Below are 230,686 nucleotides of genomic sequence, written 5' to 3'. Positions count from 1 at the left end.
CCTCCATTTCTTTAGAAAAAAGAAGATGTCCCTCATTGATTTTCTGCTCCAACGAGGTTATCTGTTTGGGTTTCAGATCACCACCGAGCACCTGCTGAAGTGCTTGGACATATGTTTCAAGAGAACGGGCTCCGACAATTTTTATACCCTGGTTCTCTTCATTCACAATGATAATAGATGGGAAACCTCTAACTCCCAAACTAGCGACATTCTCAAAGTCTTCCTCTAATAACTCTTGTGCAGATTGCTCTGCAGCCGCCTCAACTATTTCTTTTCCATTCAAGCCCAGTTGATTGACGATATCCGTCAACACATCATCTTCTCCAATATTTCGATTAAATACAAACACGGCTTCACGCGCACGTCTTAAGAAGTCCTGCTCTTTACCAGGGTGTGTACTCTGAATGACCTTAAATACGCGAGATGGCGGATAGGAAGAAAGTATTGGATTATGGTGCCATAAGGAACCGTCGATGGGCATGCGTGAATGTTCACCCACTTCCTTCCAATGCGCTGCAACGTCCGAAGGTTTCTGAATCCCGTTAGCGCCATCCGAGAAACCATTCCAGTTAGCCAATAGCCCACCCATTTTGATTTGCAGCGTAAAATAATGGCCGTATTCCTCAATAAACCGATGAAGCACAGGCTCAAGCGCCCAGCAGTGAGAGCAGATCGGATCTGTTGCGTAATATAGAGTTATTCTTTTCTCAACGTGATTCAGATTGATTTCTTGCATCGCCTCTTCTTCGCTCACACCACATACGCCTGTTTCCAGATCACACATCATAGATTCGTTACTCACGTGTATCCCGCCTTTATATTGTCTTATGAATTGATTTTCTTGTATTAGTTTGATTATAATGTCTACAATCTTCTGAACAAGTACGATTCTTTTTCTGACTTAGTATCAAAAAGTATACTATTGGAGGGTATCAAGTGAAATACGAGTTTAATTTTGATCAGTTATGTCCAGCGACTTATGCATTTCAGGTCATTGGAGGCAAGTGGAATCTTCCGATCCTGGCAATCCTCAGTGAAAATGACTGTATACGTTACAATGAATTAAAAAGAAGACTGCCTGGCATTACCGGAACGATGTTAACGAACTGCTTGAAGGATTTGATTCATTCCGGCATCGTGCATCGGGAGCAATATAACGAGGTGCCACCGAGAGTGGAGTATTCACTCACAGAATCAGGCAAGGAATTGGTTCCTTTAATTGAATCCATGGTAATATGGGGTCAGAAAAATATGACAGCAGGCGTGAAGCAACAAGAACTATAACTCATGGCCTAGTGTAACTCCTTATCATAGATGTTCATTTTTGAATCGCTCTGTACACTTTGTTCAACGACAAAAAGGCTATTTCACTGGATCATCATGTCCTTTGAAATAGCCTTTCCTTTATAAATACAAGACGGCCGCTTGTTTACGACGTGTACACATCTAACTATTCAGGTCGTCATCTTCCTCATTTCCTAAATACATAACCGTTTTTTCTCCCTCAACCAATCTAATGATCTGCTTTCGTAATTTTGAAGGAAATAAAGGTAGTTCGTTTATATTTTTAATTTCGAGCCATTCATATTCCACTTGGTTTTCGTCACTTGGCAGAATAGAACTATCTTGGTCCATCAAACCTATGTACTCGCATAAAAAAACAAAATCTACACGATGAAGAGCTTCACCGTATACCCCTTCAATGACAAATTCCAGTGATAACGGTTCTACATCTATTCCGATTTCTTCCGCAACTTCACGCTTCACAGCATCCGTCAGCGTTTCGCCTGCATTCTGGCTCCCACCAGGCAGAATGTAGATGACTTCATCATTATCATCCTGCTTCATTGCAAGCATTCTCCCGTCTTTAATGATCAATGCTTTTGCAGAATTTCTAATCTTTCTCTCCATTGCTAATCCCCCATATATATCTGTATCATGTTGTTGAAGGTTGATTCCATTTAACCTCACGATCTCCATGAAGAATATTTTAACACATACATCTAAACAAATTCTGAACAATCAAATCAACTCACTCTTGGCGACCTCCATGAAAGCAGCCATAGACGGAGAGATCCATTTTTCCCGATGCCAGAGCATTTGCGCAGAAAAGGATACATCTGATAAATCCCACGGTAGTGCAACCACTTCCCCATCGCTCAACTCTTTCTTCAAAGCCATTTCAGGTAATAAAGCGATCCCTAGACCAGCCACAACACATTGTTTAATGGCTTCTACACTATGAAACTCCAGCTCTGTCAGAGCATCCACACCTTTCTTCGTTATGGATTGGTCAAAATGAGTACGATACGAACAGTTCTTTTCGGTCAGCAAAAAATGCTGTTTGTGGAAGTCATCAATGACCAACGCGGAACGCGATGCTAACATATGATCGGGAGAAACCACCATTTGAAAGGTCTCATCCTTTAATAACTCTGACTGAAGGTCTTTAGAATTCATAGGCTCATCCAATACAAAAACGACATCGGCATGCCCTTCTCTCAGACTCGATTTGAGCTCTTGCCCAGACAAGGGGCGGAACAATAACCGCACACCAGGATAGTCCGCTCGGAAGCGTTTGAACAAGGCTGGAAGAAGATATGCACACAGCACTTCGTCTGCTCCGATCACAACCGTTCCCGCCAATTCTCCGTGCTGACTAGATATGCACTTTGCTTCCTCTACATCGTTTAAAATCTTAGTGGCGTACGGCAGAAACTGTTGGCCAGCATCTGTTAACACAACCTTTTTGCCTAATCGATCCAGCAATTTCACCCCGAGCTCTTCTTCCAGCGATTTGATTTGCATGGTTATGGTAGACGGTACATAGCTCAATAATTCAGCAGTTTGACTAAAGCTGCAGGTCGATGCAAGTGTCCAAAAGGTTTTTAGCTGGCGTATTTCCATGAGTCAGGTACCTCCTAAGTTCAAAATAAATGAACGATATGTTCGATAACGTTTCGTTGAATTGATAATAGACGTAATGTAGAGTGAAATCAAGTTATTACTATTTTATAAGGAGAATCAATCTATGAACAATTATGAAACATATAACCTTGGAGATACATTACTTCAATCGGGACAACAGCTCCCTCAAGCCTTTATCGCTTACAAGACCTATGGAAACTTAAATGCGGCAAAGGACAATGTTATTGTTGTCCCAACATGGTTTGCTGGAATTCACACAGATAATGAATGGTTAATTGGAACGGACAAAGCACTGGACCCCAGTCGTTATTTTATCGTTGTGCCCAATATGTTGGGTAACGGGTTATCTTCCTCTCCAAGTAATACCCCTGCCCCATATGATAAGAACAACTTCCCTCTCATCTCCATGTATGACAATGTGCGTGCCCAACATCAACTCATCACTCAAAAATTCGGTATCTCCAAAATCAAACTTGTTGTGGGGTGGTCTCTGGGAGCCATGCAGGTTTATCAATGGGGAACCAGTTATCCTGAGATGGTTGAGCGTATTGCCCCCTTTGGCGGAACGGCAAAGAGCAGACCCCATACACAGTTGGTATTCGAAGCAATGATCGCGGCGTTACAGGCAGATTCGAATTATAAAAATGGTAGATATGAGCGCCCTCCGGTTGCCGGTCTCGCAGCGATGGGAAGAGCTTATGCTCCATGGGGGTTTTCGCAGGCGTACTATTTGGAGAAATTGTATCAATCTGAGGGGTACGACTCCTTGAAATCTTATGTAGAAGATTACTGGGATCAGGTATTTCTTCCCTTCGATGCTAACGACTTGATTACCATGTTGCGTACAGGAATCTATGGAGACATTAGCGATAATCCCGTAGATGACGGCAACTTCGAACAGGCGTTAAGCAAGATCACTTCTCCTGCACTCGTTATGCCAGGATCAAGTGACTTGTTTTTCACGCCAGAAGATAGTGCGTATGATGCTCAGCATATGCCAAACGTGGTGTATCAACCTATAGAGTCCAAGTGGGGACACTGCTTTGGAATCGGAGCAAACGAAGAGGATTCACTCGTTATCGATCATCATCTAAAGCAATTTTTGGAGTCATGAGTAAAAAAAGAAGGAGTACAAAGTAAAAAAAGTGCACAAAGCTCATTAATCTTTTCTCCGCTACAACTCAAAAGTAAAAAAAGATACCGGTTCTCGTCAATAACCTTTATATCCCGTTCCCCCTTTCTCGTTTAGAATATTTTCAAGTAAGCGTTATTGAAATATGACTGATAAGGGGGAAAAGAAATGAACAAGAAAACGAAAGCCTTAGTCTTGTCTGTGTGCATGTCAACCTTATTACTCGCAGCCTGTAGCAATGGAAGCGATGCCGATAAAGGTTCAACGACGGACACGGATTCCAACGAGGCTGGAACGACAACCATTCACACCGTAACATCAGAATACACTTCAGCAAAATATCCAAAGGGCGACGATATCACCAACAATGTATGGATTAAGCGATACAAAGAGAAGTTTAATATCAACGTCAAAACAGACTGGGTCAGCGATGAGTACGATACAAAACTCAATTTGGCTATCGCATCGAACGATCTTCCTGACGTATTCAGAGTTAATCCATCACAACTGAGACAGTTAGTCGAAGCAGATATGGTCATGGACCTTTCCGAGGTCTTTGATCAACACGCTTCAGATCGTCTCAAAGGTTACATGGAAGCAGATGCAGACAGTTACGAATCTGGAAAGAAGGACGGTAAGCTATACGGGATACCACAGATGCACTGGGGATTAATTGAACAACCAGACTTCATCTGGATTCGGAACGACTGGAAAGAAGAATTGGGAGTCCAAGATCCGAAATCTGTGGAAGACATCAAAAATATCGCACTAAAATTCATGGAGAAACACGGCGGTTATGGTATAGCGGTAGACCAATCGTTGGATTACCTCAACCTGCTGGCCATTGCATGGAATGCGCATCCGGATATGTGGATGGAGGATAGCACTGGAAAACTCGTGTACGGCTCCGTGCAGCCTGAGATGAAAAATGCGCTGGCTGAGTGGTCAGAATGGTACAAGCGAGGCATTATTGATCCGGAATTTGCAATCAAAGACTTTAATGCGATGAACGCGGATATTGTAGCCGGCAAAGTGGGAATGCAACCTTATTACCAATGGTGGGGTTATAATCCGGGTGTCGACACAGTATCCAATCTGGGTAAGGACGCCATCTTCTACCCTTATATCATCCCTACCGTTGATGGAAAAGAAGCCAAACAATCCATTTTCTTCGCAAACAACAATTATATCGTTATGAAAAAGGGATTTAAGAGCCCTGAAGAAGTGATCAAAATTTTGAACGACTACGCTTATATTGTGGACGAAGGCAATGGCAAGGAATCCACAGAAACGTTATCCGCCTTGCTGGACAACGATATTGCCCATGTTGTTGGAGCGTTCCGTGTACTTAATCCGAATTCCGATTACGAGCAATTTGAGGCGGTCTCCGCTGCCCTTCAATCCAAGGATACCAGTGGACTCACAACTTCGGGTATGTGGCAAAAATATAACAACAGTGTGGAATTCATCGAGAATGCAACCCCAGGAGCAGTTGGTGATTATTTGCAACAAGGGGCTCCAAAGAATGCGTATGGTCTTGCCAAGAAAGTACTGGACAGCGAGAACTATACAAAGACGGCCTTATGGGGTGTTACGCCAGAAATACTTTCAAGCTACGGAACAACCTTGGATGATATCCTGACCGAAGGCTTCACCAAGATCATTATGGGTAGCGAAAGTATCGATTATTTCGATGTTATTGTCCAGAATTGGCGTGCAGCCGGGGGCGATGACGCAACTCAGGCAGTTAATGAAGCCTACGGGAAGAAATAATCTCGTTTGTCACAAAGAGGGGATGAGGGTCATCCCTCCCCTTTATTTGATAGCGATTACATTTGGCGTACAAGGAACGGAGGAATATGTATGTTGAGAAAATGGAAGCAGCAGAGTCCTTACCATCTCATGTTGATTCCAAGCCTGGTCTTGGTCTTCATCTTTTGTTACATCCCTTTCTACGGACTTATTATTGCGTTTCAGAAGTACAATCCGGGCCTTGGCTTTAACTCGCCATGGGTAGGATGGGATAATTTTACCCACATATTTAATCAGCCGAACTTCGTAAGAACGATCTGGAATACATTGTACATGTCTGTCTTTAAGATTATCGGTGGTATAATCGTGCCCGTAATTTTTGCATTACTGCTTAACGAGGTACTACACAGTGGAATCAAACGTACATTTCAAACCCTTGTCTACATTCCGAACTTCCTCTCTTGGGTCATTATGGCTGGTATCATGCTGGATATCCTTAGCTCCGACGGCATTATCAATACATTTCTAAGTGTATTTGGGATTGCACCGATCTCCTTTCTTGGCACACCCTCTATTTTTCCTTGGACGATGATTGTGAGTGACATATGGAAAGGTTTCGGGTTTGGCACGGTTGTTTATTTGGCAGCCCTGACCAGTATTGATCCGGGACTTTACGAAGCCGCGGTGATCGACGGAGCGAAACGGTGGAAACAAACCATCTACATTACGTTGCCTCTACTCATGCCAACCATTGTTTTAATGACCGTACTTTCACTTGGGAACGTACTCAATGCTGGCTTTGACCAAATCTATAATCTCTACTCCCCTGTTGTCTATCAGACGGGTGATATTATTGATACCTATGTCTACCGTCTAGGAATTCAACAAGCACAGTATTCGATTGGTACCGCTGTTGGGTTATTTAAATCGATCATTTCCAGTGTTCTCGTTGCTGTATCGTACATCCTGGCTTACAGAGTGGCTGGCTATCGTATCTTCTAAGAAGGAGGAACTTACATTATGATCTATGATAAAAGTATGAGCAGACGTGTATTTCTTATCATAAACTACACCATATTGCTTCTAATCTCTCTCCTATGTATTCTACCGTTTATCAACCTGCTGGCTGTTTCATTCAGCAGCAGCGCAGCTGTATCTGCGGGGAGTGTTACGTTCTGGCCTGTGGAATTTACGACAAAAGCCTATGAATTTGCATTAACTGGAGGATCATTTTTCTCCTCTCTCTGGGTAGCCATTCAACGAACCGTTATCGGAACGGTGGTGAATCTGGTTCTGATCGTACTCACGGCTTATCCCCTCTCCAAATCCAAACAAAAATTGATGGGGCGTAATATCTATATGGGATTTTTCATAATAACCATGTTATTCAGTGGAGGTCTAATTCCAACCTATCTCGTGGTTGTCAAAATGGGACTAATCGATTCCATCTGGTCTCTGATCCTGCCTGGGGCCCTCCCCGTATTCAGTATGATTATCCTCATGAATTTCATTCGGGGGCTGCCCGAGGAGATTGAAGAATCAGCCATTATCGATGGTGCTGGGCCTGTACAGGTATTGCTTCGTATTCTACTCCCACTTCTCAAGCCCGCTCTCGCTACGGTTGGTTTGTTCAGTATCGTTGCCCACTGGAATTCGTGGTTCGATGGCATTATCTATATGAACAATCCAGCCAATTATCCATTACAAAGTTACCTCCAGACCCTCCTGCAAAGTTTTGAGCAAATCATGCTGAAATCTGGGTCAGATTATACGCAGCTGTTGTCCATGATGAACGCCAGAACGGGGCGCGCCGCTCAGATGTTCCTGGGTGCCATTCCGATTTTACTCGTGTACCCATTCTTGCAGAAATATTTCACCAAAGGTTTGGTGTTAGGTAGCGTCAAAGGGTGAACAAAAGGGCTTGTAGTTCATACTGCGAGCCCTTTGTTTATATCTAAACTTATTTTTTATGATCGCTGTACCGCATTATGAGATGCATAAATGAAAGCTTGTATGACTATTTGGGTTCTAGGATCGCAGGCAGCAGAATGGAGAAAATGGTACCTTCACCTATTTTACTCTCCACCTGAATTCCATAAGGTTTACCAAAATGAAGTTGAATCCGCCGCTGCACATTATGCAATCCAATCCCATTCGTTCCCGTACTTGCACCGGGCTTCTCTTCCAATAGATTCTGCATCGTTTGATGATCCATACCCACACCATTATCGCAGACCTCGATCACAACTTCATCCAGTTGTGATTGAATTCGAATGGTGATGATTCCGTCTTCTTCAAGTTCGGCCAGACCATGAAAAATCGCATTCTCCACAATCGGCTGCAGGATCATTTTGGGCATGCGATAATTCAGCAGTCTATCCTCAACCTCATATCTCATTTGAATACAATCGTAGTACCTGACATTCTGGATCGTTACGTAATTCGTTATATTATCAAGTTCCTCACGAATGGTTACGAGGGTTCCATCGGATTTTGTTGCATAGCGGAGCATCGAGATTAAGGCATCGGTCATTTCCACGATTTTATCAGCCTGCTGCATCGAGGCAATCCATTTCACCGACCCAAGGGTGTTATACAGAAAATGAGGCTTGATCTGGTCATGGAGCGCACGCATCTCGGCCTTCGCTTTCTCTATTTCTTCCTGCTGCATCCGTTCGACCATTCGCTTCAATTCGTGCGACATTCTGTTAAATCGAATGGATAAATGTCCAATCTCATCTCTTGATCCAATAGGTTCAACTTGTTCAAACTGACCTTTCTCGACTAGAGCAATATTCCGTAGCAGTTTTTTAATGGGAGTTGTGATCACGTGAGATAAAAAGATGGATATGACGGCAGCAAAAAGAACAATGACAATGGCAAGCGTCACCAGATTACGGCCCAATATTTTGCCATCAGCAGTCAGCTCATCCAAAGGCATATATAAGTAAGTTGTCCATTTTTGCTGACTAAGGGGACTGGTCACCACGACATTTAGTGATTCAGGCGGACGAACGTTGTCCCGGAACAGTGTCCCGATCAATCGTTCGTTCACGTTATATACGATCTTGTCATCCTCATCAACGATCATGAATCTGGAGCGCAGCCCTTCCTGCAAGTTTCGATTGACGATTTCGATGAATTTGATATCAATGCTGACAACAATCACGCCAAGCAGTTTTCCACTAGTCACATCATGAATTTTGCGAGCGTGTGACACTGCCAGTATTTTATTCTCCAATTGCTCGTCGATTCGTGTTGTGAGGGTAATGGTTCGATCCTTATCATGCATGAACTTTTTAAACCACAATTCGTTTGCTACTTTGAAGTTTGGATCAATGGGTTGATGTGGACTTACAAAAAGGTCTTGCCCCCCGTTCATATTGTAGAGGTAGATGGAGAATACGCGATCTTTCATCATGATATAATTCATCAGAATATTGTATGCGGCAATCTCATGTTGTTCATCACCCTCTCGCAGGAAATCCTGGATCGGAAAACTCCCTTCATGAGTCGCAGACAGATTGTCACTAAGGCCATTGCTGGCGAGCAACGAAATTTTCTCAATCTCCTTGAGGAACTCGTCAATGCGAATATTCGTCTGTTTGGCCAGATCGTTTAGCAACGTTGTATAGTTCTGTGCCAATAACCGCTCGGAGGAGTAATACGAGTTGATTGTCATCACCAATACCGGAAGGATAATGACCGTCATACAGATCACCATAATTTTGTACTTTATTCGGAAGGGCCGAACATGCTTCATATGCTGCACCTCTATTCACCGATTACATTCATCCCTGCTGTAATTCTCGATATTCCTCAGGAGTGACACCTACCGATTTTTTGAAAATCTTACTGAAGTACGTGTAATTATGGTAACCCACCTTTTCTGCGATTTCATACACTCTCATTCCTCTGCTCAATAGATACGCCTTGGCATGTTCAATTCGAACTCGGGTCAAGTACGTGATAAAGTTCTCTCCTCGTTCCTGTTTGAACACACGGCTGAGATACGACGGATTCACACTAATTTGGCTAGCGATACTTTGCAGTGAGATATCTTCCGCATAATACTTGTCGATCAATTCGGTGGCGAGATCGGTGTAAGTGCTTTCCTGTTTGATTTGGGAATCAGTTTGGAAGTAATACGCAATATGAGCAAGCATATCTTGGTGGATATCCTCCCAATACTCCCCCTTTAGAACGATTTCATAGGGTGATTTTTCTGTTAAAGAAGGGGCACCTCTTTCCGTAGCTCGGGATAGATGGGAATGTATCGTTTCCATTACCATAATATATTGCTTGCGAATGCTATTCTCATCTGCTCGTAGCTGTTCCAAATTGGATCGGATTCCTTCAAGGAACTCTTCCGCCTTTTTGTTGTCTTTGCTTACCCATAACTTCAACAAATCTCGTTCTTGTTGCGGGCTTAAAGCCCCCTTAACTTCATGTCGATCTGGGGATTGAACCATATCATCGTAATACAACACCTGGTTGCTTCCTGTGAAGAAACTCTGTTGTAGAGCCGTTTCTGCCTCTTGGCAGGCCTTCCTGATGTGAAGGAAACCGGAAGTCATTCTACTTACCCCAGCCGTGAGCGATAGATTCATAAAATCCTTGATCGAAGACAGCAATTTATTACATAGTTTATTCAAGTCGGCGTGTACAGATTGGCTCTCAGGAAGTACGTTGACGATCACCCAATATTCTGAGGAACTTTCAACAAAAATCTCTTTCTCCCACTTCGATGGAATGATCTCTTCCATAATATTAAGAATCGAAAATCGGAGCAGCTTTTCCCCCTTCTCGACATATTTCCGCTTTGCATCCTCGTAATAGTTCACGATGAATTTCATGACAACCAACTGGTCCGAACGTATACGAAAATGAAGTTCTTCCGCTTTGGTGACGATATCCTCTTCACTAATGAATCCGCTTACAATATCTTGAAAGAAACTATCCTTTAGATATCTTAGGCTCTTGGAATAGTCCTGTGCTATAGAGGGTGTGTTGGTTGGGTGAACATGTTCACTTTGCAGTTTCTGTCCAACAGTGCTCAGGAGGTCAATAAGGGAGGATTCGGTGATCTCACTTTTAATCAAGTAATCTGAAGCGCCAAGTTTTAGCGCCTCTTTCACATAATGAAATTCGTCAAAATTACTCAGGATGACATACTTACAGGTTTTCAGTACGCAGGAGGCCTCTTGTATAAGTTGCAACCCATCCATAATCGGCATCTTAATATCTGTAATGATTAGATCAGGCATAACTTCAAGCGCAAGGCTTAATGCCTCTTTTCCATTTCCCGCCTCTCCAACAACATAGAAATTATACTCTTCCCAATTCAGCATGGAACGAATTCCAACCCGCATGAGCAATTCATCATCTACGATCATCAGTTTATACATGCGTATCCCCCAACATGAACCATTTTTAGATATTTTACCATTAAACGAACCGTTGCAAAGATGTCTAGCGAACCTTATTGAATTGCGGGTATCATAAATAACACTTTTACAGAACATATGTTCCTGTTATAATCAGATTATCGTATTTGGTGTAACATAACATGCCCGCCTGGAAAGGATACATATCATGAATTTATACAAGTTTGAATTAACGGTGAACGGATATCTATTACGTGTTCATTTCAGTGCATCTGAAGAAAGTGGATTGAAATGGTGCAAACGAATTGCTACTGAATTCCAGAACAACGTTGCCAATCTGGAGATCAAGGTTGATATACATAAAAAGCAGAAACAAAAGCATGCACGGGATTATCACGGAAAACCGTATCTGTATGATAGGACACTCAGGAAAAAGCCGCTTGCGAAGAAAAATAAAACGGCTGAATCATCTGCGGTTATGTAAAGGTTACTAAAAGACGCTAAGATTCTCATCATATAGGCTAATTGGTTGGAGAGAATTTAATTCGGGTGTTCTCCACTATGCCGAACAGTTTTAGCGCCTCTGTATACTCTTGTCCTTCCTGTCCTTCCTTTAATACCAAAGATAAAAGCTTGCTCCTATGTGGAACAAGCTTTTGTCCGTGTCAATTGTACTATATGCCAAGAAAGATTGTTGTTCACCGTTTGAGACACGCCCTAGTATCTCTCTGATTCCTTAAATATCATATAACGATGGACACCTCTGACAGCATGCATTGCTTCCTGTAATAGCTGAATCGCAGTTTCGCGTTGTCCCGCTTTTAGTTCGATCGCTGCAAGAAGCGAAGATCTCATCCAGACCTTGTTAATGGATTTCAAGTGTTCCCTCGCCTGCTCACTTCTTCCTTCTTCCATAAGCAAATACGTTTCATAATATGTACGATAATCCGATCTACGCATATTCTGCACCGCAGTACGAACAGCTACCAAGTCGTTGCGATAGATGCCATAGGCTGCATTATAGACTGCTTGGGTCCTTTTATTTGTGTCCTCATTTCTGATGCGCTCTATTGTGTGTTCCAATTCATCATCAAGTCTGTTTGCAAGAGCGTAATAGATATAAAGCTTTGGAGTATTCTCCTGTCTGCGTAGAAAAGCCTCGACGCGCTCCATGCGTGTTTCCCAACCCAGAGGATAAAAAATACGAATGGTAAACATGATCAGAGTAGCGGTGAGAACGACCCCAAGTATCCAAAACAGAGATTGGTCATTCATCTTCATGTACACAACAAATAAAAATACGGCCAAATAAAAAACAATATCCCACTTATACTTTCCCATCTCCATCTCCATCTCCTTCATAGACATAAAAAAACTATTATATCAAAACAAACCCCAAGGAGTATATGCACTGCATCCTTTGGGGTTTAGTTAGATTTATAAAAATTGATTTATTGAAATTTTCTTCATTAACGACAACCGACAGTATTATCAACTCAATAGACTAGATTCTCACGCCCCGGCGTCTCCAATCATTTGTCGTTCAATTTGTTTCATTTCATAAAAATAGCCTTTTTGCTCCATCAGCTCACAGAAAGAACCTGATTCCACGATCTTGCCTTGGTCCATGACCACAATCCGATCCATCTCTTCCAATCCCGTCAGCCGATGGCAGATCAGAAGAAATGTATCTTCGGATGCTTGTGCAAGAAGATGCTGGAGCACATGTTTCTCTGTGACGTAATCCAACGAAGAAGTTGGTTCGTCCAGAAGCCATAACCGTCCTTTGCGCAGCATGGCCCGTGCGAGAGCCAGCCGCTGCTTCTCACCATCCGACAGGTTCTCCCCTTTTTCATAGACCATGTCGGTCAACAACTTATTCGGCAGTTGGACTTTATCCAGCACAGCCGACAGTTGTTCATCCGAATGATCTTCTCCATTCAGCAACAGGTTATCCCGGATGGTTCCCCGGAAGAAGTGGCTTTGCTGCAACACGACATTCGTCCCTTGCCAAATGCTCTCTTCATTCAGTTCCTTCACCGAAACATCGTTTAATCGTATATCGCCAGACGTTGGTGCGCGCAGCTTGAGTAACAAATCAATAATCGTTGACTTGCCTGACCCGCTCGGCCCGACAATCGCTGTTTTGGAGCCTGCTGCAAGTTGCAGAGATAGCTCCCTCAGCGCCGGTCTCCATTCCCCTTCATATTGGAAGTTAACACCGGATAGGTCAATCGAAACCGCCTGATCGGCTGAAACTTCACCGCTTGGCTGTACAGGTTGTACATCGGAGGTTGGCACTGTTTCCGCCAGTCGCTGAGCGGCGTGTTCGCTGTCCTGCTTATATAGAGGCAATATAGCCATTGCGGCAGCTTCTTCGAACACGGTCTGCGTGGCCAGGATCAACATGGCGAGGAATACACCTGCAAACGCTCCATTCACAATTAAAAAGGCGCTCAGTGCCAGCACTCCCCATGTAACAAGATACGTCACAAAAACGTGCATGGATTGCCCGCGCAGCAAGTGCGAAGCGGCTTGCCTCTGTTCCGTTGCCAATGCAGCAGAAGCCTGCTGAAGCTGTTGCTTACGCTGTTCCAATTGGCCGTATACTTTCAAATCCCTGAAACCATACAACACTTCGGTTACTTCCGTGGACAGCAAGGCCCGTTGCTGGCGGACACGTCCGTTTATTTTTCGCTGACCTAACAAGACAATACCTGGTACAACAAATGCCGTAATCAGCATACCTATTACTAACAAACACGCAATCCAGATCGAAAAGGCCGAAGTGAACAGCATGGTAGCCAAAAACACCATAACGACCATGATGGGTGGATACGCGACCCGCAAAAAGTAATTTTGCAAACTTTCCACATCACCCACGATCCGCGCAAGCAGATCCCCGCTTCGGTTTTTGTTCAATATACCTGGCGTTACCGGGATCAGTTTGGCAAAAAAGGACGTCCGCAAACGGCTCAGCATGGAGAATGTCGCCCTGTGCGAATATAAGCGTTCCCCGTAGCGACTTGCCGCTCGAAGGAAACCAAGTAGTTTGACCATGGAGGTGAGTACAATTAAGGTGTACAGCGGTGGCGCAAATACTGTTTGAGATATCATATAGCCACTCGCGGAAAAGAGAGCTACCCCTGCTATGCCGGCGATAAATCCGCCCAATATCGAAAGCAAGATATCCTTGCGCTCCTGAATCATCGCTTTTGACAGAATCGTCAGCTCATTCATGCTAACCCTCCTTTCCGTTGTACATCAACCATCTCCGCATATTGAGGCAGGCGCGCCAGAAGTGCTTCATGATGTCCTGAATCCACTAATACCCCACTATCCATAAACAAAATGTTGTCCGCATGTTGAATTGTATATAAACGGTGTGCCACCGTAATCATCGTTGCCGTTTTGGCTAATGCCGCAATGGATTGTTGCAATACCCGCTCGGTGTGTAGATCCAGACCAACGGTGGGTTCGTCGAACAAAATAACAGCTGGTCGCTTCAGAAAAGCACGTGCCAAAGCAAGTCTTTGCTTTTCCCCACCAGACAGCCCCCGGCCACCTTCACCAACAAACGTATCCAAGCCCTGCTCCAATTGTGCAACAACGCTAGCAAGCCCTGCTTCCTCTGCCGCCTGCTCAATTTCAGCTCTGGAGACGTTCCGACCCGCGCCAATCGCGATATTTTCGGCAAATGTACCTGCAAAAATATACGGATGCTGTGTAATATAGCTAACACGTTCAAACCATGCAGCCTCATCATGTTGCGAAAGCTGGCTTCCGTTAACCAGAACCGCTCCCGAATCTGGTTTCAGTAAACCGGCAATGAGATGAAGCAGCGTGGTTTTACCTGAGCCACTTTTGCCTACAATAGCAATCTGTTCTCCCGGTCCAATCGAGATCTGTCCTGTCTCAAGTCCAAAGGAATCAGGTGTGTACTGGAATCGGACATCGTTCAGTTCAATGGTTGGTGGCATTGGAATCAACTCGGCACGAGCTGTACGAAGCTCTTCCGTCTTTGCAATTGCATCGACATCGGTTAATTCGCTTTGATCCGGTCCTTCTTCAGGCTTCGTTTGTGTGCTCTTGACACTAGTGTCCGCGAGCATCTGTTCCACCTTGCGAATGGCCCCCATACTGGTTCGCCCGCTGTGAAAAGCCGTTCCTGTATTCTTCAACAGACTGTAAAACTCAGGGACGAGTAACAACACGAGAAAGGCTGTGTGGAAGTTCATCGATTTGAAAACCAGTAATTGAATAGCCAGTTCAAGCGCGACAATACCAATGCTTAACATCACGATCGATTCCAGCATAAACGTATTTGTAAATGCAATCTTCAAAATTCCCATGGTGGCATCACGATACCCCAGACTGCTACGTTCAATCTCCTGCTGTTGACGTTTAGCCCGTCCGAATATTTTTAACGTAACCAGCCCTTGAAGCGAATCCAGAAACGTACCGGAAAACTCAGCCAGTTGCGCGTATTTTTCTTCTGATTTGTTCTTTGTCTTGAGCCCAACCAAGATCATGAACAGCGGGATAAACGGTGCCGTAAACAGCATAATCCAGCCTGTGTTAGAGTGCTGCGTAAACGTAACAACCAGAATCAGAATCGGGATCATCGCAGCTTCCATCATACGCGGCATGTACTGACTGAAATAACTGTCGGCCTCATCCACAGCATCCAAAGCAACACTGACCTTTCCTCCCGTCTGTCCACTCAGGGTTGAAGGCATGGAAGCGCGGGTCAGGTTCTGCAACACAGATGCTCGCATATTTGTCTTGGCGCGTGCTGCCATATGCAAGCCCACTTTCCCATTACCATACGACAACAGTGAGCGTACGGCCATAACAGCCAATAATAGGACAAGCAACAGGATCACTGATGAAAAGGAAGCTTTCTCTACAAAGATTCGCTGGACTGCTTCAGCCACCAAGGTGGCCTGGCTTATAATAGCTACACCAAGGGCCAGCGAAATGATCGCAAGGAGAAGTCTGTTTTTTCGTTGTAAAGACATTTGCTGCGAGATCAGATTGGATTTGCCTCTCCTTTTCATTGAACGCTCCTCCTTTATTTTTTCCCTTTCACATAATCCGCATCAAACAGGAACAGTTTGAAGACCAGAATAAGAGAAGGAATTAACAGGCACAGACCACCGATAAACACAACGACGAGTGCAAAACCCATCGCTGGTGGTGTCGCGCTACTCTGAATGGTGATGAATGGATCGAGAATGTAAGGATATTGCCCAATCCCGTAAGCAAAAAAGGCTGTGAGAAATTGCAGCATGATGCATATAAAAGCTAAACCATAACGGCGTCCGTTATATAACAGCCACATGGCAATCATGAAAAACGCAACGGAAAGCGCCAGCAGCCACCATAAATCCATCATATTTTGAAAATGACGCTCATTGTGTTGACCCAAATATATAAATGCAGTCAGCGCGAGAATAATGGTCGGTGTGCTCCAGAACAAAGCATAGTTCCGCATCAGCTTCAATGCCGAATGGTCCTCTGCGCGAGAAGCGTAAAATGTGAGAAATGACCCACTAATGAACAATACGGACACGATCGCCAGTCCAACGATGCTCCACGATAATGGATTCGTAAATAGCGCCCAGTAATCCAGGGAAACGGTATCTCCCTGCTTCAAAATAAAGCCACCTTCAGAAAGGGTCAGTGCCACTGACAATGACGCTGGAATAAGCAACCCTGTAGCTCCATATAAGAACAAATACACGATACTTTTTTTGGAACCATAATTTTCGAAAGCATAGAACGACCCACGAATGGCAAGTAAAATGACGGCAATACTTCCTGGAACAAGCAGCGCGGAGCCATAATAATAGGCCGTGTCCGGGAAAAATCCAACGATGCCAATATAGAAAAAGACAAAGAATACATTGGTGATCTCCCAGACCGGTGATAGATAACGGGAGATCAGACGATTAATTAGATGATCCTGCTTTGTCAGGCGTGCATAAAAGGCAAAGAAACCTGCTCCAAAATCAATGGAAGCTACAATAAGATAGCCGTACAAGAACAGCCAGAGTACCGTAATACCAATTAATTCATAACTCATCAGGCCTGATCCCCTTTCTTGGCTGATTGATCATGCTGCTCCTTCAACCATTTCTCCATCTCGAGTTCAGCAGGATTGTTATTGAACAACCGTCTCAGTACGACGACACACATAACGCCTAGCAGGATGTAGAGAAGCAAGAAGACGAAAAATAAAATTCTCACACTCGGTGAAGAAGTAGCGGCCTCTTCTACCCGCATATAACCTCGGATGATCCATGGTTGCCGCCCGATCTCTGCATAGAACCAACCCATCTCAACGGCCAGAAAAGCAAGCGGTGCACTCAGTGCAACCATACGTAGCATCCACTTGTTAAACTGATTACGTTTCTTCCAGAATACAAACAGGAAGTACAGACTTGATATAGCAAGCAGAGCGAATCCAATACCAGCCATTAGATCAAACAAATAATGCACAAGTAAGGGCGGGTGTTCATCTGGTGGAAATTCGTTCAGCCCGGTTACCTCGGCGTTAAAGTCTCCAAAGGCAAGGAAACTGAGCAGTTTCGGCAAATGAAGAGCGCCTATAATTTCATGTTCTGCATTCAGCCATCCCAAAAAAATCAAATCCGCGCCGCTTTCCGTCTCGAAATGCCACTCGGCAGCTGCGAGCTTCTCCGGCTGATGCTCAGCCAAAAACTTGGCAGACACATCTCCAGCTAAAGAATTTAACAAACTGAATACCAGCACAACGGCCATCATGAGATTCAAGCCTTTTTTGTGGTAGGCTGACACTCCTTTTCTCAGCATCGCAAAGGCTGCTATTCCTGCTAACAGAGCAGCTCCTGTCAGATAAGCCGAGCTTAATACATGGAACACTTTGGAGAACGTCGCTGTATTCAGCATCGCTTGCACGGGGTTCACTGCCATGAATTGACCTGCTTCCATGACAAAACCTTCAGGCTGGTTCATGAAGCCGTTCACTGTTGTAATAAAAACAGCAGACATGCCTGCCCCGGCGACAATCGGAATAGTCAGCAACCAGTGGATATACGGATTTTTGAACCGATCCCACGTGTACAGATAAATGCCCAGGAATATTGCTTCAAAAAAGAATGCAAATACTTCCATAAATAGTGGCAGTGCAATGACATTCCCGGCAAGTTTCATAAAATTCGGCCATACCAAGGCCAACTGTAGTGAGATCGCTGTGCCTGTCACGACACCAACCGCGACAGAAATGACAAACCCTCTGGACCACCTCTTTGCCATAAGTATGTAATGGTGATCCTTCTTCCGAATGCCGATGAACTCTGCAATAGCAATCATCAAAGGTACGCCGACACCAAGCGTTGCAAAAATCACGTGGAACCCGAGCGTCAAACCAGTCACTAGCCTGCTCCATAAAACCGTATCAATAGCCATTCTTTGTGTTGCCTCCTTTCAAACTCTGTTTAATTTAGAAACATTCAATATCAGATTTGGCCAAGCTCAATGCAGAATTGCGAAAAATTTCACAAAGTTAGGTATGACGATATCTTGCCACACCTATAATGCGTTTACTCCTGTAGGCCCCCGATAATAACAATCATTGGATGCCTATTAAAATCTGATATTGATGCACTTAAAGTACTAACGAAACCTATTAATCAAAATTATTATATCTTTATTTTTACCTAATTCAATCAAAGACACGTCTTCTACCCTAAACGTTCAAGAAAGGATCAACTCTTTCTGACAACTTGGTGAAAATCAAAAAATACACCCAATGGAGCTATTGATTCATTGGGTGTAAACGTGTTATTGCACGGCAGATTCTCTATTTTACTTGCTTACTTGCTCCGGACTCGCCACACCTGCCTCGTTACGTACGCTCATGATGATCAGTGATGCAGCTAATACCGTAAGGATGATTCCAAGCATCTGAAATCCTGTCACATTGAATGTATCCCCCATAACAATTCCAATCAATAACGACGATAAAATGGTCCCCAGGTAGCGTGATGTATTAAAAATACCCGATGCGACTCCAATCATTTCTTTGGGTGTGCTTTTAAACAGTGCTGCTTGCATACCGACCGCGTTTAGGCCGTTACTTATGCCAAATAAAGCTAAGGCAACAATGATTATGAAGATTGGAGAAGTTTCATTCATAACAACGATTAATATAGAGCCAAATGTCATTAAAGAAGCGGATACGATCAGAGCTGGCCGTGATCCTGATCTGTCAATCCAGCGCCCTGCGATCGGAGCAATAATGACCGAACATAACCCCAAAGCTAGCATGCTCATTCCTGTATGAACTTCGTTGAGATGACGTACCTGCTTCAAATACGTAGGAACTCCAAAAAAAAGTGCGTAAAACAGGATGTTCACCAACATGTATTGCACATTCACCCAATTCATCTCCGGATATGAGGCAAACGTTCGCAGAGGGATAAAAGGCGTGGCTGCTTTTAATTCATGTCGGAAGAACATGACGAGTGCGATTAACCCGATCCCCCCTGTCAGCAGATGCCATGTTGAAATATCTCCTGTGGAATTTACTGAAAGTAAACCGATGAGCAGAGTCACCAAAGCTACCGTAAACATCAGGATACCTGGTGCGTCAATTAACGCAAGCCATTGCCGAATGGACATGTGACCAGAGATAGACGGAGATTGCTCGTCCTTCGGGATTGTTTTCCAGGCGAACCAAAAACTCACCAAGACAAACGGAATATTAACGAAGAATATGCTGTGCCAGTCCCACCAATGAATCAATACTCCACCAATAAAAGGTCCAATTGCAGCCGCTCCAGAAAGGAATATAGCCAAGGTGGACAAGGCGGAGGCTTGTTTTTCAGTCACGTTCATTCTGACAATCGCCATTCCGACGGCCACCATCATGCTTGTGCCAATTGATTGAACAATCCGGAATACGATGAGCCACGAAAAACTGGGAGACCACGGAGCTAACATGGACGATACAAAAACAATAACAAGACCCATGAGGAAGATCTTCCTGCGGCCAAACAAATCACTACACTTGCCCATGACGGGTTGAGCGACAGCACTGGCAATGTAAAATGATAAAATAATCCACGAAACGGCTGTAAAATTAAGTTGATACACTTGTTGTAACCTGGAGATTGCCACCGAAATCATGGAGGAATTCAACGGATTCAACATAATTCCGAGTCCAACAGCTAACATCAATCCTTTATTTCGAACGTTCATTGGTGCACCTCTCTCTCTTCTGCTGTTATCTTACTTGAACGTATTCATTTATTCCAACGCATTATATGTTATGATTTGATGAACTAGAAGGAATGAAGGGATGGTGCAAATGGAGCTTCTTCAACTAAAATATTTCCTGACGGTGGCCCGATGCGAACATGTTACGGAAGCTGCGGGAAAGCTGCATGTCACGCAATCCTCCCTGAGCAAAACGATACAACGATTAGAGGACGACCTGGGAGTCCCTTTATTTGATCGAATCGGGAGAAAGCTGCGACTAAACGACTTTGGAAGAACATTTCTTCAGCGAACTGAAAAAGCCTTATTTGAACTGGAACAAGGAAAGCGGGAAATTGCTGACCTCTCCAACCCGGATCAGGGTACACTGCAATTGGCGGTGACTACGGCAAGTACTTTGCCAGGTATACTCCGGGAATTCCGAAAAAACAAGCCGGATATTCAGTTCCATGTGCAAATGGTTTCGTTAGAAAACATGTCCAGACTCCTACATCGGGGCGAGGTGGACTTTTGCCTCTCCTCCCCTCCGATTGAAGGTGACGATATCAAATGTCAGATACTATATGACGACCCGATTGTAGTCGCTGTTCCTATGGGTCATCGATATGCAGACCGAAGCAGCATTCAATTAACCGAGCTTAAGGATGAGCGGTTTGTTGGGGTGAAGCAAGGGTATGGGGTTCGTGATATGGTAGATTCCGTATGTCAATCCGCTGGTTTCCTACCGAAGTATGTATATGAAGGTGATGAGCCTGCAAGATTAACAGCCCTTGTGGAGGCGGAGATCGGTCTCGCGTTTATACCTAGCACAGCCAGAAACCCCCATGAGCGCATTAAATATCTTCAGGTAGAGGAGCACCAACTCGTTCGGAAAATCGCTTTACTTTCGCATAAAAACAGGTATATTTCCAAAGCCGCTTTAGAGTTTCGCAGCGTGGTTATGGACTATTTCAGTGCTATGCCATGAGCATAAATTCAGTCCAGAGGAGTCCATTCGAACATCTGAAATTCCACCGCATAGAAGCTCATATTAATGTGGATAACACCCCTTCCATGAAACTGGCAGAGAGTGTTGGTATGGAATTCGAATGTCTACGTAAAGGGTTTATACACGAAAATAATGAATGGAACGATCACTTGGTGTATTACAAAAATTCTAATTAAACGGTTCATACAACTTACTCTAAAACAAGGGAACTCCATATCATGAAGTTCCCTGTTTTCTATGTTTGTTGAATATTCTTCTTTTTGCGATGAAGGGTTACTACTCCCAAACTAACTGCTGAAATCGATAATAGGATTATTGCATTACTTGAGACTAATGATTGCACTGTATCTAGTCGTAATAATTGCGTAATTAACCTTCCTTCATACGGTGAAAGTGTGGCTCCCAAGTTATACGCGATCAGAACAATGGTCGTACCCAGCTTTGCCATTTTGGCGATTTGTTGTGCAAAAGTATGCAATAAATAGGGCATTATACAGCGGAATGAAAACCCGATGATCATTGAGCACACGGTAGTAAGAATAATACTTTGCGAGATCGTCGTAACGAACATCGAGCTTCCAAGTAACAGAATTGATAATGGAACGATATAGTTACCGAGTGATTTGTATACTTTTCCAAAAGAAAAACCGGCAACAAAAGCTCCCAAACCTATAAATGCAATCATGTTGCTTCCGTTTGTCGCAGTTCCGATATTTTTTTCCAAAATCAAAGGAGTAATCTGTAAATTATAATTGATGAAAATAGCTACTATTACAAATAATAAGAGACCATAGCCAATCATGACTTGAAGGGCTTTTTTATTATTAGTGTGGCTTGGATTCGTGGTGACCTCTTCTCTTCTATTAAGCTCTTTTTTATCAGAAGGAACGAAAATCAGGAATGCAATGAAAATAGGAAGTGCCAGGGCGTAGACATAAAATGATGTGTGCCAGCCCATTTTCAATAGTTGACCAACGAGTAGTGTTAGACAAATGCCTCCTAATCCCTCAAAGGCACTTTCTAAGCCAATTACGGTTGCTTGTTTACCTGGATTTTTATGATACATATCACTGATCATCTGAATGATGAGCCGGTTAAATAAACCTACACCTAACCCAAACAAACAGCGAGAAATGAACAGCAACGAAAAAAGGTCATGATACAATGCAGGGAATACTCCCGCAATGAGAACAAGTCCTAATCCAGTTAGTATAGTTGCTTTCTTCCCAATAAGAAGTTCAAGTCGATTAGCAATTAACACACCAAGAATGACAAATAATGAAGGTATGGTCGTTAATAATCCTACATGTGTTACCGATATCTCTGGAAAATCATTGGCTATCGCAGGAATGTTAGCGGCAATCACTGGACCTGAAGAAATTAATAACGCAACGGACAATAACGAATATGTTTTAAGCTTCTCCATGGATATTATAAAAAACCAACTCCTAATGTTTGTATTTGCTCCATATGGCCGATAGTTAGCCTTGATGCTGCGATAAATGGATAAAGCAGTAACGCATAAGTCGATGACTTCATACGTTACTGCTCAGTCGATTAGAGTTCTTTGCCGTTACTTTGAATAACTTTTTTGAACCATTCAAAGGATTTTTTCTTGCTGCGTTTCAACGTACCATTTCCAGCGTCATCTTTGTCGACATGTATGAAACCGTATCGTTTACTCATCTCTCCAGAACTTGAGCTTACTAGATCAATGCAACCCCAGGACGTGTAACCCAACAACTCTACGCCATCTTCTTCCACTGCTGTTATGAAAGCTTGGATGTGTTGACGCAGATACTCGATTCTATAATCATCCGCAATATATCCCGTCTCATCAGGAGTATCTATCGCTCCTAAGCCATTTTCAACGATGAATAGTGGCTTTTGATATCGGTCATACAAGGAGTTCATTGTAATTCTTAGACCTTCAGGATCGATTTGCCATCCCCATTCACTCGTTTTCAAATGAGGATTGCGCAGTGTTGGAAACAGGTTAGCTGCCGTTTGTGTGTTTACTTCCGGATCTGCACTGGTTAATCGTGAACCATAATAACTGAACGAAACGAAATCAACCGTATTATTTTTCAAACATTCCTCGTCCCCGTCTTCCATGGCTAAATGAATATTCATTCGTTCTAACATTTTCTTGGCATAGTTTGGGTATTCTCCTCGGGATTGTACATCGACGAAGAAGTAGTGCTCGCGATCTCTTGTCATGGCTTTCCAGACATCATCTGGTGCACATGTATACGGGTAAGTGTTGGCACCTGCTAACATACAGCCAATCTTAATTTCCGGGTTAATTCTACGCGCAATTTCAGTTGCTTTTGCACTTGCGATCAATTGATGATGAGCCGCCTGATACTTCACAGCATCCTCATTCTCACCTTCTTCAAACACTAGGCCTGAGCTGCCAAAAGGTAGATGCAACAGCATGTTAATTTCATTAAAGGTAAGCCAATACTTCACTTTATCTTTATAACGGGTGAAGATCGTTTCACACAGTCTCTCATAATAATCCACCATTTTTCGACTTCTCCACGATCCAATGGTCTTCACTAAATGAATAGGGACATCAAAATGGGTAATAGTGACTAACGGCTCAATGCCATACTTCAAGCATTCATCAAATACATTTTCATAGAATTTCAAGCCCTCTTCGTTGGGTAACTCGTCATCTCCATTAGGGTAGATCCGAGTCCATGCCAAAGATAAACGGAAACACGTAAAGCCCATCTCTGCAAATAAAGCAATGTCTTCTTTATACCGATGATAAAAATCAATAGCCTCATGACTCGGATAAAAATGTTCTTGATCACACTCCAACATTTTTAACTGTCCTCGCATGACAGGAACACGATCTTTCCCTGCCGGGATTACATCAACTGTGGATAGTCCCTTGTTGCCTTCTGCATATCCACCTTCACATTGGTTAGCAGCAACTGCCCCACCCCACAAAAAGTCTTTTCTTAAAGTCATTAAAACACACTCCTAACCTGTAGTTTTGTTAAGCTTTGACAACCAACAATGTATTGTTAAAATCAATATTTTGGGGACTAGTCTCTGCGATCACATCCGAGTAACTATACGAATTGGTTACAATAACGGGCGTTTGAGTGACATATCCTTCTTGTCTGATTTTGTCCAGATCAAAAGTCAGCAAGGTCTGCCCTTTTGTAATTCTCTGACCTTCTTCAACGAACGCTTCAAAATATTTTCCGTTCAGCTTTACCGTATTTAAGCCGACATGAATAAGAATTTCGACTCCTTCATCGGATAATAGTCCAATAGCATGTTTCTTAGGAAATAGAGACACAATCATGCCATCAAATGGAGCAATGACTTTCCCCTCGCTAGGTTCAATAGCAATTCCTTTACCCATTGCCTCTGAGGCAAACGCTGCATCTTGTACATCCTGAAGTTGAATAAGCTGACCTTTAAGCGGAGTTGCAATAACAGAATCTTTAATTGTAATGACTTCATCCGCAACCCCACTCCCTTCGTTCGCATTTGAAACAGTGTTATTCTGTGAAGGTGCGTCTTTTTCATATTTCAAACTGAGCAAATAGGTAAGTACAGCAGTTACGACAGTTGTTATAACAAGTGCGATCAAAATGTTATATAGATTCCAGATATTTTCACCAATGTACAGAGGAATCGCCGGGATTCCTGAAGCGCCTGTTGCGTAACGGGAAACATCCATTAGCCCTGCAAATAGTCCCCCACTGGCAGCTCCAATCATACCCGCGACAAGTGGGTATCTCTTCGGTAAGTTTACGCCATAAAGAGCTGGTTCCGTGATTCCCATCAACGCGGTGATCCCACTGGAAGCTGAAATTTGTTTTAATGCTTTATCCTTGGTTCTCATCCCTACAACTAATGCTGCAACACCTTGACCTATACAATTGATCATCGCCCCAGGACCGAGGATATTCTCATAACCTGATGTGGTGATTTGAGCAATGGATAGAGGCACAATATTATGGTGCAGCCCAAACATAACCAGTATTGGCCAGAAGGTTGCAACCAGGAAAATAACCAGCCAGCTACCATGTGCGCCCAAGAATTCAAAGCCCATCGCTAAATACGTTCCGAAAAATGACCCCAGCGGCCCCAATACGGTTAAGGCCAGAATTCCCGTTACTAAAATAGTGCACATGGGAACAAAAATAACTTTCACTGCATTCGGAATGATCCTTTTAAACAACGATTCAATATATGATTGAGACCAAACTATTAAGAGAATTGGAACTACAGAAGAACTATACGATACAAGAGTTAGCGGGATTCCAAAAACACTTACGTCAGTCCCATCCAAACGCAATTGTGTCAAGTTGGGATGGAGTAAAACACCGGCTAAAACGAGTGCTAAGACTGGACTGCATTTTAGTTTGTTTGCAGCTGAAAACGCCAACAAGAATGGTAAAAAGTAGAAAATAGCATCTGACATAAGACTTACGACATAGTAGGTTTGGGAATCTTTTGAAATCCAGTTGAACAAAATAAGTAGAGCGAGTAATGCCTTGATCATACCAGCCCCAGCTATAGCAGGAACAATCGGACTAAATGTCCCCGAGACGAAATCGATTAATTTCCCCAAAATACTAACTTTCCTAGCTTGAGTTGGTTCACCCGATGAACTCGCGTTAGGTTGAAGATGCTTGATCACTTCTTTGTAAACGTCTTCAACATGTGTGCCGATGACGACTTGAAATTGTCCGCCGCTCTCAACCGCATCAATAACACCGTCCAACGATTTAAGCGCTTTTTGATCTGCTTTATTAGTATCATTCAGTGCAAATCTAAGCCTAGTCATACAGTGAGTCAGAGTGGATACATTCTCACTACCGCCCACTTTCTCTACAATATCTTGAGCCAACTTCTCGTATTTCTTGCTCATCCAATAATGCCCCCTCTTGTTGTTGCCATCTAAATGAATGAGACCAAAAGCGCTCTAAATAACTTCTCTTTGCAATAAAAAAAGCTATTTATCTGAAATACATAAAGGCTGCATTCATTACACCTTTAAAATATCATCTGATAAACAGCTATAGCCAATACCTATAATTCATACTTTATTATGCCTGAAAGGCATGCCTGATATGTTCCAAAAAACGTACCTCCGTTTGACTGAATACCTTATGTTTTTTCCAGACAATCACTGTTGGAAACTGAAGTTCCGGTTGAAAAGGTCTGAAGCATAATGTGTCAGACTGCTTCATTGCAAGCGCACCCTCAATACAGATGGCCGTCCCTAACCCCTCCTCTACGAGGTTAAGTATGTTAGATATTAAATTATAGGTCGCAACAAAGTTTAAATGTGCATACTCATCGGCAAACCAGCTTGCAATCTCATTCTGTACGACAGATCGGCTGGATATGAGCAGAGGCACTCCGGCTAAATCGGTTGAAGTGACATATTCTTTCTGGGCAAGAGGTGATGAGGTCTTCATAAGGACTCCCCAGCGTTCCTTCTGGGGCAGTCTGATGAAATCGTATTTCTCAATGTGAATGGGCTCTAACAAAATGCCCACATCGAGCAGTCCTTTATCGATTCGCTCCTTTATGTCATCCCCCGTTCCACTATAGATGTGATATTTAACCTGCGGATACTCCATATTGAAGTCTTTTAATAATTGTAAAATAACATTGGACGTTAATGATTCAACACTCCCGATCGATATGGTTCCTCCAACCAGGTTGTTTTGATCTTTAAACTCTTTCTCTGTTTTATCCGCAAGTGTGAGAATTTCTTCTGCTCTTTGACGTAGAAGCATGCCTGCATCTGTAAGTGTTATTTTACTTTTCCCGCGTATAAACAATTGAGTTTCTAAATTTTTTTCCAGATCAGCCAACTGTCTGCTTAACGTTGGCTGTGTCACATGTAAGATCGTTGCAGCATGTGTGATATTTTCTACTCGAGCTACTGTCAAAAAATATCGAAGTACTCTTAACTCCATAATTCCTCCTGATTTACGTTCATTTAAGTGTCTACTGAATCATTCATTTCTTTACTATACCTTCCTGTTAACCAGAAGAAGACAGTTGATTGGGATAATCAACTGTCTGTTGTTTCAAATAAAGAAGATTATTTCTCTGGAATGATCTCATTAACGCAGGCTAAAGCATTTAGTGTTCTAGGAAATCCCATGTAGGGAAGGCAGTGAGTTAGAGCGGTGATCATGGTTTCTTTATAATTGCCAACATTGATGTTACCCTGAACGTGTGCTTTGACTTGACTATCCGCACCTCCGAGTGCACTTAGTATACAAAGGGTAAGGAGCTCTCGTGTTTTCAGATCCAGACCTCCGCGGGTATAGAAGTCTCCAAAACAAAATGCTGAAAGATAGTCCTGTATATGCTTCTGATTTGACGGGGCATTTTCCCGGTTTTTCTCAATAATATCGCCAAAAATCTCTTTTTGAATACCAAGTCCTTTGTCAAAGCGATTATCTTCTTCAACCCGTTTCTGACTTTCAAGAGGCAGTGCAACATTTCGCTCTTTGAACACTTCATTCATTTCCGATATGGCATTTAAGGTTTTGGGGAATCCCAAATAAGGTGCGCATTGATAGATTGCTTCTTGGATCTCCGTTGGAGTCAACCCAACATTTAGCGCTGCACGAGTATGTGCTTTGAGCTGTGGCAACGTTTGATTAGTAGCCAGTACTACCAAAGTAATAAGCTCTCGTTGCTTATCGTCAAGGGCACCTTGATCGAAAATTTCACCAAATATGAAGTGACTCAATATGTCCTGAAATTCAGGATGTGCAGCATATGCCGCTGGAACTCCCTCGCCGAATAGTCTTTTATATGTTTCCTGGCTCTTTTCGATTCGATTCATATTCATCTAACCTCCTGTTTCTTTTTAGTTAAAACTAGGTGTACCCATTTTACATTGAAAGAGGAAAGAATCCATATCCTATTCATATCATTTTATTGCCTAATCCTATCAAATGATTGTTTGTTGATGAAGAAAAGCGAACAAAGCACTTGCGTGCCCTGTTCGCTCTTCTTGGTGTAGCCATATTACTGTCTTCGCCTTACTCGCCCAAGCTGTCCCAGAATGATTGGAACGCGCCTTTCTCCACTTCCAGGAATGCCGGAACATTACCATAACGAACCAGACCTTCTTCACCAAACAGAACCAGTGGGACCTGCGTTTTGTCTTCCAGCGTGAGATAGATGATCTTGCGATCTTCCTTGCCGTAGAGGTTCTCTTCCAACTCCGGGCTCGTTGCGATCGGTTTGGCAGCATTTAGCGATGAGATAAAGCTGTCCAGTGCTTCATCCGCTGCTAACGGTTGAAGTTGCTGCAATCCGTTGTTCCAGCTGTCGAACGTCTCCCATTGCGCCGAGGCGATGTTGCCTTCGATATGAAGCTTGCCGATCAGGTCGGCACCAGTACCAATGGTGATCCCGTTGTTCTTGTCGAATAACTGAGCATACACCTGACCATCGATCTCGGTGTAGGACATGATGCGGAAGTCCTTGTCATAGCCATTGACCGCATAGATGTCTGCTTCGCCAATGTTGGAAGCAAGCTCCGTATATTTATCCTGGCCGCTCAGTTCATTGATGCCACCAGTTGTAGTGCCAAGCTTCTCACCCCGCAGGTTGAGTGCATTTGCGCCTTCAAGCAATGTTGGGGACTGCGTATATACGTTTCCTCCATATACAACCAGTTGCATCATATCAGCCATCGCGCCTTTGCCCTGTGAACTCGGCAACTCCATCTTCGGAATCACGATCGGGTCAAACGACGCGCCTGGAGTCACCGCTGCCACCTGTGGTGTTGGTGCGGCTGGTCCATTGAATTGTTGCCATACACTTGGCGCAGCCAATCCAATGCTGGCAGCGATAACAACACTTGCTGCAATGTATAGTGGTTTACGTTGACGTTTTGGTCCCTGATGTTGCGTGTTTAAGGATTGCTCTACCCGTTTTTTCATTTGCTCGTTTGTTTTCATATGATCCACCGCTTTCTTGTAGTTTTGTTTGAATTGTTCTTCGTTCATTACAGTCCCTCTCCTTCCAGCTCCAGTTTTAACAGCTGTCTTCCTCGTTTCAATCTCATTTTCACTGCTGATTCGCTAATCTCCAGGATCTCGCTGATTTCTCGGATCGGATAATCTTCGTAATAATACAGATGAACCACCGATCTATACTTGACGGGCAGTGACAGCACAAGTTCGATCAGCGCGTGATCTTCAGGGTTGTCTGTTGTAAGAGGATCGACTCCCTCCAGCTTGACCTCCCGTTTGCGCCAGCCTCTGCCTAATAAGGATTTGCAATGATTGGTGATGACCCGAATCAACCATGCTTTTTGATGCTCCGCATCGTTGAACGTAGGGGCTTTTTCTATTAGTTTGATGAAGGTATCCTGAGTGGCTTCCTCCGCGTCTTCTCGTCTGCCGAGGTGCACCATGGCAATCCGGAACAGCGTATCCGCGTATGTCTCATAAACTTTCATCACATGATCGCCCAGCTGGGGCACTGATCGCTGCATGGTTGTTATGCCCTCCTTTATACCTCTAACACTCTTACGGACGGCATTTGGTCACATTTTGTTTTAGCATTTTTTTACTGGTCCATTTCATTCAAAATGCAAAAAAAGAAAGCAGCCCCATGGAGAGGAGTTGCTTTCTTCATCTTCGTCTTTATTTTCATATAAAATGCATATCGTTTCACCGATTAGAATTTCTTCTGTAAAAGCTCAATGTTGTCTTCCAAACTGCTGTCCAAGCTTACGCCTACCTTCTGCAGTTTGTTTTGGTAATATGCTTTTACATCTTCCCATTTATAGTACGGATAGGTCTTTGTTTCAATCGGGAACGCGATCTCTTCTTCATTTCTAAGCATTTTCACGAGAACATCCTTACCATTGGAATAAAGAATCCATTGAATATTTGCTCCCATTGGTGAGATAACCGAGCCATTCCAGTTTTGGGTCACGTCCTGCGGTTTGTCGATACTCACATTAGCTCCGGCGATATCCAGGAATGAAGATAGTGGAATGATGGTTTCTGCGTGAGCAAAACGAAATATACCAGCCGTGTCTTTCTGCTGAATGGACTGGTCGGTAGACACGATCAACTCTTTGACCAGAGGTGCAATGATATTCTGCGGCAGATCCGTTGACGTTAAAGATGGACCTTTTTCATAGAAATCATTGATATTGTCAATGCTCTCGTACCATTTCAACTGATTAGCCGTGAAATACCGCCCGAATTCGAAGTCACCTTCTCCTTTAATATTCGAAGATATGATGTAGAGTTCGTATAAATTAGAAGCAGCCTCGGTTGGGTTGCTGAGCTTCACTTTTCCCTTCTCATCTTTCAGTTCAAACTCTCCAGCGTTCAGCCGTTGATAGAAGTCATCAGAGAAAAATTGCAGAAGGACCTCTTTTGCATAACGCGTTCCAGTGTTCTGTGTGACATAATCCTCGTATAACTTAACCCAGTCTCCATCTTCTACGTACTCATTATACTTTGTCGCTAGGTCGTAGGGCCGTAGATAGGGGTCTTTCCCTTCTTCAAAAGCTGAAGCCAGAATGTCTACCTTGTTATCTCCCAAGCTTTCCTTTAACCCGTCAATAAACTGATCTCTGCTCTGCGGCGTTCGATCTTTGAAGGTTGCTTGTGCAATCACTTTTTTATCCGATGTAAAGAGTTCTTTGAAATTCTGCCCAACTCTGGCCCCTATTGCTTTCAGTTCTTCTCCACCCGTAGTGGATAACAATCCATAATGATCTTTTTCAACCTTCATCAGATTGCCAATTTCCTTCTTCAGCTCTTTGCCCAGATTAGTGATCTGCCCGTCCTTTTCAGCGATGTCGAGCAGTTCAAATAACGTCTTGTCGTACTTGGAACTGGATAGATGTCTGGAACCATGTCTCCCTATGTAGTTAATAAATATGGGTTCATATCCAATAGGAGCTTTTGTGTAACTTGTTTCCTTAAAAGGATATGGCGTTTTGGTACCGCGGTATCCCTGCTGATCGTTAATTTTAGCTCCAACAAATACCGATTGGGTGTTGTTATCCCAGTCTACCTCTTGCCCCAAGGCTTTACCAATCGCTCTTGCAGGTATATAAGTAACCCCATTGTAGAGAAATGATTCGCCTTCCACCCTTTGTCCCTTCACAACCACATTAGCCGATTGTTCAGAAACTTCGATCATGCGTTTGGAGCCTGCACCATAGACGTCAAACACACTTACGGACGTTAAGATGGCGAGTGATGCTACTGAAATCCCGATTTTTTTGATCATCATAATGAATAATTTTCTCCTTATTCCGCCTGATATGGGTTTATTTTCGCTCATCATACTATAGGTGTGAAGTGTCTGCGCCGTATCCATCCTATGTTAATTCATTGTAAAAGAGTACATATAAATATTGACGTAAAGTCTCATACGACAAAAAGAGCCGCTCCTTAGCGACTCTCGATCTGCATAACCGGCTATCTTGCTCCGAGACACATGAACAAAATAGTTATCACATGTCTCGCACTATCATAGCGCCCTATATATTTTTATATCTATCCCTGACTCCGTCGGATGACCTTCTCCAATAAGTGCCTCACGGTTCAAGAAGGATAAGGCTTTGCTGTCTGTAATCATTTTGGGGGAAGTACGAAATAAAGCAGTTTTCAGCGTTTTATCAATATTTCCGTTATTTTCGATATAAATTTTGCAGGAATGGCCTGCGTTGTCGGTTCCTTGGAGCATGTATCTTGCCGATAGCGTATGCGGACCACCATTCTTCCCGATGATCTGCGTATCCACTCCTCCACCCAGCACAATTCCCTCAAAGTACTTTCCGGTTACGCTGCCTGTAAAAGTAATCATGACAACCGAATCATCTTCGCTATTCTGTAAATCAAATGATTTCTCAATGTTCACATGTACCGTAAACAATTCCTCTAATTTCACGTGTTCCCACCTCCATATGAATTCAATTATAACTCTACTCACTAAAAAAAAGATTTACATATTTCCTTTAAATCATTTAAAATGGTTTACACAATGTAAAGGTTAACAAGTTGTAAATGAAGGGGTTAATGACGTACATGAGTACATTACCAAAATCAGTTCGTTTTCCACTGTTCATTCTGATGTTAAATCTGTTTATCGCTTTATTGGGGCAAGGGATGCTTATCCCCATATTGCCGGAGTATTTGAAGCTTTTTCATGCGGGAGGCACAGTAGCAGGATTTTTAGTTGCAGCCTTCGGTGCTGCTCAATTCTTCTTTTCACCTCTCGGGGGACAACTGTCTGATCGATTTGGACGCAAAAAGTTGATCATTGCGGGTATGTTTCTGTCTGTCATTTCAGATATCATATTTGCGCTGTCGACTTCATTGCCGTTCCTCTATGTCGCACGGTTTATCGGTGGAATCAGTCTTGGTTTAATGGTTCCTGCCAACCTCGCATATGTCGCCGATATTACAACGCCAGAGACACGTGCAAAAGGCATGGGCTATTTCGGCGCAGCTATGAACTTGGGAATGGTTCTCGGACCTGGTCTGGGCGGTCTCATCGCCGAGATGGGCATTCGCATGCCCTATTTCTTCGCAGCGGGTCTGGGACTGATTGCGGCCCTGATGACGCTGCTATTGCCTGAGACACTTCCCCCGGAGAAAAGAACGGTCTCCATCCGTCTTCAAAAAGGAGATCACTTGGGCAAGAAAATCTGGAGTTCTTTTAAAGTCCCCTATTTCAAATACTTGATAGTGTTGCTTGTCATGACCTTTGGTCTCATGAGTTATGAGACGGTATTCGCTCTTTTTGCAGAGCAAAAATACGGGTTCGACGCTGCGACAATCTCCATCATTATTACCTTGGGCGCGATTATCGGTATCGTTGTGCAGATCTGGCTTTTGGATTGGTTCGTACAGAGAATCGGTGAAGTTAAGTTGATCCGTCTATCTTTAATAATCACACCCATAGCTTTATTGTTAATGTTAATTAAGGTAAACCTTGTGTTTCTGTTGTTCGCTTCTGCGTTATTCTTTGCCTTTAATTCGTTTTTACGACCTTCGGTCAGCACGTTAATATCCAAAAATGCAGGAGATCGGCAAGGTTATGCATCGGGTCTGAATACTACATTTTCCAGTCTCGGCACGGTGATTGGGCCGCTGATCGCAGGACTATTGTTTGACAAAAACATAAACTTCCCGTATATTTTTGGTGCAATTATGCTACTCGCTTCTCTCGGACTGACCTTGAACGCATTTCGTTCGAAGAAAGGACAATTGTATACAAGTGAATGAAAACTGGCATCAACAATTGGGAAATAAACATCGTGATGATTTGATTGCAGCAGGTAAGGAGCTTTTTTTGAAATATGGATTGCTCCAGGTGAAGATTAAGGATGTATGTACGAAAGCTGAACTTAGCAGAGTGACCTTTTATAAACATTTCCAGTCTATGGATGAACTTCTTCTAGCCATTCAGATGCAACTGATCGAACATTTAACGGATGAGGTTAGCCGTGCTTCAACGAAGGACTTGAACGGCCGGGAACAACTCACGGTTATGTTGAATGCATGGGTTGTTTATGCCGAGAATCATCCAGACTACATCCGGTTTATTCAATTGTTTGATATCAACTATGAGATGTATGATTTTAGCCCTGAATTAAGAGAAGAGTATGATAAGTTCAACCAGAACGGGAAAGAAAATCATTTCCTGATGGACGCTTTATCCCAAGGTGTTGTTGACGGCAGTATTAAGAATCCGTCCCCTCCGCTGGATCTGGCTCAGTTTATCTTCACAACGATGATGGGCATGCTCCAGCGCATGGTAACTATTCGTGCTGCTCATGATAATTCATTGGATATGCGGATGACGGAGCAATTTGTGAAGATGCTGCTCCATTTTGTTTGTAGCGAAGAAATACCCGAGTGATGGCATGGTAGCTGGATTGATAAAACAAAAATTTGAAATAAAAAACGGATTCCGTATGCTGGAATCCGTTTTTTCTTCATTAATTAAGCGTTAATCCGTTAGTACGGGTAATTGTCCTCCAGCTTTCAGTTGACCAAGCAATACTTTGATCCCGGCAGACGTATTTGGCTCCTGCTTTCCATACACAGCAATTCCTGAGCGCACGTTCTGCAAATAGATCGTTTCGTAAGGGTTACCGAGAGACAACAGCGTGTATCGCTGATTACTCTTGTTCATCGCATTAATCAAGGTTTGATACTCACTCCAACCGAACTGGCTGGCCACATTGCGGAATTGGTAAGAAGCAAGAATGACATAATTGGCTTTGCCAATCGCCTGGAGCGTTTCATTCATGTTGCCTTGTCCAACAAGTGATATTTCAGTTTTTAACGACAGATTATTAGCGGCTTGCAACAGTTGCTTCTCAAGCTGTTTCGCCTGTTCCTGCTCAGCTGCGACAATAACAACCCGGTCGCCTTGCTTGATTAGATCAGGAAGCACGCCTTCGTGACTACTGAGTACAGTGACCGCCCGCTCTGCGATTGTCTGCTCCACTGCTCGGTGCGCCTTCGATCCGATGATACCGTTAAGCTGAGTTAGCTTTTGCGCGAGGGTTTGACTGCGTTCAAATAAACCATATTTCGCTTTCATCTCCAAGATTCGTTTCACAGATGCATGTATGGTTTCATCCTTGATCGTTCCTTTGTTCACCGCGTTCACCAGCGTTTGATGGGCCGCTGCTGAATCTTTTGGCATAAGGATGATATCAACACCTGCGGAAACGGCGCGTTCTACCGATTGATTCTCCCCAAAATGCTCTGCAATTGCATTCATGGTAAAGGCATCCGACACGATGAGACCTTCGTATCCAAGCTCTCCGCGAAGCAGTCCTGTCAGTACCTTTTTCGATAAGGTGGCAGGAATCGGCACACGTTCACCGTCTTTGAGCGAAGTGACATGTTCGTTGTCTATGGCAGGGAAAGCAATATGCGCGGTCATAATCATCTCTACACCATTTTTGATTGTAGCCCGAAACGGTTTTAATTCTACCGCATCAAGCCGTTCTCGGTTATGGGCAAGCACAGGCATACCAAGATGGGAATCTACCGTTGTATCTCCATGTCCCGGAAAATGCTTAACTGCCGCCATCACCCCTGATTGCTGTAGCCCTTTTATCGTTGCCAGACCAAGCCGTGTTACCAAGTCCGCCTTCGAGCCAAACGACCGTATACCAATGATGGGGTTATCTGGATTGCTGTTGATGTCCAGCACTGGCGCAAAATTGATCTGCAATCCCAGTGCCTTCAGCTCCTCTCCTGTCAGCTGACCAGCTGCTTCGGCTAGTCTTGCATCTCCAGTTGCACCAAGCGCCATCTGACCTGGCAGGTTCGTACCGCCTGGTATTCGCTTAATAACGCCTCCTTCTTGGTCGATGCTAAGAAATAGAGGAATGTCACCTGCTTCTCTTTGTATATCATGTGTGAACGTTGTAAGCTGCGTCACGTCTACAATATTTTTGTCAAAAAGAATAAGTCCGCCCAAGTCCTGATCATGGATCGTGCGTTTCAGCCCCTCATTAACGGTCGTTGTCGCTTTACCATTCCATTGCCTAATGTCGGGCATAAGCATCTGACCAACTTGCTCGCTTACCGTCATATAGGATATCAGTTTGTCCCAATCTTGTGTCCGAATGGCCGCTTCACGTTCGAAGCGAATTACTCTCGCCATAAATACGGCATATTCAGCACGCGTGACAGCTTGATTCGGACGGAAGGTGGCATCTGAATAACCGCCGACCAAGCCGTTTGAACTCATAATAAGAATGGGTGTTGCTGCCCAATGCCTGTCCGTGTCTGTCCATTTTGCGGCGTTCTTACCTTCCACGAGTGCATATGCCCGTGTAAGGAAGGCCGCAGTCTCTGCGCGGCTAAGTGGTGCATCCGGACGGAAAGTTCCGTTAGGAAAACCACTTGCAAGTCCATTTTTAGCAGCTATCATGATTTCTCGATGGAAAGGATGTGTAGTTGGAACATCGGAATAAGTTGTGCCTTCCACTGCTCTTTGAAGCTGATCTGAATAGAGCTCGCGCACCATAAAAGTGACAGCTTGTGCCCTTGTCACAAGTGCCTCTGGCTTGAAGATCCCATTGCCGTATCCGGCTACTGTTCCCCGTTTCGCCATATACGTGATGCCATCCTCTGCCCACTTTGAATACTTTAGATCAACAAACGTTTCTTCCGCAGCTGCCGTTCCCACCCCTATAAGCATAGAGCCAACAACGGCACCAATAATCGTCATCCATTTTACATGCATTTGTTTCACTCCTGTTGTATTCTATGGATGAATAGACGTTACTACGGTATAGTTTGTTGCGTTTTCATAAGTTCAATGAAATTATATTCAGGTCATGACTAACCCTTTACACCGCCAATCGTCATACCCTGGACAAAGTATTTCTGTAAGAACGGGTACACCATCAGAATAGGAACACTTGCAATAATGGTCATGGTCGCTCGAATCGAGGTTGGTGTGACCGCCGTTGCATTGCTTTCGGCAGACTGATAAGCATCACTTGCTGATGAAGTCGCTGAGGTCGTTGAAGTTTGCAGAATCTTCATCAACTCATATTGCAACGTGCTTAATTCTTTATTGGAAGAGTTGTACAGGAATACATCGAACCAGGAATTCCATTGTCCCACAGCTACAAAGAGTGATACGGTTGCCATTGCGGGAATCGTTAGCGGCAGGACAACGCGGATAAATGTCGTGAACTCCCCTGCCCCGTCAATACGGGCTGACTCCAGAATGCCTTCAGGAAGACCCTCAATAAATGAACGGATGACGATCATATTGAAGACACCGATTACACCCGGAATGATATATACCCAGAAGGAACCGATCAATCCAAGGTCTCGAATCAGCAGATAACCGGGGATCAACCCCCCGCTGAAATACATGGTGAATACAAAAAACATCGTAACAAACTTGCGAAGCACAAATTCCTGACGACTAACCGTATACGCGAGCATGGCTGTACAGAAGACGGACACCACGGTTCCAATGATCGTACGCAGCGCCGAGATCAGAGTTGCGTGATAAATATCGGATTCGCCAAAAATGTATTTGTAGTTGTCCAGTGTCCATACACGAGGCCATAGATATATTCCACCCCGAATGGCATCATTTGCATTATTGAAAGATACGGCAATCATATTAACAAAGGGATAGATCGTCACAATCATCAGACATACCATGAAGATGATGTTAAAAGTGTCAAACGCTCGATCCCCGGTGCTGCTATTCCGCAAGCGGGATGTGTTTCCTTTTCGCATGGCATAGGCCTCCTTTTAGAATAGTCTGCTCTCTCCCATTTTTTTCGCTATATAGTTCGCTGAGAAAAGGAAGATGAAGCTGACCACCGTTTTGAATATGCCAGCTGCTGTACCTAAGGAAAAGTTCCCCATCCCTAATCCATATTTCAGTACAAAGATGTCCAGATTCTCCGAATAGTCCATATTCATCCCGTTACCCAGCAGATATTGCGGTTCGAATCCGGATTCAAGAATACTTCCCATGTTCATGATCAACAAGATCACAATAACCGGTTTCAAGCCAGGCAGGGTGATATATAACATCCGTTTGAAGCGACTGGCTCCATCAATCTCGGCAGCCTCATATTGCGCCGGATCAATTGCCGTAATTGCTGCCAGATAGATAATGGTGTTCCAACCGACATCTTTCCAGACCTCAGTTGCCCCCAGAATACCCCAGAAGTATTCTCCTTTCCCCATCCATAGTACCGGACTGTCAATCAGGTGAAGCTTCATCAGCAGCAGATTGATAATTCCGTCTGGTGACAGGACTGTTAATACAATGCTGGAAGCAACAACCCACGAGATAAAGTGAGGCAGATAACTGACGGTTTGCACAAAACGTTTAAATATGACATTTTTCAGCTCATTCAACAAGAGAGCCAGCGTAATTGCTGTCACAAATCCCAACACCAGTTTAATGGAACTCATAACGAGTGTATTTCGCAGCACCCGGTAGAAGGTATTGTCTTCAAATAACGTACTAAAATGTTGCCAACCTACCCATTGCTGATCCGAGAAGGACCTTGCCGGTTTGAAATTCTGAAAAGCCATGGTCCATCCCCATAACGGCAGGTACTTGAAGATAAAAGCCCAGATGACAAAAGGAATACACATCCAGGCAAGCGTTCGTTGCTGCACAAGTCGCTTAAAGAACGAGTGTGCTCTGGTTCCCTTCGGACTCGAGGCTGGAGGCATCGAGTTAAGGGAGACATTAGGTTTCTCCACGGTGAACCTGCTCCTTTCCTGTGCTGTTATTCATGCGAGGAGAAGCCGGAGTTTATGCTCTGTCATCTTCTCCTGCGCATGTAACAGTTTGTTTTAAAGAGGTTGTTCAAAAAGTCCGCTTTTGATTACGAAAGACGCCTTGCGGCATCATCAGCATCGAATATGGAATTCAGCCGAAATGTCCGTTGCTCACGTAGTTTTCCCTACGCTCCGCTACTCCATTTCTAGCTTCATCCCATCTTCTTGGTACTGAAAACCGGTCTTATTGAACACGCACTTAAAGTGTTCGTATTACCATTTTCCTGCAACACGATCCTTCACAACTTTGGTAATGGTCGCTTCATAACCAGCTTTGTCCAATTTGTTCAATTCAGCCATGTAGGCATCCCACAGCTTATCAAAATTCGATGGTGCTCCCAAGATCATTTCCGGTAAGTATTTACGTTGCAGATCATCCGATTTGGTGGTGAAGATCTGTTCAGGTGATCCTTGCTCAAGGGCGATGGACCATGCGGGGAACCATGGCCGCTCTTCCGGTTTATTAAACAATTCACTAAAGGTTTGGATACCGTAGGCTTCAAGGAATTTCTTATCTCCCTCGGTGTAAGATGCCGCGGCCACTTCCGGCTGGTTGCCAGGGCTATAAGCGTTACCATCGGTTAGTGTAGATTCACCGCCATATTTCGGCCAGTCTGTCCCAAAGTAGGTGAACCCGAATTTACGGCTGAGCTCCAGATCATCATGAGCCTTGCGTTGATCTTCATTTGCATAATAGAATCGACCCTTTTCATCCACACTGTACGTCTCATCCTTGATTCCCCATTGCACCAGAACCTGATTCTCTTCCTTCAGCAAATTATCAAAATATTTGATGATACGAACAGGGTCTTTGGCATTCACCGAGATACCTGTTGCATAGTTGTTGACAAAGCCGGGAGGATCCACATACTGATCCTTGATTCCTTCATCAAACACAATCGGAAGTGGAGCGTAGCGCTTCTCATCAATGCCTGCAGAGAGCAAGTTTTTCGATGCATCCCCAATCTGCCAGCCATAATTGAAGTATCCTAACACACGACCCGAAGTCAGCTTGGCCAAGTACTGGTCTTTGTTCATCGTAAAGGATTCCGGATCAAGCATGCCTTGAGCATTGATTTCATTCAACTTCTGAATCCATTTTTTCTGGGCATCTGTTCCGGCGACAACTTTTGCCTCATGGGTAGTCATGTCGACCATGACACTGCCATCGTTCGGATAACCGGCAAGATGCATCGCTGGATTTTGCAGTGTGAAGAAGTTATTAGCCACACCCGCAAGTGACACAAATCCGATTGTCTCTGCACCGTCGACAGTTGGATGTTTTTCCTTATAATCCTGAATTAGATCAAAATATTCATCCAGTGTAGTGATCTTGGGATAATCAAACTCTTTGAGCACAGATCGTTGAATCCAGAAAGCTCCTCCGCCCACATTTGGGCTACCTGAATACTCACCCTGATTAGCCGTATAAGGCAGGGCATAGATTTTTCCATCTTCGGCATTTTTCATTTTATCGAAATATGGTCCATACACCCTTTTGATATTAGGACCGTATTCCTCAATCAGATCATCCAGCGGAATATAGGCACCGGCATCCAGTAACTTGGACATCTCACCACTGGAGCTAATGACATCAGGATAGTCTCCACTGGCAATCATGACACCGGCTTTTGTAGCACTATCACCTACCAGATATTCCATCTTCCAGTCCACACCCGTCTGCTCTTGCAACGCTTTACCGATGGTTGTTTCGCTTGCCAGAACATCCTTCTTGCCTGGAGAGAACATGTAATACGAGAACGTGACTGGACTGTTCTCATCATCACCTGTGGCTGAAGGCGCTGATGACGAACTGTTCTGACTGCACCCAGCCAGCAAAGCTGTTAGTAATACAGCTAAACCCGCTGTTCTAAATTTTGGTTTTAACATGTGAATATTCCCCCGTTCCGTGTTTTCTCTCGTGGATTACACTCACCATTTGCCAGCTACACGATCCTTAACTGCCTGTGTTATCGTAGCTTCGTATGTTTTCTTGTCGAGTTGATTCAATTGACTCATATATTCATTCCATGTGTTCTCGAAAGTGGAAGGCGAATCCATAATCATTTTGGGTAAATATTTCTTCTGGAGGTCTTCTGCCTTGGTGATAAAAATCTGTTCAGGAGAGCCCTGCTCCAGTGCAATAGACCAAGCAGGAGACCAAGGACGCTCATCCGGTGTGCTGAATAGTTCTGTGAATGTCTCCACACCATATTTCTCTAACAACAGCTTGTCACCGTCCGTGTAACTAAAGGTAGCCACTTCTGGTTGGTTGCCCGGTCCATAGGCGTTGCCATCCTCCAGCACGGAGTTATTCCCGTAACGAGGCCAGCTGTAATTAAAATAGTCAAAGCCGAATTTACGACTTAATTCTGGATCTTCATGTGCCTTGCGTTGGTCATCATTTTCAAAGTAAAAGCGACCCTCATCATTCACACTATACGTCTCGTTCTCAACACCCCATTGAACCAGAATCTGGTTTTCTTCCTTGAGCAAATTATCAAAATATTTAATAATTCGCACGGGATCTTTAGCATTTACGGTAATTCCCACACCGTAGTTGTTCACAAAACCTGGCGGGTCCACATACTGGTCTTTGACACTGTCATCAAATACGATCGGGAGAGATACGTATCGTTTATCGTCAATACCAGCCTTCTTGAGGTTGTTCGTTGCATCTCCAACTTGCCAGGAGTAACTGAAATATCCCAGCACCCGACCGGACGTCAACTTGGCGAGATACTGATCCTGGTTCATTGTGAAGGATTCTGGATCAAACATCCCCTGTGCGTTAACCTCGTTCAGCTTCTGAATCCATTGTTTCTGATAATCAGATCCGGCTACCAGTTTGGCTTCATGACTCTGCATATCCACCATCACACTGCCATCGTTTGGATAACCTGCCAGATGCATAGCCGGATTTAGCAGGGTGAAAAAGCTGCCCGATTCACCAGCAAGTGTGGCGAAGCCGATGGTTTCTTTTCCATCGATCTGCGGATGCTTTTGCTTGTATTGCTCAATCAAGTCAAAATATTCGTCCAGCGTTTTGATCTTGGGATAGTTAAACTCTTTTAACACAGCACGCTGAATATAAAAGCCGGTCTGAAAATTAGGCTCTGACACATAACCGATGTTGGCAGTGTATGGCAAGAAGTATATCTTTCCATCCTCCTGTCTGAATTTGTCCATATAAGACCCGTATACCCGCTTGATGTTAGGCCCGTATTGATCGATCAGTTCATCCAGCGGGATAAAAGAACCTGCATCCATCAATTTGGCCATTTCACCACTGGAGTCGATGATGTCGGGGTAATCCCCACTCGCAATCATTACACCTGCCTTGGTTGCACCGTCGCCCACCAGATATTCCATCTTCCAGTCAACGCCTGTTTGCTCCTGTAGCTTCTTGCCAATGGTCGTGCTGCTTGCCAGAATGTCCTTCTTGCCACCGCCAAACGTGAAATATTTAAAGGTGACCGGGGTGTTGTCATTACTGTCAGGATAAGAGGCTTCCGGGCTGGCTTTATTACAACCTGCCAGGGTTACAGCCAGTAAAATGGCCAGACCTGTTATAATGTTTTTTTTTCTAAACATGTAGCAAATGCCCCCTTAAAGTATTGTTTGTGTCTTTAAGCCTTCTCAATATATCAAGATAGCGCTTTCAAAGTTACCCATGAAAGTGTACCTCCTACTTTGAAAAGTATATCCCTCGTATTTAGTCGCCTGGCATGGCTGATGGATCAAGTGGGAGCTTAATTTGGATATGCGTACCTTCTCCTTCCCATGTCTGGATGTCGAATGTAAAGTCATTTTTATAACAAAGTTTTAAGCGACTATACGCATTTTTCATGCCAACATGCTCTCCCATATCGGTGTTTTGATCCAGGTAACTTAACAACTCTTCCAATTTTGCTTGTGACATCCCTATACCGTTATCCGTTAGTCTGATATGGAGCTGGTCATTTTCCATTGAAACGAAGAGTTGAATGATGCCTACTCCCGGAGATGACTCAATTCCATGAATACTTGCATTCTCAACAAAGGGAAGGATAACCATCTTGGGGATTCGGTACATCAGTACCGCAGGATCTGCCTCAATGGTATATTGGAGTTTTTCTCCAAAGCGGTATTTTTGAATTTGCAAAAAACTCTCGATGAGTTCCAATTCTTCCTTCACTGTCACATCATTCTGATTCCAACTAATCGACTTGCGGAACATCTTGGCCATATTATGCACGATTTTGGCAGTCTCTTTCTCACCTTTGATGAGGCTTCGCATACGTACCGACTCCAGCGTATTAAACAAAAAATGTGGGTTGATCTGACTATGGAGCGCATGAAGTTGTGCTTCCTGCTGCTTCAACTCCAGGTCTTTCTTTTGGATGTCGGCGAGATATACCTCATGAATCAGGTTATGGATCGTCTCGGTCATTCGATTAAATTCCATCGTGAGTTGACCTATTTCATCTCTTGCATCTTCAGGCGGAATCGTCTGGAAATTCTGTGTTTTTACTTTTTTCATATGTTTTAGAATACGCACCAGCCTGACATGGATGGATCTGGACATCGCCGCGATGATAATAGAAGGCAGGACAAAATTAATGCAAGCCAGCCATACGACGAAAGAACGGGACTTCCGCACCTCCTTCAACACAATTTCTTCATCCATCACTCCATGCAGGGACCACCCTTCCAGATAGTTAATACCTGTATACGTAAGTTCAAAGGGAATCATTTTGTTCGGAAACTGGATCTCGCTGTAACGTTTCCCTATCTGAGCTTCTTCTGCTGTAGGATCATTTGAAAATTGGATGTGTCCCCCCGGATCAAGAAGATACACTTTTCCATCAAATCCGCTGTTGTGGAAATACTGCTTGATCATATCCATATTCAGGTCAATTTTAAGTAACTGCTCTCTCCCCCCAGTGTCCAGATTGTCGAGCCTTTGAACCAGACTTAACATCTGATCCGATGAGATCAATGCCGGATAAGGGGCGGAGTATGCCTGAAATTGAACGTACCAGTCCGAGTTGCGGACATCGTCAGTTAAACGATCAATATAACCGGAAGATAAAATGGTAGAATTATCGGTATACACTTGATACCAGCGAATTCCCTGATTCATTTGACCGGAGAATTGCCCTTTTAGATAGGAATTATAAGCGTCAATATACTCAAAATGACTTTGAAATGAACGGGAGATGGTGTCATTGAATACAGGGTCAGTATATAACGAATAAGAGAGGCCGACGCCCTGATCAATGGTTACTCGCAGGTCGTTCTTCAGATTGTTCAAGGCCATGCCTGCATCACGAGTTTTCTGACTACGAATATTGGCGGATGTGACATTGTAAAACACCACATTGGTAACAACGATGGGAATAAATACAGATAAGACATACATAAGCAGTAGCTTATCTCGAAGCTTCATGTAATTCAGGTTCCATCTTGGCATTGTGCACCTCGCTGCTCATTTCCCATAAGGAGATTGCGATACTCTGTAGGCGATAACTTAACCAGTTTCTCAAACTGGGTTACAAAATAATCCGCATTCTGAAATCCTACACGTGCAGCAACCTCGTACATTCTCAGATCCGTCTGGCGCAATAACTTCTTCGCTTCATGAATCCGCAGGTTGAGCAGATAGTCATTGAAATATTGATTGTAGCTTTTGCGGAATAATCGCCCAAGATAAACGGGATTCATATAGAAGAGCGCAGCAATGCTTTTGAGATTGATGTTCTCGGTATAATTTGCATCAATATATCGTTTGATCTTGCTGATATCCCCTTTGGATCGTTCCATCCGCAGATGAGAGACATAATCCTCGGCTTCCTCCAGCGCGATGAGAAAAGCATCTTTCAATAGTCGTAAATTCCAACCTTCATGACTTTGTTGTGCCAGCTCCTTCAGTTGTTGCAACCCTTCATCATTACCACCCATTTCGTGGACCACAGCGAGAATACCCGTTATATAACGCAAAAGAGAACCCGATACAGCCTGAGAAGAAAATCGATTCATATGAAACAATTTGAATTTCTCTTCTACAATCTTGTGGTAAGCTGACCTATTCCCCTCTTCCAGGCTCAGAATTAATTGATCCACCTCGTCCTGGTATACATTGAAAACAAACAGTGGTTTGTCCTTGATTTCCGTATAACGTACGACACCACCAGTTTCAGCATATTTATGCTTGGCTGCTTCTTCAGCCGCCATAAGGGATTGTGTGACATCACCAATTTCTTTGACGAGTGTTCCTGCGTAAAGACCGATATCCAGGTTGAACCTTTTGCTCAGTGTTATATGAATATTATGCAGGTTATCCTGTAACGCCGAGTCTCCTTGATGATGATCAGGCCACAACAGTAATAAAGCAAACGTGCCGCGTTGTTGCTCACTGATGAACATTTTACATAAATTACTCTCCAGAGAATGTACTGCTTCACGTAGCTGTTCAATCGTAATTTTAATTGCATCTAATCCGGTCTGAAGTTCAATCAAAGTTATGAGCAGACTGGAGTTACGATTGATGCCAAGCATCTCGGCATATCGATGTTCATCCTCCTTCTGTACATGGCCTTTGATCACATCCTCCAGCATGATGTTACTGGCCTGTCCCTCAGTCCAAAGAATATGTTTTCTTTTATTGCAAATCAGATTAGCTGACTTCTGCAACGTCGCCGTCAGTTCTTCATCATCAATAGGCTTCAGGATATAGTCATGAACACCGTACCTGATTGCCTGCTGTGCATATTTGAAGTCATGATAACCACTGATGATAATGAACACAGGTTCCAGATGTGGTATTTTCTCTACGGCACGTATCAGTTCCAGTCCATCCAGGATTGGCATACGGATATCTGTAATAATCACGTCTGGTTGCAGGCTTTCAATCAGATTTAATGCCTCTACACCGTTCTCTGCCTCTCCGATAATCTCCATATTAAGATCCATCCAATTTATGAGTTCATACAGCCCCTTTCGTATATACATCTCGTCATCTACCAGTAATACTTTTAACATCCGTGTGTCCCCTTTCCTCCAACGAAAATAAACCGCCGGTAGCGTGTCTCCCTATCGGCGGAATCTAGTATGGTGACTGTTGTAGTTATTGCATAATACATTCATTCATGTCGTGCATAATCCCAATAGTCGCCAACGAGGCCTTCAATGATCGATCCACTAGCCCATGGCATCAGGCAAAACCAGGTGCTGGCTGGCGTACCATCCGCATATTTTTCAGTGACCAGTCCTTCCGAATGACAGAAGCGTTCAGACATCCATCCTTTTTTGCCATAGCCGAATTCTTGATCATAACGATTATAGGTCTGACAACCCCACCCGATGGTGTCCATCATACGTTGACGAACATAATTCTCTTCCCGCTGTCCAACATAATACAACAGCTCATCCACTAGATTGCTGGACATGGGGTGAATATGCGGATTAGCTACTGAAGTAACACTTCCCCCGGAACTGGACCAGCCTAATGTACTGAGTGGAGGAATCTTAATAGGTGAGTTGTAACAAAATTTGAAGCTGAATTCATAACTGATCGCATCTCTCATGTGATCTAGATATAGCTCGTCACCGGTCAACGCGTGCAGAAACCGAACAGCTTTGATGTAAGCCAGAATACCTTCCGAATCAACTGCCTTGTCCGCATCCAGCGGAGCGCCGTAACATTCCATGTGTTGCACATAGGTGTTGTAATAGTGGGCTTCACTGCGTCTGAGCTCATCCAGAGAAGATTCATCATGGGTTAACCAACAGTAATATGCCTTGGCAGCAAGACACCAGACCCCACTAAAGGCATCATATTCAAGACCTGCTCCGGTTCGCTCTGACAAAATGGTGGGATATTCTCCATCCGTATTCTTCGTGCACTCCAGACGATCAAGTACTTGCTTGACGTAAGCAAGCCAATCATCATGACTCACATTTCGAATGCGCTTCTCATAATCGTAACTTTTCAGAATGTAGAACATCGCTTGAGCTACAAGGTAAGAGGAATGTCCTGGGGTACGCATGCCGTCGAACCACCAGCCTTTAACACTCCAGATCCCATCCTGATAAGCGTCATACGGAAGTCCGGATTCGGGATTCATGGCATTCTCGATAATATTGGTAATACAGGATAACGCCTGCTGTCGCATGGGCTCATTATTCAGGCGCAGTGCGGCCATAAGCATTGGTGCAGCTATGGTCATACCATTTGTCCAACTGATTGAGATAATTTTGTTGTATCGGTAGCCACCGGTTTTAGCAGCATCTTCATATACAAATGTGGAATAATGACGATCCTCCGTAAGCCAGGCATGTTCATAGATGGCATTGGACAAATCCATTACCGTTGTCTGAATGTCACTTCCTTCTCTTGGTTTTTCGTGATACCTTTTATAGATTGTTTCCAGTGCTGGATTGATGCCCAGTTCTGATTCAGACTCGTAGTTATATAGTTCAAGTGTGAGCCCGACCGATTCACCTGCCGCAAGTTCAAAACAGTTTTCTCCAAGGGCAGCTCGCTCATGGACAAGTCTGGATTTGATAAATAACAACGGAGCATTCTCATATCCCAGCGTATATCCGACCGTACCCTTTTCAATAGAACATGTGAATCCCCCATATTGCACAAAGTTTCCTTCTATTTCTGGATACCATTGCTGCTTCTGGCTTCCTGTATTGATCCAGTAGGGACTTGCACTTAGACCAACAATCCGACCTTCATCATAGATAAATGCAGCTGGATGAGACAGACGATCACTTCTTACCATCCACCAGGGTGATGAAGGACGAGAAGGACTGCCCTCCCTTAGCCTGGGGAACTCATTTGGAACATTCTGAGGCGCTTCGCCCCGGTTGCGGCCATACATAAATGCAGGCAAAAAAAATCTCGGATTCTTTTTGTCCAACGGCATTTCCACATGAACAACTCCTGTCCAGGCATTCTGTCCCTCGTTGTAAATCTGAATGTCGGCTTGCCACGGGTCTTCTGCACTACCGTTCCCGCTTATTACTTTTACGTCAGCTTTAAGTTCATGCTTGTCCAATGCCGTGTACTCTACGTTGTCCTGCACTCTACTTCTAGCCGTGAAAATCAGATCCATCTTTTCCTCCAATCGCGTTGTACACACCTGAGTGGAAACGCTTGCAATTATGTATCTATCATGCTAGGATGGTTACATTTTATAGGTTCACGTCTGCAATTTCATTGCACAAACGGCTATATTTATTGCGCGAAACGACAAGGAGGTCATATATCTGATATGAATGAGACTTCAGAATACCTGTTTGATCCAATCCAGAATGAGCTGTTGTACCTTCATCGCACCACCACCACGTATAATATGGGAACGTTTTATCATCGACATAATGCATACGAACTCTACTTATTTCTTCGTGGCAATGTAAACTTCTATATTGAGAACCGTTGTTACCATTTGCAACGTGGAGATCTGCTCGTTCTTAACCCGGAGGAGATGCACCGTTCCTTTGCCTTGGACAAAAACGAATATGAGAGAATCACCATAAATCTGAAAAAGTCATATCTGAACCGCTTGTCTACTTCAAGCACCAACTTATCCGCATGTTTCGACTACCGTCCCAAGGGTAAGGGTAATATCGTACATCTTGAAGAGGACGAACTTCAACGAGTGCTACAATTAGCTGGCGAACTTGAACAGTGTCTCTCATCAAGTGACTATGGAGCGGATATTCTGGGGAATATTTTGATTACACAGCTACTGCTTCTAACGAATCTAACTTTTCAAAATACGGATTTTGTTGCAATGGATATTATGCCTGAACTAGTTCGAAACACGATGGATTACATTGAATGTAATCTGACGAGGCAACTGACGCTCAAACAATTGTCAGAGGCTATGTTCACGAATAGCAGCTATATTAGTCGACAATTCAAAAAACATACCGGACTCACGATTCGAGCATACATTCTTAGTCGCCGTATAGAGCTGTCGAAATCTTATTTAATCGAAGGTTTAAGTATTACAGAGGCCTGTTATCAATCCGGTTTTGGAGATTATGCCAATTTTATTCGCAGCTTCACCAAGCAGGTCGGCACTTCACCTGGTAAATTTGTTAAATATGGAAGTCTTCTTTAAACATGGCATTGAGCAAAAACACGCCAACTCTTGCCTATATCTTATCTCAGCAAAGAAAAAGAGCGAATTCGCCCGACAATTTTGTCAGCGGGTATTCGCTCAGGAATCGGTAAGTTCTTATTTGTTATTCCATTTATCCCCTTTTAATTCAATCATAGCGTTGGGGCCAGAAAAGGTTAATTCTATCTTTTGGTCCAGATAGGATAAGGTTACTCTTGATTCTGCAGTAGAGCGAATTCTGGTACTGAATAGACGACCATTTTCCCATTCCAGATCTATTTCAAATCCGCCACGAGCCCGAATACCACGAATATATCCTTTTGGCCACCCTGCTGGTAAAGCAGGTAACAATCTGATTACTTCGTTATGACTCTGGAGAAGCATCTCTGCTATCCCTGCAGTACCTCCAAAGTTCCCATCAATTTGAAATGGAGGATGGTCACAAAACAGATTGGGTAACGTGGAGGAACGTAGAAGTTCCACGATGTTATCGTGTGCAAGTTCCGACTCCTCTAATCGTGCCCACATGTTGAGAATCCACGCCCTGCTCCATCCTGTGTGTCCACCACCGTGTTCCAGTCTTCTGTCGAGTGTTACACGAGCTGCCTTGGCCAGATCAGGCGTTGATTGCAACGTAATTTGCGTTCCAGGATGCAAAGCGAATAAATGGGAGATATGTCTGTGGCCAGGTTCCAATTCATCATAATCGTTACTCCACTCTTGGATCTGGCCATGTTTTCCAATGGAGGTCTCCGGTATTTTGGTTAAAGCACTGCGGAGTACTTCTCCAAATTCCTGATCTTCTTGCAATATTCGGGTACTTTCAATGCAACGCGTGAAGAGTTCTCTAATAATCTGATTGTCCATTGAAGCACCAAAACATAAAGCCCCCGACTCTCCATTATCTAATATATAGCGATTTTCCGGTGAGGACGAAGGACATATCACCCAATTGCCGGAAGGATCCTCTATTAGATAATCCAGAATAAAGATAGCCGCATCTTTCATCGTGGAGTAAGCTTTTTTGAGAAATTGAACATCCTTATTATATTCGTAGTGGTCCCATAGATGTAATGAAAGCCATGCTCCTCCCATGGTCCAAAACGTCGATGTCATGCATACATCCTGCGGAGCAGCGTCTGCCCAGATATCCGAGTTGTGATGAGCAACGAACCCCTTGCATCCATACATGGTTCTAGCGGTTTCCTTTCCCCGGACTTGCAGTCGATCTATAAAATCAAACAATGGAACGTGACATTCAGACAGATTGCAGCTTTCTGCAGGCCAGTAGTTCATCTGTGTATTAATATTAATCGTATATTTGCTGTCCCATACAGGAAGCATGTCTTTATTCCATATCCCTTGAAGGTTTGCCGGTAAAGAACCTGGACGACTGCTTGAGATAAGCAGATAGCGACCAAATTGAAAGTATAGACTCAGCAGTTCCGGATCATGCTGACCAGCTCTAAGCCGCTCAAGACGCTGATCGATTGGAAGTTCAGAACATATCACATCTTTATTTTCATCTTCGAGATGTATATCCATCTTTTCGAATAAGGATTGATAGTCCGAGACATGATCGGCTAGCAGTTCGCTATATGGTTTTGCGGAAGCAGTATCAATCCTGCGGAGGCACTCCACTTCGAGTTGTTCCTTAGGTACTCGGAAATCCGTGCAAGCCGTGATTAGAATAGTCGCTGAATCACCATTCTTCAGAGAAAGCTGACCGCTTGAATAATGAACCTGCCCCCCTTCAGATATAAGGCGAATCGCACAACAAAATCGGATTCCTTCTTCTCCCCCACTTCTTCCCCGAATGATCAAGTTATTCGTTCCACGCTTCTCGATCCGGTCCAGATAGGATTGGAAACCAACAGGATGCTTAAGAATATCTGAATAGGATGTTGATTCCAGAACAGCTCCCCTGCCAAAAACAGTGGAGAAAGATAACTTTCCAGGCACGCTTGATTTGAGATGAACAACGAGCACTTGATCCGGGTAGCTAGCAAAATAATCACGGCTGTAAATGGATTGATCTGCGGTATAATGCACGTTTACCTTGCCTTGTTCCAGATCGAGATGTCTTTGATATCCATTTGGTTCATGTTCACTGTGATCCATAGCGATATAGAAGTCCCCTAATGGCTCATAATGTCTTTGCCCGTCAGGAACACCTACCAGAGTATCTGCTGCGAGTTCTTCTGCTTCCCTAATCTTACCGTCAAAAATCAGGTTTCTGATCTGAGATAAAGATTCAAGTGCTTGAGGATTATTCCGCTGCATCGGACCACCATACCACAGACTATCTTCATTAAGCTGAATTCTCTCGATCTGTGTTTTCCCAAAAATCATGCCTCCAAGAGTTCCATTTCCGATAGGCAATGCCTCTTCCCATGTCCCAGCAGGTTGATTAAACCAGATATTTTTGGTCTTCACGTTAAAACCTCCAACGAATTATAATTCCTCACATTTTCATGTTTAGTGTGTTCCGTTTGTATGTTCTTTCAGTGTACTGTAATCTCTTAAGCATCTAAATGAACAAAATTAACTTGAATTATCACAATCTTATCCCAACATTAGAGGTGTAATCGTGAATTCCGAAACTGACAGTACAAATTCTTTGTTCTGGACAGGGAAGTTTAGCTATTGGCAATAAAAAAAAGCCGCTATAATAGCGGCTCTGTTTCGTTCATTTAGTTAGCTTACGTGAAGCTTGGCATAAGTTATAAGATATTTTGCTCCATTTGTTGCATGAATTGTCTCAATATCAGCCGATCTTCCGAAGAAATGGATTGAAGTAGTTTCTCTTGCTGCTCTCTCCATTTATGCTCAACCGGTTTTTCTAATTCTTTGCCCTTATCGGTTAGAAAGATACGCATGATCCTTGCATCCTGTACATCACGCTTGCGATATATAAATCCGTTCTGCTCCAGTGATTTGACCATGTTTGTAACCGTTGGTGGTTCGCATTTCATATGTTCACTTAGTTGCATCTGTGTTACCCCATCACCCAACCACAGCCGGTACAACAGATTATCTTGTCCTACATAGAGATTAAGTTCCCGAAGAGATTCACTATAATTTCGTCGCATTTGGGAGGAAATTCGATCTAAAGACTGTCGAATTTCACAATCTACTGTATCTGTCATGAACGATCCCTCCCTACATCCGAATTATATTTAGCAGACTAAATGTATCATGGAGATATACAGGTGTCAATTCACCTTAGTGTCGTCTTTAAGGGCCTTTTCCTATCCAAGTTTCACCGGAAAGATTGGTTTAGTCCTTATTTTTTGGCAAAACCTTGCTTGTTCAAATAGGTCATCATTTGCGGTTGAATACTTCTCTCGAGGTGATCCTGGATATGGTCACTCCATCCTTTTACTTTTTTTACGGTGAAAGGGGCTCTCGTCGGACGATTTTCATAATACTTCAGCATGGTCTCATCATAGATTGCTAATTTCTCTTGATCCATTGGTTGGTATTGATTATCAAGCAATACCATGGATTGAGGGAGTCGAGGTTTCAGTTCCGGCTTATCTCCAGCTGGATTACCGATACATAACCCCACCAGAGGGATAACATATTTAGGTAAATTCAATACGTCAGATAGTTCACTAATATTAGCTCTGACCGCACCAATGAACACTCCGCCAAGTCCCAGCGATTCAGCCGCGGTTAACGCATTTTGTGCCATCAGGCCAGCATCGAATGAACCAATCAACAGAAATTCAATATATTCAATATCCACATCCGGAGCGATTTCATGATTTCGGTTGAAATCTGCACAGAAGATCCAGAATTCTGCCGCTTCTTCAATATAGGGTTGATCGACACACAGATGTCTGAGTTTTTTTCGAAGTACTGGATCCGTGATGCGTATAATGGATACCGCCTGCAGAAGACTGAACGATGAAGTTTGATTTGCTGCCTGAAATATTGCATCTATTTGTTCCTCAGTTAGGGGTTGAGATGTGTAAGAACGAAACGATGTATGGTTATGAAGCAATTCAATTGTGTTATTCATTAAAAAGCTCTCCTTTATTCGTTGATTCCATGTTCCTGCAATCCGTATTCGTAAGGAACGCCCATATTCTCGCGTAGTGTTTTTCCTTCATATTCCTTATGGAACAAACCCCGTTCCTGCAAGATAGGTACTACCTGATTCACAAAATCTGCAACGCCATCAAAAGATACATCGGGCACGACTGAGAATCCGTCACATGCTTCAGCCAAAAACCATTCTTCCAAGAAGTCAGCAACCTGTGTCGGGGTGCCTGCAACAACCGGATGATAGTTGATGACCCCGTGAGCGAGAACATCCCTTACAGAGAGTCCTTTTTTTAATAACTTTAAGGCTCTCGGAGAACGTGGGTCCATGGGGTTGGCATATGCATTTTTCAACAAGTCTGGCGCTAAAGGTTGATCTATATCTACTGAGTTTACCGATAAGGGTAAACCAACCATGGAGCCGAGGTAACTTACCCTGCTAGGGATTTCCTGGGGATTAAAACTCATAAGCTGTTTCCGACGATCCAGAGCTTCTTCCTCCGTTGAAGCCAGAGAAAACATAAAACCTGCAAACATTTTGATATCATCGGGGTTTCGACCAAAACGGGCAGCACTTTGCCTTATGGCTTGTCTGTGTTCACGGGCAGACGTAATATCATAAGGATTGGCGTACACTCCCGAAGCATATTTCCCAGCTAATTCTAAGCCTTCACCTCCTCCCCCTGCCTGGAAAATCACTGGCTGCCCTTGCTCAGAGGGCGGAATGGGCAAAGGACCACGAGATGCATAATATTGACCCTGAAGGTTAATAGGCTGGATTTTGTCCATATCCGCAAATTCCCCTCCTTCTACATCTAACGTCCAAGCGTCTGGTTCCCAGCTCCCCCACAAGGCCTGAACAATTTGTATACTTTCATGCGCCTTGTCATAGCGCTCTTGGCGATTTTCAACCCGGGCACCGAAATTAGCAGCCGCTAGGGGGTCGGATGTGGTAACCGCATTCCATCCCACACGTCCATGACTGATAACATCCAGTGCTTTGAACTGACGTGCAATGTTGTAGGGATAGTTAAATGTTGTAGAGAGTGTAGCCACAAGCCCGATGTGTTGTGTCTCTCTTGCTACTGCCATCAGTGCCAACATGGGGTCCATAGGGAACATAGGCGTCTGTGGGCCTAAATTATTGGATAATCCTGGAGTGTCAGCGATGAAAATCATTTGAAATTTTCCTTGTTCAGCTAATTTAGCCCGTTCTACATAACTATCCATATTGGTGTAAGCTGCAGGATCCGTGCCAGGCATTCTCCATGCGCTAAATTCGGCTCCATAACCCGAAACCATCTGTAAAGCCAGTTGCATTTCACTTCTTTTTTTCATACGATTTTCTCCTTCGTTCTGGACAGGCACAGATATGTGTGCCCTTACAATAATGCGAATATATTTAGCATGCTAATTATCTGGATGGATCGAATTTTGTTCCGTTTAGTGAGAATTATAGATATTGACGTTCACCGGTCTGGGCTGATTTCTCGACGGCATCCAGTAACTGATGAAGCTTCACCGCATCCGCGAAAGTAGGTGCTAAGGTAGTACCTTCTTGAATATCTTTGGCAAACTTACGATAGGCCTGAGCCATGTTCAGAACAATTCCGGAGTCGTTATATAGAGAATGTGGAGCCGAGTAATAGGCATCGGGAATGGGTAGTTCACGAAGCTCGTTGTCCGTAGATCCTGCACCGCGTAAATGGTGTGATCCGAATTGAATGGATGCAGGAGCGCTCAGAACAATCGTGCCATTGTCTCCGAAAATTTCAAGTGTGAGTCCTGTCTGATGTTTGACTCCACCTTGAATATGAACGCTGCCTGCTGCACCATTAGTCAATTTTCCTGTAATCATGATCTGATCATCCGTTGTTTTCTTGATGACTTTCTGAATATCTACCAATTCAACTTCTGGAAACTGTTGAGCTGTGGTGGCAGACAATTCTGTAAAGTCCCCAAGCATGTAAGTGAAGGCATCCAGATTATGGCCCCCTACAATGGTCAGCAAGTTCCCTCCAACTTTCCGGTCATACAAGTACGCACTCGACTTGTCACCAACGCCACCCATGCCATCTATAGAGATCTTCAGGTTGGCAGACAACACTTTACCGACATAACCTTCTGCCAATAAATCTTTAACATAATGAACGGCCGGGGCTTGTCTAGCCTGTAATCCAATCGCATTTGGCAGTTGTGCGGATGCTACCCATTCCTGCATTTCAAGCGCTTCCTCTGTATTCGACCCCAGTGGCCATTCACAATAGATTGGTTTGCCCGCAGGAGCGATGGCTTTAACGGCGTTATAATGTTCCTTGACGTTAATACTGACAACGACCATATCCACATCAGGATGCTGAGCCAACTCCTCCATATTGTCAAAGCCGTGATCTGCATAGAAAGCTTCTGCGCTTTTCTTTGCACTCACCATATTACTTGTCCCAACCGCTGTAAGCTCGAACTCATCCAAATGCTGAATAGCTGGAATATGTGTTCCACTTGCCCACCCGTTATTAATGGATGCCCCTATGATACCTGTACGAATTTTTTTACTCATTGTTAAACATCTCCCTTGTTAAAATTTACAGTATGATCGAATATCGGTTTGTCTCCAGCTCTTATCAGTCACTCATTTCTATGATATATTTATTTAGCTTGCTAACTATTCAATCGAGATAACATTAATTATTCTTTCATACTTTAGGTAAACTAAAATTGTTTTGGTGTTGACACCATCATAGGTGTATTTGTTTTATTAGCAAAGAGGGCAATTTAAATGAACATAGTACATCTTTATGTACCTTTGGATCAGGAGTGATATGAATGAGAGTTTGCAATGAAGGATTTGAACAAGAGTTTATAGATGGAAAAAGTGACATGTACGCCATTGCTTTTACTCAGAATCTCCTTTCTGGGCGTTGGAAATATTTTATCTTATGGTACCTAAAAGACGAAACACGGCGATATACGGATATCAAAAAATTCCTTGGAGATCTGTCTCAAGGCTCCCTCACAAAGCAGCTTAAAGAGTTGGAGAATGATGGTGTTATACATCGTGATGTTTATCCGGAAGTTCCTCCACGAGTTGAGTATTCGTTAACAGACAAGGGAATGAAGTTACTACCGATCCTTGAAAAGATGGAGGACTTTGGAAAAGAATACGGCTAAACAACTTAAACTAGGCTTCCATATTACTTATCTTTGTTAAAGGGGGGATGATATGTTTTTCTTCTTTTTCTTTCTGTCACTTGGGATGATTGGTTTATTCTTTGGAGTTAGAGCAATGAGACGACCCAATTCATGGCCTTTTAATCGTACGAAGGATGAACTTCATGAATACGATATGATGGGCATCAAGTTTAGAGGCGTTTTTCTCCTTGCTTTTGGTACTGTTCTGACTATTGCTTCTTTCAGACTTCTTCTTATTTAATAAAATTCTAAAAAGCCGCTAATATAGCGGCTCTCCATCGGGCCTTACTCTGGTCCCGCTCAATATTGTGATATCAACTATTAATCCTATGGTTTAATATTAGCTTGCTGACCATCAGGAGCCACCGACTTATCGTTCGTCTTCATACCCCTGCGCTTCTTGTACCCTTTAAATATGAAATACCCCACTATGATTAAGATAATCGGCATTCCGTACAGTAATAGAATATAGAAACTGAACAGCAAAAGTACGATTATCGATCCATCTATTACATTCAATATGTGCACTCCTTTATCAGTATCACTGGCTGATTTATTACTACTTTACTCAATAATTATTTTCTCATCTTCATACGTAAAAAATATTATTCATAGAAAAAACATATTTTTTCTTATGTTAATTGTATAGACAAATAAAGTTGCTATTATAGCAACTTTATTAAAAAACACAATTTAGATTTCTTAAACATTTTCAGGCTCATAAATTCCGTAACCATTCTTGCCATTCTTTTTAATCTTGTACATAGCTCCATCCGCATGTCTCAGAAGTTCGGAAGGCTCCTGTCCATGCTTGGGAAATAGGCTGATACCAATACTCATCGAAAGGTTGATATAGTTTCCGGCAATTTTGAAATGGGTACTGAATGCAGCTTCCAATCTTTTGGCGATGACTTCAGCATCCTGATCATCTTTCAGATGGCTTAAAATGATGAATTCGTCCCCGCCAAGCCGAGCTACAGTGTCCGCACTTGGAATTGTTTCGCTTAATCGCTTTGCCATTTCCAGCAACACTTGATCGCCAACATGGTGTCCATATGTATCATTCACTTGTTTAAACCCATCAGCATCCACAAACATGACGGCTAGTTTGTTATGGTTTCTTTTGGCATTACTGATGGCCCAGGCAAGACGGTCATTATAAGCAAGACGATTAGGCAGACCGGTAAGTGGATCATGCAAAGACAAATGCTTGCTGATTTTCTCGGAGATTTTGATTTTGGCGTACTCCGTCTCCAGTTCTTTGATCAGATTTTTAAGTTTATATACCCTGGTATTGGTGTTAGTCATGTCAGTAATCTGAATAAGGGCATAACTCCGATCTTCATGATAGAGCGGTTCAACATGCATATTTTGTCTGAATAATTGTTCATCCTCTCCTTCATTAGGAAGAATGAATGCCTTATGTAACGCGCTTGAGCAAAATCTGCTCTGTCCATGATACAGCGCATTTTGCAAAATATTTAAATACATGTTCGACTTAAACCGTGGGCAGACCTCAAGCAGATTCAAGCCTACTACCTCTTCTACATTCTTGCCAGTAAAGCGCTCCAACCAGGCATTCCACACAACAATTTTCAAATGCCTGTCCACGATCATTATTCCCATATGGGCTTTGTTCAAAGCTTGTGAAATAAGATTATCCATTGCCCGCCTCCAACAAAGCGTCCATTTTGGCCAGCAGGCTCGATATGGAGTTCATACTCAGTGCTATGACAATGATACCTGTCACATCCGTATCGGCAAGTAAAAACGAGGTATGTAAAACCAGGACATAAACTTCATTCTGAAGCAATATTTGTTGATCGGAATTGGTGACATAGATCAGTTCAATATCAGGCAGGACGTATTCCAGTTTGATCTCGAGGAAATTACCGAATTCTCCAATAATCGCGTTAAGCAGGACATTGCTAACTTCCTTCAAAACGTCCAAATCCGTATCCATCAGGTTCGGATCGTTCGGTATAACACTCTCACCCAGTTCTCCAAGACAGATGTTTGCCAATACTTTAGCCTGCTCAACAGGAAACATCAGAAATGCTTTTCCCTGAAATTCGTATCCGAACTGTAAGGATGACCTAAACAGGTGACCTTCACTAAAGAAAATGTTGTATCTTCGATCTCCAGGATCAACATCGGATATGGAGATTAGTTCCACTTCCGGAATATTCAAAACGATACGCTTGTCTACAATCTCTGACAACATGTTAGCCGCTTGTCCCACGTAAACGTTCACTAGTTCAGTAAGCAAATCCTTCTGTAAATCATTCAGCATGATAGGCCGCCTGAATCAGTTGAATCATGGTAGTTGCCTTCTCTGCGGTTAACGGTTTATTCAGAAAACCAGAAATGCCTAACATTTCAACTTCATCCCTAGTTGTCTTCTGAATATCTGCGGATAAGATAATAATTTTGACATTGCTATCCGTTTCTCGAATCATTCGAAGCATTTCTTGTCCGTTCAAACCAGGCATTAGCAGGTCGGTGGTTATAAAATCAGGTTGAAATTCCTTGAATAGGTTGTATCCTTGCTCTCCATTATTAGCAATCTGAATCTCGCATTCTGGAATATGATCAACAATCAGCTTTGTAAGTAATTTCTGTACGAAAATGGAGTCTTCCACGATTAATACTTTCATTTTCTCTTCAGTCTCCTTGATAAAGTGGTAAGGGCTCGGGATGGTCAGGCGCTGTGGACAGTTCTTGATATAGGGCTTTCGCGCGCAGTGGCACCCTGAAAAGAGACTGACTGGTGAATCAAGTAAATATAAATTATAGTAACTTTAATTTAATTGTCAACAACATTATTGAATAAGTTAGATTCGTGTGCAATTGACATACTACGGCCCGCCGTTTAAAAAAACATAAAAAAACGGTCACCTAGTGACCGTTTTTGATCGGTTATCTGGAACTGCATTAAGTTTACTCTTTTACCCCTCCAAGCTGCAAGCCATGAACGAAATACTTCTGCAAAAATGGATATACGACTAAGATGGGTAATGCCGCAACAATCGTAATCGCTGCCCGAATAGATACAGGTGTGACCATGTTACGCGCAGCACCAAGATCTGCACCATTGGCAACGGCTGCACTGCTGTTGGAATTCATAGAAGATGATAATAGTTTCATCAACTCATATTGCAGCGTGCTTAGGTTTTGTTTGGAAGATGCATACAGAAACGTATCAAACCAAGAATTCCATTGACCGACTGCAATGAACAGTGCAACAGTAGCAAGAACCGGTTGGCACAGCGGTAGAATAATGGAAATGAATGTTCTGAAATCTCCAGCACCATCGATTTTGGCGGATTCGATCAATCCCTCGGGTAGTGTCTGGATATAAGTTCTAATAACAATCATATTAAAGGCACTGATCAGCCCAGGAATAATGTACACCAGGAAGTTGTTTAACAAATGCAAATCTTTCATTAGGAAGTAAGTTGGAATAAGACCTGCACTAAAATACATCGTAAGAACAACTGTAATGGTAATGGGCTTTCGTAATATATAATCTTTTCGGCTTAGTGTGTAAGCCAGCATGGAGGTTAAGAATAGACTTAAAACTGTCCCCAAAACCGTTCTCGCCACAGATATACCAAAGGCGCTGAAGATGGTCCCTCCTGCAAATACTGCTCTGTAGTTTTGATCTGTCCATACCCGAGGCCACAGATAAATCCCACCCCGGATGGTGTCATTACCGGCATTGAATGATACGGCGAGTGTATTCACAAACGGATATAGGGTAACAATCGCGATTGCGATCATCAGTATACCATTTAACGTATGGAAGACAATCGGTTCAAGCCGAGATTTATTGATTCCCATCTCTAGTCCCCCTTATATTAATCGGTCTTCCCCGAGCCGTTTGGAAATTGAATTCGCCGCAAAGATCAGCGTGATACTAACTACTGTTTTGAAGATACCTGCCGCAGTAGCCAAAGAATAATTCCCGATCTGTAGTCCGTACTTCAGGACAAATATATCTATCGTCTGTGACCAGTCGACAACCACACCATTACCTAACAGATACTGAACCTCGAATCCAGCTTCCAAAATCCAGCCCATATTCATGATCAGCAAAATGATAACAATGGATTTGATTCCGGGTAAGGTCACATACAGCATTTTCTTATATCGGTTCGCACCATCAATCTCTGCCGCTTCATAGAGGGAAGGATCGATAGACGTGATGGCCGCCAAATAAATAATGGCATTCCAGCCAACTTCTTTCCATACATGGGATGCGCCTACAATGCCCCAGAAGTATTCCGGAACGCTAAGCCACATGATAGGTTCTTGAATGATATGCAGCTTCATGAGTACCACATTCACAATCCCACCATCTACAGATAGTGAACTTGCTACGATACCTGTCACAATAATCCATGAGAGAAAGTGAGGTAAATACGATATTGTTTGAATGGTTCGTTTATATAACTTATGTTTGATCTCATTAAGTAAAATGGCAAATATAATTGCTGTGGCAAATCCGAGCACCATATTGATGACGCTCATCGCAATGGTATTACGAAGCACGTTAAGAAATGCATCGTCTGTTAGCAAAAACTTAAAGTGTTTGAGCCCGACCCATTCCTGCTGCGTGAAACTCTTCGCAGGACTGTAATTCTGAAAGGCCATAACCCAGCCCCAAATGGGATAATACGAGAATACGAGAATGTACGCAACGATGGGCAATGACATGAACATGAGTTGTCTTTGTCCGCGCAATCGTTTTAACAGTGGTGCTTTGGGAACGACTGTACGGGTGGTTTGCTCTGGTATGGCTCCAGGCGTGTTCGCCATCTTTCACTCCTCCTATTGGCTTGCAGCGACTTTAAGCATGATGTCCCCGGAAGGCACTCGCCTGAGTAATCCTTTGGTTGATACCTTCCGAGAGAATCATTGCCGCATTTTTTTATTTAACAGACCAGTTCTCGATTCTCCATTTCAGTTGATCATTAATTCGATCTTCATAGGATTTGACATCGATCTTCTTGTAAGCGTCTACATATTCAGTCCAAATGTTATCGAACTCATTCGGTTTTGACATGATTGCTTTAGGCAAGAATTTCAATGAAGTGTCTGTCATTTGTTTGTTCGCTACCGCAGCATCAGAGCCTTCTTTCAGATCGACCTGCCATGCTGGATAGTACACTGGATTTTCTGGTGCAGGAGAGAAGAAGTCACTCCACGTTTTGAAGCCGTATGCATCCAGAAGTTCTTTATCTTCCGGTTTGAGGTTGTCATAGAATTCCTCAGGTTGGTTGATCGCTCCAATTGCATTGCCATCTTCAAATGTTCCTTCGAGCTTCGGTGCAGCAGCGTAGAAACCTTCAGCTTTGTTAACCAATCTCCATGCTGGATCATCCTGCTCTGTCCGTTGCTCTGGTGTACGATAGAATCTTCCCTCTTCATTCACTTGGTAGTCTACACCCTCTTCACCCCATGACAAGAGCTTCTGGTACTTCTCGTCCATAAGCTTATCGAGGAATTTGATGAGTGCGACAGGGTCTTCGGCATCTTTACTGATACCAAAACCATTGTTCAAGTTAATGACCGGACGATCCAGATAATGATCTGTGATACTTGTATCATAGACAAGCGGGAAGCCTACGTATGTCTGGCCAATTTTCCCCTGTGCTACGAGTGGGTCTTCGCCGGCTTGGAAATTCCAGTGCTGGTCGAACATACTAAGCACACGTCCCGAAGAAATTTTGGCCAGATATTGATCGTAGTTCTGAACAAAGGCTTCTTTATCCAGCAATCCCTCGTTGTACAGATTGTTTAGTTCCTTATAATACCGTTTGGAGATATCTTTGTCGGCAAAAACGGTTGCGACTCCACTATCATCTACGACTACGCCCCCGTCGTTGGGGTGACCCGTAAGATGTTCAGGTGGGTTAAGCAAAGGGAACGTCCGCCAGTCTGAAGCCAATGTAGTGAAACCAATCGTCGGTTGACCATCAATAGTTGGATTCTTGGCTGCATAATCACGGACCAACTTTGTGAAATCATCCAACGTTTTAGGAGTTGGGTACCCGGCATCCTTCAGTATGGACTTTTGGATCCAGAATGCAGGACCAGAATAATAGTTACTAATGAACTCTCCTGTATACACTCCATAGTTAGGCAACCAGTAAATATGTCCGTCACTGGAATCTTTCATCCGGTTCCAGTCTTTACCGAAATGTTTCTTCAGATTAGGTGCATGCTCTTCAATGAGATCTTCGAGCGGAATAACCGCACCCGCTGAGACCAACTTGGTGTCTGCTGTGATCAGATCCGGGAAATCGCCCCCGGCAATCATAACGCCCAACTTCTGTTGAAGATCACCTACTAGAAACTCCATCTCAAGATTAACGCCGAGTTCATCCTGAATCTTCTTGTAGATTCGGTTATCTTTAGCTGGCGCCTGATTTGGCGTTCCGATAAAGGCCGAGATGTTCAGTACCTCTTTCCCATCCTTTGTAGTCGCTTTCTCATTGTCACCGCTGCATCCTGCCAGTGCCAAACTCAAAGCCAGAACGAGTGATACGGAACCCCAAAGCTTCTTTTTCTTAAGTCCCCCCATGTACTTGCCCTCCTTGGAAGTGGTATGTCTTACTGTTTTTAGTATGAAGAAATGTATGCGGTTACAAAATATATACATTTAAGGTCTACCCCCCTGTAATTGTAGGTCTTATTCAGGAGGGGTTCTTCTTTTTCATGGATCAATTCGCATACTTTTGCCTGTATTCTACTGGTTTCATGGCTGTTCGTTTTTCGAAGTGTCTGAGAAAATGCTGGTAACTGCGGTACCCTACTTGCTCCGCAATCGCACTGGATGTTTGATTCGTCTGCTGGAGCAGACGCTTCGCTTCTTCCATTCTTAGATCATGTACTACCTCGATTACACCCTTACCATACTTTCGCAAAAAGGATTGCCCTAAATGGACAGGATTCACGTAGAATCGTTCTGCGAGCTCCTGGATCGTAAATGTCTCCCTGTAATGCATCTGCACATATTCAGCAACCGTCGCCTGGATGCCACCCATTTGCCTCTCCCGGAAAATTGCCAGTGCTGACTTGCATTGTAAACAGAAATGTTCCAGATTGTTAGCAACCTCTTCTATATTTCGATGGCCCTTCTCCAGAATTCCGCTCGCCAATTCGTTCATTAGAGCATTAGGTTCTCCTCCTAATTCTCTGCACAGGGACAATCCGCGGAATATAATATGGGTAGAGAAAATATGTACAATCTCTGGCGCAGCCTTCATCTGTACAAACAGTTCAAAAGCACTCCGAATCGCAGACGAGAGTTCCTCCACAGAACCGTTTTCAAGCAAATCGCAAATATGGTCCACCTCTGACAGCGTTTCCGGATCAAACTGCCAATTCTCCAGCTGAATATCTTCGGCAAACAAAAGATGCTCTTGATTAAAAAACAAATAACGCCCAACTTCCTGAGCGGAGCGGAAGGATTCAGATAAATGCTCCAGTTTGTTGACCGTTAATCCAACCGCGATATGAATATCTCCGCAGCCGTTATGTTGCATATTATTCATTAAACGCTGGGTAAAAGCTTTAATTGCTTCAAACGTCTCATTTCTATCATTCGTTTCCTCCCCCCATACAAGTCCCAATGAGTCTCTTGTTCTGTCTATCACATAACAGCAAGTTGTTTCTTCAGCCGTTTGTTCGACTACTGAACAGACTTCCTGAATATCTCCCTGAAAGGCTATCCGCAGGTATGCCCAATGGGACTTGTTTAAACGAGGAAGTATCTCTGACATCTCCTCCTCCGATATATTTTGCTTATCCTTAATCAGTGCGGACAAAAACACTTTGATCCTTTGCTCATTTGCATGTTCCCTTATACGCTCCTGGGTTTCACGCTCCTGCAATTGCATACGGAGACGGACCAACATATCCTCTGCTTCTGTACTATCAACCGGTTTGGTTAAATAGTTAGAGACACCTAATCGAATAGCTTGTCTGGCATAATTAAAGTCACTGTATCCACTCGTGATGACAAACAGCACAGACTCATGTTCCAATCGTCGTGCTTCTTCTACAAGTTGCAGCCCATTCATCACAGGCATACGAATGTCTGTCACCACGAGATCAGGTCGATCTTGTTCCATCATCCGAATGGCTTCCTCACCGTTGGCGCACACACCTCTGATTTCAAAACCATACTTTTCCCAATTGATCAGAAGCTGTAACCCTTCAATGGCATAAGGTTCATCATCGACTAATAGCACTTTATACATGAGAGTTCACCTCCTATTTCCTCTGTTCCAGCTTAGAGATCGGTATACGGTACCCTGCAATGGTTTCCTTTCCAGGTACACTGCTTAGATCAAATATCGCATTTCCTTCATAAAAGAGTTCCAACCTGCGGTAGACATTGCGGAGTCCTACATGCTCGCCGTTCCTGGGTCTTTCAGAACGAATATCTCGCAAGAGCTCGGTTAATCTCCCTGCATCCATACCGATTCCATTATCGATCACCTGAATAACCAGTTCAGAAGCGTTTCGACTCGCCGTTATCTTGATCTGTCTTCCATTTTTTCGCGCCTGCAAGCCGTGTTTGCAGGCATTTTCGACGAGCGGTTGAATACTCATGCGGGGAATAAGCAACGAAGCTACATCAGGATCAACCTCGAAGGTGTAATCAAACAGCTCTCCAAAGCGAAACTTCTCAATCTGGAGATAAAGATTCGTAAATTGCAGCTCTTCTTGCAAAGGAATCAGATTGTCAGAATGACTGAGCAACTGTCTCATCAGCTTGGACAGACTTTTAATAATCTCAATTACTTCCGTATATCCATTCTTTGTACTAACGACTAGCAAGGCATTCAATGTGTTAAATAAAAAATGGGGATTCATCTGACTCTGGAGCATGGACAATTCAGTCCTCACTTGATCCAGCTCCAGATCTTTTTGGCGGATTTCCAGTTTATATACGTCATTAATCAGCGTATGAATTTTACCAATCATGATGTTAAATGTACGAATAAGCCCGCCAATTTCGTCGCGGCCTTCGTGAATTTCAATCAGATCGAATCGTTCGTTACGAACCTTCTCCATATGTCTGGATAACTTGCGAATCCGATAGTGGTAGGAACGCAAAATAATGTAGATCAATACAGAGGGGACCACGATACTTAATGCCAGCAACCCCAGAATTGATTTAAAGGCTTCTTGCAAAAGGTGGTCAAGGTGACGCGTATCGGCAACTCCAATCAATTTCCAACCCTTTAGGTAGGCTAGATTCCCCAACGATTTTTCGAGCGTGTAAGCAGAATCTCCAGATTCCTTGAGCATTGATTCATTATCAAGGGGGGATAAATCGGTTTCGCTGAACTCCCCACTTGAAACGACAGTTCGATTGTTGCTGTCCACCAGTCGCAGCTGAAGACTGTCTGATTCACGATTTAAAATGCTGTACACCCGGCTAAGTTCCAGATCAATCTTGGAATACTTGTTGTAATTGGCATAGGAAGTATAGGTATCCATTTTGCCAATCACACTGATTCTTCTTCCCGCGTTAAATCCGGATGGCTCAATATAATCAACGACAAGAATGCCTCCACTGGTGGATTTCAGCTGTTTCAATCCAGGGAGTACATTCTTGTCTTTCATCACGATATAATGACTGCCCGTCTGAATGGTATCGTTATCCGTATAGATACGCACCTCCAGAATATTCGCTGACATGTACCGTGTTAATTTATCTCGCAGGAATGCATGGTAGACGTTGTAATAATCCACGGGGGAGTGATAGGTCCGATCCAGTGCCTCATAGAGAGAATCGTCTGCTGCAATAATTCGGCTCAGGGCAACGCTCTCATCAATCATGCCTAGCAGTTCCCCCGCAGCCCTGTCGATGGATTTACGTAGATTTTCCTGTTCTCTAATCTTGATATCCGCAGAGGTTCGTTCATAAAAGAAGATATTAATCGTTATTACAGGAAGGAGAATACTAAGTACATAAATAAGCAGAAATTTGGATCGGAGAGGAATATCATTAACCTTACTGAACATCCAGAATTTATGACGCATATAATCACCCTTGGTTTTTGTTTTTATAGACTGACGGAAGCTCCCCTGTATGCGCTCTGAACTTTTGGGTGAAATATTCAGCATCATGATATCCTAGCCTGAATGCAATGTCAGTGATCTTCATATTGGTACGTCGCAGGAGTTTACGGGCCTCCTCAACACGAAGCTGGTGCACATAGTCACTGAAACTGACCCCCATCTCCCGCTTGAACTGTTGACCCAGGTAGGCAGAATTCACGTGAATACGATTAGCTACATCCTGTAATTTAATTTTACTTCGATAGTGTTGCTTCAATTCATTCACTGCTTCTGCAACCAGCCCTCCCGTACCCGTCTTTTGCTTCAATTCAGACTGGGAAAGTTGCTTGGACAGTCGAACACACAGGTCTTGCAATGTGCCGGAAGACCAACTCGTAGCCTCATGCCAATCTTTTTCACATAGTATTTCTCTGCAACCCTCTCTTTTTCCATATTTACGTAGCAACTCCCCATGGATATATCGGATGACATGATGTATCCATTCCAACGAAACCTCTGCTTTCTCACTTTTCTCTAACAGTGCACTCACTGCAATATCGATAGAATACGTATTTTCTGCTTCAATCAACGCCAAGATCTCTTTGGAGATGTTCATCATTTGCTCTAAATCATATTCTTCGCTTATTAGATATTCATTAAGATGATTCTCATAGGCTTCATCTGTAACCATGACTCCATTTTGCTGTTTTTGCTCATTTCTGCGTTTGTCCAGAGGTTCAATCATGTCCATAAGGATTTGATGAATCTCCTCGGGAACAAGAGGTTTGAGCACGTACTGATCGACCTGATACCGTATGGCTTGCTTCGCGTAATTAAAATCGGAGTATCCTGTAACGATAACAATTTTAGAGGTATAGGCGAGATCTTCTCGCAAGGTGTGAATCAAACCAATACCATCCATAACAGGCATTTGAATATCCGTGACGACAAGATCCGGTTCAACCGAGTTGAATAAAGCAAGTGCTTCCTCCCCATCTGTTGCCGTTCCGCAGAGTTCATATCCACAAGCTCGCCAGTCAATCATTGTTCTCCATCCTTCTAGCATAAACGGCTCATCATCCGCGACAATGACCTTGTACATTAGCTCACCTCACTTTTATCCTTGATCAGCTGCATGTATTTTATCTATATCAATAGGTAGATTCCAGTTGTTCTGAAAACGCTAAACAGCAGAACAACAGCAGGATTGTTGTCTGCTCGCACAACTTTGGAGAACAAAATTTCTACCAGTCTCATCGTCATTTATCAATAACATAGAACATGGTTCCATCGGACCGTACTATAAGAACGCTCCGATTTTAGCGAAGTGCCGGGATAACAATTCAAGTGTAACGCTTACATTTTGGTACAACAACCTGTTAAACTATAGGTTTTCACCCGACAAAGTATAGGTTTAGATCAGAAGTAATCTATTGCCAGGTAAAAGAGTTTTCATTCTCCACGCACAATACGGAATCCTTGATCGGGACCAAAACCATTTGCATCAAATTTGCCTCGAAATGATATTTCATTGTTATTGACACCGCCGATCCAGCCTCCGCCTTTCACAACTCGCCAGGATTGATTGGGACTCTCCGAATCGCTGTACCAGTCCCAGCACCATTCTCTCACATTCCCAGACATATCATAGATTCCTAACTCATTCGCCTTCTGAGTTCCGACTTTTTTGGTTTGATTACGGTTGCTCTCAATAGCGGGCCAGCTCCAGTCACCCGTCAGAATGTTCTCGCCGGCATTTACCCAGTACCAAGCAACTTCATCAGGATTGTTACTTCCGCTGTATGTGTAATTTAAGCTCTTTTGACCTCCGCTTGCAGCGTATTCCCATTCTGCCTCTGTGGGTAAACGGTAACCGTTGGCGTCCTCGTTGATCGTTACATTCCATTTTATAGTGTCATTTTCATTGTGATTATTCGTGTCCTGGTTGTCTTTATCTATATTGTAATAAGGTTTCAGGTTTTCTTTTATACTTTTTTGATTACAGTATTCCACTGCGTCATACCAGCTGACCATTTCAACAGGCAGGTCATCTCCCTTGAAGCCAGAATGGTTTTCCCCCATAACCTCCATCCATTCTTTTTGAGTTACTTCATATTTGCCAATATAGAAGGAATCCAGCGTTTCATTCCTATCGATCTGACTCGGCTTACTGCTCTTGAAGGCTCCTCCTTCGACGAATACCAAGTCATCGCTTAATTTCGTATTACTTGCTGAACAAGCACTTAGACTAACAACTATAGCGATTAAAGTTAACCATACCAGCTTCTTCATTCAATTATTCTCCTTTACTAGCTTAAATCCGGCAACGTCGAGGTCCGTTAGTCTGGAGAATAACGTTACTCAACGCTACCGGAAAATTGAATTTCAAATGCAGGTGCAGAAGTTGAACTGCATCACATCATTTTTACCAAACCGTCACGTTTGCGCTTCCGCTACTTTGATAACCTTCCGTTGCCATCACCTGATAGGACCAGCTGTTGCCTAAGTACATCCCTTTGCTCGCCCATGCATTCACATGATTACTGAACGTGATGGTAGAATTGACTCCGATTGGTTTCTTGGTCTGTCTAACACTCCAATACTGAGGGAAAGTCTGAGTACCATCAATGGAAGGTGCATTGTATCTCATCGTTGTATAGATGTCATATGTGCCGCCATCACTAGTCATCGAGCCCTTATACGTTCCGGTAGGACGATACGTTCCCCAGCTATCCACCACGTAATATTCAATTAGAGCGTTTCTAGTCCAACCATAGAAGGTGAGATAGCCGTTACCTGAAGGAGAGAATACGCCGGCATTATAATTGACCACTCGATTAGGCGTACCGTATGTCCACCCTTTCCCGACAACAAAGTTCCCGGTATTTTGCCAATTCACGCTGTAATTCCCGCCCGATCCATTCACGGCGTTGACTGTTCCTCCACCATCTGTCCAATTTTGCCAATAATCTGTTGCTGCGCTCGATGTGGCTGCGAAGACACCAAAACTCATGGAAGCTGCAAGAACAACGGTTAACAATTTTTTGCTAAATTTAAACATAGATTATACCTCCTGATATTTTAATAGATTTGGTTGATGCTACAATCCGATATGAATGTTCTTCAGCAAATTCACTTGAAAAGACGTTGCGAAAACAGATACAAATCGTTCTTCCACACGGGCCAATCATGTCCTCCACTTTCCTCATGCCAAATGTGAGGTACTCCGTGTTGCGCCAAATATTGGTGAACCCCAAGACTAATCTCTATAAGATTGTCCTGTTCACCGCAAGAGATCCATAACAGCGAGAGTAATGAAGGCGCTTTCGAAAGATCAGGGACAAGTAGCTCCGGACTTCTGGTGTTTGGGGCTGCAGAGAAAGCACCGATCCATGCAAAATGGTCTAGATTATTTAATCCGATATTTAAGGATTGACCTCCACCCATGGATAAACCAGCAATCGCCCTTTTATCCCGGCTTTTATGCAAAGGGTAGTTCGACTCCATGTAAGGTATCAAATCGTTGAGCAGATCGGATTCGAACCGTTTAAATGCTTTGATTTTCTCAGGTTCAAACAGGTCTCCTACGGCTCGATCATTCGACATTGCGCGACCGTTGGGGAAAACAATAACCATCGGTTCAAGCATATTATCGTTGTACAGATTATCGAGAATAATTTGCGGAGATCCATGAGTATGCCATTCGGTTTCGTCTCCGCCAATACCATGCAAAAGAAAAAGTACAGGATACATCGTTGTCGAAGAAAATTCTGGTGGGGTGTACACCATCGCTTTACGGGAATTGCCAACCGTGGTGGAAGGATACTCTACCGTCTCCATGACTCCACGTGGTATATTCTCCCGATACTGGTCATATCCCGTTACTGCTGGTGAGATCAATTCCATTCTCTTTTCCTCCGAACATATGAGTGACTATCAGTCTTCAGTTAATCCACATAGCCAAAACCCAGAATAGTGAAGCATTTATGTTCATGGCCTTCCGCCATTTCGATCTCGATGGAGTGCTCCCCCACATGCTCTTCGTTAAGCAGAAGTGTGGCATGGCAATGGGTCCAGTTCACTTGACGCGGATCGACTTTTTGGACAAATACCCCATCTACCTTGATATGTGCAGTTCCGAATTCATCGTTACCAGAATCCTTGAAGATCAGAATGAGGCGTTTGCACTGCAAACTTATCCGAAAACTACTCTGATCCTCTTTTCCCTCTCCTGTACGCATCCAGTTGTTGGGGAACTGAGGTGTACCATAGTCATGAGCATCCATCTCAGCCATCTGCAGATCCGTGTCCGTTTTACAAAAAGAGCCTGCATCGATTCGGGCAATATGATTGCCGTTTTTCCGATCCAACAGCTTCACATTAACAAATTCATTTCCAATTAGCGGAGCTTTTTCAATATCATGATCTTTCTCATCCCACTCAGAACGATTCGTCACGTCGAACAAATATTCCAAACAATCGGCCATAATTCGATGCCCTATGTTAGTTGGATGATATATATCATGGAAAAATTGCTTTTTGGAAATAACGTTGCCTTCACCTTTTGTCTTGCTGAACTGATCTACGACAGCATCTTTCACACTTACCATTGGAAGATCATAATGCCAGCCTACCGGAGCGAGACGATCCTGTAGATTCCAGTCATTTTCGAATACACTGAATAACAAGATGACCGCTGGCTTGTTATCGGCAGTAAGTGCTTTGAGTACCAAACTCTCGTAACATTTACCTTGGGTTTCATCATCTGCGTCATTGACTGCGAATTCGATTATGACAATATCCGGCTGAACGGCACCTCCCCTCAGCACATCACGATCATAACGTACAATCCCCAGTTCTGAAGGAGTTCCACCCACACCTGCTTTAATCAGATGAATCGGACTATCTTTTGAAAGCGCAAACATAAACTTGAACGACTCATACGACCGATAAGCGTAACTTTGGAGATGAATAGGTACTGCACCAGCACCATGGGTAATGGAGCCTCCAATATAAGCGATAACGACAGATTCGCCGTTTTTTGCCTTCTTAATGGCTCGCTTTAATCTGACATTATTCCCTTTGTTCAGAAGAGATCGGCCAATCATGTCGCGATATCTATGTGACTCAAAATCAATTGCGGGCTTGACTGCCGACGCTGTCACTCCAACTGGATCGCGCGGTGCAGTGAATTCCGTGTTTTCACCTGCATCTCCTGAATCCTGGAGCATAAATCATCATCACATCCTTCCGGTTTAGATTCTGACCATCCTCAAACGACTTATAAAGAATCACAGCTTGTATTATTAGATCAGATGTGATCCTTCTCCCAAAGTGTATCCCTTACATAATTTTACAACAACCTGACAAAGTATAGGATTTTAACCAATATATCATTTTAATTTGAGTACAATGACATGCAGATCTGAACACCTATAATTTTTCATGTAAACGCTTTATTTTGTATACTATTTCCATGTTATAATTTTGAAAAACCGCATTGATGAAGGAGGATACTCATGAATATCACGGGTCAAGGCGCGTGGGATACGGGTACATATACAAATCTGTTCTTGAAGCTAGGCTACGATGAGAATGAGATCACGAACAGATTGGAAGAAACATGGAACGAGCTGTTTTACGGCGATGACAATACTCGAATATATTACCACATGGGTGAGGACAAGGGTTATTTGCTGGACACTGGTAATCTCGATGTTCGCTCCGAGGGCATGTCCTATGGCATGATGATGGCTGTTCAGATGGACAAAAAGGAGGAATTTGATCGACTCTGGAATTTCTCACACTCGTTTATGCAACATAAAGCGGGTCGTTATAAAGATTATTTTGCCTGGCATTGCAAGCCTGACGGAACCCGACTCTCGCAAGGTCCTGCTCCTGATGGTGAGGAGTTTTTTGCCATGGCGCTTTTTTTTGCCTCCAACCGCTGGGGCGATGGCGCTGAACCTTATGATTACAAGGCACAAGCCCGCAAAATCCTTCGTGCATGTATACATCAAGGCGAAGACGGCGAAGGCGATCCCATGTGGGACCCGGAAACAAAACTGATCAAATTCATACCAGAAACACCGTTTAGCGACCCATCCTACCATCTGCCTCATTTTTATGAGCTATTCGCGAAATATGCGGATGAAGAAGATCAGCGCTTCTGGAAAGAAGCGGCGGCCGCTAGTAGAGCTTACCTTCATACAGCCTGCCATCCCGTAACCGGACTATCACCTGAATATGCGAACTATGACGGCTCTCCGGCTCCAATACAGCCGTATGGTGATTTCAGACATTTTTACAGTGATGCCTACCGTGTTGCTGCAAATATAGCGCTGGACTGGGAATGGTTCCGCAAGGATCACTGGCAGATCGAACAATCCAATCGGATTCAATCCTTCTTCAGTGATATTGAAATGTCCGATTATCGTCGTTATACAATAGAAGGTGAACCTTTCGACGAACCTTCACTGCATCCTGTAGGTTTGCTGGCTACCAATGCCATGGCTTCACTGGCTGCGGAAGGTCCACATGCTGACACATTCGTTCGCAAGTTCTGGAACACACCTTTGCGTCAGGGAGAGCGACGTTATTACGACAATTGCCTGTATTTTTTCAGCATGCTCGCTCTAAGCGGAAGATATCGCATGTACTAAACTAAGAAAGTGTGCACGAGCCGTTGAACCTGCCCTGTGAACGTTTGGCTTGCAGGACAGGTCCAATCACTGAATTTTAAGAAGGATGCAATGATATTACGATTTAATCTATATCAATAAAAAACGTTCCCGGCTCGCATATGTTGACTGCGAACCGGGAACGCGTTTGGTTGTGCAAATAAAGGCAGTAACTTTTCCCGCTCTGTATGATTCAGATACTTTAATTATTTGGAAACAGAAGAAGTATCATAGGAAGACTGCATAATCTCCAGATATCGATTCATGTTCAATCCCTCCAGGCCTTTCACATATTCATCCCAATCCTTATCCAGACTTTTGGCGCCAGTAATAAATTGCAGGGCGTTCTGATCGATGTAATCCTTGAGATTGGTCTGCATCATGCTGGCTTCATCAGCTTGGGACGGATCTACCCACAATGCCCAATGAGGGAAAATCTCTTTTGGTTCCTTGCCCTCCATTAACAATGTCGCCTCATAGAGACGTCGCTCACCACCATCATTGGCATAGATGTCTGTCCCCTGTACTTCGGAGTCCCGATATGCCTGATAATGATTGTACTGACTCAATGCAGCCCAACTGTCATTACGAGGTTCTTCTCCAGAAGGAAGCGGAATGGCTTTATATAACGGCTCAATCTGATCATTGAGCGCCACTTCTCCTTCTTGTGGTTTGCGCCAGCTTACGCCCTCTTCTCCCAGATATGATGCCATGGTTCCTTCCTGGGTATAGAGATAATCCAGTAGCTTTATGGCCGCGATCTGTGTTTCCTCACTGGCTTTGTTTGTCAGTACAAAAGACGCTCCGGGATCAATCGGATAGTTGTACGTAGCATAAGCAGCATGGGGTCCCTTCAATGGAGGGATGGGATTGTAATCATTCCCGTAAGGAGAACCTTCGGCAGTGGTTACGAATAATGATGGATGCATCGCTGCTCCCGCACCGAGAAGCTGTGCATCAGCGTTATCTCCAATTTTTTTGAAGGCCCCGACGTTTTGGGTAAATGCCCCTGGATCAATCAACCCTTCATCGTACAGGGATTTAATATAGGCAAGCCCTTCTTTCCACTCCGGTTTGTTCACTACGGTCTCCACTTTCCCCTGATTGACAATGAGATAATTCCGATCGTCGTCATAGATAAAACCGTTCATCAAGTACGGAATAATGTGCACACCGAAATTTTCAGTCGAACCGCTTAGCGGTACTTCGTCGGCTTTACCGTTCCCGTTCGGGTCTTTCGTTTTAAATGCCCGAAGCATTTCCTTAAATTCTTCTGTCGTCGTGGGTTCGGTCAGGCCTAGTTGTTCCATCCATTTGGTGTTGACCCACATCTTGTTGGGGTATGAACAGTGAAAACATTCATTCAGACCCGTCAGACCATAGATATTTCCGTCAGGAGCAGTGTTCATGGCCCGATAATAGTCATTGCTCTCAAGTACTTTTTTAATATTGGGAGCATGCTCCTCAATCAGATCATTCAGCGGCAAAATAACCCCCTGCTGACCAAACTTCAACAAGTCTGTCTGGGAGAAACGATCTACCCAAGGGATGAGCAGATACAAGTCCGGATAATCACCGGAAGCCAGTGAAATCTGTCTTTTCTCCGCTGCACCGTCGAATGGAACCGTAGTCCAGTTGAACTGAATATCAAACTTCTCTTCCATTTTCTTCGTGAATTTGTTAGTGGACAGGTTGGTATCCGAACCCTGGTGAGCAAACACATTAATGGCCGTCTTGCCTGACGGATCGCTGCCTTCCCCGTTCCCCTTATCAGAGCTTGAACATCCGGCAAGTACCAACGAGGTAAACAGCATACAGGCAAGAATGATGAATCCCGCTTTTTTCAATATAATCCTCTCCTTCATGAATAATAGAAAAAATGAACTTATCCTTTAACTGAGCCAATCAGCATACCTTGCACGAAATACCGTTGAACAAAAGGATAGATGATTAGCACCGGCAAGCTGGCCATCACAATTAACGAGTACTTCATGAGTTCAGCCATCTGCTGCTGTTTGATCATTTCCGATGCATCCATGCTCCCCGTACTGCTGTTCAGAATAAGAATGCTACGTAATATCAGCTGTAGCGGATAGAGCGACTGTGATTTCAGATAGATGAGGGCGTCAAAGTATGCATTCCACTGACCGACAGCGTACATAAGTGACAACACGGCGATAATCGGTTTGGCGAGTGGCAGGATAATACTGAAGATAAACCGGATGTCACTGCAGCCATCGATGTCTGCTGCTTCGGACAATTCTTCCGGTATCGAATTCTGAAAAAAGGTACGGGCAATGATGACTTGCCATACCCAGACGGCATTGGGAATCAGCAACGCCCAACGGGTATCAATCAGTCCCATGGTTTTGACCACCAGATAGGTAGGGATCAAACCGCCTGAGAACAACATGGTGAAGGTAATAAACATCATTAACGAGCTGCGACCAACAAACGTTTTTTTGGATAATGGATAAGCAATCATAATGGTCAGTGCCACGCTGATGAAGGTGCCGCAGGCTGTATAAAAAAGGGAATTGGCATAACCGGTAAGGACTTGATCATTCCGCAATACAGACTTGTAACCGTCAAACGTCAGGTCAATGGGCCACAACCAGACTTTTCCCGAGGAGACGGCAGCAGGGCTGCTGAGCGAAGAACTCACAATATATATCAAGGGATACAGCACGGCAATCAGCACCACTGTCAACATGAAGTAAACAACCGTTATAAATACTCGGTCTCCCCAGGATTCACGAATCGTACTGGTGCTCTTGATCCGCGAACGACCTGCATTTGTCTGTGTGTTAGGCATGGGTTGATTCTCCTCCTTTCGCTCCCGTTACCATAAGCTTGTATTGGACAGTCGCTTGGCAACCGCGTTTACAATTAATAGCAGAATCAGGTTAATCACCGAGTTGAACAGGCCAACCGCAGTAGCGAAGCTGTAATTGGCATTCAGCAATCCTATTTTATAGACATACGTGGAGATGATCTCCGAAGCAGACAGGTTGAGCGGATTTTGCAGCAAATATATTTTTTCGAACCCAACGGCCATGATATTCCCTACACTCAGGATCAGAATGATGACGGCTGCCGGAAGTAGTCCAGGCAGATCAACATTGATGATTTTCTGTATTCGGTTGGCTCCGTCCACTTTGGCGGCTTCATACAGGGATGGATCAACACCTGCCAGAGCAGCCAGATATATCACAGCGGAGTACCCCATTCCCTGCCACACATCGGAGAATACGTAGATGGATCGAAACAGTCCAGGCTCACCGAGAAAATTCACTGCTTCGAAACCAAGGGCGCCTGCAATCGTGTTGACAATACCCAGCCTAGGAGACAGAAAGAGCATAATGATGGAGACCATAACAACGGTAGAGATGAAATATGGAGCATACGTCACCATTTGTACTGTTTTTTTGAATCGTATGTTTTTGATTTCGTTCAGCGCGAGCGCCAGTAATATAGGAATCGGGAAACCAACGATCAGGCTGTAAAACGAAATGTAGAGTGTGTTCTTGATCAGCATGACAAACGCTGGATTTTTAAAAAGTAATTCGAAATACTTGGTTCCGGCCCACGGACTGCCCCAGATCCCCTTGATGACGTTGTAATCTTTAAATGCCAGGACCGCATTCACCATAGGTACATACTTGAAAATAATAAAGTAAGCAATCGGTGGCAGGATCAGCAGATATAGCTGCCAATGTCGCCTCCAGCTTCTGAATAATGCTTGCTTCAAGGCAAACGGTTTACTTGGTTTCTCCACGGACTTTGATTCACTGGTCATTGTGGTTCTCAGAATCATCCCCCCATTCTTGGCTCCAAATCGTGCTGAACTTCAGCTCAACTTGGTAGCGCTTACTTTTTGAGTAATCATAAGATTGCGCTGGGGATGCGTAAAGGTACAGTTACGCTGAGAAAGTACAAATAGCGAATATAGTTCCCGAGAAACAGCCTACATTAACCGCTATGAACGTCCATTTTCCGAAATACACTCGGAGAAATGCCGCGTACCCGCTTGAAAGCTCGGCGGAATGAATGTGCACTATTATACCCGGTGGCCTCCGCTATCTCGTCAATGGTCTGACCGGTGGAGTGCAACAAGTTCGAGGCAGCATCGATGCGTACCCGTTCTACATAATCGGAAAGATTCTCTCCCGTATGTTCTTTGAATAGTTGGGATATAAACTTCTCGGACTTGCTCATGTGCTCGGCAATCCGATAGATCGTCAAGTTTGCATCCCCATAATGTTGTTGGATAAAACAAATCATTTCGCTTACAGTATCCGCATGTGCTCCTGCTCTTCTTCTCTGGAAATCACCGCAGATGTCTTCCGTTAACCGTTTGAATTTTGCCCGCAGCGAAGTGATCGTTTCTGTCATCTGAATGGATGTCACCCGGGTTTTATATTCCTCCAGCAGGGAGGCATCCAGCTTGAATTTGGGTTCGTCCAGCTTCAGAAAAGTCCCCTTCAGCTCCATGATGAACTGCTGTGTCATCTCGTAGGACAGTTCCCGCTCTTCTAAATTACGAAGAAACAATTGCTCCAGAATGCGTATCGCCTCTTCAGGCTCCCCGACTTTGATTGTGTTCAGCAGGCGCTGTTCAGACTCAATCGGATAATAGAACATTTCATTTTCCTTCATCGTATCTTCAAATCTCACCAGATGATCTGTTCCCATATGAATGGCATAATCCAGAGCTTGTTTGGCTTCGTCAAAGGAACGCCCTGCATCATTCCAGACCTCGTAAGCTGCACCTGTGCCAATTGTTGTGGATATCCGATGCTCCCGGTAGATCACTTCCATCAAGGTGTTCAGCTCTTTTTCACATCTCCCTATAGTTTCATTCAGTTGGTTCTCATCCAATGGACAGGCAAAAGCGATCTGGTCTGTTCCCCAATCCGTGATCAGCAGCTGCGCATTCCACTCTGTAAGTACCTGTTTGATGAGCAGCCTTGCGACACCCAGTTCATGGATCGTTTCTTCACTGTCCGGATTGGCATATCCGTTTACCTTCACTAAGCCTGCCAAGCCCTTGCTGCTATGAAGAGAAATGTGCGCCTGGGATGAGATAACCTCCAACTCAAGTGAGGTATAGACTTCTCCCGTTAACAAACGTTTGATAAAACCGTCTCTCAATAACGGAATCTGCTCATTCATGGCGTTTTTAAGTGAGTCATTATTAGCAATGAGATTGTTAATATGGCTTGCCAAAAAATCATATTCATTGCCCCGTCTGCCTGGGGAATCGGTGATTTGTTCCCGAAAAGAGGCCAACAATCTGTAAACGGGTGCACTATTCCGATAGGCCAGAACTAGCCCGAATAACAGTCCCAAGGCAATGGTTGCCAAAGTAAAGACCAGCGTGACTTGTTTGATTTGGTCCGCTTTTGTCATGAGTGCTTTCTCCGGAATCCCTGCCATGTAATTCCATCCATTTTGACTGGACTGCATCGATATCAGCAGCCGACCATCACTTCCAGGCTGTACATTCTGCACGTTCAGCTCCGTTTCCGCAGCGTTATCTTCTCTCTGGCGACTCTGTGCCATTTGCTCGGCTTCGGCTTGTTCAATGCCATGGGAGAAAATGATCTGTCCTTCCGCATCAGTGACGAGAGTCCAGCCGCCATATTGATCCACAATATTTTGAGTAAGGCTGGCCATCTGATCCTGATCAATCATGACACCAATCGTCGCTTGCGGTTTGTTGAAGCTGTTCAAAGGCAGAGATTGCAGAAACGTAATGGCGGGAACGTCTGCAAGCACAGTGCCGAGTATTTCACGTTTATAGTTTCGAAGCGGTATGATTTCATTAAAGTGTGGTTGTTTGAGAATTTGGTCATGCCATTGTTCAAACGACATACCGTCCAGCTGATTGGCAGCATAATAATGCTCTGGACGATAATACACAGTTCTTGGTGTGATGATGGCATTGTAGTTCGGAATGTGAATGAAGAAATGGGACAAGTAATCATTGGTACTGCTGTACATGGAGAGGCTCCGCTGCATACGGTTCATACCGTAGACATTGTAGAGATCATGCGGCTTTGGGCCAGCAATTAAATTTTGCAAATCGGGATTGACGGCAAGCTGCCTGGTAAAGGCTTCAACTTGAAGAAGGTTACGCTCAATGATCTCTTTCCCGAGACTCAGCGACTTCAAGCTGTTTTCAATGGAACTGGAACGGGCCGCTTCAATAGAAGCTCGGTAAGAGGCATATCCCGCAATTTGAGGAATCATCAGAATGACAAGATACGAAATGAGGAATCGGCGGAACACGGGTGAAAATTTGGACCATAGGAGCTGCATATGTACCCTCCCTTTTTTTATCGAGCGCTTACATTTCTCTGTGTTAAGGTAGCTGTTCAATGATACACCGGGCATTTCTTCCTGGTGAAGGTACAACTTCTTCCTTATGGTACATTTACATACTGTAGCGTACAATGCTTGCATGAAAATAATTGTTGGTCTGCGGGTTAGCGCACAAATATAGTTGTATTTTACCTTCGCATGACATCCATCCCAAAGTATCAAAAACAAACGCAAAAAACCTCTCCAAGACATGGAATGACTTGGGGAGGTTTTTGTTTAATGTTGTGCTTATTAATTGCTAACGGCAACAAATTTCCATTGTTGGTTTGTAGCACCTGTGTAGGTGCTCTGCTGCAGCAAGGCTCCATCCGAAGTGGAAGCGTTTGCCACTTCAATCGCTTTATTGCTGTTCACGTTGATGATACTCCAGTACCCGTTACCAAGATCATTGACCTTAAAATGCTGAGCGGTTGTGTTCAGATTGCTCATGAGTTGAACCGCTTCCCCATTGGTGAGGGTACCGTTGCGAATATCGATGACTTTGTCCGGTGAGTTCACACTTGTCAGTGTATAGTTGCCGCTACCGATCGAGGTCAGAACCCACTTCTGAGGGTTACCGCCCAGATCACTCCACTGCTGGAGCTGAAGATTATTTTCATTTTGACCACCAGGAACATCAACAACTTTGTTGGAATGCCGGGCTACGATTTTATAAGTTGCACCGGATACAAGACCCGTTGTCGGTCCGCCGCCTTGTCCACTGCCCGGGTAAGTCTGAGCACGTTCATGGTACCAGTTGAACAGGAATCGTCCCATGGCACTCCGTGAAGCATCTCCATCCCATTTCAGTCCAGCCGTTGGGTCGGCAAAGGAGCTTCGTGGTCCTTCACTTAGAATGAATCCGTTCATATGAGCTGCAATGCTGACATTACCTGATGCGTTGAAAATCGTTTTGGTATTGGTGCCAAAACCTTCATTGCTACCATTAAACAAGTTCCAATAGGCCGAATCGCCAGGTTTGTTTTTGAACCAGGTTACCTCGGTAATATTAATCGGATATTTGTCAGCAGCTGCCTTCACGTTGGTATTCCACTGGTCTTGCAGGATAGAGAAGTTGTCATATGCGCCATAACCAGGGTACCAGTGAACCGCATATCCATAGTTATTGAGCGGATCAGTCAATGGATGGCTTGCCGTCAAGCTGTAAAATTGGTTGTATCCCAGACCTGCCGCCCAGATGACGTTGTCCGCACCTTTGCTACGAATTGTTGAAATCATGGAATTTTGGAAATTACGCAAGTCATTCCAGTGATCCACAAAGTCATTTTCCCCGTTGTATCCACCCCAATGTCCATTGGCATAGGATTTCACCGGTTCGTTGATCAGTTCGAAGTGAACGTTGTCTGCACTTTTGATCTCCGGGCGTGAAGCGAGATAACCCCAGATTTCGTTGAATTTTTGCAGGTTGGCAGGTGTTGTTGCCTGATCATCCTTCAGTGTGAAGTCCAGTCCCAGGACAACATAGACACCTTTTGTTTTGGCATATTGAATGTACGGAATAATTACATTTTGCGTAACGGTCTGCACACCGGCAAAGTTATATGTACCAGCAGCCACATCTCCCATGTCCTGACGATCGATGAACAGACGCACCTGATTCATATTCCAGCCATGATTGCTTCCGTACTTCGCGCTGGTGTCAGCAAAAGTATCGGTAATGTCTTTCAGATAAGCCAGTGTAGCTGCATGACGGTTATTGCCGTGCAGATTGAGATAATAATTGCTGTCCTGATATGTCCAGTAGGCACCTGAGGGTTGATGCCAACCGTTCAGTAGCACAGGCTGGTTGTTGCTGTTCACCAGGTTTTTGCCGTTTACGTGCAGCTTGCCCATCGGCATGCCCACCCATGCTTCGGCACGGCTGCCTCCCCATGGAGCAATTGTGATCAATAAAGCCAGAATGAGTACAAGTTTACAAGATGTCATGAACTTCTTCACTTTAATTCCTCCTGATCTGATATATTGCCTTGCAATAATGCGAGGTAAGTTCCGTCAGAGTATCTCTGATCAAACAGATCGCTCAGGGTCGGCGCCCGCTCCCGCAGCCCGTTCCACACCAGCAGGGGGATCCTGCGCAGGGAAGGATCCCCCTGCTGTGAGCAGACGTTCATGAGATCGTTACATGCCCCCTTTTCACAGATGGAATGTTGCATGAAGTTCCTCCTCCCTCTTCCAGTCTGATCCCACTCCTAACGTACAGAAGAACTTAACTTAACCGACGATTCCCGTACGCTCTACACTCTCTACGAAATATCGTTGCACAAACAAATAGATGATGATCAAAGGCAGAATGGCAAGAAGAATTCCTGTATCTTGGATCATGCTCAAATAGAACGGATCGGCCTGGGAAGCTGCACCGTCAGTAACCTGCTGGGCCAGATTATACGGAAGGGACGATAACTGAGTCGACATGACTTTACTTGAAGTCAGATAAGTCGTCGTATAAAAGCTGTCGTTCCACTGCCATACGAAGGAAAACAGCATGACTGTTACCATGGACGGAATGGCATTGGGCAGCATAATTCTTGAAAATGTTCGTCCGATGCCCGCGCCGTCCACATAGGCCGCCTCCTCCACTTCCTTCGGAATACCTCTGAAGAATTGCCGGAAGATAAAGATGTACAAGCCGGCCTTAAGTGAATTGGCCGTAATCGCCGTCAGAATAAACGGCCAATAGGTATTAAGCAAATTAACAGGTTTGCCGGCTATAAGCGTCATAAGCCCCATCAGGTCAAAGCTTTTCAGATTCAGGTATACCGGAATGAGAATGGTCGTTGGCGGTACAAGAATCGTTAGAATTACACCAGCAAACAGCCAGTTGCTTCCCCTGAATTTCAGTCTGGCGAATCCGTATCCTGCAAGTGCACAGGATGCTGTAGTCAGCAGTGTAGTCGTTGCAGACAGGGCAAACGTATTAAACAGCGTTGCCCAGTAATCCATCACGCGTATCGCCTCTTTGAAATTGTCGATGGAGAAGTTCTGTGGAATCCACACCACCACTGCCGAATACAGATCACCTTTAGCTTTGATGGATGTGGAAACCTTCTGAAATATGGGAAACAGGATAACGAAGGAAAGCCCGGTAATCAGAACGAATCGGATCATGGCCCACAGCCAGCCTTTCCAATGCTCCAGCGATAATAATCGTGATGTTGTCACGTGGGACACCCTCCTTTCTAATCTTGATAGAAGACTCGCTTCGAGAAAATGATGTTTACGATAACCAGAATGATGGCAATGGCCAGAAAGTAGACCCATGCCATGGCAGAACTTAATCCAAAGTCAAATTTGACGAAGCCGGTATCCCGGATCAGTTCCGTCATGGCGTTATTGGCAAACGAATCAATGATTGTATAGATCGCATTGACAAAAATAAGCGGGCTGACCATTGGGAACGTAATTTTCCAAAAGGCTTCATAACCCGTTGCCCCTTCCATCTTCGAAGCCTCATACAGTTGAGGGGAAATCGTCTGGATCCCTGCCAAAAAGATCAAAATCTGTACACCGGATTGACTGACGATCTGATAGATCCGATCTACGGCGCTACTCAGATACGTAACGATCCAATCGCTCACTCCGGCGTTAACCATCAGATTTTCGAGTTCAAATGTCCCGAGTGAGCTTCCACCTGTGCTACTCTGATTAACCGCTTCAATCAGGCTGGTGCTCTCCAGTGTCATAATCACTCCCGATGCCAGAATAACGGGCAGGAAAAAGATCGACCGCGCTACAGCCCGGCCCCTGAACTTCTGATTCAGGATGACGGCAAGGAACAGACTGAATATAACGATAAGCGGTACGTTGATGAGCACGTCTGTGATCGCCTCAATTAACGCACGGTTAAAGCTTGTATTAACGGTCAGCGCCTGAATATAATTGGCAACACCGTTGAACTGAATTGCTATGCCTTCCGCGTTAGCCTGAATTGTACTCATGCTGTATCGCAGAGAGGCTAACAGCGGAATGAAGAAAAACAACACAAAACCAATGAGCCAGGGAAGCACGTAGATTACGCCCCACATGGCTTTCTGCTGAGCATACGTACGACTTCCCCATTTCCATTTCAGGAGCGTCTTCAGAGCTGCTCACCACCAGTCACATAGCTTTGGGCTTCCACTGTATCGTTGTCAACTTCTACAGGGAAGTCGTTATAATTGACAATTACGAACCCGCCACCTTCATATGTTGTCCGGAAGACGCCCTCCTCCAGGGATTCATGGGACATCATGGAACGTCCGGCAAACGGTTGGTTCACCTGGTTCACCTCGTTGTAGATCTCGGCAGCCAGATCGATCCATTGTTCATAATTCGCCGCGTAGAGATCATCATAATCCGTTTCTTTCACAACATGGTTTGGCGCATTGAACCATGCAAAGTAAGGACTGGCTCCATATTCAATCAGCTTCAGCACATATTGCCTTGCATTGGTATATGTGGAGAGATTGTATGGCGTCCCCGTATAACCGATGCTGCCGTGTACAACGAGCTGATAGAACGGAATCTCTTCATCCTCCAGCTTGAAACGACTGCTGGTCATCGGCGCATCTGTCAGACCAGTTACATACGGCAGGGCATAAGCGTTCCCGCCTTCAGCAACAAGCGAGCCAGCCTGCTGCCCGATCTGTTCAAGTGCCTTCTTTACGGAGCCAAGCGCTTGTGTTCGGTCCACCAGCTTTTTCGGATTCATATCGCTGTTTAACTGAGCTGCCAGATCATTCAGGCTTAGTGAGAGTCCATCCTTTTGAAGGGACCTCAGCTCATCTAACATGTCTGCCGTCACGTCCTCCAGCTTGTTGGGCGAAAGCACATAGGTTGGTGAACGATCCCGGTCCCGCCGCTGGATGGCCTGGTTCATCGGATACAAGACCGCCGGTTCCTGAGTTAATGTGCGTGAAGCTTCCTTGGACGGTTTAAACCCTTTTTTGGATTGCACATTCAGCAGAGCGATATCGGGATAGAAGCCGATGCCCGCTTCTTGTGTGTATGCGCTGAAATCCCGCAATCCCTTTTTCCCGCCTACCGCGCCATCTACTTGGATGGAATCCGGCAGTCGATGATGAAGTCCGCCGTTAAGCCATCCCGCATAGCGCACCTGAATATTGGATACCTTCTTCTCCGTCAAGGCGGAGAGAATGTTTTTGGCTTCATCAAACGTGGTCAAAGCCTCCGTTGAATCATACGGTATGCCCAGCATATGCTGCCTTGTTGTCATGCCGCCGAACAGTTGCAGATAAAAGGGAACGTTACTCTGCTCTTTGCTGGCGTTTAACTCGGGAAGTCCGCCGTTTTGCATCAGATAATCCCGATAGAGAGATGCAAGCCCCGAGTACGAGGCCTTATCTGCCCCGACAAAAGCATATCGAACGACGAAATCAGACGCGGTCGGTTTCTTCTGGAATTTCGGAAGTGTACGAACCATATCACTTGCCTGAAGCGTCACATCGCTCTTGTTCACCACATAGAAGCTGGGATATACGTTGTTGTAGCTGTTCAGCTTGCCGCTGATATCGGCATTCACAACTGCAACGGCATCCCCTTCTTCAATAATGCCCAGAAAAGCTCCCTCTTTCCGAATCAGTCCAAATACCGGCAACCTAACTCTGGCTTCATTCGAACTTGCTTCCCGTAGTTTCATGGTCATATCCGGTCCATATATATCTTGTTGATAGGCAGGATACTGCAGCTTGCCATTGTTAAAATGGATCAGCGCTCCCGAACCGTCCGGAACCAGTATGGAGCCCTCTTCTTCTGAACCCCCAGCCCCGAAGTAATCCATTACAGATATGCTGTTGATCGGATATTCCTCCGGAAAATGAATGCCTGAGGACGGAACACGTACAAGCAGATCCTCTTCATCCAGCTCATATTCCATCGTAAGCATAAACAGCCGTGGTCCACTTCGTTCCTCTTCAATGCCAAACTCGGCATGATCCTGAGCCAGATCCTCCGATGTGTAACCGGCTGTGTCAAAAGCCTTCAAGGCCCGGGACAATTGCAATCCTTGCATCGCCTTATCAATCCGGACGTAAGCGCCTTCATCCTTGTCTTCCGCATAGCCGACCTTCAAGGCCCGTTGCCCGGCCTTGTCTAGCTGTGCAAGCAGCCTTTGTTCAAATCGCTCCTTGCTGATCTTCATCGGCAAGTCTTCTATGGATCGCTCAGTGCTTCCAAACTGGTAGTGGACCCGCACGCCGCTTGGCAGCACCTCGTAGCTTATTTGCTTGTGTGCAACACTATCCGTGAAGGAATTCACGGTGCTGCTCTGTCCGAGGCTGTTGAAGAAGCTGAGCTTCGTTTGTGATGACAATAGGTCTTTGTTTATCCCGGCTGCAACCCCATCCTGCTCACGATCTGCAGGATTGCTGCGCCAGATCTGGCCGCTCTGCGTGTGAATCACTGCAATCTCGGCAGTCTCTTCGTTAATGAACAATTGCAGCGCAGCATTCTGCGCAATGCCTACCATGCCGGGAAGGCGGACATCGCTGAACGATGATTTCAGTTTCTCTCCGGGAGGCAGGGAGGGAAAGTCCGTCTGATCAGCGGCAGTCACTGTCTCGTGAGCGAGCGGTGTTGGCGAGAATTGACAACCGCCCAGAAGCAGACTGCCCGCGAGCAGCATTCCTGTTATTTTTTTGGCTACGGTATAATTCATAACAATTTCCTCCTCCCTTAGCCCCGAAGCACTAATTCCTGATAGATGGTTACAACAAACGATACAATCTGCTGTACAAGACTAAAGAATAACAGGCATAGAAATGCCATAAACGCCATCGCTACAAGTGTCAGCAGCATCGTGAGCACCGTTTTGGCTGGTGTGTACTGATGAACCGTCATATTCCCCACAAATAACAGATATACCGTCCATACAACGGCGAGTGCATTGGAGAAATAATAAAAGGCAGTTTCCTGCGCAGAGATCACAAGACTCAGCCAGATCCATGGAAAATGAATGAGTAACAACGGTACCAGTGCAAAGCACGTTGACATGAAAATCTCGGAGAACTTGCCTTCCCCGTCCATCAATGTGGTTAACGACCAGTTCGCCACACACCAAAACAGTACCGGTACAATGACATATAACATTTCGAGCAGACTGTTCAGGTACTTTGGATTACTGAGATTAATGAGAAAACCGCTGTACTGGGCATGCAAAATTTTGGTGATGACCAGAAGCACCAGGATCATGAAAGCAATCAGCAGTGAGTTTCTCTGGTTCCGTTCATATTTCAGTTCCCAGTATCCGTCAAACGGATGAAAAATCAGATGCAGCGGGTACTGGTATAGTTGCTTACTTGATGCCTGCATTCGTAGTCCTCCTTTTCTGCCTGCGAACGATGATGACGGTGACAATCGCAGCGACAGCCAGGAATATACCGGACATCATCCATGAAAAATGCTCACGCATCAGCTCTTTGCGGTACAAAAGAAAAGCTTTGGAATACCCTTTGGGCTCCATGCTGCGCTTGAAATATTTCGCAGACTCGGCGTATTCCTTCTGACGAAGCAATGCTTTGCCAATTCCCGCATACGCATATTCCAAGTTAGCGTTCATCTCGGCAGCTTGGGCAAACAGCACCGAAGATTGATCTTCATCACCGTTATAGTAGCTGCGCACCGCTTCGTGGAGTGTACGTCCGTATTCAGTTGTTTGAAAGACGGTGATTTCACCCAGCGCTTTATCCAGAACTAACATCCGATCTCCCGCACGTTCCAGGGCAACAGGTGTATTAAATTGGCCCAGCCGGTTCCCAATGCCGCCATAAATATGGAGCAGGTATCCGTCTCCATTGTAGGTGAAGATTCGGCCCTTGCTGGAATCCAGTACGGAATACATGTCACTGTCACCCACATCCACATCAATCAGGCGGGATGGCCCTGCTTCCTGGGTATACAGCAAATCACCCTGCGGAGTCTGATAGCCTTCTCTGCGCAAAATGTCTGTACCCTGGGCATTCAGCTTCTTGACCGGATCCTTGCCGCGATCCCCGCTAGTGGCGTAGATGAAGCCCTCTTCATCCATATCCAGATTGGTAAATTCCGTTGGAGTGAACATCACCATCTGGCTCCGCTGCTCCCGTGTTGCAAACCGTTTCCAAAGATATTCCACCGGGTCCACCTGAACTCTGTTCGCTCCAATGAAGGAAGAGAACGTACCATCGGCGCTGAACTCCATGAATCCATCAAATACGCCTTCAGCCATGACGTAGATACGCTCCCCCTTGTCCATAACAATCCGCATCGGTTTAAACTGGAAGTCTTCTTTAAGCAGATCCGATTTTGGTTCAGACACGATCTTGACCAGCTTCCCCTGTTCATCCAGATGCACCACCCGGTGATTATCCGAATCAGCAACCAGCAGATGGCCTTTTTCCGTGACGTACAATCCCTGTGGATTTTTAAAATGATCTTCCTTGCCTTCCTGCTCAAATGAATCAATCGTCCGTACCAGCTTGAAGTTGCGATCCATCTCAATGATGCGGCCATTGCCCGAATCGAGCACAAAGACGTGCTGATTGGCGGTAACATGCATGTCGCTTGGCTCTTTCATAGGAGTTGTGTTCAACTTCTTGCCGGTGATAATGGTTGTTGCCTCATATGCCGCGGGTGAAGGAACTGCGTCACCCCAGAAGGAATAATGATACGCATCCGTTTTACCGTCTGCACTCACATAGGGCGCCTCTTGAACGAACAACAGGAGGCAGATCATGCCCATGATGATCGATTTACGTTTTTTCCATGTGCTTCTCCGCACCTCGCTGCCTCCTTTCTATTCTTTCATGCCCGAAGTGGCCATCGTCTGCATAACACTGCTCTGAGAGATGATAAACAGAGTGATCGGTACAATCATCAGCAGCAAGGCAACAGCCGCACCTACACCGGCCCTTGCAATCCCTCCCTGCACAATCTGACTGAGCGCATAATGCAGCGTTTTGAGATTTTCACTGTAGATGAAACTCCCGCCATCCGTTCCCCATAACGCTGGAAACTGCAGGATCATGAGCGTGAGCCATGCCGGCTTCACATTGGGCATCACGATGCTCCAGAATATCCGGTATTCATTGGCTCCATCGATTTTGGCTGCCTCCAGCAAAGCATCGGGAATCTGCTCCATGAACTGTTTCATCAGGAAAAGTCCCAGCGAGAACGCAAGTGATGGCACAATAATGGACGCATGAGTGTTAATCCAGCCAAGCCAGGACATGACCATGTAGTTCGGAATCGCCGTAACATGCGGCGAGAACATCAGGGACAGAATGACAATGGTGAACAACACTTTGGAACCCGGAAAACGATATTTCGCCAGCGGATAAGCCGCTGCAGATGCAAGCAGGATATGCCCGGCTGTGCCAAGTATCGTAATGAGCAATGTGTTGGCAATATAGCGGGATAACGGCACCCACGAATTGCCCATGAGGTTGATCAGATCGGCAAAATTCTCCGTTGTCGGATTGTTCACCCAGAAGCGCGGCGGGAAAATAAACAGCTCATCCAGCGGCTTGAATGCATTGTTGACAGCATAGATGAGCGGAAGCACCATAAAGGAGCCGAACACGCCCAGCAATGCAAATAACATCAGGCTGACGGTAAATGACCGATTAAGCCTTTTTGGCATGCCAAACACGGCACGTACTTTGCTGGTCATCGTCATTCACCTATCTTTCTAAGCATTTTTTGCGTGAAAACGTTTGTACCCAGCATCAGGGCAAACAGAACCGTTGCGATGGCCGAGGCATAGCCCATCTCGAAACGAATGGTTCCGAAGTCCATCAGATGTGTGACAACTGTGTGTGCCGCATAGTTTACGCTCGGGAAACCTGCCAGTGCGATGGAGATCTCAGCTACGGCGAAGGAAGCGGTAATCTGCATTACCGCACCAAACATCAGCTGCGGTCTCATCGAAGGCAAGGTGATGTACCAGAGCTCCTGCCAGCGGTTTTTGATCCCGTCTACGGTTCCTGCTTCAACCAGAGAACGATCAATGGTTTGCAGTCCTGCAATAAAGGCCAGGAAGCTGGTTCCCAGGCTCAGCCACAGCTGTACAATAATGACGATTGCCAGTACATACTTCTCGTCTGCGAGCCATTGGATTGGTTCCAGTACGACGCCAAGGCGCATCAGGAAGCCGTTCATATACCCGTAGCTGTCACCCGAGAAGATGATCAGCCAGATGAAAAAGACGTTACCCGATATGGATGGGGCATAGAAAACCAGCGTCATGACCGCCCGAATTTTAGGAGACAGCTCATTGATGATCCACGCAAACAAAAAGCAGGCAATATAACTGAGAGGGCCTGTAATTACGGCAAAAAGCAGCGTGTTTTTGAGCGCGATCAGAAAGACGTCATCGTTCAGGAAAAGCCGGGCATAGTTCTGCCAGCCGACAAATCGCGGCAGCTCCAGCATATTGAAGTGAAAAAAGCTGAGCCCAAGTGAAATGCCGACCGGAATGACAGTAAACATGAAAAAAATCAGCATAAACGGTGCCATCAATACATAATAATGCCTGCTGAGATACAGATCCCGCTTCAATAGGGACCACCAGCCGACCTGGCGGGTATGGACGGCAGGAGCGGCGGCTGTCTTGGTAGTTTTAGCTTGCAACCGTTACCCTCCCTTTCCTCTATTTCAGATTAAATTCCTTGCGTTTCAACTCAATTTCATCATCAATGTACAAGACATAGTCCGATAAGGCTTCACGCGGATTTTCATTTGCATTGACCACCTTGCGGAAGGCGTTGTCCAGATGTCGTCCCGTGAAATAACCTCCAGGAAGCTGCGGGATTCCCTGTACCCATTCCCATTGCTTCTCGAGATTTTGATAATCCTTCACAGGCCAAGGCAATTGCTTCAAGGCTTCGATATTGGCCGTCGGGTAACGGGCAGCCGCTCCCATAAGACCTTCCATTTCTCTCCCGTATTCAATCTGGGTCTTCTCAGCAGTCCACCACTTCATGAACTTCCACGCCGCTTCCTTGTTGTCAGCATTTTCGAGCATCATCACCGCGCTCGTAGCGCTGGCCACTTCATGCCGTATGGACCCATCGGGAAGCTGTGTACCCGGAACAATCGTAAAGTCCCAGAGATTGCGGATTTCCGGAGCCATAACCGTCAGCATGTTATACGTGGTGTAATCAGCAATTCCGATCGGCATTTCCCCGGTACGGAAGCGGTTCGGAAAATCGGCTTTGAGCGGAAACTTGTAATTGGTATAAAATTGCGTCCAGCGCTTGAACGCGTCCATTGAAATCTCCGAATCCAGTGCACTTTTCTTCTGGTCTTCGGTGTAGAAAGTTCCGTCATTCTGATATAACAACATCGCAAAGGTTGAATTCGGAACCAGGTTGGCATTGTTCAGCGTATCCTCTATCGGCAGATAAAACTCCATGTTATGCTTCTGCAGCACGGCGATGGCGTTATATACGTCTTGCCACGTTTTTGGCGGTTCGAGGCCCAGTTCATTCAGGATATCTTTGCGGTAAAAGAGCATTGGAAAATGCTGTTGCTCCGGAAGGGCATATACCCCGTCGTTGTAGCGGTAAGGCGTCAATCCGCTTTCACGGAACCTGCCCGAAATTTCCTCGAAATCGGGGAACTGGCTCAGATCCGCTGTTGCATTCCTCATCGCATAGTTCACCGGAATGTCTTCGCCCATCTGCATGGCAACATCCGGTCCTTCCCCCGAGAGTGTTGCGGGCAGCAAAATATTCGGCGGAACGAGACGTAACTGCACAGATACATCCGTATCCGGGGTAAACGAATCGTCGATCATGCCTTTCAGTACTTGGGCCTGATCTCGTCCGGTTGTGATCCATACGGTGATGGCATCCTTTTTTTGTTCCACGTTACCAATGCTGTCGTAATCTTCGGTATACGAGGCAACATATGCGCCCAGTTCGTGCTTCACCTGCTGGACGGTGCTCGCTTCCGCTTTGGGCAACGATTCACCCGGCGGAGATACAACAAGGTAATCCAACGTAATCGGCTGTTCACGTACCGATAGAATCCATGTGCCGAGACCACCTACGTTAATTTTGAACGTATCCAGCCGTTTGGGAACCGTCTCTGGTCTGGCCGCCATATCTTCAAGCTGCAATACCATAGCGTGCAGTACGGCCACTTTGTCACTTTGCTCACCCGTGGCCTTTTCCAGGTAATCTGCAACGGAACGCAAGGTGTCAGCTTGTCGTTCAAACACCTCCGTCATCTCTGGAATACGCCGTTCCAGCTGGTAATCCCGTAGTGGGTCCGGACTGTTGGAGGTGATCATTAATATTTTACGATACATCTCATTCAGTTCCAGCACGCTGGATTCCACGGTCCGCAGCAGCGGAGCGATGTCGCCAAGTGTAACCGTCATTCGGATTCGATGTTTTCCTTTTTCCAGATGAAACTGATATGGCTGATCTTCTCCCGCACCCAAGACCTGAGTTTGCCAGGCCGGGCTGTAGTTAAATCGAATGCGTTTCATTTCCTTAAACGGAACTTCGCCGTTAATCGTCAGACTGCGGGTGGCATAGATGCCACGCAATTGATCCTGCTTTACCTTAAGCGCCAGTTGATACAGTCCGTCTTCAGGCACGTCAATTTCCCATTCAATCCATTCGCCCGGCAGTTTCCAGTTAATGCCCCCGATGGCGTTCATCCGAATTTTCGATACATTATAAGGCTCGAGTGAAGGACTTGATCGGTCCGAGATTGGTGCCAGTGTAGGAGATGATTTGCTAACAGCTTCCTCCCCCTGAACTTTCAACATGACAGGAGCCGATTGTTTCAAGCCAAGTGAGGCGTAGGTTTGCTCCAGCTCTGCATAGGAAGGAACTTCGCTTTCTTGATATAGCTCAATATAATCGATCGCCATGCTTTCTCTTAATGAAGTGAGCGATAACTTCTGACTGCCTTTTTCAAAATAAAACTGAAACGGTTCCTCAAAGTACCCTGCGCTGTCCTTGAAGGAAGTCAGTTGCCATTCGGGCTGTTCCACTTGTCTTGGTCTAAGCTCATTGCCACGATCGTCCTGCCGGACGTTGTCCTCGCGATTCCCCCATACCCTGTCAAACAGAAGAATATCGGCCCCTCTGAACGGGACCTTACCATTAAGCTCAAGCCTGCGTTCGATCCCGGAACTTTTGCCTTCTACGGGATAATAGTGAATGCGAATGTTGTACAAACCGCTCACTTGAACGGGAACATCCCAGCGAATGGTTCCAGTTTCCGGCGTAATTACGGCATTTCCGTCTAATCCGGCGTACCCTTGCACAACCTCAAATTCCCCATCCTCTGCCTGAACATAAGATTCGCCTTCGATGCGTACAATTTCATCCGGTTTGGCCGTATTGTCATGAGCAGTCAGATAATGCTCATAACTGAATGAATCCTCGGTTCCCGATACCGCCTCAAAGTCCTCAAGCGCATGTACCGTTCCCGGATTACGATCCCGCGATGGATATAGTGTCCATATGGAGAGCACCAAGGCCAGGACAAGCACCAGGATTAGTCCCTTTTTCTTACGTGACCGCATGTTTGAATGTATCCCCTTTCCTGTAAGCGTTGAGAGAACTGAACGATTGACTAACCCGGACAGACCGCACCTTCACTGGTGCGTTCTGCCCGTGTAACGTGATACTTATTTGTAAACCTCATCAATCGCAGCCTGGAAAGGAGCCTTGTATTTCTCGATCAGCGTAGATACGGATACCCCTTCTTTGAGTTCCCCATCAAAATCCCAGAACGGCAAGGACGGGAATGTGTTATGGTCGAGAACCAACATACCTTCCGCAACCTCTCTGGCGTTGTTGATATCTGCTTCATCGGTCAGATGTGTCTCCAGTGTGGATTGTCCCGGATACTCATAGATCGATTCGATCTCATTAATTTTCTCCCAGATGTACATCAGTTGTTCCGGATTCTCTACCGCTTTTGGAATTGTTATAGCTTGGTAACGTGACTCACCGGAGTGATACGCTGTTGCACTTGGACCTTTTGGAAACGGTACAAAACCAATATCGTAGTCCTTCATATCCGTCATAATACCTTCAACTTCGTACATGGCACCTGAATACATCAAGGTGTTGCCTTGACGGAAGAACGTGGATGGCTCTGTCCAATCGCCGCCCTCAGAAGCTCTGCCGACCTTCTCGGTAGCCAGTTTGGACAGGAAGTTCAACGCTTCTTTTGTTTTTGGATCTTCCAGGTTCTGCTTATCTTCTTTGGTCAGAGAAGCCTCGTTGGAATACAGAATCGGTTCCAGCAAGCCCGTTTGAGCGAGTCCCCAAGTGTCTAGCTTGCCATCATTGTTTCGATCTTTGTTCGCTTGCTTGGCAACGCTGATGAACGTATCCCAGTTCCATTCATCGGCATCCACATACTCCTGAAGTGGCTTCAAGCCGAGCTCTTGCATGAGTGTGCGATTATAGAAAATTCCGTTGATAAACGAGGACTGGTCCTCGGTAAAGCCGTAACCTTTGCCTTCATACTGCATGTATTCTTTGGTTGTTTTCTGATTGAATACCTTGTCGTTTTTAATATAATCATCCACCGGCCATAACAGATCCTGTTTGGTCAATGCCGGAATGGCATAGTTTTTGCCCAGTCTCACCAGATCGCCAAGCGGTTCACCGGCCATCAGGGAAGCAACTACTTTTTCCTGATATTCACCAAAATCGATGGAAACATATTCAATATTAAAGTTGTGTTTTTTCTTCAGCGCTTCGAGATTCTCAAGGCGTTGAATGTTGTCCGGGTTGTTCCCCTGTATTTCCATGTCCCACCAAGCAACAACCTTGATCGTTCTGCCACCCATGTCAAAGTCCATTTCTGGCGTGGAGTTTTCATTCTTTGGCTCGGTTTCCGCGGGTTTTTGTTCCTCCTGTGGTGTTGTCTTTTCCGGCTCGGGTTGAGCGGTAGGTGCAGAACTGCATGCAGCAATTACCAACAAGACCGCAAATACCAGGCTCAGTAGCATGAACTTGTTTTTTCTCATCGTCTTCCCCCCTGATTGTCGTTTGCTATCACAGTGTATCGTTCAAATGAAAGCGCAAACAACCTGCCGAAATACAGATGTTTACCCGGGCTGAATATAGATTTGCGTAATTTTGCACGAGCAAAGTGCATTATAGGTTTTAATTGGTAAAGAAATGCACTGTCTACAAAAATATGCACATTGTATGCGCTTTCTTTTATTACCATAATGAAATTAAGTCAAATTTCAGTTAATCTAGCGCATTACAATTCAGCAGAAGGTGAGGTATTGCTTCATGTATGATATTTTACTTGTGGATTTCAGCCGTCGTTTGTGCGGAGAGTTGCAACAGATGTTGCTACGGAGCAAAGCTCAATATACTATCGCAAATTGTGTGTTCTCATCGGCCGAGGCTTTGACCGCATTGTCAGAACGAGACTTTTCCCTTGTTATGGTACATACAGAGAGGTTTGATACCGCGGGGCTCTGGTTATGCAATGACATTCGAAAAAAAAGTCAGATACCTATCCTCCTGATGGGTGGAAGAGATCACTTCAGGTTTGTACGCAAAGCCCTGACGTATCAGGTAAATGATTATCTCCCGTATCCTGTTAGTCCTTCTTCTTTACTTAACAGTCTGCATGGACTTAGATCCCACCTTGAAACCGACCCGGCACACAAAACGTCGTCGTTCTTCAAAACACCCGTTCAAATGAACGGTAAACCCATGCACTCCAGTCATGTTATTCGTATCGTCAAGGCCTATGTACGGGATCATCTGAGTGATGAAATCACGCTGAAGAAGATCTCTGACATGCTTCATTTTAACTGTGCGTACCTGGGACAGAAGTTCAAGCTGGAAGAGAAGATGTCTTTCAATGATTATATGCTCCAGCAACGAATGGAAAAGGCACAGCAGTTGTTGTCTTCCACGAATTTGCGAATATATGAGATTGCTATCGAGGTAGGCTATAAAGATATTGATTGGTTCTATAAAAAGTTCAAAGCGTATGCCGGATCGAGTCCCAATGCTTATAGAAGACAAAAAATCCACACGGCCTAAAGGTGGATTGCCGAATCGGTTTGTTTATCAATTAGATAATAACCACAAAAAAACGCAGGATATATTCTTCTTCCTGCGTTTTTTTGTGGTTGTTTGGATTTGGTCAATTCCAGAGTATTCACCATTAACGTACCAAAAGGGATTCCCGGTATTCTTGGGGAGTCATTCCCGTTATTTTCTTAAAAAGTCGGGTAAATGAATGGGCAGCCTCGTACCCCACTTGAAGTGCGACCTCACGTACCATAAGATTTGTGTTCTGAAGCAATTCTTTAGCTTTCCGTATCCGGCAGTCGTCAATGAACTCTGACACGTTTATTCCCATTTCCTGCTTAAAGAATCGCGACAGATAGGATGGATTAAAATGATGAAGTTCTGCCAGTCTCACCAGAGAAAGATCTTTCTCCAGATTCTCCTTGACGTAACTGCATAAGGAATGAATGACAACGTTAGCGCGTTCCTGTTCATTTGATCTTTTGTAGCGGACTAGTTCATCGGCAGCACGATATAGAAACTGTACTGCATCCTTCATGCATGTATACTCCCCTAAGTGCAGCAAGCTTCTTTGATCCGGGATCTTCTGTTGAAGACCCCAACGATTGATCGTTGAATGCAATAATAAGGCCAGATTGTAGTATGTCTCCATGGCACGTTCCATCGTAATATCCTGTTGCATCAGTTCTCCTGCAAGCTCCTCAAATATATCGTAAAATGGCTGAATTCGTCCCGTTTCCAAATATCCTGACATAATCTCGATCCGGTTTGAGATCCGCATGGATTCTTTGGGTACATCAGATGAGAGATCATTACGATGGTCCGTGAGTACCATGGATACACCATCCCCAATTTTCATCCACTGGAGTAATCTCAGACGTTCATATTGTTTGGTTAACTCGGACCAATTGCAACTGCGACTACTTAATGAAAAAGCAATGGATACGCCGAGTGAGACCATGCATGCTTCCTGTACCAGTTCCAGTGTACCTTCTAGAAATCGCACAAGTTTATCATTTGTCATCTCTTCCTCCTGCTTCGGCTGAAGCAGCCAGATCGTATCCCCATAATGGTCCGTTACACTTGCGCACACTGTACGTTCATTCATCAGAGAAGAGCCGATAATGCGCACAGATTCTTGGACTTGTGTGAGGTCCGAACCCTTTTCTGGCAGATTATTGAACCGACCCAGTATGAGATAAACAGGCGAGTTGATCTGTAATCTTATATCTCGTTTGGATAATTCGTCCTGCATATGCATAGTAGAATCTATAACCGCTGTACAGTCTTGAAGTAACTTCCGTAAATACTCTTTTTGCTGTATCAGTGCAAGCTGCGAATTAACTTTATGAGAATGTTCCAACAACTCAACCATGCTGTGACTTTGCCGGATCTCTTCCATCACATCTTCTACAACAGACATCACCTTGTCATAACCTTCCGTTTTGAGCAAATAACGCACATTAGCCATCTGAAAAGCTTGATATGCATAATCAAAATCGCTATGTCCTGTCAGAAAAATGACACGACAATTCGGCCAACTGGCTTGAATCCGCTCTGTCAGTTCCAACCCACTCATACCCGGCATACGGATGTCCGTTAGAACAATGTCAATTCTCGAACGTTGCATCCAGGACAATGCTTCTGTTGCAGAGTAGGCCTTACATACATCAAGCTGTTCGGGTATATGTCTGGCGAACGTTTCATAGAGACTATCCGTAATAATCTCCTCGTCATCTACAATCAAAAGTCGATACATTCGTTTTCCCCCTCTTTCCACTGGATTCGAATTGTGACTTTTAACCCTTGCAGTTCACTTCTGGATAGAAAAAGCCCACTTCCTTCTCCATACGTCAGGACCAGACGTCGATGAATATTTATTAACGCCGTCATTTCGTCTGTACCTCCGTCCTTATGCAAACGTTGTTGAAGAGTTTGAATGTGTTGCTCTTCCAACTCATTACCATTATCCTCTACGGTGATCTCGGCATATGAACCTTCCATATTAAACCCAATAATTAGAAGACCGGAGTCCGTATTCTTTTCAAGGCTGTGTTCGTAGGCATTCTCAATAATAGGTTGAATAATGAGTCTGGGAACTTTAATATGTTCCATCTCAGCAGGTAGTGACCCAAAATCAACTTTGATTCGTCTGGAGAATCGTAATTGTTGAATCTCTGTATAGATCCGTGAATGCTCAACTTCCACTTTCAACTTCACATGATCTGTTTCATTCCGCGTAATGAACCTGAAATACTCTCCGAGCATGTTGGTGAATTGCTCAATACGTTCGGTTTCTCCTGTCCTTGCCAGTGAATTCAGAATAAAGAAGCTATTGTACAGAAAATGAGGATTAATCTGCGATTGAAGCTGTTTCAACTCGGCCCGCTGCATCATCAATGTTTTCTTAAAATCTCGATCGATAAGGGATTGAAGATTTTCAATCATTAGATTGAAACGGGTGTAGAGGAAGCCGAATTCATCCTTTCGGTTATGCGCAATGGGGACATCAAGCATGCCTCCCTCCATTTTTTTGAATCTTTTCACCAACAACAGCAACGGGATATGAATCAACTTGTAACTTGAATAGAGATACGCCGTGATGGCAACAAATGATGTAATTGCAAACAGCCAAGCCCAATGATAGAACTTGCTAAGTGGCTTCGTAACAATTGCCTCGGGTAGATATGTAGCTACGGATAAGCCCAGGGAGTCCATATGCAACTGACTAACATGGTACATGGTGTCACCCACCTTCATCCGAAAGCCATCAAGTGTACCCTTTACACTGTGCTCACGGTAATTCGCGAGAATAACACTAGCTTGATGTTTATCTGTGATGGCATACCCCGTTTTGTCCTCAATCAGAAACGTTGAACTCTCAGGGTACAAATTAAGCCGTGTGAGTTCATTCTGAAAATGGTATGTATCCAGCTCCACCTGAATGACAAAAAGCGGGGGTTCTCCTCTCGTGCCTGTCAATCTGACAGCACTTAAGTTCAAGGCGTCCTCTTTCACCGTGAAACGTGTACCTTTTCCTTGCATGCCTGAACTGAAATATAGGTAAGAACTTTTATCGAAATCATCGATGCCTTGGATCGCGGATATACTCTTGCCAACAGAAGGGATATGTACATGAACGTTTTTGATATAAGCAGTGCTGTTCTTGAATGAAGCGAGTCGTTCAGTCAGGTAATTTAATGTATCACGCCGCTCAACCTGATCCATCATGTCCCAGAGAATGGCCAGACGATTGAGTTTTCGATCCTCAACGATATCAAACTGCTGTAATTCCATCCATTCTATCTCTCTGTTCAATTCCACCACATATTGGTTCAACCGTCTTTCCGTTGACAACGATATTTCCTGACTTGCATTGTCATAACTCCAATGATACAGATACACGCCAAGAAGAATAAGGGGGAGTACAAATACCAGATAGGTGATTATTAATCGCGCAAATATACTGTTAAACCATGATTTAGCAGGGATCTTGATCAATACATTCACCTCCAATGCCAAAGGCTGAGTGGGTTCCTTGTAAGAATAAAGTGAACATTAGCGCTCCTTTGGCTTGCTGGCGCGAAACCACGCGTTAACCTCCGATGTGATCTGATCTCCCCCCAGCTTGCGCCAGTTCTCAACGAATTGATCAAACTCATCTATCGACCTGCCTAGAATAATGTTCATATAGGCTTCAAGCTGAAGATCCCGAAGAATAATTTGTCGATCAACCATTGTATCCGTAATTCCGCCCGTGAATTGATCATAGAGAAGTTGGCCGTTCTTCTCGTAAGAATCTGCAATGCTAAAAGCACCCGAAGGCCCATAGGTTTGTTTCCAACCCCAGCCGCTCTCTACATCTTCCAATTCATAGGCCACAATGCGTTTGTGAATGGCGAGAGCTTCATTCTGCAGAGCCGAGAAGTCTCCTGTACTTCTGGCATCACGAATTTGTTTGTATGCATCTATATTTTTATTACCGGGAAAAGGAGTTACCGGTGAAAGCATCCACACAGCTCGGGAGTCGTCATTGTAGTATGTTTCATACTGTGCCTGATCCCCCCAGTTGATGTCCAGATGCAGATTCATGAGCTTTACAACAACTTCCGGATTAGAGAATCCCTTTTTTACAGCAAAGTATTGCCCAGTGTTGGAACGTAGCGGTACGAACAGGCTCCGGTACGACTTGGCAACAATGGGATATGCCTGCCATTCTACATCTATACCTGTATCTTTATCACGGGTGCTCTGAAGCATAAAGGATGTCCACTGTTCGCCGTAAAGCATCCCTATTTTTCCATCTTGAACTAGACGAAACGCCTTGTTTCCACTTTTATAACCAAAATCCGGATCAAGTTGGCCTTCACGATACAACGTTTGCAGTACTTTCAGAGCCTCCCGAACTTCAGGCTGTATACCTCCATAAGTGAGGTTTCCTTCTGCATCTTTAACCCATATATTAGGGTAGGCACCGTAGCCGGACATGAACCCTGCAGCTCCCATAACTGGATCCCATAGATGGTTCGTTAGCGCAAGTCCGTACGTATCATGCTCTCCGTTCCCGTCGGGGTCCTCCTCTGTAAACGCTTTCGAAACCTGGAGAAGCTCTTCTATCGTTTCAGGCGGCCGTAGCCCCAGTTGCTCCAACCAATCGCTTCTAATCCACAGGTACTGCGCTGTCTCAATGGAGGAAGATGATTCGGGAATAGCCATGAGTTTGCCATCAATGGTTGCCGCATCAAATGCTCCTCTTCCCTCCGCCTCCAATATACTCTTTGTAAGTGGGGAAGCATACTCTTGGTACACATGGGTTAAATCTTCGATCATTCCAGCGTTGCTCAGTTGTCTAAGTTGATATGGATTAACTTTCACCACATCTGGAAAACGTCCTGCAGCAAGGGATACACCCAACTTCTGATTGTATACATCCCCATTAGCAGTCCAGTCATAGTGAATTTGAATACCTAGCTCTTTCTCGTACAAACGAGTCCAGCGATTATCCAGTATCGTCTCGCCCGGTAACTGACTAATCATGCGCTCAAGGTCATCTCCCGTTTCCCTGACAAAAGAGACCACGATGGGAGGAGAATACCTCTCAAACGTAGCGGGAAGTTGAATCTGCTGCCCATCTTGCTGCGGATGATGTTGTTTGCTATTACCTTCGGTATGACCTGCTGGTATGGATACAGCAAGGAACAGAATGAAGGTCCATCTTGTTATGTCCAGACATCTCTTATACATGACGACATGCCCCCAGTTCGGTTTGAACAACTCTCTTCTCTCTGTCAACTTTAATCCATATCATTGTACAACAACTTGTACTCATTGAATACGAAAAGCCGCCATTGGGCGGCTTTTCGTATTTTTATTGTTTCTCATCAGGATTAATCACGCGATATTCAAAATTCGAAAAGTCAGCTGTTCCTCCAGCTATTTCCGTTGAATATACAAACAACCCCGTTCGACAACCCATAAAATGATCCAGTTTATATATCATTTTGTGGACAATCCCTATATCTCTCCATTCAACCCCATCAAAATAGGCAAAAGAGCACTCATCCAGGTTGTTCTCAAAATTTCCGAATGCTTTTAGTTTAACTACTGGATCTGATACTGGGATACGTTCATGTTCAGTGGCTGGCTTCTGGTCGATCAGATTGCCAAATATGGTGGAATCCTCACTATCTCTGGCATGCATGACCAAGTAAAACTTGTTATCCTGCTTCGTGAGAGCGATCATACCGTACGAACCGATTAGAAAGCACAACCCGGCATAGTCCCCATCATTCAGACGACTGCCGTCAAGCGTAACTATTGCTTCGCAAGCGGGCCCCATTGAACGCTGGGTTAGTGTGTTGACCGCAAACGTCAGATTTGGGCTGATCTGTCCCGTTCGAACACGATACACCCCCGATTTCTCTGTAACGGACCAGAGTTCATGATTAGGTGTATGATTCCATTGCCAAAAATCACGGAGGCGGATGTTTCCATCTTCCTCGGGTTCATAATTGAAACTGTCGCTACCCACTAACGGGTTATAACGGTGCTCTGGTCTCGTGCTCGGGATATCAATCTGCTTCGGCGCTTTGTTTGCAAAGATCGGTTGACCTTGATCAAAGTGTAGCGGAACCAAAACAGGAACCCGGCCAACAGCCCCATGATCCTGAAACAGCATTGCATACCAGTCTCCATCCGGCGTATCCACGATACCGCCCTGAGCAACACCTGAATTGAAATAATCCATATCGTCATTAAATACTTCTCCACCAGTGAAGACATCTTCCAGAGAGTCTGCCATATAAAACGCCTGTGTTCTACGTCCGGAAGCTTTCGTGATATGAATCAGGAACACAATATATTTACCATTGATCTTGTAAAAATGTGCTCCTTCATAACCAAGGTGATGAGGCTGCTCGTCTTTTACAATCAAGCGATGCACTCCACCAGGTTTGGGCCCGGACAGATCAGAGCTTAATTCGGTCAGATAGATCTCGGTATTACCGTACACGAGATATGCTCGTTCATCATCGTCAAAAAATAAGGAGCAATCATGGTAAAACCCTTCCACGATCTGTTTCTTCCATACTCCCGAGATGGAGGTCGACGTATACAAGTATGTCTTACGGGTATCATTCGCAACAAAGATCACATAGAACATTCCTTGATGATAGCGGAGTGATGCAGCCCACATGCCTTTACTATAAACGTGATGACCATCCACCAGCCGTTGTGCAGGTGTATCGTCCAATGTGTCGTATACATATGTGGCTACTTCCCAATGGATCAGATCATATGAACGCAGGATGACACATCCCGGCATCATATGCATGGTTGTACTGACCATATAATATGTGTCATCTACACGAATAACATCAAGATCCGGGTAATCGGCCCAAATAATCGGATTCGGATACATGCTTTAATTACACCTCATTTTGTCTATTAAACTTCCATTCTCTTAAAAGGATGGTTGGGCTGTCTGTTGAACTTTTAAGCTTAATATACAAGTCTTGCACACCTTTCGCACCCGTAACATTCGTTGTTAGTTCCATCCATTGAAGAGATTCGGTTGCAGGTGGAACAATGATTTCTCCAATTAACAGTCCGTCTGTACGATCAAGTCGAAGTTCTAACGTACCTTCGGTTCCTTGATTCGCAATCGTGGCTGTGAAGCTTGTAGGTCCTTCACTTTCAAAGTCGACCTTGGATATAGCTATCCAGCTGTCATTATGCAACTTAGCGGAGATCATATTCGAATCTGATGCAGACATCTCACCAGAGTCAAAATATTGCTCTGTTGATACTCCGCTACTCCATCCAATCGTTGAACCGCTTACCCGCCCATAGGGATCGAAGCACTTGATTTGATCTACGCCCTGATAATCGGCATGTACCTTCTTGATCTTACCCGTGGCCTCATCATGTTCGACTCGATTAAGATGTGTTGACCGGTAACCTTCTGGGATATTCATGGCTTGGCATAATGTCTGGGCATGATAGGCAATGTACCACTGATCCGATAGTTGAAATATAGCATGGTGATTGTTGCCGCCAATATTAAAAAAGTGTCCAGGATTCTGGAGTAACGTACCCTGATATGTCCATGGCCCCATTGGCTGAACACTGGTCATATATGCAATCTCACCAGGTGGTGGGCTGCCATCTGGCCGATCACCCTCAATAAAATTGGAACAATACGTAAAGTAGTAACTATTATTATATTTATGTATCCCTGAATCTTCAAACATATAAGGCGCCTGAATAACCTTCGCTTTGCCAACAACGCTGATCATATCGTCTCCCAATCGCATAACTCTTGCCGTATCCGGTTTTTCTGCTTTTCCGTGTGGAATACCACCACCAAAGTAAAGGTAGGCTTGATGATCATCATCTACAATGACAGCCGGATCGAATAACCAGGTTACTTCCTCCACTCCCGGAGTCTCTCTTGTAATAAGTGCTTTGCCTATAGGGTCTATCCATGGACCAACAGGTGTTGGTGCAGACAATACACCAATTCCACTGGCATTGTTGGCGAAATAAAGAAAGAAACAGTCCTTTCCATCCAAGATTCGATGAGCAGCTGCCGGGGCCCAGGATTGCGAAGCCCATGTTGCTGCGCCTTGCGGTCCAGCAACTCTGATCTCCCCGTGATCGGTCCAGTTGATTAAGTCATCCGAAGAAATGACCGTAATCCGGTTGATTGAACTGTAGCTGTTTTTCTGAGGAAGACCGTCCTTATCATATTCCAGCTTATCACTAGTCATATATAAGTAGACTCGATTGTTAAATACCAAAGCATAGGGGTCGGCTCCAAATTTGTGGGCCACCAGAGGATTACCGTTGGGACGAAGCTTTCCAATCTCCCCTGCAATACGCTCCAGATTGGCAGCTTGGTCTTGCTTTTGCTCACCAGCATGTGGTGTTGATTGATGATTCATCAAAAGAATCCCCCTATAATCGTTTTTAGTTGTGCTTTTTTACGAGAAAGCGTTTGCAATACAAAAGGTAACATGATAGGATGATTACATTTTAAGGTAAGCTGAGTACAATTTCATTGCGTTAACCGCTCTATTTATTGCGTGAAATGACGGGAGGTACTTCATGAATGGATCCTCTGAGTGTTTTTATGATCCCATCCAGCCTGAGCTCTTATATCTACACAGCGTAACGACGTATAAGCTGGAAACGATCTATCATCGCCATAATGCATACGAGATCTACCTGTTTCTTCGTGGTAACGTTCACTTTTATGTAGAAAATCGATGTTACCATGTACAGCCTGGCGATCTGCTTGTGATGTCACCCGAGGAGATGCACCGAGCCTTTATTCTGGATGAATCTGAGTATGAGCGAATTACAATCAATCTCAAAAAAACATATCTGTTTCAGCTTTCCACACCATCAACCAATCTATCGTCATGTTTTGATCATCGCCCCAAAGGAACAGGCAACATCGTACATTTAGACGACGATAACTTGAAGCAGATGCTGCAATGTACAAACGAACTGGAAGGATTGCTTGCTTCCGATGCGTATGGCACCGATATCAAAATAAATGCAGCCGTAGCCCAATTGTTGGTCATGATTAACGTCTGGTTTCATAACAATTCCTTTGTTCCCAATGACATTATGCCTGAACTAGTTCGTGAAACCATGGATTATATTGAAACACATCTAAATCAAGACATTACACTTCGCAAACTTGCCGAAGTGTTCTACATGAACAGTACTTATATCAGCCGCCAGTTCAAAAAGCATACTGGATTGACCATCCGTTCCTACATTTTGGGTCGTCGTATTGAACGGGCCAAATTCCACCTGTCAGAAGGAATGAGTATTACGGATGCATGCTTTCAATCGGGCTTTAGTGACTATGCCAATTTTATTCGCAGTTTTACCAAAATGGTTGGCATCTCCCCTGGTAGATATATCAAACAAAGACGTGATGCAATGGAAGCTTTGCCAAAATAATGACAAGCTCATTCAATGTAAACTAAAAAACATCAAGCCATCCTGCATGGCTCGATGTTTTTTAAGTTCTTGATATACTTCGGATCTGCAAACAGTGCATTACTTTGATTATATCCGCAAGTTAATTGATCTCTTTACCCGTCCACAATCGAACGCGATCTTTAATCCACTCCGTATACTGCTGTTCCATGGCTACTGCACCTGCATTATCAAGTTCGGTAATCATATTGTCGTATATGTCTTCAAAGGCACTCGGAGAGGATGTAATCGCTTCGGCGATCCGTTTCTGAATAATATCCTGCGTTTTCTGATACACAACGTTATAATCCCCGCTATCCGAAGGAATCGGCATATTGTAAGCAGCACCCCACTCTTTCACCGGAAACTCCTTTTCGGAAGGGAACAAGTCCTTCCATGTGGTGATGCCATAACCTTTCAAAGCTTCTTTTTCCTCATCGGAATAACTTTGCTGTATCTGTTCAGGATAATTCGTTGTATAGTAGTTATCCGTTGAATCTTTGACGCCATCCCCGTAATGAGCACCAAAAATGTAATACAAGCCTACTCCGGTTTCTTTGGTGAATGTGTTATTGTCTTTGTTTTTACGTTCCTGTACATCGGCTGGGATGGTGCGAACACCGTCTTCCACGTTATATTGCTCGCCTTCAACGCCCCAGTTTCTCAATACTTGCCCTTCTTCAGAAGACATCCAGTCCAAAAATTTAATAGCCCGGACAGGATCTTCACAATCTACAGTTATGCCAATGCCATAACCGTCAAAGCCAATATTCTGGAAATCTTTACGCTGAAAGTTGTCATCTAGCGTGACCGGATAGAATCCGTAGGTCATGTCGTCTTTCCCTGCACTTTTCAAAGCATTTTCCGCATCACTGAATCCCCAGCTTGGATCAAGCAAGGATAACACGCGACCACTGGCGATTTTGGACTTATACTGGTCATCCTTCTGAACAAAACTGTCCTTGTCCAGCAAGCCTTCATTGTACATCTTGTTCAACCACCGGAAATATTCCTTCTCCTCGGGACGTTTGTAATGCAGAACGGCTTCGTAGGTGTCCGGATTGATGAAATATTCACCATCTCCAGGTCCTCCAGTAGACATGACAGCGGGATCAGTAACAGTGATCATTCGCCGCCATCCATCTGCACTAAGCGTCAGCGGAATTGTGGGTTGGCCATCATCTGTGGTCGGATGTTTCTCGTAATATTCACGTAGCACATTTTCGAAATCGTTTAAGGTTTTGATCTCAGGATACCCGAGTTCCTTGACTACACGATGTTGAATGGCAGTACCATTCGTGGCATCAAAGCTGACCTGATCGATCGCACCATTCGTTGGAATCCAATAGATTGCAGGATCGTCATTGCTGTATTTCAACCGATTGAAGTGCTCACCGTAGATCTTTTTCAAGTTGGGGGCGTGTTCTTCGATCAGATCCGTCAAATCAATCATTGCCCCGGCATCAACGAGTCTGGTCAAGTTACCTTTGGGGAAAATCAAATCCGGATAATCGCCGCTGGCAGCCATCAGGGAAATGCGGTCGTTTCCGCCTCCGCTCGAAATATCGAATTCAGCATCAATGCTTACACCGGTTTCTTCCGTAATTTTCTTCCCTACCGCATCCTGCATTTTGTTCCAGTTGGGACTTGCATCTGCGCCGAAGAAGGTAAATGTGATCGGGCTGTTGGGGTCACTCGTATTTGATTCGGAATTCTCTCCAGCATTTCCGCAACCGGCGGAAACTAACACAACACTTGTTACGAGACATGCTCCTAGCACTTTTGATACGGCTCTCATTATTTTTCTGCCCCCTAAATGATGTTAGTCGTAATAACCAATCCAGACATTACGATGGTTCACTTTGAGATAGTATACGCTTACATATTCAACCGTTAGTAAACGACTACAATCCTGCCTACCCTATTCCATGTTTAAAGTATAAGGAAGTCTGATCACCCCAACCTTGATTATTAAGCCATGAAAATAGCATGATCTAGACATGAGTCTCAGTAAAAATGTGAAGACCAAAAAAAGCGATGGTTGCCCATCGCCTCATAAAACCAAACCTACTTTTCAATAATATAGTTCTAACGTAAATCCTTGGATTTCTGCTTCAACTTCCCGCAACAATTCCATGACTTGATCAGCGTATTCTCCAAGAATTTCTTTACTTTTCTCGAAGCCAATCCATTGAAAAGTAAGCGGCATGCTTACAGCCCCAGTTAAGACATCCCATAGTGCGTCCAAATTGCCTCCATAGCTCTCGTCTAACTCAAGCTGGTTCTGCAAAATTTGATGAAGCTCTTCCTTGCTGTGAAAGTCGTTTCCGTTAATCTGAATGATGCTCATATCATTTCCTCCGTTTATTTTAACTGTTCAAATGACTTGTAATGATCTGTCGTCTGGTAGATTAGACCGTCATTCGAGTATAGAATTCGGTCGCTTCCGCGCCGTCCTCCTGAGTAATTTATATCGGCTTCGTACCAAATCCGGCCTTTTTTGTTGGGGAGTAATCCTTCCCGGTTCCTGAACACGTCGCCGCCGATGCTTTTGCCTGGAGCGACTTCTCGCAGGTTACCTTCGCTTGGTTCCCATCCCAGATCTCTGGCCTCTTTCTTGGTAATGTAATTTGGTGGGAGTTCATTGTGTTCCGAGATATAATTGGCAACCTCATCAAATCCCATATCCTCCGAAACTTGAGGTGATCCGAGATCACGCAAAGACTCTGACGTACAACCTGAGAACAATAATGCAGCGAGGATGATCACTAACGTGTAAGCAAATTTTCTGAAAAACATAATCTTTTCTCCTTTTGATGTTCTTGCTCTTGCTGTCTTCCGTTTTGGTGCTATTTCGATGACAATGCTTCTAATGTTAACGATTTGTGGTAATTAAAGCAATTCTGTAAGCCTATTATGGAGTTGAAATTCAATCAATTAAAGCTGTTGCCTTGCTCCATTGAAGCATTATTTTTATTCTACAACAAAAAAAGCCGCTAAAATAGCGACTTTAATCGTACCACGATCATTACCATTCAACACATTCATTTAATAGTTTAATTTAATGTATCCATCCAGTTCTCTAGGGCTACAACAACCTCTTCCAACTGCTTATCTTCCGTAATGGCAGGCTGATTATCTCCTTTTTGCATGCCGTATGAGCCAAATTGACCGTGATTTCCACCCTCAATACTCACATATGTCGTGTCTTCCGGAAGATTTGCTTTGGAGTTCTCCCAGTCTTCCCAGTTAAGCACTCCGTCATCCGAGCCTGTAATCTGTAAGATAGACAAGTCCGTATTCTTTACGCTCCCTCCTTCATCTGCATAAGAAGCCAAGAAAAAGACTCCTTCCAACTTCTCATTGTGCTCCGTAGCATACCGTGATGCAAATGACCCTCCCAACGAATGGCCACCAATAACAAACGCTTCGTCAGGATGTTCCTCGATAAAGGAATCAGCCTTGTTCTGACCGAAAATCGCCAAGTTTATTGGCATGTTCGCGATATATACGCGGTGACCCTGTTCTGCCATTTCTCTGGCAAGTGGAGAATAACTTTCAGGTTCAACCAGACCACCTGGATAAAAAATAATATTCGGTTTGGTTATCTCTGTACCCACGGGTTCAAATCGGTAACCGTCCTTAAGATTGGCGACATTAACCTGCGCATCACTTGTCATCGCCGTTTCAGCTCGCTCAGAGGGACTATACGTAACCGAATTGAGATATACGAATACTCCGGCCACGAGGATAACGATGGACAAGATTGTCCACATGATTATTTTTTTCCAATTGTTAGTACGTTGTGCTGTTTTCAACCTTAAAACCACCTTAGCATGAGGATAATGATATGCCTTTTTTAACTCTCCATAATTATACTTACCGGTAAGTATAATTACAAGATGATTTTGCTTACTATCGTTATTTGTCATAAAATATTCATGGAGGGAAGTCCAATGACAGAAAAATCACCTAAACGATTGCCTGGAAGACCCAAACATGGCAACGATGATATCTCAATTCAGCAAACCATTATTCAAACCGCTTCACAGTTATTCATGGAGTATGGCTACGAAACAGTCACGCTTCAGCAAATTGGCAAAACATGTAGCGTGTCAAAACCAACCATTTATTATCATTTCACCAGCAAACCCGAGCTTTTTAAGGTTGCCTTTACAACGATGTTACAGAATGTGAGCCGGTTAACCTCGCATATCCTTGATCAAGCCGAGAATCTGGAGTCGGGGCTTGTGCGTCTGGCAGAGGCCAGACTGGGAAATCCACATGCGGAGATTGAAACCATGCTCAGAGAAGCTGAGCCTTTTCTTGAACCAGCTCAAATTCAGGATATACGCAACGCGGAGCATCAGATTCATGAAGTGTTAGCCTCCCATTTCCAACGGGCAATGGATGAAAACGGACTGCGAACGGACGATCCATTTTTCCTCGCAGAGACTTTCTCGACATTGATGTTAATGGGTAACCGGGAAGATAACCTGCATAAATATGGTTCCAATCTTTCATTAGGCCAAAAGCTAGTAGATATTTTCATTCGCGGAGCGCAGTAAAAATTCAGGGCAACAAGGAGAGCTGACATGAATATCCCTAGAGGAACCTATGGGTTTCGATTCGCGGAAGACAAGGAGCTCCAATTGTGTGTACTGTATGCGGCTGGATGTGATTCAATAACCGATCCTTCTTATCATTGGGATGGACTCGAACGTTCGGACGGGCCTCTTCTGTTATTCCAATATACAGTCTCGGGTGAAGGTGTATTTGAGTCGAATAATCGCATTCATCATGTTACCGCAGGACAAGCTTTTTTGGCAGAAATTCCAGGGCCACATCGCTATTACTACCATTCAGTATCAAAAGAACCTTGGGAGTTTCTGTTCCTGCTTTTCAGGCCCACTCTTATTCTGCCCCATTGGAGAAAATTTCTTCGTGAAGCGGGAGAAGTTCCCTATCTTCCCGCTGATTGTACACCCATCCGACTGTTGCGGATGATCGTGACTGATGCGGCGGCAGGCAGAATCACTGATCCTCTGATCGCATCATCCAGCGTATATCAGTTCATGACAGAATTGACTCGATTACAGAAAACAACATTGCACAACAGGGAGAATTGGTCTGAAAACATTCAAATAGCCGTTGAATACATAGAAAACAACTACTCCAAGATGATCAGTATCGATCACCTAGCGGAGCATGTTTCCCTTTCCAAATATCACTTTATACGTCGCTTTTCCTCCAGTACGGGCTTGACGCCTGGTTCTTATCTAACCCGTGTACGTACCGAGAAAGCAATGGAACTGCTGCGCAGAACTTCTCTTAGCATTGAAGTCATCGCCGAGCAAGTTGGGTATTCCAGCGGAAGTTATTTTATCAAAGCCTTTCGCAGCATAACAGGCGTTACGCCAGGTGAATTTCGTAGTGGCGGAGAAAGCCTTGTGTACCGTAAATTGTTCTTCGACTAACCGCAATATTTTGCTATTCGACACTCAACATTACTATAGATATTAATAAAATCCTTTATTATGATGAATTGAGCGAGAGCAATAATTAATCCATAAAGGAGCATTCCCATGAATCATACACTTGCAGCATCAACTCCACCGCTTGGCTGGAACAGCTGGGATTGTTACGGCGCAGCCGTTACGGAAGACGAAATTCGTGGCAACGCTGAGTACATGGAAGAACATCTTAAAGACTTCGGCTGGAGCTATATTACGGTCGACATTCAATGGTACGAGCCTTTGGCCAATTCTTCGCAATATCGTCCGTTCGTTCCACTCATCATGGATGAATATTCGCGACTTATGCCTGCCGAGAATCGGTTTCCCTCCGCTGCAGGTGGACAGGGATTCAAGCCATTATCCGACTACGTTCATAGTCTGGGGCTGCAATTCGGCATTCACATCATGCGTGGTATTCCACGTCAAGCTGCACATGCGGCTACTCCGATTCTGGGAACAACCGCCACTGCGCGCGATATTGCTCATCCTAACTCCATCTGTCCGTGGAATACAGATATGTATGGTGTTGATAGCTCAAAAGAAGGCGCACAAGCCTACTACGATTCGCTTTTTGAACTGTATGCACAATGGGGCGTTGACTTGGTGAAGGTTGACGATATTGCTGCTTCAAGGCTCTATGACACCCATCAGCCTGAGATCGAAATGATATTCAAAGCGATTGAGCGCTCCGGTCGGCCCATGGTACTAAGTCTCTCTCCTGGCCCTGCTCCAGTAGAATACTCAGAATTCTTGGCTGATCATGCCAACATGTGGCGTGTCACGGACGACTTCTGGGACCTCTGGCCACTGTTATTGGATATGTTCGACCGCTGCCGGACGTGGCAGAGCGTTCCCAAAGCAGGTTGCTGGCCAGACTGTGATATGTTGCCTTTGGGTCATATCGGTATCCGTTCTGTAGACGGTGGTGGAGCAGATCGCTGGACTCGGTTCACACCTGACGAGCAGTTGACGATGATGTCACTGTGGAGCATCTTCCGTTCCCCGCTCATCTTTGGTGGTGAACTGCGAGATAACGATGACTGGACACTATCCCTGCTAACTAATCGTGAGGTTCTGCGAATGCATCGCGAGAGTTACGGAGCCAGAGAAGCCTTACACAAAGAAGATCTTATTGTGTGGACTGCCCAGCATACGGATGGTTCCTCTTACGTCGCTGTGTTTAACATCGGCGAGAATGCTCTACCTGTGGATCTGTCCATTGATGAGGTTGGACTGTCCGGCATTACCGAAGGTACCGAATTGTGGAGCCAAGAAGCAGCTCAATTAACAGAGAATTCCTTAGTTACTACTGTACCTGTGCACGGTGTGCGTCTCTATCGGTTTTCCTAAGCTTGCAAAAGAAAAAGAGAGGTCTGTCGTTCATTAGACAGACCTCTCTCTCATTTCATCAGTATGTATCCATGGCTTGAACGGCCAGATGAAATGCTTTAATCCTTCTTTCTAGAAGGGTCTTTTGTGGGCTACCTTCTTTGGAATTGGCATACATGCTCTCTAGAGATGGGAACAATCCCATCAAGACAAGACGAGCTTCTGCGATATCTTCCTCCGTGTAGGGATGAGATTTCTGATTCCATACCTTTTCCAACAGTGCTAGGCCGATGTATAAAGCTTGGAGACGTTTCTGTAACAATGTTGTGTTATTCCTTTTCTGAGTCATATTCACTAAGGCATTTTCCGATTTGCGGATGGTTGATTGAAAGGCTTTAATGGATTGCAGTTGATCTTCTTGTGACACGTTTTCCATAGAGTATAGACCTCACTTTCTTGGCTTAGTTTGTTCGGTCTTTCTATTAAATCACCTCATAAATATAACAAAAAAAGCCGCTAAAATAGCGACTTTCAATGTATTCATTCTCGATTCAGTGCTAGAGTACCTTTTCCAAAAAGCTGATCGTCCGTTCATTCTTCGGATTTCCAAATATCTCTTCAGGAGTGCCCTGCTCGACAATATAACCACCGTCCATGAAGATCACACGATCAGCTACTTCACGAGCAAAACCCATCTCATGGGTAACAATCATCATCGTCATGCCTTCGCTCGCGAGGTCCTTCATAACACCGAGAACTTCTCCTACCATCTCAGGGTCAAGCGCCGACGTCGGTTCATCAAATAACATAACATCCGGATTCATAGCAAGCGCACGAGCGATAGCTACACGTTGTTTTTGTCCACCTGACAGTTGTGTTGGGAAGCTCTCTGCTTTATCAGACAGCCCCACACGCTCAAGTAATTTGAGTGCTGTATCACGAGCCTGCTGTGCATTTAATATCCCGAGTTCTCTGGGCGCAAACATGATGTTTTTAAGCACACTAAAATGAGGGAACAAGTTAAAATGTTGAAATACCATTCCAATATTTTCGCGAGCTTTGTTCAGATTGGTTTTAGGGTCATTCAGATCCTGATCATCCACAATAACCCGGCCTGCCGTAATCACATCTAATTGGTTAATGCAGCGCAAGAAGGTACTTTTTCCCGAACCGGAAGGCCCGATGACACAGACAACTTCTCCTTCGTTGACCGCCACATCAATTCCCTTGAGGACCTGATTCGAGCCGAAACTTTTCTTCAAACCTTCAACTTTTATTTTAGCCACGACGAACCTTCACCTCCAGATAATCAGCAATTTTGGTCAATGTGATAATGACAATCAGGTACATAACCGCAACCGTTAACCAAATGTCAAAAGAGGAGAACGTTCTTGCAATAACAATTTTACCCGATTGTGTCAACTCTACGAGACCAATAACGGATAAGATTGACGTATCCTTCAACGTGATAACCATCTGGTTAATGAAGGACGGAATCATAACCCGCACTGCCTGCGGAATAACGATCTTTATCATCGCTTTGCGATAAGGAATGCCCAATGAACGGGCAGCTTCCATCTGACCACGATCAATCGATTGAATCCCGCCTCGGATAATCTCGGTTACGTACGCCCCTGCATTCAGACTAAGTGTCAGAATAGCCGCCAGGAACAATGGCATCGTGAAGCCCATCGCCTGTGGAATCCCGAAATAGATAAAGAATGCCAGGACAATCAGCGGAATACCGCGGAAGATATCCACAAATACGGTGGCAACAACTCGAAGGAATTTGTTCTGTCCCACCTTCATGAATCCGAAAATCAGACCGATGATAAACGCGAAGAACAGGGATACAATCGTGTATAAAAGTGTTTTTCCCAGACCTTTAAAAAGTGCAGGAAGAGATTTCTGTATTAACTCCCAACGCCCCAGATTTGCGACTTGGGAATTCTCTCCAACATATTCTTCGATAATGCGCTTGTACTCACCGTTTGCTTTGATATTCACAAGACCAGCATTGAACATCTCCAGAAGTTCCTGATTTTTACCCTTACTTACCGCAAATCCGTAGGAAGCCCCGTCTTCTTTGGCGGTAACGATTTTCAAACCATTATTCTGCTTTACCCCATATCTTAGAACGGGTTCATCTTCAAAACAGGCCACCGAATTACCGGTCTTTACATCATCATACATTTGATATGATTCATCGAATGGAACAATGGTAAAGCCATATTTTGAGGCGATGGACTCAGCAAAGCTGTACCCTTCTGTTCCCGTTTTTACAGCGACCTTTTTACCACGAAGATCTTCGTAACTTTTAATGGTATCATTATTGGAACTAATCCCCATAACAACGCCTGAATCATAATATGGCACTGAAAAATCAAATTTTGCTTTTCGCTCATCCGTAATACTCATCCCTGCGATCACACCATCGACTTGATTCGCCTCAAGTGCCTGTACAGCTGCGTTAAATCCCAGGGATTTGATTTGATACTTGAAATTTTGATCTTTGGCGATGGCATCCAGCAAATCCATGTCGATACCAACAAAATCACCATTCTCATCTTCATATTCGAATGGAGCAAATGTGACATCAGTTCCGATAACATAGGTTTTACCGGAATCGGACGCTGCGGCAGCGTTCCCTACCCATCCTGATAGACCGCTCACCAGGAGCAGCATCAGTGAAAGTATAAAAAATGAGATCTTCGTTGTTTTCATGTGTCCTCCCCGTCTCGGTATTGTCCGAATAATCATTATTTTCTTTGGAATCGGTATTACGGTTATGCTTTTTGTCGATCTTCTGCCCATTTGATTGTTATTATTTACTGTATATTAACAATCAATGCTTTGCCTTTCCACTTGCAACATTTTCCTGCATCATTTTTTTCCAACCAGTAAAAGTCCTTTTAATACTTACCCTTTAGGTAAGCTTCGCGAAACCCAATATTACATTGTGAATCTGAAAAAAGGTACATTTACTTTAAAACGTATTATTTAAAATTTAAAACTCAAAAAAAGCCGCGATTTCCGCGACTTTTTATTGTACAGTTTTTTATAATCTATTAATTTGCTCTGGTTGTCAATACAATCTCGAACTTCGAACCAGCTTCACCCGCGAATACAATAGTTCCGTTCTCAGGCAACACAATTTCGTTTTGTCCACTGACCACTGTATGATTAATGCCTATGCCAGCTTGGTTATATACAGCAAATGCGCTGTTTGCAGACATCTTGACCGTCATTTCTTTACCTGCAGCTGATGCAGGAATCGAATACCATGTGGCATGACCATTCGCCTGAATCGTTGTCTTTGATTGTTTTCCCGCATAGATCGGTTTGATGATGTCTTGAGCAGCATAAACGTTGCCTCCAGCTGTAACATATTCCACGCCATTTTCCTCATAGAAATTAAACTCCATCGTGTCACGGCCCGCTAATCCAGGAATTTGCAATTGGTTCACAGCTTGGTTAGCTCCAACGATTTTATTCGTGTAGACATAACCCGGTAGCTCATTAAAAGTATGAATGGGAATCATCGGCATCGCTGCGTTGTACAGTGTTGATGTGTATTTTTCATTGACTAACACATACGCTTTGCCTTCCCGTTTCTGCCATGCGGCCTTTACTTCTTCCGACAATTCATTGGTTTCAAGCTTTTCTGCCTTATATTCAGAGGAAGCAACTTGCCCAAGCCCAGGAACAGACTGATACGAGCGAGACCACAAATATGTGTTCCCATTGACTTCCTGAACGAACTTCAGCTTTTCCGTACCTGAATTATTAACAAATGAGCCATCAGTGGTGTACGTATAGGTCTGAGCAGGATTGTTAGGAGACGACAGATTAGATAACGTTAATTGCCCATCATCTTTTACGTCCAGCTTCATTAACATGTTTGCCCCACCAGCGTACATGCCTGTATGCTGTGAAAGTTCTGTTGGCATAGTTGTTTTCACAGGTGCATCATGTGACTTCTCCGGCTTACGATCTGGAATGATATTCTTCTCCTCAAGCGCGCCAAGCAACAGCTCAGTTGCCAGCAATTGATCCGTTGAGCTATGACCACCCGAAGAGGTTACGGCAACAGCCATATTATATTCCGGTAACACAATCAAGGAGGAATGATAGGTTATTGTATTGCCACCTTTGCTTACTGCCTGGATGCCGTAATCATTAAAAGGAAACAGGTTCACGCTGTCCCAGCCCAGGCCGTAACCAATAGAAGAATCGCCTTCTTCCGGCCACATGCCTCTCTTGTATTCTTCTTGCTCCATGGCCTCTACGGATTCCTCCGAAAGAACACCTTCAACCTCACCTGTAAAGATTTTCGAGAACTGAACCAGATCTTCAGCGGTGGAATAGATGCCTCCCGAGGCAATCATATTTGTAGTCTCTAATGGAAGTTTCTCCTCATCCGAAGGGGCATATGTTGCTGCCATCTTGCTAAGCTCTACAATATCCTGCGGTGTTTTGGTATGCTCCATACCAAGAGGCTCGGTTATGTACCGGTGCATGAAAGTTGTGAAGTCCATGCCACTGACCCGCTCAACCAAAATTTCAGCTAATGTAAAACCGTCATTACTATACACCGAGTATGCGCCAGGATCGGCCTTCAGATGTTGCGTCGCCAATTGTTCCAGTAACGTATCATGTGCATAGGTATCATTATCTCCAAACAGTATTGCACTGTTACTTGACGTTCCTAGAAGCCCGGATGAATGATTCAGTAACATGCGTGGTGTAATCTGTTGGTAACGCTTGTCTTTCATTTTAAAGTCCGGAATATACTTCACGACAGGCTCATCAAGATCGATCTTGCCCTGGTCCACTAGCTTCATTACGGCGGTTGTGAGCATCATTTTGCTGGTTGAACCAATGCCATACATGGTATCTGAAGAAAGCGGGATGTTGTTTTTCAGGTCGCTTTTTCCTGCCTGACCGGAGATCACAATCTCACCCTCATCCATCAGTGCGTACTGCACACTTGTCGTAGCGTATGATTCAGTGAGTACCTTGGCCTTTGCACTTACTGCCTTTTTAGTTAGATCATACGTAGAGCTACTACCGTTACTGGTAGCGGGTGTGGCCATGGCCGACATTGGGGACATCATTGCAAACACCAAAGTTATGGCGGCGATAGACGTTCGTTTCTTTCGTGTCAATCTCATCTTCTCCTGTCTAGTCTATGGATTAGGAATCTCTGTGTTCGTACTCCCGTAGTGTAACCGAAGAAGATGAACTGTCTGTGGCTTGAATATGAATCGAGTATGAACCAAGCAGGACCGACCAAAATAGGTTGGACACACGGTAAAAATCGCTTTAGTTCAGCTTTGTTTTGTTTGCAAATTAAACTTTTGCTATAATGGTATATCAATCAATGGAGTGCCAGTAAGATGGCTAAGCACATAAATAAATGCAATCCATAATTCACCATGAGTAATGGAGTTGAAGCAATGCTAAAAGTTAATCGGAATGACCAACGCCCGATCTGGCAGCAACTTTTGGATCAAGCGATCCATAATATCACAACCGGGAAATGGCAACCAGGCGAACTGCTACTCCCTTCACGTGAACTTGCTCAATTAATTGGTGTTTCACGCTCAACCATACAGATTGTGTACGAGGAATTATTCAGCCGAGGGTATACGGTAACCTCCCGACGAGCCGGGACAAGAGTTAGTGATTGGACATATGCACCTCGTTCATCAGAAGGCGTCACGATGCAAGGGCCTATTCCGCCCGATCTGCCTACACTAAACGAATCGATTGGTCATCTGCATAGTTGGTTTGGCAATAGAGACAATCGCAAAATAGAAATTGATTTTAATCCCCACGAGCCTTATCTGGATGAAAGTTTCACAAAAGCCTGGAGGCAATCTTTTTTACAAGCTTCTACTGAACCCAATCTGGATCTTTGGGCTTATGGTGATGCCAGAGGGTTATTGGGATTAAGAGAGCAGATTCAACGTTATTTGTCACTTGAACGAGGCATTCATATCGATGTTGATCAAATCTTGTTAACCTCAGGTGCACAACATAGCATTGATTTAATTGCCCAGGCTCTCTTAAGTGAGGGAGACAGAGTTTCGGTTGAAGATCCCGGCTTCCCTGCCGCTTGGATGGCGATGAAATACCGCCGGATGCAAGTCGATCCCGTTCCGGTTGATGAGTATGGATTATGTGTAGATCATATTCACCCACAGACGAAACTCGTATTTGTCACACCTTCTCATCAATGCGCCGTTGGTGTTATTATGTCGGAGCCACGCAGGCAACAATTGATGCACTTGGCAACTCATCATCGATATTGGATTGTTGAGGATGACTACGATAGCGAATTTAGGTACCGTGGAGATCCACTTCCAACTATATTTAGTCAGCAACCTCAGAATACGCTTTATATGATGAGTTTTTCCAAAATGGTTGCACCTGGCATTCGACTATCCGCTATCATCGGCCCCAAAATAGCCATCGATCGCCTTACCCAAGTTCATGAATTAACCTATCGTCATCTGCCGATTATGGAACAATTAACGCTAACTCATTTTATTGAGCGTGGTCATTTTATGCGCCATATGAGAAGAGTTCGGAACATATATCGACGCAGACACGAAGTCATGACCAAAGCCATTGTTGCTTCTGGGTTAGGCTCACGATTTACATTAAGTGGTGTGGAAACGGGATTACATATGCTTCTAGAATCTGAAACGTCATTTGACGAAGAAGCGGTGACAAATGCTGCTCTTGATCAAGGTGTACGCGTGTATCCGCTTAGTAGATATTGCTTGGAGAGTCATCGAAAAGGATGGATATTAGGTTTTGCGAAAGTGGATGAGGAGCAGATTGAGGAAGGCATACATCGGCTTGCAAAGATTGTATTATGATGGAGAACATGCTCTCCAATCGGATTCGAAAGGATGTTTTTTGTAATGAAAATTTTAGTGTTAGGAGCCACCGGACGGGTTGGAGGTCATTTCGTCTCTAATGCCCTACGTTCCAATCATCATGTAACTGCACTGGTTAGAAGCCCGGAAAAGGTACAAATCAACGATGACAATTTCGTTCTACATCAAGGAAACGCTTTAGTCAAAGAGGATATTCATCACGCCATACAGGGTGTGGATCTCGTTGTTAGTTCCTTAAGTACCGATGGAACAACTACATTATCGCAATCCATGGGACATATTGTTGAGGCTATGGCTCAGGAGCGTATCAAAAGAGTCATTACCATTGGTACTGCAGGAATATTGGAAAGTCGAACGGATCCTGGCTTGCTTCGTTTTCAATCCCCTGAGTCCAAACGTAAGTCCACGCGAGCCGCTGAGGAGCATCTGGAGATGTACAACATTCTCAAGGCTTCAGAGTTAGAATGGACCATCGTGTGTCCTACCTACTTATTTGATGGAGAATCTCTTGGTAAGTACCGGGTTGAGCGCGACTATTTGCCTGACGGTGGAACTTCTATATCTGTAATCGATACTGCGGAGTTTGCTTATCAGCAATTAATGTCTGATGAGTATGTACAGTCTCGTGTAGGTATAGCCTACTAGGGCTGTCTTAAGTTTCAATATAAACAAGCACATTACGAGCCTGCAATTGTTATCCATTAGGAACAATTGCAGGCTCTATTTGTGTCTGCTGTTGAGCTATTTAAGCCCTTCATATAGAGGAAATTGCGAAGTGATTTCACGGACACTACCTAATATTTGATTTTTCACATCCGTGTTCTTTGGATTTTTAAAAGCAAGCCCTATCAGCTGAGCAATTTCTTTCATTTCCCTGGCTCCAAGCCCTCTTGAAGTCATAGCCGGAGTTCCAAAACGAATACCGCTTGTAACCAAAGGACTTGCCGTATCGTGAGGAATTGCATTTTTATTCGCCGTAATCCCTACTTCATCCAATAAAGCTTCGGCTTCTTTGCCTGTAAGGCCCATAGTTCGTAAGTCAACCAACACGATATGATTATCTGTTCCTCCCGATACAAGGGTAAGTCCTTCATTTATTAAAGTATCTGCCAATACGTTGGCGTTATCCAGAACACCTTCAATATATGTTGTGAACTCGGTTTGCAATGCCTCGCCTAATGCCACCGCTTTCCCCGCGATAACGTGCATGAATGGCCCGCCCTGAGTCCCCGGGAATACAGCTTTGTCGATCGCCTTTGCCCAGGACTCCCGGCACAAAATGGCTCCCCCTCGTGGTCCTCGTAAGGTCTTGTGTGTGGTGGTTGAAACAAAATGGGCATGTGGTACCGGGTTAGGATGCAAACCTGCCGCAACAATTCCTGCTATATGCGCCATATCTACAAAGAAAAGAGCTCCCACTTCGGCGGCAATCTGGGCAAATAATTCAAACTCAATGGTCCGCGGGTATGCACTTCCACCTGCAACAATCATGCGTGGACGATACTTATAAGCAAGTTTACGTACTTCGTCAAAGTCAATGCGGCCCGTCTGTGCATCGACACCATATGAAACAAAATTGTAAAACCTACCTGAAAAATTAACAGTACTTCCGTGTGTTAGATGACCACCCTGGGATAGATTCATGCCAAGTATTGTGTCCCCAATCTCAACTGAGGCAAAATATACTGCCATGTTGGCCTGAGAACCGGAGTGAGGCTGCACATTCGCATGTTCAGCGCCAAAAAGTGCTTTAAGGCGGCTATTTGCTATCTCTTCGACTGTATCGACATGCTCACACCCGCCATAATATCTTCTGCCCGGATACCCCTCCGCATATTTATTGGTCAATACCGAACCTGTTGCTTCCATCACAGCTTGACTTACAAAATTCTCTGATGCAATCAGTTCTATCTTATCCCGCTGCCTTCCAAGCTCTTGCTGGACAGCCATTCCTATTACTTTATCTTGCTTCTCCAAATGTTTCATGAACATCTTCCTCTCCATATTACGGTTATTTATTCGTTCCAAGTTGTTTTTTGGGAAATTTACTATTCATCAGTAGATGTGCCATCATTCCTGCAAACAGTCCCCAAAATGCACCACCCACACCAAGCAAAGTCACATTTGCTGCTGTCGCCAAAAACGTAATCAATGCAGTTTCACGTCCCTTAGGGTCCGTTAATGCATTGGCAAGACTGCCACCGATCGTTCCAAGTAAGGCTAATCCCGCTAATGTTGCAATAAAGGTAGCAGGAAGAATCAAAAACAGAGCAGCCAATGTTACGCCAAAAATGCCGACAAAAATATAAAAAACACCACAAGCAATACCTGCAATATAACGTTTGGTTGAATCCTCATGTGCATCCTTTCCTGTACAAATCGCTGCTGTAATAGCTGCCACATTAAAAGCATGTGATCCGAATGGGGCTGCAAGAAGCGAACCCAAACCTGTTACAGCTAAAATAGGATTGGCACTTGTCTTGAATCCATCATTACGCAAAACAAGCATTCCGGGCATATACTGCCCTGTCAAGGTAATAATGAACAGCGGTAGCGCAACGCCAAGTAAAGCATTTAACGAAAATGCTGGAACAACAAATACAGGCGATGCTACAGCCAATTGGATTGTACTGAAGTCTGTTTTCCCCATGCATATCAAATAAATCAAACCGATTGCCAATATGCCAACAATGGCGTAACGGGAAGTAAACCTTCTTAGCACGATATAGCCTGCAAACAGTACAATCACAAGCAAAGGATCTACCTTCGCCCCTCCAAAGGCCGAAATACCAAACTGTAGTAAAATACCGGCTAACAATCCGGAAGCGATGCCTGGGGGAATAAGTCGAACGAAACGTTCAAACATGCCTGACAAACCTAAAATAATAAATCCGACTGCTGAAATCATGTAAGCGCCAATAGCTTCTGGATAAGGGGTTACCGCTAATGCTGAAACGAGAAACGCCACACCAGGTGTAGACCAGGCTGTAATAATCGGTTCCTTATATCGATAACTGAGCCAAATTCCCGTTACGCCTACCCCAATCGAGATGGACCAAATCCAGGAAGCGGTCATTTCCGGGCTTAAACCAGCCACTTTTGCAGCTTGAAAAACAAGGATAAACGTACCCCCGTAATTAACAATTACGGATATTAAAGCGGCGATCACCGGAGATATCAAATCACGGCCGCGTAACGAAGGGGATGCTGTCTTCATATTTAACACTACCTCTCACTTAATCATCGATGCGTGTGTTTTCATTCCAGTAATACTCGTCCGGTAAATAGCGTTGACCAAATACACTTGTCCCTACACGTATCAGTGTAGCTCCTTCTTCAATGGCGACTTGGAAGTCACCAGACATACCCATCGATAAAATATCCATTTCTACGCGTGGAATATTTTTCTCTTTAATCTGTGTACGGATCTGGTTTAACAATCGAAAACAATGTCGTGTTTCTTCGTTTGTCGCATTCAGTTTTCCAATGGTCATTAAACCTTTCACGTTTAATGTCTCGAATTGAGACAACTGTTCTACAAGCTCAACGGCTGTTTCTGGAGAGGCACCAAATTTACTTTCTTCGTAGGACGTATTAATTTGCACAAGAATGTCTAAGCTCTTATTCTCTTTGAGAAGCTGGTTATGTAACGCTTGACCCAGTTTCAGACGATCTACGGAATGGATGAGAGTAACATATTTAACTACGTCCTTTACTTTATTTGTTTGCAGATGTCCGATAAAATGCCATTCCACCTGCTTGCTTTGTTCCATGAGTGGGAATTTGTCTCGGAGTTCTTGAGCTTTGTTTTCTCCAAACAAGACCTCACCTGCTTGAATAGCTATTTGTAATTTCTCTAGCGGTACCGTTTTGGTCGCGAGCAACAACTTGATGTCCTCTATGTTGCGACCTGAAGCCTGGCAGGCCAATGCCATTTGCTGTCTTACAGCTTGAAGATTTTCTTCTACTAGATGTTTCATGTCAGCCACCTTCTTTCTATTCCGAACAGGAATGAATCAATGAGATTAGCTCCTCCTTATGTATTGTGAAGACTGTGTGGAACGTCATGCTAGTATAGCAACGCATGGATTGGATATACATATCCAAAAATGCTATTTTGGAACAGTCCAAAACGACAAAGTAGACATTAATTCAATTGGGGTTCCTTTAATACGCTTTTAAAAGTCAATAATCTGATTGATGTGATGCCCGCACGCTTCTTCCAAAATGAAAAAAGCCGCTAAATTAGCGGCTTGGTTTAGTTCTATGTTCATGTCCAAAACGAAAATACATGTTTTATGATGATTTACTCATTCACATTTTCCTTGGTTACCAGCTTCAATTCAGCGGGAATCGATGACTCCACCTGCTTGCCACTGAGCACATCCAGAGCTGCTTGCAGCGCCAGTTGGCCAATCAGTATAGGCTGCTGAGCGACTGTTGCCGTCAATTTCCCATCCTGAATGGATTTGATTGCATCATCATTACCATCAAATCCGATGACCGGAATGTCTTTACCTGAGCTTTGAATCGCTTCAATTGCACCAAGTGCCATCTCGTCATTATGGGCAAATACCGCTTGTACGTCTGGATTACCTTGTAGCAAGTTCTCCATGACATTTAATCCTTTGGACCGATCGAAATCAGCAGATTGTTTGGAAACCACATCAAGTTGCTTGTCAGCCACTTCATGGAAACCTTTACCCCGTTCTCTTGTTGCGGAAGCACCAGGCACACCCTCAAGTTCAATGACTTTTGCTCCCTCACCCAGTTGTTCCACAAAATATTCAGCTGCCATGCGTCCACCTTTAACGTTATCAGATGCCACTAGTGCCGCCACTTCGCCTTTATCTGCGGAGCGATCCAGCGTGATCACAGGAATGCCCACACTATTAGCGGATTGAACCGCTGTGGAGATCGCTGCAGAGTCCGCGGGGTTAATCAGAAGTGCACTAACACCTTGCTGAATGAGATCATCCACATCATTGGTTTGTTTCGCCGAATCGTTCTGCGCATCCACCACGATGACCTGTATTCCCTGTTTTTTGGCTTCAGCCATTACCCCATCCTTCAGTGATACAAAGAATGGATTGTTTAGTGTAGATATCGACAAACCTATTTTCTTCTGTCCGTTACTTTTGTTTGGGTTAGGTTTCGCCCATTCCGGTGGCTCCAGAGAGCACCCGGCCAGAACGATGATCATCAGCATACTTATGAGTGTTACAGTCCACTTTTTCATATTCGCTTCTCTCCTTATGCTGTTTTCTTGCGGTCCAGCAGGACGGCAATGGCAATGACGATACCTTTTACAACCATTTGATAAAATGAGTTTACTTCAAGCAAGTTCAATCCATTATTCAACACGCCGATAATCAGAACACCGATCAGTGTACCAACGATGCGTCCGCGTCCTCCAGCAAGACTTGTACCACCCAATACAACTGCTGCGATTGCATCCAGCTCGTAGGATGTACCTGCCGTTGGTTGCGCTGAATTCAAACGCGATGTCAGAATTGCACCTGCCAGAGCAGCGAGCATACCTGTCAGGGAGTAGATCATAATTTTCACGCGATTAACTTTGATACCCGAGATAATGGAAGCTTTCTCATTACCGCCGATGGCGTACGTTTTACGACCAAAAGCCGTTTTATGCAAAACAATCCACAGAATCATGAAGGTAATCAGCATCGTGATTGCAGGTACCGGAATGCCCAGCAGGTAACCGCGGCCAAACAGTTGGAATAACAGGTTATCCCCGAGTCCTGTAATTGGATTACCATTGGTGTACACCAATGTCAGTCCTCTGAATATCGTCATGGTTGCCAATGTAGCGATAAACGGAGCCATTTTACCTTTGGTAATCATTAGTCCGTTCACCATACCCAGGACACCACCGAGTGCTACACCAATGATGATGGACAAGATCGGATCGAGACCAGACAACATCATATTTGCTACAAAAGCACTGGATAAAGCCAGGATTGAGCCGACCGACAGATCAATTCCACCCGTCAGGATAACAAACGTCATACCAAAGGCAATCAGCGCATTAATCGAGACTTGACGCAATAAATTCAAGATATTGAGCGGTTCCAAGAAACTTGGATTCAACACCGATACGATGAGAATAAGAATGATTAAGCCAAGCAGCGGTCCCAATTTTTGTATCACGTTTGAGAAACGGAATCCGCTTTTAGCCGTTTTGTTTTCCTGCATTGTTGTCATATCACTGTCCCCCTGTGGCCAATGTCATAATGTGTTCTTGTGTGGCTACTTCCCTTGCAACCTCGCCACTGATGTGTCCCTCATGCACAACCGCGATCCGGTCACTCATGCCAAGCACTTCAGGCAGCTCCGACGATACCATGATGATTGCAACGCCGCGGTCAGTCAGTTCATTCATCAATTCATAGATTTCACGCTTCGCCCCGACATCCACTCCGCGGGTAGGTTCATCCAGGATAAGCACGCTTGGTCCGATACCAACCCATTTCGCAATAACCACCTTCTGCTGGTTACCCCCGGATAGATTCCTTGCCGCCGTCTCGGAGGATTGCGTTTTGATCTGTAGACGTTTGATCAGTGTATCTACGAAGTCTTGTTCCTTTGAAGTTGAGATGAAACCTTTGCTTGAGAAACTGAACAGATTTGGCAACGCCATATTCTCGCGAATAGAGAAGTCTAATACCAGCCCTTCATCCTTGCGGTCTTCTGTAATAAACCCGATTCCATGTTTCACTGCATCTGCCGGTTTACGAATGTTCGCTTTTTTGCCGCGGATGAAGATTTCACCGCTATCCAACGTATCCAAACCAAAGATGGTTCTCATGATCTCTGTTCGTCCAGAACCCATGAGTCCTGAGAAACCGAGTATTTCCCCCGCTCTCACGGTGAAGTTAATATTCTCGAATAGACCTTTGCTACTTGCATTCCTTACTTCGAGGACAACTTCACCATAAGAAGGATTCCGGACAGGATAACGCTCGGTAAGTTCACGACCTACCATTTTCCGCACCACTTCATCAAAGCTTGTCTGCGGAATAGCTTGTGTGTCTACCGTTCTTCCGTCACGCATGATGGTAATCCGGTCACAGATCGTGAATATCTCCTCCATTCGGTGAGAAATATAGACGATGGATACGCCTTCCTTCTTCAGCGAGCTGATTACACCAAACAGCTTCTGGATCTCACGCTCCGTAAGTGCTGCTGTTGGCTCATCCATAATGATGACCTTGGCATCTGTCATTAGCGCTTTGGCAATCTCGATCATCTGTTGCTGCCCGACAGAGCACTCTCCCGCAGGACGTTCAAGTGGTATGTCTACGGAAAGCTTGGCGAACTGTTCTTTGGCAAGCGCTTTCATTTGTCTTGTGTTAAGCAATCCGAATGATGATGTCATTTCCTTACCAATAAAGAGATTATCCAGCACCGTCATTTCAGGCCATACATTCAGTTCCTGATGTATGAATGTGATACCCAGTTTCTCGGCTTCCTTCGGACTTGCAAAATAGTTTTCTTCTCCGTCTATGGTGATGGTTCCCTGATCACGCTGATGAAGACCAATCAGGATGTTCATCAGTGTGGATTTGCCGGCTCCATTCTCCCCCATCAGGGCATGAACTTCACCATCTTTTAGTTCAAAATCCACTCCGCTCAGCACCTGATTCGTTCCAAACGCTTTATGAATGTCTTGCATCTGAATGTGCATTACGCAACCTCCTTTTAACCGAAATGGACTCCCGATTGTAAAATGCAATTGGCATAAGGTGTGGCTTCACCTGTGCGGATGACCACTTTCACCTGCCGTGTTAATGCTTTGAATTGTTCGTGGCTGACGGAAGCATCGATTGCTTCTACCCCAAATTTCTCTGTGATGAATTGCATCGCTACGGGATTGCCTTCGCAAATCTCTTCAGCCACAATGACTTTCTCAATGACCATATCTTCTGCGATCGCTTCCACCACTTCGCGAAAACTTGGTGTTCCCAGTTTAAGGGCCAGATCAATTTTGAGTACCCCGTCCGGTACCGGCAGACCTGCATCCGCAATCGCAATCATGTCCGTATGGCCCAGATCAGACAAAATCTTGGAAATGTGACTATTCAACATGCCATTTCTTTTCATTACAAGCTCTCCTCTACTTCATCACGCATCGGCATGCCGCCCTGCGCTCCGAACTTGGTGACGGACAACGATGCAGCCCGATTGGCGAAGCGTATACTCTCTTGTAACGCTTTTCCTTCAGCCAAAGCGACTGCAAATGCGGCGTTGAACGTATCCCCTGCCCCCGTAGTATCAACAGCCTCAACTTTATAAGTTGGGACTAGAATTTCGTCAGTGCCATCAAAGTACCGTACACCTTTACTGCCCTCCGTAATGAACAACTTGTTAGGATACTGACGTAATGCCTGTGCAGGACTCATGCCCTGAAACAAAATCTCGGCTTCATGCTCGTTCGGTGTGATATATGCAGCGTTGTCGATCACTTCTTGCGGCAATGTTCTCGCCGGTGCGGGATTAAGCAGCAGCGGTGTTCCGAATTCTGCACATAATGCACTCACATGCACAACCGTTTCCTCCGGAATTTCCTGCTGAATTAATACGATATCTGCATCGCGGATCACTTCAGCTGCTTCATCGACATATGCAGGAGTGACTTCCCGATTCGCCGCTTCAACCACTACGATACTATTATCACCTTCTGCCAGAATGATATGAGCCGTACCACTTTCTAAATGTGTAACCGGTTTCACATTTTGCGTATTTACAGCATTTGCTCTAAAGTTCTCTACAATATCTTTGCCAAAAGCATCGTCGCCTACCCGGCCGATCATCGCAACCTCGGCACCCAGTCGTGCAGCGGCAACAGCCTGATTGGCTCCTTTGCCACCAGGAACTGTTTTGAAGCTATCACCAAGAACGGTTTCCCCCGCTCCCGGCCGTCTTGACGAAGTAACAACCAGATCCATTGAACTGCTTCCAATTACACATATTTTAGCCATCTGATCTCACCTTTCTCGTAGTGCCCCGTTCGATGAAACTTACGGGCAACTGTATGTTTTTATTCTCTATTGCAGCTTGTTCCACAAGCTGGATAAGTAATCCCGCCGCTTCTCTTCCCATCTCGTATGCTGGCTGACGGATGGTGGACAATGCCGGCGATAACAGGCTGCTCATCGGAATATCATCGAAACCAATCACTTGTACGTCATCAGGAACCTTTCTTCCGATTCGTGATGCCTCATGCAGTACTGCCATGGCTGCGATGTCATTGCTGGCAATGACCCCGTCTGTGTCCGCATATTTCCTGAATAATTCTTCAGCCCATACACCTGCCTCGTTAATTGAAAATGAGGTCGTCTGGATCACCCGGTAGTCTAACCCAGCATCACGGATGATTTCAATCGCCCCTTCAAAACGATCTTGAGCGGGTCTGATCTGTGACGGTCCCTGCATAACTGTGATCCGGCGACTGCCGCGTTTGATAATCTCCCTTGCAGCTAGTCTTCCACCTTCCCTGCCATCCGCATACACGGATGGACGATCCAGTGAAGTTCTGTCCAGAAACACAACGGGAATCTTTAGTTTTTCATATATCGAAGAATGAGGGTAGTTCGTTGAAGAGATCACACCAACCACGTTGTTCTGGATAAACGTCTGGATGTAATCCTGCTCCTTCCGTTCTTCCTCGTCACTATTTCCAAATATCAGTCTGTAATCCTGCTCCTGCATCCGATCCTCTACGCCGCGGGCTAACTGCGGGAAATAAGGGTTCGTAATATCCGGCAACAACAGGCCAATCAGTTTGGACTTGCGTTTATATAATGAGCGTGCCACTTCATTTGGTGAAAAGTTAAGCGCCTTCACAGCATCTTCCACTTTTTTGCGTGTGTCGGCATGAACATAACCTCTATCATTAATGACTCTGGATACGGTGGCAACAGATACGCCAGCCAGTTGAGCTACGTCTTTAATTGTTGTCATAAGTTGCTCTCCTCTATGTGTAACCGGTTACAGACATTAAATTATCATATTATTTTCAATTTGACAAGCGTTTTCATTCTGGAAATTTCTCCAAGTATACATAAAGAGCACTAGAATTCATCTATATCATGGTTTCTTCCTGCCAGAGAGATTGATACTTCATAGATGTAAAGAGCCATCACTCGATTAAAACTCAGAGTGATGGCACCCGGATCAACATAAGAATCAGCAATCTCCTGAACTTAATTAGCCTAATTAGATAATAACATTTTCGAATAAATCAATTCATAGCGTTTATTTTATAACTCCCCGTAAACTTCATCTGTCACGGGTTCCAACCATTCCGGTGTACCTGCAGTGATCGCAATGTGTTCAAACCAACTATCTTTAGCGGCCCCATGCCAGTGTTTTACACCATCATGAGTCACAATAACATCGCCGGCTTTGAGGAATTGAGCAGGTTTTCCTTCTTCCTGATACCAACCTTCCCCACCAGTCACTAACAACAGCTGAAATCCACCGCGATGGATATGCCAGTTATTTCTGCATCCCGGTTCAAACGTTACATTCCCAACACCCACATTCACTTTGGGATCAGCAACCAAGGATTGGAGATAACTTTGCCCTATGAAATATTGGGAAAATGCTTCGTTTTTTTCTCCTACCGGGAATATCACTCCATCTTTAACTTCTTCATATTTAGCCATTTTATTTCCTCCAATGTGATCTTATTGATTAATGCTTCCTGCTCCTATGTTGACCTAAATATGATTACACACATACGTGCGATATCGCACATTTGTGTATAATATAAAATAATTGCACTGCCTCTGCAAGGATCAAATGAACCCGATCTGTGCCTTATGGCGCAAAGGAACAACATTTGTGCAATTACTCTCTGGAAAGAATGGTGATTACTATCGTTTCTATCACAGATCGAAGAATACTTAAGTCTCAGGAAGCGATCAAATCCGCTTTTATCAAACTCATGAACGAGAAACCTTTTGATACCATTACAATGCAAGATATCTCTGATCATGCAAATGTCGGCCGCAGAACGATATACCATCACTATTCGGACAAATTTGACTTGCTGGATAAATTAATTGAAGAACATATCGATGAACTAAGAAGATTGTGCAAGGAAGCATCCGATCTGGATTTTATAGAAAGCAATGTACTTTGGTTCGATTATTTTGAAGTTCACTATTCATTCTTCTCGGCTATGTTACTGAGTAAAGGAGCCCCTTTTTTCCGCATTCGCTTCCTGGCTCTTGTCATTGAAGAACTGGAAGATGAGGTGAATGTGACGGAGGGAAAAAATAAAGGACTAACAAAAGAAGTGATTCTCACGTTCTTTGGTACAGCAATCGTGGGTATCGTGGAATCCTATTTCACGAATGGATTACCCCGGCAACCTCATATTGTCGCAGAACAAATAGGGATTTTATTAGAAAGGAATCTATAACATAGACTCCTCATGAACCGTTCCTTCTTTTAATCTGACCAATTGAAGAGCGGTTTATTAATTATCATTACAAAGATTAGCGATATGTGATATGGTCAGTGAGGATGTTAATAGATTCATACATACATATGTACATGAAATGTGAGGAGAAGATCGAAAGTGATAGAGAGAAATACCCTTGAGAAACGAAGTAAATTTAGTGATCCCATTTTTGTCATGCTCGTGGCAAGCCTGTGTTGCTTGTTATGGGGAAGCGCGTACCCATCCATTAAACTTGGATATATCGCGTTTGACATTCTGCCGGAAGATATTGCTTCCAAGTATGTATTTGCCGGATACCGGTTTACACTGGCGGGTATGCTGCTCTTGCTCCTGTCTCGTATCGTTAGAAAACAGAAGCTCCAATTAACCAAGCCACAGTGGACAGGCCTCATTATGTTAGGTATATTGCAAACGGGTTTGCAATATATGTTTTTCTACGTTGGCGTAGCCAATACGACAGGTGTCAAAGGCTCCATTATGAATGCAACTACGACCTTTTTCAGTGTTGTTCTGGCCCATTTCATCTATAAAAACGACAAATTAAGCAGAAATAAAATCGTTGGTTGCTTGCTCGGATTCGTTGGCGTAATCATCGTAAACTTCCATACGGATCTGCTTGCTTTTTCCTTTTCATTCACAGGCGAAGGCTTCGTTATTATAGCGGCACTTGTTTTTTCCGTTACGGCCCTTTACGCAAAACGTCTCACCGCCACCATCGATGTTCTGATCATAACAGGTGTCAGCTTATTCGTCGGGGGACTGGTACTTACGCTGTTAGGTCTATCACTCGGCGGTCGAGTTTCTCATTTCACCTTGGAATCCACCAGTAACCTAATCTACCTGGCTTTGCTGTCATCCGTCGCATTTTGTCTATGGAATATGCTTCTCAAGTACAACAAGGTCGGAAGAGTGTCTGTCTATAACTTCCTAATCCCTGTATTTGGAGCTTTATTATCAGCGTTATTCCTGGGGGAAACGATCTTGGAACTGAAAAATCTGGTCGCATTACTGTTCGTGTCAGTCGGCATTTATTTAGTCAATCGTGTACGTTCTGTGCAAAGCTCTAATAACACTCCAATGAAATAGACTACCCGTCCACTTCCATGGACAACCAAAAAAGCCGCTAATTAGCGGCTTTTCATGTAAATGTGATTAAGCTATGCTTTCATTTCTTTACGATGAATGTTATACCTTAATATATACTCGTAAAATCAATCAAGTCCTCTTCTTCCTCATAAGTGAATACAATGGCGTGATTACCCAATTGGTATACCATCTCATAACCAACCACGACTTCATTGTAATATTCTGAGGAAGGTTTTCCCATCCATATTTTCACATTCCGTGGTGAAAGATTCTGCTTTTCATTGTACAAATCAAAAACGGCAATACGTGATTTATTGGTAAGCTCGTGCATATATGAATCAAACCCGACGCCGAATTTAGAATAAAAATAGTACGCTCCCCATTCCCCGTTTGAACGAGAATTGGGTTTCCCCAGCTTTTTTTGCGCATTTTGAAGCGTCATACCAATCTTGATGTCCGTCCGGCCTGGCAGCACACCCTTTAAAGCGGCTTCCTTTAGGCTTTTCAGGTAAGCGCGATCGCCAACACCCGAGTTTGGCCAAGCTTCTGAACGAAGGTTTCGCGTATCTTCCAAGCGTAATTCCAATTTGTTCACATTCAGCTTAAACGTATCAACTCCATAGACAAATTGAAGGTTGTTGTAATTTTTGAACTGCACTCGGGCACCTGAAAGAGTACGGATTCCATCATCTCTGCTTGCAGAGTAGGAATCGTCGATTTTTCTCCCCTTATTATCGACATATGTTACATGGCGCAATTCCCCGGAACGAACAATATACGTTTTCACCTCATTAAAATTAGAAGTTCCCCAATCGGTGATCATCAGCATGTCTGGTGTACTAGCCTCTTTGCTCTTCACAACAAAGTTCCAGGTTTGAGGCAAAATAATCGTATTCAGATCCAGTTTTGCTGCCTGAACAGTTCCGTATGCTGCACCTTTTTTCAGCAAGGCTGCACGATAAGTGCCTGAATAACTCTTGTCGCCTTTTTTATTGTTGGTCCAGCCATTTTCTTCGGTCAGCGTTCTCTTCTGTTCATCATAAGCGAAAATATAAACGGTGTAAGCCGTTTGTTTGGCATCACGAAGCGTAAATGAAAGCCGGCTCATACTTTCGAGCTGTTTGGCGGAGATTTGCTCTCCTTTGGCAGCAGCATTGGGTGGTAGCAGAAGCAATGCGCTCAGAACATAGGCGATTAAGGTAAGTACGGCCAGAGAAGCCCATTTTGCATTGTGTTTAGGGTGTATCATCGATGAATCTCCTTTGAGTAAAAAAATAAAATCTAACAGCTTTTTCTAATTAAGAATCGTTCACAATCTCAACATTCAAACAGGTACTTGCTAGCGTGTAATCTTGATCAAACTATGTAATTAATTTAAGTTCATGTTCAATAAGCATATCCTCCTACTAGTACTATTTTCCTAAGAATGATAACATACCCTTTCTAATAAAGAAATAACAATCTAATTAATAGATTTCGATCCATATAACATAAAAAAGCCGCTATTTAGCGGCTCTTCAAGTAACTTCGAATACGATATGATTTATAGACAGGAGTAAACCACATTACGTAAGCGTCGTTGAACGTATGGCTCCTGACTGTTCAGCAGGTGCTGTGCATACATAACTGTAAGCTCTGAATCCGGATCAATAATAGCCATACAACCAGCAGCGCCGCTCCATCCAAATTCGCCAATTGGACTCAGTGAGCCGCTTGCTGCTTTGGAGATATGTGTGCGAACACCCAGTCCATAGCCGTATCCATACATATGATCCCAGGAATAATCAGCACGAGTCATCTCGTTCAGGTGGTCCGTTCGCATCAGTTCCACTGAAGCTTGTGACAGAATGCGCACGCCTTGGGGACTCGTACCATGCCCAGTAAGCGCGTTCAGAAAACGTGAATAATCGCTAACGGTTGATAGCAACCCTGCACCGCCGCTTTCCAGCTCCGTACCCACACGGAATCCATTGCCGTCAAAACGTACAGCCTTTTCAAGCTCATCATTATAAGCATACTGTGGAATCAGGCGTGTCTGCTGCTCATCGTTCAGATTAAACGCTGTATCGTTCATGCCAAGGGGTCCGGTAATTTCGTCCCGCAGATACGTACCAAAGCGTTTGCCACTTACCACTTCCACCAAGGCTCCTAGCACATCATGGCACATGCTGTAATTCCAGTGTGTCCCTGGTTCAAACAGCAGTGGTTCCTTCGCAAGCGCTCTCGCGAAGTCACGTGTTGGCAATGTTCCGTCGGTGCTTTTTACAGCTTCTTGAATGCTTGGACTACCCACGTCATACGAGAACCCGGCAGTCATGGTGAACAAATCACGTACTGTAATGGCTTTTGTCGCCTTTTCCAGCCGGATCTCGCCGTTCGCCATCGTTTTCTTTACCGTCATCTCAGCATACTCTGGCAGATAATCAGACAGTGGGTCGCTTAGCAGCATTTCGCCTCTCTCCACCAGTTGCAATCCTGCCACGCAGGTCATAATTTTGGTCATGGAGTATAGATTGAAGATCGCTCCATCACCGATAGGTGTTTTCTCTTCCAGATTGGCGTATCCATTACGATAATGGAAAACGGTATCATTTCGATGCATCACCAGCACCTCTGCCCACGGTATACGCCAGGATGTAATGCGGTCAATAAATGAAGCAAGCGGTTTAAAGTCCATTTTTTCCCGTCCTTCTATGTAAAATCGTTTATCATTTTGCGATGTGGTACATGTTCACTCCCCCAATCGACATATTATTAATATACGACCTTTTACAACGATTGACTACCACCTATATGGCCTCAACCATCCATTTATTGACCGCCGAATTTGTATTTCATTTCGTTCATGATTTGGCAGGCAGTGTGAGATAACGTTAATCAGAAACAGTTTGAACTCCTCAATGTCTGACATCCAATCAACATCGATATTCAATTATGCAAAAAAGCCGCTATGTTCGCGGCTTACAATGAGTTCGTTTCACAGCTCGGAACCGTATGAAGTATCACTACTACTGTACTTCTGCTCTTGCCGTAGAGACAAAGGTCATCAATTCTTCTACGGGTGTACGAGGACGAGGTTTCGGAGCCTTGTTTGTATCAAAATACCCCAGATGAAGTGTGCCAATGATTCTCTCCCCTGCTTTTACACCTGTCTTGGCGTAGAAATCAGGGTCAAAATTATATTCATTCGTCTTCCACACTACCCCGATATCCTGCTCCCATGCCAGGAGTTGAATATTTTGAATAAGGGCAGCACTAGCCCCCACAGCATCTTCCCATACCCGTTGTCTCGGATCAGCCTCAATCACAATCAGCAGATGGGCTTGGATAGATTCGCAATAGTCCTTTTGTAGCTTCTCTGTCCAGCGCTCCCGCTCATCTTTTGAAAACGTATTTAGCACCGCATCAGCAAATTGCTTCCGACCTTCTTCTACAAATAATATGAAGCGCCATGGCTCTTTACGGGAATGAACAGGTGCCCACACGGCCGCTTCCAGCAAGTGCATGATCGTTTCTTTCGCCAGCGGTTTGCCATTGAACTGACGAATGGTTCTTCGTTCACGAATGAGCTTCTCTACGACGGACGTTTCCATATGCATTAATCCTCCTGTCTAGTTTCCTTATTTATTGGGTAAGGAAATTTACCGCTTCGTCGATAATCTTGGTCTGTCCGATGGGTCCTCCCGGACCTTGGAACCACAAGCCGTAGTCAACGATGTAGACATTGTTGTTTTTAACAGCATTCAGGCTTTTCCACACTGCTGTTTTTTGCAATTCTGTCGTTTCATTTTCGTCTGATGACAACAGGAAAATATGATCCGGATTAATCGATGGTAACGACTCCATGGAGATTACTTTCATTGAATCTGTCGGGTCAGGTATGGATACAGGAGGTGTCAGGCCTAGATCGTCATACAGAACCTCATAGTTTCTTTTACTGTAATAACGCACTTCTTTATCGGATAAACGCAGGAACATCACGGTCTCGTCTCCGATGGATTGCTTGATTTTCTCACGGGCTTCTGCGGCCTTCTTTTCGTATTCTTCAATGACCTGTTTGGCCTGATCCGTCTTCCCTAACATATCTCCCATATGTAACAGGCTTGTCTTCATACGAATAATACCTTGCTCGTCCTGCAGCTTCTCTGCCAGCAAGGTAGGGGCAATTTTGCTGAGGCTGTCATAGGCATCACTCATGAAATCCTGACCGATAATCAGGTCTGGCTCTGCCGCCAATATGCTTTCGTAGTTGGGATCAACCTGCCAGCCCAGATTTTCTTTTCCTTGTAGTTGATCGGACAGGTAGGTAGGAAACTGATCACTCCCCTCCTCATTACTGGATGCTGCCTGGGGTTCAATACCGAGTGCTAACAAATAGTCAGTTGCAGCCGGGAACAACGAAATAATATGCTGAGGATCACCTTTGATGACAGTTTCTCCCCAAGGATGTTTAACAACACGCTCCTGTACTGCTGATTCGTTGGATTGCGCGACTTCGGTGGTTGGAGCATTGTTACCGCTTGTTCCATTACTGCTTGTTGCTGAACTGCCCTGAGAAGGGGAACAGGCTGATATTAATAATGTAAGGCTGAGCATCAAAAGCAATGCAACGGGTTTTCTCGATCTCATAGATGTAAGTGATTCTCCTTTTGAGTTGTATTGATAATAATTATCATCATCAATAGGATCATAACCGCGATGCATGGGACTGACAATGGACAATTCTGATTCTTGGATAGCATTATTCTGACCGGTTGGCAGGGCGATACATTTTTGTTTGAACCGACCTGGTGAAAGGCCAACATGCTTTTTAAATAAACGATTAAAATAGATCACATCTGGAATGCCGATTGCCTCGGCAATCTTCTGAAGAGATGCATCTGTGTGCAACAGCAACTCCTTGGCTTTGTACATCCGTATCCGAGTTAAATAGGTAATCAGACTGCTGCCTGTCTCTTTCTTGAACGTTCTCGATAGATGCCCTGCACTGCAATCCAGAAGTTCTGCGAGCGGATCGACCATAACGGGCAACATGTAATTCTCTTGAAGATAACGAACGGCTTGAGCTACCAGATCGGGCTTGGCAGTCTCAATTCCTTGTGCACTTAACTGCCTCATTAATTCATTAATAAATTGATAAAATAACGTCTTTACCTGAAATTTCGAGAACGCATCCGTCCGTTCCCAATGTTGCTCTATTCTTTGGACTTTATCATATAAGTCAATGGGATAGCTTGGGGCGAAAGCATATTGCACGTGAAACGGGCCATGTTGCCTGAGCAGAGCTTGATTCTCACGAGTATTGGATAACGACAAATTAGCCCGATAAAACATCAAATAAAATTCGAATGAATCCTCGTTCAGGGAGATATTCATCCATACCCCCTTGCCTCCATGTAAGACTTGCATCTGATCGATCGCGTACATCGTGTCATCCAGCGTAATCGTTGCATTGCCGCGAACTGTATATATAAAACCGCTAATTGGAAATCGATAGGCATGGATGGGTTCGCCAGCGCGCACGACGACGTGACGCACTTCCCATATTTTAATTGAGGCCAGATTCCATAACTTCACATGCTCTTCTACGTGCATCTCTTCCTTCACCTTCCACAACCCATTAAGTTAGCAAAACATCAGCAAAATCAGCGGATATTTTCACTTTTCTCCATTCTATCGATAATCATTCTCAACTACAACATATATCTTCCTATTCGATAAAATGCTACGCACGAATAAGCCGATCCATGAAAGGATCGGCTTATGTTGTAACGTTTTAGACTTCGCCGCGTCTGTTCTCAACCGATTTCATACGGTTTTGGTCATCTGGCACTCGGTCAACACTGAACTCTTGACCAGCTTCAACCTCACCATGACCTGAAATATTTCGGGAAAAATTAGTGAACTGTCTTTTTTGATCATCCAGTTCATGTTTTTGCTTCAAAAGCTCTTGCGGGTCCTGCTTTGTCACTATGCTAACCTCCCATACATACTTGAAGTCATGCAATTAATTCGTACTACAGAAGTTTTCCATAAGAGAGCTGTACTTATGCATGAATATAGATGAGATGGATATCGTTCCGTTGTTAGTACAGCTAATTTATCCAGTTAAGAGACTAGTTTCAATCCCACAATACTGACAATAATCCCACTAACGATAGCCAATTTCTTTGCATTTTTGGGCTCTTTGAATACATACATCCCTAATAGTACACTGCCCGATGCCCCAATACCTGTCCAGATTCCATAACCAATGCTCATTGGTATCTCTCTCAAAGACAGGGAAAGAAAAATGAAACTTAATCCCAGAAACATAGCGAACATCAATGTATGTTTCAATTTGGTGAATCCATCTGAAAGTTTCAGAAATATTACACCGCCAACTTCAAATAAACCAGCTAAGATCAAGAAAAGCCAACTCATATTCTATACACCTGCCTTTGGTTTAGGTTCATTGGATACAAATTTCAGACCGATGATGCAACTGATTAATATCATGACCAGCACGATTTTGATTGCACTTACGGAGTCCCCCAAAAAAATCATTCCCACAATTGCGGTTCCAAATGAACCAAGTCCGGTAAACACCGCATAAGCCGTTGATACAGGAAGTACTTTAGTGGATTTTGCAAAGAAGTAGAAGCTGCCAATCATTAAAATAACCGTGGGGATTACGATCTCGATTTTCGAAAAACCATCGGAGAATGACAAACCTAATGCCCAACCTACCTCTAAAATCCCTCCAAGAATAAGGAATAACCACGCCATAAAACATTCTCCTCTTCTGCATTCATGTTGTTGTTTTGTAATCAACATTCACATTCAATAATGATAGTAATTTGTATCATTTGATATAATAATAAACCATCTTTATTTTATTTGCAAATTTAAATATTCGTATCAAACTAATAAGAAAATCCGCCTGTTAAAACTCTAAGTTCCGCTGTGGACATACAAAAAAAGCCAACCAGAAGTTCCTGGTTGACCAACTACGTATAAGTTAATTTTGTTTTTCGGAATCAGTGAATATCTTTCTTTTTGAAATTGCCGCCTCTCACTTCAGCTACATCGTATACGACTACAAAAGCAGTTGGGTCAATTTCGTGAATGATATCTTTAATTTTACTCTCTTCCATCCGGTTAATGACACAAGTAATTTCCTTGAATTGCTCATTAGAGTAACCACCGTAAGCCTCGGTATACGTTGCTCCACGGCCTAAGCGGTCCCGAATGGTTTCAACCATAATCTCAGGTTGATTCGTAATAATTTTAAACGTTTTGGAGCCGCTCAAGCCCTCTTCAACAATATGTATTACTTTAGAAGCAATAAAATACGCAAGTCCTGACAAGATCGCTCCTTGCAGACCAAACACGGTAGAAACGACAATAAATACAAACATGTTGAGGAACAGGATGAGATCACTGGTTCCAAAAGGTACTTTTCGCGAAAGGAGTACAGCCAGCATATCTATCCCATCCAATGCCCCGCCATTACGTAATGCAAGTCCCATACCAAAACCGATGATAATCCCGCCGACAACCGTAACAAGCAAGGTATCACCTTCAATGATGGTTGGTATATGGTGCATCAGACTGGTGCTGATTGCGAGTGAAGCAATACCGATGATCGAATATAACGCAAAGCTTTTTCCGATTTGCTTGTACCCGAGCCACACAAATGGAATGTTAATAATCCCGATGAGCATCCCCAGTGGTAATCCGAACAGCTGTGATCCTACGATACTCAGACCTGTGACACCACCATCTGAGACATTATTCGGGATCAATATGGCTTCCAGGCCATATGCCGTTATAAATCCCCCTATGATAATCAATAATACTTTGGAGAGGATCTTTAACTTGTTTGACTTTTGTTTTCTGTTTTGATGCATTGCATTTCCCCCTTGATGAACAACCGATAAAAAACAGTCTATAATAAAAATCACTGTTTTGGCAATAGATCGTCATTTGTGTGTGTTACTTCATAGTCCGATGAGCGTTCGATACGACGAAATTTTATGCTCAAGCATCTCATCTGCTGTGTTAAGTATGTGCATCTGTTTTTGAATCGACTCTTTATGCTCCTCCAGCAGCTTTAAACGATCCGCCGCCGTATGCTCCCCTTCCTGAAACAAGGACGCATATTTCTTAATAATAGCAATGGGCATTTGAGTCTCTTTTAATTTGATCACAAATTGCAGCCACTTCAGGTGTGACTCGTTGTATCGCCTGTCTCCACTGGCATCTCGGAGAGGAGTTACAATCTGTTCCTTCTCATAATAACGCAACGTATGTGCACTGATATGGAGTAATTCTGCCACTTCACCAATGGTATGCATGGTTAACCTCCCCTCCATTTTCCCGCTTGACTTAGAGTAAGCTCTAATCAGTATAATCAACTCGTGGTCACATCACAATAAAAAATGAAATCAGATCCAGGAGGAATTCCCATGAAATATACAGTGATTACCGGTGCCAGTTCAGGCATTGGATATGAAGCGGCTTTAGCTTTTGCAACTCGTGGCAAAAATATAATTCTGGCAGCGCGCAGAACCGATGAATTGAACAAGTTAAAAGCAAAAGTAGCTGAAATCAATCCTGCTCTGGATGTTGTCATTCGTACAGTGGATTTGTCCATTGCCGCTAATGTGCATGAATTCTATGAGAGTCTTCAGGCTTACTCCATTGAGACGTGGATTAACAACGCCGGATTCGGAAATTTTGCTTCCGTGGGCGAACAACATCTGCCCAAGATTGAACAGATGCTTCATCTAAATATAGAAGCTCTTACGATTCTTTCTTCCCTGTATGTACGTGATTATGCAGATGTTGATGGCACACAGATCATTAATATCTCCTCTGGTGGTGGATATACGATTGTAGCCGATGCAGTAACCTACTGCGCAACCAAGTTCTATGTAAGTGCCTTTACCGAAGGACTTGCGCAAGAGTTAAAAGGTAAGAACGCAGCGATGCAAGCCAAAGTTCTCGCACCGGCTGCAACCGAGACTGAGTTTGCGAAACATTCCTTTAATGTAGACGAGTTTGAATATGAAGGCAGAGTTCCCAAGTTCCATACGGCGGAACAAATGGCTGGATTTTTGCTAGAGTTGTATGACAGTGAAAGTGTAGTCGGCATTGTGGATGGGTTGACGTATGATTTTGAACTAAGAGAACCGATTTTTCCCTACGCTGCACGAGCAGCCTCTAAACCGAAAAATTAACCCGAAAACTGAAGTCGAAGCTAAGTCGGCTCAATACCGGTAAACATTCACCTAACCTCACTGATAAACATCATTAAATCTAATCGTTAAACATCAGTTAACGTTAAAAAGGGAACCTGTCTCCAGGTTCCCTTCTTTGTATTTATTTTCAATTCTATATTAATACTTACTATATAATGAAGTAATTATGCCAGCCTCATTTTGAAATCCTGATATCCGAATTCGCGAACAACTTCGCAATTGCCGTCTTTTCTTTTGACTGCAATCGCTGGAAGCGGCATGCCGTTGAACGTATTGGTTTTCACCATGGAGTAAATCGCCATGTCCTCGAATACCAGACGGTCGCCTTCTTGCAAAGGCTGGTCGAATGAATAATCCCCAATTACGTCACCAGATAGACAGGTTTGTCCACCTAAGCGATACAGATGAGCCTTCTCGCCCACTTCTCCCGAACCGATCAGCGGCGGGCGATATGGCATTTCCAGCACATCCGGCATATGGCATGTAGCTGAAGTATCCAGAATGGCAATGTCCATACCGTTTTTATGGAAGTCCAGCACAGAAGTCACCAGATAACCCGCATTCAGCGCAACAGCTTCTCCCGGCTCCAGATATACTTCCAGACCATAGTCGTTCTGCATACGTTTGATGCATGCTTCCAGTCTTGGAATATCATAATCTTCACGTGTGATATGGTGCCCACCGCCGAAGTTGATCCATTCCATTTGTGGCAACCATTGTCCGAACTTCTCGACCACTGCATTCAGCGTAGTCTCCAGATCATCGGAGTTTTGCTGACACAGTGTGTGGAAGTGAAGTCCGGAGACGCCTTCCAACAAGTCTGCATCGAAATCCTCCAGTTTCGCGCCAAAACGCGAACCTGGAGAACACGGATCGTAGATCTCATGTCCTTCTTGGGTGGAGCATTCAGGGTTGACGCGCAAGCCGACCTTACGGCCAGCTTGAAGCGCCTTATTCTTGAATTTTGCAAGCTGCGAAAATGAGTTGAAAATAATGTGGTCGCAGATGGAGATAATCTCGTCGATCTCTTCTGCGCGGTATGCTGGAGCAAAGACATGATTCTCTTTGCCCATTTCCTCATGGCCCAGACGCGCTTCATACAAACCGCTTGCCGTTGCACCGCTCAGGTATTCTCCAATCAGCGGATACATCGCAGTCATGGAGAATGCTTTTTGAGCCAGCACGATTTTGGCACCTGTACGCTGCATAACACCGTTCAGGATTTTCAGGTTTTTCTCAATAAGCGCCTCGTCAACAACAAAACATGGTGTCGGTAATTGCTCGAACCGCATTTTAGCGAACAAGCTCCGATTCTTTAACTTCTTCTGGCAGCTCATCAACGAGTACCGGGTTGAAGTCTTCTACCCATGGGAGACCCCATTTGTTCAACTCTTCCATGAATGGATCTGGGTTGAACTCTTCTACATTATACACGCCTGGTTTGTTCCATTTGCCTGTCATGACCATTGCTGCACCGATCATTGCTGGAACGCCTGTTGTGTAAGAGATCGCTTGGGAACCCACTTCTTTATAACATTCTTGGTGATCACAGATATTGTAAACATAATATGTTTTGTCTTTTCCGTCTTTTTTACCTTTGAAAATACAACCGATGTTTGTTTTACCTACAGTACGTGGTCCAAGGGATGCTGGATCAGGCAGTACTGCTTTCAGGAATTGCAGTGGAATAATTTGTTTACCTTCATATTCAATAGGCTCGATTGAAGTCATGCCTACATTTTCAAGAGCTTTCAAGTGAGTCAGGTAGCTTTGACCAAATGTCATGAAGAAACGGATACGTTTCAGACCTGGCATGTTTTTTGCCAAAGATTCCAGTTCCTCATGATACAACAGGTACATGTCTTTCTCGCCAACTTCTTTGAAGTCGTAGACACGTTTGATTTCCATCGGCTTCGTTTCGATCCATTCACCATTTTCCCAATATTTTCCGTTCGCAGATACTTCGCGAATGTTGATCTCAGGGTTGAAGTTGGTTGCGAACGGATAGCCATGGTCGCCGCCGTTGCAGTCCAGGATGTCGATGTACTCAATTTCGTCAAAGTAGTGCTTCAGGGCATAAGCGGAGAATACGCCAGTCACACCTGGGTCAAATCCACTACCGAGCAATGCAGTGATGCCTGCTTGTTCAAAACGCTCTTTGTAATCCCATTGCCAGCTGTATTCAAACTTCGCTGTATCATGTGGCTCATAGTTCGCTGTGTCCATGTAATTTGTTTTAGTTGCAAGACAAGCATCCATGATTGTCAGATCTTGATACGGCAAAGCAAGGTTCATAACGATATCCGGTTTAACTTCGTTGATCAGAGCGATCAGTTCGTCAACATTGTCAGCATCAACTTGTGCTGTTGTAATTTTTGTTTTTCCGCCGTCCAGCTTGGCTTTGAGTTCATCACATTTGGATTTTGTACGACTCGCGATGCAGATTTCCTCAAAAACTTCGCTGTTTTGAACGCATTTGTGTACTGCCACGGAAGCAACGCCGCCGGCGCCGATGATTAGTGCTTTTCCCATTTTACATTCTCCTATCCCAATATGTATTTTTTTAAATTGGTTTAATACGGTGACAACAAGACAACAAAAAAAGCAAGGTGAAAAATGCTCGCAATCGCGCATCATCACACTTGCTTATCGATATACATCATAAAAAAGACGTGAAGTCTCCATGACCAAAAAAGTTCACAAGAACTCCTTTGGCGGAAAGCTTCTTCATGTATATCAATATTGGATCAGAGTCTATATAGCAAATAATTCGCCTTTACCACTCTTATTGACCGTTTCACAAGTTGATGTGCAATTGCACTGGTTGTAAAGTAACCAACTTATAAAATTTGAGCTTTGAACTCAATCAATAAAGCAACATAAGTTGCCAATCGGCGTTTGACCCGGCTGTCCGTATGGCCTTAACTTCCTGGTGAAGTGGTCAAAATTATCTGCTGGAAAGCTCTAATTCATATTGATAAATTAACTTCCCAAAATCACAGGTCTTACACTATCAGACGTCGAAAAAAAAATCAAGCAATAATTTAAAATTAATTTTTTGATCTGATTACGCGTTGGAATGAAATTGATATCCTTCGAAAACTTTTAAGCCTTCTGTGTTAAGTAATTTCCCTGTTACTTCAGGCTTTTGAGGACTTTTGTCGAATACTTCTTCACACGAGATCATGATGTTGCCGCCAGCAATTTCCGCTAATTGATCATGGGCCGAATGGTTCGTTTCCTTCTTTGCGAGCTTGCAGAGCAATCTCAATGGCTTTATGCATGAATTGTTCATCTTTATTCATAAGGTTTACCTCCACCACAAAAATTATGTACCCCACTTTATCTTTTACATTAAGCAGTGTTCAATCCATTAATATGTTTCTTGTTCATTCCATTCTATCATCTATACAAATAAAGAGTATGACGAAAATTCGTCATACTCCAATGGGTTACACTAAGTTTATCTATTAAAATTTTACGGGCAATGTTGCCAATCCCTGGGATGACAAAGCAGAGTGCCAATGAATCTCTTCCTGAGGAATACTGAGCTGAATATCCGGTAGCCGACGTAAAAGCGTAGTAAACGCCACGTCCCCTTCTACACGAGCAAGCGGAGCGCCAAGACACATATGAATGCCGTGTCCAAAGGCCAAATGCCGTTTTATTTTGCGTTCGATATCCAACTCTTCGGGGTCAGTGAACTGCTGCTCGTCCCGATTCGCTGATTTCAGAAGGGGAATCACAACATCTCCCTTTTGAATCAATTGTCCATCCAGCTCCGTGTCCTGTGTTGCATAACGAGGACCTGAGGAAGTCGCGGGTCCGTTATATCGTAACAACTCCTCCACCGCAGAAGGAACCAGGTTCAGATCTTGTTTCAGTTGTTCCAGTTGTTCGGGATGGGTCAGAAGAAGATAAGAACCAGTTGCAATCAGATTGGAAGTAGTCTCATGTCCAGCAAATATCAATAACGTGATCATGGATATTAATTCATCTTCATTCAGTCGATCCCCCTCTTCCTCAATCGCAATCAATTGACTGATGAGGTCATCTGAAGGTTCTATTCGTTTGTTCGCCACAAGCTGTGAGGTGTACTCTGCGAATGATCGCAAGTGCTGCGCAACGGCAGGGTCCTGTTTACCAAAACCAAGACCTTTTGCAATGGCTTCAGACCATACATGGATCTGAGGTCGGTCTTCCTGAGGTATACCCAACATCTCGGAAATAACGTTGATTGGGAAAGGATAGGCATAGTCTTTTACAAGATCCATCTCTCCTTTTCCTTCGAATTGGTCAATCAACTCATCGGCAATTTCCTGGACGCGTGGACGCAGGCTTTCCATATATCTTGGCGTGAACGCTTTGGAAACCAGGCTACGCAGTCTTCGGTGATCCGGTTCATCAACAAAGAGCATCGACTTTCCGGTAAAAAAGGTCTGGGGTTCCGATGAACCAAGCTCACCTGAGAGATTCTTTCGAATATCATTGCCACTATCAATAGAGTTCATATCTACCGTAAATCGAGAGTGATCTTTCAGCACTTCCATGGCGACGTCCATCCGAGTTACAATCCAGGTTTGCCCTGCTCCACCCATTGGATTAGGAATAGGGACAACGGAACCTTTGGCACGCATCTGTGCAAACATGGCAAATGGATCTTTACTATTTTCTTCGCTAAACAAATTAAATTCTACTTTTTCTGATGTCTGGTTATTCGAGTTATTCATATAAATCTTCCTTTCGAAGTGAAGTTATTCAAATCTATGGAAATATATGTTCATTCCGATTATATACTACTCGTATAATTAATTTCAAATCTCATAGTTTGAACAGAAAAAAACAACTGTTATAACAACAAATTATCAATATACTAATAGTATATTAATAATAACCAGAGACATAAAAAAACAAAAAAAGAGGTCGGCTACGAGCCAACCCCCATATTAATTACGTTGCTTCACTAGTTCCAAATACCACCAACAGGCTTCGGTCAGTCTATTGGCTTCAGATTGAAACGCACTAGATTTGTACTCTTTGTGAAACGCTTGCAGCACCACTTCGATTACAGGAATATTTAAATCCTCTTGATCTTGTAATAGCGCTAAGAGCCCCTTCGAAAGTTGCTTGAATGATGCAGATTCCTTGGATTTTTGTACACGGTTGTTGAACTCATCAAATTCGATCAATATATTATCGATGTCCAGACCCATATCATGGTTACGCTCATCGGCATTCAGGAAATAGAGAGACTGAAAGTCGAAAATATGTTCATTTCTCTGATGCATTGTTCTTAGGATCACTTCAATGTACGTTAATACTTTGGGAACCACTTCGCTCCATACCGGTTTTTGCGTATTTAGACTTCTTGATGTGTTGGCAATCTGATGTAATATGCCGTAGCACAATATGGCCCCTTCGTTGGCATATAAGCTAATATCGTTCCCGTAAACCTGAATCAAGCGTGTGGACAGCCATTTTAGGTGAACTGTAGCCAGTTTGGCTGAGTTGATCTCCCCGGAATAAAAACCCGTCCAATATAATTCCCATACTCGCTCTTTATTAGGTACAGACATAGGAATCGCAATCTGATCTACGAGCAGGTCATAATCCGATGTATAGTGATTTTGTTCAAGCTCTTTACGAATGAAAACATCCTCTTGCATACGCTGATCAATAATAGAATATAAACAGTCTTCTTTGGAACTGAAGAATTTGTAGAATGTGCCTTTGGATACACCCGATTGATCCAAGATCATCTGGATTGTTGTATTTGCATAGCTGTGCTCTAAAAATAGTGCAAGTGCTGTTTCCAATAAACTTTGTTTACGACTACTCATATCTCGTTATCGCCCCAAGTTTTTCTATTGATTTTAACATTCATTCCTCAGGAGTTGAAGCATTGATTCGCAGTATAGCTGTCATATAAAATAATTGCACAATGAGTAAATTTGCACAATGGGCAACTTGTTTGTTATGATAAACCTCACAAAGTGCATATTAAGTAAGTGTGCTCTTCTTAAAAGATTTAAACCATAGTCATTGGTGTTGGAGGTGAACGCATAAGCGGAGAATAATGATCAAACGAAACTTGCGACATTTGAAGAAAGAAGCAACTGAAAAAGCACTTGCTAGTGCTGCATTTGAACTTACCCTTGAACATGGGCTTGATGGCTTTACGGTCGAAGATATCGTGCATCAGGTGGGTTGTTCCCGCAGAACATTTGCAAACTACTTCACATGTAAGGAAGAGGCAGTAGCCAGAGGCGCAATATCCGTTCAGAATACAACGGAACTCGAAGAGTTGCTTACCGAATTGCCCGACAACGTCTCCTTGCTTGACGTACTGTATAACCTGATCAAGATGCAGCTTACAACAGAACTAATAGGAAGACTTCATCAGCTACTATCGCTATCCCAGACCTATCCCGTGCTTGAACCGCATTACCTTGGAGCCATGCATCGGATGCAGACGCAGGCACAAGATACCTTATTAGACTTATCTAACGGGAAGTATGACGAGATCTATACTTATCTTTTGATCAACGCACTATATGGAACAATACTGCCATTAATTGATGGAAGACTCAATGTGTTACTGCCCGGACAAGTCATTACTGAAGATACCAAGCCCGGTGTTTTAACATTCGATCAATTTTTGGAAACCACGTTTAATCATTTACGGGCAGGATTTGAACATGCCAACCATCCACATTCATCATAGAGGAGTGTAAAATAGAGAAATGTCTACATTATTATACAGAGTGGGGAAAACCGCTTTTAGCAAACCTGCCTATTTCATCATTGGCTGGGTTTTAATTCTGGGAATTGTCATCTCCATGATCAGCATCAATGGTATTCACATCAGTTCCGAAATGAAGATTGAAGGCACAGAGTCACAGAAGGTTCTGGATCAATTGGCAAAAGAACTGCCTGCCGCCTCCGGCGGTCAAGGAAGTGTTGTCTTCAAAGCTCCAGACAACGAGCGTTTGGATACGCCTGAACGTTTGGCGGCCATGATGAAAGGTGTTAATGAAGTTTACGGATTAGACAAAGTCATTAACCCTGCGGACTATGCAGCTGAAGCGGGTAATTCGGGTGCTCAGGCGGAGATGGCTCAGAATGCTCAGGCTACTGATATGGCGCAATCCGCAACAACCACGCCTCCTCCCTATGGACCTTTGATGGTGGATGGTGTTCCTGTACCTGGAATGCTGATCTCTTCGGACGGCAGCATTGCACTGTTCCAGTTCCAATTTACAATTGAACAGTCTGCCATAACACAGGATGTATTTGATTCCGTTATTCAGTCCATTATGACGGTAGAGCAAGGAACCAATATTAAGGTGTTGCCGGGCGAAACGCTCAAAACGGTATCGATTGGAGTCGGCTCGGCAGAGATTGTTGGACTGGTCATTGCTGTCATTGTATTGCTGATCACCCTTGGCTCCGTTGTTGCAGCAGGTCTGCCTCTGATCACTGCACTCCTAGGAGTTGCCATTGGAGTTGGTGGTGCGTTCTCCATCTCCAAATTCATCGAAATGCCTAGTGTCACTTCCGTTCTAGCTCTAATGGTTGGATTGGCTGTTGGAATCGACTATGCGCTCTTCATTGTTAATCGCCAGCGTCGAATGATCATTGATCAAGGCTTGAGCGCAAAAGAAGCAACGGCCAGAGCCATTGGTACATCGGGTAGCGCAGTATTTTTTGCCGGATTAACCGTCATTATTGCACTGTGCGGTATGCTTGTCATCGGTCTTACATTCTTGTCTACGATGGCTTTGGTCGCAGCTGCCACCGTGCTCATCAACGTATTTGTTGCTTTAACCCTGTTGCCGGCTTTACTGGGATTGGTAGGAGAACGCATCTGTTCCGCCAAAGCTCGTGAGAAAAGCGCGAAACATCCTAAAGCCACTAACCACGGAGTCGCGAACAGATGGGTGAAATTCGTTATCAAAAATCGTTGGGCTACCATTATCGCCATCATCGTCATTCTTGGTTTTGCCGCGACACCTATCGCGAAAATGGAAATGGGTATCCCCGGAGCTTCCTCAGCGAATCTGGATACAACTGCAAGACAAAGCTACGATGCCATCTCCGAAGGTTTCGGAGAAGGATTCAACGGACCCCTTATTCTGGTCGCAGAGCCTAATCCGTCTTCCGCAAAAGTTACACCAGAACTCTTGGGTGGTCTGGTGATGGAACTCCAAGGTCAGAATAACGTTGCACAAGTCACACCGCTTGGTATGACAGAAGATTTAGCTATTTTCAGTCTCATTCCAAAAACGGGTCCAAACGATAATCTCACTAAAACACTGGTCACTGATCTACGCGCGGCTGATTCCCGCATCGCACAGACCTATGATGTGAAACTCGGAGTTACTGGACTCACAGCTGTTAACATCGATATGTCAGCCAAACTGGCGCAGGTGTTCCCTATCTATGTAGGCATCATCATCCTGTTGTCACTGATCATTCTGTTACTCGTATTCCGTTCGATCATCGTTCCCATCAAAGCAACAATTGGCTTCCTGCTTAGTATCCTGGCTACATTCGGGATCACCACTGCTGTATTCCAATGGGGCTGGCTGCACTCGCTCTTTGGTTTCGATACAGGTGGCCCGCTGCTGAGCTTTATGCCAATCATCGTGACAGGTATCCTGTATGGCCTTGCGATGGACTATCAAGTCTTCCTTGTGAGCTCCATGCGGGAATCCTATGTGCATGGTCATCGCGGGACCGAATCCGTTGTTCATGGGTACAATCAGGTAAGTCGCGTGGTTGTTGCCGCAGCAGTGATTATGGTCTCTGTATTTGCAGGATTTATATTCACTGACGATGTCATGATCAAGCAGATTGGTTTCACTTTGGCGGTAGGCATTCTGATTGATGCTTTTATCATCCGTATGGGCTTGGTCCCTGCCATCATGGCTATTTTCGGAGACAAAGCTTGGGCACTTCCAAAATGGCTGGATCGCATTCTACCAAACCTGGATGTTGAAGGCGAGAAGCTGATTGCTTCCCTGAATGCTGAAGAGCATGCCAACACGAAGTCTGGATCAAAATAATTCTGCCAATAGAACGGCGATACCATGATTACTATTACGACTAAATTCACCAATACAAAGACCTCCTCTGTTTTTATAAACAGGAGGTCTTTTTTCTTTTTCACATTTTATGCGGTGATGTCTTCAATATGGATAGTATAGCGTGGGGATTTAGCAGCATTAACAAACGCCGCAAATAACTTCTGACTGTAGTCATCTACTTTATAGCTGTACTCTGGATGCCACTGCACAGCCAAAACAAACGAGCGGTTTGGCATGACCACGGATTCAACGAGTCCATCTTCAGCGACGGCCACAGCAGTTAACTTATCCGATAACATTTTGATTCCCTGATGGTGGTAGCTGTTCACTTTTATCGTATCGGTTTGCAAAATATCGTATAGGATATTATTTTTCTCAATATGTACATCATGTACAAGATCCGTATACGGCGGACTTTGCTTATGATTAACGATCTTGTTCCCATGAAGTTGAAGGCTAGTGGGAATGTCTTGATATAAAGTTCCACCCAACATAACGTTAAATAGCTGCAGTCCACGGCATATGCCAAAGGTAGGTTTATCAAGCTCAATTACCTTTTGTAATAATATCGACTCCATCATATCGCGTTCAATACACGACTCTCCACAGGTAACCTCTGCATGCTCATGATACAGCTCAGGATTGAGATCATGTCCCCCGGTGAACAGGAACCCATCGAACTGATTAGCCAGCGTTGCTATGATCTCGATATCCGTTGTCAAAGGTAGCATAAGTGGAATCCCACCTGCTCCTTCTATGGCGTTCATATAATCTGGAAGCATCCAGTAACTTTTTTTGTCTGTATCATACAAAGGCAGAACACCGATCATCGGCTTTTTCATGGCATTACCTCCAAGCTTTTCATTCATTTTATCAGATCTCTTCATATATAAATTCACTGAATTATTGCATTATCCTACCTCTATCATCTACGAACCCGTTACATCCGGAATGCTGGAAAACTAAAAAACAAACAAAGCCGCTTAACAGCGACTTTGTTTGTAGTTCATATACCATATATATGCATTCATCCGTTTAGTCTAGACAGCATCTCATCTAAGCTGCTTTTACAATGGCTGCTTCGTCTGAATTCAACTGGATGGAACGCTGGCATATCAGGGTAACGACAAAAGCCAGCAAGGCAAGCATCACAGCAACTGGAGGCACCCACTGGAGACCACCCATATTAACGGCAATTCCCCCGACACCAGAGCCTAGCGCTATACCCACATTGGCCGCCACAGGCAGGAGTGTAGATGCAAATGCTTTGGACCCCGGCGCGATCGATCCTGACACATCAAACAAATATAACTGGGATGCCGCGCTCATGGAGGATGACAGACATCCAATCAGGAACAGAAACGCCAAGCCGAGCCACACATTAGAAACGGTAAAACTCATGCCAAGGAACAGGATGGCTTGGATGACGAAAAGCCGCTTGAGCTTGGGCAGGAAGTCACCCCTGGCTATTTTGGCACCAATCCAGTTACTCAGTATGCTGCAGGCGCCATAGATCAGGAGTATGGCACTAATCCATTGTACTGGCACACCCATCGTCTCACTCAGGAGTGGCGTAATGTACGTAAAAACGACGAAAATACAGCTGTTTCCCAGTACAGGGATCAGACAGGCCAGCAATATCCGTGGTTTTAAAAAGAGAGACATCTGATCACTGAACGAACCTGCAATCGTTGTTGTTTGGCGTGGCAGAATACGGAACATGAACACCAGCGGCACAACACCTATGCATGCTGTAACAACAAACGTCATGGACCAGCTTAGATGTTGTCCGATAAATGTACCGAGCGGAACACCTAGCACATTAGCGATTGAAAACCCGCCCAGAATCCAGGCGATAGCTTCCCCTCTTCGCTCCCGGTTCACTGCGTCGCTTACGATCGAGATCGAAAGCGATATCGTAAGTCCACAAGCAACGGCCGACACGATGCGAATGGCCATCAACGAATAAAACGTTGTTGAGAACACGGTTAATAGATTTAATGCTAACACGATTGCAAATCCAATCAATATGGAACTTCTTCTGGATATTTTGGCCAAGAAGGCTACGGCAAATGGTGTACCGACTGCGTATGCAATCGCAAAACCGGAGACAAGCATACCCGCGGCAGCAAGTGATATTTTCATATAACTTTCAATTTCCTTCAACACACCCACAATGACATACTCGGTTGTTCCCAGTACAAAGCTAACAAGCGTAAGCGTTAAAATAAGTAGGTTCTCTCTATTTCTAGTCATAAATCAATACTCACTAATCCTTTCTATTGTTGCAAGCGCTTCAATTCTGTCTACGATCATTAATTCATGTATTTTCTGCTTTCCCATCCCTTCACTTTCGATATATAGTACATTTTGGATAGTGAAATTGTACTGTCAGATATACCATGGCGACAATCAAGGTTGTTGTGGTTTTATTGCAAAACATTATATATGTTGTCATTTCAATACAGACTTTCATTACTGATTCTGAAGGGAAGACATAGATGAATACACACCACGAATTCGGCCAACGGCATCCAAATCGAGATTGCACCATTATTTATGTAGGAAAACTGGCCGACAATCCCCATTGGAGTTTTCCGACGCATAAACATGACGATCTGCATGAGATTATCTACGTAACTGAAGGCAAAGGATTGTTCACCATTGACGGTACCAAACACTGGGCCCAAAAAGGGGACATGCTCATTTATAACAAGGGTACTCTTCACGAGGAGAAGTCCAATCCTGAATTCCCGTTATCCACCTTTTATTGCGGCTTTCGTTTTGCAGAAGGCACCCAGACCCTTGAGGATTGGGTCATCCCTCCCTCTAACAATCCGATCATTCGAGCCAACCGATATTCCGATGAGCTCCATTCGTTAATGCAGACTCTCTTCAATGAATTTTCAATCCGGGAACATGGATACGAGTCGATCTCTGGGCATGTCCTGAAAGCAATACTTCTGATCATCGATCGGCAGTCCCGTCAACAGCTTCCTAGTGGGGAGAGCGTTGGGAGCAACACCCTTGCTGAGAGCATTAAAGACTATTTGGATACCAACTATCGGCAGAACATTAAACTCAAAGAATTGGCAGATCAATTTCATATCGATTTTTATTACTTAATTCATATGTATAAAAATCACTTTGGCACTTCTCCTTATCATTACCTGATTCAACGAAGAATGGGTGAAGCCACCCGATTATTAGTCTCAACCAACAAAAAAATATGGGAAATCGCCAAACTGGTCGGTTACGATAACCCCAATTACTTTACGATTTTATTTACCAAAACGGTTGGTGAATCACCACGAAGTTTCCGAAAAAAGAATCAAAAGGATATGTTCGGGGATGAGGTGTCACATTCTTACTAATCTTACTACATGCAAAAAGGCGCTCCATTGGGGGAGCGCCTGGTGCTTTACATATCTCTTTACATATTTCTTTACACATTTACTTACTTCTACTCTAAAGCTTAAAGCGGCGAACCAATTCTTGCATGTTCTCAGCTGTTTTGGAGAGCTGTGCAGATGATGCCGATATCTCCTGCATCGCCGCCATTTGTTCTTGGGCTGCTGCTGAAGTTGTCTGAGCACTATCAGCCGACACTTTAGAGATATGACTCATCGCGGCAACGGTAGCCGAGACTTCTTCCGTACTGGCTGACAACTGTTCTGAGACAGCGGAAATATCCTGAATTTGATCCACGATATGCGTTGTATATTGTTCAATGTTCGATATGGTTGCAGAAGCTTCTTGGCTGATCCGCATTCCTTCACCGACTTGATTACGAACTTTATCATTCATAAGAGACGTGGATTTGGCAATCAGATCGAGCATTTTACCAATGGTAGCGCCAATGTCGTCCGCACTTTGTTTGGATTGCATCGATAACGTGCGCACCTCACCAGCAACGACAGCAAAACCTTTTCCGTGTTCTCCTGCTCTTGATGCCTCAATAGAGGCATTCAGTGACAGAAGATTGGTTTGCCGAGAGATATCCGCAATCGCTTCATTCATTCGATTAGCTTCGGTGGAGAGACTGGACAGCTCATTAATCAATGCCGAGGTTTCTTCAACAGCTCCGAGAATGTGTTCCATTTGTTCTCCGACCTGGTTTATCGTTTTCCCACCGTTAGCAACAGCGCGCTCCGTCTCTTCAGCCGAATCCACAATCGCACTCGCAGATTCTGCAATTGTACTGATGCCTCTCGCCATCTCTTCTACGGCATTCGCGGTTTGTTCCGAATTCTCCGCCCCAACGATAGCTGATTCCGCAGTCTGTTGCATGGTTTCAGCCACATGTTGAACCGATTGGGTGGTTTGTTCTGTACTTTCCTGAATCATCTGGGAAGAGTGACTTAACAACGATGACGTCTGGTGAAGTTCAGCAACCACTGATTGAAGGGAGATGGTCATTTGGTCAAAATCATTTGCCAATATACCAAATTCGTTTTCGGTTTTAAGATTCACTCGTTCCGACAGATTCCCTTCGCTTACACTACGGGTGGCCTTTCGCAGGTTTTGCATAGGTACGATAAAAGATCTCAGAATGAAGAAAATAATTACACTGGCAATCAATACAGATACAGCAATGACCGTTAGACTCGACACCATAATGGGTTTCGCTGCGGCGATAAAATCTTCATGGCCCATCAAAGCAATGACATTCCATCCCGTCAAAGCATTAACACCGTTATATACCTCCAGATCATACGCCAGATCCGTTCTAACAAATTGGGAAAATGCCATCGGTTCATCGGAACTTGAAGCCGTATTTGGATGGACTGGAATTCCCTCGATGAGTGCTCCACCGAGCTCTCCTCCCCCACCTTTTACAATGGCACCGGACCAAGCCGCGATGGTTCGATTGGAGTCCACCACAATCAGACTTCCATTACCTCCGACATCCACAATCGATATTTCATTTGCTAATCGCTCCAGATCAAGTTTAATACTTGCTACACCTTGTTCATTTGACAGAGCTTTTGAAATCTCTACATAAATCTTCCCGGATACCGGATCTTTCATAATACTCGAAAAATAGAGTGATCCATTGTTACTTGTACCATTGGTGTACCATTCTGTGCTGCGTGGATCGTATGTTGCATCCACAATTGCGGGAGAAGAAATAACACTGCCTTGGTCATTGCCCACGGTTATGGCAAGAATATCAGGATATGTATCAGCTAACTGGTCGATTCCTACTTGTAGTGCTTCGTTGTTCGCCTGACTGGGGTCGGAGCCATACATACTGTCTATATAACTCAATAATGCTGCTTTTTCCCCTACCAGATTGTTAATATGCTGTCCGGTCATCGTTAATATGGTATTGATGGGCTCTGTCATTTTTTGTTGTACTTGATCTTTGGCACTATGATACGAGAAATATCCGATAAGTGCAGTGGGGATAATAAGCACCGCAAGGAAAGCTGCAATGAGTCGAGTGCTCATTAATCGTAAACTGGCTCCTCCTTTCTTATAAAATGACCTTTTTTTCTTTTTCTTTTCCAAAGTGAATCTTCCTCTCTTTATCCATTTTTGGTAAAACCAATCGGCAAGTAAACGCAAAAAAACCCATATATATGCATACCCAAAGAAACTTTGAGCATGTATATACATAGGTATTGCCTGAATGAATTCAGTAACAAGCCGTATTTGTTAGTATTATAGCATAAGTAAAAAGGGTTTGTTAACTATGATTGGGTCTTTATACCAGACATCTGTTGTTTATAATCCGTAGGATTTAGCCCCGTATACTCTTTGAACACCTTCGAGAAATAGTGCTGATCGCTAAACGACAGCAAATCGGAAACTTCCTTAAACTTCATGTCGGGTTGACTTTCCATCAGTCTGCATGCCTCCTGAATGCGAAGCCGGGTGTAATACTGGACAAACGTAATTTGTGTTGCATTTTTGATCACTCTGCTGACGTACGACGGGCTAACGTGAAACTTCATGGCAATGTCGTTGATAGATAATTGAGAGTATTTATTTAGTTTTACGTAATCGTCAATCTGTTCGAACAGGATCGCCTTGCTTTTTCGAACGTGGGATTGCAGCATATCGAAGCACTGTCCCGTCCATTCCGCCAGTTCCCGGCAAAAATCGGCATAGGACTGTGCCTGGGCGAATTGTCTTGACCGAAGCTCCAGACCCAATCTCATGCCCGACCCCTGTTCCTCGTACAGATGAGCAAACGTGTCTACAATCAATCCAATAAACCGCTCCACCTCGCTCATATGTACATTTTCCTCTGCCCATCGATTCAACAATTCGGATAACTTAAAAGCAAACCGTTCTTTCTGCCGAGCCTGTATCATCTGTACAAAAGCTGATTCCTGCACCGGATCCAGACAGCCTGTCTCAGATCTGGCCATCGACACCGGATTCCCGGTATCCAACACTATTCCTTGTTTCAACCGTTGCTGCTCAGACAAAATGGACGACATGCGGTGATAGAGCTCCGGCAGATTACCAGACTCAGCGAATAGAAGTTGTCCTCCAATGATTGCATCGATGTCATGCGCAACCAAATGCCGTCGCATCGATTCAAGACATTCATGTACGGAAGAGTAAACCTCAAGTGCACTCTTGTTGACAAAAGCGATAAATTGATATGAAGTTTGACTGGTGTAAACACGACAAGGATGGAATGCAAAAAAATCCTGCACTAAACCCTCAAGTTCCACCTGCACCCATCGTTCATGCCCTGCGGTAAAAGGCTGTTTGCTCATAATGATCATCATCTGGCTGAATAAAGGCGGAAACTCCTCCCCTTGTTTCGACGTAATCTCACATTGGGGATGAATGATTTCCTGCAAATCCAGCAGTTCCTTGGACATCTGTTGATCAAGTTGGTCAATTACCCGACCCATGACTTCTTCAAGCGCCTCTCGCTCGACGGGTTTTAACAAATAGTCAAACACTTGCAGGTTCAATGCTTTTCTTGTGTATTCAAAATCGCTATAACCGCTAATCAAGATGACCTTCAGATCCGGGTTGGCAATTTTGGCTTGCTCGATCAAGGACAGTCCATCCATTTTTGGCATTCGTATATCTGTCAACAGCAGATCAATCGGTTCCTGCTTTAACGCTGCCAAGGCTTCCTCGCCATTCGTTGCCGTAGCCGCTACACGAATCGGGAAGCTCAGCGTTTCCAAGAGCATTTTAATATTACGTAATATCGGTTTGCTATCCTCAACGATCATAACGTTATACATCGCCTATACCCCCTTGCTAGTAAAAATCTCTCGTCAGTGAGCCGATGATTTGAATCGTTGCTCCATGTTGCTCTTCCGCATGATTGTTAAATATATTAATAAAAAGCCGGTTGTTATACATTAGTTTGAGTCGATTGACACTATTGATAATCCCCATGTTACCAAGGGCTGTTCCACGATCAGCAGTCTGGTTCATTCCGGAACCCGATGCCTGAATATTGGCTAAAATCTCCTGGATCTTATCCGGTGAAAAGCCCTCTCCGTTATCTTTGATCTCCAAAGCCCATAATCCGTTATATTGTTTCACGGTAATCTGGATACGCCAAGGCGGCGCGGTGTTGGCAAAGGCATGTTCAATGCAGTTTTCCACAAACGGCTGAATGACCAACCGTGGCAATCGGATTTCGTTCGCCAGCTCGTCTGCACAGATGTCCCACTCCAGATCCTCTTCGTACTTTTGTTGTACAAGGGACAGATAATGTCTCGTATGTTGAAGCTCCTCAGCCAAAGTCACATGCGCGTATGGTGAAGAGACAATATAACGCAGACTGTCTGAAAGATGTTTGCACATATCCGATACAACTTTGGTCTTCCCCTCTTGGGCGGCAATACTGATCAGGTATAAGACATTATGAATAAAATGAGGTGCAATCTGGGCTTGCAGCGCCGAATTACGCGCCTTTACTTCTTCATGAAGCGCCGATTTTTCCCGGTCAATGGATTGCTGCAGCCTCTCCATCAGATCCTGAAAGGCTTCGTTAAGTAATAAGAGATCGTTATTCTTCGGCGTTTCATCCACTTTCAGATTCATATTGCTGTAGTTCATGCGCCAGATCTGACCGCGTAGCTTGCGGATAGGCAGCAGCAGGTTACGTGTCGACAGGAAGATATACACAAATGAAACCAGCATCAGTGCTGTAATCAGCAGAATGGACATCGTCTGAACCGAATGGATCGAGCCTAGAACAGATTTTTTGGGCGTTATGATATACGTGATCCAGCCTGTACTGGGTGAAGTGGAATGCGTGATATAATTGTCGTTTTTGTCCACATCCAGTCCCTCGTCTGATGCAGGCTTTGTCCAATTGGTAAATGTCACACCCGCTTCCGAACCTGTCATCTGCTCGCCTTGTTCATTCAGAATATAGACTTCGCCAGCGGTAATACCCTCTGTTAGGTTCTGTATATAGGCCTGTTCCATCTGGATGCTAAGATAACCGTACACCTTGCCGTTCTGATCATTGATCGTGCGCACAAATGAGATCGTATCGTCTTGACGCAGCAGAACAAAACCACTTTCCGTCCAATCTCGTCCGACCTGACTACTCTCCATCATGGTGTTCAGGATTGCGGGAGGATTACCCGAACCCAGATATGATGTCAGGAGAACCCCGTGATTGTCGTAGATGGACATGTCCTTGATATTCATGCTCGGCCCGATGGCCTGAAACATGATGTCTTTGATGATCCGAATTTGCTTCAGTCTTTCATAGTTACTATGAGCTGAGGAGCTCTTGTCCATGGCTGCAAATATATTTTTGCTGGATAATATTCGCTGCGACATCTGGTTCTGTTGTTCTACGTATAGATCAACTTGCTCTCTTACCTTCGTAGCTGTAACGAGCGTATCCTGCTCTGTTTTCAGTTTGAGCGGGCGGACAACGATCACATTCACATAAACGATAAAACAGCCAAGCACAAACAAAAGCAGAGCCAGAAATGTCAAAAACACCTTTGTCTGCAAACTGAATTGAGTTGCTTTATGTATGAGCTTTGCCATTCTCAGAGATGCCCTCCTGTTCTGACATGATGTGAAATCCCTTATATTCATGTCTACTCTATCACGGTATTTCATGAAATGATAGCGATTTCAAGTTCAGGATTTTACACATCAACGTTCAAGCACAGACATGTACCGGGGCGAGAAAAGAATCTATAATCGGACTTGTAAACGGATTCACTACACGTTTCAGAGGGGGATTTGCATTGAAAACAATAAAAAGAAAAAAGGTGTTTTCCATTATTCTGGCCAGTTTATTATCGGTCTCATTAACGGCTTGTGGATCAGGAGGTACGGATTCCGGCACAGCTGCTGGCGGGGACAGCAAGAGTGGCAAAGTCACATTGGAGCTGGCAATCTCTAAAAGTTCTCAGGACTCTGCTTTCATCCAGCAGGACATTCTCGATGCATTCGAAAAACAAACGAACATTCGTGTCAATTTGCAGCTGATTCCAGCGGAACAAACGACAACTGTACTGCAAACCAAACTGGCTGTAGATGAAACGCCTGACATTATTCAGTACAATCTGGCGAGCGCAGTCACAGACCTGAACCTTGAACGTAACTTCGAGATTCTGGATAACGAGCCTTGGGCAAGCAGAATTGTGAACAAAGACGTCCTCTCTTCTGGTGGTCATCTCTACAGCTTCCATGTCAGCCAAGATACGGGGATGCAAGGGGTCGTTTATAACAAACAAATCTTTGAAGAACTCGGGTTGTCGCTTCCAACCAACTACGAAGAATTCCTGGCGATCTGTGAAAAAATCAAAGCGAGTGGCATTACACCTGTATTCATGCCTTACAAAGATGCCTGGGCTGCCAACATCTGGCCTGCTGCAGCTTTTGCCGATTTTGTAGCCAAAAATGAACCGACTTTTTTTGATGAGTTGAACAGCAACAAGAAAAAATGGTCTGATATCCCGGAATTCAAAACATTCCTGGAACAACAATATGAGATTTACACTAAAGGTTACACCAACACGGATGTGCTTAGCGACAGCTATGACATGGCCGTAGGTAAATTCCTGAACAAGGAAGTTGCCATGATGTTTATGGGCGATTGGTTAATTGAAGGCGTGGCCGAGCAAGATCCAAATATGGAACTGGGCGTATTCCCGATTCCATCGTCAGACAATGCCAGTCTGGGTGCAAGTCCACTCGGCGGACAACTGTTCATTCCGAAGAAATCCAAACATTTGGAAGAAGCTAAACAATTCTTGGACTACATCGCCTCCAAGGAAGTTGCACAACAGATCGTGGACTCCAAAGGGTACGTATCCAATTTCAGTGACGTCACCACACCAGAATTGCCGGCTTACAAACAGGATATTGTAGATAATTATATTACGCCGAAGAAAACTGTGCTGACAACGGATGCATACATGCTGGTTGATCGCAGCGAACTGTATCGGTTGTTACAGGATCAATTCGCGGGTGGTTTGTCACCGGAAGAAGTACTGAAATCCTGGGATGAGAAGTTCAGTCAGCTGATGCAGGATAAAGGTGTAGAAGGTTTCTAAAGAGTGAAATATAAGGCAGCATAACAGGATCGACCGTTATGCTGCCTGGCTATAACGGAGTGTGAGACATGAAAAGGACTAAAAATCTGTACTCGTATTACATGATATTTCCCGCACTGATTATCTACTCCATCTTTTTTGTTGTGCCTGCTCTCGCCGCTTTCTATTATTCGTTCACGGATTGGCGGCTGGACCGGCTGGAGCTGAAGTTCATCGGGTGGGATAATTTCCAGAAAATTTTCTCGGACAAAACGCTTATTCTGGCGCTGAAAAACACGGCGATATTTGCAATCGTCACTGTAGTTGGCAAAAACGTTATCGGCCTATTGCTGGCCGTAGGACTTAACATGCGATTAAGAACAAAGAACCTGCTACGCGCGATCTTCTACTCCCCTTCTATTCTCAGCATCCTTGTGATCAGCATTCTGTTCACTCCCATGTTGCGTACCGAAGGTACAATCAACAATTTGTTGGAATCTGTAGGATTACATTCTTTAAGCCAAGCTTGGCTGACCAACCCATCGATTGTGATCTGGACGATTGCCATCGTCTCGATCTGGCAGAGTGCCGGGTTCCAGATGGCCATCTATCTGGCGGGCCTGCAGTCCATTTCTCAAGAGTATTATGAGGCAGCCAAGATTGATGGCGCAAGTTCGTGGAGAAGTTTTTTCAAAATCACACTTCCACTCTTGCTGCCCGCGATTAACATTAACCTGATGCTGACATTGATCGGTGGACTCAAAGTATTCTCCGAAGTATATGTCATGACCGGTGGTGGCCCGGGTAACGCTTCCCAGGTCGTAGGTACGATCATTCTGCGATCTTTCGGCGAAGGCAACTGGGGACTTGGTACCGCGGTCAACACACTTCTCTTCGTGGTCGTTACCATTATTGCTATACCGCTATTGATCTTCATGCGGCGTAAGGAGGTTACGGAATAACATGGGCTATACACGCAAACTCGCCATCCGCAACTATATCGTGGAAGGTTTCCTGATTCTGGCCTCTCTTATCGTTCTGTTGCCGCTTGTCATTCTGATCTTTGGTTCATTCAAAACCAGTGCCGAAGTGCTTAGTTTCTCCCTGAGTTTTCCGGAAACATGGCAGTTCTCGAACTATGTTCGTGTCTTCCAGGAAGGCGGACTGTCGCGAGCGTTCTTCAACAGCATTTTGATTACTGGCGTATCTTCCATCATTAATATCGTTGCCTCTTCGGCAGCGGCATTCATTCTGGCACGTCGGGAAACCAAACTATCCGGCACGATCTACATGTATTTCTTCATGGGACTGATTGCGCCAATGTCGATTATTACGACCATACGGGTTGTACAGGGATTGGGATTCTACGGCAGCATCACAAGTGTCATCCTGATCTACGCCGCGTTAAATACAGCCTTCAGTGTATTCTTGTATAGTGGATTCATCAAAACCATTCCACGAGCGCTGGACGAAGTGGCATTTCTGGAAGGAGCAAGTGTGTTCGGGGTGTTCTTCCGCATCGTCACACCGCTCATCCTGCCCGTTAACGCAACGGTAGCGATCATGGTGTTCATGTCCGTCTGGAATGACATTACAATTCCGGTGTACTTCCTGACAGACAGTTCCACATGGACGATGCCACTGTCGATCTACAATTTCTACGGCAAATATAGCCGGGACTGGAACCTGATCTTCGCCAATCTCGTGCTTACTTCCCTGCCTGTATTCATCCTGTATCTATTCGGGCAAAAATATATCGTCAGCGGCCTTACTGCCGGTGCAGTTAAAGGTTAAACCTCATATTCTCACCGTTCTTGAAGGAATGGAATTAGAGAATTCATGACAGACTTAACCCCCACCAGATCTGGCGGGGGTTGTTTTATTTATAGCGAGAAATGTATCTACACCTCTCTATTTTTGAAACAATTGCGGGTAAAGGGCAGCAACACCACCAGCAAGACCCTGTTGTACATTCCGACTGGTATCATCAGCAATAATCTCGTAGAGATCCGCTTCGATGGAATCTATTGCAATTTTGGCAATATCCGTTGGGCTCGTTTTTGGTGCATCGATACCTGCCGTCATATCCGTATCCATGAACGCCACGTGCAATCCGGCAACGCTAACGTTCTTAGGGGCTAATTCGAGACGTAATGCATTCGTAATTCCCCACTGAGCGGATTTTGCAGCTGAATATGCACCTGAGTTACCAAGGCTGAGCCAAGATAGAGCAGACAGAATATTCAGTATCGAACCGCCCCCATTCTTCTCTATTACCGGTGCAAACGCACGAATCATTGAAAGCGTACCGAATACATGTGTATTGAATTCCAAGTGAATATCGTTCAGCTCACCTCTGAGCAGAGAAGCACCCGTAGCGGAACCAGCATTATTAATTAGAAGGGTTACATCACTAGCTACCTCAGCTGCAGCCATGACAGATTGTGGATCCGTAATATCGAGTTGCAGTGGAATAGCCCCGGGCAGATCAATGGATTCAGGGTTTCGCGCCCCAGCATACACTTTGGTTCCCCTCGCCAGCAGTTCAAGAGCAAGTTCCTTACCCAACCCTCGATTAGCCCCACTTACAATAGCAACTTGTTTGGAAATATTCATTTATTATTACTCCCTCTCATTGAGAATGTATTCATTTTCGAGTTGTTATGGGAACGATCATTCTCATAATCTCTAATAACAATCTATCACATCGGGAACGATCAGTAAAGAATAACTTTTATGATTCATGTCTTTAATAAAAGAAGATGCCCGATAACCTTTGAAATAAGGCTCCGAGCATCTTTCTTTGGTCCTTTATTGAAAACGGATTTACATATGAATTACGTTCTTATGTCATATAGATTCGCAGGGAACGCCTGCACAAATGGTGACCAGTCACTCACTGTATATAGATGAAGTCGGTGCATGGCCCGTGTGCATGCCGTATACAGAAGCTTGCGATCATATTCCTGGCTGTAAGCAACGGGTGAAGCATCATAGACCAGGACAGCATCGAACTCAACGCCTTTGGCGAGATACACAGGAATAACCATGATTCCTTTTTCGAAAATCTGTGTGTCCTTTGTTATGAGCTGCAACCCTTCGCCGCCTTGACTTTGCAACCTTTCATAGGCGTCACGGCTTTCAGCCGCGGTTTTCGTAATCACAGCGATGGAATCGAACCCCTCCGCCTTAAGCGCGGCGATGTCTGCGAGAATCTGCGCACCACGCAGCTTTTCGTCCTTCAATCCTGTTAAAAGAGGCTTCTGATCTCCCCTTTCAAACGGTCTAATCTCTTCTCCCCCTGGTAACATCTGTCTCGTGAATTCAACAATCTCTTTGGTTGAACGATAACTGCGTACGAGCCGTATCAAAGTAGTTTCGCCTTCTCCGTAAAGGTGAACCAGTGGCGAGTTGGATGCTGCCAAATCCGTAGCCTGCATAAAGATGGCTTGCCCGAAATCCCCCAGCACCGTCATGCGGGCACGAGGAAACAGTTTCTTGAGATATTCGTATTGAAACGCCGAATAATCCTGGCCTTCATCGACAAAGACATAACGAATCTCTGTGTTCGTCCGTACGCCTTCGATCATCTCTTTTACATATAAATACGGAGTAGCATCCTCATGGAACAGCTTGTTCTGAAGGATCATGGCCTTGGTCTGTTTACAAATCTCAGGCCAGTGCTGTGGGGGGATTGCCCCATTCGTTTGTTCCTGATAAGCGGATTCATCTATAAATAGTTGTTCGTATATACCTTTCACATCCACGAACTGGAATTTCCGCACACTCTTTCTTAAAGGTTTAAACATGTCTTTCACCAGTTTCTGACGAAGCAGCTCCTCTTCTCGCACTGCAAAGTTAAAGGCACCCTCATCTTGCACTGCGCTGTCATTACCGTTATCTCGTGCTGCGTATTTTTCCGCTACATCGAACACAGGCTTTTCTTTGTGCAACATGCGGAAAGCTTCCACATACTCATCCGTGTCCAGATAATTCAACTCCTCCAGAACCCAGTCTGCTTCCCGTTCCAGACGTTCCAGCGAAACAAGTTCTCTCAGCAACCATTCCTGCAAAAGAAGTATACGGTTGGACAAGGTAAGATTCTGATCCAAACTGTAAAATTGGGTCTTGATTTGGTCTGAACTGATGAATTCACGTCCCCGAAATTGAATGCCGTTAAACCGCATCCCCTCTCTTCCTAACCACTTACCGTAGTTTTGGAGCACTTGCAGGAATGTCTCGGAAGCTTTGTACTTGATCGCCTCCATACGAGCTTCATATCCCGGATCATTCTGAGCTGTCAGCACATATTCAATCTGATCAAAGGCATCCTCTGGTTGGATGGAGGAATCCAGCCAATAATTCAGATATTCCTGGAAAGTCGTCTGCTGCATATTCTCTTCCCCAAGTTCCGGGAGCACAGTCGAGATATAACTGGTAAACATCGGATTCGGCGAGAAAAGTACAATCTGATCTGCTTTAACTGTCTGGCGGTGTTTATATAGTAAGTAAGCGACTCGCTGTAACGCAGCCGACGTCTTGCCACTGCCAGCTGCCCCCTGAACGATAAGCATTCGGCTTCGGTCATCACGGATGATGGCGTTTTGTTCCTTCTGGATAGTTGCTACAATACTCTTCATTTGTGAGTCTGCACCATTGGCGAGCACTTGCTGCAACAATTCGTCACCAATCGTCTCAGTTGAATCAAACATGCTATGAAGTTGCCCATGTTGAATCTGGAATTGACGCTTGAGCTCCATCTTTCCTTCGATTCGTCCTGAAGGTGTGTCATAACTTGCTGGCCCGGGAGAGTGATCATAGTACAGACTCGCAATTGGCGTACGCCAGTCATAGATTAGAAAGTTCAAACCATCTTCATCCATGAAGGATGATACGCCGATGTAGATCTGTTCAGTCAATGTCATGCCTTTTTCCTTATAGTCGAAACGGCCAAAATACGGCGTTGGAAGCAGTCTCTTTGTATTTTTCCATTGTTGTGTTAACAGCTTGTGCCCGCGCTCCCTCTCGGCCAACACTCTCGACTGCTGATTAATGGTATAGAATGCATCTTCAAAATCCGTGTACGAACCCGTATTAATCGTTACTTCTTCCCAGAACCGTTTACGTATTTCGGCAGCCTGTTCATGCAGTCCGGCAACCTTCGGTTCTAACTCGTCGAGTCGTGCCTGAAGTTTGTTCCTCACCTGCACTAGTCTTTCCTCTTCCAACTTCCATTCGTTTGTTTTATCCATGAATGAGTCCACTCCCTTTTCCATTTATTAGGACCAAAAAAAGAGCATTGACAAATCGGAATGTCGGATGTAAAATTAAATTAGGAGAAATAATGATTCAACCTTTACATTCAATATAAATGTCAATTGCGCTATAGATTATATCATGGCTTTTTTTCACGTTCAATGCTTTTTTTCGTTCTGTCTGAGTTGAACAATAATTTATATTATATAAGGTGTCCCTCGAGCTACACTGGGGCATCTTTTTTTGTGTCCTGGGCATGGTTCATACCCTGAATGCGCTGTAAGCTATACACCCCTTTATAAATTCGATAAAATGAACGAAACATGAAACATGAGTTGATGCTTTTGGGAGGGATACATAAATATGAATATAGAACCTGTGGAGGACCGGTGTCCTGTTGAGTTTGCAGTCAATATGATTGGTGGGAAATGGAAGTTATTAATTATAAATCGTCTCATCCGCCATTCAACAATTCGATTCAATGAATTACAGAAAATGCTGGACCCCATTACGCATCGCACGTTAACCAGGCAATTACGAGAACTTGAAGAAGCTGGTTTGATAAACCGTGTTACCCACCCTGTAGTTCCGCCTAAAGTCGAATATTCCCTTACAGAAAAAGGACAAAGCCTGACTTCGATCTTGTTTCAGTTAGGTGATTGGGGATCGAAACATATGTAAAACGCCTTCCCATAGTATCCCAAGGGATACTTTATATCATTAATGTGCGTACTTACGCTCCTATTCTAAATCCGTTATGCTGAGGTCAATGCTGAGTGTTAACTCATTCATTCCAATCACATATTGAAAGGAAGTTATTGACCACTATGACACAGAATGATCGATTTTTAGTATATGGGGCATCGGGCTCCCAAGGCGGCGCTGTCGCTCAATTACTCGTTCAACAAGGTTGTGAGGTTCGCACGATTACTCGAAATGAGGCAACAGCCAAAACACTAAAGGAACAAAACATTGAAGCTTTCATCGGGGATCTATCAGATGTGGAACAGCTTCATACGGCGCATGAAGGTGTAAGTAAAGTCTTCCTGAACCTGCCGGTGGAGTTCAATTCGGATAAGATCAGACAATATACCAAAAATGCAATTGATGCTGCTATACAGGCAAACGTTAAATTGATTGTAGTTAACACGGGTACCTATGTTCCTGACCCTATCACCCATTCCAAAGGAATTGAATTGAAACGTGAAGTTATCCATGAATTGCAGCAAAGTGGTCTTCCATATATCATTGTGGAACCCATTGTATACTTGGAAAACTTCCTGATTCCCGGAATACTGAACAATGGCGTTTTGGCCTACCCGGTACCAGCAGACAGGCCGATCTCCTGGATTAGCTTAAACGATGCAGCTCAATTCCACTATTATGCCTTGACTCATTCGGAATTGGCAGGAAGCATTATCCCAGCACCCGGATTAGAAGCCCTGACAGGTGAACAATTAGCGGAACAATTCAGTGCTGTATTAGGTGAAAAGATCAGCTTCATGTCTCTACCTTTTGATCATTTTGAAGCAGCGATTCAGCCTTTGTTGGGAAGTGAGACAGCAGCAGGTCTTAAAGGATTGTACCAATGGATTGATGGGCATACAGATCTTCTTCCACGGTATGAAGAGTTAGATGATAATATCAAAGCCAATCTTAAATTAACCAAAATAAGCGATTGGATTCATCAAACAATGATTAAATAATATTTTATGAACAAGCCATTTGAATCTCCAACGGAGAAACGAGTGGCTTGTTCTTTTTATATGAGAACTTTAATGGGCTCAACTGATTCAAATTCAGAGACTCTGATAGGATTAGGCAAAACTTTGATAGAAATGTGGTACAGGTTGTTCCCTTCGTTATGACATAATAATGTGTATATAGATCACCCTACAGGTGGCAATAATAAACATTAGAAAGGATTTGAACATGACATGGAATATACTAAACTTGGTAATACAGGCTTGGACGTATCTCGATTTTGCCTAGGATGTATGGGATTTGGGGATGCCAGTAAATGGGTTCATGAATGGGTACTGAATGAAGAAAATTCTCGCCCGGTGATAAAGAAAGCGCTGGATCTAGGCATTAATTTCTTCGATACAGCGAATGTATACTCTCTGGGTACAAGCGAGGAGTATCTTGGTCGGGCGTTAAAAGATTATGCAAATCGGGATGAGGTTGTCATTGCTACCAAAGTACACGGACAAATGCATCAAGGACCCAACGGTTCTGGTCTTTCCAGAAAAGCCATCCTGAGTGAGATTGATAAAAGCCTGAAACGATTGGAAACCGATTATGTGGATCTGTATATCATCCATCGTTGGGACTACAATACGCCTATTGAAGAAACCATGGAAGCCTTACATGATGTGGTGAAGTCCGGTAAAGTGAGATATATTGGCGCTTCGGCCATGTTTGCATGGCAGTTCCAAAAAGCATTACATGTAGCAGAGAAAAATGGTTGGACCAAGTTTGTCTCCATGCAAAACCACCTGAATCTCATCTACCGTGAAGAGGAACGAGAAATGTTGCCTTTATGCAAGGAAGAAAAGATTGGTGTGACTCCCTACAGTCCTCTTGCTTCAGGCAGGTTAACCCGTGACTGGTCCGTATCAACACTGCGATCCGAGACAGACAAAATTCAGAAATCCAAGTACAATGCGACAAGTGATGCGGATCGGCTTGTTGTTGAACGAGTTGCATCCATTGCAGAAAAATACGGTGTCCCTCGTACACACATTGCACTTGCGTGGTTGCTGCAAAAAGACACTGTAGCGGCTCCAATTATCGGTGCCACCAAAATATCGCATCTGGAAGATGCTGTAGGTGCTCTTTCCGTTAAGTTGACCTCAGAAGACGTCTCATTCCTTGAAGAGCCTTATGTACCTCACCCCGTAGTAGGTGCTCAATAATCGCTTAAGCTTAAAGTACAGAAGACCTCCTCTTTCCGCATCCGGAAGTTGGGGGTCTTCTTTTTATATCGCGATTTATTTACGCCAGAATGTTGAACATTCTGCCTTATCCGCTATATTGAACTCAATCATTCTCTCAAGTAACGAAAAATCAATCTCCTGTTTCCACTTCATCCGCACCAACTCTTTGGTGTGATCATAACCCGCCTGTGTGATCTCTTCCGAAAAACGATTAATTCCTGCCTTCTCGGGAGCAACAGCCAAGTGTTGCTTGGATACACTAAAGCCAATAATAAAGGTCTCATGGTCGGTAAACATCGGTTGATTCCAGGCTATTTTTTGTTTTAAATTCGGGAATTTTTCAGTGACCCAGTTCAAAACTTCTTCCGTTCGTGCCTGGTGTTCCGGGTTATCGATGCGTGCTATAAATTCTGCAAAGGTCTCCATTAGTTCCCCCCTATATCATGAAATATACTACTTATATTGTCCAATTCAAACTCATTCTATCATGAATATCAAATTCATAAACACCTGTCGGTTGTTTTAATACAAAAAGAATTTGTAACAACAAAGTTCTCTTTAATAGGCGTTTTTTACGTTGTATTCAACAGTTTAAGAAATTTAAGATTGGATTGCAAACCTGCTTCCAAATATATTGAACCTTCATAGAATATAAAAAGCCGTTGATTGTTGTTATCAACGGCACTCCAACTATTATTTAGTTACCTTGTATTTAATCAGATTATATCGGTGGTCGCTAATCACGGTGCGATAGACCACATTTTCGGACGAGTCATATGCAAAGTTACTCTTATGCACATCATCTAAAACAAAGTATTTACTAAGTATAATGTCTCCATTATCTTTCATTAAGGTATACCTCTCTCCCCATTTGTCATCAATGGTCCCAAAGCTAGTATACTCAATATAGCTATCGTTTCGATAGGATCTCATTAAACCATTAAAATTAAGCTCTCCTTCATACGTACGAGAAAACAGCTTTTTGAAGTTATGATCATATAAAGTGATAATGTGTTCAGATTTGTTATCAATTAATAGTTTACTTCCGGTTGAATGCATAGAAATATTCGTGTTTCTATCAAGCACGGTGTCCCATTTGAGTTTACCATTAACTCCATAGGCCATTAATTTCTGTCCACCATATGAATTGGATCTTGCATATTCTACAATTAGTGTACCGCCATTTAGTTGATGATAACCCGCAACGTAGAAACCACCAAACTTTTTGGAGTTAATCGTAAATAACGGCTTTTTCAAAGAGGTTACATCTTTAAAAACCTCGATTTTATTCTCACCTACAAAATGGAGTACATAACCAGAAGTCAGTACTTCAGTTTTATAACCTAACACAGTCTCGCTTGTCGTTATTCCTTTGGAATTTAGTGTGATAGAACGGGACTGATTTTTAAGACTATCCGTTTGTTGCAGAACAATTCCATTTTTATACGGATAGATATTTGAGAAACTTAAATCCTTCTTTTCGAATAAACGCTTTCCTTTTGCATCTAAACTAAGAATGTTGAACGTTTTCCCGTGATTAGTAGAATACTGATAAAATATATTACCGCTCTCGTTATAAAACCATGTATGATTCAACGGATAAAAGTTTTTCACTTTATTTTTGATGTCATACGTCCAGGCAAGTTTCCCTGTCTTAATATTTATCGTATATAGGCTGAAGTTATTACCAGACACAGTGGCGGGGTTTAACATAACAAGCTGAGCAAGACGATTAATATGGTCTTGTGGAGTGTAACCTAGTTCAAAGCTCAGATAATCAATTTCTTTAGGAAAAGTATGTACCCATTCCTGCTGTAGCCCTCCGTGCTCCTCTAAGCTTAATTCGGTGAATTCTGCGTACATCTGATTTGTACTGGCTAAATACAATGTGAAAACTACGAAAATTGCTATCAACCTTTTAGATATCTTACCTTTCAATACTGGCACAGCCCTTCTCTTATCTTATGATTTTTTCGTTACAAAGAATATCCTAATGTAGCTTACTTCTGATCAAATATAACATAGGGTCTCAGATTCATCTCCTTCTAGACCTTAAATGTTTTCCTTTATCCAAGAACGCAACTTATCCGCATAGAAAGCGCGTTCATCTGGATCGGACTGCGAACCGTTTGTCAGATAAAGTTGATCATTTACGTATCTAGGGTAAACATGGAGATGATAATGCCAGACGTCTTGATTGCCAGCAGGTTCATTATGTTGCCGTGTCGAAATCCCATCACATTCATATGTACTTTTCATTGCAAATGCTGTAAGCTGAGCCGCGAGGTGAATTTCAACAGCGTAATCCGCAGGGAGTTCAAAGATGTTCTCGAAATGTTGATTCGGAACAATAAGAACATGTCCTTTGTTGTTTGGCCACCATTTGCCCGCTATAAATGCCGTTACCATTTCATTCTGATAGATGATATCCCTTTGTTTTGTTCCCTGATCAGGTCGCTCGATACCCCAAATACGACAAAATGGACATTCGTACCCTTCAGGCTGATGTGAAAATGATACTGTCATCTTTCTCATTCCACTCCTTTCATGTTTACTTCACTAGTTATTAGACGCAGGTATCTTCTGTTCGTTGCGAAAAGAGCACGGGTTGTAGAATGATCAGCAATTAACAAACTGAAAAGCAAAAAGCAGCTGACCTTGGCGGCAGCTGCTTTTTTCTATCTTTAACTATCACTATTGCACACTTCACAATTACATGGTGCTGATATCAATAACAAAGCGATATTTCACGTCGGAAGCCAGTACACGTTTGTAAGCTTCGTCAATCTGGTCAGCGGAGATGACCTCAATGTTAGGTGCAATATCATGTTCTGCACAGAAATCAAGCATTTCCTGTGTCTCACGAATGCCACCAATCATGGAACCCGCGAATGAACGGCGATGGCCGATGAGTGAGAATACGTTAACAGCTAAAGGCTCTGCAGGAGCACCCACGTTCACCAGAGTACCATCCAGTGTGAGCAGTGAGAAATAAGCGTTAATGTCAATATTCGCACTTACCGTGTTAATCATCAGATCAAATGTGCCTGCAAGTTTCTCGAATGTTTCCGGTTCACTTGTGGCAAAGTAGTGATCTGCACCAAATTGCAGTCCATCTTCTTTTTTGCTCAAGGATTGGGAGAGAACCGTTACTTCGGCACCCATCGCATGTGCAATTTTGACAGCCATATGACCTAGACCACCCATACCTACAACGGCAACCTTCTTACCTGGGCCAGCTCCCCAGTGATGAAGTGGTGAATACGTCGTAATACCGGCACACAGCAAAGGTGCAGCAGCATCAAGTGCAATGTTATCAGGGATGCGAACGACGAAATTCTCTACGACAACAATATGAGTTGAATATCCACCTTGCGTAGGCTCACCGTATTTGTCTACACCAGCGTAAGTAGGAATATTTCCTTTGAGACAGTATTGCTCTTCACCTTTGCGGCAGTTATCACACTCGCCACAAGAGTCAACCATACATCCGACTCCTACTCGATCACCGACTTTATATTTGGAGACCCCTGTTCCTACATCGGTTACAATCCCGGCAATCTCGTGTCCAGGAACAAGTGGATAATTCACAGGGCCCCATTCACCGTGGGCAGTATGGATGTCAGAATGGCAGATACCGGCATATTTAATCTCGATTAATACATCATTAGTATCCAGATCACGTCGTTTAATTTCAGCACTTCTGAATTGTTGGTCTGGTCCGTCAACGGCTCTGGCTTTAGCTATAATCAATGGGATAACCTCCTAGTAATTTAAAGTTCAAAATAATCTTACCCCCTCTAGTTAACTCTAGGTCAAATGTTTATCTTATTTTTTTTATCTCCAATGTACTTTGACATCCAGTAATCCAACATGTTAGAATTCACTCGGATCAATCCTAGAGCTAACTCGAAGTCTACCCCTAGTAGAAAGGAATTCATTCTAAATGACCTATTCAATCGGTGAAGTTGCCAAAAAATTAGACCTTACGGTATATACATTGCGTTACTACGACAAGGAAGGACTCATGCCTTTTGTGGAACGTACCACGAGTGGAACACGTTTGTTCAAAGACTCCGACATTGACTTTCTAAAGATCATCCAATGTCTGAAGCTGACCGGCATGCCTATTAAAGACATTAAGGACTTTATTGAATGGTGCTCTGAGGGGGACTCCTCGCTGAAGCAAAGATATGACATGTTTACGGAGCGAAAAGCTATTGTGGAAGCACAAATGGAGGAACTAAGAAGAACCATGGAAGTCATCGAGCACAAACGCTCCTACTACGAAACAGCTTTGGAGGCTGGGACCGAAGAGATTCACAAAATTAAACCGATGGAAAATGCCATCACCAATTGATGGTTCATGCTTTCTATTTTCTAAAATTAGCGCAAAAAAAAAGTAGCTTGAAGTCCTCTAACGGATTTCAAGCTACTTTTTTGGGTATGTCTCTACTCATCATTTTTCCAAAAGTTTCATCGTTACATGGATAATACGGTTTAATTTTTCCTTATCCGTCGAGGTTCTTGCCATGGCTCTAATGCCGACAGAAATATTGTGCAGGTACTCTGCCATTTCCTTTGCATCATGATCAGAGGAGAATTCTCCCTCCCGCTGCCCCCATTGAATGAGTTGCTCAAACATCTGCTCTGCTTCATTAAATGAATCAAGAGATCGCGTATCCACGTCCGGATCGCGTGTGCCTAGCTCTACGGCGGAGTTCACGATCAAGCATCCCGATGGCGTATCCTCTACTTCACTGATCATAACTTCGAAGATTTTATGCAGTGCTTCCACTGCCGTCTTGGATGCCTTGATTTCTGCAAGTAATGTGGTGCTGACCTTACCTCTGTAACGATCCATTGCCTGCAAAAACAGCGAATGTTTGTCGTCAAATGTATCATATATACTTCTGCGATGAATTCCCATATGCTCAACCAGGTCACTCATCGACGTTTTCTCGTAACCTTGTTCCCAGAAGATCTTCATTGCTTTATCCAATACTTCATTCACTTCAAACTCTTTACTTCTAGCCATTCGACTTCCCTCCCAAAATCAATCTAACACATCGGGAACGATCAGTAAATAAAAGATGCAGATACCCTTCTCATTCTCATCTTAGCATGTATTAGCTGAACCGTAAGTGTATATCTTCTGTACTTGTTGTATATCATGACCTGTGTACTTGTGATTATGTAACCAGCAATCAGAATGTCTTATCCATTCACATCAAATGTTTGCCTATTCCTATCCGTTTTCTACCGCCTTCGGTCAATATACGATAGAATGTGATTATTATGTTGTGAGGAAAAAAGGAGAACTTTGCATGTCTGATCAAATACATGAACAACAAAACGAATTAGCCACACTCATTGATCGTTATTCTGACAAGGATGGGGTACATCCTACGGCAATCCCTTCATTATTTCTAATCCGTGAATCGGTCGTTACTGAACCTATATTTAGAGTGAATGAACCATCCTTTTGCATTATCGTTCAGGGTGAAAAAGAGGTCCTGCTGGGACAGGATCGTTTCCGGTATGGTCCAGGAAGTTATATCGTGGCAACCGTTGACTTGCCGGTTAGTGGACAAGTAATTCAAGCCTCGTCTGAGGCTCCCTATCTGGCCCTGAAGCTTGAATTCACATCCAGTGAGATTCTGGAGGTATTGAACCATTCCGATTTCCCAGCAAGACCGCGGAAAACAACGAGACGTGCGATGTTTGTCAGCCAAGCTGAGCCGTCTCTGCTGGATGCAGTCGTCAGATTAGCACGTTTGTTGGAAGATCATTCGGAAGATATCCCACTACTCGCACCTTTGTTCAAAAAGGAAATTCTCTATAAAGTTCTGAAAGGCCCACATGGGATTGCACTAGAACAAGCTACCATGGAAGGCAGCCATACCTATCGAATCAGAAACGTTATTGAATATATTATGAATCACTCTGAGCAAAATTTTCGGGTTGAGGAATTGGCGGATTTGGCAAATATGAGTACTGCCTCGCTACACAGACACTTTAAAGAAGTGACTGCCATGAGTCCGATTCAGTTTCAAAAACAATTGAGGCTGCAAGAAGCGCGCCGCTTGTTATTATCCAAGTCCACCGATGCAGCAGATGTAGCATTTCAGGTAGGTTACGAGAGCCCTTCCCAATTCAGCCGTGAATATTCTCGCATGTTCGGATTTCCGCCCAGAGAAGATATTAAACGCTTGAGAGGCGGAAGCGATGAGCCGACTACCATCTCTTGACTGGTTACTGGCTGATATCGTTCCTTTACCTTGTCTAGTTTAACCTCAAAAAGGACTCCTTCTGTTTTATTAGAGGAGTCCTTTCTTATTTCTGTATTAATGAAGATCATTTAATCGTTAAATTATTAATACATTAAAAACCAGTTGTATATTGTTTTGGAACGTCCGTTGTCTTGCGCAAAGCAGTCGCAGCTTCCAAGGCCCAGTAAGGATTTCTTAACAGACCTCTGCCGACTGCAACGAGATCGGCTTCTTCATTTCCGATGACTGCATTCGCCAACGTAGGATCATCGAGTCTTCCAACAGCGATCACGGGCACATCAAGAGTCTCTTTGATTGCTTTAGCGAGAGGCACTTGATAAGCTGCGTGAGTTCCTGGTCTGCCCCATGCAGCAATAGGTCCCTCGCCACCAGATGAGATGTCAAATACGTCAACGCCTGCCTCTTTATATGCCTTGGCAAACTCGGAACTTTCGTTAATGCCATAGCCACCTTCGACGTATTCCTTAGCCGAAATACGCATCATCAAAGGCATATCTTCGGGCATCTCTGCCTTTGCAGCCTGAATGATCTCCCGGCCAAATAACGTTAAATCTTGACCATATTCGTCTTCTCGCTTGTTTGTTAGTGGAGAATGGAATTGATGAATTAAGTAACCATGTGCACCATGAAGCTCAATCGCATCAAAACCAGCTTTTACAGCACGAGCTACAGCACTCCGGAATTTTTCAACCATTCCTTTTACTTCGTCCGTTGTAAGCGCTCGAGGTTGCTTGGAATTCTCATCAAAGGCGATCGCGGACGGAGCAACTGGAACTTCGGCATCTTCTGCTTTGCGGCCCGCATGAGCAATCTGAATGCCAACCTTGGCCCCATAACTGTGACACGCATCTACGATCCGCTTCAGAGCTGGGATCTGTTCATCTGACCATAACCCAAGATCATAATCTGAGATCCGGCCATCCGGCTCCACATCTGTCATTTCAATGATAATGAGACCTGTTCCTCCCACGGCACGACTAACGTAGTGCATATAATGCCAATCTGTTGCAATACCATCTTTTTGCTCAACTGAATATTGGCACATTGGAGCCATTACAACACGGTTTTTAAGCTCTAGGCTTTTAAAAGAATATGGACTAAACAAATCTGTCATCAAAATAAAACTCCCCTTTTCATGAATCATGTCTAATAAAAATGCATGCGCAAGCATCAAATCAATGCCTACAATTAATAACTCCGTATGATTTAGAACTCACATATATCTTTTACTTCATCACATAAAGACTTTCAAATCCATGCTTTTGCAAAATACGAACAGCCTTTTTGGATTGAAGCATACCAGGTGACATTATAATTACGTTATCTTCTCGAAGAAGGTATTTTTCCCATGTGAAAGCAAGACGCCCCAATGAGATGTTAATCGTATCCGGAGTAGGATTAGCCATATAATCCGTCGCATCTCGAATATCAATCACTTTATACTGCCGAAAATCACGCTCTTGTCTGAGAAATACTTGATAATCTATATATTCAAGATTGCGCACTGGCCAAAATTGACGTACAACGATGAAGATACCTAATATGAAGGTCAAAAGCATCAACATAATCATTGTATAGCCCTCTCTTAACTCATCAGATATCGTCGAAAATTTTGTTTCGGATCAGAGCCCACTCAATGCCTCAGATATTGTATCCTCACCAGCGATTAGATCAAATGAACGCTTGTAGGTATTCTTCTCACTCAAACTGGCCAAAATCACATGAGCTACATCTTCACGAGCTATGTTACCGGTTGTTATATTCTCAGCAACAGTAACTTTACCTGTTCCCGGTTCATTCATTAGAATCCCTGGACGTATAATGGTATATGTTAATCCACTGATCTCTAACAATTTATCAGCATAGTGTTTCGCTGCATAATATGGAAGGATGTTATCATGCCAGTTCTCACGATTATTGGCTTGGATCGCACTCACCATGATAAATCGATCAATACCCGCTTTTTGAGCCGCTTCAATGGTTTTCCCGGCACCATCCAGATCAATCAGGAGTGTTTTATCATATCCCGTTGTACCGCCAGAACCAGCCGCAAATACAATGGCATCACAACCCGTTGCAGCAGCTACAAGTGAGTCAACCGTACCTTCCAAGTCGGCAAGCACCGTTTCCACACCCTGTGCTGCAAATGAATCTACCTGTTCTTGTTTTCGTACCATGGCAAGAACGGTGTGTTCTTCACTATTCTTCAAAAGATGAATAAGCTGTTGACCAATCTGTCCATTTGATCCCACGACGAACACCTTCATGTTCAATACCTCCTTTATACAAAATCACCGCACCCATATTAAATTCATGCGCATGCATTTAATTTAACGGATATATTAATGAGTGTCAAGTCTTCTTATAGGGTAAATGACTACATTACCCTATATTTCCCCTAGCCTTAGAACAATTCTTTAGTGAGGTTCTCTAATCGAGTCTCAAATCCATCCTGTTCCAATTCAGTTTGCAAGACCTGATTAAACGTTTGAAGTGCTTTCTTGTATTTATTCTCTCCAAGCTCCGTAATACGAGTGTAAATGCCACGTCGGTCATCTTCACATGCATGTCTTTCCAGAGCCCCACAGTCTTTGGCTTCCATCCTAACGACGAGCCTGGAAGTAGCACTTTGGCTCAAGCCTACTAGTTCTTGAAGTTGCTGTAGGCGTAATTCCTTACCCTCCGCATTATATATGAAGTTTAACACATAAAATTCCTTCAAAGATAAGTCATATTGTTGAAGCAGAGCTTGTTCCAGCTTCTCGTTCAGATGGGTATGAATGTTAGAGAAAGCCAACCAAACATTCAAACGTTCACTCTTTTGCTGCAATCTAGATCACCCCACTTGATATTTAATTTTCATCAGCTGTTATCCTATTGTATCAAGCTTAATTACATTGGTCAAAACCCATCCAAGTTCGACGTATATAACATCCTAAGCTCATAAGAAGAGCATTTCCCCGTCTTGTACCGACGTTTAGAAATGCTCCAGTATTACCATTTATGCAGTCTAATCTTACTTCGCGGTAAGCAGGCTATCGGAAATAAATTGAAGCTGACCTTCCAACGTTAACGGATCGTTGTACGAGTCTGAAGTTGGATCAAGCTGGAACACATGATTTGCCTTCACCGCAGGCAAGTTCTTCCATAATGTATTGTCATATACGATCTTGGGATCGGTTGTATCTCCCGACCACGGGCTGGTGAAGATGATATCCCCCGCATACTCCGGTAATAGTTCCATGGAGATTGAAGCCCATCCAGTTCCGCTGTCAATCGCTTCAGCTTGGGCCTTGGCTGGTGCCTTGAGATCAAACTCCCCGTAAATAATTTCACCACCTCGACCATAGTTATGACCGAATACAAATAATCCTTTGGCGTATGGATTCAGTATGGAAACAGTACGATCGCCTACAGCTTCCTGAACCTTGGGCTTCAGTTCGTTGATCTTCGCTTCCCATTTAGCATTCCAAGCTTTCGCTGCGTCTTCTCTATTGGTGAGCTTACCCATTTCAAGCATTAGATCCTTGAAATTGCGCTTACCATATGCAATCTGTACAACAGGCGCAATCTGCTCCAGCTTGTCGATGCCCTCTGTTCCAGTGTACACGATAAATAAGTCAGGTTTTAAACTGATTAGTTTCTCTGGTGTAGGCTCTTGACCCAGATCACTGGTGCCCGCTGCTGCAAGTTGATCCTTGATATATTTGTTGTTCATCGCTCCTGATAAAGCGCCGACTACCGGTGCATCCAAGGTAACAAAGTAGCCTGTCGAAAATGATGTCAAATCAATAATACGCTTAGGATTCTTCGGTACCTGTACTTCGCCTGCATCCGATTGATATGTAACAAGTTCCTCTTCGGCAGTTGCCGTTGATTCAGCGGAAGAAGCTGAATCCGAGTCCGTCTTGGTTTCTGTTTCCGTAGCCGCATTCGTGCTGTCCCCGTTTGTACTATTGGTCGTAGCAGACTGACCACATGCACTAAGTACAATCAGCAAGATAAGTGCCATCATGATCCATATTGATTTTATCTGTTTACACAAAATAAACCCACCTTTTCGTTGATATTGATAATCGTTATCAACGATATCATGCTATGCAGGATTTGACAAGCTATGTTTACTTCACCCCCTCTATGAACTCTAACTTGCAAGTCACCAAGTTAAACAGCTATCATCAATAGAGTAAACCATTCACTTTTTTTAAAAAAGAGAGTTTTGAAAAGCCAATGAAACGTAATCAAGGAGGACAACATGGAAGAGATTATATTGTGGTTAAAGTATTTGTTTTTAGGTATTGTTCAAGGTGCGACGGAGCCAATCCCCGTCTCCTCAAGCGGTCATCTGATCATCGCCCAGAAACTTATGGGCATCAAGCAGAATGGATTGTCATTTGAGATTTTAACAAACACAGCATCACTTATCGCTATTATTTTTATTTTCCGGGAAGATATCAAAAAGTTGATTATTGGTGCATTAGGTTACCTGCGTACTCGTAAAGAAGAATATCGAGCAGACTTCATGTTTTGCTTATACATAATTATTGGTACGATCCCTGCTGCTGTCGTTGCAGTCCTGTTCAAGGACCGGATTGAAGAAATCTTCTCATCCGTATATACCGTTTCCATCGCGCTATTAATCACCGGGGTTGCCTTGTGGCTTATTCGTAATCTTCGTGGTCGCAAGCAAGACGGTGATCTGTCTACGAAAGATGCATTGTTGGTAGGTCTGGCTCAGGCGGTCGCTCTTATTCCGGGGATTAGCCGCTCAGGGGCAACTGTAATTGCGTCCATCGCTGTTGGCATGAAACAGGAAACAGCTTTGAAGTTCTCCTTTATGCTGTACATTCCCATCAGTATTGGCGGACTTATCATGGGGGTATCCGACATTGCCAATGATCCGAATCGATCACAACTGGCTATCCCTTATCTGATCGCATTCATCACGACACTCTTTGTCACGTATTTCTCCATGAGATGGTTTATGGGCATTATGGCCAAAGGCAATCTGAAATACTTTTCGTATTACTGTTTTGCTGCAGGAACATTGTTACTGATCTTCTTATAAAAAATAGTCTACACACCAAAAGGAACAACCAGCGATGGTTGTTCCTTTGTTGTATAGTGGCAGAACCTTAATGACCTATAGCAAGAGCTAGACGGTCAGGCGCGTAGCCTTGTTGCTTCTGTTAACCAGCTCTGTAGCCGCGAACATAACACTGAACAGAATCAGCAGGATCAGGGGTACCATTGACATTCCCCATTGGCTGGCTAGGAGTCCCATACCTAACGGGATGAGTGTTGAACCTGTATAGGCACTGGCCATTTCAAGTCCAATTACACTTGGGGATGCCTTCTCACCGAAGCGTTCCGGTGTCGCATGAACAATACTCGGATAGATCGGTGCTCCGCCCAATCCCACGATAAATAAAGCCCCTGCGGCAATCCAGTAAGGAATCGGCATAACCAGGATAACTAATCCGAAGCATCCGACGATTCCACCATATCTGATGAGATTTTTGCTGGATACATGAGTCGAAAGAAAGCCTGAGATTACACGGCCCAAGATAATGCCAATGAAAAATAGAGAGGATAGTGCTGCGGCAGTGCCTGGGGAAACTCCTTTGCTTCCGATGAAGAATGAAGCCATCCACAGACCGGCAGCAGTTTCGGAACCGTTGTAACAGAGCATCGCAATCATCGACATTTTCACGCCGGGGATACGTAAGGCCTCACGGTTGCTTACGCGTTTCTTCTCATCGCCTGAACCCTCTACTCTTCCCTTCTCAAAAATCTTCCATAGAGACAAAGTTGATAATAAGACCACCACGATCCCAAGCAAAATCAACGCCACAGTAACGTATCCTGCACGCCAGTTGTTTGCTTGATTCAGCCAATATGCCATAACGAGTGGGCCTGTCACTGCGCCAATTCCCCAGAAACAATGCAACCAGTTCATATGCTTGGCCTTGAAATGCAATGCTACATAATTACTTAGTGCCGCATCCACCGAACCTGCACCTAAGCCGAGAGGGATCGCCAGAATCAGTAAAAACACAAAATTCTCAGAAAATGAGAATCCCAACAGCGCGATCGTTGTTGAGAGGATACTGAATACTGTGACTTTACCCGTTCCGAACCGGTGTAACAATCGGCTGGCCGTTAGACTGGACACTACTGTACTAAATGAAATGATTAGCGATATGTAACCAGCCATTTCTGTTGTCGCATGTATATCGTTTTTCATAACGGACCAGGCACTGCCAAGTAAAGCATCAGGTAATCCCAGCCCTATAAATGCGAGATAAATAATGATTAACAATAACGTGACCATCTGGGTGTCTCTCCTCAGTTTGTTTAATTTCTGATTCTCGTCGAACCACCCATATAATAATATTGATATTTCTATCTGTAATCTTCCTATATTTTGACTCCTTATATCAGTATTCTGATATATTCTGGCGACTTATTACCTATATCACTGGTTCAGGATAGGTATTTCTCCAAGCAAATTCTTCAAGTTAATGGCATCCCACGGCATATGCTCAGTTATCCCTAATCCAACTACATCTGTTTCTTCAGACAGTTCTTTGATCAGACGAAGCAAGTGAGGTATTTGCATGGTTCCCGCTGGTGAAAAAACATAAGGTTCCCCTGGTTTAGCGAATAACAATGAACGGAACATGTTAGGATCAAGCACATCCAGATCAAGATGAATTGCCAGGTGTTTGATACCAGTCTCTTTAATCCACTTCTTAATCGAATCCATGCCATGGGTTAATTCTTCAGTTCCAGCCGTTCGGATACCCAATCTTTGAATCAGTTCGGTTTCCTGTTCCGTGGGGGTTGTCAACCCGGCCATGAAGACATGTTCGGGCTTCAAGGGGACACTCACATGTTTGGCAAACTCCGGATCGCCTTCCCCAAGAAGGTTTCCGAGCGGTAAAGTATGACCGTTGTCATAGCCCTCGTATCTAACCAGATCACCATGTGCATCAATCCATATCAAACCAAGTTCTCCGCCATATCGTGCATTTAAATAAGCAAACGGGGCTTGTTCAACCAAACAGTCACCGCCAAACATGACAATGCGATCGGGCTGGTGAGCTTGAATAATATGCTGGGCAGCCTGCAATTGCTGAAGTAGATGTGTTCTGCCCTTTATCCCGTTCTCGCTTACCAGAGATGTTCCATCATAAGCCTCAACAGGAACATGAATGAGAGGTTGATCATTGTCAGGTGCAAGCCATGCAAGCAGCTCCGCTCCAAAAGAGTAGTTAGGATTATCTCCACCTTGCCATTGTGGCATAAGCAGACGTATTGTTTTTTGAGTCATCGTAAATCTCCTTTACTTCAAAGTAAGGTTAGTATAAACTGAGCCCAAACAAATAAATAGTACGGTCTTTTATGATAGGTACTACCCGGAAGGATAGTGTAAATGATGAGTATGGCTGAATACCACGGTAAAGTTAAAAACATTCAAGATACCCCTTTTGGATATACGTTGTCTGTTATTGGTGGTAAATGGAAAATGGTGATTTTGTATCTTCTGGCAGAAAACCCACCTGTCCGTTTCAATGAACTAAAAAGACAGATCGGCGCTATCACGTATAAAACGCTGAGTTCACAACTCAAAGAATTAGAAGCAGATGGTATGGTCGAACGGAAAGAGTATCCCCAAGTCCCTCCTAAAGTCGAGTACCGTCTGACAGCCAAAGCTGAAACGTTATTGCCCGTTTTGGAAGGACTATGCGAATGGGGTATCCAACATCAGGAACCTTCGATCAATAATAGCGCAATGGATTGAACGCTTTTGTCTATATTTTCAGATGAGATAATTGGAGTAAATGCAGCATGTTAAAATGCAAAAAGTCGCCAATCGGCGACTTTTTTACTTTTATCTTGTGTTCCTCTGTACGTTCAGCAAATAAAAGCTGTGATTCGTAGAATTATACTTTTTCGTGTACCAGATCTTTCTGATAGGCCAACACTCTGTCCCAATTGCCACTGAAAACAGGAATTCGATAATACCCTACACGCTCATACAGCGCTGCAGCTTCTGGTTGCAATGGACCTGTTTGCAGTTTCAGATTGGTATAACCAAGTTCGTTCGCAAGACGCTCTGCCTCGGCCAATATAGCCTGGGCAATCCCCTTACGGCGGTAACCATTGCGTGTATACATGCGTTTAACTTCTACAGATGTTTCATCAAGGGGTCTAAGTGCTCCGCAACCAACCGGATACCCGTCGATCCTGGCAACGATAAAAGCCGCACGGGGCACCTCAACGTCTGACAGTTGAAATCCTGCAGTTCCATCACCACCATATAACAAACCGAGTTCTTCACTCAGTTCCTTGATCAATAGTAGCGATTCCTCGCTCCGAATATCTTCAGCTGCTGCATGCACGATATGTGTCATTCCACATACCCCCTTTATCTTATTGGACTTATTGGTTTAAATGATATATCTAAATTATCATTCCCAACAGCAAGCGTCAATCCCCCCATTCATTGAATATTTCTATAAGTACACCCTATAAACACCCCAACGTATCTTTTTGCAGTCTTTATTCGTTTACATAAGAAATATAACGAGCAACGATGTATATGAAATTCAACTCTCGGAGGTCTGATATTATGGAAATTTCAAAGGGAATAACGATGCTTCAGCTTGATTTTGAGGGGAATATAATTCACCCTGTGTTGCTATGGGATGAAGAAATGGTTGTGTTAATTGATACCGGATTCCCTGGACAATATGACGATTTGTGTATCGCACTCGAAAAGATTGGTGTGCCGATCAGCCAACTTAAAGCAGTGATTTTGACGCATCAGGATGTGGACCATATTGGGTGTCTTCCCGAGATTTTGCAGGAGTGTGGCTCACAAGTCAAGATATATGCGCATGAGCTGGATAAACCATATATTGAGGGGCAGCTCCCTCTTCTCAAAGATGGTCACCTTGAACATCCTCCAATGGGAAAAGTAGATGAAACGGTTACTGATGGTCAGGAACTGCCGTTTTGCGGTGGAATTCGCGTTATTCATACACCTGGTCATACGCCAGGTCATATCAGTCTATATTTGATGGACAGCAAGACGCTCATCGCCGGAGATTCAATGTACAGTGTAGACGGCATGCTTGGAGGCATTCATGAACCTACTACGCTGGATACAGAGACTGCTCGAATCTCTTTGAAAAAGTATATCGAACTCGACATTTCATCTGTGGTTTGTTATCACGGAGGACTAACTCATAGGAATGTAAATGAACAGATCTCAGAGCTATATAAAATGAACTAACGAATATTTACACTGGACACTCCGATGACAGAACAACCTTCCGATCGCTGTTATCCCCAGATTTTTTTATTCCGTCTTTAAAAGGGGAAATCCGAGGATAGCGCATGCTTCCGATGTAGCTTTCTTGCAGAAAGCTTGTAGGCGAACGCTCTGCTTCTTAATAATATTTCAATTGGTTGTTTAGCGAATAAATCCTGTATATGCCACTATAATTCTCTATAATTATGCATAGTCTTCCTATTGTTTGGCATACTGCAAAATGGCTGTAGCCGCACGGATTCGCAGCTCTTCTTCTTCACTGTGTAACGCTTCTCTCAGCACATTAAGAGCTGTTTGAATCGTGGCTTCATCTACCCCTGTTGAGAGAGAGTTCGTTGCTTCGGCTGTTATGCTGACTGCAAGACCTCGATCCAGCTGTGCTTGTGATATAGGATACTCAAATTTCGCAAGGATGGCTGAATCATTTTGCAGTGCCTGCACTCTGTCATTCAGCTCAGCGAGAGGAATACGACCCAACCATGTAACTCCCCGACGGTGACAGATCAAGTCGTTTTCTGTGCCAGCGGAATCGTCGTAATAATAATCCCCGATATCCCCAACATACGTCCATTCATCATCGCTAATTAATACATAATCTCCATCCTGCATGAGGTTACCAAACATATGTAGTGTCGCGAGTGTGCTCGCCAATTCTGCTTCATCCAAGGGATAGTGTTGAACCAACTGTTCCTTCCATAGCTCCGGAGGCGTTTGCTCTAGATCCCCTGTACCTGACCAAGCAATACCAATATAATTGTCTTCCAAAAAGGATGTTACCCTGTTGATTCCGTGCACGGTGGACTGGATATGATACAGATTCATGCGTACCGCCTTCCTTTCAATCATTCGTATGAACATAGCTCACCATTGTAACATTAGTGGGGTCTATTTCAAACGTAATAATCTCTTTCCCATATGGCGGGTTATGTGGACCGTAAAACGTTCTGACTTCCAGAACCGTTCGAAAATTATAACCACCTTTTGTGCGCCTTTTAAGTTCCAATACATGGATATCATATAGCCCATAGCTAGGGACCGGCATATGATTTGCCTGATAATAGTTGGTAATCTCATGGTAAATGTATGGGTTGAGCATCGTAAGTGCTAATGGCTTATAGTTTCCTTCCTGTTCGCTCTCAGGATCTGCATATGTAACATCTGTGTATAGGGAAATACTATTTATCATTAATGTTGTTGCAAGTATAAAGTGAAAAAGACGTTTCTGAATTACCATACTCATCAACCTTTTTTAATTTCTATTATTCCGAGTGAATGCAAAAGCATACAAAATATGATTATGATCTAGTATTTATCCTTAGCTGAGTTGGAAGGTTATTCTGTCATCGGAGTGGCAAGTGTAAATACTCGTTAGTTCAACTTATATAGCACACACCTTTGGATATAGCCTCAGGCTATAACTAGGTATAATTTAATGGAATTACATTATAACTCCGGATCTGTGATAAATTTTGTGTAACATAAAAGCAGAGGGGTTTTAAACGATGACAAAAAGTAGTGTATTGGGATATCCGCGTATTGGTGCTGATCGGGAATGGAAGAAAGCGTTGGAAGCGTTCTGGGCAGGTAAGCTGGAGGAATCAGAATTTCACGCACGTTTGCAGGAGATTCGTATCGATCATTTGCGCAAGCAACAAGCAAAAGGAATCGACATCATTCCAGTTAATGACTTTAGCTATTATGATCATATCTTGGATACGGCCGTGATGTTTGGGATTATTCCTAAACGATTTGCTTATGATGGTGGTTCCGTTCCGTTGTCCGTATATTATGGCATTGCACGGGGAACGAAAGATGCCGCAGCAAGTGAAATGACAAAATGGTTCAACACGAACTATCACTACATTGTACCTGAACTGGACGGGGCTTCCCCAACTCTGACGGAGAACAAACCACTTCTCGCTTATCGTGAAGCAAAAGAAAAACTCGGCATTGAAGGCAAGCCGGTTATCGTTGGACCGTTAACCTTCCTGAAGCTCTCCAAAGGCTATGATAAATCCGAGACAGACGCTTGGTTGGACCGCTTGCTTCCACTTTACACTCAATTGCTTCAAGAACTTGCAAGCGAAGGCGTTCAGTGGGTACAGGTCGACGAACCTATTTTGGTAACCAAATTAAGCGATGAAGACGTACAGCGTCTGAATAAAATATATGAAACATTTGCAGCAGCCGTTCCAGGCCTGAATATCATGCTGCAAACGTACTTTGAATCTGTTGAAAACTACAACGACATTGTTGCACTGCCAGTTCAAGGTGTAGGACTTGATTTTGTACACGGACTCTCTGGTAATACACAATCTATTCGGACATCCGGTTTCCCGGCAGACAAAGTGCTCGGTGCAGGTATTATTGATGGACGTGGGATCTGGAAAGCTTCCCTTCAGACAAAACTGAATTTGCTGAATGAATTAACTGAGTTCGTGACACCTGAACGTATCATCGTGCAATCATCTTGCAGCCTGCTGCATGTGCCAGTAACCACAGACCGTGAGGCAAAACTTTCATCTGAACTGAAAAATGCACTTGCATTTGCAGATGAAAAGCTGGATGAGATTGTTCTTTTGACTACAGCCTTATCTTCACCAAGTGCAGAGATTACCGCCAAAATAGACGAAGCAGAGCTTACCCTTCAAGCGCTTCAGCAATCCGAAGATCGAAACCGTACCGCTGTACAGAAAGCCGTTGCTTCCATCAGTGTTCAACAGCCGGAGCGCTCCCGTCCTTTTGCAGAGCGTCATGAAGCTCAACAGGCCAAATGGCAATTGCCACTCTTCCCGACAACAACGATTGGTAGTTTCCCACAATCTGCCGAAGTCAGAAAAGCACGTCAGTTGTGGCGCAAGGGTGAGTTGAACAACGAACAGTATGTTGCCTTCATCCGGGAGCAAATTGATATCTGGATTAAGATTCAGGAAGAGATCGGAATTGACGTATTGGTACATGGCGAGTTTGAGCGTACCGACATGGTTGAATTCTTTGGCGAGAAACTGGCAGGCTTTGCCTTTACACAGTTCGGCTGGGTTCAATCGTATGGTTCACGTTGTGTGAAGCCACCTATTATCTTCGGTGATGTTGCATTTACGGGTGAAATGACAGTGGAAGAAACGAAATATGCCCAATCGCAGACAGAACGTCCTGTCAAAGGCATGCTGACTGGCCCGATTACCATCATGAACTGGTCATTCGTACGCGAAGACATTGCTCGTGAGCAGATTGCCTATCAATTGGCGTATGCGTTGAGACAGGAAGTCGAGGCACTTGAACAGGCAGGCATTGGTATGATCCAGGTTGACGAGCCGGCTGTTCGTGAAGGGCTTCCGCTGAAAGAAAATGAACAAGCCGATTACCTGGCTTGGGCGGTCAAAGCGTTCCGTATCTCTACGTGCACGGTGCATGAAACGACTCAAATCCATACGCATATGTGCTATTGCGAATTCCATGACATGATTGATTCCATTGAAGCTATGGATGCGGATGTTATCTCCATTGAAACATCCCGTAGTCACGGTGAACTGATTCATAGCTTTGAAGAAAATACGTATGAGCTCGGTATCGGTCTTGGCGTATATGACATCCATAGCCCACGAGTTCCGAGTGTAGATGAAATGAGCAGCATGATTGAACGTGCCCTGCGTGTTCTTGATCCGAAGTTGTTCTGGATTAACCCGGACTGCGGATTAAAAACCCGTGGACAGGAAGAAACGGTAGCTTCCCTGCGTAACATGGTTGACGCAACCAGAATCGCTCGTAACAATCACGCTTCAGCTGCTGTATTGTAATCGGCTGCGAAGCAGCATAACTTCAAAAGTAAAGCCGGATACCCCTTCGTTAAATGGGTGTCCGGCTTTTTATCTGGTTACTTTTTGTAGTTACTTTTAACGCAAATTCATTTCACTTGTAACATGGAAATTTCTGGCGTTCCTACCCCTTTTCTCACCATCCAACGCTTACAACTAGATACTATCTTTCAGCCATTGCTGCAACGGTGTATCTTCGGTCAGTTCACCGAGCAGTATGTGACGGAACTCCCCATCCCTATCAATGACCATTGTTGCGGGCAAACCCGTTATACGATACATACCTGATATGTTGCCCGTCACATCAATGATCACTGGAAAATCAAACGCCTGCTTATCCATAAACTCACGAATCGTACCCTTCGATTCTCCCACGTTAACAAACAGGGTTTCCACGTCGTTCTGATAGTCCTGAGCAATCTGGTGAACGAGCGGCATCTCCCTTACACAAGGTGTGCACCATGAAGCCCAAAAGTTAATCATCACGGCTTTGCCCCGATAATCCGACAGCTTGACTTGTTCGCCTGCTGAATTAACCGCTGTGAACTCAGGAGCCACGGCACCAGCTTCAATGGCGTTACCTCGCTCAGACTCGGGTGTCGAGACATTTTCGAAAATGGCCCATGTACCTACTAACAATGCGATCACACCAATCAAAATTGTAAGTGTACGTCTGCTTTTAAAACTCTTTTTCTGCAATATACTCACCTTCACTTTAAACCAAGACTTTGATGAAATGCTGCATGGAGCGAACCGAATTGATCACAAAAGTCGTGAGTAGAGCCCTCTCCAACATTACGTCCATGGTTCATGAATATCACCTGATCCGCAATATCGTCTGCGATCTCCAGCTGATGGGTCGAGAACACGACCATGTGGCCTTCCTGTTTGATGCCCTTGAGCAGCTGAGTTAATTCCTGCATCCAGAATGGGTCCAATCCATTCGTTGGCTCATCCATGATGAGCAGTGGAGGTTTCGACAGCACAGCCTGGGCGAATAACACACGTTGGCGCATGCCTTTGGAGAAGGTCGTAACCCGGTTTTTCTTTTGATCCTCCAAACCTACCATGGTCAGTACTTCCTGTACTCTCTCCTTGGGAACTTTCCTCAGAGAAGCCCAGAACAGAAGCATTTCCTCCGCACTCAGTCCTTGATTAAATTGATAATCGTCCGGCATATATCCAATCTGCTCTGAATAACGCTTGCGCTCCTTCAACCATCGCACATTGTTCACCGCAACCTCACCGGAGGTAGGCCGAAGAATTCCTGCGATCATACGCAGTACCGTGCTCTTTCCTGCACCATTCCCTCCACAGAGGGCAAGCACTTGGCCTGAAGTAATGCGAAAGGAGATATCCTCAACAATTGGTTGCTTTTTAATGGATTTGCACAATCCCATCACTTCGAGTCCCACTTTATCCATGAGAACGCCCCCTCTCCCAGATCGCGTATACCGCCAGGACAGAGAAGGCAATCCAGAATAGGCATATCCCGATGAAGATCCAACTGCCACTTGGTTGTTGCACCCACTCCACCCATCGATAATATTCTGGTCCAAGAATGGAGCCGCCTCCCAGTTTGATGACTACAAACAATCGCACCAGCTCGGCCGGATTGATGAGCGTTAGTATAATCAGCAGCGGTTTCACCCATAGATAAGGCATCAGTCCCAGCACAGAGAGCAATAAGGTCGGCCATCCAATGACTGCGAAAAACCATACGGTCACGGATATGGTTAACGCCTGCCACCGATTGCGCGACAACGAACCGATAAATAGCGCCAACGTCAGGAATAACAACACCAGTCCACAAGAAAATGCCAGAAAGAGAAGATATGTCACGGCATCCAGTGGATTCCCGATTACTCCGCTAATAACCCCCATCAGGCCGTATCCAAACGCAACAATGGTAATTAAAACAATCGACAGCCCAAGATACTTGCCCACAATAAAAGACATCGTGCCAATGGGATACGTGGACAGCAGTTGCCAGCTACCGTCTTCCTTTTCGGATGTTAGTGAGAAGGAACCGAGGAACAGCGTCATTAATGGTAAGAGGTAAAGAATGAGATTCAACATCGAACCTGTTGTGCCCGAATATCCTTCAACCAGATTCTGCGAATTCAGAAGTAACAAGCTTAAGCTAAATGTGCAAAAAAGGATCAGAAACGAATACGCCCAAGGATTGCGAAATCCCATTTTCACTTCTCGTCTTGCAATCTGTATCATATCTGACATCATTGATCACCATTTTCTATTGTCATACTTAGTGGCCTGACTCTTCTTTCATCTCACCTTCCTGATGCATTTCATTACCGTCTCCTTCTTCACCATGTCCGTGCTCATCATGCCCATGTTCACCCATCATGTCCATATTCTCTGTGTTCTGTTTCCAGTCATGAGAGGCAAGATCCTCAGCGGTCATAATGGTTCCTACACCTTGCTCTGCAATGAAAGCTTCAGCCGAGGGCTTGTCCTTAAAGTTAAGAATTCCATAGGCCATAGGTGTACGCAATGAAGCGTCGTATACATACGTGGCTTTGCTGTATTCAATCCATTCCTTGTCATTATAGTCACGTACATAGTCCATGCCGATGTTATCCGTGCCATTTTCTGTTTTCCACTGGTTCATGCAGCCGATATCATCGAACTTGTAATTTTGGCCGTCTTTCGTAGTGAGCTGTGTTGCATATGCATCGTCCTTCACCTGCATTTTACAGATCGCACAGATATCCACGTCTTCATTGATCGGCAATGCCGCGTATTTTGTTCCGCAAGCGGTTAACAGCACCATGCCAAACATAAGTACCATGAGGAATGTCCATCTTCTGTTCAAGCTTTTGTTCATTTTCGTAATACCCCCATATAGATGATTATAAAAGTTGCCATACCCAACAGAATTAACCCGAACAACCACACCACATTGGAATCTGTAGCACTTTCTACTGACATGTGCAGATCAGATTTCGTATCCATGCTCATTCGTGGCGATTTGTCGGTAGTCCATTGTTCTCTGCCTTCTGTAAACAACTCACTCAGAAAGACCATACCCGGTGATTGGAAAAAGAGCTGATACGCTGAATTTCGACTGACCAGTTGCTCATAAAAAGGATTGATGGCATAGGATATTTCACTGATCCCATCCCGATTCAGATCGAGCCCCTGGAAGGAGTCCCAGTAATTCTCCATCAGGACATTATTCGGGCTCTCCAGCGCCGAAGCTTCAATGACATTAGACACCAATTGGTTACGTGTAAACTCATTAGCTTCTGCCAGAACAAGCTGTATGCCAACAAAATTCCGAAGCACCGCATTGTCATGGATCTCATTGCCCGATGACTCTGCAATATTCATGCCGACACGATTACCCTCCACCACATTGTTGTGAATTGAGGATTGATGCACGTCATACAACAAAATCCCTTGAGAATGAACATTAGTACTCTGTTTGCGAAAAGAATTGCCCGATATAACCGTATTCTTGACGCCCATGATCATGGCACCTGTCATGTTCTCTTCTCCGGTATTATCCATGACAGAAGAGCCGTCAATATACATGCAATGGATGCCATACCTCGTATGTAACAGCCTGTTATTTTGCACGATAGACTTGCGACTGTTCTCCAGATAGATTCCATCCCTCATGCCGGTGATCTCATTGGCTTCAATGAAGCTATCATGGGAGTTGTACAGATCAATGCCATTGCCCTTCTGGCCACTGGAAGCAGAATCAGACCCCGCCCACGTGATGTTGTTCCGCTGAATCGTTGCCTGACTCGAATTCCGGATGATCATTCCATACCCCTGGGTCTGAATATGCAGATCCGTGATTTCACTGTTTTTCCCTTCAACCTGAATCGCTGCAGTCTGTTCATTCGTATCATGTTCAATTGTAAAACCGCTCAGTTTCACCCCATCCGAGCGAATCATTATCGTAGAGGTGGCTTCCGCATTAACAACTATGACCGTAGGATCACCCTGAATGGTGATGTTTTTGTCAATCGTCACGGGTCCAGAATAACGACCTGATGCAAGTTCAATGACTTCTCCAGGTGCAGTGCGGTCAATCATAGGCTGAAGGGGAATGAGATCACGATGTCCGGAAGAGGCCATGACTACACCGTGCGGAAGGGATAGTAGGAGCATCATCATTCCGATTAGAAAAATTAAACCTGTAACCCGACTCTTCTTACAACTGTTGAATGCACTCAAGCCTGCCCAAGGATTACTCATGATTCAAACCGCGCAATTCCGGCTTCTTATTACAGTTGCTTATTGCTGTGGCAATGTATTCAACGGGTCTTACGTTAATCCAAAATATACGTTGGTTGTACACACCATCCCTCCATTCCACTTAAAATCAACTCTCCATGTTCCTCATCCATTGAAGCAACGCAATAAATGAAGCGTTATCACAATCCTGATCATAGTGTACTTAAAATGATATTTATTCCATATAGCTCAATTAGGCTATAGACGCTACATTTTTGTGTCGATATTGTGATGTAAATCAAAAAAAGCCGCCATATAGGCGACTTCTAAGTAATATATTATTCAAATGGATAGGTCCAAAATGTTTCTCTGCCAAAACGTTTTTTGATTTCTTCATTATTCAGCTCACTATTTCCTACAAGCTCTGCTGCCTGGAATTGTGAACGATGGGCACGAATGGACGCCATTTTTCGATCCAAAAATTCGGATACGTCAACAAATACATCCGGTTTGCCAATGTACTGTTCCTGATTATTAGCGAACGCAACGCAATGAACAATCGGACGTTCATCCACAGGAAGTTTAGTGATTGTACGTATAACAGCGGCTCCCGTTGCATCATGATCGGGATGAACACTGTACCCCGGATAGAACGTTATGACCAGCGTAGGGTTCAACTCTTTAAGTAGCGACATGATGGTGTCTTCCAGTAACTCTGGATCTTCGAACTCCAGCATTTTATCGTGGAAACCCAGCATTCTCAAGTCCTGAATACCAATCGCTTCAGAAGCTTCGATGAGTTCCTGTTTACGGATGCCAGGCAATGTCACTCGGTTGGCAAATGGAGGAATCCCCATATTGCGCCCCATCTCGCCAAGTGTTAGACAAGCATAGGTTACATGGGCACCGCCATCTATGTATTTGGCTAACGTTCCCGATACAGAGAAAGCTTCATCATCTGGATGTGGATATACCACCAAGATGCGCTCATGCTCGTTGTGTGTAGTATTCATGATTATTCAATCCTCCGCTTTCATCAGAACATCTCTCGGCTTAATTGTAACGCCACAACTAGTTTACCTTGGCTGTCGTGACCGGCGAGAATCAGTCTTTCTTGTTCCTGCTCATCAATATGTGTAAGTCCTTCGGCGTAAAGCCATCCCTGCGTTGTTTTCAGACCAACACGGTATGGACCTGTACCTGAAATGGACCCCTGCGTATATCGTATGGCCGCATTAGTAATGAATGCCGATGCTGGATGTTTTGTACTGTCCATATGTTGTGCGTAAGCACCTGACGTAAGTTCTAGATGTACGTATAAGTCCTGATCAGCAAGATTATTGATCCGGAGCTGAATGTCTTGAGGTTTAATCGGTTGCATAGCGGCCTCCTTGTCTAATGTAATTGTACAAATTTCATTTTAACATAACCACAAGAGAATATACATGGAGTGACCCTGTCGACCTCTCATAGAGCCCTCTCATGATGATTCCAGTTTGAAAACAAGAACAGATTTGCGTGGTTTTTTCTCTTTTTATTCATCGATCATATCTATATTATGAAGTGTAGGCAAAAACGCCCGTGATGAAGAACCTTAAATTTTAAATGAATCTTGCTCCAACATGTTTGGAAAGGAGTTTAACTCGACTTGAAATCTCTAATACAACTACTTCATTTTGGCTATCATCAGGCCATGAGTTGCATATTTCCCGTAGCGATCTTTGGAACACTGGCACTGTCCAGCGTAGTTCCTATTCCTTACCTTCATCGATATGATGCCATTCTGCTCGTATTGCTTGCTGTGCAGTACCTAATGTATCGAAGCGGCTTGGAAACCAAGGATGAAATCAAGGTCATCTGTGTATTTCACATTATTGGCCTGGTGCTAGAAATCTATAAAGTATGGATGGAATCATGGTCATACCCTGAGCAAGCATACAGCAAAATCCTGGGTGTCCCTCTTTATAGTGGATTCATGTATGCAAGTGTAGCCAGTTTTATGTGTCAGGTGTGGCGAAGACTGCGGATGGACATGACCGGATGGCCTGGTTTTGCACCTTCGATGCTGCTCGGAGCAGCCATCTATATTAACTTTTTCACTCATCATTTTATGCCCGATTTTCGCTGGTGGCTGACGGCGCTTGTATTTATTGTCTTCTGGAAAACCTGGATTATTTACCGGGTAAGAGCAACGACCTATCGAATGCCCTTATCTCTTGCTTTTATCATCGTTGGTTTCTTCATTTGGACTGCTGAGAACATCGCTACATTTTTCAATGCCTGGAAATACCCTGATCAGCATGATGCCTGGCAACTGGTTAGCTTTAGCAAAATTAGTTCGTGGTTCCTGCTGGTCATCATCAGTGTCATCATCGTTGCGCAGCTCAAATATGTGAAGGCCAATCGAACCGCAGATGATCCAAAGTCCAGGTAACTATTTATTCTCTAACCGTAAAACAGCAACAATCTTAGACTCGTACCTAAAGTCTTCGAATGCCGCTGTTTTTTACTGGAGTTCTATTTGAGATTATTCAATAAAAAATGAGCCAAAGCCATCTGCCTCTTCAATGTCTTTGTTGATTAAGAGGCTCTCCTTTTCATCATATGCTTTGATTGTATAAGGAGGAGTAGCTGATGAAGGCAGGAATGCATACCAGATTTGTTGGTTCTCACCTGCCTCAACCAGCTTCGCATCGAAAGTTTCAGGCTTTCCATTTTGCTTGATTTCAACAGTTACACGTCTGATAGTGGAGTCTATGATGTCACCAAATAACATCGGTAACGGGGCCGAGACTTTTTCTAATTTCGGTATGCTCATATAATTCAACGCAAACTTGGATTCAACTGATTCATTAATGGAATATCCTCCACCCCATACCCATTTCCATCCGAAAATGTTCTTGCGGGTATACTCCATCTGAAGATTACTGTTATTTTCCCGACCCTTTTTTTGTGTAAACAAAATCATGCCCCCGTCCACAGCCTCCTGATGAATGAATTGGGAGGTATAAGATTCACCTCTAAATTCTTGAACGGCCCCTTGAGGACTGTTCGCTATAGGAATATGTATAGGTTCATTCAATCCCCAAACTTTGGATATCCGTTGATCGGCTAGCCCGCCAGCTCGTTCATTCATATACATATATGCCAAGATTGACAGGGGCGATAGTAAAATTACCATTGCAGTGATTAGCAAAATTCTCCTGTTACGCTTGAACATCTCCATGTACACTCCTTATGATAACGATGAAATATTAAATACAATCACTCTGATATTACCATAATTAGCATATTAGTTCTTGTTTAAATATAATTCGGACAATCAAAAAAGGCCGCCATTGGCGACCTTTCAAGTCATTCATCGAAGCTATTCTCCCAGAAAGATTACTTCGGTTTCCAATTCAACTTGGAACGTATCATATACTTTCTTCTGAATAAATTGAATCAGATCCATATAATCCTGGGCAGTAGCGTGATCCACATTTACGATGAAACCTGCATGCTTCATGGAGATTTCAGCGCCTCCGATGCGAGTGCCCTGCAAGTTACAATCCTGAATCAGTTTACCGGCAAAATGTCCTTCGGGTCGTTTAAATACACTTCCACAAGAGGGGAATTCAAGCGGCTGCTTGGATTCTCTTAGGAACGTTAATTCCTTCATTTTGCTTGCAATATCTTCCTTGTTTCCTTTTTTGAGCCCGAATTCGGCCTCCAGTATGATATAGTGATCCATCTTGAAGAGACTATTTCGATAACCAAACTTCATCTCTTCTCGCGGAATCTCCAACACTGCGCCGTCTTTGGTGATCACAGTCGCACGTTCCACAACATCGGCGATCTGACCGCCATAAGCACCCGCATTCATGTAAAGTGCGCCCCCCGTGCTGCCAGGAATGCCACAAGCAAACTCCAAACCGGTCAAGCTATGCCCCAAAGCAAGTCTGGATACCTCAATGATATCAACGCCGCTTTGCGCAATCATGCTCTCCTCATTCACTTTAATTTGATCAAAGTGGCTAAGAGAAATCGTTACTCCCCGGATACCCCCGTCTTTAATAATGACGTTTGAGCCTTTTCCAATGACCGTCAGAGGTAACTGATGTAAGTTGGCAATTTCCACGATTTTAGTGATTTCGTCTATCGTTGTTGGATGGATGAGAATATCTGCGTTGCCACCTATTTTAATAAACGTGTGATTTTTTAGTGGTTCATTGAATTTCACTTTTTCCAAAGGTATCTGATGCTCAAAAATATTCATGATTTTCTCTCCCTGAATTCATAAAGAAATGATTGCACCATCGCGAAAATGAGATGCTCCTTCTTTATTATATGCTAAATAGGAGATTTTGTTTGAAATTATGTTGTTTTCATTATAATTAATCACATTCTCTTTAGATTTTGAACTTTTCCGTGAGTCCCTGCATGGAAGCAAGCTGTTGCTCTGTTGCCGCAACTACATGATTATGAGAATTCTATGTCTGTTTGAGTCAGCTTGGCTGATAGCTCCCATAAACGAATAGCTTGCTCAGGGTCGATGGCATACTTCTTGACCCCATAGAAACCTCCATCCTCTGGAGCCATTTCACTGATGTCACAATCCTCGCAGTAGACACCGCCTTTTCCCTCAAGCTGAGGAGAGGTTGCTGCCCAGACCTGCGTCGCTGCCCCCTGCTCAGGTGTTTTGAACGCAGGGTTGGCCACTTGTCCAGATTCATCAATCCAGCCCAGAGCAATCATTTCCTCTTTTGGCATATGACGCTGTAGTGGTGTCATAATTCCGCCTGGATGAACTGAGAAAGCCCGTACGCCGTGCTCTGCACCTCGACGATCCAGCTCAACGCTGAATAAAATCGTTGCTGTTTTGGACTGTCCATAGGCAGGGAATTTCTCATATCCATGTTCAAATTGGATGTCATCCCAACGAATCGGTGAGAAATGATGTCCCGCTGATGCCAAGGAAACAACACGTGCTCCCCCCTGACTTGCAAGTGCTGGCCATAACAGATTAGTCAGGGCAAAGTGGCCCAGATGATTGGTTGCAAATTGAGCTTCCCAGCCAGGACCAACCCGCGTCTCCGGGCAAGCCATGATGCCCGCATTAAGAATCAGCATATCAATGTTCCGATCACTCGCCAGAAACCGCTCCGCAAAAGCACGAACGCTGGATAAATCAGCGAGGTCCAATTCATCTATTTCGACACCTTCCAGACCCGAAAGTGCTTCCTTCGCAACCGCTGGACGACGTGCAGTCACCACTACACGGGCTCCCGCATTAACAAGCGCACGTGTCGTCTCCAACCCCAGGCCGGAATATCCACCCGTTACAATAGCAAGCTGTCCGGACAAGTCCAGATCCCTCAATACATCCTCCGCTGTACTATTATGGTTGAAGCCAGAGTCCATTTTAAGTTGTAAAGTTCTAGTATTATTTTCCTGTGTCATTCTGTTCATCTCCTTAGTAATATTTCTACTTTTTCAAAGTCTACACCCTAGAGCGTACTCTAAGTCAAATAGAAGTGAATACATCACCTGCAACTTCTCCGTGCAATCTGCAAAAGTAAAAAAAGCCGCCAGTTGGCGACTTTCGTTGAAATGATTATAGTCATCCACGTTACGAATCACCCTGAACGGTGGATAACGAAACAAGGACCGGACTGGCGAAATCAGAGGCCTCTTCTCCTTTTGGATTATGAAGACGGAATAGAAATGCTTCCTCTTCTTCTGATTTCCAGACCATATAATCGCTAATGCCTTCTTCACCAGAGGCCTGAAGATAAAGCTCGGCATGACCAAGCGGGTGTTCTACCAGTTCTCCACTATAATCAGATACCTTACCGGCTTTTTCTAATTCTTCTTTACCCGCTGTCTCCAGTTCTGCCAGATTATAATCCGAAGGCAGTGGTTCAATATCTACATAATAGTCAGCGTTACTAGTCAGTGACAGACGGCCTTGAGCAGCATCAAATGTGAATTTCTCGAATACGTACAAGGAAAATCCTTCTCCTTGTTGCAAGGTCGCCTCTAGTGATTGATTGCCATCTGCGGTCAACATTTCAAAACTTGAGGTCTGTGGACGCTCCGTTTCATTTGCTTCTTCTGTTCCATCTGTTTCAGATGGTTGTTCATTTTCTGTTGAAGGTGCTGGAGCAGGTTCACCTACTGGCATTGATGGTTGAGGGCTAGGCAAAGGTTCATTACTACCAGAGCAAGCTGCAAGTGTTAGAACTATAACGATTAACGAGATACTCATCATAATAGAACGTGGTTGAAACATCAGGTTCATTCCCCCTGTCTATATTCTGTGCTTACATGTTATTACCCATAGCAGAGACTCGGAATCCATAGGTCCAACCTATGAGTTTATCCATAATCGGTATTTCCCTAGGGTCAGGGAACAACCCTTGATACGGACACCTCGGCATCGATCGAAAGACGCAAGGTGGATATCAATGCCACGCTGGAGGATCAATTGATGTGGTTGGAGGAAGCGGGGTTTCGTGTGGCAGATTGCATGTAAAAATACTTGGACTTTGCAGTGTTTTATGCGCAAAAATAAAAAAAGACCGGATTATAAGCAAGCTATGCCGTAATCCAGTCTTCTCACATATTTTTCATCTTAAATCACTTATTTCAGCGATGCTGGCAGCTTAACGCCGAGAAGTTTGCCTTCGGTTTGGATGATGATCATTCCGTTTGTCTTTAACGTCGTGTTATGCAGATCTCCACCGGTGGAGACGCGGAAGACCGACTGACCCGACATCATGTTGAGGACAAGCAGTGTGCCGTTACGTTGTGCTCGATACATCCCTTTGCCGTAAACATCAATCTGAGAAACGGGGGCATCACCATGCCACTGGACCTCTTGACTATTAGCCAGCTTGATGCCTGTAAGTTCTCCCGTGTTTCCGTTTTTGAAGATCAACCTTTCCTGTGTAATGCCAAGCCACACCATATTTTCTCCGTAAGGGCGCTGAAAAGTTCGAAGTGGCGCGGGACCCAGCTTGGTTGAGGTCAACGAATACTCCGCTATCTTATCCCCTTGTAGAATGTATAGTTTGTCTTTATTGGAAAATATCCCTCCATACCCATTCACATACGGTGGATCCCCCGGCATGGTCCACTTATACTCCTGACTTCCTTTTAACACACCGGTCTTCAAGTTGTACGCATTAACTTTCCATTTGCGTTCTGGTGAAGACTCGTCATTTTCCAACATCGAAGAATAGTAGTCCGCTGAGTAAACAAGACCATCTTTGATCTGAATAGCTTCCCCCTGACCAAAATGACCCCATAGCTTCTTGCCCGTTTTCTTGTCATATGCATTAAGCTGTAAGGATGTAAGTGCCCCTTGGACAAAAAAGGTTCTCAGCACCACACCATTAGATTCTCTCAGATACTCAGTACCATTACCTTCACCTAATGGTTCATCTGCTTCCCAGCGCAGTTTGCCTGACTGGATGTCCAGTGCAAACGTTGTACTCCCCTTAATCACGTAGAGGGTATCCACCGTTGGAATCAGAGCTTCCGTACGGTTATACGTATCAATCCAGGTGGATGTGCCTGACTGCCATTTTGCTTTGCCTGTCTTCGCATTCAAGGCATATGGCTTGTGATCAATGGTCAGTCCGTAGAGAATCCCGCTTTGATAGGTAATATAAGGAGTCAGTTCTTTGCCGTAAGTCCACAACCGTTTACCTGTTGTCGCATCAAGTGCAATCAGCTTCGATCCAGCAAACGTGAATACTTTGCCTTCTTCTGCGATGGCATTAACTCCAACATACGTCTCGTTCATATTCAGATAGTTATCTACTTTCGCTGTCCAAGAAGGTTTCAGTTCAGGTACAGTGATTCGTTGATACGAATACCAGTTACGGATGGATACATCCGATGCTTCAGCATGTGCCTGCGATGGCAACACGCCGATAACGCCGTGAACCATCAGCATTCCGGCAGTAATGCCTGCAATGATGGGTCTTCTTGCTCTTCTTTTCCATTCCTTATTCATTTGACGTTTATGTATATTGACCATGGTAAATGAATTCCTCCTGTTATTAAAATCCTGAGATATAACTACATAAACATAACGTGTGATGGGTCCAAATAGTTACCGGATTGTTAAATTATTCAAAGAAAATATCAAAAAAGCCGCCACTAGGCGACTTCTTGATAACTGTATTTTTTCGGAGATAAGTTGCGAACGTGACTCATTAATGAAGTTTCTACTTTACTTTAGTTGAATCTGGAATACATCACCGGAGTCCCCACCAAAAACGATAAAACCACTTTTCGGGAGTTTCGTCGATTCCTGATTGGTTGCTACAGAGAAGTCAACCATTTCCCCTTTATCATTATACACTGCATAACCTCCGGTCTTGGGAGAATCCACCGTGATGGATTTGTTACCCGATCGGGCGTCGATCGCATACCACCGGGCTTGACCGTTTGCCGGAATAGTCGTAATTCCTTTTTTTCCACCAAAGATTGGAGTAATCGCATCCTCGGCAATGTATTCCTGCCCATCCTGGAGCAAAATCTCGGCGCCATTCTTTGTGTAAAATTGCAGATCAAACGCGTCTCTTCCATTCATTACAGGAATCTCGGCGATATTCTCTGCGTTGTTTGCATCCATGATTTGCGTGCCATTAGCATAGCCATTTTTGGCATCAACAGACAGGTTCTTGATCAGCATCGATGGAAGCAGATAAAAGATCGATGTTATTTTTTCATCCAACGCGTAATATTTCGAGCCGTCACGAGCTGTCCATTTCTCTTTCGTTGCTGCGTCAAGCGCATTATGATCCAGTTTTTGATAATCATACGTGTTCATTACCGTTTGACCTATGCCGGGTAACGTAATCATACCCTGAATTTTAACATATACCTTGTCATTACGTTCCTTCACAAAACTAGCTTTCACACTGCCATCCGCACTTGTAAAATGTTCGTCGCCTGTGTACACATATTTCTGCTCTGGAATAATTCCACCCAACAAGGCTGGCAGTTGCATCTCACCATCCTTAATCGTTATATCCAATGTCTCTCCTACCGTACCATAGAGACCGGAGTACGCGCTTAATTCTGTTGGCATCTTCACTTTGTCGGGTGACGAGAAGGTCTGATCGGGTTTAACCTTGTCAATGATGCCTTGATCCGCCAGAACTTCCAGCAGCACTTTGCTGGCAAACATCTGATTGTAGATGGAAGATCCGCCAGATGATAGAACCGCCATTGAAATATCATGTTCAGGTATAGTGATTAACACGGCATGGTACAACATGGTATCCCCGCCTTTGGCAAGCGCGGTAACCCCATAATCGCTGAAAGGTGCAAGGTCAACCGAATCCCATCCCAAGCCATAATTGATCGTATTTTGCTCATCAGATACCCATATGCCCTTACGATATTCATGAGATTGCATGGCCTTCACAGCAGATTCGGACAGAATATCCGGTCTGTTCCCCATTAAAACCTCTCCGAATTGACTCAATTCTTCTGCGGTAGAGTACACTCCGCCTGTGCCGATAATGTTTGCATTTTCGGTAGGCATCTTCATCTCAAGTGTAGGCCAATAGGTTTCGGATAATTGCGCTCTGTCAAAGGAATCTAGTGGTGTCTTCGTTGATTCCAACTTCAACGGCTCGCTGATGAACTTGGCGATATATTCGCTGTAGCTTAATCCACTCACCCGTTCAACCAGAATTTCAAGCAATTGAAAACCGTCATTGGCGTAGACGGAGTATGCGCCAGGTTTGGATTTCAGTTTTTCGGACTGAAGTTTGAGCAATAACTCATCATGATTGCGGGTGTCATTATCTTCAAACAACATGCTGTTTCCATAATGTGTACCGTAAAGACCGGATGAATGATTCATCAACATGCGCGGTGTGATTTGAGTATAGCGCGCATCTGCCATTTTAAAGTCCTTGATATACGAAGTAAGCGGCTCATCCAGATCTATTTTACCGGAATCAACCAGCTTCATGGTGGCTGCCGTAACAACCATTTTGCTAACCGAGCCTATGCCATACATGCTATCCTTGTCTATTGGCTTCTGTGATGCATTATCGTGCAGTCCGACACTATCTGATAAAATATATTCCCCTTCATCCATGATCGCATATTGCACACTGGTGACACCGTAGTTTTGCACCATCTCCTTGGCGATCTGCTCCGCCCGTGCCTCAATCGTACCGCTGTTATTCGCCTCTGCTCTGACATCTGCCAGCGGTGTAATTACAAGCACCGCTGTACATAAAAGACTAATTAGTTTCTTCATCCTATGTCCTCCCTCAAATGTTCTTATGAATGAATTCATCATATCCGGGAAGAGACTGATCAAACGCAAACGGACCCTGAATGGAAAAAAACAACCCCTGAACGGCAGGTTCAGGGATTGTCGGTGTGGAACGGAAGCACAACCATGTTGTTAAATTTCCGATGCTGATGCTCAATACTCATATGTCCACCATATTTCTCGCACATTCGCGATATATTGGTTAGACCGATCCCATGGTACTCCGGATTGGGCTTGTCACTTTTCAAGTCAACGATCGGTTGCTCCACATGATTCATAATCTGGATGACCAGTGTAGATGATGTGGAGTGGATGGCAATCAGGATATATCGATCCTCAGCCTGTCTAACCTTCTTGGAGGCCTCAATTGCGTTATCAAGCATGTTACCCAGCACCACACACAGATCGTACCGATCGATCTGAATATGTTGTGAGTGGAGCTGGATTTTGGTGTCGATTTTGATCCCGTTTGCCTGCCCCATAGCCAAGGTATTTGTAACGAGTGCATCAATGACCAGATTGCCGGAGTTCACCCGCTGATACGCACCTTCAATGGTATTTAATGTAGACTTAATATGGTCACCTGCCGCTGCCAGTTCGTTACGTTGGATACATTCATCAATATACAGAAACTGCTGATTGATATCATGGATGATGGATTTAATGTTTTTGAAACTGTGAACGGTCTTCTCATAGTTGGCATCCTGGTAGTCCATCTGACGCTGTAACTGGGTATTTTCATGCGCAAGCTGTACCTTTTCCACCATGTTGTCGAATACATATACAATGAACACGTTGAGAAATAGAGAGCCTAGTACGGAAAAGACGTAGAATATGTTTTTTTCACTATATATGGAGGCCACATTGATCTGATAGATCGTAATAATGGGTACGATGAGAAACAGCAAATAATAACGATAATGCACGGCAAAACTTCTGCGTTTAGCCACTAGACGCACAATTTGAATAACAATGAACATGATACTGCAACCAACCAGCATCACCTTGGAGAGAATCCAGTGGTTTTCTCCGTTGAACTGTTCCCATGAGATGAATTCTGTGGATTCCAAAACTCCGAGAATATATACAGCTATCGTATTTGCCATTGTAATCAGAACCGCATACAGGATAGTAAAAACAAGCTTGATTTTGAACTCCACTTCATAGGACTGTGCCAGACTGAAGATTAACAGCAGAGCAACAGCAGTAGAAACGATATCAGAGAAGGAAGAGACCAAATAAAAATAACCCAACATGAGAAATACCATGAAATAGATCGCTCTGCGCGGCTTACGCCTGGACTTGCCCAACACAGAATCAAAATAAAAATTCGCCTGAAATGCCATAAGTAAGGTCACAAAAATGATGGAAAAGATCATATAGGTACCCATATCATTGAATCCTCATGATCATATATTTGGTGTAGGCATCCTTGATTTCTTTGACCTTGGATCGACCTATGGGCAGTTCCGTTCCATTCAACATAATGACTTGGGTACCGGAAAACTTCTGAACATGCATAAGGTTAATGATAATCGAGCGATGGATCTGCAAAAAACCATGGTCTTTCAAACCAGATGCGTAACTAGATAGAATGCCTTTGGTCTCATGTACATTTTCCTGTGTTACAAAATTCAACTTGTTCTTGATTGTTAAACTTTTGACGACCTCAATCCAGAGAATATCATCATATTTCAGCAGCAATTCATCATAGTCTGATTTGATTAGTACATACTTTTTGTCCAATGCTTGAAAATATTGACACAGCTTAATCATCTTTTCCTCGAAAACTTGCGGCTGGATTGGCTTGATCAGATATTGAAAGGTGATGACATCAAAGCTCTCCACCATATATTCCGGGTAACTGGTCAGAAACATAATCTGTACATCCAGAAACTTCATGTTCCTGATCTCTTTAGCGGTCTGAATCCCGTTCATTCCGCCCATCTCCACATCCAAGATGAGAATATTGAATGTATCCCCAACCTCTCTGTAGTGTGAGAGCAATTGTTCACCAGATGTGAATAAGCTAATTTGAAAATCAAAATTGGTTTTTAGAGATAAGGAGACCAGCATGGATTTCACACGTTCTCGTTGCTGCTCCTCATCATCACAGATTGCAATATTGAACATGGGGGAACATCCGCCTTTCATCGACATCGACTCTGAATTTCACTCTCGAATATACTATTTTAGCATAGGTTTCGGAGTCGAATGGGGATGAAATGCATTATTCCGACCCTAAAACGCAGATCAACAAAAAAAGTCGCCACATTGGCGACTCTTGAGCTTGTAACCTTCTCCAGCATTCCTATGAAAAGTCCGGTCTGTTATTTTGTTTTTTTGGGCACAGCATGACGGTAATATCGTATTACCTTGCGATACATCGTCTTGTCCTTTAATTGATTGAATATATATGGGTCAGGTTTGACATTCACTTCAATAATCCAGGGTTTCAGACTGTGGTCAAGGCCGATATCTACACCGATTTGCTTAAGATGCGGGTACTTTTTTTTCATATGACGAGCTATGCGCAGGCTAAGCTCATTCATCTCTTGAATCAGTTCATTTCTGCGTTTGGTGGATGCATATGATTTTAGCAGCTTGTGAATATCCATCGGTGTACCACCACTATGATAATTGGTTACGATTTTCTTTGGATGACCCAGTCGCCCGATGATTCCGGTGGCTTCCCAATGTTTGGTCGGGCTTAGCTGTATCATGACTCGAATGTCAAAACGTCTGTTATTGTGCTTAAGCAGATGGATTCCTCTCTGAATCAGATAACTTCTTTTATTCACCAGACGAGTCAGACTGTTATAAAACGATTCAAAACTGTCAAACGTCAGACGTTTTTGCTCTATCTGATAGACAAAATGTTGCTGACTTTCCATCTCCGCCTTAATAACACCCATCCCGAAAGTACCTCTCTCGGGTTTGACATAGACCATCCCATATTTGCTGATCATGGATTTCAGATTCGTTTTGTTATATTTCTGTGTGTCGGGGATGAACGGTTTAATTAATTCATTATTAATGATCAATTTTGTTTTTAACCACTTGCTTCTTAACGGCTGCAACTTATCAACTCCCATGTCGTAAACTCTCCCTTCAGCAACCGCATCAAAGCCTGCTGTTTGATCAAGATCCTGCAAGCATTATATGTAATACCGATAAAGGAACCCTCAACAAAAGCCCCTATTCGTAAAAATGTATATTTGCACATGCCCTGACCAAAACACTTTTGCACACATACCATATAATGAGTCATCACGATTTGTGCAAGGAGTTGAGAAGATGTCTGTCCAGCCTGGAATCCGGTTGAACAATGCGCCTAAGATTGATGTTCTTATACCAGCGATCGAGAAAGATTTGGCTACCCTACCCCTCGTCATCGATAACATTCGCCGTTATGTAAAACATCCCATTGGAAGCATATATATTGTTTCTCCGGTCAGCACCAAGATCAGAAAACTCTGTTCCCTTAAAAACTGCATTTTTGTTAATGAGCGATCCGTCCTGCCTATAACCAAAAACGACATACACTACCAGTCCTCCCGATGGAATCGGTCAGGCTGGTTATATCAGCAGTTGCTCAAAATGAACGGAGATTCCATTGTGAAGGCAAAGTACTTTCTAGTCATGGATGCAGATACCGTACTGATTAAACCTCATTCATTTCTTGTAGAAGGCAAAACAGTCTTTTACTGCCGTGACTGGAGCCAGCCGGAATATTTCAATACCTACCGCAAGTTGTTAGGCATGAAAGCTCCGCGCCCCCGCTCTTTTGTCACCCATTATATGCTGTTCGACAAATCAAAACTCGCTGCCTTAAAACAGAAAATTGAAGCGGTTCATAAGCTGCCATGGTACAAAGCGATCATCTCCAATATCAATAAGAAGAAACAGTTTGGTTTCTCCGAATATGAAACGTATGCCAATTTTATGTATACGAAAAACCCAGGCAGCATGGTCCTTAGAAGTTCCAAGAATAAAAGTCTGAATGTGAACGCTTCTTCGTTAAAAGAGCAACAAATCCGCAAGCTGGCTCTTAAATATCGTTCTCTTTCCTTTCATAAACGGAAAATCTATAGTAAAGCTCCCTGAGCTTAAGGAGGAAGCCCATGCATATCGTAATGCTGTGCGGCGGCTCTGGCAAAAGGCTCTGGCCGTTATCCAATGAGCTTCGCTCCAAGCTGTTCATAGATATACTTCCATCACCCGCTGGAGGTAGGGAATCCATGATCAGCAGAGTATGCCGCCAGCTTGACAGTTCATCCCTAACGGATTCAACACTCATTATTTCACATCAAGATCAGGCTAATATTACGGCACGACATACTCAAGGCAAAATACCAGTCATTGGGGAACCTTATAAACGAGGCACTTTTACTGCGGCGGCCTTAGCGACGTTATATCTGCAATCCTTCCGAATGGCCAAAGATGACGATGTGATCTGTATCGCGCCAGCTGATGTGTTCGCAGGTGAAGATTTTTTCAGCAACTTCCAATTACTGCCGGATATACTGAAACACTCTCAAGCCGATATCGCTTTAATTGGGACAAGGCCTACACATGCTTCAGAACAGTATGGATACATCCTGCCGGATGGGGAAGAACGTAATGCTTATGCGCCCATAACACAATTTATAGAAAAACCCGAAGCCTCCATTGCTGAAACGCTGCTACAACGTGGGGCACTATGGAACTGCGGTGTGTACGCGTTCACTGTCGCGTTTATGATATCCCATATTAAAAAAATGGGGCTTCCGGTTCATTATGATCAATTGTCGTCCCTGTATGAAGCGTTGCCTGAACGGAGTTTTGACAAGCATGTTGCAGAAAAGGCACAGCGAGCCGTAGTCCTGCCTTATGAGGGAGTATGGCAGGATATTGGAAGCTGGGATACGCTGTGCGCACAGTTAGATACCCATGTAATCGGACATGGCGGAATCTCGGGTTCTTCCTCCGATTCCTATATTATTAACGAGCTTCCCTACCCCATCCAAGTCATTGGCGTGCCAGGTATTATCGCTGCCGCAAGTCCGGATGGCATTCTCATTGCCAACAAAAATAATTCAAATGAAATTAAAGCGCAATTGGGTAACTTGCCATTAAAACCGATGTATGGTGAAGCAACCTGGGGCAGTTATCGTGTCATTGAGAGTTCGTTAGACAATGAGAATACAACTGTAACCACATTAAACATAACGGTTCTACCGGGCAAACATATCGGGTTGAACTGGCATAGAACTGGGTGTAGAGCATGGACCGTGCTTGCAGGCAGTGGGCAAATGCTTGTCAACGGAAAGGTCATGCAAGTGAGTATGGGCAATCAGTTCGCGATTACCAAGGAGAGTCTCTTTTCTATTCTGGCTGAAACCAGGATGGTGATCCTTGAGGTCCGGATCGGAGTAACAGAGGAGAAAGACAACATACTTTTTGAAGAAAAAGATTGGAATGTAATCCTAAAAAGTGCAGGTTCATTTAACGCATAATGATAGAATGAACCGGTTCAATCTGCGTGTCTTATAGCCCCTTCCATTCGCGGAAGGGGCTCATTGGCATAATTAAGGGAAACCTGACACTTCTTCTCCCTATATCTTAGTTAAACAACTTGCGAAGTTCCTCTACTTCCAGACGTGCAACTGGCTGGTAAGCGGAACTTTGTACATAACGCTGGAAGCTGTATAACAACTGTCTGCCCTCCAATGTAGTCATCAGACGCTCCAGATTCAGCGCTCCCATCAGCACTCTCCCCTTCCGAACCCGACACTCCATCAACAGGCCGAGCTTGTGGTTTCGCTCAAAATTGTCAATGGTCTGCACGATCGGATTCAAGTCTTTATCCAACTCATCCAAGATGATCGATGACGACTCGGACACGATGCTCCACCACGGATAAGTTGAGTGCTCCTCTGTGACAAAATGTTCGAAGGCCGGATGATCCTGTTGAATTAACAAGCCCATTGTGCCCACAGGAACTTCTCTTTTCATATTCTCCGAGATGGATCGGAACATAGGGTAAGACCAGAAATCGGTGCTATAGAAACCTTGGATCGCGTGTTGAAGCTCATTGGGATTCGGGAAAAGTAAAATATCCTCGCCCTGCTCAAGCAGCGCCAACGCCTGTTCCGAGAGTTCGGTAAATAGATTCAAACCGCTCAGGTCCACTTCCTCCTGTCTCGGGTAGATCCACAGGTCGTAAGACTTACGGATATCCGTGCCCGGAATGGACAGTCTAAGCTCCACTTTGGTCATATTGGAGACTTCAGGAATGCGAATGCTGAGATCCGCGACATTCACATAATGTTCTCCATGGGTCGCTGGCAGGTCTGCTTTCCCTTCCAATAGGACGCTTCCTTCGATCTGCTCGCTTTGAATTTCCCACTTCAGATGACGTCCGTCCAATGCCTGTCTGCGGAAGTAACTTAGTTCAATGCGTGCTTCGAACAATTCACCCGCTTGATAATTATATTTGGGGAATCTCGCCAACAACACAGCGTCGGAACAAAACGTTCTCCACTCCTCAGGTGTAATCATGCCTTTGGAATCCATGAATGCGTCCAGTACACCCACCAGCGCCGTTCCCTGACCACTGAAATCCTGAAGATCCAGCAGCTGGAACCCGGCTAGTTGCTGCGAACGAAAAGCAGCTTCCAGTTCTTCCTTGTAACATGCGACCGCGAGTTTACCAGAGGCTCTGAAGTATGCTTCCGCCAGATGTCCCAGCCCTTTGGCATTCAGACGCTCTCGAAACACTTCGAAATTCTTGGCTTTGAGTGAACCCGTATACTTGTTGATCTCCTCGAAATTAGGAAACGTGGCGTACTGTCCAATTTCATGCGAGATGATTGGTACGTGTGAGACAAGTTGGTCACTTCCAGCTTCGGCCTGCACTGTTTTGGAACCTGTCCCATACTGAATCTGAATCTCTTTGTCCCCAGTCTGACCAGAAGGGTCAGCATCGCTGCCTTGCTCAGGTACAATGTTTGAATCGTAATCTTTCAATGTATTTGGCAGGTCGGTCTGCACGTGACCGAGCGGAGCATCACACATCGCATATGAACCTCTGAACAGGCGCTCTTTGGAGAAACGAACCCCGCAGAAGAATTCACTTTCCTCCAGAATGTCCGGCACAAACTGAAAGTTATTCGAACCTTCGGTGTATAGATGACGATGATCATATGCTTTGTATGCCTTCAGGATCGAATTCAATCTGTCCTTGCTTCCCCATAGTTCATTCCCCATGGACATCATGACAAACGAAGGATGATTACCAAAAGCACGCAGCATCGCAAATCCTTCGCTAATCAAGTAATCCTGCTCGGCTTGATTATGCCCATCCGAAGATTCATCCGTAATCGTTCCCCAGAACGGAAGCTCAGGCTCCATGTAGATGCCGAGCAGATCCGCTGCAATAAAAGCAGCCTCCGGAGGACAACAGGTATGGAAACGGTAGTGATTGATACCGTAGGACTTGGAGATAGCGAGAATACGAACCCATTCATCCACATCTGTTGGCGCGTATCCGGTGAGCGGAAAGATCAGCCCGTCATGTTTGCCTCGAAGAAACGTTTTGCGACCATTAATGGTGAATTTGTCTCCTGCAGCCCGGAATTCCCGTAATCCCGTCCATACTTCGGTGGAATCCAGCACTTCGCCGTCCTGATCTTGCAGATGAATATGAAGTTGGTACAGGTTAGGTTCATCATCACTCCATAACATCGCATCTTCACCAATCTTGTACGTCAGCTGGATTTCCTGCGAATCCGGGGCGAAAATCTGTTCCTCGGTCGTATACACCGGATCTGCACTGACTGCAACAGCTGAAACCACGATTCGTACTTCTTGCAGGTCACCAACAAGTGCTGCCTTGATATCGAAAGATCGAGTCGCAAGATCGGGATAGACCTGAACATTATCCAGGAAAACACGCTCGAAAAATTGAAGTTCCAATTTCCCGGTGATGCCGTTCCAATTCGTCTGCGTGTCTTCGGATGTAAGGTGACCACCTTTGGTTGGATAATTGGTATTGTCCACTCGAATGGTAATTGTATGAGTCCCAGCGGTTAGCCCTGCCTCAATCTTGTAACGGTGAGGTGTGTTCAGACTGTTTTGTGTTCCGCATTCCACCCCATCGATCCAAACTGTGGTTACTCGTGTTCGTTCCAAATGCAAGAAGCAACATTTTCCAGCCAAGTGTTCGGGAATTTCAATCTCTCGTGAAAACCAGGCATAACCCTCAAATAAGTACTCATCCGTCAGCGCACCGATTAACACATTCTCGTTTTTCTTGCCCTTGGCCGCATGAGATGTAGTATTTGGCAATGTAATAACGTCTGAGAAATTCAGACCACGTTCCACCTTATGTTCATCAAGTTGGAGTTTCCATATGCCTTCCAGATTTATTGCAGCTATCATGATAGTGTCCCCTTTAGATAAAAGTAATCGCTTCCAATGAACAGAAATCGTTTTCGAAAAACATACCTGTATTATAAACTCGATTGACGCCCTCGCATAGATCATTTACAAATAAAAAAGTCGCCAATACTGGCGACATCTTATGGATACCTATCCTGTATCCTGAACAATTTTAAAATATGGTGGGAACCATACCCCCGTCCATTCGGATGGGAGAGCCTCTGAAGGCTGAAGCATATGGGCTGCATACAAATGCAGCGAGTCTGCCTATTTCACTTGGCTTGATGAATCGCTGTAATTCGGACTGTGGCAGATTACTCTTCATAAAGTCTTTCTCTTTTTCCTCAAAAGTCAGTGCCTCATCAGGGTATATGCCCTCAATGATTTCTTGTACGTTTTCGGACAGTGTTGGACCTGGCAGGATCGTATTGATCGTAACCTCGCTCCCTGCTGTCAGTTTGGACAAACTTTTGGATAATGACAGCAGCATTGACTTGGTCATGCAATACTGGGGCATCTGGCCTGAAGGCATAAGGGCTTCTTCACTTGCGATGAAAATAATACGCCCGTCATTGTTCTTCACCATTTTAGGTAAATAAAATTGGGACAAGCCATTGGCAGCAAGTACATTAGTCCGGAAATATTTCTCCCACACTTCATCATTTATGTCTTCATAACTCATGATTTCATATATCCCCATGTTATTGATTAATATATCAACTTCAGGAAATTTCTCGAATAAAGCTTGCCGTTGCGCCAGATCCACAAGATCAGCGGTAGCCTTTTGCGGAGAGGTCTCCGGAAAAGTGGACTTGATTTCACGAACGGTTTGTTCCACCTCTTCATCATTACGTCCATTAATCAGAACATGAACACCCTCTCGAGCGAGTTCTATAGCAATCGCTTTGCCGATCCCTTTTGTCGATCCTGTAACTAAGGCTGTTTTCTCTTTTAGTCCCATATCCATCCTGCATTTCTCCTTCATGATTACAACTATCCGGCTGCTTCTTCTGGACATTGCCAATAGCTTCATGCACCGGATAGGTATAATATTACGCAGTCTGAAGGACCTAGTAACTAGCATTTTGCGCCAGAGTTATTGCCTTACACGCCAATTTGAAGGTGTATCCCCTTCCCAGGTTTTGAAAGCACGATAGAACGAATTCTGGTCTTCATATCCAACCAGAAATGCCACTTCTTTGATATCGAGCGAAAGATCTGCAAGGTACGCTCGGGCCTGCTCACGTCTGGCCTCGGTTAATAATTGCTTGAAGTTTGTGTTCTCCTCCGTCAGTCGCCGCTGCAAGGTACGATCACTCATGCGAAGCTCTTTGGCGACTGTCTGGATGTCAGGGCGCTTTCCTGTGAGGCTGCGTTTCATAATCCATTTGACCACTTCAGTAATGGAACGATTGCTCTCTTGTTCGTCCAGCGACCGATCCAGTGCCGGGGTCAGAATCTCCAGTAACTCCTCGTTATACGATAGAAATGGAAGACTCAGATCTTTCCGTTCCAGCGTCAGCCGATTATGGTTAGAATTCGTATCAACTCGGCAGCCGAAGTAAGCCTCAAGGGTGGCTACGTCACCCATCGGTTGGGAGAACTCAACCCTTTTGGCAGTCAAAGGTTGTCCTGTGCCCCTCCGTCCAAGTTCGATCAGAAATGCCAGCGTAATACCAACCAGCAATGGCGGACCTTGTTGCTCCTTATGTAACCATTCGAGTTCAATGAACCATTCCTCCCCTGCTTCGGTAATCTGCAAACTCTCGGGAGGACACATTTGCTTGTAACGCACCATGCGATTCAACGCATCACGATAATCACGAGCATGGTACATCGCCAGTACAGGCGGAGGATACTTCGATATTGCATATCCGGTTGCAAGTTTGATGATGCCCTCGGCGGTGTCCCCATTGAGATCAGAGTAGGCCTGCCAGATTGCGAAGTATTGAGATTGGGTCACTACAGGTTGAGTGATTACTTCAAGAGGCAATTGTGCAGTGCGAGCTACGTCGTGAGCACCAATCCCTAATTGATGTAAACCAGCCCAGAAACCTGGATGAACTTTAATTCGATCATTCGGTAGAAGTTGCATGTATATAGACTCCTTTAACTTGTTCCATTTTTAATTCTGATTTCTAATTATAGAACGGATGTACCTATTTTTGAAACTTACCTCAGCGAGCCATTTCCGGGTAATACGAAAACACGACTGCCCATAAATGGCCAGTCGTGTTCAAGTCAATCATTGTATATCAATGAAAAAATGCACATTTTGTATGTTCAGCTACTCATTCAACGCAGTTTTGATCAGGGCATTCACCCGCGAGTTAAACAGCAGACCGATATGGGATACGAGGGAAACCGAAACGTTGTTCGCCCCGTTCAACCGGGAAAGTACCGGGGACACAATCGTGTCACTGGTGGAATAGATGGAAGTCACCTTTATTCCACTCGGAGCTGTCGTTGTGGTCAATCGATTAGCCCCGCCAAGGGTAATCAACTTATCCACTTTGGAAGCGCCTCCACGGTTAAGTATGTAATAGAGACTATTAGCTCCACCCATGCTATGAGCTATAATATTGACTTTTGTATGACCCGTTTGGCGTAGAACATCATCTACGAATCGACTAATTGCTGCGGAGTTCAACAGCTGGTTTCCTTGTTTGCTAGGAAGGTCAATCGCGAATAATTCGTCTCTGGTCCACCCTTGGCTACGCAAATAACTCTCAATTGCTGTAAAATTGCTATCTGAACCGGTCAATCCATGTACCAATACAATGGGTGTACGTGCCGTAGCTGCAGAAGCCTTTGAACTCGATCCTATTCCAGTTATTGATAAGGCAAGGATCATGCTCAGGAATACAACAAGTATTAATTTGGTCTTTTTCACTTCATTACCCTCCTGTAAAATGTTTTATATTCCATATATTACAATCTAACATATGGAATATAAATGAATCTTTAGTCTCATTTTTACAGGGATGTCTAAAGTATACTACAACTAACATCATTACATTTTATCAAACTCTAGTTCTCTACTTCTTATCCTTCAACGATATCTGCACGTAGATCTGTTGCAATCTCAATCATTTTGGGTACAATAGCTTCGTTAGAAATAGCTACATACAGATCCCCCATGTACAAACGAAAAGCAATCTGTGCACCCTCAAGGTCCCACATAAAAAAGTCCCCCTCAATGGTCATGGTGCTCTCTGCTCCTACAATGTTAAGAACCGGTGAATAGGTAAAATCGGGTTGGGATTCGAAGTAGAGTTTGCACTCTTCCAGCGAGATGGATTGTTCGGCATTACTATCTTGCATGGATCGGGTAATTCGAAAACGCTGATTCATTGATTTGCCTCCAAAACTTTATTAATATATACATGTTACACAGCATTATATTTTCTCATTTCCGTCTTCCACTGTCAAAACCATACATGATCGATTCTTCAAATTCATATATACTGAATACAGTGCACAACGAATTTCTACAATCAGGAGGAGTCAAATCAATATGTTAAAAACAGAATTCATTGATGTACTATCCCTTGTCTCACATAAATTATATGATTCGGCTGCTAATGTCATGGACACGGCAAGCAGGTTAATTCCTGCAAATACGTTTTGTATTGCCCAGTTGGATCATCTATCCACCAAAGTTCTGAACGTATATAATCGTGACAAACTCATTCTGGGTGAGGGGCTGGTCGTTGATAACGCCGAGTCATACTGTGCACTTGTGACTGAACATTCCCAAGGCCCGTTAGTAATCAATAATAATCTAACACATCCATTAACCAGACATATGGACGCAACCGAATTCGTAGGTGGGTGTTCATTTGTTGGTGTGCCTATACATAATGAGAACGGAGAAATTTACGGCTCCCTTTGCTCATTTGATCAGGATTTCTATTCCTATCAACAAAAGGACGTGGATCTGCTTCTCTCCTTGTCTTCCTTTTTCACGAGTCTTCTTGAGATGGAAACAACTCTGCAACAGTTAAAACAGGCGGAAGAGACCGCTGCAAAAGTGCTTGAAGAAAAGAAAAATTTGCTGGCCGTTCTCAGCCATGAAATCCGGACGCCAATGAATGGTGTTCTTGCAATGGCCAATCTGTTACAATCGACCAGGCTAAGTGAGGATCAATCGTTATATGTTAATGTCATTGAGTCAAGTGGCGCCAGCCTTCTGTCGATGATGGATCAAATTCTGGACTACTCCAAAGCAGAAGCTGGTGCGATCTCTCTGGAGATCAAGCCCTATAGTGTCTCTGACACAGTTGAACATGTATTACAATTATTCTCTTCTGAAGCACAGAAAAAAGGAATTAGGTTGTACGCAGAATATAATATTAATGATCATCTGATGCTTATGGGCGATCAGCACAAAGTTCGTCAGATTTTAATCAATCTCGTTGGGAATGCACTTAAATTTACGGAGAAAGGTGAAGTATGCATCTCTACTGAGGTATCTGCTGATACCAAAGGTACTCTCCATGCATCCTACGAAATAAAGGATACGGGCATCGGCATCCCACAGGATCGTCAGGATCTGTTGTTCAAATCCTACTCCCAGATTCATGGTAATTCAGGAAAGTATGGCGGAGCAGGGCTTGGCCTGTCCATCTGTAAACAACTCGCCGAATTAATGGGTGGCATTGTATGGCTTAAAGAGTCCAGTCCTATGGGCAGTCGGTTTGTCTTTAATATTTCCAGCGCTTCACCCAACGTCCATACGAATATCTGAATGATGAATATATTATTCTATCTGAAACAGATAGGAGGTATATACGTTGACTCAATTTCTGGATGCAAGATCATCGCAAAATGCTGCGTTGTTTAATTCCATTTCCATACCGATTCCAGTGATTTTTACGCCACAATTATTCGGCCAGATTGGTCTCATCACCGCTGGAGCCGGAACCAATCTAAGAGTTTCATTAAAAGGAACCATCACGGTGCAATTGCCGCGTGCACTTTTTATAGTGAGGATTACTGTGGTAAGAGGAACCATCGCAACCGATCCAATTGTATACTCGGGAAACCACACATATGGTCTGAATGGTCTGCTTAACCCTGAAGTGATTGTCTTCTCTTCCACTGACTATAACCCACCGCTCATGCCCCAATTAACCTATACCGCATTTATCAGCACAAACCTGCTCGGTACTACTCGGGTGGGACCCGAGAGTTTCGACGGATTTGTCGTTTCAGATTAAAAAAACACGTACAACCCCATACCTCTAATCGGTTTCCCGTAGATTAGTGGTATGGGGTTGTTTTTACGATTAACATAACTTTTTTTAGAGAGAGCTATTAATCAGAGACCACAAATCCATCAAAATTCTCGGGACCAACACGGACTGTTCCCAGCAAGTTGGAGCTTATAAAAGCAGTGTAAGTTAATTGTGGTAAAATCGGTGGATTAAAATCATTTCCAGAGAATGTTATTACTTGTGGTGCCAATACACTTAAACCAAATGTGGACGTTGCGGAGTAAATAACCGGGTCCGTTGACAAGGTACCTCTTACAACGGTAATCGTTATTCCCGCAAGAGCTAAAGGTAATTGTACAGAAACCGTTCCTTTAAATTGAACTCTGGGATTCGCTCCTGCTCCGGCAGTTTGCAGACCGATTTGACCAAAGAGCTGTGGGGTGTTCAGTAATAATATTGGAATAGCTATTGAGTTGGCCAAACTGGCATTTTGTGATGTTCTTGCATCCAGAAATGTGCTCATCAATCTACCTCCTAATGTTGGGATAGGATAGTATATTCGTAGCGTACTATTGTGTTTGGACTTCTAGCCAACAACTCACCAAAGCTATCATTTAATTACACTATTGTAGGAAGAACCTATTAAACAGCGATATGGTATATATGACTACATTCCGGACTCTTATATTGGAACGATATGAAAATTTTGTTATGCTACATATGTTAGATTACTAGATTCTGTTCAAAACACGATTCTACTATTATGTACGGAGTTGGAGGACACAAACGATGCTTATTAAAAGAGCAGGAAAAATCGCTGCGGTTACTGTAATTGCTCTCTCTATTCTTGGAAGTACCCCCAATATCGGTGGAGCCTATGCTGCCCCGGCCATCTCAGTTCAATTGGATGATGTGCCCCTGAAATTTGATGCAGCTCCACGAGTTGATAAAGGTGTCACTTATGTTCCGTTTCGGACGGTCGGTGAAGCCCTAGGTATTGATATTACCTGGAACAGCAAATCACAGACTGTAAAAGCAACGAACACGGTGAAAGGACAAACTACCGAGGTACTATTACAAGTTAGCAGCACCACAGCGACCGTAAATGGAAAAAAAGTTACACTCTCAGCTGCACCCGTTCAGCGGGAGGGCCGCGTACTTATTCCACTAAGTTCGTTCAGTAACCAATTCGGTGTACAAGTAAGCTGGAATCAAGCAACCAAGACGGTCTCCCTTGTCTCCCCACAACGCGAGATGCACCTGAGAGCCTTCTATGCATTGCAATCCTTTCAAGAAAAGGACCTTATTACTTCCTTGAATTCCGTAGCCTTTGGCTGGAGCCGCATTGATCGTGAAGGTCAGTTTACGCTCCAAGGGGATGAGTACCGCCTCCCTGCTGCTGCGGGTGATATTACACCGCAGTCCATCGTTGATGACGCAGCAGATCAACAGATCCAACCACAGCTCATGGTGTATGCATTGGACGGAAATGGCGAACTGACCAAAGTTCTGAGCGACAAGAGCCTGCGGCTGAAATCGATTGAAGGTATAACTGCTGCTGTCACGGAGCATGGTTTTGGCGGAGTTGTTCTGGATTTTGAGGGACTGGGCTTTAAACTGGATGCGGTAGAACAACAGAAGCTGCTCAATGCTTACGTGAAACAACTAAAGAGTTCCTTGCCCCAGGACACAGCTTTATCTCTAGCGGTACCGCCGCTAAATAGTGCTTATAAAGGTTATGATTACAAAACACTTGCCTCTATTGCAGATGATCTTATCATTATGGCCTATCAGTATAATCCGGTTGGCACCAAATCTCAGGTACCTGAGCCAAATAGTCTTGTAGATCAGGCAATTCAATTAGCCATACAGGCCGGTGTCCCAAAGAGTAAACTTCTGCTCGGTATCAGTCTAAGCAGTGAAACGCCGTCCTCTGTTGATGATAAGCTGGGTCTCGCCAAACGTTATGACCTCAAAGGAGCCGCGTTCTGGCGTCTGGGTCTGTTCCGTTCCTACAATACGAAAATGGAAGATGCCGTAAATGCTTCTGTGATCAAAGAGTAAACTTTCTAACTGGCTACAACTTAAATAAAAGAAGGACCGCGCCTCTGGTACGCAGAGACTTGGTCCTTCTTTTTCCCATCATCTTATTTTATAAATTTATCCACACTTCCAAATATAAGCTTCACAAACTGGGTAGGACCAGGCAAACGGGGCTGAAAGAGAAGAATGATCCCAATTACTGCCGCCACAGCAGTAAATCCCGCGCTCACTATTCTGGCTCGCTTCTCTTTGCTGCTCTTCCACTCTCCATACACTATCGCAGTCGCCAGCATCAATATTCCAAGGATTGAGCCTAGTTTCATTCAATCACCTCTCTTCCAGGCTTGTACAGGAGCCGATTCTGTTCAACTTTCGTCCTCATTAGGTATCCCCTGTGGTCCTGTTGATTTTCCGGTACGTACTACATGTGCATCTACGTTGACTTCCACGTCCATATCAGGATAGATGGTTTCCCAGTTCTTCTCCTGCGCTTTCCATTGATGCGGGTAATATCTGCGAAATTCAACTGCAAATTTGAAGAAATCGGAGCGCAGCTCTTTCTGGGACATGACTAAAGCATCATGAGCCAAAGATGTGAGTTTAGCCGACCATTCCTTTTCCAGTTTAGTTAATACAGCGGGATCAGTCAGATTGGCATCCGTCGTATTTAACACCACTTCTCCCCTGGTTTGGATGTCGACCTTCATACTCCACTGTTTGTTTACAATTCGCGGCTTCAAGGAGGTTTTATTTTCAATGAGTCTTATCGAAAAAGAACCCTTTAACGGCTCAAACTCAACGGGCATGATAATGCTGTTCAGTTCTTTTGCAAGTAGTAATACACCTACGCTTAGTGGTTCTTTGACCGTCTTGACATAACGATCCTTCTTATACATACTCAGACCTTTCACATATGGCGTAGTCGTCAGTTTATCCTGATCGGGCTCCGGGGGTAAGATTAACATGCGAGACAAAATGGCTGAACTGCTCGGACCTTCAATAGATTTAGCCAGTTCAAGCGCAGTAACACGTGTACCTAACTTCAGATTGGCCATCTCACGTAGCGATTCAGCAGAACTTCGCTCCAGTGGATCAAGTAACGCAAGGATATCTTTCGCAGCCTTTTCGCTGGAAAAGACATATGCATGCTCCCTGAACTGAGGGTAACGCAGGAAGAAATCGATATACTCGCGGATACCGCGTTTGCCTGCTTGCTCACTGATGATTATGACTTCGCAGTGGCCCCAGAACATATTCCGGGGAACTTTACGTTGTAACCGATTCAATGCCTCTGCAATTGTACGTCCTTCCGCTGTTCGAATCATTGTTACCCCGCTTGGACTGCCTCCACTCCCACTACTATCTCCTGCACTCGCCTTCCGCGGAATGAAAATCTGTGAAGTCAAATGTACTTCACCATCTTCATAATCTATCCCTGTAGCCAGCACGATAGCCAAATCGTTAATCTCGATGCGATCCCAGCATCCACTTAAAAGCACACAACACAATATTGGCATTAGTAGTACTCTATATATTCGCAAGTGCTCCTCCCCCATCAATCAGGTGTTCGCTCGATTCTTCCGAAAATGTGCCCACCCTTTCTTCAGCCATGCGACACCGTAGATCATAGCCGGAAGGATTAATAAAATGCTGATCGTATACAAGTTGGCTGAAGCGCTAACCAAACTGGAAATACCGGATCCACCGGACACAACCCAGTAAGCAAATATCATGCACAGGAACGAAAGTGGACCAACCACAGGTTTGTAGTCTCGCAAACCAAACCATTCCGCGGTTGATGTAGCAAAGATATATAGAAAAACGGAAATTTTAACGAAAATACCGAAAATCCAGATAGCAATAATAAGGGATTCGATATGCTGTAGAAAGTCCGCAATGGTTATGTATCTTGCTGCGATCATGACCGGAAATACAAATGTATCCGTCAAATCACCAATTAAAAACAGGCAAAACAGATTGGTAACCGTCATTGCAGTTGTCGTAAATACAAGGGATCCAAGCATGACCCGGGTTATTCGTTTTTTTTCATTCACATAAGGTAGCAGAAAAGCCAGCACGATATATTCACTAAACCATGCAGCAGGTGCAGCAGCCCCCGTAATAATGGGAATTGGACCCTTCTCCATAAAAGGAAACAGCTCGGCAGGATTCAGTTCACCAATCAGCAATATAAAGATCAAAGCCAGCAGAACGATCAACAGGGTAACAAACACCTGAGCGGTTCGTCCGACAACTTCAATCCCAAGTCTGACATTAATCGCACATACAACAACCATCGTACCCATCACAACAAACAAAGGTGTACGCGGAAGTGCATTATTAACAATGAATTCACCGTACTCCCGAATAATCAAGCCCGTCAGGTGGGGCAAAAAAGCGATATATATCAGGCCAAATAACTTGCCGGGAATCCGACCAATAATCAATACACTGGATTGAATGAGCGTTTTTCCAGGGTACAGACGATCAAGTCCAACGGAAATACCAATGGCAGCCAACCCAACGATCGAACCTATAATTGGGGTCATCCACATGTCATGTCCTGCATAGTGCATTGTAATTCCAGGCACAGACAGGATAGCCGTCGCGAGAATGGCGGGAAAGACCATAAATGCCAATTGAGTCACCGATATTTTCCCTTTGTCAGTCAACATATGTAATCCCGCTCCCTTGTTTGTGCTCGAAATGTAGATTGTTCTAGTGTGGTTTGTTCCTTGGAGATGGACGCCACCATACATCCTTAAGTTCCTTAGCCATCGTAGGTGCTACCGGTGAAAGATAAGGTGTTCCAAATGAACGAAGACTGCTTAGATGAATGACAACCAAGATGACTCCCAGCATGACACCCGTGAGTCCCAACGTTCCTGCAAGAAACATCATGGGAAAACGTAGTAGACGGGTCGCGATGCTGGCAGCATAGCGAGGGATCATGAAAGAAGCGATACCGGTAATCGCTACAATGATAATCATGGGGGCTGAGACAATTCCGGCACTCGTCGCCGCTTGCCCAATAATTAAGGCCCCCACAATACTGACCGCTGATCCGACCTGCTTGGGCAATCGGACGCCAGCCTCACGCAATGCTTCAAAGGCAATTTCCATAATGAGTGCTTCCACCAGGGCAGGAAAAGGGATCTCTTCTCTCGCCCGAGCAATACTGAGAAGTAATACGGTAGGAATCATCTCCTGATGAAACGTCGTAATCGCTACATAAGCCGATGGAAGCAGCATGGATAAAACAAAAAAAATGTATCGCAGCCAGCGTACAAAAACACTCATGAACACATTTTGATAATAATCTTCGGGGGATTGTAACATGGAAAAAATGGTCACTGGTGCGATAAGGGTAAACGGCGTTCCGTCAACGAGAATAGCAAAACGACCTTCCAGCAAGTTGGAAACAACGACATCCGGACGCTCCGTCGCAATCATCTGTGGAAATGGTGAATATCGCTGATCAACAATGCCTTCTTCAATGTACTGACTCTCCAGTACGTCTCGGAGCTTTAAATCGCCAAGTCGTGTCTCCACTTCCTTAACAAGTTTGGGATCAATAATCCCTTCCATGTATACAAGTGAAATACTGGTGTTTGTACGATCTCCCATGTTACGTGTATGAATCTTCAATGCAGGTGTCTTGAGACGTTTGCGCAGTAAAGACATATTCATGGTCAACGACTCTGTGAACCCATCCCGTGCACCACGCACGGTCGATTCAGCTAACGGTTCTTCCGTTGAACGATTTGCAGCTTGGTATAGAGGGTATGTAGTTCCTCCTATTGAACCGTCCAGCAGTAACAGAGCTTCTCCTTCAAATATGGCCTGTACTGCTTGAGTAGTCGTTTCAACTTGCTTAACAGAAGCTAGGGGAACTTGCGCAGCTTCGATTCCCATTTCCTGAAGGGGCGTTAGTACCTGTCGTTCCAGCCGTTCCGTATCGCATACACCAACACAATATACGCATAATGCTGAAGTAAGACACGCGGTTTGGAATGTATGAAATACAACGTCCGAGCAACCCGCAAAAACGGAGCGTAACATTTCTTGATCAATAACAAGTTGTCCGGTTAATGGCAGGTCCTGTTGTGTTATCGCTGATGTGTCCATGACGCCTCCCCTTTCCGTAAACGCTCCGTCCAGATATTCTCAGTTAAAGGTATCCTTTACTTATCAGATGGGATATATACGCAAAATATAGAATGCCAAAAAAGCCGCCCTCATGAGCGACTCTGATGATAAAGACCACTATTCATTCCTATGAATTCGTTGATCTTGCTCTTTGCAATTCCCTATTTTCTATTTATCCCTATCCTTTCACAGCACCCAAAGCAACACTCCCTATAATCTGTTTGGAAAATATAGAGAATACAATGATAATAGGCAGGATTGAGATCGCTACACCCAAATACAAGAGTCCATAATCCATCCCATAGTACCCCTGCACTAGCGCAACCAATACCGGAAGTGGATATTTATCCAGGGAGAAAAATAGCACCAGCGGTGTTAGGAAATTATTCCATGATCCGATAAACGTGAATATGCCAAGGGCGGCGATTGCCGGCCCCAGAATAGGCAGTACAATCTGATTGAACGTCCGGAACTCACCGGCACTGTCCACCCGCGCAGATTCAATAATCTCATCCGGGATGCTGCTCTCCATGAACTGTTTGATAAAAAATACATTAAACGCGTTAGCCGCAGCAGGCAAAATAATTGCGGCATAACTATCCAGAAGTCCCATCATGCTGAATAGTCGATATACGCCAATCAGAGCCAGTTGACCCGGTACCATCATGGTTGCTAACAGAAACAGGAACAACCCGTTTCGTCCTTTGAATTTAAATTTGGCAAATCCATACGCAGTTAAGGCCCCAATATACAGAGATAATACGGTCGATGTTCCGGCAATAAATATGCTGTTGGCAAACCCACGCCATATGTTGATTTTGGATACCATGTTCAGATAGTTATCAATCAAGAATGATCCGGGAAGAAATGTGAACGTTGAAGCAATCGTTGCATTGTTATGTGTGGAATAGATAAGCATCAGATAAAATGGAATAATGCAGAGCACGGCAAGACCTGTCAGCAACAGATAGATGATGATTTTGCCTGCCGTCAGGCCCCTTGTATTGGCATATTGCTGAATCGCCGCATTTGGTTGTTCAACTGATTTTGCAGTTTGCATAAGAACTCCCCTCCCTATGAACGGCTCTTCCGCTTGGTCATGATGAAGGATGCAACGGACAACAATATGATGATAATAAACAGGCAAAATGCGATGGCAGCGCCGTAACCAAATCGTGTGCTCTGAAATGCTACATTATAGAGATACATAATGCTCGTCATGGCTGCTCGGTCAGGACCGCCATTGCCGTTGGTTAGTGTAAATGGCTGATCGAAAATCTGGATGCCACCAATAATGGATGTAATCATCTGAAACAGAATAATTGGACGGAGCATCGGCACGATAATATGAATGAAAATATGTTTCTTTTTCGCGCCATCCATCTGTGCAGCTTCCAGCAATGAAGGATCAATGCCCTGAAGACCTGCAAGGTAGATGACCATGGAATAGCCGAAGTATTGAAAAAACAAAATGGATGATACAATCAGACGCATAAACCAGGGATCATTTTTCCAGTTAATTGGATCTTGTATTATACCGGTCTGCACCAAAAAATGATTCAGTCCGCCAGACTGCCAGTCAAAAATCAAGCTCACAAGCAATCCAAGTGATGCCGCCGTAACGATGTTGGGAAAAAAGTATACGGCTCTGAAAAAGTCCCGTCCTTTGAGCATCTTATCATTCAAGATAAAAGCCAACACAAGTGAGATTGTGAGCTGTGGAACTACAGATACGCCCCAGATGAATAACGTATTAAACAAGGTTTTGTAGAACAACGGATCTTGTAATACGGCAACGTAGTTACCGAGCCCTACAAAGTCAGGTGTCGTGATCCCATCAAAGTTGGTGAAACTGATGTAGAGGGAATATAAAATGGGATACAGCCCAAAAGTGGTGAAAATAATAAAAAACGGAGCAATGAAATAGTAGCCGTAATGGTCCTTGCGAATCGTTTTGGCAAACATGTTCTATCCCCCCAGTTATCATCGGATGTGTATATTCAATCGCTTACTTCTAGGGCGTGTCTGAGAACTCCGAAGGAAGCAGATTTTGCCGAATTTTCGTTCCAAGCAAGAAAGTTTTCCGCAGGCGTGCCGGGGCACGTCAAGGGAAAGTGACGCAGCAGGGGGCGAAAAGGCGGTAAAAGATGCACTTCAGCGAGTTTTGAGACACGTCCTAAGCTAATCCACCTCCAGCTCCGGAAATCTCAAGGTAACATCACGTTTGATTCGCTTTACGACTTCTTCCTTGGTCTGAATGTCCTTGTTGAGATATAACTGGAGTACAATCTTGTAGATATCATTGTTAATCGTGGCATCATATTTGGTGCGTTCGTATACAGGTACCCGTTTTGCGGCCTCCGAGAAAAACTCGAAATGCTTTTGTCCTCCCAAATAAGATGATGAGAGAGACGGGGCAAGTTCATCATTCACAACCATGTTGCTGGTGAAATAATCCTGCTCTTTCGCTAACTCGGATAGAAAATCGTGGTCAAAATTATAAAACTCAATAAACTTCCAGGCCAAATCCTTTTTCTCACTTTTACTGTACATCGCGATATAGGTTCCACCTGAACTAAAGGCTGACGGTCCCTGGGCTAAACCCCACATGCCTTCGGTATCCGGAGCGTTTGCCTTGAACGTATATTGCAAACCCCAGGTTGCCCCGGGATAAAACATGACCTCTCCTTTTTGCATGGATGCAGCGTAACCGGCACTTCCATCTTCATACTCGGCAAGTACATTCCGCTCACGTGCTTCACGTACAAGATCAAGCACTTCCAAGTACGTTGGATCGATGACAAGTTTGCCGTCCTTCACCCAAGGTATACCATCATATGAATTCGATATAGCATTCCAATTCGCCAATGCATGTACTTTATTCCCGCTAAGTTGCTGTACCTTCTCTCCAATCTCGAAGATCTTCTCCCATGTATCGATCTGTGAACCCACCTTCTCAGGATCATCGGTGCCCAGATATTTCTTCGCCAGATCCCGACGATAGTAGATGCCCCCTGGTGTTCCCTGATAACCTATCGCTCTGACATTTCCCTCACTGTCCTGTTCATTGGCCTGAACAAAAGCATATTGTTCCTGGATAAGTTCATTGGCGTTATACGGCGAAGCTGATAAATTCTCCAGATATGGAACGTCAATCAGCTCTCGAATATTCGCATTTTCAATCATAAATACATCTGGAGCCTTCGAGGTTGTCTGTAGCGCAGATTTCAGCTTGGTGATATAGAAATTACCGGGGATGTTGACAAAGTTCACTTTGATGTCAGGATATTTCTGTTCGAATTTCTCGATGGCGTACCCTGCTTCATCCGTAAAACTCCACACGGTAATCTCCTGTTGCTTGGTTTGACTCGATGGACTGAACTGACAACCAGCTAACAACATCGCTGCACATACTAATACAATAGTTGGCTTAAACCACTTCTTCATAGGCCCCCTCCTTCAAAAAGGAAACGCTTACAATTTATTAGATTATATTGATTTTGGAGAGGGCTTTCTCCACAAATATTGTGCATTACCCTCCATATTTTGTGATATTCGTACGATGTTTCTTACGAAATTCGGAGGGTGTGCAGTCATTATATTTTTTGAAAAGACGATTATAGGAGTTAACATTGTTAAATCCGTGTCCGATCGCAATCTCCAGAATCGTATCCTGACGGAACAATAAAGCCCACTCGGACTTGATAATTCGAAAATGATTCAAGTATTCCATCAGTGTTACTCCCTTGATCTCTTTAAACAGCTTGCAGACATGGAACTTGCTGAATTTAATATGTTCTGCCACCTGTTCCAGCTTAATTGGCTCAGCATAGTGCTCCTCCAGGTATTCACAGACCGATTCAAGGAATTCAAATTTTTTGGAAGAAGTACATGCCCATCCTGAAGATGAAGATTCATCGGTGGTAACCGGTACTTTGGTACGTAATAAAAGTATGATGAGATCATACAACCTAGATACCATTAACCATCGGTATCCCGGCTTCTGATTTTTCTTCTCGGTAATGATGTCATCTATATATAGAGTCAGATTGCTCTGACTTCCCGTATTCGAGGGAATAACTGTTGTTTTGTTGAAAAGTTGTCCGAGATCCTGAATTTCGGCTTCGGTCGTGAAACTCCCGGTTAATAATTCGAGTCGGAACAAAATAATGGTCAAATGTTCGGTCCCCGGCAAAAAGCAGTGCACATCCCCTGGTTTGATCAGTAACACATCCCCCTTTTCTAACTCACACACGTGGTCGTTCACGCCAATTCTGGCGCTCTTACCATTGACGAGAACCAGTTCAACCTCATCATGCCAGTGTGCAGCATAATTGAACTGATTTCCTGTATGAATTACCCGAATGGGAAAACCTTCTTGCATATGGCCTGTCTCCAAAAAAGTGGGTACGCCCATCGTATCAACCTCCATTTATTTCCAATGCAAAATACTCCTCATCTTTATATTATGCATTAATGGCTACTCTCCTTTCTTTTTAAGAATTTAAAATTCTATAGAATGCAAAAAAACTCCTCAACTCAGGTTGAGGAGCCGAACAGAATCACGTTCCACGCATTGGATGTCCAGTGTATATAACGTCTCTACGCTCTCTCCATTCAGCAGTTGGAAGAGAACATGACCTGCAAGCTGGCCTGCATCCCTCTTCGGCTGACGAAATGTGGTTAGAGGTGGATTCATGTACTGAGATGCAGGTATATTGTCAAAGCCAATTACGGATAACTGCTCAGGTATTGAGATATCATGCTCCCTGAAGGCTTCCAAGCCGCCGATCGCCATCTCATCATTTGCAAAAAATACAGCGGATGGCAACTCTCCTTCAAGCAGTTTCTTGGCTGCATCGTACCCATCTTGCTTCATGTATTGTCCGCCAATTTTCCATTCGGGGTTCTCTTCAATGCCTGCCTCCTTCAAGGCTTTCAAATAACCTTGATAACGATGGAGATTACATTCCGATTGTGATGGGCCACTAATATAAGCTATAGTCCGATGCCCTTTATCGATCAGATAACGGGTAGCCAAGTAACCACCTTGCGTATCACTCATCAAAACCTTTACAATATGTTGAGCATCCAGATCCCGATCCATGACAACAATCGGAAACCCTGCTTCAGATGCTTCAATCAGCAACTGATCTTGAATATTCTGAGCAATAACAATAGCTCCGTCAATTCTTCGTTCACGAATGTAACGATGGGCTGTCGACTTCTCTCCACCCAACGAACTACATACGATCATATCGTATCCATGACTCATAACGACGGTTTCTATTCCGTTCACCAAATCCGAGAAATACGGGCTGGACATGTCATGGACAATAATACCAATGGTTTGTGTACTATTTCGTTTTAATTCCGATGCAGGACCATGCCTAACATAATTGAGTTGACTCGCTGCCTCAAGCACTCGAAGTCTTGTCGGCTCACTTACATTCCCTTTATCGTTGAGTACGCAAGATACGGTCGAACTGGCTACACCAGCCATCTTGGCTACATCTTTAATCGTTGTCATCATATATACTCCTCAAAAACAGTTTCATCTGTTTAGTTCATTATGGCAGTAACACAGCAATACACACGGGATAGTTCACTAGCATTTTAACACGTCAGTCCAGTCATGTCTCTTAGCAAAACATCAACTACGATAAAACATATTAAAGAAACCGAGGTGCCTTCATGAGATTTAATGAATATGTAATAGGTCAGCGTTACGAAACCACATCTTTGGCATTATCCAAGAGTGATATTATTGAGTTTGCCACAATCTATGATCCACAGTACATGCATTTGGATGAGGAAAAGGCCAAACAAGGCCGATTCGGCAGTTTAATTGCTTCTGGCATGCAAACGATGAATATCTCCTTTAAATTATGGATTGAGGTTGGGGTCTATGGAGAGCATGTCGTGGCGGGCACTGGAATGAATAACATTCAATTCCTGAAACCGGTCTTTCCGGATGATGAACTTCATGTCATTGCAGAAGTCATTGGGCTGACTCCCAGACGAAAAGGAAATGGGATTGTTACAGTGCTGCTGAGTACTTTCAATCAGAAGAATCAAAAGGTATTTCAGGCAGAATTAAGTGCTTTAATCGATAATTAAGGCTGAGAAAAAGCTCAAAAAAGCCGCCAATTGGCGGCTTTTCGTAGATATATCACATTGAAGCATTTTTAAGCGTTATATCCTTTCAATACCTGCCCCAAAATCTCTACACCCTTGACAATCTGTTCGTCTGAAGGGGTTGAGAAATTAAGTCTGATGGCATTACAAGGGTCTTGCTCGTTCACCAGGAATGCATTTCCCGGTACAACCGCAACCCCTTGTGCTGCCGCTGTCTTGGCATAATCAAGCATTGGCACATGTGCTGGCAGATCACACCAGAGGAACAGTCCACCATCCGGTTGGGTATAGGTAATGGACTCACCCATATGCTCTTGCAGCTTGTCCATCATCAATGTTGCTTTTCTCCGATAGACCTCACGAATGCTGTTAATGTGCCCCGCGTAATCATACTCTGTCATGAACTTATATGCCAGAATCTGTGGAAGCATGGCCGTATGTACGTCTTCTCCCTGTTTGGCAACAACCATCTTCTCCACGACTTCATGGGGCGCTTGTACAAAACCAACGCGCAGTCCTGCCGACAAAATTTTGGAGAATGATCCAACATAGATGACCAGACCCTCATCATCCATAGACTTGATGGTTGGCACATCGTCTCCATTGAATCGAAGTTCTCCGTACGGGTTATCTTCCAAAATCATAACGCCATACTTCTTAGCCAGCTCGTATATGGCCTTACGTTTTGCAAGACTCGTTGTTACACCGGTAGGATTCTGGAAACTTGGGATCACGTAGATCATTTTCACATTAGGCTCCGTTTGCAGCGCCTGTTCCAGCTTCTCGATATCCATACCGTCCATCTCCATCGGAACACCTGCAAGCTTTGCACCAGATGCCCGGAAGGAGTTCAGGGAACCAATAAAGCTCGGGCTCTCACAGATAATCGTGTCCCCTTCATTACAGAATACTTTACAGGCCAGTTCAATCCCCTGCTGCGCTCCAGATACAATGAACAATTGATCGGATGGTTTACCTGTATCAAAACCTGTCTTCAAATGTTGAGTCAATGCTTCCCTGAGGGGAACATATCCTTCCGTAATCCCATATTGCAGAGCTGTGACGGGGTCATGCTCCAGAATGGATTGAGTGAATGTGCGAATCGCCTCAATAGGAAAGGTTTCCGGAGCAGGATTTCCCGCGGAGAATGGAATCACATTTTGCCCCGAAGAAGCCTTCAGAATCTCACGAATAATGGATGGTTGCAGTGCTGCGATACGATTGGAAAATGAATAGTTCATCTTAAATAGTGCCTCCCGACATTTCATCTGAATTAACTCTCTATCATTACATTAGATTCTATTATACGAGCATTTCCCGAATTTCCAAACTGTCTCCACAAAATTAATGCTTGTACGCCAAAAAAGAGGCCGCCGTCAGCAACCTCTTTCGCATAAGTATTGAGCAAACATTCAGCCTGTTAGCGCGCTGCGTTCATCTCGGATAGCCGTGTGGCCTTCACAACATAAGCGGCTAGACCGGGGATCATCCGAGCCAGACCAGGATAGAATTTATTGGTTTTGGCAAAAGCCAGCTTTTGAATTCTTCTTGCGCGTCTGAGCAATTGAGTGAATTCCCGGCTTGCTTCCAGCGTGTAATTACTCTGCCAATCGGCATGTTCAATGTCACCTTGCAGGTACTTGTCAGTCCACCTTGCACACAGGAGTGAGGAGCGAAGAGCAATGGACATTCCGTCTCCACATAAGGGTGGTATCATCAGCATGGCATCCCCAATATGCGGATATTGGGACCACGGCTCAGGAACGTTGGACAGATGCAAGGGCGCAATCGACACTTGCGTTCCATCTACAGGTTTTCCCTCGGCTAAACGGGCTGCCAAGCTCACGTTTGTCAGGGATGCCGCCTGTAAAATATCGTTTACAGACTTGCCACTTCCCTGGACGGTATCCAGTGTCAACAATGCGGCGACATTCACAATACCATCCTCAATCGGAGAAATGCCCACGTAACCACCCTCGCAAAAATATAACTCTACCCGTGCGGGAATCTCTATCCCGCTGAAGTGGGACTTAACGCCAACGTATACGGTTTGGTCCCGCAGATCAGGTGCGGAAGCCATCCCGCGCGGCTTTTTGGTCCCATGTGCCCCGATAACGGCTTTGGCTCTGTAGCTGATCCGCTCATCTCCCTGTTTCACCTGAACCTCATAACTGGCATCCTCAAGCTGCTCGATGCTCGTTAAGGTCGCTTTGGTCACAATCTGGGCTCCGGCCTCCAGCGCCTTCTGATGCAAAATCTGGTCCAGCTCATATCGACTTATGCCATATGCGAATCCCGGCAGCGGTGCTTCGATCACTCCGCCTTGTGGCATAACGATTTTGGCATGATCCATCGTGCTAGGTTTCTTCGACTGGTCCAGTAGGTGAATGTCCAGAACTTCTAACATCTCCTTGGTTTCGGGTGACATGAACTCACCGCAGGTTTTGTGCCGCGGGAACTCCTGGCGATCCAGCAGAAGGGTCCGATGTCCTTTCCCTGCCAGTTGCATTGCACATGTACTGCCGGCAATTCCGGCTCCGATGACAATCACATCTATCGATTTCGACAC

At 44.2% G+C, this 230,686-nt stretch carries 196 protein-coding genes and 1 pseudogene (1 of these 197 running past the window's edge); 45 read left to right on the top strand and 152 right to left on the bottom strand.

The window, feature by feature from the left end:
- Window positions 1–802, bottom strand: partial view of a DsbA family protein gene (locus MHI52_RS15530; RefSeq protein WP_405159341.1) — the 5' portion only. 113 nt of this gene lie to the left of the window's left edge; 802 of the gene's 915 nt are visible here — the first part of the coding sequence; its start codon is at window positions 800–802; its stop codon lies beyond the left edge, outside the window.
- A gap of 134 nt (window positions 803–936) precedes the next feature.
- Between MHI52_RS15530 and MHI52_RS15525 the strand changes: the two genes are divergently transcribed.
- Window positions 937–1,284 carry a helix-turn-helix domain-containing protein gene (locus MHI52_RS15525; protein WP_076210744.1) on the top strand — a complete coding sequence of 116 codons (348 nt, stop codon included), beginning with the start codon at window positions 937–939 and terminating at the stop codon, window positions 1,282–1,284.
- Window positions 1,285–1,446: 162 nt separating this feature from the next.
- Here the strand turns inward: MHI52_RS15525 and MHI52_RS15520 are convergent, their stop codons facing one another.
- Complete coding sequence (locus MHI52_RS15520; RefSeq protein WP_165980276.1) at window positions 1,447–1,911, bottom strand: NUDIX domain-containing protein; 465 nt, start codon at window positions 1,909–1,911, stop codon at window positions 1,447–1,449.
- A 111-nt stretch (window positions 1,912–2,022) separates the two neighbouring features.
- On the bottom strand, window positions 2,023–2,907 hold the full coding sequence (locus MHI52_RS15515) for a LysR family transcriptional regulator (protein WP_405159340.1): 885 nt from the start codon (window positions 2,905–2,907) through the stop codon (window positions 2,023–2,025).
- Window positions 2,908–3,031: 124 nt separating this feature from the next.
- Here MHI52_RS15515 and MHI52_RS15510 point away from each other — a divergent pair, with 124 nt between their 5' ends.
- The 4 genes from MHI52_RS15510 to MHI52_RS15495 all read left to right on the top strand — a co-directional run bounded on the left by MHI52_RS15510 (window position 3,032) and on the right by MHI52_RS15495 (window position 7,723).
- The gene (locus MHI52_RS15510; protein WP_405159339.1) at window positions 3,032–4,042 is read left to right on the top strand and encodes an alpha/beta fold hydrolase; all 1,011 of its coding nucleotides are present in this window, start codon (window positions 3,032–3,034) and stop codon (window positions 4,040–4,042) included.
- A 186-nt stretch (window positions 4,043–4,228) separates the two neighbouring features.
- Window positions 4,229–5,833, top strand: coding sequence for a hypothetical protein (locus MHI52_RS15505; protein WP_405159338.1), 1,605 nt, complete (start codon window positions 4,229–4,231; stop codon window positions 5,831–5,833).
- A 90-nt stretch (window positions 5,834–5,923) separates the two neighbouring features.
- Window positions 5,924–6,814 (top strand): sugar ABC transporter permease, encoded by an 891-nt coding sequence (locus MHI52_RS15500; RefSeq protein ID WP_036615758.1) that lies wholly within the window; start codon window positions 5,924–5,926, stop codon window positions 6,812–6,814.
- Window positions 6,815–6,832: 18 nt separating this feature from the next.
- Window positions 6,833–7,723: a carbohydrate ABC transporter permease gene (locus MHI52_RS15495; protein WP_047842997.1), complete on the top strand. Its 891-nt coding sequence runs from the start codon at window positions 6,833–6,835 to the stop codon at window positions 7,721–7,723.
- Between the two features lie 106 nt (window positions 7,724–7,829).
- Here the strand turns inward: MHI52_RS15495 and MHI52_RS15490 are convergent, their stop codons facing one another.
- Together MHI52_RS15490 and MHI52_RS15485 are read right to left on the bottom strand one after the other, a co-directional pair.
- Window positions 7,830–9,575: a sensor histidine kinase gene (locus MHI52_RS15490; protein WP_405159337.1), complete on the bottom strand. Its 1,746-nt coding sequence runs from the start codon at window positions 9,573–9,575 to the stop codon at window positions 7,830–7,832.
- 28 nt (window positions 9,576–9,603) lie between these two features.
- A complete protein-coding gene (locus MHI52_RS15485; RefSeq protein WP_405159336.1) occupies window positions 9,604–11,220 on the bottom strand; it encodes a helix-turn-helix domain-containing protein in 1,617 nt (538 codons plus the stop codon).
- A 187-nt stretch (window positions 11,221–11,407) separates the two neighbouring features.
- Between MHI52_RS15485 and MHI52_RS15480 the strand changes: the two genes are divergently transcribed.
- Window positions 11,408–11,683 carry a hypothetical protein gene (locus MHI52_RS15480; RefSeq protein WP_405159335.1) on the top strand — a complete coding sequence of 92 codons (276 nt, stop codon included), beginning with the start codon at window positions 11,408–11,410 and terminating at the stop codon, window positions 11,681–11,683.
- 233 nt (window positions 11,684–11,916) lie between these two features.
- Here MHI52_RS15480 and MHI52_RS15475 read toward each other — a convergent pair whose 3' ends face one another.
- The 6 genes from MHI52_RS15475 to MHI52_RS15450 form a co-directional block, all read right to left on the bottom strand.
- A complete protein-coding gene (locus MHI52_RS15475; protein WP_282321400.1) occupies window positions 11,917–12,567 on the bottom strand; it encodes a hypothetical protein in 651 nt (216 codons plus the stop codon).
- 144 nt (window positions 12,568–12,711) lie between these two features.
- Entirely contained in the window at window positions 12,712–14,439 is a 1,728-nt protein-coding gene (gene cydC, locus MHI52_RS15470) for a thiol reductant ABC exporter subunit CydC (RefSeq protein WP_405159334.1), read from the bottom strand.
- The gene (gene cydD, locus MHI52_RS15465; protein ID WP_405159333.1) at window positions 14,436–16,259 is read right to left on the bottom strand and encodes a thiol reductant ABC exporter subunit CydD; all 1,824 of its coding nucleotides are present in this window, start codon (window positions 16,257–16,259) and stop codon (window positions 14,436–14,438) included. Before cydD ends, cydC begins: the two co-directional genes overlap by 4 nt.
- A 14-nt stretch (window positions 16,260–16,273) precedes the next feature.
- Entirely contained in the window at window positions 16,274–17,287 is a 1,014-nt protein-coding gene (locus MHI52_RS15460; protein WP_405159332.1) for a cytochrome d ubiquinol oxidase subunit II, read from the bottom strand.
- Entirely contained in the window at window positions 17,287–18,651 is a 1,365-nt protein-coding gene (locus tag MHI52_RS15455; protein ID WP_074095104.1) for a cytochrome ubiquinol oxidase subunit I, read from the bottom strand. The genes MHI52_RS15460 and MHI52_RS15455 overlap by 1 nt, the downstream gene beginning before the upstream one ends.
- A gap of 399 nt (window positions 18,652–19,050) precedes the next feature.
- The gene (locus tag MHI52_RS15450) at window positions 19,051–20,445 is read right to left on the bottom strand and encodes an MFS transporter (protein WP_405159331.1); all 1,395 of its coding nucleotides are present in this window, start codon (window positions 20,443–20,445) and stop codon (window positions 19,051–19,053) included.
- Between the two features lie 109 nt (window positions 20,446–20,554).
- Here MHI52_RS15450 and MHI52_RS15445 point away from each other — a divergent pair, with 109 nt between their 5' ends.
- On the top strand, window positions 20,555–21,430 hold the full coding sequence (locus MHI52_RS15445; RefSeq protein WP_405159393.1) for a LysR family transcriptional regulator: 876 nt from the start codon (window positions 20,555–20,557) through the stop codon (window positions 21,428–21,430).
- 26 nt (window positions 21,431–21,456) lie between these two features.
- Window positions 21,457–21,627 (top strand): annotated as a pseudogene (locus MHI52_RS15440) (GNAT family N-acetyltransferase); the annotation flags it as partial.
- 59 nt (window positions 21,628–21,686) lie between these two features.
- On the opposite strand, the gene MHI52_RS15435 reads toward MHI52_RS15440, so the two are convergent.
- The 9 genes from MHI52_RS15435 to MHI52_RS15395 form a co-directional block, all read right to left on the bottom strand.
- Entirely contained in the window at window positions 21,687–22,877 is a 1,191-nt protein-coding gene (locus tag MHI52_RS15435; RefSeq protein ID WP_405159330.1) for an MFS transporter, read from the bottom strand.
- Window positions 22,878–23,008: 131 nt separating this feature from the next.
- On the bottom strand, window positions 23,009–24,433 hold the full coding sequence (locus MHI52_RS15430) for a 6-phospho-beta-glucosidase (RefSeq protein ID WP_036671179.1): 1,425 nt from the start codon (window positions 24,431–24,433) through the stop codon (window positions 23,009–23,011).
- Window positions 24,434–24,461: 28 nt separating this feature from the next.
- Entirely contained in the window at window positions 24,462–26,354 is a 1,893-nt protein-coding gene (locus MHI52_RS15425) for a beta-glucoside-specific PTS transporter subunit IIABC (protein ID WP_405159329.1), read from the bottom strand.
- 178 nt (window positions 26,355–26,532) lie between these two features.
- Complete coding sequence (locus MHI52_RS15420) at window positions 26,533–27,414, bottom strand: LysR family transcriptional regulator (protein ID WP_036615799.1); 882 nt, start codon at window positions 27,412–27,414, stop codon at window positions 26,533–26,535.
- 128 nt (window positions 27,415–27,542) lie between these two features.
- Complete coding sequence (locus MHI52_RS15415) at window positions 27,543–28,298, bottom strand: carboxymuconolactone decarboxylase family protein (RefSeq protein WP_405159328.1); 756 nt, start codon at window positions 28,296–28,298, stop codon at window positions 27,543–27,545.
- A gap of 199 nt (window positions 28,299–28,497) precedes the next feature.
- Window positions 28,498–29,472, bottom strand: coding sequence for a hypothetical protein (locus MHI52_RS15410; protein WP_405159327.1), 975 nt, complete (start codon window positions 29,470–29,472; stop codon window positions 28,498–28,500).
- Entirely contained in the window at window positions 29,472–29,963 is a 492-nt protein-coding gene (locus tag MHI52_RS15405) for an RNA polymerase sigma factor (RefSeq protein ID WP_282321409.1), read from the bottom strand. The genes MHI52_RS15410 and MHI52_RS15405 overlap by 1 nt, the downstream gene beginning before the upstream one ends.
- 185 nt (window positions 29,964–30,148) lie before the next feature.
- Window positions 30,149–31,729, bottom strand: coding sequence for a histidine-type phosphatase (locus tag MHI52_RS15400; RefSeq protein ID WP_405159326.1), 1,581 nt, complete (start codon window positions 31,727–31,729; stop codon window positions 30,149–30,151).
- Between the two features lie 240 nt (window positions 31,730–31,969).
- A complete protein-coding gene (locus MHI52_RS15395) occupies window positions 31,970–32,389 on the bottom strand; it encodes a DUF3237 domain-containing protein (protein ID WP_405159325.1) in 420 nt (139 codons plus the stop codon).
- A gap of 137 nt (window positions 32,390–32,526) precedes the next feature.
- Here MHI52_RS15395 and MHI52_RS15390 point away from each other — a divergent pair, with 137 nt between their 5' ends.
- On the top strand, window positions 32,527–33,729 hold the full coding sequence (locus tag MHI52_RS15390) for a tetracycline resistance MFS efflux pump (RefSeq protein WP_036671164.1): 1,203 nt from the start codon (window positions 32,527–32,529) through the stop codon (window positions 33,727–33,729).
- Window positions 33,722–34,366 carry a TetR family transcriptional regulator gene (locus tag MHI52_RS15385; RefSeq protein WP_353882912.1) on the top strand — a complete coding sequence of 215 codons (645 nt, stop codon included), beginning with the start codon at window positions 33,722–33,724 and terminating at the stop codon, window positions 34,364–34,366. Before MHI52_RS15390 ends, MHI52_RS15385 begins: the two co-directional genes overlap by 8 nt.
- A gap of 90 nt (window positions 34,367–34,456) precedes the next feature.
- On the opposite strand, the gene MHI52_RS15380 is transcribed toward MHI52_RS15385, so the two are convergent.
- The 8 genes from MHI52_RS15380 to MHI52_RS15345 form a co-directional block, all read right to left on the bottom strand.
- Window positions 34,457–36,718 carry a glycoside hydrolase family 3 N-terminal domain-containing protein gene (locus MHI52_RS15380; RefSeq protein ID WP_405159324.1) on the bottom strand — a complete coding sequence of 754 codons (2,262 nt, stop codon included), beginning with the start codon at window positions 36,716–36,718 and terminating at the stop codon, window positions 34,457–34,459.
- 98 nt (window positions 36,719–36,816) lie between these two features.
- A complete protein-coding gene (locus MHI52_RS15375) occupies window positions 36,817–37,737 on the bottom strand; it encodes a carbohydrate ABC transporter permease (protein ID WP_036615816.1) in 921 nt (306 codons plus the stop codon).
- A gap of 15 nt (window positions 37,738–37,752) precedes the next feature.
- The gene (locus MHI52_RS15370; RefSeq protein WP_047844314.1) at window positions 37,753–38,694 is read right to left on the bottom strand and encodes a sugar ABC transporter permease; all 942 of its coding nucleotides are present in this window, start codon (window positions 38,692–38,694) and stop codon (window positions 37,753–37,755) included.
- Between the two features lie 321 nt (window positions 38,695–39,015).
- Window positions 39,016–40,692, bottom strand: coding sequence for an ABC transporter substrate-binding protein (locus tag MHI52_RS15365; RefSeq protein ID WP_036671156.1), 1,677 nt, complete (start codon window positions 40,690–40,692; stop codon window positions 39,016–39,018).
- A 42-nt stretch (window positions 40,693–40,734) separates the two neighbouring features.
- Window positions 40,735–42,396, bottom strand: coding sequence for an ABC transporter substrate-binding protein (locus MHI52_RS15360; protein ID WP_282321415.1), 1,662 nt, complete (start codon window positions 42,394–42,396; stop codon window positions 40,735–40,737).
- 121 nt (window positions 42,397–42,517) lie between these two features.
- A complete protein-coding gene (locus tag MHI52_RS15355) occupies window positions 42,518–44,257 on the bottom strand; it encodes a sensor histidine kinase (RefSeq protein ID WP_127548552.1) in 1,740 nt (579 codons plus the stop codon).
- Window positions 44,239–45,825: a response regulator gene (locus tag MHI52_RS15350; protein WP_315371750.1), complete on the bottom strand. Its 1,587-nt coding sequence runs from the start codon at window positions 45,823–45,825 to the stop codon at window positions 44,239–44,241. The genes MHI52_RS15355 and MHI52_RS15350 overlap by 19 nt, the downstream gene beginning before the upstream one ends.
- A gap of 101 nt (window positions 45,826–45,926) precedes the next feature.
- Entirely contained in the window at window positions 45,927–47,909 is a 1,983-nt protein-coding gene (locus tag MHI52_RS15345; protein WP_405159323.1) for a hypothetical protein, read from the bottom strand.
- A 159-nt stretch (window positions 47,910–48,068) separates the two neighbouring features.
- On the opposite strand from MHI52_RS15345, the gene MHI52_RS15340 reads away from it, so the two are divergent.
- Window positions 48,069–48,923: an AraC family transcriptional regulator gene (locus MHI52_RS15340; RefSeq protein ID WP_282321419.1), complete on the top strand. Its 855-nt coding sequence runs from the start codon at window positions 48,069–48,071 to the stop codon at window positions 48,921–48,923.
- A gap of 117 nt (window positions 48,924–49,040) precedes the next feature.
- On the opposite strand, the gene MHI52_RS15335 is transcribed toward MHI52_RS15340, so the two are convergent.
- The 5 genes from MHI52_RS15335 to MHI52_RS15315 all read right to left on the bottom strand — a co-directional run bounded on the left by MHI52_RS15335 (window position 49,041) and on the right by MHI52_RS15315 (window position 55,530).
- Complete coding sequence (locus MHI52_RS15335) at window positions 49,041–51,359, bottom strand: glycosyl hydrolase family 95 catalytic domain-containing protein (RefSeq protein ID WP_405159322.1); 2,319 nt, start codon at window positions 51,357–51,359, stop codon at window positions 49,041–49,043.
- A 287-nt stretch (window positions 51,360–51,646) separates the two neighbouring features.
- Window positions 51,647–52,072, bottom strand: coding sequence for a MarR family winged helix-turn-helix transcriptional regulator (locus MHI52_RS15330; RefSeq protein WP_127548544.1), 426 nt, complete (start codon window positions 52,070–52,072; stop codon window positions 51,647–51,649).
- Between the two features lie 137 nt (window positions 52,073–52,209).
- Window positions 52,210–52,950 (bottom strand): oxygen-insensitive NADPH nitroreductase, encoded by a 741-nt coding sequence (nfsA, locus tag MHI52_RS15325; protein WP_405159321.1) that lies wholly within the window; start codon window positions 52,948–52,950, stop codon window positions 52,210–52,212.
- Between the two features lie 14 nt (window positions 52,951–52,964).
- Window positions 52,965–54,311, bottom strand: coding sequence for an NtaA/DmoA family FMN-dependent monooxygenase (locus tag MHI52_RS15320; protein WP_339286898.1), 1,347 nt, complete (start codon window positions 54,309–54,311; stop codon window positions 52,965–52,967).
- A gap of 115 nt (window positions 54,312–54,426) precedes the next feature.
- Window positions 54,427–55,530, bottom strand: a complete 1,104-nt coding sequence (locus MHI52_RS15315) for a Gfo/Idh/MocA family protein (protein ID WP_405159320.1) — start codon at window positions 55,528–55,530, stop codon at window positions 54,427–54,429.
- 266 nt (window positions 55,531–55,796) lie between these two features.
- Here MHI52_RS15315 and MHI52_RS15310 point away from each other — a divergent pair, with 266 nt between their 5' ends.
- Entirely contained in the window at window positions 55,797–56,141 is a 345-nt protein-coding gene (locus MHI52_RS15310; protein ID WP_405159319.1) for a winged helix-turn-helix transcriptional regulator, read from the top strand.
- Window positions 56,142–56,864: 723 nt separating this feature from the next.
- On the opposite strand, the gene MHI52_RS15305 is transcribed toward MHI52_RS15310, so the two are convergent.
- From MHI52_RS15305 to MHI52_RS15245, 13 genes are all read right to left on the bottom strand, one after another.
- Complete coding sequence (locus MHI52_RS15305; RefSeq protein WP_405159318.1) at window positions 56,865–57,827, bottom strand: diguanylate cyclase domain-containing protein; 963 nt, start codon at window positions 57,825–57,827, stop codon at window positions 56,865–56,867.
- The gene (locus MHI52_RS15300; RefSeq protein ID WP_076253050.1) at window positions 57,820–58,455 is read right to left on the bottom strand and encodes a chemotaxis protein CheC; all 636 of its coding nucleotides are present in this window, start codon (window positions 58,453–58,455) and stop codon (window positions 57,820–57,822) included. Before MHI52_RS15300 ends, MHI52_RS15305 begins: the two co-directional genes overlap by 8 nt.
- On the bottom strand, window positions 58,445–58,819 hold the full coding sequence (locus MHI52_RS15295) for a response regulator transcription factor (protein ID WP_036615858.1): 375 nt from the start codon (window positions 58,817–58,819) through the stop codon (window positions 58,445–58,447). Before MHI52_RS15295 ends, MHI52_RS15300 begins: the two co-directional genes overlap by 11 nt.
- Before the next feature lie 283 nt (window positions 58,820–59,102).
- Window positions 59,103–60,005 (bottom strand): carbohydrate ABC transporter permease, encoded by a 903-nt coding sequence (locus tag MHI52_RS15290; protein ID WP_017688457.1) that lies wholly within the window; start codon window positions 60,003–60,005, stop codon window positions 59,103–59,105.
- A 12-nt stretch (window positions 60,006–60,017) separates the two neighbouring features.
- Complete coding sequence (locus MHI52_RS15285) at window positions 60,018–60,983, bottom strand: sugar ABC transporter permease (RefSeq protein ID WP_017688458.1); 966 nt, start codon at window positions 60,981–60,983, stop codon at window positions 60,018–60,020.
- A 112-nt stretch (window positions 60,984–61,095) separates the two neighbouring features.
- Window positions 61,096–62,751 (bottom strand): extracellular solute-binding protein, encoded by a 1,656-nt coding sequence (locus MHI52_RS15280; protein WP_036671131.1) that lies wholly within the window; start codon window positions 62,749–62,751, stop codon window positions 61,096–61,098.
- Window positions 62,752–62,890: 139 nt separating this feature from the next.
- On the bottom strand, window positions 62,891–64,432 hold the full coding sequence (locus MHI52_RS15275) for a response regulator (RefSeq protein WP_405159317.1): 1,542 nt from the start codon (window positions 64,430–64,432) through the stop codon (window positions 62,891–62,893).
- A 13-nt stretch (window positions 64,433–64,445) separates the two neighbouring features.
- A complete protein-coding gene (locus tag MHI52_RS15270; protein WP_405159316.1) occupies window positions 64,446–66,209 on the bottom strand; it encodes a sensor histidine kinase in 1,764 nt (587 codons plus the stop codon).
- 22 nt (window positions 66,210–66,231) lie between these two features.
- Complete coding sequence (locus MHI52_RS15265; RefSeq protein WP_405159315.1) at window positions 66,232–67,347, bottom strand: response regulator; 1,116 nt, start codon at window positions 67,345–67,347, stop codon at window positions 66,232–66,234.
- 350 nt (window positions 67,348–67,697) lie between these two features.
- On the bottom strand, window positions 67,698–68,537 hold the full coding sequence (locus MHI52_RS15260; RefSeq protein WP_405159314.1) for a formylglycine-generating enzyme family protein: 840 nt from the start codon (window positions 68,535–68,537) through the stop codon (window positions 67,698–67,700).
- Window positions 68,538–68,670: 133 nt separating this feature from the next.
- Complete coding sequence (locus MHI52_RS15255; RefSeq protein ID WP_036615877.1) at window positions 68,671–69,306, bottom strand: glycoside hydrolase family 11 protein; 636 nt, start codon at window positions 69,304–69,306, stop codon at window positions 68,671–68,673.
- Window positions 69,307–69,377: 71 nt separating this feature from the next.
- On the bottom strand, window positions 69,378–70,151 hold the full coding sequence (locus tag MHI52_RS15250) for an esterase family protein (protein WP_076253046.1): 774 nt from the start codon (window positions 70,149–70,151) through the stop codon (window positions 69,378–69,380).
- 41 nt (window positions 70,152–70,192) lie between these two features.
- A complete protein-coding gene (locus MHI52_RS15245; protein WP_101313767.1) occupies window positions 70,193–71,476 on the bottom strand; it encodes an SGNH/GDSL hydrolase family protein in 1,284 nt (427 codons plus the stop codon).
- A 288-nt stretch (window positions 71,477–71,764) separates the two neighbouring features.
- Here MHI52_RS15245 and MHI52_RS15240 point away from each other — a divergent pair, with 288 nt between their 5' ends.
- Window positions 71,765–72,907, top strand: a complete 1,143-nt coding sequence (locus MHI52_RS15240) for a glycosyl hydrolase family 8 (protein WP_101313766.1) — start codon at window positions 71,765–71,767, stop codon at window positions 72,905–72,907.
- 224 nt (window positions 72,908–73,131) lie between these two features.
- On the opposite strand, the gene MHI52_RS15235 is transcribed toward MHI52_RS15240, so the two are convergent.
- The 15 genes from MHI52_RS15235 to MHI52_RS15165 all read right to left on the bottom strand — a co-directional run bounded on the left by MHI52_RS15235 (window position 73,132) and on the right by MHI52_RS15165 (window position 94,292).
- Entirely contained in the window at window positions 73,132–74,790 is a 1,659-nt protein-coding gene (locus MHI52_RS15235) for an ABC transporter substrate-binding protein (protein WP_101313765.1), read from the bottom strand.
- A gap of 20 nt (window positions 74,791–74,810) precedes the next feature.
- The gene (locus tag MHI52_RS15230) at window positions 74,811–75,740 is read right to left on the bottom strand and encodes a carbohydrate ABC transporter permease (RefSeq protein ID WP_127548526.1); all 930 of its coding nucleotides are present in this window, start codon (window positions 75,738–75,740) and stop codon (window positions 74,811–74,813) included.
- A 27-nt stretch (window positions 75,741–75,767) separates the two neighbouring features.
- Complete coding sequence (locus MHI52_RS15225; protein ID WP_036671100.1) at window positions 75,768–76,622, bottom strand: sugar ABC transporter permease; 855 nt, start codon at window positions 76,620–76,622, stop codon at window positions 75,768–75,770.
- Between the two features lie 275 nt (window positions 76,623–76,897).
- Window positions 76,898–79,249, bottom strand: coding sequence for a helix-turn-helix domain-containing protein (locus MHI52_RS15220; RefSeq protein WP_405159313.1), 2,352 nt, complete (start codon window positions 79,247–79,249; stop codon window positions 76,898–76,900).
- 294 nt (window positions 79,250–79,543) lie between these two features.
- On the bottom strand, window positions 79,544–81,250 hold the full coding sequence (locus tag MHI52_RS15215; protein ID WP_076253040.1) for an RICIN domain-containing protein: 1,707 nt from the start codon (window positions 81,248–81,250) through the stop codon (window positions 79,544–79,546).
- Window positions 81,247–81,465, bottom strand: a complete 219-nt coding sequence (locus MHI52_RS15210; RefSeq protein WP_405159312.1) for a hypothetical protein — start codon at window positions 81,463–81,465, stop codon at window positions 81,247–81,249. Before MHI52_RS15210 ends, MHI52_RS15215 begins: the two co-directional genes overlap by 4 nt.
- A gap of 58 nt (window positions 81,466–81,523) precedes the next feature.
- Window positions 81,524–82,471, bottom strand: coding sequence for a carbohydrate ABC transporter permease (locus MHI52_RS15205; protein ID WP_036615897.1), 948 nt, complete (start codon window positions 82,469–82,471; stop codon window positions 81,524–81,526).
- A 17-nt stretch (window positions 82,472–82,488) separates the two neighbouring features.
- Window positions 82,489–83,334, bottom strand: coding sequence for a carbohydrate ABC transporter permease (locus MHI52_RS15200; protein ID WP_082219083.1), 846 nt, complete (start codon window positions 83,332–83,334; stop codon window positions 82,489–82,491).
- A 53-nt stretch (window positions 83,335–83,387) separates the two neighbouring features.
- On the bottom strand, window positions 83,388–85,964 hold the full coding sequence (locus MHI52_RS15195) for a DUF5696 domain-containing protein (protein ID WP_405159311.1): 2,577 nt from the start codon (window positions 85,962–85,964) through the stop codon (window positions 83,388–83,390).
- Between the two features lie 17 nt (window positions 85,965–85,981).
- Window positions 85,982–86,617 (bottom strand): YIP1 family protein, encoded by a 636-nt coding sequence (locus MHI52_RS15190; protein WP_339199698.1) that lies wholly within the window; start codon window positions 86,615–86,617, stop codon window positions 85,982–85,984.
- On the bottom strand, window positions 86,601–88,064 hold the full coding sequence (locus tag MHI52_RS15185) for an NHL repeat-containing protein (protein ID WP_076253037.1): 1,464 nt from the start codon (window positions 88,062–88,064) through the stop codon (window positions 86,601–86,603). Before MHI52_RS15185 ends, MHI52_RS15190 begins: the two co-directional genes overlap by 17 nt.
- A 15-nt stretch (window positions 88,065–88,079) precedes the next feature.
- Entirely contained in the window at window positions 88,080–88,955 is an 876-nt protein-coding gene (locus tag MHI52_RS15180) for a carbohydrate ABC transporter permease (RefSeq protein WP_026081082.1), read from the bottom strand.
- Window positions 88,956–88,957: 2 nt separating this feature from the next.
- Entirely contained in the window at window positions 88,958–89,914 is a 957-nt protein-coding gene (locus tag MHI52_RS15175) for a sugar ABC transporter permease (protein ID WP_315372265.1), read from the bottom strand.
- 19 nt (window positions 89,915–89,933) lie between these two features.
- Complete coding sequence (locus tag MHI52_RS15170; protein WP_315372264.1) at window positions 89,934–92,831, bottom strand: extracellular solute-binding protein; 2,898 nt, start codon at window positions 92,829–92,831, stop codon at window positions 89,934–89,936.
- A 105-nt stretch (window positions 92,832–92,936) separates the two neighbouring features.
- A complete protein-coding gene (locus tag MHI52_RS15165) occupies window positions 92,937–94,292 on the bottom strand; it encodes an extracellular solute-binding protein (RefSeq protein ID WP_074095065.1) in 1,356 nt (451 codons plus the stop codon).
- Window positions 94,293–94,566: 274 nt separating this feature from the next.
- On the opposite strand from MHI52_RS15165, the gene MHI52_RS15160 reads away from it, so the two are divergent.
- Window positions 94,567–95,334 (top strand): helix-turn-helix domain-containing protein, encoded by a 768-nt coding sequence (locus MHI52_RS15160; RefSeq protein ID WP_047842955.1) that lies wholly within the window; start codon window positions 94,567–94,569, stop codon window positions 95,332–95,334.
- 124 nt (window positions 95,335–95,458) lie between these two features.
- Here the strand turns inward: MHI52_RS15160 and MHI52_RS15155 are convergent, their stop codons facing one another.
- From MHI52_RS15155 to MHI52_RS15135, 5 genes are all read right to left on the bottom strand, one after another.
- Window positions 95,459–97,084, bottom strand: a complete 1,626-nt coding sequence (locus MHI52_RS15155) for a response regulator (protein WP_127548518.1) — start codon at window positions 97,082–97,084, stop codon at window positions 95,459–95,461.
- Window positions 97,069–98,835 (bottom strand): histidine kinase, encoded by a 1,767-nt coding sequence (locus MHI52_RS15150; protein ID WP_390925370.1) that lies wholly within the window; start codon window positions 98,833–98,835, stop codon window positions 97,069–97,071. Before MHI52_RS15150 ends, MHI52_RS15155 begins: the two co-directional genes overlap by 16 nt.
- 48 nt (window positions 98,836–98,883) lie before the next feature.
- Complete coding sequence (locus MHI52_RS15145) at window positions 98,884–100,569, bottom strand: extracellular solute-binding protein (protein WP_405159310.1); 1,686 nt, start codon at window positions 100,567–100,569, stop codon at window positions 98,884–98,886.
- Between the two features lie 124 nt (window positions 100,570–100,693).
- Window positions 100,694–102,244, bottom strand: coding sequence for a glycoside hydrolase 43 family protein (locus MHI52_RS15140; protein WP_101313758.1), 1,551 nt, complete (start codon window positions 102,242–102,244; stop codon window positions 100,694–100,696).
- A 7-nt stretch (window positions 102,245–102,251) separates the two neighbouring features.
- Window positions 102,252–103,769, bottom strand: a complete 1,518-nt coding sequence (locus tag MHI52_RS15135; RefSeq protein WP_101313757.1) for a glycoside hydrolase family 43 protein — start codon at window positions 103,767–103,769, stop codon at window positions 102,252–102,254.
- Window positions 103,770–103,932: 163 nt separating this feature from the next.
- Between MHI52_RS15135 and MHI52_RS15130 the strand changes: the two genes are divergently transcribed.
- Window positions 103,933–104,802, top strand: a complete 870-nt coding sequence (locus MHI52_RS15130; RefSeq protein ID WP_101313756.1) for an AraC family transcriptional regulator — start codon at window positions 103,933–103,935, stop codon at window positions 104,800–104,802.
- A gap of 121 nt (window positions 104,803–104,923) precedes the next feature.
- Here MHI52_RS15130 and MHI52_RS15125 read toward each other — a convergent pair whose 3' ends face one another.
- From MHI52_RS15125 to MHI52_RS15110, 4 genes are all read right to left on the bottom strand, one after another.
- Window positions 104,924–106,618 (bottom strand): ABC transporter substrate-binding protein, encoded by a 1,695-nt coding sequence (locus tag MHI52_RS15125; RefSeq protein ID WP_101313755.1) that lies wholly within the window; start codon window positions 106,616–106,618, stop codon window positions 104,924–104,926.
- A gap of 276 nt (window positions 106,619–106,894) precedes the next feature.
- A complete protein-coding gene (locus tag MHI52_RS15120; RefSeq protein ID WP_076327603.1) occupies window positions 106,895–107,170 on the bottom strand; it encodes a barstar family protein in 276 nt (91 codons plus the stop codon).
- A gap of 14 nt (window positions 107,171–107,184) precedes the next feature.
- Window positions 107,185–107,619: a ribonuclease domain-containing protein gene (locus MHI52_RS15115; RefSeq protein ID WP_101313754.1), complete on the bottom strand. Its 435-nt coding sequence runs from the start codon at window positions 107,617–107,619 to the stop codon at window positions 107,185–107,187.
- Between the two features lie 257 nt (window positions 107,620–107,876).
- A complete protein-coding gene (locus MHI52_RS15110) occupies window positions 107,877–108,638 on the bottom strand; it encodes an alpha/beta hydrolase (RefSeq protein WP_405159309.1) in 762 nt (253 codons plus the stop codon).
- Between the two features lie 138 nt (window positions 108,639–108,776).
- On the opposite strand from MHI52_RS15110, the gene MHI52_RS15105 reads away from it, so the two are divergent.
- From MHI52_RS15105 to MHI52_RS15095, 3 genes are all read left to right on the top strand, one after another.
- Entirely contained in the window at window positions 108,777–109,388 is a 612-nt protein-coding gene (locus tag MHI52_RS15105) for a TetR/AcrR family transcriptional regulator (RefSeq protein ID WP_282321444.1), read from the top strand.
- Window positions 109,389–109,415: 27 nt separating this feature from the next.
- A complete protein-coding gene (locus MHI52_RS15100; protein WP_282321445.1) occupies window positions 109,416–110,297 on the top strand; it encodes an AraC family transcriptional regulator in 882 nt (293 codons plus the stop codon).
- Window positions 110,298–110,405: 108 nt separating this feature from the next.
- A complete protein-coding gene (locus MHI52_RS15095) occupies window positions 110,406–111,686 on the top strand; it encodes a glycoside hydrolase family 27 protein (RefSeq protein ID WP_405159308.1) in 1,281 nt (426 codons plus the stop codon).
- Between the two features lie 58 nt (window positions 111,687–111,744).
- Here MHI52_RS15095 and MHI52_RS15090 read toward each other — a convergent pair whose 3' ends face one another.
- The 4 genes from MHI52_RS15090 to MHI52_RS15075 form a co-directional block, all read right to left on the bottom strand.
- Entirely contained in the window at window positions 111,745–112,101 is a 357-nt protein-coding gene (locus MHI52_RS15090; protein ID WP_101313750.1) for a hypothetical protein, read from the bottom strand.
- A 121-nt stretch (window positions 112,102–112,222) separates the two neighbouring features.
- Complete coding sequence (locus MHI52_RS15085) at window positions 112,223–112,951, bottom strand: amino acid ABC transporter ATP-binding protein (RefSeq protein ID WP_036615952.1); 729 nt, start codon at window positions 112,949–112,951, stop codon at window positions 112,223–112,225.
- Complete coding sequence (locus tag MHI52_RS15080) at window positions 112,944–114,389, bottom strand: amino acid ABC transporter substrate-binding protein/permease (protein WP_405159307.1); 1,446 nt, start codon at window positions 114,387–114,389, stop codon at window positions 112,944–112,946. The genes MHI52_RS15085 and MHI52_RS15080 overlap by 8 nt, the downstream gene beginning before the upstream one ends.
- A gap of 344 nt (window positions 114,390–114,733) precedes the next feature.
- On the bottom strand, window positions 114,734–116,839 hold the full coding sequence (locus MHI52_RS15075; protein ID WP_405159306.1) for a serine hydrolase domain-containing protein: 2,106 nt from the start codon (window positions 116,837–116,839) through the stop codon (window positions 114,734–114,736).
- Window positions 116,840–117,124: 285 nt separating this feature from the next.
- On the opposite strand from MHI52_RS15075, the gene MHI52_RS15070 reads away from it, so the two are divergent.
- Both MHI52_RS15070 and MHI52_RS15065 read left to right on the top strand, forming a co-directional pair.
- Window positions 117,125–118,555 (top strand): PLP-dependent aminotransferase family protein, encoded by a 1,431-nt coding sequence (locus tag MHI52_RS15070; RefSeq protein ID WP_405159305.1) that lies wholly within the window; start codon window positions 117,125–117,127, stop codon window positions 118,553–118,555.
- 45 nt (window positions 118,556–118,600) lie between these two features.
- Window positions 118,601–119,221, top strand: a complete 621-nt coding sequence (locus tag MHI52_RS15065; protein ID WP_405159304.1) for an NAD(P)-dependent oxidoreductase — start codon at window positions 118,601–118,603, stop codon at window positions 119,219–119,221.
- A 96-nt stretch (window positions 119,222–119,317) separates the two neighbouring features.
- Here the strand turns inward: MHI52_RS15065 and glyA are convergent, their stop codons facing one another.
- The 10 genes from glyA to MHI52_RS15015 form a co-directional block, all read right to left on the bottom strand.
- Entirely contained in the window at window positions 119,318–120,562 is a 1,245-nt protein-coding gene (glyA, locus tag MHI52_RS15060; RefSeq protein ID WP_405159303.1) for a serine hydroxymethyltransferase, read from the bottom strand.
- Between the two features lie 25 nt (window positions 120,563–120,587).
- Complete coding sequence (locus MHI52_RS15055) at window positions 120,588–121,793, bottom strand: benzoate/H(+) symporter BenE family transporter (RefSeq protein ID WP_101313745.1); 1,206 nt, start codon at window positions 121,791–121,793, stop codon at window positions 120,588–120,590.
- A 19-nt stretch (window positions 121,794–121,812) separates the two neighbouring features.
- On the bottom strand, window positions 121,813–122,556 hold the full coding sequence (locus MHI52_RS15050; RefSeq protein ID WP_282321453.1) for a YggS family pyridoxal phosphate-dependent enzyme: 744 nt from the start codon (window positions 122,554–122,556) through the stop codon (window positions 121,813–121,815).
- Window positions 122,557–122,882: 326 nt separating this feature from the next.
- Window positions 122,883–123,815 carry a ribose ABC transporter substrate-binding protein RbsB gene (gene rbsB / locus MHI52_RS15045; protein WP_036615972.1) on the bottom strand — a complete coding sequence of 311 codons (933 nt, stop codon included), beginning with the start codon at window positions 123,813–123,815 and terminating at the stop codon, window positions 122,883–122,885.
- 14 nt (window positions 123,816–123,829) lie between these two features.
- On the bottom strand, window positions 123,830–124,792 hold the full coding sequence (locus MHI52_RS15040) for an ABC transporter permease subunit (RefSeq protein ID WP_405159392.1): 963 nt from the start codon (window positions 124,790–124,792) through the stop codon (window positions 123,830–123,832).
- A gap of 10 nt (window positions 124,793–124,802) precedes the next feature.
- On the bottom strand, window positions 124,803–126,284 hold the full coding sequence (locus tag MHI52_RS15035; protein ID WP_127548486.1) for a sugar ABC transporter ATP-binding protein: 1,482 nt from the start codon (window positions 126,282–126,284) through the stop codon (window positions 124,803–124,805).
- Between the two features lie 14 nt (window positions 126,285–126,298).
- Window positions 126,299–126,700 (bottom strand): D-ribose pyranase, encoded by a 402-nt coding sequence (gene rbsD / locus MHI52_RS15030; protein WP_036615977.1) that lies wholly within the window; start codon window positions 126,698–126,700, stop codon window positions 126,299–126,301.
- Window positions 126,700–127,578: a ribokinase gene (gene rbsK, locus MHI52_RS15025; protein ID WP_282321455.1), complete on the bottom strand. Its 879-nt coding sequence runs from the start codon at window positions 127,576–127,578 to the stop codon at window positions 126,700–126,702. Before rbsK ends, rbsD begins: the two co-directional genes overlap by 1 nt.
- Window positions 127,571–128,560, bottom strand: a complete 990-nt coding sequence (locus tag MHI52_RS15020) for a LacI family DNA-binding transcriptional regulator (protein ID WP_282321456.1) — start codon at window positions 128,558–128,560, stop codon at window positions 127,571–127,573. The genes rbsK and MHI52_RS15020 overlap by 8 nt, the downstream gene beginning before the upstream one ends.
- A 299-nt stretch (window positions 128,561–128,859) precedes the next feature.
- On the bottom strand, window positions 128,860–129,267 hold the full coding sequence (locus MHI52_RS15015) for a cupin domain-containing protein (RefSeq protein ID WP_282321457.1): 408 nt from the start codon (window positions 129,265–129,267) through the stop codon (window positions 128,860–128,862).
- A 281-nt stretch (window positions 129,268–129,548) separates the two neighbouring features.
- Between MHI52_RS15015 and MHI52_RS15010 the strand changes: the two genes are divergently transcribed.
- On the top strand, window positions 129,549–130,028 hold the full coding sequence (locus tag MHI52_RS15010; RefSeq protein WP_405159302.1) for a TetR/AcrR family transcriptional regulator: 480 nt from the start codon (window positions 129,549–129,551) through the stop codon (window positions 130,026–130,028).
- A 159-nt stretch (window positions 130,029–130,187) separates the two neighbouring features.
- A complete protein-coding gene (locus MHI52_RS15005) occupies window positions 130,188–131,156 on the top strand; it encodes a DMT family transporter (RefSeq protein WP_405159301.1) in 969 nt (322 codons plus the stop codon).
- Window positions 131,157–131,262: 106 nt separating this feature from the next.
- Here the strand turns inward: MHI52_RS15005 and MHI52_RS15000 are convergent, their stop codons facing one another.
- The 9 genes from MHI52_RS15000 to MHI52_RS14960 form a co-directional block, all read right to left on the bottom strand.
- Complete coding sequence (locus MHI52_RS15000; RefSeq protein WP_405159300.1) at window positions 131,263–132,405, bottom strand: DUF4309 domain-containing protein; 1,143 nt, start codon at window positions 132,403–132,405, stop codon at window positions 131,263–131,265.
- Window positions 132,406–132,699: 294 nt separating this feature from the next.
- Window positions 132,700–133,833, bottom strand: a complete 1,134-nt coding sequence (locus MHI52_RS14995) for a serine hydrolase domain-containing protein (protein ID WP_405159299.1) — start codon at window positions 133,831–133,833, stop codon at window positions 132,700–132,702.
- A gap of 331 nt (window positions 133,834–134,164) precedes the next feature.
- The gene (locus tag MHI52_RS14990) at window positions 134,165–134,749 is read right to left on the bottom strand and encodes a nitroreductase (RefSeq protein WP_405159298.1); all 585 of its coding nucleotides are present in this window, start codon (window positions 134,747–134,749) and stop codon (window positions 134,165–134,167) included.
- Window positions 134,750–134,780: 31 nt separating this feature from the next.
- Entirely contained in the window at window positions 134,781–136,751 is a 1,971-nt protein-coding gene (locus MHI52_RS14985) for an ABC transporter substrate-binding protein (RefSeq protein ID WP_405159297.1), read from the bottom strand.
- Between the two features lie 181 nt (window positions 136,752–136,932).
- Window positions 136,933–137,127 carry a hypothetical protein gene (locus tag MHI52_RS14980; protein ID WP_245838061.1) on the bottom strand — a complete coding sequence of 65 codons (195 nt, stop codon included), beginning with the start codon at window positions 137,125–137,127 and terminating at the stop codon, window positions 136,933–136,935.
- Between the two features lie 137 nt (window positions 137,128–137,264).
- The gene (locus tag MHI52_RS14975) at window positions 137,265–137,579 is read right to left on the bottom strand and encodes a DMT family transporter (RefSeq protein WP_405159296.1); all 315 of its coding nucleotides are present in this window, start codon (window positions 137,577–137,579) and stop codon (window positions 137,265–137,267) included.
- Between the two features lie 3 nt (window positions 137,580–137,582).
- A complete protein-coding gene (locus MHI52_RS14970) occupies window positions 137,583–137,924 on the bottom strand; it encodes a multidrug efflux SMR transporter (protein ID WP_076327622.1) in 342 nt (113 codons plus the stop codon).
- A 251-nt stretch (window positions 137,925–138,175) separates the two neighbouring features.
- Complete coding sequence (locus tag MHI52_RS14965; RefSeq protein WP_017688526.1) at window positions 138,176–139,048, bottom strand: YitT family protein; 873 nt, start codon at window positions 139,046–139,048, stop codon at window positions 138,176–138,178.
- A 90-nt stretch (window positions 139,049–139,138) separates the two neighbouring features.
- Window positions 139,139–139,495, bottom strand: a complete 357-nt coding sequence (locus tag MHI52_RS14960; protein WP_282321464.1) for a MerR family transcriptional regulator — start codon at window positions 139,493–139,495, stop codon at window positions 139,139–139,141.
- A 111-nt stretch (window positions 139,496–139,606) separates the two neighbouring features.
- Here MHI52_RS14960 and MHI52_RS14955 point away from each other — a divergent pair, with 111 nt between their 5' ends.
- Entirely contained in the window at window positions 139,607–140,380 is a 774-nt protein-coding gene (locus MHI52_RS14955) for an SDR family oxidoreductase (RefSeq protein WP_282321465.1), read from the top strand.
- A 185-nt stretch (window positions 140,381–140,565) separates the two neighbouring features.
- On the opposite strand, the gene nspC is transcribed toward MHI52_RS14955, so the two are convergent.
- From nspC to MHI52_RS14935, 4 genes are all read right to left on the bottom strand, one after another.
- Window positions 140,566–141,693, bottom strand: a complete 1,128-nt coding sequence (gene nspC, locus MHI52_RS14950; protein WP_339286849.1) for a carboxynorspermidine decarboxylase — start codon at window positions 141,691–141,693, stop codon at window positions 140,566–140,568.
- A 1-nt stretch (window position 141,694) separates the two neighbouring features.
- The gene (locus tag MHI52_RS14945; protein ID WP_036616010.1) at window positions 141,695–142,933 is read right to left on the bottom strand and encodes a saccharopine dehydrogenase family protein; all 1,239 of its coding nucleotides are present in this window, start codon (window positions 142,931–142,933) and stop codon (window positions 141,695–141,697) included.
- Window positions 142,934–143,871: 938 nt separating this feature from the next.
- Window positions 143,872–145,131 carry a cytochrome P450 gene (locus tag MHI52_RS14940; protein ID WP_282321467.1) on the bottom strand — a complete coding sequence of 420 codons (1,260 nt, stop codon included), beginning with the start codon at window positions 145,129–145,131 and terminating at the stop codon, window positions 143,872–143,874.
- A 216-nt stretch (window positions 145,132–145,347) separates the two neighbouring features.
- Window positions 145,348–146,241, bottom strand: coding sequence for a TetR/AcrR family transcriptional regulator (locus MHI52_RS14935; RefSeq protein ID WP_036616015.1), 894 nt, complete (start codon window positions 146,239–146,241; stop codon window positions 145,348–145,350).
- Between the two features lie 236 nt (window positions 146,242–146,477).
- Here MHI52_RS14935 and MHI52_RS14930 point away from each other — a divergent pair, with 236 nt between their 5' ends.
- Together MHI52_RS14930 and MHI52_RS14925 are read left to right on the top strand one after the other, a co-directional pair.
- Window positions 146,478–147,125, top strand: coding sequence for a TetR/AcrR family transcriptional regulator (locus MHI52_RS14930; protein ID WP_076253018.1), 648 nt, complete (start codon window positions 146,478–146,480; stop codon window positions 147,123–147,125).
- 19 nt (window positions 147,126–147,144) lie between these two features.
- On the top strand, window positions 147,145–149,469 hold the full coding sequence (locus MHI52_RS14925) for an MMPL family transporter (protein ID WP_282321468.1): 2,325 nt from the start codon (window positions 147,145–147,147) through the stop codon (window positions 149,467–149,469).
- A gap of 107 nt (window positions 149,470–149,576) precedes the next feature.
- On the opposite strand, the gene MHI52_RS14920 is transcribed toward MHI52_RS14925, so the two are convergent.
- Window positions 149,577–150,377 (bottom strand): gamma-glutamyl-gamma-aminobutyrate hydrolase family protein, encoded by an 801-nt coding sequence (locus MHI52_RS14920; RefSeq protein WP_405159295.1) that lies wholly within the window; start codon window positions 150,375–150,377, stop codon window positions 149,577–149,579.
- A gap of 169 nt (window positions 150,378–150,546) precedes the next feature.
- Entirely contained in the window at window positions 150,547–151,746 is a 1,200-nt protein-coding gene (locus MHI52_RS14915) for an MFS transporter (RefSeq protein WP_405159294.1), read from the bottom strand.
- Between the two features lie 245 nt (window positions 151,747–151,991).
- Here MHI52_RS14915 and MHI52_RS14910 point away from each other — a divergent pair, with 245 nt between their 5' ends.
- Window positions 151,992–152,864, top strand: a complete 873-nt coding sequence (locus MHI52_RS14910) for an AraC family transcriptional regulator (RefSeq protein WP_340029510.1) — start codon at window positions 151,992–151,994, stop codon at window positions 152,862–152,864.
- Window positions 152,865–152,958: 94 nt separating this feature from the next.
- Here the strand turns inward: MHI52_RS14910 and MHI52_RS14905 are convergent, their stop codons facing one another.
- The 3 genes from MHI52_RS14905 to MHI52_RS14895 all read right to left on the bottom strand — a co-directional run bounded on the left by MHI52_RS14905 (window position 152,959) and on the right by MHI52_RS14895 (window position 158,493).
- A complete protein-coding gene (locus MHI52_RS14905) occupies window positions 152,959–154,944 on the bottom strand; it encodes a methyl-accepting chemotaxis protein (RefSeq protein ID WP_405159293.1) in 1,986 nt (661 codons plus the stop codon).
- Window positions 154,945–155,186: 242 nt separating this feature from the next.
- Complete coding sequence (locus MHI52_RS14900; protein WP_405159292.1) at window positions 155,187–156,713, bottom strand: response regulator; 1,527 nt, start codon at window positions 156,711–156,713, stop codon at window positions 155,187–155,189.
- A gap of 16 nt (window positions 156,714–156,729) precedes the next feature.
- Window positions 156,730–158,493, bottom strand: a complete 1,764-nt coding sequence (locus MHI52_RS14895; RefSeq protein WP_405159291.1) for a sensor histidine kinase — start codon at window positions 158,491–158,493, stop codon at window positions 156,730–156,732.
- 206 nt (window positions 158,494–158,699) lie between these two features.
- On the opposite strand from MHI52_RS14895, the gene MHI52_RS14890 reads away from it, so the two are divergent.
- The 3 genes from MHI52_RS14890 to MHI52_RS14880 all read left to right on the top strand — a co-directional run bounded on the left by MHI52_RS14890 (window position 158,700) and on the right by MHI52_RS14880 (window position 161,786).
- Window positions 158,700–160,013, top strand: coding sequence for an ABC transporter substrate-binding protein (locus MHI52_RS14890; protein WP_076253011.1), 1,314 nt, complete (start codon window positions 158,700–158,702; stop codon window positions 160,011–160,013).
- Window positions 160,014–160,081: 68 nt separating this feature from the next.
- Entirely contained in the window at window positions 160,082–160,954 is an 873-nt protein-coding gene (locus MHI52_RS14885) for a carbohydrate ABC transporter permease (protein WP_036670879.1), read from the top strand.
- Window position 160,955: 1 nt separating this feature from the next.
- A complete protein-coding gene (locus MHI52_RS14880; protein WP_017688542.1) occupies window positions 160,956–161,786 on the top strand; it encodes a carbohydrate ABC transporter permease in 831 nt (276 codons plus the stop codon).
- 117 nt (window positions 161,787–161,903) lie between these two features.
- Here MHI52_RS14880 and MHI52_RS14875 read toward each other — a convergent pair whose 3' ends face one another.
- Both MHI52_RS14875 and helD read right to left on the bottom strand, forming a co-directional pair.
- Window positions 161,904–162,608 carry an SDR family oxidoreductase gene (locus tag MHI52_RS14875; RefSeq protein ID WP_076317917.1) on the bottom strand — a complete coding sequence of 235 codons (705 nt, stop codon included), beginning with the start codon at window positions 162,606–162,608 and terminating at the stop codon, window positions 161,904–161,906.
- Window positions 162,609–162,829: 221 nt separating this feature from the next.
- On the bottom strand, window positions 162,830–165,244 hold the full coding sequence (gene helD, locus MHI52_RS14870) for an RNA polymerase recycling motor HelD (RefSeq protein WP_405159290.1): 2,415 nt from the start codon (window positions 165,242–165,244) through the stop codon (window positions 162,830–162,832).
- Between the two features lie 367 nt (window positions 165,245–165,611).
- Here helD and MHI52_RS14865 point away from each other — a divergent pair, with 367 nt between their 5' ends.
- From MHI52_RS14865 to MHI52_RS14855, 3 genes are all read left to right on the top strand, one after another.
- Window positions 165,612–165,929 carry a helix-turn-helix domain-containing protein gene (locus tag MHI52_RS14865; RefSeq protein ID WP_017688544.1) on the top strand — a complete coding sequence of 106 codons (318 nt, stop codon included), beginning with the start codon at window positions 165,612–165,614 and terminating at the stop codon, window positions 165,927–165,929.
- 146 nt (window positions 165,930–166,075) lie between these two features.
- Complete coding sequence (locus MHI52_RS14860) at window positions 166,076–166,954, top strand: SDR family oxidoreductase (protein WP_282321476.1); 879 nt, start codon at window positions 166,076–166,078, stop codon at window positions 166,952–166,954.
- A 231-nt stretch (window positions 166,955–167,185) separates the two neighbouring features.
- Entirely contained in the window at window positions 167,186–168,166 is a 981-nt protein-coding gene (locus tag MHI52_RS14855; protein WP_036608033.1) for an aldo/keto reductase, read from the top strand.
- A gap of 75 nt (window positions 168,167–168,241) precedes the next feature.
- Here the strand turns inward: MHI52_RS14855 and MHI52_RS14850 are convergent, their stop codons facing one another.
- From MHI52_RS14850 to MHI52_RS14835, 4 genes are all read right to left on the bottom strand, one after another.
- A complete protein-coding gene (locus MHI52_RS14850) occupies window positions 168,242–168,613 on the bottom strand; it encodes an iron chaperone (protein WP_047842909.1) in 372 nt (123 codons plus the stop codon).
- Window positions 168,614–168,880: 267 nt separating this feature from the next.
- Window positions 168,881–170,134 carry a hypothetical protein gene (locus MHI52_RS14845; protein WP_405159289.1) on the bottom strand — a complete coding sequence of 418 codons (1,254 nt, stop codon included), beginning with the start codon at window positions 170,132–170,134 and terminating at the stop codon, window positions 168,881–168,883.
- A 105-nt stretch (window positions 170,135–170,239) separates the two neighbouring features.
- A complete protein-coding gene (locus MHI52_RS14840; RefSeq protein ID WP_127548433.1) occupies window positions 170,240–170,713 on the bottom strand; it encodes an HIT family protein in 474 nt (157 codons plus the stop codon).
- Between the two features lie 186 nt (window positions 170,714–170,899).
- Window positions 170,900–171,940 carry an NAD(P)-dependent alcohol dehydrogenase gene (locus tag MHI52_RS14835; RefSeq protein ID WP_340029522.1) on the bottom strand — a complete coding sequence of 347 codons (1,041 nt, stop codon included), beginning with the start codon at window positions 171,938–171,940 and terminating at the stop codon, window positions 170,900–170,902.
- A 193-nt stretch (window positions 171,941–172,133) separates the two neighbouring features.
- Here MHI52_RS14835 and MHI52_RS14830 point away from each other — a divergent pair, with 193 nt between their 5' ends.
- Window positions 172,134–172,547: a MerR family transcriptional regulator gene (locus MHI52_RS14830; protein WP_017688550.1), complete on the top strand. Its 414-nt coding sequence runs from the start codon at window positions 172,134–172,136 to the stop codon at window positions 172,545–172,547.
- 99 nt (window positions 172,548–172,646) lie between these two features.
- Here MHI52_RS14830 and MHI52_RS14825 read toward each other — a convergent pair whose 3' ends face one another.
- Window positions 172,647–173,225 (bottom strand): TetR/AcrR family transcriptional regulator, encoded by a 579-nt coding sequence (locus tag MHI52_RS14825; RefSeq protein ID WP_036608044.1) that lies wholly within the window; start codon window positions 173,223–173,225, stop codon window positions 172,647–172,649.
- A 289-nt stretch (window positions 173,226–173,514) separates the two neighbouring features.
- On the opposite strand from MHI52_RS14825, the gene MHI52_RS14820 reads away from it, so the two are divergent.
- A complete protein-coding gene (locus MHI52_RS14820) occupies window positions 173,515–174,438 on the top strand; it encodes an AraC family transcriptional regulator (protein ID WP_127548429.1) in 924 nt (307 codons plus the stop codon).
- 133 nt (window positions 174,439–174,571) lie between these two features.
- Here the strand turns inward: MHI52_RS14820 and MHI52_RS14815 are convergent, their stop codons facing one another.
- From MHI52_RS14815 to MHI52_RS14795, 5 genes are all read right to left on the bottom strand, one after another.
- Window positions 174,572–175,594, bottom strand: a complete 1,023-nt coding sequence (locus MHI52_RS14815; protein ID WP_282321480.1) for an NADH:flavin oxidoreductase/NADH oxidase — start codon at window positions 175,592–175,594, stop codon at window positions 174,572–174,574.
- A 112-nt stretch (window positions 175,595–175,706) separates the two neighbouring features.
- Window positions 175,707–176,051 (bottom strand): rhodanese-like domain-containing protein, encoded by a 345-nt coding sequence (locus MHI52_RS14810; RefSeq protein ID WP_282321481.1) that lies wholly within the window; start codon window positions 176,049–176,051, stop codon window positions 175,707–175,709.
- A gap of 51 nt (window positions 176,052–176,102) precedes the next feature.
- Window positions 176,103–176,747, bottom strand: coding sequence for an SDR family oxidoreductase (locus tag MHI52_RS14805; protein WP_036670863.1), 645 nt, complete (start codon window positions 176,745–176,747; stop codon window positions 176,103–176,105).
- Between the two features lie 137 nt (window positions 176,748–176,884).
- Entirely contained in the window at window positions 176,885–177,310 is a 426-nt protein-coding gene (locus tag MHI52_RS14800; protein ID WP_017688556.1) for a MarR family winged helix-turn-helix transcriptional regulator, read from the bottom strand.
- Window positions 177,311–177,496: 186 nt separating this feature from the next.
- Complete coding sequence (locus MHI52_RS14795; protein WP_405159288.1) at window positions 177,497–178,495, bottom strand: ABC transporter substrate-binding protein; 999 nt, start codon at window positions 178,493–178,495, stop codon at window positions 177,497–177,499.
- Window positions 178,496–178,735: 240 nt separating this feature from the next.
- Between MHI52_RS14795 and MHI52_RS14790 the strand changes: the two genes are divergently transcribed.
- Window positions 178,736–179,548 carry an undecaprenyl-diphosphate phosphatase gene (locus tag MHI52_RS14790; protein WP_036608062.1) on the top strand — a complete coding sequence of 271 codons (813 nt, stop codon included), beginning with the start codon at window positions 178,736–178,738 and terminating at the stop codon, window positions 179,546–179,548.
- Between the two features lie 87 nt (window positions 179,549–179,635).
- On the opposite strand, the gene MHI52_RS14785 is transcribed toward MHI52_RS14790, so the two are convergent.
- Window positions 179,636–180,814: a sugar MFS transporter gene (locus MHI52_RS14785; RefSeq protein ID WP_253508318.1), complete on the bottom strand. Its 1,179-nt coding sequence runs from the start codon at window positions 180,812–180,814 to the stop codon at window positions 179,636–179,638.
- 144 nt (window positions 180,815–180,958) lie between these two features.
- On the bottom strand, window positions 180,959–181,816 hold the full coding sequence (locus tag MHI52_RS14780; protein WP_253508316.1) for an arginase family protein: 858 nt from the start codon (window positions 181,814–181,816) through the stop codon (window positions 180,959–180,961).
- A gap of 105 nt (window positions 181,817–181,921) precedes the next feature.
- Between MHI52_RS14780 and MHI52_RS14775 the strand changes: the two genes are divergently transcribed.
- Entirely contained in the window at window positions 181,922–182,287 is a 366-nt protein-coding gene (locus MHI52_RS14775; RefSeq protein ID WP_253508314.1) for a helix-turn-helix domain-containing protein, read from the top strand.
- Between the two features lie 142 nt (window positions 182,288–182,429).
- Here the strand turns inward: MHI52_RS14775 and MHI52_RS14770 are convergent, their stop codons facing one another.
- Window positions 182,430–182,900, bottom strand: a complete 471-nt coding sequence (locus MHI52_RS14770) for a GNAT family N-acetyltransferase (RefSeq protein WP_253508312.1) — start codon at window positions 182,898–182,900, stop codon at window positions 182,430–182,432.
- Window positions 182,901–183,118: 218 nt separating this feature from the next.
- Here MHI52_RS14770 and MHI52_RS14765 point away from each other — a divergent pair, with 218 nt between their 5' ends.
- Window positions 183,119–183,784: an MBL fold metallo-hydrolase gene (locus tag MHI52_RS14765; RefSeq protein WP_315372467.1), complete on the top strand. Its 666-nt coding sequence runs from the start codon at window positions 183,119–183,121 to the stop codon at window positions 183,782–183,784.
- A 237-nt stretch (window positions 183,785–184,021) separates the two neighbouring features.
- Here the strand turns inward: MHI52_RS14765 and MHI52_RS14760 are convergent, their stop codons facing one another.
- Window positions 184,022–184,645 carry a hypothetical protein gene (locus tag MHI52_RS14760; protein WP_340020325.1) on the bottom strand — a complete coding sequence of 208 codons (624 nt, stop codon included), beginning with the start codon at window positions 184,643–184,645 and terminating at the stop codon, window positions 184,022–184,024.
- 16 nt (window positions 184,646–184,661) lie between these two features.
- The gene (locus tag MHI52_RS14755) at window positions 184,662–185,009 is read right to left on the bottom strand and encodes a DUF3888 domain-containing protein (RefSeq protein ID WP_405159391.1); all 348 of its coding nucleotides are present in this window, start codon (window positions 185,007–185,009) and stop codon (window positions 184,662–184,664) included.
- 316 nt (window positions 185,010–185,325) lie between these two features.
- On the opposite strand from MHI52_RS14755, the gene metE reads away from it, so the two are divergent.
- Entirely contained in the window at window positions 185,326–187,620 is a 2,295-nt protein-coding gene (metE, locus tag MHI52_RS14750) for a 5-methyltetrahydropteroyltriglutamate--homocysteine S-methyltransferase (protein ID WP_405159287.1), read from the top strand.
- A gap of 174 nt (window positions 187,621–187,794) precedes the next feature.
- Here metE and MHI52_RS14745 read toward each other — a convergent pair whose 3' ends face one another.
- From MHI52_RS14745 to MHI52_RS14715, 7 genes are all read right to left on the bottom strand, one after another.
- On the bottom strand, window positions 187,795–188,346 hold the full coding sequence (locus tag MHI52_RS14745; RefSeq protein WP_405159286.1) for a TlpA family protein disulfide reductase: 552 nt from the start codon (window positions 188,344–188,346) through the stop codon (window positions 187,795–187,797).
- 2 nt (window positions 188,347–188,348) lie between these two features.
- Entirely contained in the window at window positions 188,349–189,062 is a 714-nt protein-coding gene (locus MHI52_RS14740) for an ABC transporter ATP-binding protein (protein ID WP_036670852.1), read from the bottom strand.
- A complete protein-coding gene (locus MHI52_RS14735) occupies window positions 189,055–189,876 on the bottom strand; it encodes an ABC transporter permease (protein ID WP_036608083.1) in 822 nt (273 codons plus the stop codon). The genes MHI52_RS14740 and MHI52_RS14735 overlap by 8 nt, the downstream gene beginning before the upstream one ends.
- Window positions 189,877–189,904: 28 nt before the next feature.
- Window positions 189,905–190,486 carry a nitrous oxide reductase accessory protein NosL gene (locus tag MHI52_RS14730; RefSeq protein ID WP_051447067.1) on the bottom strand — a complete coding sequence of 194 codons (582 nt, stop codon included), beginning with the start codon at window positions 190,484–190,486 and terminating at the stop codon, window positions 189,905–189,907.
- Window positions 190,483–191,871, bottom strand: a complete 1,389-nt coding sequence (locus MHI52_RS14725; RefSeq protein ID WP_405159285.1) for a nitrous oxide reductase family maturation protein NosD — start codon at window positions 191,869–191,871, stop codon at window positions 190,483–190,485. Before MHI52_RS14725 ends, MHI52_RS14730 begins: the two co-directional genes overlap by 4 nt.
- Window positions 191,872–192,188: 317 nt before the next feature.
- Entirely contained in the window at window positions 192,189–192,863 is a 675-nt protein-coding gene (gene bshB2, locus MHI52_RS14720) for a bacillithiol biosynthesis deacetylase BshB2 (RefSeq protein ID WP_253508297.1), read from the bottom strand.
- Window positions 192,864–192,886: 23 nt separating this feature from the next.
- Window positions 192,887–193,231, bottom strand: a complete 345-nt coding sequence (locus tag MHI52_RS14715) for a YojF family protein (protein WP_017688572.1) — start codon at window positions 193,229–193,231, stop codon at window positions 192,887–192,889.
- A gap of 267 nt (window positions 193,232–193,498) precedes the next feature.
- On the opposite strand from MHI52_RS14715, the gene MHI52_RS14710 reads away from it, so the two are divergent.
- On the top strand, window positions 193,499–194,284 hold the full coding sequence (locus MHI52_RS14710) for a DUF817 domain-containing protein (protein WP_405159284.1): 786 nt from the start codon (window positions 193,499–193,501) through the stop codon (window positions 194,282–194,284).
- 93 nt (window positions 194,285–194,377) lie between these two features.
- On the opposite strand, the gene MHI52_RS14705 is transcribed toward MHI52_RS14710, so the two are convergent.
- The 9 genes from MHI52_RS14705 to MHI52_RS14665 form a co-directional block, all read right to left on the bottom strand.
- Window positions 194,378–195,070 carry a hypothetical protein gene (locus MHI52_RS14705; RefSeq protein ID WP_036608092.1) on the bottom strand — a complete coding sequence of 231 codons (693 nt, stop codon included), beginning with the start codon at window positions 195,068–195,070 and terminating at the stop codon, window positions 194,378–194,380.
- A gap of 147 nt (window positions 195,071–195,217) precedes the next feature.
- Window positions 195,218–196,126, bottom strand: coding sequence for a UDP-N-acetylmuramate dehydrogenase (gene murB / locus MHI52_RS14700; protein WP_390925642.1), 909 nt, complete (start codon window positions 196,124–196,126; stop codon window positions 195,218–195,220).
- 185 nt (window positions 196,127–196,311) lie between these two features.
- The gene (locus MHI52_RS14695; protein WP_253508293.1) at window positions 196,312–197,292 is read right to left on the bottom strand and encodes an SDR family NAD(P)-dependent oxidoreductase; all 981 of its coding nucleotides are present in this window, start codon (window positions 197,290–197,292) and stop codon (window positions 196,312–196,314) included.
- Between the two features lie 169 nt (window positions 197,293–197,461).
- A complete protein-coding gene (locus MHI52_RS14690; RefSeq protein WP_315372135.1) occupies window positions 197,462–198,124 on the bottom strand; it encodes a hypothetical protein in 663 nt (220 codons plus the stop codon).
- Window positions 198,125–198,475: 351 nt separating this feature from the next.
- Window positions 198,476–199,879, bottom strand: coding sequence for a PQQ-binding-like beta-propeller repeat protein (locus tag MHI52_RS14685; protein ID WP_405159283.1), 1,404 nt, complete (start codon window positions 199,877–199,879; stop codon window positions 198,476–198,478).
- Between the two features lie 195 nt (window positions 199,880–200,074).
- The gene (locus MHI52_RS14680; protein WP_405159282.1) at window positions 200,075–202,126 is read right to left on the bottom strand and encodes a serine hydrolase domain-containing protein; all 2,052 of its coding nucleotides are present in this window, start codon (window positions 202,124–202,126) and stop codon (window positions 200,075–200,077) included.
- A 110-nt stretch (window positions 202,127–202,236) separates the two neighbouring features.
- On the bottom strand, window positions 202,237–203,535 hold the full coding sequence (locus MHI52_RS14675; RefSeq protein ID WP_036608108.1) for a GHKL domain-containing protein: 1,299 nt from the start codon (window positions 203,533–203,535) through the stop codon (window positions 202,237–202,239).
- Window position 203,536: 1 nt separating this feature from the next.
- Window positions 203,537–204,277 carry a LytTR family DNA-binding domain-containing protein gene (locus MHI52_RS14670; protein ID WP_074094992.1) on the bottom strand — a complete coding sequence of 247 codons (741 nt, stop codon included), beginning with the start codon at window positions 204,275–204,277 and terminating at the stop codon, window positions 203,537–203,539.
- A 197-nt stretch (window positions 204,278–204,474) separates the two neighbouring features.
- Window positions 204,475–205,239 (bottom strand): YheC/YheD family protein, encoded by a 765-nt coding sequence (locus MHI52_RS14665; RefSeq protein ID WP_405159281.1) that lies wholly within the window; start codon window positions 205,237–205,239, stop codon window positions 204,475–204,477.
- 202 nt (window positions 205,240–205,441) lie between these two features.
- Here MHI52_RS14665 and MHI52_RS14660 point away from each other — a divergent pair, with 202 nt between their 5' ends.
- Both MHI52_RS14660 and MHI52_RS14655 read left to right on the top strand, forming a co-directional pair.
- Complete coding sequence (locus tag MHI52_RS14660) at window positions 205,442–206,251, top strand: DUF6492 family protein (RefSeq protein ID WP_405159280.1); 810 nt, start codon at window positions 205,442–205,444, stop codon at window positions 206,249–206,251.
- 17 nt (window positions 206,252–206,268) lie between these two features.
- On the top strand, window positions 206,269–207,642 hold the full coding sequence (locus tag MHI52_RS14655; protein WP_101313692.1) for a sugar phosphate nucleotidyltransferase: 1,374 nt from the start codon (window positions 206,269–206,271) through the stop codon (window positions 207,640–207,642).
- A 106-nt stretch (window positions 207,643–207,748) separates the two neighbouring features.
- Here MHI52_RS14655 and MHI52_RS14650 read toward each other — a convergent pair whose 3' ends face one another.
- From MHI52_RS14650 to MHI52_RS14630, 5 genes are all read right to left on the bottom strand, one after another.
- Window positions 207,749–210,568 (bottom strand): glycoside hydrolase family 2 TIM barrel-domain containing protein, encoded by a 2,820-nt coding sequence (locus tag MHI52_RS14650; RefSeq protein ID WP_405159279.1) that lies wholly within the window; start codon window positions 210,566–210,568, stop codon window positions 207,749–207,751.
- 172 nt (window positions 210,569–210,740) lie between these two features.
- A complete protein-coding gene (locus MHI52_RS14645; protein WP_405159278.1) occupies window positions 210,741–211,535 on the bottom strand; it encodes an SDR family NAD(P)-dependent oxidoreductase in 795 nt (264 codons plus the stop codon).
- A 129-nt stretch (window positions 211,536–211,664) separates the two neighbouring features.
- A complete protein-coding gene (locus tag MHI52_RS14640; protein ID WP_405159277.1) occupies window positions 211,665–212,663 on the bottom strand; it encodes a helix-turn-helix domain-containing protein in 999 nt (332 codons plus the stop codon).
- A 192-nt stretch (window positions 212,664–212,855) separates the two neighbouring features.
- The gene (locus MHI52_RS14635) at window positions 212,856–213,422 is read right to left on the bottom strand and encodes an alpha/beta fold hydrolase (RefSeq protein WP_083677388.1); all 567 of its coding nucleotides are present in this window, start codon (window positions 213,420–213,422) and stop codon (window positions 212,856–212,858) included.
- A gap of 191 nt (window positions 213,423–213,613) precedes the next feature.
- A complete protein-coding gene (locus tag MHI52_RS14630; protein ID WP_036608134.1) occupies window positions 213,614–213,922 on the bottom strand; it encodes a hypothetical protein in 309 nt (102 codons plus the stop codon).
- A 163-nt stretch (window positions 213,923–214,085) separates the two neighbouring features.
- Here MHI52_RS14630 and MHI52_RS14625 point away from each other — a divergent pair, with 163 nt between their 5' ends.
- Together MHI52_RS14625 and MHI52_RS14620 are read left to right on the top strand one after the other, a co-directional pair.
- Window positions 214,086–215,318 (top strand): GAF domain-containing protein, encoded by a 1,233-nt coding sequence (locus MHI52_RS14625; RefSeq protein ID WP_036608137.1) that lies wholly within the window; start codon window positions 214,086–214,088, stop codon window positions 215,316–215,318.
- Between the two features lie 46 nt (window positions 215,319–215,364).
- Window positions 215,365–215,790 (top strand): hypothetical protein, encoded by a 426-nt coding sequence (locus tag MHI52_RS14620; protein ID WP_253508273.1) that lies wholly within the window; start codon window positions 215,365–215,367, stop codon window positions 215,788–215,790.
- Window positions 215,791–215,887: 97 nt separating this feature from the next.
- Here the strand turns inward: MHI52_RS14620 and MHI52_RS14615 are convergent, their stop codons facing one another.
- Entirely contained in the window at window positions 215,888–216,310 is a 423-nt protein-coding gene (locus MHI52_RS14615) for a hypothetical protein (protein ID WP_076249393.1), read from the bottom strand.
- A gap of 266 nt (window positions 216,311–216,576) precedes the next feature.
- Between MHI52_RS14615 and MHI52_RS14610 the strand changes: the two genes are divergently transcribed.
- Entirely contained in the window at window positions 216,577–217,851 is a 1,275-nt protein-coding gene (locus MHI52_RS14610; RefSeq protein ID WP_405159276.1) for a stalk domain-containing protein, read from the top strand.
- 83 nt (window positions 217,852–217,934) lie between these two features.
- On the opposite strand, the gene MHI52_RS14605 is transcribed toward MHI52_RS14610, so the two are convergent.
- The 9 genes from MHI52_RS14605 to MHI52_RS14565 form a co-directional block, all read right to left on the bottom strand.
- Window positions 217,935–218,153, bottom strand: coding sequence for a hypothetical protein (locus tag MHI52_RS14605; RefSeq protein WP_036608149.1), 219 nt, complete (start codon window positions 218,151–218,153; stop codon window positions 217,935–217,937).
- Window positions 218,154–218,195: 42 nt separating this feature from the next.
- The gene (locus tag MHI52_RS14600; RefSeq protein WP_179086464.1) at window positions 218,196–219,347 is read right to left on the bottom strand and encodes a Ger(x)C family spore germination protein; all 1,152 of its coding nucleotides are present in this window, start codon (window positions 219,345–219,347) and stop codon (window positions 218,196–218,198) included.
- A 42-nt stretch (window positions 219,348–219,389) separates the two neighbouring features.
- On the bottom strand, window positions 219,390–220,505 hold the full coding sequence (locus MHI52_RS14595) for an endospore germination permease (RefSeq protein ID WP_047842877.1): 1,116 nt from the start codon (window positions 220,503–220,505) through the stop codon (window positions 219,390–219,392).
- A 43-nt stretch (window positions 220,506–220,548) separates the two neighbouring features.
- A complete protein-coding gene (locus MHI52_RS14590; protein WP_253508267.1) occupies window positions 220,549–221,958 on the bottom strand; it encodes a spore germination protein in 1,410 nt (469 codons plus the stop codon).
- Window positions 221,959–222,157: 199 nt separating this feature from the next.
- Complete coding sequence (locus tag MHI52_RS14585) at window positions 222,158–223,039, bottom strand: carbohydrate ABC transporter permease (protein WP_081745887.1); 882 nt, start codon at window positions 223,037–223,039, stop codon at window positions 222,158–222,160.
- A 14-nt stretch (window positions 223,040–223,053) separates the two neighbouring features.
- Window positions 223,054–223,944: a carbohydrate ABC transporter permease gene (locus MHI52_RS14580; protein ID WP_405159275.1), complete on the bottom strand. Its 891-nt coding sequence runs from the start codon at window positions 223,942–223,944 to the stop codon at window positions 223,054–223,056.
- A 216-nt stretch (window positions 223,945–224,160) separates the two neighbouring features.
- The gene (locus tag MHI52_RS14575) at window positions 224,161–225,426 is read right to left on the bottom strand and encodes an extracellular solute-binding protein (RefSeq protein ID WP_340029554.1); all 1,266 of its coding nucleotides are present in this window, start codon (window positions 225,424–225,426) and stop codon (window positions 224,161–224,163) included.
- Window positions 225,427–225,511: 85 nt separating this feature from the next.
- Window positions 225,512–226,396, bottom strand: coding sequence for an AraC family transcriptional regulator (locus MHI52_RS14570; RefSeq protein ID WP_282321508.1), 885 nt, complete (start codon window positions 226,394–226,396; stop codon window positions 225,512–225,514).
- A gap of 117 nt (window positions 226,397–226,513) precedes the next feature.
- Window positions 226,514–227,512 (bottom strand): LacI family DNA-binding transcriptional regulator, encoded by a 999-nt coding sequence (locus MHI52_RS14565; RefSeq protein WP_315371620.1) that lies wholly within the window; start codon window positions 227,510–227,512, stop codon window positions 226,514–226,516.
- 161 nt (window positions 227,513–227,673) lie between these two features.
- Here MHI52_RS14565 and MHI52_RS14560 point away from each other — a divergent pair, with 161 nt between their 5' ends.
- On the top strand, window positions 227,674–228,099 hold the full coding sequence (locus MHI52_RS14560; RefSeq protein ID WP_315371619.1) for a MaoC family dehydratase: 426 nt from the start codon (window positions 227,674–227,676) through the stop codon (window positions 228,097–228,099).
- 68 nt (window positions 228,100–228,167) lie between these two features.
- Here the strand turns inward: MHI52_RS14560 and MHI52_RS14555 are convergent, their stop codons facing one another.
- Window positions 228,168–229,358, bottom strand: coding sequence for a PLP-dependent aminotransferase family protein (locus MHI52_RS14555; protein WP_076317962.1), 1,191 nt, complete (start codon window positions 229,356–229,358; stop codon window positions 228,168–228,170).
- Between the two features lie 179 nt (window positions 229,359–229,537).
- The gene (locus tag MHI52_RS14550; protein ID WP_315371617.1) at window positions 229,538–230,686 is read right to left on the bottom strand and encodes an FAD-dependent oxidoreductase; all 1,149 of its coding nucleotides are present in this window, start codon (window positions 230,684–230,686) and stop codon (window positions 229,538–229,540) included.

The organism is Paenibacillus sp. FSL H8-0283 (genome assembly GCF_045040675.1).
In the GTDB taxonomy this organism is placed as follows: domain Bacteria; phylum Bacillota; class Bacilli; order Paenibacillales; family Paenibacillaceae; genus Paenibacillus; species Paenibacillus amylolyticus.
The sequence above is the reverse complement of the archived record's forward strand: the minus strand, read 5'-3'. Positions and strand labels throughout refer to the sequence as shown.

What these genes read in the sequence shown, in the direction of transcription:
- MHI52_RS15520 (WP_165980276.1), bottom strand. Translation starts at nt 1,911, where the DNA reads ATGGAGAGAAAGATTAGAAATTCTGCAAAAGCATTGATCATTAAAGAC.
- MHI52_RS15515 (WP_405159340.1), bottom strand. Translation starts at nt 2,907, where the DNA reads ATGGAAATACGCCAGCTAAAAACCTTTTGGACACTTGCATCGACCTGC.
- MHI52_RS15510 (WP_405159339.1), top strand. Translation starts at nt 3,032, where the DNA reads ATGAACAATTATGAAACATATAACCTTGGAGATACATTACTTCAATCG.
- MHI52_RS15505 (WP_405159338.1), top strand. Translation starts at nt 4,229, where the DNA reads ATGAACAAGAAAACGAAAGCCTTAGTCTTGTCTGTGTGCATGTCAACC.
- MHI52_RS15500 (WP_036615758.1), top strand. Translation starts at nt 5,924, where the DNA reads ATGTTGAGAAAATGGAAGCAGCAGAGTCCTTACCATCTCATGTTGATT.
- MHI52_RS15495 (WP_047842997.1), top strand. Translation starts at nt 6,833, where the DNA reads ATGATCTATGATAAAAGTATGAGCAGACGTGTATTTCTTATCATAAAC.
- MHI52_RS15490 (WP_405159337.1), bottom strand. Translation starts at nt 9,575, where the DNA reads ATGAAGCATGTTCGGCCCTTCCGAATAAAGTACAAAATTATGGTGATC.
- MHI52_RS15485 (WP_405159336.1), bottom strand. Translation starts at nt 11,220, where the DNA reads ATGTATAAACTGATGATCGTAGATGATGAATTGCTCATGCGGGTTGGA.
- MHI52_RS15480 (WP_405159335.1), top strand. Translation starts at nt 11,408, where the DNA reads ATGAATTTATACAAGTTTGAATTAACGGTGAACGGATATCTATTACGT.
- MHI52_RS15475 (WP_282321400.1), bottom strand. Translation starts at nt 12,567, where the DNA reads ATGTCTATGAAGGAGATGGAGATGGAGATGGGAAAGTATAAGTGGGAT.
- cydC (WP_405159334.1), bottom strand. Translation starts at nt 14,439, where the DNA reads ATGAATGAGCTGACGATTCTGTCAAAAGCGATGATTCAGGAGCGCAAG.
- cydD (WP_405159333.1), bottom strand. Translation starts at nt 16,259, where the DNA reads ATGAAAAGGAGAGGCAAATCCAATCTGATCTCGCAGCAAATGTCTTTA.
- MHI52_RS15460 (WP_405159332.1), bottom strand. Translation starts at nt 17,287, where the DNA reads ATGAGTTATGAATTAATTGGTATTACGGTACTCTGGCTGTTCTTGTAC.
- MHI52_RS15455 (WP_074095104.1), bottom strand. Translation starts at nt 18,651, where the DNA reads ATGGCTATTGATACGGTTTTATGGAGCAGGCTAGTGACTGGTTTGACG.
- MHI52_RS15450 (WP_405159331.1), bottom strand. Translation starts at nt 20,445, where the DNA reads ATGAACGTTCGAAATAAAGGATTGATGTTAGCTGTTGGACTCGGAATT.
- MHI52_RS15445 (WP_405159393.1), top strand. Translation starts at nt 20,555, where the DNA reads ATGGAGCTTCTTCAACTAAAATATTTCCTGACGGTGGCCCGATGCGAA.
- MHI52_RS15435 (WP_405159330.1), bottom strand. Translation starts at nt 22,877, where the DNA reads ATGGAGAAGCTTAAAACATATTCGTTATTGTCCGTTGCGTTATTAATT.
- MHI52_RS15430 (WP_036671179.1), bottom strand. Translation starts at nt 24,433, where the DNA reads ATGACTTTAAGAAAAGACTTTTTGTGGGGTGGGGCAGTTGCTGCTAAC.
- MHI52_RS15425 (WP_405159329.1), bottom strand. Translation starts at nt 26,354, where the DNA reads ATGAGCAAGAAATACGAGAAGTTGGCTCAAGATATTGTAGAGAAAGTG.
- MHI52_RS15420 (WP_036615799.1), bottom strand. Translation starts at nt 27,414, where the DNA reads ATGGAGTTAAGAGTACTTCGATATTTTTTGACAGTAGCTCGAGTAGAA.
- MHI52_RS15415 (WP_405159328.1), bottom strand. Translation starts at nt 28,298, where the DNA reads ATGAATCGAATCGAAAAGAGCCAGGAAACATATAAAAGACTATTCGGC.
- MHI52_RS15410 (WP_405159327.1), bottom strand. Translation starts at nt 29,472, where the DNA reads ATGAACGAAGAACAATTCAAACAAAACTACAAGAAAGCGGTGGATCAT.
- MHI52_RS15405 (WP_282321409.1), bottom strand. Translation starts at nt 29,963, where the DNA reads ATGCAGCGATCAGTGCCCCAGCTGGGCGATCATGTGATGAAAGTTTAT.
- MHI52_RS15400 (WP_405159326.1), bottom strand. Translation starts at nt 31,729, where the DNA reads ATGATGATCAAAAAAATCGGGATTTCAGTAGCATCACTCGCCATCTTA.
- MHI52_RS15390 (WP_036671164.1), top strand. Translation starts at nt 32,527, where the DNA reads ATGAGTACATTACCAAAATCAGTTCGTTTTCCACTGTTCATTCTGATG.
- MHI52_RS15380 (WP_405159324.1), bottom strand. Translation starts at nt 36,718, where the DNA reads ATGCATGTAAAATGGATGACGATTATTGGTGCCGTTGTTGGCTCTATG.
- MHI52_RS15375 (WP_036615816.1), bottom strand. Translation starts at nt 37,737, where the DNA reads ATGCGAAAAGGAAACACATCCCGCTTGCGGAATAGCAGCACCGGGGAT.
- MHI52_RS15370 (WP_047844314.1), bottom strand. Translation starts at nt 38,694, where the DNA reads ATGCCTCCAGCCTCGAGTCCGAAGGGAACCAGAGCACACTCGTTCTTT.
- MHI52_RS15365 (WP_036671156.1), bottom strand. Translation starts at nt 40,692, where the DNA reads ATGTTAAAACCAAAATTTAGAACAGCGGGTTTAGCTGTATTACTAACA.
- MHI52_RS15360 (WP_282321415.1), bottom strand. Translation starts at nt 42,396, where the DNA reads ATGTTTAGAAAAAAAAACATTATAACAGGTCTGGCCATTTTACTGGCT.
- MHI52_RS15355 (WP_127548552.1), bottom strand. Translation starts at nt 44,257, where the DNA reads ATGCCAAGATGGAACCTGAATTACATGAAGCTTCGAGATAAGCTACTG.
- MHI52_RS15350 (WP_315371750.1), bottom strand. Translation starts at nt 45,825, where the DNA reads ATGTTAAAAGTATTACTGGTAGATGACGAGATGTATATACGAAAGGGG.
- MHI52_RS15345 (WP_405159323.1), bottom strand. Translation starts at nt 47,909, where the DNA reads ATGGATCTGATTTTCACGGCTAGAAGTAGAGTGCAGGACAACGTAGAG.
- MHI52_RS15340 (WP_282321419.1), top strand. Translation starts at nt 48,069, where the DNA reads ATGAATGAGACTTCAGAATACCTGTTTGATCCAATCCAGAATGAGCTG.
- MHI52_RS15330 (WP_127548544.1), bottom strand. Translation starts at nt 52,072, where the DNA reads ATGACAGATACAGTAGATTGTGAAATTCGACAGTCTTTAGATCGAATT.
- nfsA (WP_405159321.1), bottom strand. Translation starts at nt 52,950, where the DNA reads ATGAATAACACAATTGAATTGCTTCATAACCATACATCGTTTCGTTCT.
- MHI52_RS15320 (WP_339286898.1), bottom strand. Translation starts at nt 54,311, where the DNA reads ATGAAAAAAAGAAGTGAAATGCAACTGGCTTTACAGATGGTTTCGGGT.
- MHI52_RS15315 (WP_405159320.1), bottom strand. Translation starts at nt 55,530, where the DNA reads ATGAGTAAAAAAATTCGTACAGGTATCATAGGGGCATCCATTAATAAC.
- MHI52_RS15310 (WP_405159319.1), top strand. Translation starts at nt 55,797, where the DNA reads ATGAGAGTTTGCAATGAAGGATTTGAACAAGAGTTTATAGATGGAAAA.
- MHI52_RS15305 (WP_405159318.1), bottom strand. Translation starts at nt 57,827, where the DNA reads ATGGATAATCTTATTTCACAAGCTTTGAACAAAGCCCATATGGGAATA.
- MHI52_RS15300 (WP_076253050.1), bottom strand. Translation starts at nt 58,455, where the DNA reads ATGCTGAATGATTTACAGAAGGATTTGCTTACTGAACTAGTGAACGTT.
- MHI52_RS15295 (WP_036615858.1), bottom strand. Translation starts at nt 58,819, where the DNA reads ATGAAAGTATTAATCGTGGAAGACTCCATTTTCGTACAGAAATTACTT.
- MHI52_RS15290 (WP_017688457.1), bottom strand. Translation starts at nt 60,005, where the DNA reads ATGGGAATCAATAAATCTCGGCTTGAACCGATTGTCTTCCATACGTTA.
- MHI52_RS15285 (WP_017688458.1), bottom strand. Translation starts at nt 60,983, where the DNA reads ATGGCGAACACGCCTGGAGCCATACCAGAGCAAACCACCCGTACAGTC.
- MHI52_RS15280 (WP_036671131.1), bottom strand. Translation starts at nt 62,751, where the DNA reads ATGGGGGGACTTAAGAAAAAGAAGCTTTGGGGTTCCGTATCACTCGTT.
- MHI52_RS15275 (WP_405159317.1), bottom strand. Translation starts at nt 64,432, where the DNA reads ATGTATAAAGTGCTATTAGTCGATGATGAACCTTATGCCATTGAAGGG.
- MHI52_RS15270 (WP_405159316.1), bottom strand. Translation starts at nt 66,209, where the DNA reads ATGTTCAGTAAGGTTAATGATATTCCTCTCCGATCCAAATTTCTGCTT.
- MHI52_RS15265 (WP_405159315.1), bottom strand. Translation starts at nt 67,347, where the DNA reads ATGTACAAGGTCATTGTCGCGGATGATGAGCCGTTTATGCTAGAAGGA.
- MHI52_RS15260 (WP_405159314.1), bottom strand. Translation starts at nt 68,537, where the DNA reads ATGAAGAAGCTGGTATGGTTAACTTTAATCGCTATAGTTGTTAGTCTA.
- MHI52_RS15255 (WP_036615877.1), bottom strand. Translation starts at nt 69,306, where the DNA reads ATGTTTAAATTTAGCAAAAAATTGTTAACCGTTGTTCTTGCAGCTTCC.
- MHI52_RS15250 (WP_076253046.1), bottom strand. Translation starts at nt 70,151, where the DNA reads ATGGAATTGATCTCACCAGCAGTAACGGGATATGACCAGTATCGGGAG.
- MHI52_RS15245 (WP_101313767.1), bottom strand. Translation starts at nt 71,476, where the DNA reads ATGCTCCAGGATTCAGGAGATGCAGGTGAAAACACGGAATTCACTGCA.
- MHI52_RS15240 (WP_101313766.1), top strand. Translation starts at nt 71,765, where the DNA reads ATGAATATCACGGGTCAAGGCGCGTGGGATACGGGTACATATACAAAT.
- MHI52_RS15235 (WP_101313765.1), bottom strand. Translation starts at nt 74,790, where the DNA reads ATGAAGGAGAGGATTATATTGAAAAAAGCGGGATTCATCATTCTTGCC.
- MHI52_RS15230 (WP_127548526.1), bottom strand. Translation starts at nt 75,740, where the DNA reads ATGCCTAACACACAGACAAATGCAGGTCGTTCGCGGATCAAGAGCACC.
- MHI52_RS15220 (WP_405159313.1), bottom strand. Translation starts at nt 79,249, where the DNA reads ATGCAGCTCCTATGGTCCAAATTTTCACCCGTGTTCCGCCGATTCCTC.
- MHI52_RS15210 (WP_405159312.1), bottom strand. Translation starts at nt 81,465, where the DNA reads ATGCAACATTCCATCTGTGAAAAGGGGGCATGTAACGATCTCATGAAC.
- MHI52_RS15200 (WP_082219083.1), bottom strand. Translation starts at nt 83,334, where the DNA reads ATGTGGGGCGTAATCTACGTGCTTCCCTGGCTCATTGGTTTTGTGTTG.
- MHI52_RS15195 (WP_405159311.1), bottom strand. Translation starts at nt 85,964, where the DNA reads ATGAATTATACCGTAGCCAAAAAAATAACAGGAATGCTGCTCGCGGGC.
- MHI52_RS15190 (WP_339199698.1), bottom strand. Translation starts at nt 86,617, where the DNA reads ATGCAGGCATCAAGTAAGCAACTATACCAGTACCCGCTGCATCTGATT.
- MHI52_RS15180 (WP_026081082.1), bottom strand. Translation starts at nt 88,955, where the DNA reads ATGACCAGCAAAGTACGTGCCGTGTTTGGCATGCCAAAAAGGCTTAAT.
- MHI52_RS15170 (WP_315372264.1), bottom strand. Translation starts at nt 92,831, where the DNA reads ATGCGGTCACGTAAGAAAAAGGGACTAATCCTGGTGCTTGTCCTGGCC.
- MHI52_RS15165 (WP_074095065.1), bottom strand. Translation starts at nt 94,292, where the DNA reads ATGAGAAAAAACAAGTTCATGCTACTGAGCCTGGTATTTGCGGTCTTG.
- MHI52_RS15160 (WP_047842955.1), top strand. Translation starts at nt 94,567, where the DNA reads ATGTATGATATTTTACTTGTGGATTTCAGCCGTCGTTTGTGCGGAGAG.
- MHI52_RS15155 (WP_127548518.1), bottom strand. Translation starts at nt 97,084, where the DNA reads ATGTATCGACTTTTGATTGTAGATGACGAGGAGATTATTACGGATAGT.
- MHI52_RS15145 (WP_405159310.1), bottom strand. Translation starts at nt 100,569, where the DNA reads ATGTATAAGAGATGTCTGGACATAACAAGATGGACCTTCATTCTGTTC.
- MHI52_RS15140 (WP_101313758.1), bottom strand. Translation starts at nt 102,244, where the DNA reads ATGTATCCGAATCCGATTATTTGGGCCGATTACCCGGATCTTGATGTT.
- MHI52_RS15135 (WP_101313757.1), bottom strand. Translation starts at nt 103,769, where the DNA reads ATGAATCATCAATCAACACCACATGCTGGTGAGCAAAAGCAAGACCAA.
- MHI52_RS15130 (WP_101313756.1), top strand. Translation starts at nt 103,933, where the DNA reads ATGAATGGATCCTCTGAGTGTTTTTATGATCCCATCCAGCCTGAGCTC.
- MHI52_RS15125 (WP_101313755.1), bottom strand. Translation starts at nt 106,618, where the DNA reads ATGAGAGCCGTATCAAAAGTGCTAGGAGCATGTCTCGTAACAAGTGTT.
- MHI52_RS15120 (WP_076327603.1), bottom strand. Translation starts at nt 107,170, where the DNA reads ATGAGCATCATTCAGATTAACGGAAACGACTTTCACAGCAAGGAAGAG.
- MHI52_RS15115 (WP_101313754.1), bottom strand. Translation starts at nt 107,619, where the DNA reads ATGTTTTTCAGAAAATTTGCTTACACGTTAGTGATCATCCTCGCTGCA.
- MHI52_RS15105 (WP_282321444.1), top strand. Translation starts at nt 108,777, where the DNA reads ATGACAGAAAAATCACCTAAACGATTGCCTGGAAGACCCAAACATGGC.
- MHI52_RS15100 (WP_282321445.1), top strand. Translation starts at nt 109,416, where the DNA reads ATGAATATCCCTAGAGGAACCTATGGGTTTCGATTCGCGGAAGACAAG.
- MHI52_RS15095 (WP_405159308.1), top strand. Translation starts at nt 110,406, where the DNA reads ATGAATCATACACTTGCAGCATCAACTCCACCGCTTGGCTGGAACAGC.
- MHI52_RS15090 (WP_101313750.1), bottom strand. Translation starts at nt 112,101, where the DNA reads ATGGAAAACGTGTCACAAGAAGATCAACTGCAATCCATTAAAGCCTTT.
- MHI52_RS15080 (WP_405159307.1), bottom strand. Translation starts at nt 114,389, where the DNA reads ATGAAAACAACGAAGATCTCATTTTTTATACTTTCACTGATGCTGCTC.
- MHI52_RS15075 (WP_405159306.1), bottom strand. Translation starts at nt 116,839, where the DNA reads ATGAGATTGACACGAAAGAAACGAACGTCTATCGCCGCCATAACTTTG.
- MHI52_RS15070 (WP_405159305.1), top strand. Translation starts at nt 117,125, where the DNA reads ATGCTAAAAGTTAATCGGAATGACCAACGCCCGATCTGGCAGCAACTT.
- MHI52_RS15065 (WP_405159304.1), top strand. Translation starts at nt 118,601, where the DNA reads ATGAAAATTTTAGTGTTAGGAGCCACCGGACGGGTTGGAGGTCATTTC.
- glyA (WP_405159303.1), bottom strand. Translation starts at nt 120,562, where the DNA reads ATGAAACATTTGGAGAAGCAAGATAAAGTAATAGGAATGGCTGTCCAG.
- MHI52_RS15055 (WP_101313745.1), bottom strand. Translation starts at nt 121,793, where the DNA reads ATGAAGACAGCATCCCCTTCGTTACGCGGCCGTGATTTGATATCTCCG.
- MHI52_RS15050 (WP_282321453.1), bottom strand. Translation starts at nt 122,556, where the DNA reads ATGAAACATCTAGTAGAAGAAAATCTTCAAGCTGTAAGACAGCAAATG.
- rbsB (WP_036615972.1), bottom strand. Translation starts at nt 123,815, where the DNA reads ATGAAAAAGTGGACTGTAACACTCATAAGTATGCTGATGATCATCGTT.
- MHI52_RS15040 (WP_405159392.1), bottom strand. Translation starts at nt 124,792, where the DNA reads ATGCAGGAAAACAAAACGGCTAAAAGCGGATTCCGTTTCTCAAACGTG.
- MHI52_RS15035 (WP_127548486.1), bottom strand. Translation starts at nt 126,284, where the DNA reads ATGCACATTCAGATGCAAGACATTCATAAAGCGTTTGGAACGAATCAG.
- rbsD (WP_036615977.1), bottom strand. Translation starts at nt 126,700, where the DNA reads ATGAAAAGAAATGGCATGTTGAATAGTCACATTTCCAAGATTTTGTCT.
- rbsK (WP_282321455.1), bottom strand. Translation starts at nt 127,578, where the DNA reads ATGGCTAAAATATGTGTAATTGGAAGCAGTTCAATGGATCTGGTTGTT.
- MHI52_RS15020 (WP_282321456.1), bottom strand. Translation starts at nt 128,560, where the DNA reads ATGACAACAATTAAAGACGTAGCTCAACTGGCTGGCGTATCTGTTGCC.
- MHI52_RS15015 (WP_282321457.1), bottom strand. Translation starts at nt 129,267, where the DNA reads ATGGCTAAATATGAAGAAGTTAAAGATGGAGTGATATTCCCGGTAGGA.
- MHI52_RS15010 (WP_405159302.1), top strand. Translation starts at nt 129,549, where the DNA reads ATGAACGAGAAACCTTTTGATACCATTACAATGCAAGATATCTCTGAT.
- MHI52_RS15000 (WP_405159300.1), bottom strand. Translation starts at nt 132,405, where the DNA reads ATGATACACCCTAAACACAATGCAAAATGGGCTTCTCTGGCCGTACTT.
- MHI52_RS14995 (WP_405159299.1), bottom strand. Translation starts at nt 133,833, where the DNA reads ATGGACTTTAAACCGCTTGCTTCATTTATTGACCGCATTACATCCTGG.
- MHI52_RS14990 (WP_405159298.1), bottom strand. Translation starts at nt 134,749, where the DNA reads ATGGAAACGTCCGTCGTAGAGAAGCTCATTCGTGAACGAAGAACCATT.
- MHI52_RS14985 (WP_405159297.1), bottom strand. Translation starts at nt 136,751, where the DNA reads ATGCACGTAGAAGAGCATGTGAAGTTATGGAATCTGGCCTCAATTAAA.
- MHI52_RS14975 (WP_405159296.1), bottom strand. Translation starts at nt 137,579, where the DNA reads ATGAGTTGGCTTTTCTTGATCTTAGCTGGTTTATTTGAAGTTGGCGGT.
- MHI52_RS14970 (WP_076327622.1), bottom strand. Translation starts at nt 137,924, where the DNA reads ATGGCGTGGTTATTCCTTATTCTTGGAGGGATTTTAGAGGTAGGTTGG.
- MHI52_RS14965 (WP_017688526.1), bottom strand. Translation starts at nt 139,048, where the DNA reads ATGCATCAAAACAGAAAACAAAAGTCAAACAAGTTAAAGATCCTCTCC.
- MHI52_RS14960 (WP_282321464.1), bottom strand. Translation starts at nt 139,495, where the DNA reads ATGCATACCATTGGTGAAGTGGCAGAATTACTCCATATCAGTGCACAT.
- MHI52_RS14955 (WP_282321465.1), top strand. Translation starts at nt 139,607, where the DNA reads ATGAAATATACAGTGATTACCGGTGCCAGTTCAGGCATTGGATATGAA.
- nspC (WP_339286849.1), bottom strand. Translation starts at nt 141,693, where the DNA reads ATGCGGTTCGAGCAATTACCGACACCATGTTTTGTTGTTGACGAGGCG.
- MHI52_RS14945 (WP_036616010.1), bottom strand. Translation starts at nt 142,933, where the DNA reads ATGGGAAAAGCACTAATCATCGGCGCCGGCGGCGTTGCTTCCGTGGCA.
- MHI52_RS14940 (WP_282321467.1), bottom strand. Translation starts at nt 145,131, where the DNA reads ATGAATAACTCGAATAACCAGACATCAGAAAAAGTAGAATTTAATTTG.
- MHI52_RS14935 (WP_036616015.1), bottom strand. Translation starts at nt 146,241, where the DNA reads ATGAGTAGTCGTAAACAAAGTTTATTGGAAACAGCACTTGCACTATTT.
- MHI52_RS14930 (WP_076253018.1), top strand. Translation starts at nt 146,478, where the DNA reads ATGATCAAACGAAACTTGCGACATTTGAAGAAAGAAGCAACTGAAAAA.
- MHI52_RS14925 (WP_282321468.1), top strand. Translation starts at nt 147,145, where the DNA reads ATGTCTACATTATTATACAGAGTGGGGAAAACCGCTTTTAGCAAACCT.
- MHI52_RS14920 (WP_405159295.1), bottom strand. Translation starts at nt 150,377, where the DNA reads ATGAAGAGATCTGATAAAATGAATGAAAAGCTTGGAGGTAATGCCATG.
- MHI52_RS14915 (WP_405159294.1), bottom strand. Translation starts at nt 151,746, where the DNA reads ATGACTAGAAATAGAGAGAACCTACTTATTTTAACGCTTACGCTTGTT.
- MHI52_RS14910 (WP_340029510.1), top strand. Translation starts at nt 151,992, where the DNA reads ATGAATACACACCACGAATTCGGCCAACGGCATCCAAATCGAGATTGC.
- MHI52_RS14905 (WP_405159293.1), bottom strand. Translation starts at nt 154,944, where the DNA reads ATGAGCACTCGACTCATTGCAGCTTTCCTTGCGGTGCTTATTATCCCC.
- MHI52_RS14900 (WP_405159292.1), bottom strand. Translation starts at nt 156,713, where the DNA reads ATGTATAACGTTATGATCGTTGAGGATAGCAAACCGATATTACGTAAT.
- MHI52_RS14895 (WP_405159291.1), bottom strand. Translation starts at nt 158,493, where the DNA reads ATGGCAAAGCTCATACATAAAGCAACTCAATTCAGTTTGCAGACAAAG.
- MHI52_RS14885 (WP_036670879.1), top strand. Translation starts at nt 160,082, where the DNA reads ATGAAAAGGACTAAAAATCTGTACTCGTATTACATGATATTTCCCGCA.
- MHI52_RS14880 (WP_017688542.1), top strand. Translation starts at nt 160,956, where the DNA reads ATGGGCTATACACGCAAACTCGCCATCCGCAACTATATCGTGGAAGGT.
- MHI52_RS14875 (WP_076317917.1), bottom strand. Translation starts at nt 162,608, where the DNA reads ATGAATATTTCCAAACAAGTTGCTATTGTAAGTGGGGCTAATCGAGGG.
- helD (WP_405159290.1), bottom strand. Translation starts at nt 165,244, where the DNA reads ATGGATAAAACAAACGAATGGAAGTTGGAAGAGGAAAGACTAGTGCAG.
- MHI52_RS14865 (WP_017688544.1), top strand. Translation starts at nt 165,612, where the DNA reads ATGAATATAGAACCTGTGGAGGACCGGTGTCCTGTTGAGTTTGCAGTC.
- MHI52_RS14860 (WP_282321476.1), top strand. Translation starts at nt 166,076, where the DNA reads ATGACACAGAATGATCGATTTTTAGTATATGGGGCATCGGGCTCCCAA.
- MHI52_RS14855 (WP_036608033.1), top strand. Translation starts at nt 167,186, where the DNA reads ATGGAATATACTAAACTTGGTAATACAGGCTTGGACGTATCTCGATTT.
- MHI52_RS14850 (WP_047842909.1), bottom strand. Translation starts at nt 168,613, where the DNA reads ATGGAGACCTTTGCAGAATTTATAGCACGCATCGATAACCCGGAACAC.
- MHI52_RS14840 (WP_127548433.1), bottom strand. Translation starts at nt 170,713, where the DNA reads ATGACAGTATCATTTTCACATCAGCCTGAAGGGTACGAATGTCCATTT.
- MHI52_RS14830 (WP_017688550.1), top strand. Translation starts at nt 172,134, where the DNA reads ATGACCTATTCAATCGGTGAAGTTGCCAAAAAATTAGACCTTACGGTA.
- MHI52_RS14825 (WP_036608044.1), bottom strand. Translation starts at nt 173,225, where the DNA reads ATGGCTAGAAGTAAAGAGTTTGAAGTGAATGAAGTATTGGATAAAGCA.
- MHI52_RS14820 (WP_127548429.1), top strand. Translation starts at nt 173,515, where the DNA reads ATGTCTGATCAAATACATGAACAACAAAACGAATTAGCCACACTCATT.
- MHI52_RS14815 (WP_282321480.1), bottom strand. Translation starts at nt 175,594, where the DNA reads ATGACAGATTTGTTTAGTCCATATTCTTTTAAAAGCCTAGAGCTTAAA.
- MHI52_RS14810 (WP_282321481.1), bottom strand. Translation starts at nt 176,051, where the DNA reads ATGATTATGTTGATGCTTTTGACCTTCATATTAGGTATCTTCATCGTT.
- MHI52_RS14805 (WP_036670863.1), bottom strand. Translation starts at nt 176,747, where the DNA reads ATGAAGGTGTTCGTCGTGGGATCAAATGGACAGATTGGTCAACAGCTT.
- MHI52_RS14795 (WP_405159288.1), bottom strand. Translation starts at nt 178,495, where the DNA reads ATGATGGCACTTATCTTGCTGATTGTACTTAGTGCATGTGGTCAGTCT.
- MHI52_RS14790 (WP_036608062.1), top strand. Translation starts at nt 178,736, where the DNA reads ATGGAAGAGATTATATTGTGGTTAAAGTATTTGTTTTTAGGTATTGTT.
- MHI52_RS14785 (WP_253508318.1), bottom strand. Translation starts at nt 180,814, where the DNA reads ATGGTCACGTTATTGTTAATCATTATTTATCTCGCATTTATAGGGCTG.
- MHI52_RS14780 (WP_253508316.1), bottom strand. Translation starts at nt 181,816, where the DNA reads ATGACTCAAAAAACAATACGTCTGCTTATGCCACAATGGCAAGGTGGA.
- MHI52_RS14775 (WP_253508314.1), top strand. Translation starts at nt 181,922, where the DNA reads ATGAGTATGGCTGAATACCACGGTAAAGTTAAAAACATTCAAGATACC.
- MHI52_RS14770 (WP_253508312.1), bottom strand. Translation starts at nt 182,900, where the DNA reads ATGACACATATCGTGCATGCAGCAGCTGAAGATATTCGGAGCGAGGAA.
- MHI52_RS14765 (WP_315372467.1), top strand. Translation starts at nt 183,119, where the DNA reads ATGGAAATTTCAAAGGGAATAACGATGCTTCAGCTTGATTTTGAGGGG.
- MHI52_RS14760 (WP_340020325.1), bottom strand. Translation starts at nt 184,645, where the DNA reads ATGAATCTGTATCATATCCAGTCCACCGTGCACGGAATCAACAGGGTA.
- MHI52_RS14755 (WP_405159391.1), bottom strand. Translation starts at nt 185,009, where the DNA reads ATGATAAATAGTATTTCCCTATACACAGATGTTACATATGCAGATCCT.
- metE (WP_405159287.1), top strand. Translation starts at nt 185,326, where the DNA reads ATGACAAAAAGTAGTGTATTGGGATATCCGCGTATTGGTGCTGATCGG.
- MHI52_RS14740 (WP_036670852.1), bottom strand. Translation starts at nt 189,062, where the DNA reads ATGGATAAAGTGGGACTCGAAGTGATGGGATTGTGCAAATCCATTAAA.
- MHI52_RS14735 (WP_036608083.1), bottom strand. Translation starts at nt 189,876, where the DNA reads ATGTCAGATATGATACAGATTGCAAGACGAGAAGTGAAAATGGGATTT.
- MHI52_RS14730 (WP_051447067.1), bottom strand. Translation starts at nt 190,486, where the DNA reads ATGAACAAAAGCTTGAACAGAAGATGGACATTCCTCATGGTACTTATG.
- MHI52_RS14725 (WP_405159285.1), bottom strand. Translation starts at nt 191,871, where the DNA reads ATGAGTAATCCTTGGGCAGGCTTGAGTGCATTCAACAGTTGTAAGAAG.
- bshB2 (WP_253508297.1), bottom strand. Translation starts at nt 192,863, where the DNA reads ATGAATACTACACACAACGAGCATGAGCGCATCTTGGTGGTATATCCA.
- MHI52_RS14715 (WP_017688572.1), bottom strand. Translation starts at nt 193,231, where the DNA reads ATGCAACCGATTAAACCTCAAGACATTCAGCTCCGGATCAATAATCTT.
- MHI52_RS14705 (WP_036608092.1), bottom strand. Translation starts at nt 195,070, where the DNA reads ATGTTCAAGCGTAACAGGAGAATTTTGCTAATCACTGCAATGGTAATT.
- MHI52_RS14695 (WP_253508293.1), bottom strand. Translation starts at nt 197,292, where the DNA reads ATGACACAGGAAAATAATACTAGAACTTTACAACTTAAAATGGACTCT.
- MHI52_RS14690 (WP_315372135.1), bottom strand. Translation starts at nt 198,124, where the DNA reads ATGTTTCAACCACGTTCTATTATGATGAGTATCTCGTTAATCGTTATA.
- MHI52_RS14685 (WP_405159283.1), bottom strand. Translation starts at nt 199,879, where the DNA reads ATGGTCAATATACATAAACGTCAAATGAATAAGGAATGGAAAAGAAGA.
- MHI52_RS14680 (WP_405159282.1), bottom strand. Translation starts at nt 202,126, where the DNA reads ATGAAGAAACTAATTAGTCTTTTATGTACAGCGGTGCTTGTAATTACA.
- MHI52_RS14675 (WP_036608108.1), bottom strand. Translation starts at nt 203,535, where the DNA reads ATGGGTACCTATATGATCTTTTCCATCATTTTTGTGACCTTACTTATG.
- MHI52_RS14670 (WP_074094992.1), bottom strand. Translation starts at nt 204,277, where the DNA reads ATGTTCAATATTGCAATCTGTGATGATGAGGAGCAGCAACGAGAACGT.
- MHI52_RS14665 (WP_405159281.1), bottom strand. Translation starts at nt 205,239, where the DNA reads ATGGGAGTTGATAAGTTGCAGCCGTTAAGAAGCAAGTGGTTAAAAACA.
- MHI52_RS14660 (WP_405159280.1), top strand. Translation starts at nt 205,442, where the DNA reads ATGTCTGTCCAGCCTGGAATCCGGTTGAACAATGCGCCTAAGATTGAT.
- MHI52_RS14655 (WP_101313692.1), top strand. Translation starts at nt 206,269, where the DNA reads ATGCATATCGTAATGCTGTGCGGCGGCTCTGGCAAAAGGCTCTGGCCG.
- MHI52_RS14650 (WP_405159279.1), bottom strand. Translation starts at nt 210,568, where the DNA reads ATGATAGCTGCAATAAATCTGGAAGGCATATGGAAACTCCAACTTGAT.
- MHI52_RS14645 (WP_405159278.1), bottom strand. Translation starts at nt 211,535, where the DNA reads ATGGATATGGGACTAAAAGAGAAAACAGCCTTAGTTACAGGATCGACA.
- MHI52_RS14640 (WP_405159277.1), bottom strand. Translation starts at nt 212,663, where the DNA reads ATGCAACTTCTACCGAATGATCGAATTAAAGTTCATCCAGGTTTCTGG.
- MHI52_RS14635 (WP_083677388.1), bottom strand. Translation starts at nt 213,422, where the DNA reads ATGATCCTTGCCTTATCAATAACTGGAATAGGATCGAGTTCAAAGGCT.
- MHI52_RS14630 (WP_036608134.1), bottom strand. Translation starts at nt 213,922, where the DNA reads ATGAATCAGCGTTTTCGAATTACCCGATCCATGCAAGATAGTAATGCC.
- MHI52_RS14625 (WP_036608137.1), top strand. Translation starts at nt 214,086, where the DNA reads ATGTTAAAAACAGAATTCATTGATGTACTATCCCTTGTCTCACATAAA.
- MHI52_RS14615 (WP_076249393.1), bottom strand. Translation starts at nt 216,310, where the DNA reads ATGAGCACATTTCTGGATGCAAGAACATCACAAAATGCCAGTTTGGCC.
- MHI52_RS14610 (WP_405159276.1), top strand. Translation starts at nt 216,577, where the DNA reads ATGCTTATTAAAAGAGCAGGAAAAATCGCTGCGGTTACTGTAATTGCT.
- MHI52_RS14605 (WP_036608149.1), bottom strand. Translation starts at nt 218,153, where the DNA reads ATGAAACTAGGCTCAATCCTTGGAATATTGATGCTGGCGACTGCGATA.
- MHI52_RS14600 (WP_179086464.1), bottom strand. Translation starts at nt 219,347, where the DNA reads ATGCCAATATTGTGTTGTGTGCTTTTAAGTGGATGCTGGGATCGCATC.
- MHI52_RS14595 (WP_047842877.1), bottom strand. Translation starts at nt 220,505, where the DNA reads ATGTTGACTGACAAAGGGAAAATATCGGTGACTCAATTGGCATTTATG.
- MHI52_RS14590 (WP_253508267.1), bottom strand. Translation starts at nt 221,958, where the DNA reads ATGGACACATCAGCGATAACACAACAGGACCTGCCATTAACCGGACAA.
- MHI52_RS14585 (WP_081745887.1), bottom strand. Translation starts at nt 223,039, where the DNA reads ATGCAAACTGCAAAATCAGTTGAACAACCAAATGCGGCGATTCAGCAA.
- MHI52_RS14580 (WP_405159275.1), bottom strand. Translation starts at nt 223,944, where the DNA reads ATGTTTGCCAAAACGATTCGCAAGGACCATTACGGCTACTATTTCATT.
- MHI52_RS14575 (WP_340029554.1), bottom strand. Translation starts at nt 225,426, where the DNA reads ATGAAGAAGTGGTTTAAGCCAACTATTGTATTAGTATGTGCAGCGATG.
- MHI52_RS14570 (WP_282321508.1), bottom strand. Translation starts at nt 226,396, where the DNA reads ATGGGCGTACCCACTTTTTTGGAGACAGGCCATATGCAAGAAGGTTTT.
- MHI52_RS14565 (WP_315371620.1), bottom strand. Translation starts at nt 227,512, where the DNA reads ATGATGACAACGATTAAAGATGTAGCCAAGATGGCTGGTGTAGCCAGT.
- MHI52_RS14560 (WP_315371619.1), top strand. Translation starts at nt 227,674, where the DNA reads ATGAGATTTAATGAATATGTAATAGGTCAGCGTTACGAAACCACATCT.
- MHI52_RS14555 (WP_076317962.1), bottom strand. Translation starts at nt 229,358, where the DNA reads ATGAACTATTCATTTTCCAATCGTATCGCAGCACTGCAACCATCCATT.